The following is a 230,686-nucleotide window of genomic DNA, read 5'->3' on the forward strand; positions in this document are numbered from 1 at the left end:
GATCCAGACATCGATGGTCATCGCGGGGGCGGTCCACGCGGCGTCGTGGCCAAAGCGGAGGCGGCTCCCCTTTGTCACGCGGAGCGCCTGGCCGTCCCTTCCAGGCGCGTACTCCAGGCCGCGCGCGCGATCGGGCATGAAGCGGTGCTGCGAGCCGTCGCCGGGATCCCCCTCGAACGCGAAGCACGCGATGAGCGACGGGTCCCCCGCCTCGCACAGCGCAGAGGGGCGCTCCTCCTGAGGGCCAGGCTCCTGCGTGGGCAGCTCCCCCTGAGGGTCAGGCTCCTGCGTGGGGAGCTCCCCCTGAGGGCCAGGCTCCTGCTCCGGGCTCTGATCTGGAGGGCCAGGCTCCTGCCCGGGGAGCTCTTCCTGAGGGCCAGGCTGCTGTTGCTCGGTCCCTCGCGGCGCGGCCGTGCCTCCCCCCTCGAGGACACACCCCGTCGAGGACAGCAGCACAAGGGCCATGCCGGCCAGGCAGCGTGTAGAAAGATGTGATGATACAAGCATCCCGTGTTTCCTGCGATCAGCGTAGCTCAGGAGGGCGCGCACTGTCACCGAGCCTCTCGCGAAGATGCGATCCGTGTCAGCGCGCTCTCCTCCGCTGGCCTGCGCAGATGCCGTGAAGAGAAAAATGAACCACAGAGGCGCGTGGATCGCTCATCGCTCCCCGCCGTCTCCGCCTGTCACGTCTGCCACCCGCGCTCTCGCTTCCTCGATACCCTGTCGCTCGAGGCGCGCCCCCAGCCGAGGAGCGGCATCGCAACGGCAGGAGCGCCGGCCGAGCCTCTTGCTTTTCAGGGGCCCTGGGGCGAGCCTCGCGTCGAGGGCGGGGCTCTCCTCGGCATCCACGAGCGCGGCGAGGGCGGGCCCAGGGCGGAGGTGCACGTCTCCCGCACCTCCGAGATGGTGCTGGCGCTCTCCTCGTACACGTTCACGCAGTGGATCGTGACCGTCGACGAGGGCGCTCAGCTCCAGGGGATCGTGCTCGTCGGCCACGAGCCCTCCCGGGTGACGGCGCCGGCCGGCATCCCCATCAGCACGGTCATCCACGACAAGGACGGCGCCCGGATCGAGGCCGAGGGTCACGTCCCCGTCCACCAGCACGATCGGCGGGGCGTTCGCGCCATATCGATGAGCCGCAATCGACCTTGCATCAACGAGGCTGCCCGCACCCCGGGCGCCCTGTCTCGAGATCGAACGAGTCCCCGGCGCTCAGCACGTGGAGCCGCACGTCAAACAGGCTGAGCACGCGGTCCCCCTCCTCTTCGCCGATGTTCGTATGGCTGATGCTGCGTCCATCTACGACATAGACTGCGCCTGTCCCGAGCGCGCGCAGGCGGCGATCGGGCTCGATCACGGCGGCCGTATCCTCGTCGACGCCGACGCCGAGCAATCGGGGGTCATGGGCGACGGCGCCGAGCAAACGGCCGAGCCTGCCGCGCTGGGCGAAGTGCTGATCGACGAGGAGGTCGCGCACCAGCCCGAGGCCGGGCGCCATGCGCACGGCGCCGCGCACCTTCGCTGACTCCTCGCCTGCCCCGCCCACGAGCATCGTCTCGCTCATCACCGAGGCGCCGGCCGAGGTGCCCGCGACGGTGCCGCCGCGCCTGTATACAGCGCAGATCGCGTCGGCGAGGCGGCTGCCGCCGAGCTTGCTCGTGATCTTGAGCTGATCGCCCCCGGTGAAGAACACGCACCCCGCGCCCTCGAGGATCTCGAGCCAGCGCGCCTCCCGGGCCTGATCGCGCTGGACGATGTCGAGGTGCCTGACGTCGCCCGCGCCGAGCGCCCGGAAGACCCGCTCGTACTCGACCCAGAGCTCCCCGGCGACCTCGCTCGCGAGCGTGGCCACCACGATCGGCCGCGCTCCGGCGCGGCGCACGACCTCGCGCAGGATCTCCCGCGCCCCCTCCTTGTCCTCGTGCCCCCCGATCAGCACCAGCGCGCCGCCCGGACGGCCGCGCGACGCAGGCGCGCCTGCCGAAAGGTCCCTGTCCGACCCGTCAGCGCCCCCTTTGCTTTCCACCATGCAACTCGGCCTTTCGATTGCTATGGCGGCTCGGGCGCGAAGACCTCCCCGCCCTCGATGAGCACGAACATCAGAGCGCCACGACCGAGTCCTGGCGGCGCCGCGCGCGGGCCCGGGGGCCGGACATCAGCTCGGGCACCTCGTTCACAGCGGCAGCCCCCATCCGGGTGAGCGTCTCGCCCATCCGGGCCGCCTCCTCGGTGAACAGCACGATGACCTCGCCCGGCTCCGCCGTGGCGAGCGCGTGCTCGATGGCCTCGCGCTCGTCCGGGACGATCTGGCAGAGCTGCCCGGGCTTCACCTCCTTCACGACCCGCTGGAGCAGGGCCGGTACCTCGCCAGGCGCCCGACCCCGCCGGTCGCCGTCGTCCTTGACGATGATGCGGTGGAACCCGCCCTCCGCGATCTCGCAGGCGCACGCCTCGAGCAGCGCGTTGGAGCGGTCTCCGGGCAGGCTCACGATGCCCGTGAGCCTCCGCCCCTCCCACTGCGCCGCGAGCGCGCACGTCGCGCGGAACGCGCCCGGGTTGTGGCCATAATCGATCAGGACGTAGCTGTCCTCGAGCTGGTAGAGGTTCATTCGACCGCTGTTCCTCGTGCACGCCTCGAAGGTCCGGAGCGAGCGCTGGATGGTCTCCACCATCACCCCCTGCGCGCGGCAGGCGGCGATCGCCGCCATCGCGTTGGCGACCTGGAAGAGCGCCGCGCCAGCGAAGGTCGCCGGGATCTCGGCGGCCCGGAGGATGCGCAGCTCGACGCCGCGCTGGAGCTCCACGATGGCGCCGTCCCTCAGCGTGTAGCCCGTCCCGCCCCGGGCGACGTGATCCCGCAGCACAGCGTTCGACGGGTCGAGCGAGAAGAACACGATGTTCCGCGAGAGCTTCGTCATGCGGCGGTGCTCCGGGACCGCGGCGAGCAGCGGGTCGTCCGCGTTGAGCACCAGCGTCCCGCCCTCGCGCACCCGCTCGGCGACGACCATCTTGATCCAGAGCAGGTCGTCGACGCTCTCGATGCCGTCCTGGCCCAGGTGATCCGGCCCGATGTTGGTCATGATCGCGACGTCGGACCAGTCGTAGCCGAGCCCCCGCCGGACGATGCCGCCGCGCGCCGTCTCGAGCACGGCGATGTCCACCGTCGGATCGAAAAGGATCGTGCGCGCCGACCCCGGGCCGGTCGTGTCGCCCGACGCGATGCAGCGCCCGCCGACGTGGATGCCCTCGGTCGTTGTCATCCCCACGGTGGCGCCCGTCGCCCCGAGGATGTGGCCCACCATGCGCGTGGTGGTGGTCTTGCCGTTGGTGCCCGTGATCGAGACGATGGGAATGCGGGACGGCGCGCCCGGCGGATAGAGCATCTCGACGATGGCGCCGCCGACGTCCCGCGGCTTCCCCTCGCTCGGGTGCTCGTGCATGCGGATGCCCGGGGCGGCGTTCAGCTCGATGATCGCGCCGCGGCCGAGGGGCTGCGCGATGTCGCCGGCCACGAGGTCGATCCCGCAGATGTCGAGATCGATGGCGCGCGCCGCGCGCTCGCACAGCCGGGCCGTGTCGGGGTGGATCTCGTCGGTGACGTCCCGCGCTGTGCCCCCTGTCGAGAGGTTGACGCCCTCGCGCAGGAAGAACCGCTCGCCGGGCGCCGGCACCTCGTCGAGCGAGCGCCCCTGCTTGGCGAGGCCGGCGCGCACAACGTCGTCGACGACGATCCTCGTCAGGACGCCGTTGTGCCCGTTGGCCCTCAGCGGGCTCTGGTTCTCCAGCGCGATGAGCTCGGCCACGGTCCGCTGTCCGTCGCCGACCACGTGGGCCGGCAGCCGCTCGCTCGCCGCGACAACGCGCCCGTCCACGACCAGCACGCGGTAGTTGCGCCCGCTCACCATCTCCTCGACGAGGACCCGAGAGCGGACCGCGCGCGCGATGTCGAACGCCTCGCGCACCTGCGCCTCGGTCCGGAGGTTCAGCGACACGCCCTTTCCCTGGTTGCCGTCGAGCGGCTTGACCACGACGGGCGCGCGCAGCTCGCCGAGCGCCCGCGCCGCCTCGCCGGCCGTCCTCACCACGACCCCTCGCGGCGTCGGCACCCCAGCGCGCTCGAGGAGCTCCTTGGTGAGCTGCTTGTTGCCGGCGATCTCGACGGCCACGCAGCTCGTGTTGCACGAGGTGGTGGCCTGGACGAAGCGCCGGTGCTTCCCGTAGCCGAACACGAGCAGGCTCTCGTCGTCGAGGCGCGACCACGGGATCCCCCGCTTCTCGGCCGCCTTGACCACGGCCCGCGTGCTCGGCCCGAGCGCCGTCTCCTCGGCGACCTGCGCTGCCTCGGCGACCTTCGCCGCCACGTCGTAGGGCTTGCCCTCGAGCACGGCGGTGACGAGCTCGAAGGCGGCCTCGAGCAGGAGGCGCATCGCGGCCTCGTTCTCGAACTCGACGACGACGTCGTAGAGCCCGGGCGCCCCGGCGTGGACCGTCTTGCCGTACGTGACGCCGATCCCCGCCGGCTCGCTGAGCTGGAGCGCGACGTGCTCGACGATGTGGCCCCAGTATGTGCCCTCCCGGAGCCGCTCGACGAACCCCCCCGGCTTGCCCCGCGAGCAGTGGTGCTCGGCGAGGCCCGGCAGGAGCCCGAGCAGGCGGTCGACGAAGCCAGGGACGTGCGCGCTGCTCCTCTCGTTGAGGTCCTCGAGGTCGAGGGTCATGCGGAGGACCGGCCAGCTGGCGAACACATTCGGGCCCTGAAGCGTACGGATGGTGATGATGCGCATGGGTAGCTCGGCTGTGTTGGAGTCAGTCAGCGGCGATGATGGGTTTTCTCTCGAGCAGATCGAAGCTCCGTCCGTGAGGGAGCGAGTGCAGGGTGACCCCGCAGAGCGTGATGCAGCCTCCCGATGGGATGTCCACGGCGTCGTTGAAGGCGGCGCCGCCGGCGTCGACGATGGTGACGGCGCCGCTCCCGATCACGGAGGCGCGGTGTCCCTGGACGACGATGGCTGTGTCCTCGTCGATGCCGACGCCGAGGTAATGGGGGAACAGCCCGACCACGGAGAGGAGCCGGCCGATGCGGCCGCGCTGGGCAAAGTGTTGATCGATGATGACGCCGGGCAGGAGCTCGAGGCCGGGGCCGGTGCGCACCGCGCCCGCTCGCGGGGACCTGGTCTCGCCCTCGACGATCATCGTCGACGACATGACCGCCGCGCCGGCGCTCGTGCCACCGACGACCATCCCCTCCTCGCACCGCCGGTGGAGCATTGTATCGACCCCGGTGCCGCCGAGCCGGTTCATGATCCGGAGCTGATCGCCCCCCGTGAAGAAGGTGCCAGTCGCCCGCTCGACCTGCCGCATGGCCGCCTCGTTGCGCGCGTCGTCGCGGGCAGCGATGGTGAGCACGGCGACCTCGGAGGCCCCGAGCTCGTGGAAGAGCCGCTGGTAGAGCTCGCCGACCACGTCGGGCGTCTCGCTCGCCGAGGGGATGACCACGAGGCAGGCGTCCTGGCCGCCCGCGAGGCGCACGAACTCGCGAAGGATGGTGCGCTCCCCCTCCTTGTCCTCGGCGCCGCCGATGGCCACCAAGCGCGGAACGTTCGTACCGGGGACCATGTCCAGGAGCTCACCCGCGCTCGCAACGCCCGGGCCAGGCGCGCCTTCGCACCGTTTCACGCACGTTTCGACGCGATGGTCAGACCTGCACCATGGCAAAATGCCACAGGGTGTCCGATTGCCCCTCTTCCGCTCCGGATGAGGCTGGCGCCCTGCGTGGACGGGCCGGATTCCAGCGGCCGGCGACGCGACTCGCTGAGCCCGGCCGGTCTGCCCGTACTGGCTCGGTTCAGCCGATCGGACGCGCTCCGTCGAGCGCTCTCAGAGGCCTGCTGTGATGTGCTTCGCAAGGAGCTCGCGAGGCGTGGCGGCGCCCTGCGTGTCGGGTGAAGAGAGAGAGAGAGAGAAAGATTGAACCACAGAGGCACAGAGGGCACAGAGGACAGAAAAGAGAGAGAGATGTAGAAATAGAGATGAATCAGCTCTCTTCTTCACCTCTCTTTTCTTCCAATCTCTTCCTCTCGCCTCTGTGCCCTCTGTGCCTCTGTGGTTCAATCTCTCTTCGGGTCCGCATCGCAGCACGCTCTGTGGTTCAATCTCTCTTCGGGTCCGCATCGCAGCACGCTCGCGGCGCGGCAGACCCTATGCAGGGCAGCCTCCGGCGGATAGTCTCGCGCACACCGCCGTGAAGCCTCATCGACCTTCCTTCCTCGTCGCGCTCGGCGCCCTCGCGCTCGCCGCGCTGTCGGGCTGCGGATCCTATGTCTCCGAGTACGTTCCGCCGCCGGACGGGCGGGCCCGCCCGGTGTACAGCGACGGGGCGGTCGCGATGGAGCTCGGCGGGGCGATCCCGGACTGCCTCTCCGGCGAGCCCGGGTCGGGCGCAGCGCTGCCTCCGTATCCGGCACGAACCTCGCGCGATCCCGCGGCCTCGCCCGTGCGCGTCACCGGCGGCTTCTGGGTGCCGATCTACTTCGGACCGCGCATCGTGGTCGAGCGGCGCGGCGTGGCCCCGCCGCCGCCGCACCGCCACAGACCGGGCCCGGACGTCGCGCGGACCCCTGCATCTCCCTCGAAGGGCAGCAAGCCCGCGCCAGGCGGCAGCTCGTCCTCCGGCGGCAGCGGCGGCAGCGGCAGCGACGGCGGCAACGCGGCGGCGTCGATCCTGCTCGCCACGGTCGCGGTGCTCGCGCTCGCCGCGCTGCCGCCGATCGCGGTGGGGCTCTCGGTCGGGAGCCCGGAGCGAGACGAGGACTCGGCCCTCGCGCTCGACCAGGTCAACGCCTACAACGACCTCGCGCGCACCCCCGGCTCGCCGTGCGCGGCCGCGGCGACGGAAGGGCAGGTACCGTGACGCCGGTGAAGCAGCCCCCGACCGCCCTGCTCGCGTGCATCCTCGGCTCCACGCTCCTCGGATGCTCCAGCGGGCACACGATGTACGCCCCGCGCGTCGTGGCGCGGGGCGAGCTCACGGCGACCTACGACGAGGGCTTCACGCTGTGGGCCGGCGGCCGGAAGGTGGCAGAGAGCTACCATTACGACGGCCTGGAGCGCTTCGTGCGCTGCGTCCCCGAGGCGCGCGAGCACGCGCGCCAGGCGTCGGAGAGCGGCCGCTCCGCGACGACGCTCTCCACCTTCGGGGTGGTGCTCGGGCTCGGGAGCCTCGGCGGGTTCTCAGGGCTCTATTTCCACGACAAGAACGAGGCCGCCATGGGCGTGATCCTCGGCACGGGCGTCGCCGTCGCCGTGACCGCCGTCGTGCTGGGGGCGCTCTCCAGACAAGGCAAGGAGAACGCCCACGGGCACGCGTTCGACGCGATGAACCACTACAACGACGCTGTCGGGAGCCTCGGCGCCACGTGCGACGACCTCACCTACCCGCCGCCGGCCGGGCCCGCGCCTGCCCCCGAGACCGCGCCGGAGCCCGCGCCGCAACCTGGCCCCGAGGCCGCGCCGGAGCCCGCCCCCGCGGCCACGCCAGGGGCCGAGTCCCCCGCGCCGTAGCAGCAGAACGACACGGCCGCGCCGCCGAGCGAGGAGCTCGGCGCCGGCAGGGCGCAGGAATGACCTCACCGGGGATCGAGGAAGGCAATCTCAGGCCGAGCGGGCGCACCGTCCTCACCTGCTCTGACGAAGGCGGCCTGTGGCCGCCGGTCGGCCGCGAGGAGGCGCAGCGCCCCTCGTGGCGCGCTCAGCCCACGGGCGACATGAAGAGTCGCCGCCGGGCCCGCGTCACCCCGGCTCCCGCCGGGGGCGGCGGAGGTTCAACGACGCGCTCTTCCGATCCTCCGGCTGGCACGTCGGGCAGAAGATCGCGTCGTGGCCGTGGACGCTCGCGCGCCGGAGCTTGTCGCCGCAGCGCGGGCACGGATGGCCCGGGCGCCCGCGGACCTTGAGGAAGTCGCGGAGCTTCTCGTCGAGCGCCGGCGACCGCTGCGCGATCGTCCGCGTCGCGTCGCCGAGGACACGGACGATCGCCGCGTGCAGGTTGTCGATCTCCTCGTCCGAGAGCCCCTTGACCGCCGCCTTCGGGTGGATCTTCGCCTCGAAGAGCACCTCGTCGGCGTACGCGTTCCCCATCGCGTCGAGCGCCGCCTTGTCCATCAGGAAATCCTTGGCGAGGTCGCGCCTACAGCGCGCGGCGGCGCGGAACGCCTCGGGCGTGAACACCAAGGGATCGAGGACGTCGAGGCCCACGCGCCCGAGGCCGGGGATCTTGTCGAGATCGCCCCGCGCGAGCACGTAGACCTTGCCCATCTGCACCTCGTCTCGATACCTGAGCTCGCGCCCGTCCGCGAGGACCAGCGAGAAGGCGAGATCGGTCGGAATCCGCGTCTCGCCGGGCAGCGTGATCGAGAACCGCCCCGCGAGCATGGGGGAGATCACGAGCTCGAGCGCGCGCGGCCCGCCGAGCTCGAAGATCACCGCGTGCGCCCGCCGCGCGACGCGCCGGATCTGCGCGCCCGGCAAGAGCGCGTCGACGCGCTCGGGCAGCAGGACGCGCAGCACCACCGGGCTGTCGGCCCGGACCCCGACCACTGTCGCGCCCGCGAGCTCGCGCGCGAGGATCGGGACGACGTACTCCAGGTCTGGGCGCTCCGGCACCGCCCCAGAATACCCGTCTCACCGCGGAGGTCGACGTACGGTTCTGCCGTGAGGCGGAAAAAGGAGCGCGCCGGGCGCGGCGCTCGGCGCCGATCACGCGCTGATCGGCGGCGCCCGCTCGGCGCGCGCGGCGTCGCCGCCGTCGCTCTCCCTCGCCGGCCGATCGCGCTCGACCTCGAGATCCTGGCTCCGCGCGAGCGCGTACACGGCGCGGATGCGCGCGGCCTCGAGCGTCGATCCGGGCTCCGGGTTCAGGAGGACGGTCCCGTCGTCGCGCTCCAGCGCCACCGGGACCGCGCCCCTCGGCTCGAGCGCCGCGCGGAGATCGTCGAAGCCGACGGCGTCGCGCGCCCGCTCCGCCGCGCCGCTCGGCCGCGCCTCGATCCGCACGAGATCCTGCCCGCCCTCGCCGAGGAGCTCTTCGTAAAGTGTCGTTACTCCCGGCACGAAGGCGCTGTGGACCATGAAATAGTTCTTGATGCGCTCGGTGCTGACGAGGCTGAGCCGCAGCCGATCCGGGCCGGCGAAGCCGCACCGGCCGGCGTCGAGGAGGCTGCGGACGTGCTCGCCCTTGGTCACCGAGGAGAACTCCGCGAGCACGTGCAGCCGCCCGCCGTGCGCGAGCTCCCGGCTCTCGAGCGCCCGCGCGAAGCGGATGAGCCGCATCGCCGTGCGCGCGTCGCGATCGAGCCCCTCGGGCTCGCTCAGGAACACGGCCGCCGACGGGGGCGCCCCGCGCGCGACGCAGCGCACAGCGAGCGCGGCGAGGTCGTGCCCGCGCTGCGTGTACACGGTCGCGCGGCCGCCGCGCGGGAGCGAGAGCGGCGCGCCGTCCGTGCCCGGCGGGGGGCCGTCGGGCGCGAGCGTCATGCCGAGCGAGGCGAGCCGGTCGGCGAGCGGCATCCGCTCGTCGCCGCGCTCGCCGAGGACCAGCGTCACGTCGACCCCCGGGACGAACCGCGCGAGCGCGTGGAGCAGCGAGGGCAGCGCGGGGCTGTAGCCGACGATCAGCACCCGATCGAGGTGGCTGCGGCGCCGCGAGAGCGTCGCCGCCCACGCCTCGGTCCACGCGCGCGCCGCCTCGGCGCCGTGCGCCCGCGCGCGCGCGTCGACAACCGCCGCGACGCCCCGGCCCATGAGCAGCTCGCGCCCGTAGCGCCGGAGCGGCGCGTACGTGGCCGACACCCCGATGAGCCCCCGGAGCCGCCGCGCCGGCACCCGGCCCGCCCGCGCGCCGAGCGCCCACGCCGGCGACCCCTCGGGCGGATCGAGGAGCGGGTTGAGCCACTGCACGAGCCCCTCCACCGGCACGAGCTCGCCCTCCCTGCGCTCCGGCGCCTCGTCGCCGAGCAAGACGCCCGCGAGGATCACGCTCTTCTCGTGGGCCGCGCGCGCCATGCGCGAGAACGAGATCTCGCCGCCCGGGCCCTCGCCGAGCGCGGCGACGGCGCGCGCCTCGTCCGCGCCGAGGAAGACGTGCGTATAGAACTCCGAGCCGTCGGTCGTCATGAGGTCGGTGTAGAGCGCCTCGACGCCGGGCGTGATCAGGTGCTGGCACAGGAAGAGGCCGAGGAACCGCTGCATGTCGAGCGGGTACGTCCCCGGCCCGCCCACCGCCTGGATGAGGTCGCGGTTCCTGGTCTCCTGCACCTCGACGAACACGTGGCCGCGCCGGTTCTGCGTGCGGAACGAGGAGAGCGCCATGGCCGTCAAGGCGTCGGCGTCCGGCCCCGCGTCGTGGCGCGCGAGGATCAGCGCCCGCTTCGCGCCGGCGGCGCCCACGAGCTCGAGCGCCTCGGGCTGCGCGATGTCCCCCTTGCGGTAGACGACCCAGCGCATGCCCGGAGCGTAGAGGTACGCGGGCGGGTCGTCCTCGGCGCCGAGGAGGGCCATGCGCGGGAGCGCGTGCCGGGTCGGCGCGGGCCCGCGGCGGAGGAGCCAGAGCCAGAGCTCCGAAAGCCGGATGCTGCGGAGCGACCGGTGGCGCTCGTAGAGGCGGACGAACTCCTGCACCAGCATCTCGGCCTCGTGCACCGGGCCGATCACGAGCGCGTGGCCCGCGTAGCCGACCGGCCGCCGCCGGGCCGCGCGCACGACCTGATCGACAACGTTGGCGCCGATGCCGATGATGAACGAGGTCACGAAGACCCCGACCATCGTGAGGCCGAGCGAGATGACGGCGACGATGGGGTGGACGTGGAGGTTGGCGACGAGGTTGTCGGCGCTCTCGAGCTGCCGGAAGGACCACCAGATCCTGTCGAGGAAGCCTGTGTCGGGGACGGGGCCCCGGCCGTCGTAGTCGTGCGGGATCGCGAGGTGGCTGAGCAGCACGGAGGCGCCGAACGCGAGCCCCCAGACGGCCAGCGTGACGAGCCCGAACTGCTCGAGCAGCTCGCGCCGCGTCAGGATCGCGTAGAGGTCGATCGCGATCTCGCGCGTGAAGCGCAGGAGCAGGAAGAGCCGCGAGAGCCGCAGCAGGGGGAGGGCGTGGGCGGCGTGCGCGTCGAGGATCCGCTCGAGCGGCAGGAAGCTGAGCCAGGCGATGACGTCGAAGGCGAAGAGGAGGACGTCGAGGCGCGAGCGATCGCGCTCCCGCTCGCGGAGGAGGGAGGCCCGGAGGACGAGCTCGACGCCGAAGATGGCCAGGAAGTACGGGCGGAGCTCGTCCTCGAGGCCCTGGATGGGGAGGACCGAGACGAGGATGAGGAGCGAGAGCGCGAGCTTGACGGGGCGGGTCTCCAGCCCGCCGGCGAGGCGGAGGAGCAGGGACGGGCGCGGCGTCATGGGGGGCGAGGATAGGCGACGGAGCGCGCCGCCGTCTGCGGGCAGGCAGGAAGGCGCGGGCGATGCGGGCGGCGACCGGCGCGCCCCGCTCAGGGCCGCGCGCTGCCCGGCCCGGTGTTGGCGTGCTCGTGGAGTCGGTTCGCGGGGTACATGCCCGCCGTGGAGCTGTAGGGGCGGCTGATGGTCGAGGCGTGCCACGGGTCCAGCGCGCGGATGTGGGGGCCCAGCGTGGAGCTCCGGAGGATCGCGTGACCGTTCGGGTAGGCGCCGCTGGCGACGCTCGTAGCGTACGTCGCGAGGTCGTTCTGCCCCTCGTCCCAGGCCCGGCCGAGGTGGACGAGCCCGCCCGGCGTCCCGGCCTCGGCGGTGAGATCGCTGTTGATGATGAGGATGCCGTGCGCGTTGCGCGCGTCGGTGCTGGGGGCGACGATGTACCCGCCCGTGGCGCCCTGCCGCGCTGTCAGGTACCTGATCGTGCAGCCGTCGAGCACGAAGGTGCCGCGGCCGAAGATGAAGTCCACGTCGCCCTCCACGTGGCACCCCTTGAAGTACGCGCGCGACACAGTCCCTGCGTTCGGCGTCTTCACATAGAGCGTGTCCTGGTTGCCGAGCAAGCGCACGTTCTCGAAGATCAGCCTGTCGGCCTGTGTCATCAGCGCGACGGCCTGCTTCCCGCCGGACACGGCGCGCTCGTCGGTGTCGTTCGCGATCGTGAGGTTCTTGGCCTGGAAATCGTCGGCGTACGCGGCGAACGTCGCGCTGCCGCTGGTCCCGTACGTGGTCCCGCTCAGGTTCGGGTTGCAGGGATTGGCCGGCTTGCCTGTCTCCTTGGTCTTGCCGTTGTAGTTGTTGTACGCGATGACAGTCCGGCTGGCGTCGGAGCTCTTGCTGTAGAGCGTGATCGGCGGGGCCGACGACGGCACGCAGACCACCTCGCGGTAAGCGCCCGACGCGACCTCGATGTAGACCCGGCGCGCGCCGCCGGAGGCCACAGCGGCGTCGATCGCGGACTGCACCGTCCTGTGGGTGCCGCCGCTCGCTGCGACCGTGTACGTGGGCGTGAATCCGCCGACGTCGCCTGCCCCGGCGGTGGGATCCCACGCGTCCGTGACGAGGCCGGACGCGAGATCCCCCGCCTTCTCGAGGTGCTTCAGGACGGTGTGGTGGGCCGCCTGCGCGGCCGTGAGCTGCGGGCGCGCCTCGGTCCCCGCGGTGGGCTCCTCCAGCCCGGAGCCGCCCGTACCAGCGCCGCCGGTGCCCGCGCCGCCCGTACCCGAGCCGACAGCGCCGGAGCCGCCGGTGCCCGCGCCGCCCGATCCCGGGTCCTCCCCCGTGGAGCTGCTCGCGGTGCCAGCGCCCTCGCCCGACGGCGAACCGCCGGAGCCCGGGTTTCCCCCGGTTGTCGAGCCGCTGGAGGCGTCCGGCGCGGTCGATCCTCCGCCCGAGGACGACGCGCCTGTCGGGCCTCCGTCGCTCGCCTCATCGCCGCCGCACCCGGCGAGGGCGAGCGCGAGGAGGGTGAGAGGGAGCGAGATTATCCGACGTGACTTGCTGTTCATGTTCACCGTTTCGACCTCGCTTTCAAGACGCGCGCCACGCGGCGACGCCACACCGAGCCGCCCGTCATGTCAGGCAGATCGAGGGAGGGTGACCCACGGATCGCCGAGGCTGCGCGCCTCGCGCCGTGTCGCGCAACATGCTCGTTCTCCCACACCCGATGTGGCTGTCACTCCTGTGCGCCGGCCGTCCGCGCACGGCAGGGTGTTGCTGAGCCGGCATGCCCTGTCAACTCCGGGTTAACACGGTGTACAGCCCTGCGTGACAGCGCCGGACGCGCCTGGGGCCCGAGAGGGCATGGGCCGTTGTTTTCCGAGGAAATATCCAGCAGTAACGCACCCTTGCAGCGCTTCGATGCGACCCGCATGTGGCCCGCGTGTTGCTGATAGGGTCTGTGCGACAAGCGCAGCGCAGAGCACCTCGGACGGGGCGCGCAGGGCTGACGACAGCGGTGCGCGCTCCGGGCCGGAGCGCTCGCGAGGCGACTTTACGGCACGACAACTTACTTGAACAAGGACTGGAATCATGAAGCTTCATTCGACCTTTGCTCGTCATGTGCTGCTGGCGATCGGCGCCGCGGGGTTCATCGCGACCGGCTGCCTCTCGGAAGAGGAAGCCATCATGGAGATGGATGGCGTGAGCGAGGCGGTGAGCGCCACGCGGCTCGAGGCCGAGTCGCAGTCGTGGTCTCATTCGTCGGGGGATGGATTCGACGCGAGCTCGAGCACCGTGCGGCTCAAGGCCAACGCGAGCGGCGACAACTTCCGGTTCTCGAAATCGGTCGCAGCGGGCGAGTACCGGGTCGTCGTGCGCTATGCCCAGCGGAACGCCTACGGGAACTACCAGCTCCAGGTGAACGGCGCCTCCGTGGGGAACCTCGACGGCTATTCGTCGTCCACGAGCGATAGCTGGAAGACGGTGACGCTCGGGACCAGGAGCCTCTCGGGCAATGTCGAGTTCAAGCTGGTGTGCACCGGCAAGAGCTCCAGCGCGACGGACCACGACATCAAGGTCGACTACATCGAGCTCGTGCCGACGGGCAGCAGCTCGAGCAGCGGCGGCGGCGCGACGTCGAGCTCCTCCTCCAGCGGCTCGGGCGGGAGCGGCGGCAGCGGCGGCTCGGGCGGGGGCGGCGGCGGCACGGTCACCGGGAGCGGCGGGGTCGTTGACGCGACGATCGTCGTGCGATCCGGCCAGACCTACGACGGCGGCGGCAGGCGGTTCATCGCCGGCAGCGCGCTCGGCGACGGCAGCCAGTCGGAGAGCCAGAAGCCGGTGTTCAAGCTCGAGAACGGCGCTGTGCTGAGGAACGTTGTCCTCGGCGCGCCGGCCGCGGACGGCATCCACACCTACGGCAACGTCACGCTGGAGAACATCGTCTGGGAGGACATCGGCGAGGACGCCTTGACGGTCAAGGAGTCTGGCACGGTCGTCCTCAACGGCGGCTCGGCGGTGAACGGCGAGGACAAGGTGTTCCAGATCAACGCCGCCAGCACCTTCCGGGTCTCCAACTTCCGGGCGTCCAACGCCGGCAAGTTCATCCGGCAGAACGGCGGGACCACGTTCAAGGTCGACGTCTTCATCGACCGCTGCGACATCTCGCGCATGGATGAGGCGATCTTCAGGACGGACAGCAGCACCAGCACCGTCACGATGACGAACACCCGCTACAGCGACATCGGCGACTCGCTCTTCATCGGCCTGTCCTCGTCGCGGATCACGACATCCAACAACACGGAGTACTGACGGGGCGCGCCCTGTCGGTCGGCAGGCCGGGGCTGGAGCCTCCCGGCCTGCCGCTCAGGCTCAGACCGCCGGCGACGGCCACCGGCGCGCGGCCGGGCGGGCGAAGGCGTAGAGGGCGTCGACCGTGCGACGCAGAGGCGCCCTCCGGTAGGTCGCGCGGTGAATGGACCACGCGTGGAAGACACACGCATCTCCGGCGCGCAAGGCGATGCGCGCGGCGTCCGGCATGTCCGGCGTGGTCCTGTCGGCGCCCCTTCGGATCCGGAGCTCGTCCGGGGTGTCCCAGCGAGCGTGGGATCCGGGGACGATCTCGAGGCGGTCGTCGTCCTCCAGCGCCACCCGGAAGTGCACCGCCGTCGTCGTCGCGACGACCGCGCGCTCGATCTCCGGATCGGGCTGGCCGAACTGGCTGTCTCGATGCCAGTCCCCATCCCAGTCACGCCGGGTCTGCTCGTGGTAATAGTGCGCGTCCTTCAGGCGCGGCGTCTCCTCCTCTCGCGGGCGGGAGAGGCCGGCGAGGAGCTCGCAGACCCGCCCGGAGCCGACGAAGACGGCGATGCGCTCGAGCGCGCCAAGGTCGTCCTGGACGCAGGTCGCGCCGTCCGTGAGGAGCGAGATCCTGGGCGTCGAGTGACCCGTCTCCAGCGAGCGCGCTCGTGCGTGAAGGAGCGCGGCGTCGCACGCGCGGCGGAGCTCGGCGCGCTCGGCGACGTCGAGGAAAGCGCGCACGACGAAGAAGCCGTGCGCGCGGAAGGCGTCCATCCGGTCTCTCGCTGAATTGCTCATCATGACCTCGCGGCGCTCGAGCTCGCGACGATCACCGATGGCCGGTCATCGGCCCTTTCCTTGTGATCTGCCGAGCTCGATCCTTGCCGGCCGGCACCGACGGAAGAGGGGCAGCATCACGATCCAGGACCGCCGAAGGGCCGCGCCCTCTTCGCCCTGGCGCGCGCCGTGCCGGCGGCGGCGCGAGGGGCCGGGCTCGGGAACAGCCCGCGCGTCGAAGCATTCATTGGCTCGGGGCCGCTGTCAAGCTGCCCTCAGAAACCACGAGAAAACGAACCACAGAGGCACAGAGGGCACAGAGGAAGAGAAAAGAAAGACAATTTATTTTCTCCTCTTCCTCTGTGCCCTCTGTGCCTCCGTGGTTCAAATCTCTTCATTCCTGGGTATTTCAAGCGGATCGGCGCTCTGGACGATGCCGTGAAGCTCCGAGAGGCTGCGCACGACGCGAACGCCGTCCGGGACGCGCTCCTCCGAGAGCTCCCCCTGGAGCGCCACCACGGTCATCCCTGCGGCGAGGCCGGCAGCGATGCCGGGGCCGCTGTCCTCCACCACGATGCAGTCGGACGGTCGAACGCCCAGCGCGCCCGCGGCATGCAGGAACAAGCCGGGATCCGGCTTCCAGACGCCGACCTCGTACGAGCTGAAGATCCTGCCCGAGAAGAACGGCAACAGGCCGGTCACCGACAGGCTCAGCTCGATCTTCTCCCGTGGGCCGCTCGACGCGACGCAGAACGGGATCGAGAGCGCGCGCACCAGGGCCAGGGCGCCGTCCATGGGTCGCAGTCGCTCGCGAAACGCTCCGGCCGTGCGCCGCCTGAGCTCTGCGACGAACGATGGCGGGAACGCCCTCCCCGCGCGCGCCTCGAGCGCTGCGACGCAGTCCGCCATCTTGCCGCCCCGGAACAGCGCCATCGCCTCGCGGACCGTCATGCTGACGCCGTATTCGGCCACGTGCTCGACGAGGACCTCGTTGCCGAGGCGCTCGCTGTCCACCAGCGTGCCGTCACAGTCGAAGAGGATCGCCTTCATCCGCCCTGCCTCGCCGGCCCAGGGTACCGCGGCGCAGCGGACCGCCGCGCCGTTTCTACCCCTCCGGCGGACGCGGGTCGTGCCCGTGGAGGAGCAGCAGATCACCACCGGCTGTTGCCAGAGCAGCAACGCGGGCGGCAGCTCGGCACCCCACGGCGACCGCGGAGGTCCCGATGCCGGGCGTGAGCCCCACGGGCAGGCGACGCCATCCGGCGCGCGGGGCAGCGGCATGGGAGTTGTTTCCACAGCAGCGTCGTGGATCTCGGCTTGAAGGGACAGGTCGCCATCGTCACCGGTGGCAGCGAAGGCATCGGGAGAGCCACGGCCCTGCGGCTCGCGGAGGAGGGGGCGCGGGTGGCGATCGCCGCGCGGCGGCCGGACGTCCTCGCGAGCGCGGAGCGGGAGATCCGGGACCGGGGCGGCGAGGTGCTGGCGATCGTGGCAGACGTCACGAAGCCGGCCGACGTGGAGCGCCTCGTGGCGGAGACGGTCGCTCGGTTCGGGCGGCTCGACATCCTGGTCAACAACGCCGGCACCGGGCGGGCAAACCACTTCGAGGAGGTCGACGATGAGCTCTGGCAGGCCGACCTCGACCTCAAGCTCCACGCGGCGATCCGCACGACGCGCGCGGCCCTACCCCACCTGAAGCAGCAGCGCGGCGGGCGCATCATCAACGTGACGACGCCCGCCGGCAAGCAGCCCGGGGCGAGATCGCTCCCGACCTCGGTCAGCCGCGCGGCAGGGATCGCGCTCACCAAAGCCCTGTCGAAGGACCTGGCCGAGCACGGCATCCTGGTGAACACCGTCTGCGTCGGCGTCATCAAGAGCGGCCAGCAGCGGAGGAACGCCGAGCGCCGCGGGCTCAGCCCCGACGAGCATTATGCGGCCCTCGGGAAGAACGTGCCGCTCGGGCGCGTGGGCGAGGCCGAGGAGGTGGCCAACGTGATCGCCTTCCTCGCGTCGAGGGCCGCGAGCTACGTGACCGGCACCAGCATCAATGTGGATGGGGGGACCTCCGGAACGGTGTAGAGCGCCGATCCGCCTGAAACGCCCAGGAATGAAGAGATTTGAACCACAGAGGCACAGAGTGCACAGAGGAAGAAGAGAAAATAAATCATCTTTCTTTTCTCTTCCTCTGTACCTCTGTGGTTCGTTTTCTCGGGGTTTCAACCTGTTGGTTTCAACCCGTTTGTCGCGCTCCTCAGAGCGCGCCCCCGGCAGGCGCCGCCGCCTGCGCCGCGCTGCGCGGGCGCGTGTCCGCGGTGGGCAGGGGCTCCGGGATCGAGCCCGCCTGGCTCAAACGCCGCTTCGCCTCGGCGAGCACGTCGCTCGGCAGGGGACCCTTCCTCGCGAACTCCAGGTTGTCGCGGAGGTGCTTCGGGTTCCGGGTCCCGACGATCGTGGTGCTCAGGCCCGGGTGCGAGAGCGTGAAGCGCAGGGTGAACTCGATCCGGCTCAGGCCGTCGAGCAGCTCGTCGAGCCTGGCGCGCTCCCAGCGGTCTTGCATGGTGGTGCCCGGCAGCATGTAGTTCGTGCGCTGCCAGTCGGTGGGCGCGCCGCGCGCCACGCCGCCGCGGATGATGGTGCCCGCGCCGGCCTCCGCGGCCCTCGTGATCACGTCCTCGTGCTCGCGCTGGAGCGCGGAGTACGGGATCTGGAAGGCGTCGAAGACGCCCATCTCGATCTGCTCCACCAGGTTGGGCAGCGTGCCCGAGACGCCGAGGAAGCGCACCTTGCCCTCGCTCTTGAGCTTCAGCGCCTCCTGGAGCGCGCCGTCCTGCTCGAACTCCTGCCGGGTGAGGCTCCGGTGGAACTGCACCAGATCGAGGTGGTCCGTCTTCAGCAGGCGCAAGCTGTTCTCCACGCCGTGCCGGATGTTCTGCGCCGTGTGCACGTGCTCGCCCTGAGCCCCGCCGACGACACAGCCGCACTTCGAGGCCAGGAAATATTCACCCCGGCGGTGCGAGATGAACTGCCCGATCCGCTCCTCGCTGCGACCGTAGTCGATGGAGGTGTCGATGAAGTTGATCCCGGCGTCCAGCACGTCGTTCAGGATGCGCTCCGCCTCCTGATCCGAGATCTCCGGGCCGCGCGGGGCGCCCCGCAGCTCCATGGCGCCGAAGCCGAGCGTGGTGACGCGGACGCCCGTGCGTCCGAGCGGTCGAGTGGGCAGATCAGTCATTGTCTTCCTCCGGGAGCGAACGCGAGCTTGTCGCGCCGGTCGGCCGTACCCCCGAGCGGGGGACGTGCGGCTCCTGCGTACCTGTCGGCTCTTGGTTCGCGGCTGCGCTGAGCGCGCGCGGCGCATTGTGCAAGCCGTGGGCCAGGGCGGGCTCCGGAGCGGGTGGCCGTCGCGCCGTCAGAGGTTCATGCCGATGCCCACCCGGAGCCGCGCCGCCACGGAAGGGGCGATCTCGCTCTCCTCGCTGCCCGCGCGCTGCTGCTCGAAGAGGTACGTCTGCGCTGCCGCCTCGACGCCGAGGTACAACCCGCCCACGAGGTCGACGTTCGCCCCGGCGCCGGCGCCGAACGCCCCTGCCAGGCTGTGGCGGTCGGGGGCGTGGCCGGACGTCTCGAACCGCTGCCTCATCACGGCGAGGCCGACGTCCACGCCGACGCCGAGGGTGACCACGGGCAGATCCCACGCGTGGGACAGGCGCACGTCGAGGCCGAGGTCATCGTTGCTCGCTGTCAGGTGCTCGTTCTGGAAGGCGCTGTGACACGCGCTGAGCCGGGTCGCGAGGCCCATGTGCTGGAGCTCGACCCCGTAACCGACGAAGCCTCCGTGACACGACGAGCCCCCCTGGAGGATCGGCGTCCTGAACTGATATCCCGCCACCGGCCCATGCGCGATCTCGCGGACGCCGCCGCCTTTGCGCACCAGCCGCGCGAACGTGACGCGGCTCAGCCGCTCGTCGCCCACGTCGGTCGTCTGCCCGGCCTCGGCCTCGACGGTCCCTTCCAGGAGGAAATCGGGGCCTCGGCCGCGCACGAAGTAGCGGCCAGGGCGCAGGCTGAGCTCCCGCGTCGCGTCGCTCGCCCCCACCTCGGCCGCCACGGGGCCGTCGCTCGAGCCCCGCATCACCAGGTAGGATCTGCCGCGCGGGAACCGGAGCACGCCGCGGAGCGACGCGTGCACCGGCAGCTCCGTCAGGATGAGCTTGCCCTGGCCGCGGAGGTCGTAGCGGAAGGTGGGGTGTTGCGCGCCGGCCCACGTGCGGCTCGTCGCGCGCAGGGTGCTCTCGTAGGCATGGCGATAGGCCTCCTCGAGGGAGACGGCGCCGTCGCGATCCGCGTCGGCCGTCCCGAGCAGCCCCGAGACGAGGGCGTGGGTGAAGAACGAGCCTTTGAGCTCATCGGACTCCTGGGCGTCCTCGTTTCCGGAGCTCGACGTGAGCGTCACCATGCCTTGCCCCGCGAGCCGCTGATCCAGCTTGATGACGAACGGCGGCGCGCTCGTGCCGCCCTTGACGCGCGTCAGCGCCCCGGATCGGCACGAGTCGACGATCAGGAGCCGCGCCGAGGCCGCCGAGCCGCGGACGAGCTGCTCGAACTCCGTCAGCGAGAGCGGCGACGGCCCGAGGTGGAGGGCGTTCGCGTCGGCGTGACCGGAGTAGTAGACGAGATAGAGGACATCGGTGTCCGGGCTCGACACGGCCGCGCGGACACGGTCGTTCATGGTGATGAGCGTGCGCCGGACCGTCTCCGCGCCCTCGCTCCGCAAAAGCACCAGGTTCGCCGGGGGAAAGCCCCCGAGATCCTTGAGGACGTCGTACATCTTGGCCGCGTCGTCCTCCGCATAGCGGAGCTCCACCTCGCCCTTCTCACCGGCGTTGTTGCCGATGAGCACCGCGAAGCGCTCGATCCGGGCCTCGGCCGGGGCCGCCCAGGCGAGGACCCAGACGCACGCAGCGACGACGAGCGCGGCGAGCGCGGCGGGGCGGCCGAGGATCACGGCGAGCCCGCGACCTTCTCCGCCGTGAGCGCGTCGACGTCGCACCCCGGCGGGGCCGGAGGCGCGTCGGGGTGAGCCGCGAGCGCGGCCCGGAGCGGCTCGACCGCGACGGCCTCGGCGCAGAACAGCCCGTAGAACCGCTCGGCGCCGAGCGTGTCGTCCAGCACCGTGCTCTGCGGCAGGAGGACGTCCCGGCCCGGCTCGATGCGCGCGGCGACAGGGCCGCTCGGGTAATAGACGCTGGCCTGCGACGCCCCGTCGACGCTCAGGATCACGAGATACAGCGCCTCCGTGGCGGAGTACGTGAACTGGATCGCGTCGCCGGGATGGAGCCGCTCGCCTGCCCCGCCGGGCTGGACGCTCCCGCCGCGCTTCACGTAGAAGCCGATGCGGTTCGCTCCCTTGATGCGCTCACCGGGGCTCTCCGGCGCCCCTCCAACCGGATCCGGCGCCGCGCGGAAGAAGAGCAGCGCGGCCGCCGCGGCCGCGAGCGCGCTGGCCACGACGGGCGCCAGCCATCGCCGCGGCGGGCGCGTCGTCGTCGCGGCGCTCGCGGCGCTCGCGGCGCGGTCCTGCGGGGCGCCGCGATCGAGCCGCAGCGGCGGCGCCGAGGCCGCGAACGCGTCTCGCGCCGCCTCGATCTCGAACAGCCGCGCCGCGCACCGCGCGCAGCCGGCCACGTGCGCGCGCGCCTCCTGCGCGGCGGCGGGGTCGAGCTGGCCCGCCGTGAGCTCGTCGAGCCTCAGCTCCGAGAGGCACCCTTCGGGTCGCGCTGGCGTCATGGACTCGAAATCCCTTCTCTCGTCTGCTCGGAGACCGCGGCCTTGAGCCGCTCCAGCAGGTCGCCGACGTGCCGGCGGGAACAGCCCATCACGCGGGCGATCTCCTCGTGGGTCATCTCATCGGAGAAGTAGTGGACGGCGACCTGCGCGAGGTCGCCCGGGAGCTGCGCGAGGAGCTCCCGTGTCAGGAGCGCCGCCTCGGCGCGCGGCGCCACGCTCTCTTCTTGCATGGGCGCAACGTGGGTGTCGAGGAGGCGCAGCCGGTTCTTCCGATCGCGGATGCGGTTCAGGCAGGCGTGCGTCGTGGCGCCGTAGAGCCAGCCCACCATCGGGCCCTTCCCGTCGAGCTGCCCGGGCTCGCCGAGCAGGGAGGCGAAGACATCCTGAAGGATCTCCCGCGCCTCCTGCTCGTTGCCGAGGAGCCGCCGCGCCCGTCGCAGCACGATGTGACCGTGCTGGCGGTAAGCCGCCTCGATCAGGGCCACCAGAGTCACCCGATCGTCCACGTCGGAGCGTGTACCACGATCAGTGCCAGTCCGGGTATGTCAAATCCTCGGAAGGGGCCATCCGGACGGTGAGCGACGTGCTCGGCCCGCCTGCGGAGGGGCGGACCTTGATCTTCGCGTCATACCCGTAGCAGGCGTTGTGCTCCGCCTCCGTGGTCGCCGCGGCGTCGCAGGCGTCGAAGGCCGCCTGCTGCTCTGCGTCCGCCTCGCCCTCGCTGGAGAGCACGTCCATGACATGGAATCCGGGGGCGAGCGGCCCGCCGAAGAAATTCGACCAGAAGCCGTCTTCGTCCATCTCGCTCTCCACGTACACGATCACATGGTGCTCGTCGACGCCGAGCCCGCGCCCCTCCCCGGCAGACTCCTCGTTCAACGCCGCTTCGATGGTGGCGATGCCGACCCGGGTGTCGACGAGCCCGACCTCGGTGAGATCGTTGAGCGACTCCCCGGGCGGGGACGCATGAATCGACAGCGAGAAGGCCGCGGGGAAGCTCCCGGTCACCGTCGTCCGGACGGGGAAGTTCTCGTTCTCCGTGTCGGTCGTCAGGCTGTTCCAGACCAGCACGGCGTCGACCGGCCCCTCGGGCGCCTCGTCGAGCTCATTGACGATGGTGCCCTTGACCGTCAGGAGAGACTCGCCCTCATAGTCGGAGCCCACCTGGGAGTCGCCGCACGCGGCGAGAAGGACCGGGAGAGCGAGCGAGAAGATCGAACGAAGCTGCATGACGTTCCTCCTTGAAAAGCCAATAACGATGGATGATCGGATGTTGAATGCGCAGGCCAGCCATCCGCGAGAGGGCGATGCGCGCGACGCTGCCGTCGCCGCCATGGGGCGGTCGTCGTCGCCGGAGCTCTCCTGGGTGGATGGCGAGGCGCCTGCCGCTTCGCAGCGCGGCGCGCGGCGCCCGGGAAGGAACCGCCGTTGCCGGCCCCTTCGACTAGAAAGAACGCGAGGGGCCTGGTTCGGGCACGGGTCGGTGTCGATTGTTGCTATTGCAGTATTGCTGCGGTTTTACCGCAGGACTGAGCGCTCCCCTCAGCGTTGTGTCTCGCTGATCGGGCGCTCGGGGCCGGGCCGCCCTTCGGCCAGCGTGTCCCGGAGGCGCTCCTGCGTCAGCCCCGGGCTGCTCGAGAGCCGCGTTTCCGCGTGCGGGTCGTCCGACCGGGCGACCGACTGCGCGTGCGCCGCCTCGGGGCGCGCCTCGCTCAGGGGGTGAAGGCTGCCGGGCCGCCCGGTGGCGAGCGACGCGCCGTGGCCGGCGTCGGGCGGCGCCGGTGCGTGGACCGGCCGCGGAGGGGGCGCTCCGGCGGCGCGCGGGGCGAAGAGGTCGGCCAGGTCCGGCAGGTGACGTTGCAGCCGCAGGCGCGCGGCTTCGGACAGCGCCTCGCCGATCACCGCGCACACGGCCTGGGCGTGCTCCATGCCGAAGCCGCGCGGGGCGCCCTCGCGGCGGGCGGTGCGGTCGTAGAGCTCGTCGCGGTCGAAGTCGCCCTGGTAGGTGGCGCCGCGCAGCGCGGCGGCGACCGGCTCGGGCAGCTCGGTCGCGACGGAGGCGACCTCGTCCTCGAGCAGCCGCTCGCCGAGCGTCCGCGCTGTCACCGCGATGGCGCGCTCGGCCTCGCCGCGGGTCTCGAAGCCGGCGCGGCGCTGCACTTCCTCGACGAAGCGGTCGTGGTCCATGAGGGGCCTCCTTCCAGGGCGCGATCTTTCCAGGACGCTTGCGAGACCCGTGCCACGCGCGCGGACCTCGACCTCAACCTCGGTCGGGTCGCTCAACCTGGGTCGGCTCCCTCAACCTGGGTCGGCTCCCTCAACCTGGGTCGGCTCCCTCAACCTGGGTCGGCTCCCTCAGGGTCGGGTCCCCCAACCTGGGTCGGCTCCCTCAACCTCGGTCGGCCCCCTCAACCTCGGTCGGCTCCCTCCGCCAGCTAGCCCGCGCCGGCGCGCCCCCCGCGTGCCTTCAGCCGGAGGCGCAGCGCCTCCACCACGTGATCCCGCAGCGCCACGGTCTTCTTCGGCAGGTGCTGGCCGCTCGGGAACACCAGGAACACGCCGCCCATCGGCATCGCCCAGCGCGGGAGCACGCGGACGAGCGCCCCGGCGAGCACGTCCTGCTGCGCCAGGAACGCAGGGAACATGCCGATCCCGACGCCGTGGCGCACCGCCTCGCGCGCGAAGAACCCGTCGTCCGCGAGCAGCCGGACCCGCAGCCGCGCGCGGGCGCGCGTCGCCTCGTCCCGCGCGAACGGGCTCGTCCCCGCGAGCGCCACGCAGTCGTGCTCCGCGAGGTCGTCCAGCGTCCTCGGCGTCCCCCGCGCGGCCAGGTACGCGGGCGAGGCGTAGAGCTGCATATCCAGGTCGCCCACCTTGCGCGCGACGAGCGTCGAGTCCCGGGGCTTCTTCCCGAGGAACCGGAAGGCAGCGTCGTACCCCTCCTTCACCAGGTCCACGGGCCGGCTCGACAGGTGCATCTCCACCGCGATGCGCGGGTAGCGACGGCAGAAGCCGGCGAGGATCTCCGCCAGCACCTCGGTCCCGAAGTCCGCCGTCGCGGTGAGGCGCAGCGAGCCCGACGGCTCGTCCCCGAGCTCCGGGAGCCCCTCGATCGCCTCCGTCAGCGCCCTGAGCCGTGAGCCGAGGCGATCGACGAGCGCCTGCCCCGCCGTCGTGAGCGCCACGCTGCGCGTCGTCCGCTGCAAGAGCCGCACGCCGAGCGACGCCTCCAGCGACGCGATGCCCCGGCTGACCGTCGACTTGGGCACCCCGAGCTGACGCGCCGCCGCCGTGAAGCTCGCCGTCTCGGCGACGGCCGCGAACACGGCGAGGTGGTTCAGATCCATTGTTCCCATTTCGGAACAGAGTAACCAATTTTCGCGCATTGAACCACGATCGAGACAGACCCACTATCCCTTCAACCTCGTCACAAGGAGCGCTCACCATGTCTCAACCTCTCCTCGTCACCGGCGCCGGCGGCCAGCTCGGGCGGCGCGTCGTCGATCTCCTGCTCGCGCAGGGCGCGGGCCCCCTCATCGTCACGACCCGTCACCCGGAGAGGCTCGGCGAGCTCCGCGCCCGCGGCGTCGAGGTGCGGCGCGCCGACTTCGACGCTCCCGCGTCGCTCCCGGAGGCGTTCGCCGGCGCGGGGCGGCTGCTGCTCATCAGCACCGACGCGCTGGACCGCCCGGGCCGGCGCGTCGCGCAGCACCGGAGCGCGATCGAGGCCGCGGCGAAGGCGGGCGTGCGGCACGTTGTCTACACGTCGTTGACCAACCCCGGGCCGGGCTCGCCGGTCACGATCGCGCCCGACCACCAGGCCACCGAGGGCGCGCTCGCGGAGAGCGGGCTCGGCGTCACCGTGCTGCGCAACAACCTCTACGCCGACTTTCTCGTGGCGTCGCTGCGGCGCGCGCTCTCGACGGGCCAGCTCGTCGCTGCGGCCGGCAACGGCAAGGCCGGCTACGTCACGCGCGAGGACTGCGCCCGCGCAGCCGCCGCGGCGCTGTCGGCCGATTTCAACGGCAAGCGCGTGCTCGACATCACCGGCCCGGCCGCCGTCTCTCAGGGCGAGATCGCCCGGATCGCCGCGGACCTCACGGGCAAGCCGCTCGCCTACGTCCCTGTCCCGCGCGAGGCGCTGGAGCAGGGCATGCAGCAGGCCGGCATGCCCGCCGCGACAGCCACCCTGCTCGCCTCCTTCGACGCGGCGATCGCGCGCGGCACGCTGGATGTGGCCACGAAGGCGGTGGAGGAGCTCACCGGCAAGCCCGCCGAGGACGTGCGGAGCTTCCTTGCGCGGCACAAGGCTGCGCTGGTCGCGACCTGACGCCGCCATCCCAACCCGGGTCGGATCGCCCTCAACCTCGGTCGGGTCACACTGGCAGCGCCTCGTCGAACTGCTGAAACGCCGCGAGGCGCAGCCTCACCGTACGTCCCGCACGAGCCCGCTCGGCGCGCTCTCCCGCATGGTAGCGTCCTCGCATGGAGCTCCGCCTGCGCGGCCTCACCCACCTCGATCCGCTCGCCGTCCCGCTGCCCCACGGCACCGAGGTGACCACCCGCGTCGACCGCGTCCTCGGCGAGCGCCGCGTCCCGCAGGGCGCCATCGGGCGCGTCGTCGGCTCGGCGGGCGCGGAGCTCGACGTGATGCTCGTGGGCGTCGGCGTCGTCCGCTACCGCCGCGACGAGCTCGTCCCGCGCAAGACAGGCCAGGTGCGGCACGCGGAGCGGCGCAGCGCCGCCTGGGATGCGCTCCTGCCCACCGTCGTCCTCGAGGCCGTCGTGGGGTCGCGCGCGTGGGGGCTCGCCCACGAGGGGTCCGACACCGACAGGCGCGGCGTCTTCGCCCTCCCCTTCCCCTGGACCACGGGCCTCGCCGAGCCGCCGCGGGACCTCGTGAGCGCCGACGGCAGCGCTTCGTACTGGGAGGCCGAGAAGGCCATCCGGCAGGCCCTGCGCGCCGATCCGAACACCCTCGAGCTGCTCTTCGTCCGCACCGCCGAGGCGCGCGACGAGATCGGCGCGTGGATCCTCGAGGCGCGCGACGCGTTCGTCTCGTCGGCCATCTACGGCAGCTTCGGCCGCTACGCGCTCTCGCAGCTCAAGCGGCTCTCGCAGGCGCACCGGCTCGCCGAGCACCGAGAACGCGTGCTCGACTGGCTCGCCGACGACCCCGTGTCGTCGCTCGACGACATCGCCCGGAAGCTCGCCGCCATCAGCCCGCGCGCCGCGCCGACCGAGGCCGACAGGGAGCTCCAGGCGAAGGAGTACATCAAGCAGCTCTACCGCTCGCTCCACGACCAGGGCCTCCTGCCCGCGCGCGACTTCGCCTCGCTCGCCGCCTTCGCCCGCTCGGGCAGGACGTCGCTCGACACCGCCCGCGACCTCCGCCCCAAGAACGCCTACAACCTCGTCCGCCTCATCGCGACCGCCATCCGCTGGCTGCGCGACGGCGAGGTCGACCTGGTCGTGCAGGGCGAGCTGCGCGAGACGCTCCTCGCCATCAAGGCCGGCGCCTGGCCGCTCGACCGGACGATCGAGCTCGCCGAGGCGATGACGCCCGAGCTCGAGGCCGCGCGGCTCGCGACGAAGCTGCCGCCCCACCCCGACGTGCCCCGCGCCGACGCGCTCCTCCGGCGCATCCGCGAGGAGGTCGCCCGGCGGCACGTCGCCGCGGCGCCGGGGCCGCTCGGCAAGGACGCTCCCCCCGCGCCCGTCGCCGTCTGGGACGACGGGGACGCGGGCCCGGCGCGCGGCCGCGCCGCTGGCGACGACGAGAGAAAGGACGAGGCATGAACACCCAGGTGCTCGAGGCACATCAGCAGGAGGTCGCGGCCCGCGTCATCGCCGAGGAAGAGGCCAATCGCCCGCACCTCGTCGTCGCCCTCAGCGGCGCGCACGCGTACGGCTTCCCCTCGCCGGACAGCGATCTCGACCTCAAGGCGGTGCACGTCGAGCCGACCGACAAGCTGCTCGGCCTGCTCCGCAGCAGCGCGAGCCCAACGCGCATGGAGGTCATCGACGGCGTCGAGATCGACTACACCTCGAACGAGATCCACCCCGTCCTCCTCGGCGTCCTCCAGGGAAACGGCAACTACATCGAGCGGATCCTCGGCCCCCTCCAGCTCCACATCGATCCCGACCTCGCCTCGCTCCGCCCCCTGGTCGCCGAGGCCCTCTCGCGCCGGATCTTCCGCCACTACGTCGGCTTCGCCACGAGCCAGCTCCGCGCCTGGGAGACGGGCGGGCGGACGTCGGCGAAGAAGCTCCTCTACGTGCTCAGGACGGCGCTGACCGGCGCCCACGCGCTCCGGACAGGCGAGATCGTCACCGACGTGACAGCGCTGCTCGATCTCTACGGCTTCAGCGCCGCGCGCGAGCTGATCGAGGCCAAGCGGGCCGGCGAGAAGTCGGCGCTCTCCCCCGAGGCCTCCGCGCGCTGGGCCGAGCAGATCTCCCGGGCCTTCACGACCCTCGAGGCGGCCCACGACCGGGCCGTGCTGCCGGAGGAGCCGCGCAATCAAGACGACCTCAACGCCTGGCTGCTCGCGCTGCGCAAGGCGCGGCTCTGACTCGGGTTTCGCCGTTTATGCGGCGAGTCAGAGGCGCGGAGCGGGCTTGAACAGGTGTACATGAAGGTGTACACTTTGGCATGCCGAAGCGCTACTCCATTGCAGAGGCCCGGGCCAACCTGCCGACCATCGTCGATGAGGTTGAGGCAGGCAGCACGATCGAGCTCACGCGCCGGGGCAAGCCGATAGCGGTCGTGCTCTCACGCCAGCAGTATGACGCCTTGCGCTCCGAGCGGCCGCGCTTCTCCGAGACCTACCGGCTTTTTCTCGAGAGATTCCGGCTGGAAGAGATCGGCGTCGATCGCGATTACTTCGATTCGCTTCGCGCGGCGGGCCCGGGGCGCAAGGTCGCGCTGTGAGCCTGAGATTCCTGCTGGACACGAACATCGTGTCGGCTCCGGTGGCGAGCAAGCCGAACCTGGAGATCGTGCGTCGACTCGAGCAGCACGCTCAGGAGTGTGCGATCGGAGCGCCCGTATGGCATGAGCTCGTGTACGGGTGCAGGCGGCTTCCACGCGGGCGCCGGCGGACGGCGCTCGAGGCTTACATCGAGGAGGTCGTGCGCGCGTCATTCCCGATCCTGCCCTACGACGACGCGGCGGCAGCATGGCATGGCGCCGAGCGCGCGCGCCTCGAGGAGCTCGGTTCGGCTGCGCCCTACGTGGATGGGCAGATCGCGGCCATCGCACACGCGAACGAGCTCGTCCTCGTGACCGCAAATACGAAGGATTTCGCTCGGTTCAAGGATCTCGAGATCGAGGACTGGTCGAAGCGAAGGGCGCGATGATCCGCCGCGCGGCTGCCTGGTCGCCGGGCGCGACGGCCGTGCCTCACTGCGGCAGCGAGCAGCCGTCCCCGCACGCCTTGCGGCCGTCGGCGCACCGCTTCGCCGGCCCCTGGCCCTGACACGTGATCGGGCACCCTTGCCCGGTGGCGGAGCACGACACAGCGCACGAGCCCGTGCAGGTCACCTCGCAGAGCCCGACCTGATTGCACTTCACGACGCTCCCCTCGCCGACGACGGGGACGCACTTGCCCGCGTTCTCGCATGTGTACTTGCACCCCGCGCCGCAGGTCGCCTGGCACGTCTCGACGTGGCGGCAGTCGACGACGCAGTTGTCCGTGCAGCGCGTGTCGCACGCCTTGCTGTGATCGCAGGAGGACCGGCAGTTGCCGGCGCAGCGGCTCTCGCAGACGTCGCGCTCGGAGCAGCTCGGCTTGCAGCCGGGCGCCTCGCCGCAGGTGAGCTGGCAGCTCTTCGGCACGTTGCCCGGCGTGCCGGGCGCGCAGGTGCACGGCACGCCCGGCTGGCAGCCGCCGGCGTCGCTCGCGGGCGCCATGGAGCTCGCGGCGCGGGGGACATCCTTGAGGGACACCGGCGCCGGCGCGCCGCTCTCGGGAGCGTCGCCGGCGCCCTGATCGCGGGAGCGCCAGAGCAGCAGCGCCGCCGCGAGGCCGACACAGAAGAGGAGCACCGCCGCCCCGGCGACGATGGCGAGCTGCGGCGGCGACCCCGGCGCGCGCGGCCCCGGCGCGGCGCGCGCGCCCGCCTGGAACGGGCCCGGCAGCGCCGCTGCCGGGACGGCCGGCGCGGCGGCGGGCGCGGCCGGCATCGCCATGGCCGGCGGGATCGCGCCCGGCAGGGGCGCCCGGAGGGGCGGTCCGTCGGGGATCGACCGGCCGTGCACGCGCGCGCGCTCGTCGCCGCCGGCCATCGCCGCCGTCGCGAAGGGGGGCTCCTCGCCGCGGCGCACGGCGCGCACGTCGGCGAGCATCGTTTGCGCGTCCGGATACCGCTGTTCGATCGCGAAGGCGAGCGCGCGGTCCACGACGCGCGCGACCCGCGGATCCACGCCGGGCGCGACGGCCGCGAGCGGCGGGGCCGGCGTCGTGCTCATCTTCACGAGGAGCTCTCCCTCGGTGAGCGCGTCGTGGAGCCGGCGGCTCGTCAGGAGCGTGAACATCGTCGCGCCCACCGCGTAAAGGTCGGTCCGCCCGTCCACGTCGCGGCCCAGGATCTGCTCCGGCGCCATGTAGCTCGTCGTGCCGAGCACCGCGCCCGTGCGCGTCTTCAGCCCGGCGCCGCCCTGCCTCATGCGCGCGATCCCGAAATCGAGCACCTTGAGGCGCCCGTCGCGGGTCACGAAGAGGTTGTCGGGCTTGATGTCCCGGTGGACGATGCCGGCGTCGTGCGCGGCCCGGAGCACCTCGAGCAGCGTGTCCACGTGGGCGAGGAGCTCGGGCAAGGCGACCCCGCCGAGCCGCAGCGCGCGCTCGCGCAGACTCTCGCCGTCGAGCAGCTCCATGACGAGGAACGGCTCGCCGTGCTCGGTCACGTCGATGTCGAGGACCTGGACCGCGGCCGGGTGCCCGAGCCGCGCGGCGGCGAGCGCCTCCTGCTCGAAGCGGGCGCGGTGGTCGCGGGACACGGCGCCCTCCGGGTGCAGGATCTTGATGGCCACGCGGTGCCCCACGTGATGGGTGGCCGCGTAGACGGCCGCCATTCCCCCCGCCCCGATCAGCGCGTCGAGCCGCCATTTCCCGCGCACGGTCGTCCCGACACGGGCCCTCAGCCGCTGCGTCTCCTCGTCTTCCGCTCCCGACATCGGCGCGGAGCCTAGCACGGGGTGCCAGCCGGTCGGATCGGGCGAGGGCAGCGCCGCGCGCCCGCCGGACATCGCGCCGTGACACGGCACATCGAGGAGGCCCTGCGCGCGCGCCGGTCCGCCCCGCGCGCAGCGCCGCGCACCGCCGGCGCTGCGGGCACGGCAGATTCGCGCGCTTCACCGGAGAGATAGGGCCGCGGCATCGATGGTGGAGGTCGACGCGCCCGACGGCTCACGCCATGATGGCCATCGCCACTGGCCATCTCCGCTCTTCAACTCTCGTCATGTCACGAGAGGCGTGTCGCGCTGCTCAAGAAGGTCACGTCATGCGCACTGTCGCCAGAGCCTCCGTCTTCCTCCTGCTACAGGCGTGCGCTTCGGGAGAAGCCATGCTCCAGGGCGATGAAGCCGGGAGCGGCGCCGACGCGCACGCCCCCGGCGCGGGCGGCGGCGGCGCGGCGAGCGAGACGGCGAGCGGCACGGGCGGCGCATGGCCGGGAAGCTCCTGGGGCACGGAAGGCGCCGCGGGTGAGCACAGCGTCGTGAGCGTCGTGGACGCACTCATCGACGGCGACGACGGCGGCGCAGGGGCGGGCGGCGGCGGGGATGCAGGGGGCGGTGGTGCAGGCGCCGGCGGGGGTGACGCCGGCGGCGGCGCGCCGGACTGCAGCGGAGCGTCCGCGGCGGTCACCGGCGACGTGCTCGACCCCGACCAGGTCTACCTCGCTGGCACGCTGTCGGAGGGGAGCTGCGGCCAGGACGCGGTGGCGCACTGGAGCTCGCCGGGGTCGGCCGTCGTGGGGTTTCATTGCCATGTCGACGAGCGGAGCGCGCGGATCCGCCCCTCCGACGGGCGCCTCCTCTACACCAACGTCTTCGAGGACCTGCTGCGCGAGTTCCACTGCGACGACTGCCCCTTTCGCGGCAACGACTATCCGGAGGCGCCGCTCGACAACGATCCTGTCCTGCTCACGCCCTCGTGCGCCGACGGGCTCGCGCCGCTCACCGGGTTCCTCGTCTCGCCGGCGGGCGCCGTCCTGTACCGCTGCCGCTCGGACGACGCCACGTGGTACGACGAGAGCGGCCGTGTCGCCTACGCCGATCCGGAGGACCCGCTGCTCCACCTGGGCCACGGCGATCTCGCGCTGACCGCGCGGAGCGTGGTTCACCTCGCCACGTCGACGTCGCTGCCGATCACCGGCCTTCCGGGGGACCGGCTGCTCCACACCGTGCGCGCCAGGGCGCCGGACAGCTTCCTGCTGGTGCTCGAGTCGGAGCGGCCGACCGACGACGGCAGCAGCCAGGAGCTCTGGCAGGTCGACGGCGACGGCGCGGCGACCCGCCTCGGCGCCTTTCCCCCGCTGCCGCCGGGCGCGGTGCAGGTCAGCGCGTACACATCAAAGCTCGACGGGTGCGGCGCCTTGCTGCAGTTCGGGGGCGGCACTGGCGTGCTCGAGGACGTCATCGTGCGCCGGCACATCGGCGGGGCCAGCGAGGTCGTCTACACCGAGGCGGCCGATCCGCTGGTGAAGATCCATGTCTCCTCGCTCTTCACGGGGCCCTGATCTTCCCCGCCTCGCCGTTCAGATCCGGCCGGTCCCGGCGCGGCCGCGGCCCGCGAGGTCCCACGCCATGGCGACGGCCTCTTCCGCGCTCGCGGCGGACGCGATGCGATCCGAGCGCCTGTCGTCCACGCGCCCTCCGGCGAGCTGCGTTGCCCATCCCCCGGTCGTCGCGAGCGCGAGCAGCGGCTTGCCGAGCTGCCAGGCGACGGCGATCTCGGTCAGCGTCCCCGCGCCCCCGCCGACGGCCACGACGACGTCGGCCGCCGCGACGACGAGGATGTTGCGCCCGATCTGCAGGCCGGTCGGGACGACGATGTCCACATACGGGTTGGCCGCGGACGCCTCGTACCCTGGCAGGATCCCGAGGATATCGCCGTCGCGCCACGTCGCCGCCTCGCGCCCGCCGCGCGAGACGGCGGCCATGACGCCGCCGAGCCCGCCGGTGACGAGCCGGAACCCCGCCTCGACAGCGCGCCGCCCGAGCTCGACGCACACGGCCTCGGTCGCCGCGTCCAGCGCGAGGCCGTTGCCGACCACCGCCATCACGGGGCGGCGCGGCACGTAGGGAGCGATGTCCCTCCTCGTGTCCTCGTCTTCGCGATCGTCGTCCATCACGGCTCCGCTCCGGCGCCCGCGTGCCGCCGCGTCACGTGGCGCTCGACCCGGTCGCGAGGCGCATGGTGTCGCTTCCCGTGGAGCGTGGCAAGGCTGCTCAAGGCCACGCGCGCCGGCCGGCGGCGCCGCGCGCGCTGGATCCAGGGAGGCCCTCGCGACCGCGAGGGAGCCCGCGCGACCGCGAGGGGTGAAGGCTGCTGCGGCGCAGCCTCGCGGGGGGTCGAGGCTGCTGCGGCGCAACCTCGCGCGGACGCGCGCTACGGCTGGCCTGTGTAGAGGACGTCCACGGCCTCGGCCCAGAGCTTGTTCATGGCGACCCGCCCGGCGGGACCGGGGTGCACCTGATCGTCGAGCTGCTCAGGGTGGTCCTCGAAATACGCATACAGATCCGGCCCCGGGACGAGGCCGTTCTCCTGCGTGAGCTCGTCGATCGCCTGGTTGAACACGTCGAGCGTGTCGTGGTGGCCGTCGGGCGAGAACGGGATGCGCGCGAGCACCGGGACGCGGCCCGCTTCCTGGATCCTGTCGATGAGCTCCTGCAGGTTCGACCTGAAGGTGCTCGGATCGGTCTGGTCCCAGGAGTCGTTGGTGCCGTAGCCGATGGCGAAGAAGTGGAAGTCGGGGTTCATCTCCAGGACGTCGTCGAGGCGATCGAGCGCGCTGGGGCGGTCGTCCGAGGCCTTCGTGAGCTCGCCGCCGATGCCGCCGTTGATCATCGCGGGGTAGTTGGCCTCGTGCGCCGCGTGGATGTTCTCCGCGAAGCTCGGCTGCGTGGCCGGGGTGTCGCGGTCGTAGGCGAACGCGGTGATGCTGTCGCCGAGGAAGAACCACGTGTCCTCCGCGCCGTTCGAGATGTCGTGCACGTCGATCTCGTCGAGCTGGACGCCGGCGTCCGCGGTCGTCGCCGGGGCCGCTGTCACGACGAACCGCACCCAGCTCTGGCCGCTGAAATCGAAGCTGTGGGCGCGCGTGCGGACCGGGTTGTCGGTCACCTCGGCGACGCTCTTCCAGGTGCCGTCCTGGCCGTTCGTGGAGTCGCTCGACGTCTCCACGCGGTAAGCGCCCGGCGCCCCGTATTGCACGTCCGTGTAGTTGTAGTTGTACGAGGCCGTCCAGCTCAGCAGCAGCCGCTCGTACCCGGTGCCGACCTGGATCGCGACCCACGCGGGCGCGGCGGCGGTCGGCTTGCCGGCGATCCAGGTGCCTGCCGACTTGTACTTGCCGTCGTTGATCACCGACGCCGTCCCCGACGAGGCGAAGGCGGGCTTGCCGCGGGAGATGATGGGGTTGGGGGTGATGCCCTGCGCATCGGGGCCGCCGCCGGTGCCGCTGCCGCCGGTGCCGCCCGTGCCGGTGGTGCCGGTGCTGCCGGCGTCGCCGCCGGTGCCGGTAGCGCCGCCGCCCGCGCCGCCCGCGCCCTGCGAGGCGGTCGAGGTGCTCGCGGACGCGCCGCCGCCGGTGCCGCTGGAGTCAGGAGGATCTCCGTCGTCCGAGCAAGCGGACAGGAGCGAGAGCGTACCGAGCGCGAGAAGGAGCGAGCTAGATCGAAGAAGTGAGCCAAAAGCCATGTCGTTTGACCTCCAGGGGGAGGCACTCTGGGGCATTGTGGCCAAGATGTGAACCGGTAAAGTTGAGGACGCGGTGGGGCGAGGTCGCGGCTGGGGCAGCGCGCTGCGCGGCGGGGAATTGTCGCGCAGCGTGGCAAATTTACAGAGTAGCTGCTCAGAGGGCGCCCCGGGCGTGGTGGGATGGGCTGATCACCGCGGCGACACGCCACGATGCCGGAGCAGAACGACTCGACAGCTTGCGGAGGGTAGCAGCGGTTCGTCAGGAGCCGGTCGTGGCGAAGAGCTCCCGGGCGTCGCTGACGATCCCGACACGGCGGATCCAGCGGTCGAGCTCGTCGACGTCCGTGCTCGCAAGCACGCGCTCCCGCACCTCGACGGGGACCTCCAGCCCACGGGTCTCGAGAACGGCGAGCAAGTCGTGCGCCTTGGCCTTCAGCATGCCCTCCCGCAGCCCTTCCTCCCGGCCCTTCTCGATGCCCTTGGCCACGTAGCTGCGCGCGAACTCACTCTGGAACTCGTACCCGCTCTTCATCATCGCCTCCAAGGTCCGTCTCGCCGCCTCGTTCAGCGAGGATAGCACCAGGTCCCAGTACAGGGTGCGGCGCTCCTCATCGAGCCCGGCAACCGCCGCCAGGAACGCCGCGCCGATCCCTTCCGCCGCCTCGCTCTGCCCGTGCGCCATGGCCGAGAGCACGACCACCTCGGGCGCCGCCTTCGCCTGCTCGGCGTCGGTGACGACCGGGACGCCCTCGGGACCGAGCACCAGCGGCGTCAGCGCCCAGCCAGGGTGGCCCGTGTCGATCGGGCGCGAGCACCACTTCACCATCGCCGGGTCGGTCGTCACGACCAGCAGCCGGGTCGGGCAGCGGTGCCTGGCCCTCGTCTGGGTCACGTACACCGGCCAGGCATACGGCTTGTCCGGGTCCACGCCGAGCTGGACCTCGACCACGATGGCCATCGCGGGCCGCTGCTGCTCGCCGACCAGCAGCACGACGATGACGTCCGCACGGCGGTTCGAGGGCACGATCTCGGTCAGGTCGGAGGCGTCGACGCGCGCCTCCGTGAAGTCCGGGACCGGGTGGCCGAGCGCGTCGTGCAGCATCTCGGCGGCCAGCGTCGGCCGGTTCTTGAACAGCTCCACCAGGGCTTCATGGGTCACTGAGGGCATCGGGGGGTCTCTCGGGCAGGTACAGGCGTGCTGAGGTTCGAGCGGCGTGCCGGGCTCGTGCAGTGGTCCCCGCACGGGCCGTGCAGCCGCATCCCACCCTTCAATTCCGGGCCGCCTCGTGGAGTCATCACGCCGTCTGCCTTCCGTGTGCCCCGACGTCAGCGCACCTTCCGGGGTTCATCGGCGCCTCCGGAGCTTCAGCGCGAGCGCTTCACGGGCGATGCGGAGCCGGCTCGCTGCGGTGTACGGGTTCATGCCGCGCGCCTTCGCGAACGCGACGAGCGACTCCGGGCGGTCGACGGCGAGCAACATCTCGCGCTGCCACGGCTTGAGCTGGGCGAGCGCCTGGAGATCAGCGCGCGCGTCGATCTGCGCTTCGAGGCTCGGTCCGGCGGGCTCGCGCAGCAAGCCGAGCGGCTGCGCGTGGAGGACCATGTGACGCACGTAGGCGCTGTTGACGTAGTGCGACACCTTCCTCCAGGCGACGCCGTGGATCCACGCGCGGAGCGCCCGCCGACGCTCGTCCGAGGGGTCCGGCCGGTACATGCCGCGCTCGACGGAGCGCCATGCGCCCAGGAGCACCTGCTGCTCCACGTCGGGGCGGTCCCGCGCCGGGACGCCGCTGGCGATGAGCACGGTGAGGATGAGCGAGCGCTCGGCGAGGATGGCCTGGATGCTCGGGTGGGCTGCGGGATGGGCCTGCGGGAGATGCGGCTGGTCGGCTCGCGTGCTGCGGGGGCGATCGGTACTGGACCGCCGTGCTCGGCGGTGAAGAAGGCGATCGGGGTGAGGGGTTGGGCTATCGATGGACGGATCGATCTGTTGGCCCTCTTCGGGCCGCGGACGTAGCTTCGCCATGTCGGACCTCGCGCAACGGGGTTCCGGCCACGCTCCCCGGTCGGTTGGCGCCGACGCGGGGAGCACTTTTTGTGGTCCGTACAGGCTACGCACGCGCCCTGCAGGCCGTCAACGAAATACAGACGATCGTCTGTTAATTCGGCAAGAGCGCGGCGGTACCCCTGCGGACGTGAGTAGCGCCCGGGTCAACACGGTGCTGACGTACGTCGCGGCGAACGTGCGACGGATCCGGCTCAAGCGCGACATGACGCAAGAGGCGCTGGCCGAAGCCGCCGACCTCCACCTGACCTTCATTCAGCGCATCGAAGCCGGTCGCGTGAACCCGAGCGTTGGTGTTCTCGTCCAGCTCGCGGATGCCCTTGAGGTGGCTCCAGGGATCTTGCTCCGCCCTGCTACCATGCCGGAGGTCAAACGCGGCCGGCCGCCGAAGACGCCGAAGTGAAAGGTGCCGTATTCAAGGCGACCATAGGTACCATCCCGTGTCGCTCTCCGTCGCAAGCGAAATAGGACCTTAGTCTAGTCGTCGCGCAAGCCCGAGCGTTCCGACGTCATGCTGGCGTTCTTCTCACTGATGGTGAGGTCAGGCTAGCGCGAGGGCTGGAGTGGTCGAGGTCGTGCCGTCGGGTTCGCTTGGCCTAGGCATCGGCGCCATTCACCTCGCGGTAGCAGACGGACGCGACCGAACTCGCCCCGTCGCTGCACCGCCCCGTCGCTGCACCGGTCGAGGTGCCCACGCTCCGGCGCCCTGCCCGCCGACGCCGCGCCCGGCCGCGCCTTGGGGCGCCACGGGGACGGGTCGACAGATTGGGAGGAGCGCCGGTTTACCCCGACCGTGACGCCGGCCAGCGGCCGATGGCGGGGCCTTCCTTAGGTATGTGCTCGAGACCGAGGGTGCTGTGATCCATTGCGGGACGGAGCCCTGGGGTCCAGCGGCTCGGTCGAGATCCCCCAAGCTCCGGTCGACGCCGCGCCCCGCTGCGATCGGACGCGCCACGAGGACGAGCTGCGCGGCGGGCAGGTCGTCAATTCAACACCGGGTTCGAGTCCCGGCGCCTCCACCAAGAAGACACGGCGAGAGCCGTGTCTTCTTGTGTGTCCTGCGTGTGACCTGACAAATTTCGGCGACGCTGGATTTGGGGCGGGGCCGGCGTGAGCGGAACCATTGGGAGCGGGCGCCTCCGGTGACGCCAGGGTACGGGGCTCCACGGAGTTCCACGGCGGGCAGCCGGCCGGCGGGGCGGCTCCCGGGTCCGAGTCTGCGATGCCCGGAGCCCGCCAGCGCAGCGCAACCGGTCGAGCGGGCGCTGCTGCGAGCGAGGTCGGGGATGCAGGCGGCAGGTGAGGTCACCGCCCTGCGGGCCGGCCGATCCTCTTCCCTGCCCTGGCCACGTGTCAGGGACCGGCCTATCGGATCGCGACCGAGACGGCGAAACGGATCGGCCTCGGATCGGCCAAGTGGATCGGGGTCGAGTCGGCCAAGCGGATCACGACAGGTAGGCGCCTGACGGTAGGGAGGGACTTCGGAGAGAGAGAAATTGGGTCGACCTTCCGGAATGCGTTGCACGCGCTGTCGGAGACGGCGGCGGTAGGAGCGGGCCCGGCGAAGCGGATCGCAGCTGGGTCGGCCAAGTGGATCGCAGCCGGGTCGGCCAAGTGGATCGCGGCCGAGACGGCGGAAGCGCCGGATCTCGGGCGTCAGACAGCCGTGAGGCATGTACACCCGAGTCCGATGGGGCCGGGCATGGCTCCCGGCTTCGAGGAGGCCGGGATGAGCGCGAGGAGGACGGAGATGCACAGGCTGCAGGAGCTCGTGCGCCTGCACCGCAGGGGCGAGGACTGCCGGGAAGTCGCGCGGCTGCTGGGGATGGGGCCCAACACCGAGAGGCGGTATCGCACGGCGCTGTCGCAGGCTGGCCTGCTTGATGGCAGCGCGGAGGAGATCCCCGCGCTCGAGGAGCAGAAGGAAGCGGTAAAGAAGCACGTGCCGCCGAAGGTGGCGCCGCAGCAGCAGTCGAGCGTGGAGCGGTGGCGAGCGTACATCGCAGCGCGCGTCGAGGAAGGGCTCAAGCCGGCAGCGATCTACGACCGGCTGCGGCTCGAAGAGCGTGACTTCAGCGGCAGCCGCTCCGCGGTCAAGCGCATGGTCGCGACGCTCCAGAGGGAGCAAGGGATCAGGCCCCAGGATGTCGCCATCGTGGTGGAGACCGATCCAGGGCACGTCGCGCAGGTCGACTTCGGGTACGCGGGGCGGCTGTGGGACCCTGAGACCAAGAGCCTGCGCAGGGCGTGGGTGTTCGTGATGGTGCTCGGCTACAGCCGGCATCTGTTCGCGCAGATCGTGTTCGACCAGAAGACCGAGACATGGCTGCGGCTGCACGAGGAAGCGTTCCGCGCCTTCGGTGGGGTGCCGTCGACGATGGTACCGGATAACCTCAAGGCGGCCGTGGTGCGGGCCGCGTTCGGCGTGGACGAGGACTCGGGGCTGAGCCGCAGCTACCGCGAGCTCGCGAGGCACTACGGCTTCACCGTGGACCCAACGCCGCCGCGAGCGCCGCAGAAGAAGGGCAAGGTCGAGGCGAGCGTGAAGTACGTCAAGCGCAACGCCCTGGCGGGTCGCGAGGGGCAGGACGTGGGCGAGGTGCGCGCGGCGCTCGGTCGATGGATCGTCGAGATCGCAGGCACACGGCAGCACGGCACCACGAAGCGAAGGCCCCTTGAGGTGTTCGAGGCCGAGGAGAAGAGCCGGCTTCAGCCGCTGCCGCTGCGCCCGTACGAGCTCGTGACCTGGAAGCGGGCGCGGGTGCATCGCGACTGCCACGTCGAGTTCGGAGGAAGGCTGTACTCGGTGCCCTGGCGTCTCGTGGAGCGCAAGGTGTGGCTGCGCGTGACGCCATCGAGTGTCGTGGTGTATGCCGACGACGAGGCCGTGGCACGGCACGATCGGCGCGGCGCCGGCCTGCGCAGCACGCTCGATCGACACCTGCCCGACGAGCGCGTGGCGCTGCGGCACCGGAGCCGCGCCTACTGGGAGCAGCGCGCCGACCAGATGGGGCAGGACGTGGGCAGGTTCGTCCGCGAGGTGTTCGACGCCGACGACGTGCTCTCGCAGCTGCGCAAGGTGCAGGCGATCGTCACGCACCTGGAGAAGTTCCCGCAGGAGCGCGCGCAGGCCGCGTGTCGTCGAGCGAGCCATTACGGCAACCTCAGCTACCAGGGCGTTCGCGACATCCTCCGGCGCGGGCTCGACTTCGAGCCGAGCCCCGAGAGCGCTGCGCCGGCGGCGTGGGCGGATGCGCCTCCGCGGTTCGCGCGCGACCTCCGGCTGCTCGCGGCGTCGCGGCTGTCGTCGACAGGAGGGGACCATGGGCCTCACTGATGAGCTGGTGCCGGTGCTCAAGAAGCTGCGGCTGTCGGGCGTGCTGCAGTCGCTGGAGGTGCGCGTGCGGCAGGCCGTCGACGAGCAGCTCTCGCACGAGGAGTTCCTCGTGCGGCTGCTGTCCGACGAGGTCGATCGCCGCGATGGTCGCCAGTTCGACCAGCGCGTCCGCCGAGCGGGCTTCGACAGCCTCAAGACGCTGGAGGACTTCGATTTCCAGTTCAACCCGAGGGTGCCGAAGGCGAAGGTGATCGATCTGGCGACCTGCTCCTTCGTCGAGCGCCGGCAGAACGTGCTGCTGGTCGGCCAGGCGGGAGTCGGCAAGTCGCACATCGCTCAGGCGCTCGGTCACCGCGCCTGTCGCGCTGGCTACCAGGTGCTGTACGTGGGCGCCGGCGACATGCTCAAGCAACTGCGCGCCGGCCGCGCCGACGGCAGCCACGACCGACGGCTGGCGAGGCTCGTGGGGGTCGACCTGCTCATCGTCGACGACCTCGGTCTCCGCGCGCTGACCGTCGAAGAGGCGGCCGACATCTACGAGGTCATACGCCTGCGTTACCATCGCGGAGCGATGATCCTGACGTCCAATCGCGCCGTGGAGGAGTTCGGCGGCCTGTTCGGTGACCCGCTGCTCGCCAGCGCCGCCATGGACCGGCTGCTCCACGACGCCCACGTCCTCGTCCTCGAGGGCGACTCGTACCGCAACCCTCCCCCGGGCAGGCGACGCCGGGCGGCGGAGACATCGAAGGAGAGCAAGACATGAACACGTCGAGCGGGTGACAGGATCCGCTTGGCCGACCCCGAGCGTCGATCGCCCGGGTCGTGATCGCAGTGCTGACGGCGCTCGCGATCACAGGATCCGCTTGGCCGACCCAGGCGCGATCCATGAGGCCGAGCTATGACACTCCGAGACCAAGGGAGCTGGGACGACGGTGCTCCCGGCGAGCGGCTCCTGGGCCGTTACGCTGTAGACGTGCGTGGATCACCGGGGTTCTGCCCGCCGCAGGCACGCGAGGCATGCGAGTTCCAGTACGAAGCCCTGGGCGACCTGGGTGGAAGGCACGGGGGGATCAACGAGCGCGGTGTCCGCTAGGACGTATCCGTCCGACCAAGGCCATCGTGACCACCCCGGCGGCGCCGGTTACCTGTCCCCATCGCGACGCAGGAGGAAGCGATGGCGACGAGGGCGGAGTGGGCCGAGCGGGTGGAGCGATGGCAGCGGAGCGGGCTGAGTGCCGAGAAGTTCGCGCGGCGCGAAGGATACAAGCCGAAGCAGCTGTACTGGTGGCGCTGGAAGCTGAGGGCTGACGGGCCCTCGCGGTCGTCGCCGTCGGGGGAGGCACCGAGCTTCCTGCCGGTCCACGTGGTGACCGACGCATCGCCCATCGCGCCGGAGCCGATCGAGATCGCGCTGCCCAACGGGCGGGTGGTGCGGGTCCGGCCGGGCTTCGACCCGGCCACGCTCGAGCGCGTCCTGGCGCTCGCTGCCGAGGAGACGTCGTGCTGACGCTGCCGCCGTCGGTGCGTGTCTACGTCGCGGCTGAGCCTACCGATCTGCGGAAGAGCTTTGATGGGCTGTCGGTCCTGGTCGCTCAGCGCTTCGGAGCTGATCCGCTCTGTGGGCACCTGTTCGTGTTCAGGAATCGACGAGGGGACCAGGTGCGCGTGCTGTTCTGGGATCGCACCGGATATGCCATCTTTGCAAAAAAACTGGCCCGTGGCCGCTTCCACCTCGCCCGCGACCTGCCCCAGGGCGCCACCCACGTCGAGGTCGAGGCGGCCGAGCTGTCGCTGATGCTCGAAGGGCTCGACCTGTCGCAGGCCGTACGGCGCAAGCGCTGGAGACCCGGCGTGAGAAACCTCGACGTGACGAAGCAACGCTTGATGGATGCGCGCGGGCTCGATATCCAGCGCGCCCGGTGACCAGTCCCCGTCCGTCCCACGCAGTGCTGCCCGCCGATCTGGCGGATGTGCAACGTAAGCTGGAGCAGCTCGCGGCTGCCGGGCAGCTCTCGGAGCTCATCGAGCTGGTGCTCGGGCTGCTGGTCGATCTGCGCGACAAGAACACGGCGCTGTCGGCGAAGCTCGCGAGCGCGCTGCGCGAGCTGTACGGCCGCAGAAGCCAGAAGGTCTCGACCGAGCAGCTGATGCTGCTGTTCGCCGAGCTCGGGGCGGAGCCGCCGCAGGGGGCCGCTGGCCCGGCGCCCACGTCGGAGCCTCTCGCCGAAGCGCCGCCGCAGCCGGAGCAGGGCCTGGTGCCGCAACCTCCTGAGCCCCCGAAGCCTCCACCAGGACGGCGCGGGCGCTCGCCGCTTCCCGCACACCTGCCGCGCGAGACGCGCTTCGTGCCAGTCCCCGAAGCCGAGCGCACGTGCCCGCAGTGCGGCGCGGACAAGAAGTGCATCGGCCACCGTACAAGCGAGATTCTCGAGTTCGTCCCGGCGCAGTTCCGGGTCATCGAGGAGCAGAGGGAGAAGCTCGCCTGCCCGAGCTGCCCAGAGCAGGGCGTCACGACGGCCGACAGCGAGAAAATGATGGATCGGGGCCGCCCAGGGCCGGCGCTGCTCGCGAACATCATCGTCGAGAAGTTCGAGGACGCGATGCCGCTGTACCGACAGGCGCAGCAGTACGCTCGCTGCGGCGTGTCGCTGTCGCCGTCGACGCTGGGAGAGTGGTCGGCGTTCGCGCTCGATGTGCTCGCTCCTGTGGCGAAGAGGATCCAGGAGCGCGTGCTGGGCTCGTGCTACCTGCGCGCCGATGACACCGGGATACGCGTGCTGGATCAGGATCATCCAGCGGGGGTGAAGCGAGGGCACATCTGGTCCTTCGTCGGGGCCGAGCTCGTCGCGTTCGTCTACGCGCCGGACTGGAGGGCGAAGCATCCGGCGGCGCTGCTGCGGGGCTTCACGGGCTACCTGCAAGGCGATGGCTACGCGGGCTACGGCGCGATGCTGCGCGGAGACGACGATGGCGAGATGATCGTGCCCGAGGTGCGCCGGCTCGGCTGTGGAATGCACATCCGCGCGAAGTTCGAGAAGGCGGCGAAGGGCGGTGACGCGCGGGCCGCCATGGCGCTCGCGTACTTCAAGGCGATCTACCGCATCGAGGCCGCCTGCAAGGCCGAAGCGCTGTCCGCGGAGGCACGCCTGGCGCGCCGGCAGGAGCTGTCGCTCCCCGTGGTCGACGATCTATACGAGTGGGTTCACGAGCTACACCTGCGGCTCGTGCCGAATACGCCGCTTTACGTCGCAACCCAGTACGCCATCAACCAGGAGGCAGCGTGGCGGCGCTGCTTCACGGACGGGCGTTTCGAGATCGACAACGGTGAAGTCGAACGGCGGATAAGATGCGTGGCGCTCGGGAGAAAAAACTACTTGTTCGCAGGCTCGGACAAGGGAGCTGAACGCCTCGCTGTCGGCTACACGCTATTTGGCTCGTGCCGGATGTACGGAGTCAACCCGCTCGCCTGGGCGACAGACGTGATCGGCAAGCTGCAGGCAGGCTGGCCGCGTGAACGGCTGGACGAGCTGCTGCCCGACGCGTGGGCGCGCTCGTTGCCCGCTGCTACGGCCGCCGGCGACGCCGGCGCGCCCTGAACGACGCGGAGCTCGATCCTTGCCACCGAGGCGCCGGAGGGGGGCACCTCGCCGGCCCTCTCGTGCCCGCCCGCGTCCGCTCGCGTCCGCTCGGCCCCTGGGTAGTCGCCGCCCGCGCCCAGCATCGTCGACCCCGGCGATCACCGCAAGGGGTCGCGCCTATGGCGATGGCTGGGCGCTTACGCTAGTGGACTGTTCTATAAATTTTTCAACATAGTCGCGAAGCATATCGAGCCGCCCAGCGGCGCAGCTTCGGCCGCGTCCAGGACCAGGTAATCGGATGTGCGAAGCGCTCATTGTACTCCCGCCAACTCGCGTCGAGGTGCTCGATGAGCTGCTGGCGGCTCTTCCACTCGCCACGCTTGAGGTAGCGCTCGGTGAAAGCCCGCAGCAACAGTTCCGCCTGATTGAGCCAGGAAGCGTGGGGCGGCGTGACGAGCGTACGCACGCGCGGGTCGTGGTGGCGCAGCCATGCCCTCGTCTCATTGGCAGCGTGCGACGAGCCGCCGTCCCAGATCAGGTGCACGCGACGTGCATGCCGATGCTCGTGAAGCACTTCGGGCAGGACGGCGCGAAGATGCTCGCCGTCATTCTTCTCGAGGCACCAACCCCGCATCTTGCCGGTGTGAACGACAAGCACCACCATGAAGTTCACCGTTCCATGCCGAATGTACTCGAACTCACGACGCTCAATCTTGCCTGTGCGCATGGGCAAGGTCGGAGATCGGCGCTCAAGCACCTGGATGTTCGGCTTCTCGTCGAGGCAGAGCACGACCTCGCGCCTTTCGGCCAGTTCTGCGGCGTTCTCGTAGCACCAGAGGATCTGGGCGGCGCGCTTGATGAACGCGGGGTCAAGCTTCGGCGTCTTCCAGTACCGCGACCGGTGAGGCTGAAGGTCGGCTGCGCGCAGGATCAACGAGACGGTCGAGTGCGAGATCTCCGGTACGATGCCACGCTCCGCTGCTACTTGAGCGAGGGTGCGGGTCGACCAGTGGGTCATGTGCAGACCGAGCCCCGCAGGATCGCTGCAGGCAAGCTTCTCAATGCCAACGCGCTGCAGGGGGACGAAATGTCCGCGGCCGTCCCTCCCGGGGAGCGTCGTGGACGACGTGCACCCCCGAAGTCTCGTACCGCCGACAGAGATGCCAGATCGTGGTCCGCTCCACCTCGAGATGGTCCGCCAGGTCCTGCACGACGGTCGCTGGGTCCGCCATGGCCAGTAGGATCCGGGCTCGCCGAGCTACCCGCTGCTCGGTATGCCCATCACGGACGAGCTGCTCGAGGTAGACGGCATCGTCCGGGGACAGATCGATCACGCGCGGCGGGCGCCTTCGCATCCGCGAGGTCTAGCAAACCCGCCACGACTATGTTGAAAGATTTATCGAACAGTCCACTAGGACGGCGAGGTGGTCAGGATTGGTCACGCCCGGGGCATCGACGGGACAGTGACACCGGCTCCGTATGTGCGGCCGGGGCGAGATCCGTTCGGAATGCCTGATAATCCCGGCGACCCGGTTCGTCATGTGCTCGATGCTGCTTCCAACTATTTGATATCACTTGACAAATTGATTTGCTTTCCAGCGCGAAAGAGTGCGTGTAGTCTTCGCGATATGGGACGTTCAAGTCGTTCTAGAGGCAGTGCGACGGCTACGTTGAAGCCGCCAGTGTCGCAGGAAGCAGTCTCCGAGCAGTCGGCGAGCCAGGAGGCGCGTCCAGTTGCGACGAGGGACGCCACGAGATCCAAGCTGCAAAGCATAGAGAGCGGTGAAGAGGATCCGGAAGCTGACCGGATGCGCGCGCTGCTCACTGTTTATGTGACGACACAAGCTTTTCTGCTCTTGATGTTTTTTGCGTTGGCACCGGTGTGGATAGGAACGATCACTCAGGCGGAATCTTTCGAAATGGTCAGGATGATAATGCCCCTGTTTGCCGGCTACATTGGCCAGATTGTTGGCTTCTATTTTGCGGCTCACGGACCTGAGTAAGGCATCTATGCGACCCTACTTAACGATGTTCCCACTCGTGGCACTCACGATGGGACTTTTTGCTCTGACGGCTACACTGTTGGCAGATAAAGGGCTGCAATTTTCAGATTACAAAAACTGGGTATCTGTGCTTCTGAGCCTGGTGTCGCTATTATCGAATGCCGCGATGGCATTTTACTTCGCAAAGAGCGTAAAAAAGAGAAGGCGCCGGGAGAATGTCCGAGACATGGGCGAATAATCGATGAGCGGGATGGGGCAGCGAAAGTGGTGGGTGTGGGCTCTTGTTCTGGTGTGCTCGATAGTTGGACTACTCTCGCAAACGATTCTGACCCTTAGTAAACCGTCGGCGGGTGCTCCTTATCCTAACCTTCCGGAATCCTTGCACGCATTTCGAATTGGTTCGCCTGCGTCTGTGGGGATCTCGGGTCTGGAGATTGAGAGAAGGCTCAACATCGAGTTTCCTGATATATACATGTTGAGCCGGTGTGCTGGCATTGGTTGTGCGCCCCGGTTGAGTATCGATGTTGTAGAATTTCTCCCGGAATCCGGGTGCGGCAACAAGGATGTTGTGCACGATGCCCTGCGCGGTGCGGTTACTCGAGTGCTTCGTTCTGTGGGCTACGCTATTGATACTTCTCGTGCGCGTGTTGGGCTTTTGAGGGCTGAGCTGAATGGGCGCAATTTGTCTCTCGCGGGCGGCCAGAGCGTGCTTGTTGTTATTGCTGTGGCGCTGCTTAGTCCACCTGCCGAAGGTGTATTCCCCTTGGTGATGACGTACCAAGTTCTCGCTTCTGCTCGTGCGAGTGAGCCCATAAAGAACTGGAAAGATATATCTGATGAAATTGAGTCAAGGCGATATTATGAAAGTATTAGGGGTAACATATTGAGTGCTACTGATCTGGAGCTGAAATTCCGTTGTCGCTGACGCCGGACTCTAATCGCTATTGGGAGATCGTTCGGTAGTTTCGGATTGTGTAATTTTACGGCTGCGCGTGAAGGTATTTCTCCGGTCCTCGCTCGCGCTCCAGCTACCCCCATAGCCGCCACCCTCTGCGAGGCCATCGGAGACACCGTCCCGTGTCAAGAGCAGCTCGTCCGGCAGGGGCCGCGGCCAAGGCAGGGAGCGGTCCCGCAGGGCAGGGACTCCGCCGCCGCATGCGCCTCGCGAAGCCGCGTCCGTCCGCTCGGCTTCACCGTGGCTACCCAGATCTGCAAGGCCAGCGGAGACACCGTCCCATGTCAAGACGGGCCATGCGCTCGGCAGGGGGCCCGCCGGCAGCGGTAGGGGGGCGGGCCGGTCGGGCGGAGGCCCCACCTGTGCCTACATCCGCGTCGTCGCGCTCGCTGGATCGGCTCGCTGTAACCACCCAGCCAACGCCATCGTGATCCTCCGTGCGGCGCCGGCTACCTGTTCCCATCGCGAAGGAGGAAGCGATGGCGACGAGAGCGGAGTGGGCCGAGCGGGTCGAGCGATGGGAGCGGAGCGGGCTGAGCGCCGAGCAGTTCGGGCGGCGCGAGGGTACAAGCCCATGCAGCTTTACTGGTGGCGCTGGAAGCTGCGGGCTGACGGCGCCTCACAGCCGGCGGGCCGGGCCATGGCGGCGGGAGGTCGAGATCGGGGAGGCGTGATGCCTCGCGGCAGGCGTGCCTCGCGTGCCTGCGGCAGGGAGGACCGGGGACCTACGTACGCCCACGGCGGGAAGACCCAGGAGCCACTCGCCGGGAGCACACAGCTTCCGGGCGCCCTCCCCCTGTAGGAAGTACCGGAGGCACGCGCCTCTTGACACGTGACGGTACTTCCGCTGGCCTCGAAAGGGGAGACGGCCATTCGGGTAGCTGGAGTAGAGGCGAGGAGCAGAGGAATACCTCCGGACGCGTGCGCGACGCCGCGCATGGCCTGCAATATGGCACCTTAGGTAATATATGCGAAGAGCCAGACCCAAGTACCAAGTATTTATAAGCTCAACCTACCAAGATCTCCACGAGGAACGATCAGCCGTAACCTGGGCAATCCTGAATGCCCGCCATGTCCCTGCGGGAATGGAGAATTTTACGGCAACCAATGACAGGGGATGGGAAACCATCCAGCGAGTAATTGACACATCTGACTACTATATCGTCATTATCGCCGGAATGTACGGCAGCATCGATCCAACCACCGGTATCAGCTGGACCGAACGCGAATACAGGTATGCGATCGACAAGAACATACCAGTGTTGGCATTCATAAGAAGAGACAGCGCGGTCACACAGAACTTAGCCGAAAGGAACCCCGACAACACCCAGAAATTGGCCGAATTCAAGAAGAAACTTCGAGACAATCATCTTGTCCGCGACTGGTCACAAGACTCAGATTTAGTACACGCGGTAGTCGAATCTCTGAGGAATCATATAGCAGATGACGAGGACAACGATCGCGCTAGGCCCGGCTGGTTCCGTGGCGATTCGATCGATGCATCTCCGAATGTTCTCGAAGAACTCGCCAGGCTCTCACGCGAAAACGAAGACTTGCGTCAGCGACTGAAATCCATCGAAGGCGGCACTGCGGTGCTAGGCGTGGTGGACGAGCATGGAGCTCCGCTTGCGGGCATTCAATACGACAGCACCATGCACACGCTAAGCGACGCTTCCTCCAAGTCACTTAGCAGGAAACTCTTCGACGCCCAAAAGAATTTTCTCGACAAATACAATCGCCTCGTGCACGTGGAGCTTTACATCAGCAACTCAGGCGCTCGCGCCGCCAAAGACGTACTCGTTGATCTTTCTTTTGAACCGTGTGAGGATATACAACTCGTACGTGAACGCGCTCCATCTCACGTAAGCGATTACTCCGCAGTGTCACCCACGCTGATTCCAAGGTGGATGACATCGCCAACCGAGCACGTCTACATCGATCGACATCGCGTGCAAAATGGGCGCGGAATCGTTCGTCAACGCATTAAGAGCGTTGCCACTGGCACCACTGAGCGCACTGTAGGATTTTGGGTTCTCCTGGCGCGCAGCGAGAATGGGATATCTTGCACCTGCTCCTACCATCTCACGGCAATTGACGGAGAGAAATTTTCCGGAGAAATACCAATCAGCATTAATTATACCAGATCGAAGGCAGTTGATCTGGAACTGCTTGAATCGCTGGTTGATGACGTTTGACCGCAGCGGTGCGACATCTGCACGAAATCTTCTGCATCCGATCTGAAGACACTCAGCACAGATGGCGCCTCTTGAGCACAATAGCAAGGCTCTTCCATCCTCGGCGGGGCCATCAGACCCCGGTCCCGACCGGCAACCCAAGGCTTCTAGCGATCTCGCTGACCGGTTCGCCCGCTACCACAAAGATCAGCACGCGGCGCTCCCGGAGCTCGACCAGCAAGAGGTACTTCAGAAGGGCGCGTCGACTTCCCGTGAGGCGACGGCACGCGTTCCCGGCCGGCGATGTAAGCCCGTGGGTCCGGGACGGCGACCTACCGTCGGCGGTAGGCCTTCTGGTGGTACTTCCTTGCCTGGTGGTCGGCCACTGCGTCCAGCACGGCCACGGTGGCGTTCAGGATGGGTCTGAGATCGCGCGCGCCGGGCGTTAGCGAGGTCGACCACGGGCGCGACGTGCGCGGGCGCGCGCGGGGCGCCGAGGAGCTCTGTGAGGGTACGAGCGGCGATCTGCGCGGTCGCGAGGTCGCCCGCCGCGTGGGCAGCGGCGATGGTCTGCGTGAGGGTCGCGACGAGCACCTGGCGCGGGCTGCTCGCCGGGGGCGTGGTCAGGGCTGCTTCGGGTCGGGGAGAGGTCGCCCGCGCTGCCTCATACATGGGCGCCGAGGGCACCGCCAGAAGCGTCACCGAATCGTCTGGCCGACCAGAGATCGCGGGGTTAGCGCCCACGATCGGCAGGTTCACGTCAGGCTTGACTTGCTCGAACTCTCGGAAACCCGCCCGATCGTGTCATCCCGCTCCCCGACCCCGCGCGACGAACGCCCGCTCCGCGGCCCGGGCAGCTCGGCAACCCTCTTCCTCGCCTACCCCACCAGCGCGCTCCAGTCGATATCGAACCGCGCCAGGTACTTCCGCAGCCTATCCGCGTCATTGACGCTCTTCTTCTTCGCCCGCGACGCCGCGAACAGGAGCCGCCCCGCCTCCGACAGCGACCGCGCGCTCTTCAGCACCCGCAGCACCTCGGCGAGCTGCGCCCGGTCGAACTGGTCCAGCGCCGCCGCCTTCCGCGCCCCGAGCGCCGCGATCACGACATCCTCCCCGTCCCCATCCCCGTCGCTCCCCTCCCCCACCCCTCCGCCCGCGCCCCCCACGCCCCCCGCCGCCGGCCCCCGCCGCCACGCCTCGCTCAGCCGCCCGATCTCCTCCTCCACGATCTCCACCCCGATGCGCCCCCCCGGCGCGAGCGTCGCCATCCGCGTCACCGCCGCGTTGAAGTCTCTGAAATTGCCCGGCCACACCGCCTCCCGCGCTGTAGCGAACCGGAGGAACCGCGCGCGCGCGTCGCGGCTCATCGTGATCCGCACGCCGAGCAGCCGCGCCGAGGCGTCGAGCTCGTACTCGAGGTTCGGCTCGATGTCCTCGACCCGCTCGCGCAACCCCGGCAGCCGGAAGGTCCACAGGTTGATCCTCGCCAGCAGGTCTTCCCGGAAGCGCCCCGCCGCGACCTCGACCGTCAGATCCCGGTTCGTGCCGGCGAGGAGCTGGAACTCGCTACGTACCTCCCGGTCCGACCCGACCGGCAGAAACGCCTTCTCCTCGATCGCCCGCAGCAGCATCGCCTGCTCGTCCGCGCCGAGCTCGCCGATCTCGTCGAGGAACAGCACCCCCTCGTGCGCCTTGCGCAAGAGCCCAGGGCGATCCTTGAGCGCCCCCGTGAACGAGCCTCTCTCGTGGCCGAACAGCGCCGACATCGCACCATCGCCGCGGATCGTCGCGCAGTTCAGATCCACGAAATCCCCGCTCACCTGCCGGCGCCCCTTCTTGAGGTCGTAGATCTTCCGCGCGAGCTGCGACTTCCCGGCGCCCGTCGGGCCCATGAGCAGGATCGGCGCCCGCGACGCGATCGCCACGTGCTCGATCCGCTCGATCAGCTTGTTGTACGCCGCGTTGCGCGTCTCGATACCGCTCTTCAGGAACGACACCCCCTCGCGCTGCTCCTTCTGGAAGCGCGACGCGATGCGATCGTACTTCGAGAGGTCGAGATCGATGATCGTGAACGACCCGGCCGCGAGCTCCGCCCTGTCGCGCTTCGGCGGCGACGTCTGGATGAGCCGCCCCGGGAAGTATCGCGACTCCGTGAGCAGGAACAGACATATCTGCGCGACGTGCGTGCCCGTCGTGATGTGGAGGAGGTAATTCTCCCGGTCGGGCGCGAACGGGTACGCCTTTGCGAAATCGTGGAGCGCCCCGTACACCGCCTCGAAATCCCACGGGTCGTCCACATCGACGACGTGACCGCGGATCTCCGTCTCCGGCGACACGTGCCGCACGTCCGCCATCACCGTCCCGGCCAGGGCCTCGAACCGGCGCTGGTAGAGCAGCTCGAACCGGTCGACGAGCAGGTCCTCGTGCTGGCAGAGCGCAACGCTCGGACGCCAGCGCGACCAGCGCTCCGTCGTCTTGCCGGTGTCCAGCGTGGGGCCGAGCATGCCGAGGATCACCGTGGGTTTGCGGGTCATAGATGGATCTCTAGTCGCTTTATACAGGAAGATAAGACCCCTGGCCACCCCGCCGAGACCCGGCCGAGATCGCCGCGACTCCAGGTGGCACGCCCCGTGCGATACGCCCCGGCACACCGGAACTCAACGCAACCAGCGCGACCCAGCACCGCGCGCGAGCCGGACGGCTCGCCCCCCCCCTCGGAGATACGGCCATGGAGCGAAGCTACAACGTCATTCCCACGGACTCGGGCGTTCCCATCAAGGCGTGGACGGTCGGCGTGCCGTTCGAGCCGGCCGCGGAGAAGCAGCTCAAGAACGTCGCGTCGCTGCCGTTCGTCCACAAGTGGATCGCCGTGATGCCCGACGCGCACCAGGGCATCGGCGCGACCGTGGGGAGCGTCGTCGCGACCCACGGCGCGGTCATCCCGGCGGCCGTCGGCGTCGACATCGGCTGCGGGATGATGGCCGCGCGCACGAGCCTCCGCGCGTCCGAGCTCCCGGACTCGCTGCGCGGGCTCCGCGCCGCCATCGAGGGCGCGGTGCCGCACGGCCGCACCGACAACGGCGGGAAGAACGACCGCGGCGCGTGGCGCGCGCCGCCCCAGGCCCAGCTCGACACGTGGGCCGCGCTCGAGCCGCGGTACAAGCAGATCGTCGAGAAGCACCCGCGCCTCGGGCGCGGCTCGGCCATCGAGCACCTCGGCACGCTCGGGACAGGGAACCACTTCATCGAGCTCTGCCTCGACGAGGAAGAGCGCGTCTGGGTGATGCTGCACAGCGGGTCGCGCGGCGTCGGGAACCGCGTCGGGAGCTACTTCATCGAGCTCGCCAAGCAGGAGATGCGGCGCTTCTTCGTCAACCTGCCCGACGCGAACCTGGCGTACCTGCCCGACGGAACGAGGTACTTCCACGACTACATGCAGGCCGTGTCGTGGGCGCAGGACTTCGCGGCCGTCAACCGGGAGCTGATGATGGCGCAGGTCGTGCGGGCGCTCCGCGAGTCCGGCGAGCTGCCGCCCTTCGACGCGGCCGTGGAGGCGGTGAACTGCCACCACAACTACGTGGCGCGCGAGCACCACTACGGGAAGGACGTCCTCGTGACGCGCAAGGGCGCCGTCCGCGCGCGGGCAGGCGACCTCGGGATCATCCCGGGCAGCATGGGCGCGCGCTCGTTCATCGTCCGCGGGCTCGGCAACCCGGAGAGCTTCTGCAGCTCGAGCCACGGCGCGGGACGCGTCATGTCGCGCACCGAGGCCCGACGCCGCTTCACCGTCGCGGAGCACGAGGCCGCGACCGCCGGCGTCGAGTGCCGCAAGGACGAGGACGTGATCGACGAGACGCCCGCCGCCTACAAGCCGATCGACGACGTGATGCGGGCGCAGAAGGACCTCGTCGAGATCGTCCACACCCTGCGACAGGTCGTCTGCGTGAAGGGGTGAGCCGCGGCCCGCGGTCGTGGTATCGCTCATCCAGGTCGTGGTATCGCTCATCCAGGGAGAGTCGACTGCCATGCTGACCATCGATGGATCCGCCGGAGAGGGAGGAGGCCAGATCCTCCGCACGACGCTCAGCCTCTCGCTGATCACGCAGACGCCCGTCCGGATCACCTCGATCCGCAAGGGCCGCGCGCGCCCCGGCCTGATGCGGCAGCACCTCACCTCGGTGCAGGCCGCCGCCCAGGTCGGCCGCGCCGAGGTGTCGGGCGCCGCGATCGGGTCGCAGGAGATCGTGTTCCGGCCGAGCGCGCTCGAGCCCGGCGAGCACACGTTCCGGATCGGCAGCGCGGGGAGCACGATGCTCGTGCTGCAGACAGTCCTCCCCGCGCTGCTCCGCGCGCCCGCGCCGTCGACGCTCACGCTCGAGGGCGGCACGCACAACCCGATGGCGCCGCCGTTCGACTTCCTGGAGCTCGCCTATCTGCCGCTCGTGCGCAGGATGGGGCCGGACATCACCGCCACGCTCGTGACACCAGGCTTCTACCCGGCAGGCGGCGGGCTGGCCCGGGTCTCTGTCGCGCCCGCGCCCTCGCTCGCGCCGCTCACGCTGCTCTCGCGCGGGGAGATCCGCGGCCGGAGGGCCGTGGCCACCGTGTCGAACCTCCCGAGCTCCGTGGCGATGCGCGAGCTCGAGGCGGCGGCGGCGGTGCTCGGCTGGGAGCCGGCGTGCTTCAAGCCGAGCGTGCTGACGGGCGGGCACGGGCCGGGCAACGTGCTCACGATCGCCGTCGAGAGCGAGCACGTGACCGAGGTCTTCACCGGCTTCGGCGAGAAGGGCGTGCGCGCGGAGACGGTCGCCACCAAGGTCGCCGAGGAGGCGCGCGACTACATCGCGGCGGACGTCCCGGTGGGCGAATACCTGGCCGACCAGCTCCTCCTGCTGATCGCCCTCGCGGGGCGCGGCGCCTTCCGGACCGTGCGCCCGTCGTCGCACACGACGACCCACCTGCAACTGCTCCGCGACCTCCTCGGGATCCGCGCCTCGGTCGAGCAGGTCTCGGAAGAGGCGTGGCACATCGAGATCGAGCGCTGAGCGCGGGACGTCGAGAATCACGCGTGTTCAGCGCCCGAGTCGGCAGATCAAGGCCGATTGACGGCGGCGTCCCGGTTGTGCCACATGACAGCGGGCGCACGGCGCGCTCTGGCGTCGCGGGCTGCTCCGCGGCGCGACAGCGAGCATCCGGACGGAGCGGCGCGGAAGGCGGGACCATGGCGAAGCGCGATTACCTCAAGATGACGGACATGACGCTGGCCGAGGCGCACCGCGTGCTCAGGCTCGCCACGCGCCTCAAGGAGGAGCCGAAGGGGCGGCGCGCCACGCTGCTCGCCGGCCGCTCGGTCGCTGTCGTCCTGGAGAAGGCGAGCACGCGCACGCGGGTGTCGTTCGAGGTCGGGATCGCGCAGCTCGGCGCCCATCCTGTCGTGCTCAGCACCCAGGGCAGCCAGCTCGCGCGCGGCGAGCCGATCCGGGACACGGCGCGCGTGCTCGCCCGGTACTGCGACGCCATCGCGTTCCGCACGTCGTCGACCGCGCGCCTCAACGAGATGGCGGAGGCGACCGTGCCGGTGATCAACGCGCTCTCGGACGACGGCCACCCGGTGCAGGTGCTCAGCGACATCTTCACGATCGAGGAGGCGCTCGCGGCGACCGGCGACAGGAGCGGCATCGCGGGCCGGCGGGTCGCGTTCATCGGCGACTGCTCGAGCAACATGGCGCGCTCGTGGCTCGAGGCGGCGCCGCTCTTCGGCTTCCACCTCGTGCTCGCGGGGCCCGAGGGGTACATGCCGCCCGCGGACGAGGTCGAGCGGGCGCGGGCGACAGGCCACGTCACGCTCACGAGCGACCCGCGCGAGGGCGCGGCGGGCGCGGACGTGGTGAACACCGACGTGTGGGCGAGCATGGGCCAGGAGGACGAGGCGGCGCGGCGCCGCGCCGCGTTCGCCGGCTGGACGGTCGACGCAGGCGTGATGGGGAAGGCCGCGTCGCACGCGATCGTGCTGCACTGCCTGCCGGCGCACAGGGGCGAGGAGATCGACGACGAGACGATCGAGGGGCCGCGCTCGCGGGTCTGGGACCAGGCAGAGAACCGGCTGCACGTGCAGAAGGCGCTGATGCTGTGGCTGCTCGGCGTCGAGCTGGCCTGAGCCGACCGGGCGGGCCCTCTCGTCAGGCGGCGCCCACGCCGCCGAGGCGCATGGGCTCGCCGCCGGCCACGGCTGTCTGCCCCACGAGGGTGTGCCCTGGGACGGAAGGCTCAAGAAGACGAGCTCTTGCGCCGCCGATCGCGCGTTGCAGCACAGGAGCGTGACGACGGCACGACAGCGGCCTGAAGTGAGGTCCTGAGCAGACCGACACGGCGGGCCGCGCGTCCGGTGCAGCGATGTGCGCTCCCGGGGTGCGCCCTTGAGTCCGCCCGCTGCCACGGAGCTGTTCCGCGCCCGCGATCCGGAAGAGGCGGCGCTCGCTGGCTGTTCTACAGCACACCTCGACAGCGTCCGGTGGTGCGTTCCTGGTGAACGTACCACCGGAGTCTGGCTTGCGACGACCCGCGCGATCGGCCGAGGTCGGCGCGGGATCGCGGCGAGCTCATGGGGATCCAGGGCCGAGGAGCTCCCTCGATTTGTAGCGCTTTTCAGCGGAGAAATTGAACAGGGAGGCGGGGAGACGGGGAGTATTTGAAGGCTTCCCTACCCGCCTCCGCGCCTCCCCGTGAATTTTCCGAAGGATTTGAAAGGATGCGTCAGGACTGAGGGGGATTGAGGAGGATCTGACGTTCAGAGGGCTCCTTCGGGATCGTCCCGGGGAGTAACGAGGGGTTCTCCCCGATTGCGAGTCGGGTCGATGAGCCGCACTGTTACGACCCCGCGCAATGAGCTGGGCGCGAGCAGGATGTCGAGCGCTGGCGCGAAGCTCCGGGACGCGTGGTCGAGACACACGAGACGTTGTTTCACAACGAGACGAAGGAGTTACCACCATGCGAAATCGGTTCGACAGGAACACCGAGTACGGGCGCGACGAGCGCGGCTGGGACGAGCGCCAGGGCCAGAGCGGCGGACGCTGGGACGAGCGCCAGGGACAGGCAGGTAGCTGGGACGAGCGCCAGGGCCAGAGCGGCGGACGCTGGGACGAGCGCTACGGGCAGCCCCGGAGCTACCCCCCCGAGCGGAGCTGGGGGCGCGAGGAGCAGCGCACCTCGGGCTACGACCAGGACCGCGACTACGGGTACACGGCGCAGCGCGGCTACGGCGGTGAGCACACGTTCGACCAGGGCCGCTTCGCCGGCACCGACCGCGGCTTCGATCGCGACTACAACCGCAACTTCGGCGGCGACCACAACCGTGATTACCGCGACTACAACCGAAGCTTCGGCGGCGACTACAACCGAAGCTTCGGCGGCGACTACAACCGTGATTACCGCGACTACAACCGCGGCTTCGGCGGCGACTACCGCAGCTACGACCGCGGCTTCAGCGGCGACTACAACCGAAGCTTCGGCGGCGACTACCGCAGCTATGACCGCGGCTTCGGCGGCGACTACAACCGAAGCTTCGGCGGCCAGTACGGCCGCGACGAGGGCCGCGGCTGGGGACGCGACCAGGACCGCGGCGACTTCGGGCGCGACCAGGGCCACGAGGGCGGCCATGACTTCGTCCGCACCGTCCGCGACGCGGGGCGCTCCGCGATGCAGAACGTCAGCGGCGCGCTGAACCACCTCGGAGAGCGCGTGCGCGGCGCGCTCGGCCGCGGGCCCAAGGGCTACAAGCGCTCCGACGAGCGCATCCGCGAGGACGTGTGCGAGATGCTCTCCGACCGCGACGACATCGACGTCAGCGAGGTGACCGTCCGCGTGCAGAGCGGCGAGGTCACGCTGGAAGGCACCGTCAACGAGCGGTACCACCGGCGCCTCATCGAGCAGATCACCGAGAACGTCCGCGGCGTCGAGGACGTCCACAACCAGATCCGCGTCAAGCGCCCCACCGAGACGACGACAGCGACAACCGGCTCGACAGCCTCGACGGGCGCGCAGCAGGGCGCGCCTCGCCCGATGGCGAACGACGTCGCCCACCGCTGAGCCCTCGCCGGCTCACGGCCGGCTCGCGAGATCCGCGATCACCTTCACCAGGCAGGACGGGTCGATCGGCTTCGGCACGTGCTTCTGAAAGCCGGCCATCAGCGCCCGCCTCCTGTCCTCGATCCGGGCATAGGCCGTCAGCGCCACCGCGGGGATCCCCCGGATCTCGTCCCTCCCCGTCGCGCGCACCTGCTTGATCAGCGCATAACCGCTCTCCCCCGGCATGCCGATGTCGCTGACCAGCACATCGGGGCTCAGCCGCTCCAGGAGGCCCATGGCCTCGCCCGTCGAGCCGGCCACCGTGACCTGCGCGCCCGTCGCCTCCAGCACGAACGCGATCATCTCCCGCGCGTCCGGCTCGTCCTCGACGAGGAGCACGTGGATCCCGCTCAGCGCCATCGAGCCGCCGTCCTCGAGCGCGGCGGGCCGCGGCGCAGGCGGCGGCCCGCCGCGCGCGCCCATGGGCGCGTTCTGCGCGGGGAGCGTCACCGTGAACGTGGCGCCCCACCCCTCTCCCGGGCTGTCCGCCTCCACCGTGCCCCCGTGCAGCTCGACCAGGTGGCGGACGATCGCGAGGCCCAGCCCGAGCCCGCCGTACGCCCTCGTCGGCGACGAGTCGCCCTGGCGGAAGCGCTCGAAGACGTACGGCAGAAACGCCCGGGCGATGCCCTTGCCGTCGTCCGTCACCGCGATCACGACCTGGGCGTCGCTGCGCGCCGCACGGACCGTGACCCGGCCGCGCTTCGGCGTGAACTTCACCGCGTTCGAGAGCAGATTCCACATGACCTGCTGGAGGCGATCCGGGTCGCCGCTCAGGTGGCCCAGCGCCTCGCCGAGCTCCACGCAGATCTCGATGCCCTTCGCCCTCGCTGTCGGCGCGATGGTGTCCACGGCGGCCTCGATGACGCCGGCGAGGTCCACGGCGACCGTGTTCAACCGCAGCTTGCCCGTGATGATGCGCGAGACAGTGAGGATGTCGTCGACGATCTGCGACTGCGCGTGGGCGTTGCGCTCGATGGACGCGATCCCCTGCTTGACGCGCTCGGGGGCGAGCTCCTTCTCCTTGATCAGCCGCGCCCAGCCCAGGATCGCGGTGAGCGGCGTCCGCAGCTCATGAGAGACTGTCGCGAGGAACTCGTCCTTCATGCGGTTCGCGTCCTCGGCCCGGAGGCGATCCTTCTCCGACTGGGCGAGCGCCTGCTGCTCGCGGCGGAGCAGATCGGTGCGCTCCTCCTCGAGCTGCTTCAGCCCCGTGATGTCGACGACGGCGCCGGTCAAAAACCTCGTGGAGCGCGCCTCGTCGTAAAAAATGCGCCCGCGATCGTGCACCCACCGGATCGCCCCGTCGGCGCGGATCACGCGATGCACGATGTCGTACACGCAATGCTCACGGACGCACCGCTCGGTCAGGGCGCGCACGGCGTCGATGTCCTCCGGGTGGACGCGGCTTATCCAGTCGTCGACGGGCTGCGACGTCTCGCGCTCCTCCAGGCCCAGGATGCGGTTCAGGCTCGCGTCCCTCGTGTCGGACCACGTCGCCAGGTCGATGCGCCACGTGCCCACGTCCGCCGCCCACGTGGCGAGCCGCAGCCGATCCTCCCTGTCGCGGAGCGCGCTCTCGATCCGGGATCGCTCGGTCAGGTCGACAGCCGAGCCGACCATGCGGATCGCCTTGCCCGCAGCGTCGCGGAGCGCGTAGGCGCGATCGAGCACGCGGGCGATCGACCCGTCCCCGCACACGACGCGGTACTCCGCCGACCAGCAATCGATGTCGCCGCAGAGGACCTGCTCCAGGCCGCGCGCCACGCGGTCGCGATCCTCGGGGACGATGCGCTCGATCCACCACCCGCCAGAGGGGTCGGTCTGGTCGGGATCGTAGCGAAACAGCTCGCAAAAGTTCTCGTTGCGCTCGACCTGGTCGGTCCGGATGTCCCAGTCCCAGATCGAGTCCTTCGTGGCGCGCGCGAGGAGGCGGTAACGCTCGCGCTCCACGTCGGCCTCCAGGCGCAGGCGCGCCGCCTGCTCGTCGACGCTCCCGGGCGCGACCTCCCCGCCCGGCTGCGCTGTCGCGCCCCGCTCCGACGCCGGGGCGTCCGGGAGCGCCCTCCGGGCCACGGCGGCGAGCGCGACCGCCGCCTGGTCGGCGAGCGCCGACAGCAGCCAGGCCTCGTCGTCCGTGGCCTCGGTCGAGCGCGCGACAGCGAGCACGCCGGAGACGCGGTGCTCGGCGATCAACGGCGCGGTGGCGACATGGGCCGCCCCGCGCAGCGCGCGCGCTATCCCCTCGTCGAAGCTCGGCTGAGCGACGTCCCGGAGCTCGTCGAGCAGCGCCGGGTCGAGGCCCAGCGCGGACCGCACGACCGGCCGCTCCTGCTCGTCGTTCAGGAGCAGCACGGCGCCGTCCGCGCCGCTCAGCTCCCTCGCCGCGGTGAGGACGGCGTCGTGGATCGCGCACGCGGAGCGCGCCCGCGCGAGGGCGCGGCCGGCCTCGGTCAACAAGCGAACCTTCCGGAAACGTCTCCTGTCGGGATCAATCACAGACCGACGGGCCTCGGCACAGAATGAGGGATTGCCAGCGAACCACGGAGGATGCTCCCCGACCGGGCGAGCCGAGCGCGCACGGGGAGCGCGACGCCGCCCCGGAGAACGGGCGCGCGGATGCCTGATGCGGAGCTGAGCCGTGCGGCTTGTCCTAGCGGCCCGCGGACACGCCCGCCAGCCGCGCCGCGGGCTGTCTGTCGCAGAAAACTTGGCCCGATCTCCGGAAATTTGCGCAAACACGCGCTGCGTGGATCTCCGCGACGCACCGCCCGAGCTCCTCCTGGCCGTGGCCGGCGCGGCGCTCTTCTTCGGGCTCGCCCAGACGGCCCGGCTGGCGTGGCGGAGCGCCCGGCAGCGGCGCCGGATCGGGCGCATCCGGGAGCAGGGCGCCGCGGGGGAAGCGCGGGCCGAGGCGCTCCTCCGCGAGCTCGGGTACACGATCCTCGGCCGGCAGGTCGCTGTCTCGTACGGAGTCCAGATCGACGGTGAGCCGATGACGGTCGGCCTCCGCGCCGACTACCTCGTGGCGCACGGCCCGAGGCGGTATGTCGCCGAGGTGAAGACAGGCCGGCTCGCGCCGCGCATCGACACGCCCGCGACGCGGCGGCAGCTCCTCGAGTACCGGCTCGCGTTCGACGTCGACGGGGTGCTGCTTGTCGACGCGGAGGCGCGGCGGGTGCGGTCCGTTGTGTTCCCGCTGCCGGGCGCGGCCGCGGCGCGCGAGCCGCCCGGCGCGCAGCTCGCGTGGTTCCTGGCGGCCGTCGTGGCGGGCCTCGTGGCCGCCATGGCGGCGCGCGCCGCGTGGTGAGGCGTGGTGACGACGACCGCGCAGGGCGGCGTGGTGAAGACGACCGCCCAGGGCGGCGTGGTGGTGAAGACTACCGCGCAGGGCTGCGCGGTGAAGACTACCGCGCCGCGCGGGCGCGGCGCCTGCGGCCGGCGAGCAGCAGGAGGCCGAGGCCGAGCACGCCGAGCCTGGCCGGCGAGCCCTCCGACGTCGACGACGTCGCGCCAGCGCGGCAGGCGCAGGACGAGTCCGGCTTGCGGATGCCGCCGCCGTTCCCGCCGCTGCCCGCGGCCCCGCCGGCCCCGACCGTGGCCGTCAGATCCGGCGGCGGCTCGTCCAGGAACAGGCCGCCTCCGTCCTGCCCGCCGCTCGTGGCCGTGGGGCCGCCGACAGGCGGCTCGCCGCAGGACCCGTTCGTGCACGGCGCGCCGCCCGGGCAGACGACGCCCGCGCACGCGTCGGCGCAGCTCCCGCCGACGCAGACCTGCCCGGGAGCGCAGGTCTTGCCCTCGCAGCCGGTGTCGACGCAGCGGCCGTCGGCCCCGCACGTCTTGCCGTCAGGGCAGGTGCGGCAACCGCAGTTCGACTGGCAGATGCCGCGCTCGCACACAGTGTCCTCGCCGCAGTCGATGGTGGCGCAGAGATCCACGCACCGGCCGAGCTGACACTCCTGGTTCGCGGGGCAGACGACGCCGTCGCAGCCGCCCACGCACGTCCCGCCCACGCAGACCTGGCCGCCCTCGCACGCGACGCCCACGCACGCCTGCTCGACGCAGAGGCCCTCCTCGCAGACGAAGCCGAGATCGCAGACGACCTCGCCGCGGCCGCAGTACGGCACGCACGCCCCGCGGTTGCACACGAGGCCTTCCTCGCAGAGCCCGTCGCCGTCGTCGACCTCGCCGTTGCAGTCGTTGTCGATGTTGTCGCAGCGCTCGCGCTGCTCGCCGGGCTCGAGCACGGGCAGGCACTCGGTCACGCCGTCGGTCGCGCAGCCCGTCCTGCCCACGGCGCACGCGCCTGTCTCGCCCGTGTCACAGACCTGGCCGCCGCCCTTACAGGTCACGCCGGTGATGTAGTAGACGAAATCGTTGAAATCGCCGTCGTTCGTGTACCCGCCCTGGTTCCCCTTCCAGCTCGTCGCTGTCACGGGCAGGTCCTCGAAGGCGACATAGAACGCGTCGGGCGAGGCGGTCGACGTGTAGATGAGCGTGGTCACCCACGGCGCGTTCGGTGTGCAGTTCGTGCAGACGGTGTTCAGCTCGCGCTGCGAGAACTTCGTCTGGGTGCAGTAGGTGCCCGCCTTGCCGATCAGCGCGAAGCCGACGAGGCCGCCTTGGTACCGCGGATCGTTGCGGATGTCCGACGCCGAGAACTGCCGCGGCGTCCAGTCGTGCTGCCCCGCCTGCGTCGTCATCATCGTGGCCAGCGGGCAGAAGTCGTTGTCGTCGCAGTTGAACGCCGTCGACGTGTCCGCGGGGATCAGCTCGTAGATCTGGTTGTCCGGCGGGCGCGTGCCGCTCGCGGTCGCGTTGTACCAGCCGAACGCGACCTTGCACCCGCCCCCGCGCAGCACGAGCTCTCCCGTGAACCCGCAGAGCGGCGAGAAAACGCCCGGCTCCGTGCTCGCGTCCGCCACCGGATCGATGTCCTCCCCGCGGTACATGAAGAGCCCATCGAGCGTGACGGCGTCCTCCGGGAACCCACGGCTCGTCACGAGGCCGAGCTCGGCATCTCCCACCGGCGTGGGCAGCCGCGTGCCGTCGAGCTGCTGGACCGCAGCGCTGGCGGGCGCGGCCCCCGCGAGCGGCGCGAGGGAGAGGAACAACGAGAGCGCGGCTCGCGCCGCGCGGCGACGAGGCATGATGAAGAAAGGCGTTTGCGGCATGTAGGCCACTCTACACCTCCTGGAGAGCTCACGGTGTATAAGATTCCACCGCTCCACAGCGCCGTAATTGTGCAGCAGGGTTGCTTGTGCGTCGTCGCGCGCGCCTGATTTGACGCATGCTGTCACCACGGCGCATGGAGTTGCGCTGGCCGTCGCGGGCGGTTCAACGACACGCCGGGGTGAGCGGGGAGAGCCTTTGTTAATGCTATTGCCTGCCGCGGCGCGGGGCCGTTGAGGCGGAGTCGGAGCGGCGTTTCCCCGGCGCGCGGGCGCGGGGCCGGGCTGTGGTAGGATGACGCGCTCCGGCTGCGGCCGGCCGCGCCGCCGTATGACCAAGAAATCGCTCCGCGTCTATCTCATCGCCCACCACGACGGCCGCGTCACCGGCATCCTCCTCCGCACGTGGGCATTCCTCTTCGACCGGCCGGCGCCGTCGGCCTATGGCGCCTCCGAGGAGGACGTGCTGCGCAAGATCGAGCTCGAGCTCCACGCGCGCATGGCGACGGGCGAGGACGATCTCGACCGTTATCTGTGGGACGAGTCGTTCGAGGTGCGCACGCTGGCGGTGGACGTTCACCCGCAGACCACGGTCAAGCGGACAGCCGTGGTCGGCCAGGGCCGGATCCCGCTGCGGCTCACGTACCTCGCGAGCAAGCTCGCCGAGGGTGGTTATCGCGTGATGCTCCCCCGCTTCGGCTGGTCGGTGATCCTGGAGGATCTCTCGATCGCGCCCGAGGTGCTGCGCCAGCTCGTCACGAGCGCGCTGATGGGCGAGTCGCCGCGGTCGCTCTTCGATTTCCGGCGCGAGGGAGACGAGCACGTGCGCCCGTGGTCGCCGCGCCTCGCGTCGCGCGCGGACCGCGCCGCCCGGCGCGCGGGCGACGAGCGCCCCACGCTGGGCGCCGTCGCCGAGGACCTCGTCGAGAAGGCCGCGCGCCAGCGGCTCCCGCTCGCGGTGGGCGAGTCGGAGGAGCTGGAGCAGGCGCTGCCGCTGTTCGACGTCGCGGCGCTCGCGCCGGGCGCGCCGCTGCCGTCGATCCTGCTGGTGGGCGGCCCCGGCGTGGGCAAGACGACCTGGGTTTACCGGCTCGCGCGGCGGTTCGCGGCGTGGCGGAGGGACAAGGCGCGCGCGCGCTCGCCGGGCCTGTTCAGCACCTCGGCCGACCGGCTCCTCGCCGGGATGACGTACCTCGGCATGTGGCAGGCGAGGTGCTTGAAGCTGGTGAGCGAGCTGTCGCACGAGGGGGATCTGCTCCACGTCGGCGCGCTGCTGCCGCTCTTGCGGCCGCAGCCGGACGGCGCGTCGATCGGCGACGTGCTCCTGCCCGCGCTGCGCAGCGGCGAGGTGAGCCTCATCGCGGAGTGCACCGAGGCGGAGCTCGAGGCGTGCCAGCGGCGCGCGGCCTCGCTGGTGGCGTGCTTCCAGATCGTGCGGCTGCGCGAGCCCGACGCGGCCGCGGTCCCGGCGCTGCTCGCGGAGTACGAGGCGCGGAAGGACGCGCGCGTCCGGCTGCACCCGGCCGGCAAGAAGCGGCTGGTGCAGCACCTCGCGATGTTCCGGCGCGACGTGCTCTTCCCTGGCAAGGCGTTCCGCTTCGTCGACTGGCTCGCGCAGGAGTCCGGCGCGCGATCCACCGCGGAGGCCGGCGCGGAGGCGCGGCCGGCGGAGCTCGCGCGCGGGGCGGCGGGGGCGGCGGCGGCGACGCACGAGCTGTATCCGCGGGACGTCTCCGAGGCGTACGCGCGCCACTCGGGGCTGCCGATCGAGCTGATCGCCGACGAGATCCCGGCGAGCGCCGAGGCGATCGCGCGCGGGCTGAAGGGGCGCGTGATCGGGCAGGACGAGGCGTGCGACACAGCGGCGCGCGTGCTCGCGCGCTTCAAGGCCGGGATGAACGATCCGGAGCGCCCGTGCGGCACGCTGCTGTTCGTCGGCCCGACGGGCGTGGGCAAGACGGAGCTCGCGAAGGAGCTCACGCGGTTCATGTTCGGCGACGAGGCGCGGATGATCCGGCTCGACATGAGCGAGTACCGGCTCCCCGGCTCGTCGGCGCGGCTGCTCGAGGCGGGGCCGGGCGCGACGACGCTCGCGCAGCGCGTGCGGCAGGAGCCGCTGTCGCTGGTGCTCCTCGACGAGATCGAGAAGGCCCACCGCGAGGTGTTCGATCTGCTGCTCGGGATCCTCGGCGAGGGCCGGATGACGGACGAGGAAGGGCGCCACGTCGATTTCCGGATGGTGCTGATCGTGATGACCTCGAACCTCGGCGTCGCCGATCGGCCGCCTGTCGGCTTCGGCGGGGGCGAGGCCGGCGCGCTGGCCGCGGCGGGCGCGCACCACGCGCGGCGCGCGGCGCCGGCGGGCGTGCGCGAGCACTTCCGGCCGGAGTTCGTGAACCGCATCGACCACGTTGTGCAGTTCCGGAGCCTCGGGCGGGACAGCGTGCTCAGGATCGTGGATCTCGAGCTCGCGAAGGCCGAGACGCGCACCGGGCTCGTGCGGCGCAACCTGCGGCTCCGCGTGCTGCCCGAGGCGCGGGCGTGGCTGGCCGAGGCGGGGTTCGATCCGAGGCGGGGGGCGCGGCCGCTGAAGCGGGTGATCGAGGAGCGGGTGATCACGCCGATCGCGGCGCGGATGGCGGAGGATCCCGGGTGCAGGGATCGAGAGGTCGTTGTGGCGGGCGGGGGCGCGGGGATCGAGGTGCGGTTCGGGTAGCGCGGCCGCGCCGCCGGAGAAGCGCTCCGCTCAGCGCGCCTCGGCGGGCTGCTCGGCCGCCGATCCGGGCTCCCCGTGCACGATGGCCCACACGAACTCGGGGATGAGCGCGAGCGAGTGCTGGTCCTGCGTGACGCCGATGAGGCCGCTGATGAACTCCAGGGCGTGGTCCCGGCGCTGCGCGTCGGTGAAGCGCAGGGGCGCGCTGGTCAGCCCGGGCGGGAGCCGAGCGAGCCCGGGCCCCTCCGGATTCGCCAGCGCGGAGAGCGGGTTGCTCCGGGCCTCTGCGGCCTTCCAGCGATCGTGCCAGCCGTCGAGGTACGTATTCGGCGTGAAATGGTCGGCAGGCCAGGCGCGCAGGTAAGGGAAGAGCACGTGAATCCACCCGGTGAGCTCGTCCGCGGCGTTCTCGTACCGGAAGAAGGCGCGCCAGAACGCTGGATCGTGGCGGCCCTCCGCAGAAGCCACGATCTGGTCGAGCACCGGCAGGAGAGCGTGAGTCCAGCGCTCGGCGCCGAACGGGCCGAAAGCCGCCGCGCGGTGGCGCACCCAGCGCCAGTCGTCCGCCGTGCCGAGCAGGTAGATGCGCGGGATTCCAGGGTTCGGAAAGCTCATGTCCGCGAGGAAGGGCGGCTGCCACTCGAAGTGCGGCACGAAAGGCGTCATCACCGTGAGCTCCGACGCGACGCGCTCCACCGGTCCCGTGGTCGAGAAGCCGGCTGTCACGAGCTCCCGCAGCTTGCCGACCCGCGCGGCGACCTGGGCAGAGAAACCCGAGAATGCGACGGGCCACGGGTTCACCTCGCCCAGCGTGAAATCGGGCCGATCGATCGTCAGCTCGAAGTCGCTGTCGTCGAGGAGGATCTGGCGCCGCTGCTCCTCGCTCGCGGCGACGTGGAACGTGAACCCCCGGGCCAGGCAGAACCAGATCACGTCGGGCGAGAGGACGAGGGGATACCGCTGGGTGAAGGCCATGGTTGCCGCCTGGACGAGCGGGTGCACATCCGTGCGTCCGACGAGGGGCAGGCGATGGCGGTAGGCCGCCTCGACGGGAGAGACGAGCAGGCTCTGCACCGTTGCTTCCTCGTCGAACGCGGGCAGCGGCGCCGTCGCAGGCTCGAAGTCGGTGACGGCGATGGTCGTGATGCTCATGGCTCCTCGCTCTCCTGGCCCTGCGCGACGGCTCGATGGGCCAGCGCTGCGCGCTCCAACCTCGTACACAAGAGCGCGGCGCGAGACAACTCGCCGCGGCGGCGGGCGCGCAGCGAGCCGGCTCAGCGTTCGATTCGCGCCGGCAGCCGTCGATTCCCGCCGAGCGCGCCGACGCACGACCGCACGACAAGCGCGTGAGGGAAAGGCAAGACAATTCACTCCTGCAAGAATATTACAGTGCAATCGGCGCGTCGGCCCGTGAATTCGAGAGATAGGTTACCTGCGAGGCGGGTTGGCCGCGATCGCGGCGCCTGTCGCGCGTCGCCCTGAACGCATGCTCGGATTCGCGGCGGCGTCTCGACGGGCGAGCGCCGCAATGGGGCGAGCCGTTGCGGATCCGAGGTGCTGGGGTCGCCGGTCCAGAGGCGGCTCCGAAGCGATGCGCAGCGGGCGGAGCAGGATGCCACGGGACCGGAGTTGCCGCCGCGAGGCGCGCGGGCGAGGTGCTTGGCAACGCACGAGTTTCGCGTCAATCATGGTTCATGAGGTCCTCGCGGAGCCGTTCGCCGTCGCCGTCGCCGTCCAGATCGATTCGTTCGGACCTGCGCGCTCAGTCGAAGAGCGCGGGCAATTTCGCGCATCCCGCGTCCGGCACCAGCAACCCGTCCAGCAGCACGACCGCGCCCGGCGCCATGAACCAGGCCGCGGCCCCGAGCGCGACCCCGAAGCCGGGCGCCTTCTCCGACTGGGATCCCGTGACGCGGAAGAGCGTGAGCCGACCGAGCTCGCCCGGCCCGACCACCACGCCTTCGGGAAGTCAACTCGGGAGCGCGACGACCGGCAACAACGGCCCCCGTGTCGGCCAAGCGCCCACCACCACGCCGAGCTCGCCCACCGCGACGCCCAGGCCGCCGGCCTCTCCGGTCAACGTGCCTCCGAACCAGAGCGCGATGCCGGGCAACGTCGGGTCGCAGTCCCCGGGGCTCCCCGGCACCAGAACGCCCCCTGTCCCCGCTGGGAACCCGCAGGTCCCTGTCAGGCCTCAATCCGCGCCTCCCGGTGGCGGCATGCCACAGGGCGCCACGACGCGCCCCAACACGCCGACCCCGGGCCTCGGCAATACCGCCACCCCGCCTCAGGCCCCCCAGACACCGGTCAGGCCTCAATCCGCGCCTTCCGGCGGCGGCATGCCACAGGGCGCCACGACGCGCCCCAACACGCCGACCCCGGGCCTCGGCAATACCGCCACCCCGCCTCAGGCCCCCCAGACACCGGTCAGGCCTCAATCCGCGCCTTCCGGCGGCGGCATGCCACAGGGCTCCACGGCACGCCCCAACACGCCGACCCCGGGCCTCGGCAATACCACCACCCCGCCTCAGGCCCCCCAGACACCGGTCAGGCCACAATCCGCGCCTTCCGGCGGCGGCATGCCACAGGGCGCCACGACGCGCCCCAACACGCCGACCCCGGGCCTCGGCAATACCGCCACTCCGCCTCAGGCCCCCCAGACACCGGTCAGGCCTCAATCCGCGCCTTCCGGCGGCGGCATGCCGCAGGGCTCCACGGCACCCGCAAACCCCTCATCACAGCTCCCGGGCAATGGTTCCCAGGGGAACACCAGCGCGACGGCGCAGGGAAGCACGCCGTCCAAGACCGGCGAGCCGTCCCCAAAGGCGCCTCCGAAGGACGCCGCCGCAAAGGACGGCTCTTCAGCGCAGACCTCCCCCAAGCCCGGTGAGACGTCCCCAAAGGCGCCTCCGAAGGACGCCGCCGCAAAGGACGGCTCTTCAGCGCAGACCTCCCCCAAGCCCGGTGAGACGTCCCCAAAGGCGCCTCCGAAGGACGCCGCCGCAAAGGACGGCTCTTCAGCGCAGACTTCCCCCAAGGCCGGCGAGACGTCCCCAAAGGCGCCTCCGAAGGACGCCGCCGCAAAGGACGGCTCTTCAGCGCAGACCTCCCCCAAGCCCGGTGAGACGTCCCCAAAGGCGCCTCCCAAGGACGCCGCCGCAAAGGACGGCTCTTCAGCGCAGACCTCCCCCAAGGCCGGCGAGACCGGCGGGAAGAGCACCCCCACGCAAAAGCCCGCTCCCGCCGCGCAGGGCACGTCCACCAGCCCCTCGGCTCCGAAGTCACCGCCCGCGGGGCAGGGCTCCCGGCAGCCGGGGGGCGGTCGACCGGGAGCGCAGCCGGGAAGCTCGTCCACCACGACGGCCCCGCCGCAGGACGGCGGGGTGACGTGGATCGCGGACAAGTCCGTCACGAAGAGCGAGTGGCGGACTTCCACCGGCAGAGGAATGCGCAAGAAGGCGAAGCGCGCCATCCCGAAGATCACCGACCAGCTGACCCAAGGCGGCTTCCCCACCCACCCCGCGGACGCGAAGAAGCAGATCGGGAGGCGCTTCCCCAAGGGAAAGCTGTTCAGCGATGCCGAGTGGAACGCCTTCAAGGAGCTCTCCTCGACCCCGGAGGGACAGACATGGCTCAACGCCTCGGGCATGCTCACGCACGCTCAGGTCGAGCAGTACCTGTCGGATGACAACGCCGAGAAGTTCCGCGGCTTCCACCTGCTCCACAAGCCGAGCAAGGTCGTCCTGGCGAGCTACGTCTCGCGCCAGACGAAAGGCGGCGATGACGGCAAGCGCTTCGAGGGCACGCCTCCAGCGGCGGTGGCCCTGTCCATGGAGGCGAGGCACACGACCGACCCGGTGAGGAGGGACGAGCTCAAGAAGCAGATCGACCAGCTCATCGCCAACGAGTGGGCCAAGACGCTCGAGCACACCGAGCCCAACGACGACGCGATCAAGGCCATGGACGACGGCGCCGTGCTGGCGCCGAGGACGCTCAAGGATAGCTTGACGCGCGCAGACATCGAGTCGCTCCCGACGGACGAGGCCCTCGAGCGGCACCGGCAGTCGATCGAGGTGCTCAAGAACATCTTCCACCTGCTCCAGGCCGGCGCCGAGATCTACGACGCCGGCTCGAAGAGCCATGTCCCGCTCCAGGGCGCGCCGGTCGCCAAGCTCCTTTCGCACGGCGGCCGCGTCAACGTCCAGATCCCCGCCGGCACCGCGCCGTACGCGCTCACGGAGCACCTCGGCATCACCGACAGCAACGGCAAACCCAGGGCCGGCGTGTTCAAGCGCGACTTCGGGACGCACCACGTCTCGTTCCGCAAGGGGAAGCTCAAGGAGCAAGGCGGGCAGTACGCCGCGATCCGGTCGAAGCTGGACGACACAGAGCTCTACGGCATCAACCTCGCCATCGGCGGGTTCGGCCTCAAGGACTTCAACGGCGATATCATCCTGAACGACGGCGCTCACGGCCACGTGTTCATCGGCTACCGCCCGCCCAAGGCAGATCGGCCGGGGGGGCTCCAGATCGGCATCGAGACCACCGGCCCCGGCGCGCCCAGCACCGTCGGCTACGTCCACAACTGGCGCTCCACCGAGAAGACAGCCAACCCCATCTCCAGCGTCGGCGGCCTCAAGCAGGACAAGATCGGCGACGAGAAGGGCAAGAACGCCCGCACCGTCGACCTGCGCAAGTTCGGGGACGACTGGAAAGGACCCCTCAAGGACCGAGCGGATCAGTTCGCGCACGACGTAAAGGAAAACCCGACAGAGGCGATCAAGAATCTCGTCGGCCCGCGCGACATCTCGCCGCTGGACACCCACGATACAGCGCCGCTCGCCACCGACGAGCCGTCCGATGGATCGTCGGACGAATTCGCCGATGAGTCGTCCGATGGATCGTCGGACGAGTCGGACGACGCGTCGGTTCGATCCGAGCGACATTCGCGGGGCGGCGATCGCCGCGATCCGCCGGGTGACGCCGCGGCCGGCCCGAAGCGAGGCGCCCAGGATCCCGGGCAGAGCGGCTCGGATCAGCGGCCGCGAGGCGCCGAGCAAGCCCCCAGGGGCAACGAGCCCCTCGAGACGCCCGGCGACGCGCCGGAGCAGATGACGGCCAAGACACAAGAGTCCTCGAGTCCTCGCCCGGAAGCTGGAACGACGCAAAGCGCTCCAGGAAACGCGCCGGAGAGCCCCGGCCCGCGCCTGCCAGAGACGACATCGCGGCTGCCCGCGCGGGACTCCGGGAGCCCGGCCGCGGCCATCACCACCGGGATGAAGGCGCCGGCCGGGCTGTCCGCGGCCAGCGAACAGGGCTCCGCCGCGCCTTCCCCGACCCCGAGCCCGGGGACTCTGCCGTCGCTCGAGGACAGCAGCGTCGAGGAGGACATCGAGAACACCTCCGATCTCTTCGTGATCGCGCTCCCCGACAACTACGTGCATGACTCGATGGTGACGTTCGATCCGACGAACGTGCCGCGCCCCCTCGCGAGCCCCGTGCCATCGCAAGCGGGCATCGACGGGATCCTCGACCGCTGGGGGTTCGACGATCAGGTCTCCTTCAGGCGCGATCTCCCCATCGATGGGCTCACGAAGCCGGGCGAGGACCCGGACATCGGCCCAGGGTCCTTCGAGAGCACCGTCTTCCCGGCCGGCGGCTTCGGAGTGGCCGTCACCTTGCCGCCGGAGCTCGTCGAGCTGCGCGTCGCGCTCGCCATCGCCCATGAGCTCTCTCATGCCAACCAGTACGACGACCTCAACCTCATCGAACTCGAAGGCAGGGAGGCCGACATCGATCGCCTGCCGCCGCTCCAGCGAGATGTGCATCAGACCGCGTTCGAGCGGCAGAAGGCGGCGCTCGAGGTGGTTGGCTACCAGTCAGAGCTCGTCAACCTGGAGCGCTTCAGGCAGTCGCTCAATGACGACGAAGCCAAGGCCTACCACGACGGGCTGCAGGCGATGGAGGACCAGGCGAGGACCCGGCGAGACGAGTTCTTCGATCAGCTCACTCCGCAGCAGCAAGCCATGTTCATCCAGGATGGAGTCGAGGCGGTCCTTGAAGACATCCAGCGTGGCGTCGACGCGAAGTTCTTCGGGAACAATGCGCAGGACGCGGGCGCGCAGGATCAGAGCAGTGACGACGGCGACGAGGACCCCAGCGATGCGGACTCGGACCACGACGACTCCGAGGACCAGGCTGACGACGACTCCGAGGACGAAGGCGAAGACGACTCCGAGGACGAAGGCGAAGACGACTCCGAGGACGAGGACGACGACGACTCCGAGGACGAGGACGACGACGACTCCGAGGACGAGGACGACGACTCCGAAGATGACGACGGCGGAGATCGCTTCACGCCATCTCAACGGCCCCAGTCCGGCCGCGAGGCCCCGTCTCCAGCGCCGCTGACGCCTGAGGGCGGACAGCACGCCCGCGCGCCTCGCGGCGAGTCCCCCGCGACGAGCACCAGAACTGACGGGGACGGCAGCGCTTTCGAACAGCGGTCCGGGAACACGCCCGCGACGGGCCCCGGGAGCCCGACCGCGGCCGTCACCACCGGGATGAAGGCGCCGGCCGGGCTGTCCGCGGCCAGCGCGGAGGGCTCCACCGACGAGGCCCCCCCGCCCTCCAGCGGGAGGAAGCGCACAGTCGAGCAGGCGTACAGCGACGACGAGCAAGACGCCCCGACGAGCACCAAGAAGATGAAGGATGCGGGAGAGCCATCCTCTTCCTCGCAGCAGGCGCCGCCCGCGCCGGTGAGGAGCAGCAACGCCGTCGTGGCCTCCCGGCACATGGACGCGCTCAAACCCTTGATGCGCGACATGTCGAACACGAGCTCTGAAGCGCAGACCATGCGGGGGATCCCCGGCGGAGGCGCCTTCACGAGCAAGCGCGGCAGCGACGGCGAGCTGAGCACGGACCTGCGGCCCGACGAGCTGAAGAGCCTTCGCCAGAAGGTCGACGACTTCTCGCGCGTCGCTCAGGACTTGCTTGAAAAGACCCAGGACCTGCCCGAACAGGACCTGACCGTCTACCGGGTCATCAACGGTCTCGACACCAGCTCGCTGAGGGAGGGCAAGACGCTCGACGAGTTCCTCCCCAGTTCGACGTCATGGACCTCCGATCTGGCCCTGGATCAATGGGTCCAGGACGGCGGGCTCATGATGACGATCAAGACGACGAACCGCTACCCGACGGTGATGTTCTCCTACCCCGACGGGCAGCGGCCCGAGGACACGACCGCCTACAATCAGCCGCAGAAAGAGGTCCTCCTGCCGCCTTCGCGCATGACCATCACCAGGGTCATCGACCGCGAGCACAACGGCAAGCGCTTCCGCGAGGTCGAGGTCGAGCCAAGACCGCTTCGGTCGGACGAGCTCGATGCCGTGTTCGGCAGAGCATCCCGGCGCATCGAGGACAAGCAGAACACCAAGCCGAAGGAGAAGCACTTCGAGTTCGAGGAGCGAGCGGCCATCGCCGAGCAATTCGGCGACACAGTGGCCGACCAGATCCTGGGTCACGTCGGCAAACTCCCCCACTCCGGGGAGATCGTGGTTCAGGACAAGGCGGGCACCTCCTGGCGGATCGTCTCCGCGGACGACATGTTCGGTATCGACCTTCAAGAAAAGAAGGCCACGCCGGCGGACGTCGCCAGCAGCAGCGATGCCACGGTGGCCGGAGCCCCGGCGCCCAGCGGGCTCCACGCGCCCGCCCAGGGCGAGCCGAGCACGCAGCCTTCAAACAACCCGTCTGGGGACGGCCCGTCCGTGTCCCCGGATATGACGGCTGGCCCCAATCCCACAGCCACGCCCCAGGCCGGCGAGACCGCCGCAAACAAGGCTCCGCCGCAAACGGTCGGAGCCGATCCGGGCGCCACGGACCAGGGGGCCACCACCGACGGCAAGACCTCGATCGATGCGGCGCTCAAGGAGTTGAGCGACAAGAGCGCCCAGTGGTCTCATCCGGCCAGCAACGCAGACAAGGACCAGGCCAGCAAGCTCCTCGGCGACCTCATGCGCTCGCAGGGCGTGGATGACTCGCTCGTCAAGCGGCTCGACGAGCTCATCAAAAACCCCGGCTCCCTCTCCCAGTCCGAGTTCACCATCTGCGCGCTCAACAGCGCGCTCTACTCGCTCCTCACCTCCGACCTGGGCGGGTTCGCCCGCGTTGTCGCGGCCGAGTTCACTGGCAAGCTCCTCGATCCCCAGGGAAACCTGCTCGCCGACTTCTCGCTCCCCGCGCAGGGCGACAACGGCGCTGCCACGAGCGCGCCCGTCGACGATCCCATCCACCGCGTCATCCGCGGCCAGCTCCCGGCGCAGAACGCCGGGATCAACAACAAGCTGCTCCTCAACGGCGTCAAGAAGGCCAAGGCCGGGGCCGACGACCTCGCGCGCCAGGGCAGCGCCCTCTCCGACAAGCACGTCCTCGATTACCTCCTCGCCCGCGGCATGGGCAAAATGCTCAGCAAGCTCGCCCCGGAGCAGTACAAGACCGACGCCGACAAAGCCGCCGGCGTCGTCCCTGGCTACCTCGTCAAGGCGGCCGACAGGTCCGAGGACGCCACCGGCCCGTCCAAGAAGCACGGCGACCTGCTGCTGTCGGCCAACTCGCTGGTGACCCTCTTCAACAACATCCTCGGCGGCAACGCCCAGACCATGGTCGCCGGGGACAACTACGACGTGGACCGCGTCAACGACGTGCTCGCGAGACCCGACCAGGCTCCCTTCGCCCTGGCCACCTTCCTGGACGGCGACGGACTCGCCGAGCGCGCGGTGGCGCTCGCCAAGGATCCCACCAGGTCCACGCCCTTCGACAAGCCCGTCTCGAGCAACGCCTCGAATCCGCACCAGATCGTGATCAACGGCAAGATCACGGACAATGGCACCCACTACACCGTGCCCGTCTATTCCTGGGGGCGGACCTTCTCCATCGACGTGAAGAAGGACGTCATGCCGCAGCTCTTCACCGCCGTCACCTACGGCTCGTTCGGCACGGCGCAAGGGCAGATACCGACGCCGGCCACATCCAGTACAGCCCAGGCCACGACCGTCACTGGAATGCAGGCCGACGAGGCCCCCCCGCCCTCCAGCGGGAGGAAGCGCACAGTCGAGCAGGCATACAGCGACGACGAGCAAGACGCCCCGACGAGCACCAAGAAGGCGAAGGATGCGGGAGAGCCATCCTCTTCGTCGCCCGCGCCGGTGAGGAGCGGCAACGCCGTCGTGGCCTCCCGGCACATCAACGCGCTCAAACCCTTGATGCGCGACATGTCGAACACGAGCTCTAAAGCGCAGACCATGCGGGGGATCCCCGGCGGAGGCGCCTTCACGAGCAAGCGCGGCAGCGACGGCGAGCTGAGCACGGATCTGAGCCCCGACGAGCTGAAGAGCCTTCGCCAGAAGGTCGACGACTTCTCGCGCGTCGCTCAGGACTTGCTTGAAAAGACCCAGAACCTGCCCGAAGAGAACTTGACCGTCTACCGGGTCATCAACGGTCTCGACACCAGCTCGCTGAGGGAGGGCAACACGCTCGACGAGTTCCTCCCCAGTTCGACGTCATGGACCTCCGACCTGGCCCTGGATCAATGGGTCCAGGACGGCGGGCTCATGATGACGATCAAGACGACGAACCGCTACCCGACGGTGATGTTCTCCTACCCCGACGGGCAGCGGCCCGAGGACACGACCGCCTACAACCAGGAGCAGAAAGAGGTCCTCCTGCCGCCTTCGCGCATGACCATCACCCGGGTCATCGACCGCGAGCACAACGGCAAGCGCTTCCGCGAGGTCGAGGTCGAGCCAAGACCGCTTCGGTCGGACGAGCTCGATGCCGTGTTCGGCAGAGCATCCCGGCGCATCGAGGACAAGCAGAACACCAAGCCGAAGGAGAAGCACTTCGACTTCGATACGGACGAGCAACGAGCGGCCATCGCGGAGCAATTCGGCGATACCGTGGCCGACCAGATCCTGGGTCACGTCGGCAAACTCCCCCACTCCGGGGAGATCGTGGTTCGCGACAAGCAGGGCACCCCCTGGCGGATCGTCTCCGCGGACGACATGTTCGGTATCGACCTTCAGGAGAAGAAGGCGACACCGGCGGACGTCGCCAGCAGCAGCGACGCGATGGTGACCGGAGCCCCGGCGCCCCGCGGGCTCCACGCGCCCGCCCAGGTCGAGCCGGGCACGCAGCCTTCAAACAACTCCGGAATGCAGCCCGACGAGACGCCCGCGCCCTCCAGCGGGAGGAAGCGCACAGTCGAGCAGGCGTACAGCGACGACGAGCAGGGCGCCCCGACGAGCACCAAGAAGGTGAAGGATGCGAGGGAGCCATCCTCTTCGTCGCAGCAGACGTCGCCCGCGCCGGCGAGGAGCGGCAACGCCGTCCTGGCATCCCGACACATCAACGCGCTCAAACCCTTGATGCGCGACATGTCGAACACGAGCTCTGAAGCGCAGACCATGCGGGGGATCCCCGGCGGAGGCGCGTTCACGAGCAAGCGCGGCACCGACGGAGAGCTGAGCACGGATCTGCGCCCGGACGAGTTGAAGAGCCTTCGCCAGAAGGTCGACGACTTCTCGCGCGTCGCGCAGAACCTGCTTGAAAAGACCCAGGACCTGCCCGAACAGGACCTGACCGTCTACCGGGTCATCAACGGTCTCGACACCAGCTCGCTGAGGGAGGGAGACACGCTCGACGACATCCTCCCGAACTCGACGTCATGGACCTCCGATCTGGCCCTGGATCAATGGGTTCAGGACGGCGGGCTCGTCATGACGATCAAGACGACGAACCGCTACCCGACGGTGATGTTCTCCTACCCCGATGGGCAGCGGCCCGAGGACACGACCGCCTACAATCAGGAGCAGAAAGAGGTCCTCCTGCCGCCTTCGCGCATGACCATCACCCGGGTCATCGACCGCGAGCACAACGGCAAGCGCTTCCGCGAGGTCGAGGTCGAGCCAAGACCGCTTCAGCCGCGCGACCTCGACGCCGTGTTCGACAGAGCATCCCGGCGCATCGAGGAGAAGCAGAACGCGAAGCCGAAGGACGTGCACTTCGAGTTCGAGGAGCGAGCGGCCATCGCCGAGCAATTCGGCGACGCCGTGGCCGACGAGATCCTCGGCTACGTCGGCAAACTCCCCCACTCCGGGGAGATCGTGGTTCGCGACAAGCAAGGCACCCCCTGGCGGATCGTCTCCGCGGACGACATGTTCGGTATCGACCTTCAGGAGAAAAAGGCCACGCCGGCCGACGTCGCTGGGGGCAGCGCCGCGATGGTGACCGGGGCCCGAGCGCCCCGCGGGCTCCACGCGCCCGCCCAGGGCGAGCCGAGTACGCAGCCTTCGAACAACCCCGGAATGCTGCCCGAGGATGCCCCCGCGCCCTCCAGCGGGAGGAAGCGCACAGTCGAGCAGGCGTACAGCGACGACGAGCAAGACGCCCCGACGAGCACCAAGAAGGTGAAGGATGCGGGAGAGCCATCCTCTTCCTCGCAGCAGGCGCCGCCCGCGCCGACGAGGAGCAGCAACGCCGTAATGGCATCCCGGCACATGGACGCGCTCAAACCCTTGATGCGCGACATGTCGAACACGAGCCCGGAAGCGCGGACCATGCGGGGGATCCCTGGCGGAGGCGCCTTCACGAGCAAGCGCGGCACTGACGGAGAGCTGAGCACGGATCTGCGCCCGGACGAGCTGAAGAGCCTCCGCCAGAAGGTCGACGACTTCTCGCGCGTCGCTCAGGACCTGCTTGAAAAGACCCAGGACCTGCCCGAACAGGACCTGACCGTCTACAGGGTCATCAACGATCTCGACACGAGCTCGTTGAGGATGGGCGACACGCTCGACGAGTTCCTCCCCAGTTCGACGTCATGGACCTCCGACCTGGCCCTGGATCAATGGGTCAAGGACGGCGGGCTCGTCATGACGATCAAGACGTCGAACCGCTACCCGACGGTGATGTTCTCCTACCCCGACGGGCAGCGGCCCGAGGACACGACCGCCTACAATCAGGCGCAGAAAGAAGTCCTCCTGGTGCCTTCGCGCATGACCATCACCCGGGTCATCGACCGCGAGCACAAGGGCAAGCGCTTCCGCGAGGTCCAGGTCGAGCCAAGACCGCTTCAGCCGGACGAGCTTGACGCCGTGTTCGACAGAGCATCCCGGCGCATCGAAGAGAAGCAGAACACGAAGCCGAAGGACGTGCACTTCGAGTTCGAGGAGCGAGCGGCCATCGCCGAGCAATTCGGCGACGCAGTGGCCGACGAGATCCTGGGTCACGTCGGCAAACTCCCCCACTCCGGGGAGATCGTGGTTCAGGACAAGGAGGGCACCCCCTGGCGGATCGTCTCCGCGGACGACCTGTTCGGTATCGACCTCCAGGAGAAGAAGGCCACGCCGGCGGACGTCGCCAGCAGCAGCGACGCGATGGTGACCGGGGCCCGAGCGCCCCGCGGACTCCACGCGCCCGCCCAGGGCGAGCCGACTGCGCAGCCTTCAAACAACCCCGGAATGCTGCCCGAGGATGCCCCCCCGCCCTCCAGCGGGAGGAAGCGCACTGTCGAGCAGGCGTACAGCGACGACGAGCACGACGCCCCGACGAGCACCAAGAAGGCGAAGGATGCGGGGGAGCCATCCTCTTCATCGCCCGCGCCGACGAGGAGCGGCAACGCCGTCGTGGCCTCCCGGCACATCAACGCGCTCCATGACCTGATGCGCGACATGTCGAACATGAGCCCGGAAGCGCTGACCATGCGGGGGATCCCCGGCGGAGGCGCCTTCACGAGCAAGCGCGGCACAGACGGAGAGCTGAGCGCGGATCTGAGCCCCGACGAGCTGGACAGCCTTCGCCAGAAGGTCGACGACTTCTCGCGCGTCGCGCAGGATCTGCTTGAAAAGACACAGGACCTGCCCGAACAGGACCTGACCGTCTACAGGGTCATCAACGATCTCGACACGAGCTCGTTGAGGATGGGCGACACGATCGACGAGTTCCTCCCCAGTTCGACGTCATGGACCTCCGACCTGGCCCTGGATCAATGGGTCCAGGACGGCGGGCTCGTCATGACGATCAAGACGTCGAACCGCTACCCGACGGTGATGTTCTCCTACCCCGACGGGCAGCGGCCCGAGGACACGACCGCCTACAATCAGGCGCAGAAAGAAGTCCTCCTGGTGCCTTCGCGCATGACCATCACCCGGGTCATCGACCGCGAGCACAAGGGCAAGCGCTTCCGCGAGGTCCAGGTCGAGCCAAGACCGCTTCGGTCGGACGAGCTCGACGCCGTGTTTGACAGAGCATCCCGGCGCATCGAGGAGAAGCAGAACACCAAGCCGAAGGACGTGCACTTCGAGTTCGAGGAGCGAGCGGCCATCGCCGAGCAATTCGGCGACACAGTGGCCGACCAGATCCTGGGTCACGTCGGCAAACTCCCCCACTCCGGGGAGATCGTGGTTCAGGACAAGGCGGGCACCTCCTGGCGGATCGTCTCCGCGGACGACATGTTCGGTATCGACCTTCAAGAAAAGAAGGCCACGCCGGCGGACGTCGCCAGCAGCAGCGATGCCACGGTGGCCGGAGCCCCGGCGCCCAGCGGGCTCCACGCGCCCGCCCAGGACGAGCCGACTGCGCAGCCTTCAAACAACCCGTCTGGGAGCGGCCCGTCCGTGTCCCCGGATATGACGGCTGGCCCCAATCCCACAACCACGCCCCAGGCCGGCGAGACCGCCGGTGAGACCTCCGCAAACAAGGCTCCACCGCAAACGGTCGGAGCCGCTCCGAGCGCCACGAGCCAGGGTGCCACCACCGGCGGCCTCTCGATCGATGCGGCGCTCAAGGAGTTGAGCGACAAGAGCGCCCAGTGGTCTCATCCGGCCAGCAACGCAGACAAGGACCAGGCCAGCAAGCTCCTGGGCGACCTCATGCGCTCGCAGGGCGTGGATGACTCGCTCGTCAAGCGGCTCGACGAGCTCATCAAAAACCCCGGCTCCCTCTCCCAGTCCGAGTTCACCATCTGCGCGCTCAACAGCGCGCTCTACTCGCTCCTCACCTCCGACCTGGGCGGGTTCGCCCGCGTTGTCGCGGCCGAGTTCACTGGCAAGCTCCTCGATCCCCAGGGAAACCTGCTCGCCGACTTCTCGCTCCCCGCGCAGGGCAACAACGGCGCTGCCACGAGCGCGCCCGTCGACGATCCCATCCACCGCGTCATCCGCGGCCAGCTCCCGGCGCAGAACGCCGGGATCAACAACAAGCTGCTCCTCAACGGCGTCAAGAAGGCCAAGGCCGGGGCCGACGACCTCGCGCGCCAGGGCAGCGCCCTCTCCGACAAGCACGTCCTCGATTACCTCCTCGCCCGCGGCATGGGCAAGATGCTCAGCAAGCTCGCCCCGGAGCAGTACAAGACCGACGCCGACAAAGCCGCCGGCGTCGTCCCTGGCTACCTCGTCAAGGCGGCCGACAGGTCCGAGGACGCCACAGGCCCGTCCAAGAAGCACGGCGACCTGCTGCTGTCGGCCAACTCGCTGGTGACCCTCTTCAACAACATCCTCGGCGGCAACGCCCAGACCATGGTCGCCGGGGACAACTACGACGTGGACCGCGTCAACGACGTGCTCGCGAGACCCGACCAGGCTCCCTTCGCCCTGGCCACCTTCCTGGACGGCGACGGACTCGCCGAGCGCGCGGTGGCGCTCGCCAAGGATCCCACCAGGTCCACGCCCTTCGACAAGCCCGTCTCGAGCAACGCCTCGAATCCGCACCAGATCGTGATCAACGGCAAGATCACGGACAATGGCACCCACTACACCGTGCCCGTCTATTCCTGGGGGCGGACCTTCTCCATCGACGTGAAGAAGGACGTCATGCCGCAGCTCTTCACCGCCGTCACCTACGGCTCGTTCGGCACGGCGCAAGGGCAGATACCGACGCCGGCCACATCCAGTACAGCCCAGGCCACGACCGTCACTGGAATGCAGGCCGACGAGGCCCCCCCGCCCTCCAGCGGGAGGAAGCGCACAGTCGAGCAGGCATACAGCGACGACGAGCAAGACGCCCCGACGAGCACCAAGAAGATGAAGGATGCGGGAGACCCATCCTCTTCCTCGCAGCAGGCGCCGCCCGCGCCGGTGAGGAGCGGCAACGCCGTCGTGGCCTCCCGGCACATCAACGCGCTCAAACCCTTGATGCGCGACATGTCGAACACGAGCTCTAAAGCGCAGACCATGCGGGGGATCCCCGGCGGAGGCGCCTTCACGAGCAAGCGCGGCACCGACGGAGAGCTGAGCACGAATCTGAGCCCCGACGAGCTGAAGAGCCTTCGCCAGAAGGTCGACGACTTCTCGGGCGTCGCTCAGGACTTGCTTGAAAAGACCCAGAACCTGCCCGAAGAGAACTTGACCGTCTACCGGGTCATCAACGGTCTCGACACCAGCTCACTGAGGGAGGGCAACACGCTCGACGAGTTCCTCCCCAGTTCGACGTCATGGACCTCCGACCTGGCCCTGGATCAATGGGTCCAGGACGGCGGGCTCATGATGACGATCAAGACGACGAACCGCTACCCGACGGTGATGTTCTCCTACCCCGACGGGCAGCGGCCCGAGGACACGACCGCCTACAATCAGCCGCAGAAAGAGGTCCTCCTGCCGCCTTCGCGCATGACCATCACCAGGGTCATCGACCGCGAGCACAACGGCAAGCGCTTCCGCGAGGTCGAGGTCGAGCCAAGACCGCTTCGGTCGGACGAGCTCGATGCCGTGTTCGGCAGAGCATCCCGGCGCATCGAGGACAAGCAGAACACCAAGCCGAAGGAGAAGCACTTCGACTTCGATACGGACGAGCAACGAGCGGCCATCGCGGAGCAATTCGGCGATACCGTGGCCGACCAGATCCTGGGTCACGTCGGCAAACTCCCCCACTCCGGGGAGATCGTGGTTCGCGACAAGCAGGGCACCCCCTGGCGGATCGTCTCCGCGGACGACATGTTCGGTATCGACCTTCAGGAGAAGAAGGCCACGCCGGCGGACGTCGCCAGCAGCAGCGACGCGATGGTGACCGGAGCCCCGGCGCCCCGCGGGCTCCACGCGCCCGCCCAGGTCGAGCCGGGCACGCAGCCTTCAAACAACTCCGGAATGCAGCCCGACGAGACGCCCGCGCCCTCCAGCGGGAGGAAGCGGACAGTCGAGCAGGCGTACAGCGACGACGAGCAAGACGCCCCGACGAGCACCAAGAAGGCGAAGGATGCGGGGGAGCCATCCTCTTCCTCGCAGCAGGCGCCGCCCGCGCCGGCGAGGAGCGGCAACGCCGTCGTGGCGTCCCGGCACATCAACGCGCTCAAACCCTTGATGCGCGACATGTCGAACACGAGCTCTGAAGCGCAGACCATGCGGGGGATCCCCGGCGGAGGCGCCTTCACGAGCAAGCGCGGCACAGACGGCGACCTGAGCACGAACCTGCGCCCGGACGAGCTGAAGAGCCTTCGCCAGAAGGTCGATGACTTCTCGCGCGTCGCTCAGAACCTGCTTGAAAAGACCCAGGACCTGCCCGAACAGGACCTGACCGTCTACAGGGTCATCAACGGTCTCGATACGAGCTCGCTGAGGGAGGGCGACACGCTCGACGAGTTCCTCCCCAATTCGACGTCATGGACCTCCGATCTGGCCCTGGATCAATGGGTCCAGGACGGCGGGCTCATGATGACGATCAAGACGACGAACCGCTACCCGACGGTGATGTTCTCCTATCCCGACGGGCAGCGGCCCGAGGACACGACCGCCTACAACCAGGAGCAGAAAGAGGTGCTCCTGCCGCCTTCGCGCATGACCATCACCCGGGTCATCGACCGCGAGCACAACGGCAAGCGCTTCCGCGAGGTCGAGGTCGAGCCAAGACCGCTTCAGCCGCGCGACCTCGACGCCGTGTTCGACAGAGCATCCCGGCGCATCGAGGAGAAGCAGAACGCGAAGCCGAAGGACGTGCACTTCGAGTTCGAGGAGCGAGCGGCCATCGCCGAGCAATTCGGCGACGCCGTGGCCGACGAGATCCTAGGCTACGTCGACAAACTCCCCCACTCCGGGGAGATCGTGGTTCGCGACAAGCAGGGCACCCCCTGGCGGATCGTCTCTGCGGACGACATGTTCGGTATCGACCTTCAGGAGAAGAAGGCCACGCCGGCCGACGTCGCTGGGGGCAGCGCCGCGATGGTGACCGGGGCCCGGGCCCCCCGCGGGCTCCACGCGCCCGCCCAGGTCGAGCCGGGCACGCAGCCTTCAAACAACCCCGGGATGCTGCCCGAGGATGCCCCCGCGCCCTCCAGCGGGAGGAAGCGCACAGTCGAGCAGGCGTACAGCGACGACGAGCAGGGCGCCCCGACGAGCACCAAGAAGGTGAAGGATGCGAGGGAGCCATCCTCTTCCTCGCAGCAGGCGCCGCCCGCGCCGGCGAGGAGCGGCAACGCCGTCGTGGCGTCCCGGCACATCAACGCGCTCAAACCCTTGATGCGCGACATGTCGAACACGAGCTCTGAAGCGCAGACCATGCGGGGGATCCCCGGCGGAGGCGCGTTCACGAGCAAGCGCGGCACCGACGGAGAGCTGAGCACGGATCTGCGCCCGGACGAGTTGAAGAGCCTTCGCCAGAAGGTCGACGACTTCTCGCGCGTCGCGCAGAACCTGCTTGAAAAGACCCAGGACCTGCCCGAACAGGACCTGACCGTCTACCGGGTCATCAACGGTCTCGACACCAGCTCGCTGAGGGAGGGAGACACGCTCGACGACATCCTCCCGAACTCGACGTCATGGACCTCCGATCTGGCCCTGGATCAATGGGTTCAGGACGGCGGGCTCGTCATGACGATCAAGACGACGAACCGCTACCCGACGGTGATGTTCTCCTACCCCGATGGGCAGCGGCCCGAGGACACGACCGCCTACAACCAGGAGCAGAAAGAGGTGCTCCTGCCGCCTTCGCGCATGACCATCACCCGGGTCATCGACCGCGAGCACAACGGTAAGCGTTTCCGCGAGGTCGAGGTCGAGCCAAGACCGCTTCAACCGCGCGACCTCGACGCCGTGTTCGACAGAGCATCCCGGCGCATCGAGGAGAAGCAGAACGCGAAGCCGAAGGACGTACACTTCGACATCGACACGGACGAGCAACGAGCGGCCATCGCCGAGCAATTCGGCGACGCAGTGGCCGACGAGATCCTCGGCTACGTCGGCAAACTCCCCCACTCCGGGGAGATCGTGGTTCGCGACAAGCAGGGCACCCCCTGGCGGCTCGTCTCCGCGGACGACCTGTTCGGCATCGACCTTCAGGAGAAGAAGGCCACGCCGGCCGACGTCGCTGGGGGCAGCGCCGCGATGGTGACCGGGGCCCGGGCCCCCCGCGGGCTCCACGCGCCCGCCCAGGTCGAGCCGGGCACGCAGCCTTCAAACAACCCTGGGATGCTGCCCGAGGATGCCCCCGCGCCTTCCAGCGGGAGGAAGCGCACAGTCGAGCAGGCGTACAGCGACGACGAGCAAGACGCCCCGACGAGCACCAAGAAGATGAAGGATGCGAGGGAGCCATCCTCTTCCTCGCAGCAGGCGCCGCCCGCGCCGGCGAGGAGCGGCAACGCCGTCGTGGCGTCCCGGCACATCAACGCGCTCAAACCCTTGATGCGCGACATGTCGAACACGAGCTCTGAAGCGCAGACCATGCGGGGGATCCCCGGCGGAGGCGCCTTCACGAGCAAGCGCGGCACAGACGGCGACCTGAGCACGAACCTGCGCCCGGACGAGCTGAAGAGCCTTCGCCAGAAGGTCGATGACTTCTCGCGCGTCGCTCAGAACCTGCTTGAAAAGACCCAGGACCTGCCCGAAGAGGACCTGACCGTCTACAGGGTCATCAACGGTCTCGATACGAGCTCGCTGAGGGAGGGCGACACGCTCGACGAGTTCCTCCCCAATTCGACGTCATGGACCTCCGATCTGGCCCTGGATCAATGGGTCCAGGACGGCGGGCTCATGATGACGATCAAGACGACGAACCGCTACCCGACGGTGATGTTCTCCTATCCCGACGGGCAGCGGCCCGAGGACACGACCGCCTACAACCAGGAGCAGAAAGAGGTGCTCCTGCCGCCTTCGCGCATGACCATCACCCGGGTCATCGACCGCGAGCACAACGGCAAGCGCTTCCGCGAGGTCGAGGTCGAGCCAAGACCGCTTCAGCCGCGCGACCTCGACGCCGTGTTCGACAGAGCATCCCGGCGCATCGAGGAGAAGCAGAACGCGAAGCCGAAGGACGTACACTTCGACATCGACACGGACGAGCAACGAGCGGCCATCGCTGAGCAATTCGGCGACGCAGTGGCCGACGAGATCCTTGGTCACGTCGGCAAACTCCCCCACTCCGGGGAGATCGTGGTTCAGGACAAGGAGGGCACCCCCTGGCGGATCGTCTCCGCGGACGACCTGTTCGGTATCGACCTCCAGGAGAAGAAGGCCACGCCGGCGGACGTCGCCAGCAGCAGCGACGCGATGGTGACCGGGGCCCGAGCGCCCCGCGGACTCCACGCGCCCGCCCAGGGCGAGCCGACTGCGCAGCCTTCAAACAACCCCGGAATGCTGCCCGAGGATGCCCCCCCGCCCTCCAGCGGGAGGAAGCGCACTGTCGAGCAGGCGTACAGCGACGACGAGCACGACGCCCCGACGAGCACCAAGAAGGCGAAGGATGCGGGGGAGCCATCCTCTTCATCGCCCGCGCCGACGAGGAGCGGCAACGCCGTCGTGGCCTCCCGGCACATCAACGCGCTCCATGACCTGATGCGCGACATGTCGAACATGAGCCCGGAAGCGCTGACCATGCGGGGGATCCCTGGCGGAGGCGCCTTCACGAGCAAGCGCGGCACTGACGGAGAGCTGAGCACGGATCTGCGCCCGGACGAGCTGAAGAGCCTTCGCCAGAAGGTCGACGACTTCTCGCGCGTCGCTCAGGACCTGCTTGAAAAGACCCAGGACCTGCCCGAACAGGACCTGACCGTCTACAGGGTCATCAACGATCTCGACACGAGCTCGTTGAGGATGGGCGACACGCTCGACGAGTTCCTCCCCAGTTCGACGTCATGGACCTCCGACCTGGCCCTGGATCAATGGGTCAAGGACGGCGGGCTCGTCATGACGATCAAGACGTCGAACCGCTACCCGACGGTGATGTTCTCCTACCCCGACGGGCAGCGGCCCGAGGACACGACCGCTTACAATCAGGCGCAGAAAGAAGTCCTCCTGGTGCCTTCGCGCATGACCATCACCCGGGTCATCGACCGCGAGCACAAGGGCAAGCGCTTCCGCGAGGTCCAGGTCGAGCCAAGACCGCTTCGGTCGGACGAGCTCGACGCCGTGTTTGACAGAGCATCCCGGCGCATCGAGGAGAAGCAGAACACCAAGCCGAAGGACGTGCACTTCGAGTTCGAGGAGCGAGCGGCCATCGCCGAGCAATTCGGCGACGCAGTGGCCGACGAGATCCTTGGTCACGTCGGCAAACTCCCCCACTCCGGGGAGATCGTGGTTCAGGACAAGGAGGGCACCCCCTGGCGGATCGTCTCCGCGGACGACATGTTCGGTATCGACCTTCAAGAAAAGAAGGCGACGCCGGCGGACGTCGCCAGCAGCAGCGATGCTACGGTGGCCGGAGCCCCGGCGCCCAGCGGGCTCCACGCGCCCGCCCAGGGCGAGCCGACTGCGCAGCCTTCAAACAACCCGTCTGGGAGCGGCCCGTCCGTGTCCCCGGATACGACGGCTGGCTCCAATACCACAACCACGCCCCAGGCCGGCGAGATCGCGGGTGAGACCTCCGCGAACAAGGCTCCACCGGAAACGGTCGGAGCCGCTCCGAGCGCCACGAGCCAGGGTGCCACCACCGGCGGCCTCTCGATCGATGCGGCGCTCAAGGAGTTGAGCGACAAGAGCGCCCAGTGGTCTCATCCGGCCAGCAACGCAGACAAGGACCAGGCCAGCAAGCTCCTCGGCGACCTCATGCGCTCGCAGGGCGTGGATGACTCGCTCGTCAAGCGGCTCGACGAGCTCATCAAAAACCCCGGCTCCCTCTCCCAGTCCGAGTTCACCATCTGCGCGCTCAACAGCGCGCTCTACTCGCTCCTCACCTCCGACCTGGGCGGGTTCGCCCGCGTTGTCGCGGCCGAGTTCACTGGCAAGCTCCTCGATCCCCAGGGGAACCTGCTCGCCGACTTCTCGCTCCCCGCGCAGGGCGACAACGGCGCTGCCACGAGCGCGCCCGTCGACGATCCCATCCACCGCGTCATCCGCGGCCAGCTCCCGGCGCAGAACGCCGGGATCAACAACAAGCTGCTCCTCAACGGCGTCAAGAAGGCCAAGGCCGGGGCCGACGACCTCGCGCGCCAGGGCAGCGCCCTCTCCGACAAGCACGTCCTCGATTACCTCCTCGCCCGCGGCATGGGCAAGATGCTCAGCAAGCTCGCCCCGGAGCAGTACAAGACCGACGCCGACAAAGCCGCCGGCGTCGTCCCTGGCTACCTCGTCAAGGCGGCCGACAGGTCCGAGGACGCCACAGGCCCGTCCAAGAAGCACGGCGACCTGCTGCTGTCGGCCAACTCGCTGGTGACCCTCTTCAACAACATCCTCGGCGGCAACGCCCAGACCATGGTCGCCGGGGACAACTACGACGTGGACCGCGTCAACGACGTGCTCGCGAGACCCGACCAGGCTCCCTTCGCCCTGGCCACCTTCCTGGACGGCGACGGACTCGCCGAGCGCGCGGTGGCGCTCGCCAAGGATCCCACCAGGTCCACGCCCTTCGACAAGCCCGTCTCGAGCAACGCCTCGAATCCGCACCAGATCGTGATCAACGGCAAGATCACGGACAATGGCACCCACTACACCGTGCCCGTCTATTCCTGGGGGCGGACCTTCTCCATCGACGTGAAGAAGGACGTCATGCCGCAGCTCTTCACCGCCGTCACCTACGGCTCGTTCGGCACGGCGCAAGGGCAGACACCGACGCCGGCCACATCCAGTACAGCCCAGGCCACGACCGTCACTGGAATGCAGGCCGACGAGGCCCCCCCGCCCTCCAGCGGGAGAAAGCGCACAGTCGAGCAGGCATACAGCGACGACGAGCAAGACGCCCCGACGAGCACCAAGAAGATGAAGGATGCGGGAGAGCCATCCTCTTCGTCGCCCGCGCCGGTGAGGAGCGGCAACGCCGTCGTGGCCTCCCGGCACATGGACGCGCTCAAACCCTTGATGCGCGACATGTCGAACACGAGCTCTAAAGCGCAGACCATGCGGGGGATCCCCGGCGGAGGCGCCTTCACGAGCAAGCGCGGCACAGACGGCGAGCTGAGCACGGATCTGAGCCCCGACGAGCTGAAGAGCCTTCGCCAGAAGGTCGACGACTTCTCGCGCGTCGCTCAGGACTTGCTTGAAAAGACCCAGAACCTGCCCGAAGAGAACTTGACCGTCTACCGGGTCATCAACGGTCTCGACACCAGCTCGCTGAGGGAGGGCAACACGCTCGACGAGTTCCTCCCCAGTTCGACGTCATGGACCTCCGACCTGGCCCTGGATCAATGGGTCCAGGACGGCGGGCTCATGATGACGATCAAGACGACGAACCGCTACCCGACGGTGATGTTCTCCTACCCCGACGGGCAGCGGCCCGAGGACACGACCGCCTACAATCAGCCGCAGAAAGAGGTCCTCCTGCCGCCTTCGCGCATGACCATCACCCGGGTCATCGACCGCGAGCACAACGGCAAGCGCTTCCGCGAGGTCGAGGTCGAGCCAAGACCGCTTCGGTCGGACGAGCTCGATGCCGTGTTCGACAGAGCATCCCGGCGCATCGAGGAGAAGCAGAACACCAAGCCGAAGGAGAAGCACTTCGACTTCGATACGGACGAGCAACGAGCGGCCATCGCGGAGCAATTCGGCGATACCGTGGCCGACCAGATCCTGGGTCACGTCGGCAAACTCCCCCACTCCGGGGAGATCGTGGTTCGCGACAAGCAGGGCACCCCCTGGCGGATCGTTTCCGCGGACGACATGTTCGGTATCGACCTTCAGGAGAAGAAGGCCACGCCGGCGGACGTCGCCAGCAGCAGCGACGCGATGGTGACCGGAGCCCCGGCGCCCAGCGGGCTCCACGCGCTGCCCGCAGCAGGCCCGAGCGCCATCACCAGCGGCTTCAGCCCTGCCGCGAACGTCGACCCGAACAAGCCCGGTGACGACCAGGCCAGCACCCCGGAGGACATGCTGGCAGGGTACAACCCTGCTTCGGACAGCGTCGGCAAGGCAGCCGACCCCCGGCCGCAAACCGTCGAGATCGAGGAAGCGCCGGAGCCGCCGTCGGAGAGCGCACCGGATCCGGAGGCGTCCACCCCGATCGAGCAGGTGACCTGGATCGTCGATAAGGCCCCGCAAGCGAGGCACGCGCCGGCTGCCCTCGACGGCGCCGTGCCCCTCCCCCCGCAAATCGACGCCCTGGTGAGGACGCTTGTCGCGAAGAGCGACGCGTGGTCTTCTCCGCGCACGCAGGCGGACAAGCGGGAGGCCATCGCGCTCGTCACCGAGCTCCTGCAGCAGCTCGGCATGGACGCGAAGGTCGTCGACAGGGGCGAGCAGGGCAAAGACGGGCCCGACGACGAGCACTCGGCCTGCACGTGCGTCCGCTAGGACCCGGCCCGCGTCAGCCCGCCTCCCTGCGGGCGCGCTCCGCCTGCCTCCGCGCCAGGTAGTGGCTCAGCAGCACCCATCCCCCCGCGACCGGCAGCATCATCAGCGACAGCCCCGCCGCCTTCACCCCGAGCGCCGACAGGCCCGACAGGGCCCACGCGCTCGCGGCGTCCCCGCCGCGGAACGCCACTGTGTCGATGAAGCTCTTCGCCTTGTACTTCTCCTCGCGCGCGACCACCGTGAACAGGATCTCCCGCGCCGGCCGGTCCACCGCATAGTGGATCGCCCGCCGGAGCCCCTGGAACGCGGCGATCATCCAGATCGTGGGCTGCGCCGCGAGCGCCGCGAACCCGACGCCCGTGACAACCGGGACGACAGCGAGCGCGACCCCGAGGCCCACCCGCGTCATGAGCCTCCCTGTCACGAGCACCTGCACGAGGATCGTGATCACGTTCACGGTGAGATCGATGGACGCGAACATCGCTGTCCGCCGCGCGGGATCCATCGATTGCGCGGAGACGATCCGCGCCTGCTCGAAGTAGAGCACCGTCGCGGTCACCGACAGGAAGAGCGTCTGCGCGCAGATCCCGAGCAGGTACGGCGACCGCAAAACGAGCGTCACCCCGCGGAGCGCGCCCCCGCCGATGCGCTCCTCCGCCGCGCTCCCGTCGGGCCCCGTCGCCCCGTCGCCGAGCTGGTCGGCGAGGCGGTTCAGCCGCCCCACGCAGAGCACGGCGAGCTCGAGCAGCGCCGCCGACAGCAGGAGGAGGTTCGCTGTCCCGATCTGCCGGGCCTGCGCGGCCGTGATGAACGAGCCGGCGAGCGCGCCGGCGCTGCCGCCGGCCGCGATGAAGCCGAAGAGGCGCTTGCCCTGCTCGCTGCGCCAGAGGTCCGCCATGAACCCCCAGAACACGGACACGGCGAACAGGTTGAAGACGCTCAGCCAGACATAGAAGACCTTGCCCACCTCCGCGCGCGGCGCGCCGAGCGAGAGCAGCCCGAAGAAGACGAGCAGGTTCGACGCGAAGAAGTGATAGACGATCGGGATGAACCGCCGCCGCGGCAAGCGCGCCACGAGCGCGGAGAACGCGGGCACGGCCGCGAGCATCGCCGCGAAGACGGCGGTGAACAGCCAGGGCAGCCTGTCCATCCCGCCGGAGATGCCCATCTCCTCGCGCACGGGGCGCATCACGTAGTAGCTGAACAGGAGACAGAAGAAGTAGGCGAAGCTCCACAGCAGCGCTGCGGCCTCGCCGTCCTTCACCTCGCAGATCCGCCGGAGCAGCGCGGTCGCCGGGCTCAACGGGACACCGCTCTTCCCGGGGCGAGGCAGCGCGGGGCGGGCTCCGTGAGGCGAGGCGACGGGCGCGGCATCGGCCGAACACTGCATGACAGCGCGCCGCGCATGTCAAGACGACCGCCGCCGGCACGAGCCCGGCAGAGCGCGGGCGGCTCGACACGACGCTCGCCCTCCGGCTGGACGAGCTCGGGGGGCGCTGTCTCCGGGCGGTCGAGCCCGGCGACGGCCGGTGAGACGATACTCATCGGATGAGCAGCGCTCGCGGCGAGAAGCGGCTAAGCTCCGGCCGCGCCAGCCCATGAAGTTCGTCCACGCCGCCGACCTCCACATCGACAGCCCGCTCCGCGGGCTCGGCCGTTATCCAGGCGCCCCTGTCGAGCAGATCCGCGGGGCGACCCGCCGCGCGCTCGAGAACCTCGTGAGCCTCTGCCTCACCGAGGAGGTCGACCTCCTGCTCCTCGCGGGCGACATCTACGACGGCGACTGGAAGGACTACAGCACGGGCCTGTTCTTCGCCGCGCAGCTCTCCCGCCTGCGCGCCGCCCGGGTGGAGGTCGTGCTCCTCTATGGCAACCACGACGCCGAGAGCAACATCACCCGTCACCTGGAGCTCCCCGAGAACGCCCGCCGGCTCGACCCGCGCCGCCCCGAGTCGGTCGTGTTCGACCGGCTCGGCGTCGCCGTCCACGGCCAGAGCTTCGCGACAAAGGCCGTCACCGACGATCTCGCGGCGGGCTACCCGGACGCGCACACCGGGCTCTTCAACATCGGCATGCTCCACACCTGCCTGGGCGGCCGCGAGGGCCACGACAACTACGCTCCTTGCAGCCTGAGCACCCTTGTCGGCAAGCGATACGACTACTGGGCGCTCGGCCACGTGCACACCCGCGAGGTGCTCTCCGAGGACCCGTACATCGCGTTCCCCGGCAACCTCCAGGGCCGCCACGCCCGCGAGACAGGCGAGAAGGGCGCCCTCCTCTGCACGGTGGACGAGGGCCGCATCACCTCGGTCGAGCACCGCGCCCTCGACGTCGTGCGCTGGTGCGCCTGCGAGGTCGATCTCTCCCCGGCCGCGAGCGCCGACGACATCGTGGATCTGACGCGGGAGCAGCTCGAGCAGCGCGTCGCCGAGGCGGACGGGCGCACGCTCGCCGCGCGGGTGATCCTGTGCGGCGCGACCCCCGCCCACGCCGCGCTGCGCGCCGATTTCGAGCGCTGGACGGGGCAGATCCGCGCGATCGCCAACGACCTCGGCGGCGGGCTCTGGATCGAGCGCGTGCTCTCCCGCACGCTCGCCCCGATCGAGGTGGGCGCGCTCGAGGAGCGGGACGACGCCATCGGCCAGCTCACGCGGTCGCTGCGCGCGCTCCGCGAGGACGAGGTGGGCCTGTCCTCGCTGCTGCGCGAGTTCGCGAGCCTCAAGAACAAGCTCCCCGCCGAGGCGCGCGAGGCCGACGACGCGATCCGCCTCGACGATCCCGCGTTCCTGCGCGAGGCGCTCGACGACGTGGAGCACACGCTGATCTCGCGGCTGCTCGGCGCCGGCGAGCCGCCCTGATCGCCCGCCCTGATCCGTCGAGAGCGCGCCCCGGGCGACCCCGCTCAGCCCGCCGAGCGGGCCGTCCGGGCGTAGGCGCGCAGCACCTCGGCCACGCTCCACGCCTGCGCCACGCACCCGCGGGGCGTGAACGGCGGCTCGGCGTCGAAGATCTCGCTGATCGACCCGGCGCAGGCCTCGTCGAGGTGCGGCGGGAAGCCCGCGAGCAGGCTCCGCGCCCCGGCGAGATCGGCGGGATACACCTTCAGCCAGGCGTCGACGAACGGGCCCATGAGCCACCCCCACACGGTGCCCTGGTGATAGGCCAGGTCCCGCGCGCGGAGGTCGCCGAAATACTTGGGCTTGTAATCCGGGTGCCCCGGGGCGAGCGACCTGAGGCCGACGGGCGTCCACAGCCGCTCCTTGACCTGGTCGACGATGCCCTTCCAGCGGGCGGGATCGAGCACCGGGTTCGGCAGCGAGATCGAGAAGATCTGGTTCGGCCGGAAGGCGTCGTCCGTGCCCTGCTCGCCGTCGATCAGATCGTAGAGATAGCCCTTCTCCTCGCTCCAGAAGCGCTGGTTGAACGACGCCTTGGCCCTGTCGGCCGCCGCGCCGTGGCGCTGCGACGCGGCGTCGCCCTCCGACTCGCGCACCCAGCGCTCCATCAGGCGGAGGGCGTTGTACCAGAGCGCGTTGATCTCCACCGCCTTTCCCCGGCGGGGCGTGACCACGTAATCGCCGACCTTCGCGTCCATCCAGGTGAGCTGATAGCCCTCCTCGCCCTGGCGCACGAGGCCGTCCTTCGGGTCGACGCCGATCCCGAAGCGCGTCCCGCGGGTGTGGTGCTCGACGATATCGGTCAGCGTGGGCAGGATGAACCGGAGCGTCTCGCGATCGCCGGTGTACGTGAGGTAGCGATCGAGCGCGTGGAAGAACCAGAGGGTCGCGTCGGCTGTGTGATAGAGCCCGTCGTTCTTGCCCTCCGGGAACATGTTGGGGATGAGCCCGTGCTTCACGTAATGGGCGAACGTGCGCAGGATATAGCCCGCCTCTGTGTGGCGCCCGGTGACGAGCGTCAGCCCTTCCAGGCTGATCATCGTGTCGCGGCCCCAGTCGGTGAACCAGTGGTATCCCGCGATGACGGTGCGCACCTCGTCGCCGCCGGCCCGGGCGCGGGCGGCGTCCTCGACGCGGCCGGCGGGCGTGATGAGGAACTGGTCGGCGCCGAAGATGAGCTCCGCCGGCGGCCCGGAGCGGACCTCGGGCGCCGCGGCGAGCAGGAGCCGGGTCCGGCGCTTGCGCTCGGCGCGCTGCACCTCCTCCGTGGAGAGGGCGTTGATCGTCTCCCACGCCTCGGTCGAGGCGACCAGGGTCACGCTGCCCGAGACCGGGAGCTCGAGGCTGAAGCGACCCGGGCTGTAGAACTCGCCGACGGCGTCGTATCCGCGGCTCTGCTCGATCCGGTAGCGCACGTTGCGCAGCCGGGCGCTCTCGATCCTGAACTCGGCGCGCGCGCCCTGGACCTGGAGCCGGAGCGGCGGGAGGTCGCTCGGCGAGGCGAGCTCGTAGCGGTCCTCGACCACGGTCAGCGCATAAGGCCCCGCCACCGGCCGGTCGAGCGCGCCCTCGTGGGGGCGGAAGTTCACCCACGGCTGGAGCTCGATCCGGACCGGCCCAGCCCCCTCGAGGAGCGTGTACGTGACGTGGACCGTGTTCTGCCCGTGGGGCAGGAGCAGGCGCCGCTCGAAGACCATCCCCGCGCCCTCGTAGCGCCACACCGGCAGCCCGGCCTCGAGGCGGAACTCGGCGAGATCGATGACCTCCGCCGAGGTCTCGTCGAGCCACGGCTCCTGCCCGCCCACCTGGTACACCTTGCCGTCCGGGGTGACGACGCGGATGCTCAGATCGCTGAGCATCATGGTGCGGCCGAGCGGCGCGGGCAGCGCGGAGATCAGCAGTCCATGGAACCGACGGGTCACGGCGCCGGAGATGGTGCCCGACGCATAGCCGCCCAGGCCGTTCGTGACGAGCCACTCCCGCGTGAGCGGATCCGAGCCGTGCTCCGCGTCGTCGTGCGTGGCGGGGGCGGTGCCCCGGGACCAGACCATCATCCGGCAGATCTCGTCAGCGTACATTCTTCTCGGGCTCCTCGGGGCGAGGGTTGGCGCTCGTCTTCTCGGGCACCGGCGCTCCGACCACGGGGTGGAGGAGGATCGCCGCTTCGCCCGGGATGTGGACGCCATCCTCGGTCATGACTGGTGGACTGCCTTGCCCCCCGTAAGAGGGGGATTCGCTGGACCACGACGTCTCCCAGCGGCGCCCCGGCGGCGGGGCGAAGAGCGGCTCCGGCAAGGACCCTCGATGGATGTCCCGCCCGAGGTTGACGAGGAGCAGCCGATCGTCGCCGTCGTCGCCGAAGTAGCGGAGGAGGAAGGCCTGGTCGGCGAGGACGGCCCCGTCCACGCCGCGCGGGCGCTGGGCCGAGATCACGGGATCGCGCCGGCGCAGCGCGATGAGGTCCGCGTGGAGGGCGTAGAGGCCCGCGTTGCGCTCGCGCTCGGAGAAGTCGAGCTTGCAGCGCTCGAACGTCGCCGGGTCGGCCGGATCGTCGAGGCGCGCGCTCACCTCGGGCGCGGCGCACGAGGGGAACTGCGTCAGGAACTCCGCCCTGCCTTTGCGCACGAGCGGCGCGAGCTCGGCGTTGTGGTCGGCGAAGAAGAGGAACGGCGCCGAGGACCCGAACTCCTGCCCTTGAAAGAGCATGGGCGTCCCCGGGGCGAGGAGCAGGAGCGCCGTCATCGCCCTGAATTTTCCGTGGGACGCGAGGTGGTAGAGCCGCTCGCCCTTCGCCGTGTTGGCGACCTGATCGTGGTTCTCCAGGAAGAGGACGAAGCGGGCCGGATCCATGCCGAGCGCCGGCGTGCCTCGCCGCTGCTTCTGCCATTCATAGCGCTGCCCCTGGAAGAGGAACCCGTATTTCAGGGCGGAGATGAACTCCTGGGGCGAGCCCTGGTGATCCGTGTAGTAGGCCTCGTTATGGCCGGTGAGCGCCACCTTGGCGCTGTGGTGGAAGTCGTCGTTCCACATGGCGTCGAGCCCGTAGCCGCCCCGATCGGCGGCGCGGATCAGCCACTCTTCCTGCGACTCGTTCTCGGCCACGATGAACATCGCCTTGCCCCCCGCGGCCTCCCGGACGCGGCGCGCGATCGCGGCGAGGATGTGGTCCTTCGAGCCGTCGTAGATGTTCTGCGTCGCGTCGAGCCGGAGCCCGTCCAGGTGGAACTCGTCGATCCAGTAACCGGCGTTGGCGATGAAGTACTCCCTCACCGCCTCGGAGCGCGGGCCGTCGAAGTTGATCGCGGCGCCCCAGTCCGTCTTGTGCCGCTCGGAGAAATAGTCCTTCGAGAACTCACCGAGGTAATTGCCGTCCGGCCCGAGGTGGTTGTAGACGACATCGAGGATCACGCCGATCCCGGCGCGGTGCGCCGCGTCGACGAAGCGGCGGAGATCGTCGGGGCTGCCGTAGAGGCGCGTCGGCGCGAACAGGTTCACGCCGTCGTAGCCCCAGTTGAACCGGCCGGGGACCTCGTTCACCGGCATCAGCTCGATCAAGGAAATGCCGATCCGGGCGAGCTCGGGCAGCTCGCGGGCCGCGGCCTCCCAGGTGCCTTCCCGGGTGAACGTGCCGACGTGCATCTCGTAGACGACTTGCCCCTTCAGCGGGGCTCCCCGGAAGCCGGCGTCGCTCCAGGCGAACGCGCCCGGGTCGACCACCTCCGAGGGCCCGTGCGGTCCTTCCGGCTGCGCGCGCGAGGCGGGGTCGGGATAGAGCTTCTCGCCGTCGTCGAGCCGGAAGCGGTAGCGGGTGCCGCTCGCGGCCGCGGGGACGAGCCCCGCGAAGTAGCCGCCCTCCTCGGGCCGCAGCACGGCGGCCTCGCCGCTCCCGGGGCCGGCCTCGAGCACGACCTCGACCCTGCGCCGGGCCGGCGCCCAGACGCGGAAGTGCACTCCTTTTCCGGCGAGCACCTCGGCGCCCACGGGCAGCCGCCTGTCCTTCTTGATTTCCCGCATTGGGATGAATTCTAGAGCCAACGCAGGTGACGTCCAGCATCCATGGGTTCGAACGTCCCCTTTGTAGCGCTTGATCGCCTGGCAAGCGGACGACACCTACGGAGTCACCTGAGAAGGTTCGGGGATCGACTGACGATGACATGCATCGCAGGGGAGATGGCAAGTCTTGCGCACGACAAGCAGCTGTGGAGCCCGGCCATGCTGGCGGGCTCCGATCGAGAAGAGCGGTGGATTCGCTTCATCAGGAAGCGCCGAGCGGAGTGGGCTGAGACGACGCGAGAGCGTGGACGGGCCGCGAGCAGCGCGAGGCAGAGCTACGGGTGGGCGATGACAACGAGCGTGCGCGCGCGCCGGAGCACGCAGCGCAGCGCGCGCTCCAGCGTCTCGGGGTCGAGCGCCGCGAAGCTCTCGTCGAGCACGACGACCTCGGCGCCCTGGAGCAGCGCGCGCGCGATGTAGAGCCGGCTCCGCTCGCCGTGCGAGAGCTGCCAGCCCGTCTCGCCCACGAGCTGCTCCAGCCCTCCCGGCATCCGGCCGAGCAGCTCGCCGAGGCCGAGCTCGTGGCAGATCGCCTCGGCCTCCTCGGTGTCGCCGGGCCCCGGCGGCCAGCGCCTGCCCATCAGCAGGTTGTACGCGAACGTCCCGGCGAGGACGTGGTTCTCGTGGAACTGCGGCGCCGCCGCCACGCGGCGGCGCCACGCGGCGGCGCCCAGCATGTGGCGGTCGAGCCCGTTCAGCAGGAGCAGCCCCGCGTCCGGCGCGCGAAGCCCCGAGAGCAGGGCGCTCAGCGTCGACTTCCCTCCCCCCGAGGGCCCCTCGAGCAAGATGCGATCGCCCGCCGCGATCCGCAGCGAGACGTCCGTCACGGCGGGGCGAGCCCTGCCCTTGTGCCGGAAGGACAGCTCGTGCGCCTCCAGGACCGGCGCGCGGACCTCCACGTCACGCGCGCTGTCCGGGCCGGTCGCGTCCCCTGGCACGCGCTGTGGTGACCGCCCCGCGTCGGGCGGCAGGGGCGGCGGCGGCGTCCCGCCGCGGGAGGCCGCCTGGAAGAGCGTGGAGACCTGCTCCCACGCGATCGCCGCGCTGGCGAGGCTCGACAGGCCGGCCGACAGCCCCTGGAGCGAGCGGCTCGCGAGCAGGACGCCGCCCAGCGCCACCGCGTACGCCCCGGTGGAGCCGGAGCCCGCGAGGAACGGCGGCAGCAGGCCGACGATGCCCGCGATGAGCCAGCCCCGCGGCATCAGCGCGCCGATCTCGATCTGGCTCCTGTCGAGCTCGCGCGATCGCAGCAGGTACTGCGAGAGCGCCTCGTCCTCGCCGTGGTGCCAGCGGCCGTGGCGCTCCTGGGCGAGGCGGGTCCGGTGGCCGACCAGGCGCTCGATGAGGTCGTGGGTCATCGCGAGCCGCGCGGCGGTCCAGCGCGCGCGACGCCGGTAGAAGCGCACGCAGAGCGCGATGACAAGCGCCGCCCAGGCGACGAGCAGGAGCGCGTGGGTCGCGCCGGCCGCCCCCTGAGCGAGCACGACCGCCGCCGCGGCGAGCTCGAACGCCGACGCGACGGCCGCGACGCCGCCGCCCATCGCGAGCGCCTCGATCGCCTCGGACTCGATCACGCGGCCGAGGAAGCGGCCTGCGCCCTCGCTGCGCACCTCCTCGGCGTCGAGCGCGAGCGCGCCCGCGAGCAGGCGCTGCTTGATCAGCGCGCTCGAGTCGATCGCGGCCACGCCGGAAAGCCACGCCATGAGCTGGCGCAGCGGGACCACCGTCGCGAGCAGCAGCGCGCCGGCGACGAGCCACCCCTCGTCGAGGTGATCGTCGAGGATGCTGCGCCCCACGGTCATCCACACCAGGATCCAGAGCGTGTAAGCCGACACGTGGGCGACGAGCAGGCCGAGGAGGCGGCGCGGGATCCGCGCGGCCGCGATCTGCCGCCGGAACGACGCGCCCGGCGGCAGGCGCAGGCTCCAGATGCCGTCGAGGATCACCGGCCCGAGGCGCTCGCGGAGCAGGGCCCGCCGCGCGCGCCCGAGCCGGCGCGGCCGAACGCCGGCGCGCGCGAGGACGCGATCGATCTCCGGGAGCACCTGCGCCTCGAGCGGGCGGGAGACGCGGCCGGCGATCGCCGCGACGGGCACGCGCGCCGTGGAGCGGTCGGCGCGGAGCACAAGGAGGTCCCGCCCGCTGCGCCCCGCGACGGCGAGGAAGCGGGGCGCCTCGCCGCCGCGCAGCCACACGAGCGCGGGCGCCACGCGCGGGAGCGCGGCGTCGACCTCGTCGTAGCGCGCCGCGATCGGCTCCGCCTCGACGCCGAGGTAGCCCGCGGCCTGATCGATCCACGCCCCGAGCGCGTCGGCGCTGCGGAGGTGGCCGGCTGTCGGGATGGGCGCCGCGACAGCGCGCGGGCGGAGGCCGCCCTGCAGCGCGAGCGCCTCGAGCGCGTCGCCGAGGCGCTCGGCGGGCCACTCGAGGGCTCCGAGCGCGTCGACCGCCTCGTCCGGCCGAGCGCCCCACCCGCGCAGCGCCTCCGCCGTCATCCCCGCTCGCCCTCGGCCGGCGCCGCCGCGCCCTCGGCGATCCGCCCGCGCACGACCTTCACCCTGCGCCACCCGCCGCTCGACCAGAGCCCTCGCTGCACGGCCGCCTCGGCGTCCAGCAGCGCGCTGTAGCGCGAGCCGGGCCGCGCCGCGAGCTCGTCGGGCGCCCCGTCCTCGACGACGCGCCCGCCGTCCACGACGAGCACGCGCTCGAACGAGCGCGTCTCGCCGACGTCGTGGGTGACGCACAGGATCGTCGCGCGGCGAAAGCGCCGCCGCGCCCGGGCGAGCAGCGCCCGGCGGCGCTCCCTGTCGAGGCCGCGGAACGGCTCGTCGAGGATCGCGAGCCGCGCCTCGCTCCGCATCATCGCCCGGCCGAAGCGCACGCGCTGCCCCTCGCCGCCGGAGACGAGCCCTCCGCCCTCGCCGAGCAGGGTCTTCTGCCCTTCCGGCAGCCGCTCCAGCACCTCGCGCAGCTCGGCCTCCTCGACGACAGGGCCGAAGTCGGCCGCGTCGTCGGGCGCGCCGTAGCGCAGGTTGTCGAGGAACGACCGGTTCCAGATCTGGATCGCCGGGTCGACCCACGCCGTCTCCTCGCGCAGCGCGCGCAGCCGCTCGCCGTCGAGCGGGCGGCCGTCGACGAGGACCCTCCCCTCGCTCGCCCTGTGCCACCCGAGCAGGACCCCGACGAGGCTCGACTTCCCCGCGCCCGACGGCCCCACGATCGCCACATGGCTGCCCGCCGCGATCTGGAGATCGACAGCGTCGAGGATCACGTGACCGGCGGCCTGGATGCGCACGCGCTCGAAGGCGATCGCGCAGCCCGCGCCCCCGGCTCCGGCCTGCGCTGGCGACGGCGTCGCCGCGCCGGGCGCGTCGCCGGCGCGCGACTCCTCGGGCGCGCCGAGCGGCTCGAGCAGGCGCAGCGCCGTGTTCCGGTGCGCCGGGTACTGGAGCAGCGTGCTCGCGAGCGCCTGCCCGATGGCCGGCAGCGCGAGGGCCCAGTAGAAGAGCAGGAGCGCCCGCGAGAGCGCGCCCCCGCGGGCGAGGAAGTCGCCGAGGATCCACGCGGCGAGCGCGAAGCCGAGCAGCGCCTGCGCCCCGTCGACGGCGAGGGCCGCGCGGAGCAGCGCGCGGCCGGCGAGCGCCCACTCCCCGAGCAGGCCCGCGTGCTGGCGCCGCACGGCCCGCTCCGCCGCGTGCGCCCGGATCGGCACGAGGCCGAGGAGGGCGTCGAGGTAGAAGCTCGTGAGCGCGCCGGCGTGGGTGCGGACGCGCAGGTCGCGCTCGACGAGCACGCGGCTCCCCGCGAGCGGCAGCGCCAGCGCCAGCGCGGCGCACGGCACGGCGAGGCGCGCGCTCGCGGGATCGATCCAGACGATCGCCGCCGTGGTCACCGCGAGATCGAGCGCCGAGCGCGCGAGCTGGCCGCCGAACGCCGGCAGGCCGCGGAGCACGTGCAGGCTGTGGCCGCGCTGCGCCATGTCCGAGGCCGGACGGCTGTGGAAGTAGCGATCGCCGATGCGCGGGATCTTCGAGAGGAACGCCATCCGCAGCCGGACCTCGAGGTGGCGCCCGAGCCGGATCACCCCCGTTGTCAGCGAGAGATCGATGGCGAGCTCGACCGCGAGGAACAGGGCGAGGGCGGCGATGGCGGCGAGGCGCTGCTCGAACAGCGCGAGATCATTGGAGATCTGGAGCAACCCGCGGAAGAGGAGGCTCTCCAGCACCACCGTCGCGACGCTGAGCGCGAGCGCGCCGGCGAGCACCGCGGGCGTCAGCAGCCCGTCCTCGCGGATCATCCGGAGGAGCTCGCGCCCGGGTCGGACCTTTGGCTCCGCGAGGGCGGCGGCGAGGTCGGGGGCGAGGCGCACGCCGGCGTGAGGGGCCGCCTCGCCGGGAGGCGGCGGCGCGGGCGCGGCGGCTCCCGGCGCGCCGCCGCGGCCTCCCGGGGCGCGGGCGTGGCTGGGCGGGCGCCGCCCGCGGATCCGCACGAGCACGGCGCCCCGCGCGACGACGAGCTCCTCCCCGCGCGGGCCGGCCGGCCCCTGGCGCGCCGTCCAGAAGGCGGGCGGGATCCTCTCCTCCCCAGCGGCCGCGGGCCCCTTCTCGAGCAGCGCGCCCAGCACGCGGGCGGCCTCGCGACCGCGGCCGAGGCCGCCGGAGCGCACGAGGGACGTCACAAGGCGCGCGCCGGCGTCGAGCGCCGCGATCGCGCGCCACCCCGGGTCCGAGAGCGCCGCCTCGAGCGGCTGCGTCCCCGCGCCGAGCCAGGCGAGCCGGCGCCCGAGCGGCCGCGTGAACCCGTCGCTCGCCGCCCAGGCGCGGAAGTCCGCCGCGGCCATGGGCAGCTCGTGCTGGTAGAGCTCGCCTTCGAGCTGCCGTCGCGTCACCCAGCGCCGCCCCGTGCCCGGGTCCATGACCTGGACGAGGCCGCCGTGCCGGCGCCAGATCACGACGAGGTGCAGCGGCCCTGTCGACTGCCGCACGATCGCCAGCGCGGGCAGCGCCTGGGCCTCGTCGAGCAGCACGTGCTCGGGCGGGACGAGGATCTGCTGGGCAACGAGCCCGAGCTGCTCCGCGAGGTCCTCCAGCGTGTCGATGGAGGTGCCGTCGACGTCGGTCTGGCAGGCCTCGCGCAGGCGCCCGTAGCTCACGTCGATGCCGAAGCCCTCGAGCACGCACTTGAGCGTGGCCGGCCCGCAATCCATCGCCGACGTCTGCACGACCTCCGGCGCGAGGAGCCTCCGCCTCGGGCCCGACGCTCGGCGAGGGCGATCGGCGCTCGCGGCCCGCTCCGCCGCAAATCGGGGATCGTCCGTCGTCCCCTCCGTCACCCGCCCGCTCCGCCGCGGACCCTCACGATCTGCCCTGCGGCCCGCAGCACGAGCGAGGCCGGCGAGACGCGCTCCGTCTCGATGACGACGCTGCCGGGGAGCCCGTGTTGCATCGGGATCGGCGACGCCGGGTCGGGGCGCACGCCGAGCTCCACGCGGATTCGGCCCTCCTGCGTCTCGCTGGCGACGCGCTCGACCGTCGTGGCCAGGGTGCCGTACTCGGTCCAGGGGAACGCATCGAGGCGCAGGCGTCCCTCCTGCCCCGCGCCGATCCGGCCGACGGACGAGGGCGGGAACTCCGCGATCACCCTGAGCTCGCCGGGCGGCACGACGGCGGCGACGACGTCTCCTTCGCGCACGAAGGAGCCGGCCCGCAGCACCGAGATCTCGCCGACCCGACCGGCGATCGGCGAGCGGATCTTGCGCCGCTCGATCTCGGCGAGCAGCCCCTTGATCGCCGCCTCCAGCACGAGCCGCTCGCCCTCGAGCGAGGCCGCCTCGCGGTCGAGCCGCGCGAGCTCGGCCTCCTGCTCGCCTTGCCCGGCGCGCCGCTCGACGTAGGCCCGCGCTGCGGCGCGGTCGAGCGCCTCGGTCGCCGAGCGCCTCGACAGCGCCTCGGCCGCGAGCCGCGCCGCGTCGGCCTCCGACACGAGCCCGTCCTGCCGCAGGCGCACGGCCCGCGCCGCCTCGAGCTCCTGGAAGCGCGCGCCCGCCTCGGCCTCCCGGATCCGCGCCTTCGCCTCGTCGACGTGCGCGCGCGCCGCCTCCGCCCCGTCGCGCAGCGCCCGCGCCCGCGCCGCGATCTCGGCCCGGAGCGGATCCATCTGCCCGGCGATCGCCGCGAGCCGGGCCTGCTTGTCGTCGATCTCGCGGCGGAGCGGCTCCACGTCGAGCTCGATCAGGACGTCGCCCGCGGCGACGTCGGCCCCGAGGTCGAGGTGGACGGCGGCGACCCTCCCGTCGAGCGGCGCCTCGACCCGGTGCGCTGCTTGCCCCACCTCGAGGCGCGCGCTCACGCTCGCCTCGTACCGCCCGACGCGGGCGAGGAAGAACCACGCGAGCCAGGCGATGAGCAGGAGCGCCCCGATCGCGGCGCCGGCGATCGAGCCGCGGTGGCCGTCGGTTGCGATCGCGTGGATCGAGCGTGAGAACCCGGCGGGCATGGGGGGTCGAGCAAAGTACCACGGGCGAAGCAGGCTCAGGAAGTCACGCCCTCGCCCGGGTGAGGTCATCGAATATAGCAAAACTTAACGTGCAATGCGGGTCGACCGGATGAATGCTGCCTCGGCGGCTCCGCCGCATGGCAATCCAACCATCTGGAGGTTCCCATGGCCGATATCGATCGTGATCCCGAGCAGACCGAGCAGACCGAGCAAACCGAGCAGGTCCCCTTCTTCGCTCGCTTCCTGGAAGACCAGAAGCGCGTCCGGACCGGCGTCAAAGCCGGCGGGGGCCCCGTCACGATGAAGTACCCCTCGGACAACGAGGATGGCGGCGGCGGCAACGTCACGCTCAAGTACCCCTCCGACAGCGACGAAGACGTGAACGTGAAGTGAGCCGCGAGCAGCGCGCCGCGGAGCGCTCGATCGCCGCGGGGCGCAACGATACGCGACCCCACGAAACGACACGCGCCCACACGCGTCCAACCGCATCCCCCCTCAACACTACTTAACAATAACCAACAAGACACAGCCGGACACCCGCGATCGTGGAAGACAGCCGCAACAGCGGAATCGTGTCGCCGCGACAGTACCCAGCGTGTCCGCGGACTTGCGCGCCGGCTGATTGCCATTTAAATAGGATCTCTTCTCTTCGGCGGGTCCGCCGAAGCAATCTGGAGGTTTCTTATGGCTGATGTCGATCTCCGCGAGCCCGAGCAGCAGGAGCAGGAGGAGAACGCCGAGGCGGTGCCCTTCTTCGCTCGCTTCCTGGAAGACCAGAAGCGCGTCCGGACCGGCGTCAAGGCCGGCAAGGTCGCCACGACGCTGAAGTACCCCTCGGACAACGAGGACGGCGGCGGGGGCGGGGGCGACCCCATCGCCACCACGCTGAAGTACCCGTCGGACGGCGACGAGACCTGAGCGCCGGATGAGCCGCCCGCGCCCTTGCGAGAGAGGCATCCTGACGTGACGACAGCGGGCGCGAGCGTCCTCCTGGTCTCGCATTCCCAGGACGACTTCGGGATCGGGCGCGTGGCGGACGCGCTGCGACGGCGCGGCGCTCGCCCCGTCCGCCTGAACGTCGACCGGTTTCCTCGCGACATCGCCCTCTCGACGGCGCTCGGGGCCGGCGGCGTACGCCGCCGCCTGGAGGACGCCGGGGCCGCGCTCGACGGAGACGAGATCTCCGCCGTCTGGCTCCGGCGCCTCTGGGCGCCGAGCCTCGGCGAGGGCATCCCCGAGGCGTACCGCGCCGCCTGCGTGCGCGAGTCGATGGCGACGCTGATCGGCTGGCTGGGCGGGCTGCCCGCGCGGCGATGGATCAACGAGCCGGCGGCCGAGGAGCGCGCCCAGGACAAGCTGCGCCAGCTCGCGGTGGCCGCGTCGGTCGGCCTGCGCATCCCCGAGACGCTGGTGACGAACGACGCGGCCGAGGTCCGCGCCTTCTTCGCGCGCCTCGGCGGCGGCATGGTCGCCAAGATGCTCACGCCCTTCTCGATGAGCCTCGCCGGCGGCGCGCCCTTCGTCTTCACGCACGCCGTCTCGGCGGCCGATCTCGACGCCCTCGCCGGCCTGCGCCAGAGCCCCATGGTCTTCCAGGAGCGCATCCCCAAGGCGCGCGAGCTGCGCGTCGTCTGCGTCGACGGCCGGTGCTTCCCCGGCGCGCTCGACGCCTCGCGCTACGAGTCGATCGCTGTCGACTGGCGCCACCCGGCCGTCAGCCATGCCGGCATCGGGTGGGAGCAGGACGCGCTCCCGCCCGACGTCGAGGCGCAGCTCGGCGCGCTCCTGCGCGCGCTCGGCCTTGTCTTCGGGGCCGTCGACCTCATCCGGACGCCGGACGGGGAGCACGTCTTTCTCGAGGTCAACCCCGCCGGTGAGTGGGGCATGCTGGAGCGGGATCTCGGCCTGCCGATCGCCGATGCGCTGGCGGAGGCCCTGCTCGCTCCGACGGAGAGCCCGTGACAGTCCTCATCATCACGCACAGCCAGGACAACGAGTGTGTCGACCGCGTCGCCGCCGCGATCGCCAGGCTGGGCGACCGGGCCTTCCGCTTCGACACCGACGCTTTCCCGCACGGGGCGCGGCTCGCGCTCGCCTCGGGGCCCGGCGCCGGCCGCTCCACGCTGCGCGCGCCGGGCGCCGGGGGGGGCGAGCTCGATCTCGGCGACGTGACAGCCGTCTGGTATCGCCGGGTCGCTCACGGCGGCGGGCTGCCCGCGTCGATGGACCCGCAGCTCCGGAGCGCGTCGATCCAGGAGGCGAAGCAGACCGTGGAGGGCATGCTGGCGGCGCTCCGCGTCCCGCAGGTCGACCCCCTGCCGGCGGTGCGCTTCGCGTCGAACAAGCAGGTGCAGCTCGACATCGCGCGCGAGGTCGGGCTCGACACGCCGCGCACGCTCACAACCAACGACGCCGACGCCGCGCGCGCCTTCGCCGCCGCCTGCCCCGGCGGGGTGATCGCCAAGATGCTCTCGTCGTTCGCCGTCTACCGCGAGGGCGAGGAGCACGTGGTCTTCACGAACGCCCTCGGGGCCGAGGACCTCGCGGACATGCGGGGGCTCTCGCTCTGCCCGATGACCTTCCAGGAGAAGATCCCGAAGGCGCGCGAGCTGCGGGTGACCGTCGTCGGCGAGCGCGTCTTCTCGGCCTCGGTCGACTCGCAGGCGGCGCCTGGCGCCGAGATCGACTGGCGACGGCAGGGGATCGAGCTCATCGATACCTGGCGCAAAGACGCGCTCCCGCCCGACGTCGAGGCCGGGGTGCTCCGGCTCATGGATCGACTCGGCCTCAACTACGGCGCCATCGACATCCTCCGCACGCCGGACGGACGGCACGTCTTCCTCGAGGTGAATCCTTCCGGCGAGTTCTTCTGGCTGGAGAGGACCCCCGGGCTCCCGATCAGCGAAGCGCTCGCCGAGGTGCTGCTCGGCAAGGCGCCGCGCCGCGGCTCGTGGAGCGCCTTCCTGCATCCGCCGGCGACGCAGCGCCGCTGAGCCGGACGCGCGGCCCGCCCGCCTGCTGGTTCCAGCGCGGCCCGCCTGCCATCTCGAGCGAACCGACAGCCGCAGCACAGCGAAGAGCGCCTTGACAACGCGCGGAGGTTTCGCACTTGCTATCCGTTCAGGGGCGAGCGCTGCCCCTGCGCCCGGCCGGCGACCTCGTGAAGATCCTAGAGCTCCACCTCCTCGCGTTCGGTCCCTTCACGGATCTCCGGCTCGACTTCTCCGCCCCGTCGCCGGGCCTCCACCTCATCTACGGCCCCAACGAGGCCGGCAAGAGCACCGCGCTGCGGGCGATCCGCGGCCTGCTCTACGGCATCCCGCACATCACCCCGGACGCCCACCTCCACCACAACACCGATCTGCGCGTCGGCGGCCGGCTCGCGAGCCGGGGCGACACGGCCGTCGCGCTCGTCCGCCGCAAGGGCCGCGTGAAGACGCTCCGCGACCCGGACGACAACCCCCTCGACGACGCCGCGCTCGCGCCGGTGCTCGGCGGCGTCACCGAGGAGCTGTTCCGCACCTCCTTCGGCCTCGATCACGACACGCTCCGGCAGGGCGCCGAGGCGCTGCTCCAGGGCAAGGGCGACGTCGGCCAGAGCCTGTTCGGCGCCGGCCTCGGCGGGCCGGGGCTCCAGCAGCTCCTCACCACGCTGCGCCAGGAGGCCGACGAGATCTTCACGCCCCAGGCGAGGACCCGCCCGCTCAACGAGGCGATCAAGGCCTTCGAGGAGGCGCGCAACAAGGCGAAGGGCGCCGCGCGGCCGCCCGCGGACTGGACGCGCAAGCGGCAGGAGATCGACGAGGCCCGCGCCGAGCAGGAGCGCGTCGACGCCGAGCTGCGCGCGACGCGCGCGACCGACAAGCGGCTGCGGCGCGCGCTCCGCGTGCTCCCGCTGCTGGAGGCGCGGCGCGCGATCCTCGGCCGGCGCGCCGCGCTCGGCGACGTCGTCCTCCTGCCCGAGGGCGCGCAGCGCGACCGCGAGGACGCGCAGGACCGCGCCGCCGACGCGGCCGCCCAGGCCGAGCGGCTCCGCGCCGACATCGAGGAGCTCGAGGCCCGCCACGCCGCGCTGCACGTCCCCGCGTCGCTCGCCGAGCTCGATCCGGGCGTGATCGACGGCCTCGTCACCCGGCTCGGGAGCCACCGCAAGGCCGCCGTCGACCTGCCGCGCGTCCGGGCCGAACTCCACGGCCTGGAGGAAGAGGCGCGCGCGATCCTCCGCCGGCTCGGGCGCGACGCCTCGCTCGTGGACGGCGCCGAGCCCGCGCGGCTCGAGGCGATGCGCGTCGACGTCGCGACCGAGGCGCGCATCAAGCGGCTCGCCCGCGATCGCGGCGCCGTCGAGGCCAAGCCGCGCGAGGTCGAGCGGCTGCTCGCCGCGCACCGCGCCCGGCGCGACGCCTGCGCGCGCCGGCTGGCTGAGCTGCCGCCGGGCGAGGACCCGGCCCCGCTCCGGGGCGCGCTCTCGCGCGCGCAGAAGCAGGGTGACCTCGAGCAGCGCCTGCGCGACGCCGCCGCCGCGGCGGCGCGGCTCGCCCGCGAGGCCGACGCGCAGCGCGACCGGCTCGGCCTCGGCGCGGCCGGCGCGGCCGGCTCCCCCGCGCAGCGGCCGCTGTCCGCCGCCGAGGCGAGCGCCCTGCCCGTCCCGCTGCCCGAGACGGTCGACCAGGCGGCCGCGCAGTGGGGCGCCCTCGCCCGCGAGCGGGAGCGGCTCGGCGAGCGCGCCGCGGAGATCGAGGCGCGCCTGCGCGAGAGCGCGCGCGAGATCGACGCCCTCCAGCGCGCCGGCGCCGTGCCCACGGAGGCCGACCTCACCGAGGCGCGCGAGCGCCGGGACGCCGCCTTCAAGGCGCTGCTGCGCGCCCTCCAGTCGAAGGGGAGCGCCCGCGCCACGGCGGCGGCCATCCACACCGCCTCGCTCTTCGACCTCGGCAAGGACGCGCCCGCCTCGCCCGGCGCGGGGCGGCGGCCGTCGCTCACCGCGCGCGACGAGCCGCCCGCGGCGAGCCGCGCGAAGCCCGACGAGTACGCCGAGCTGGTGCGCGTCGCCGACGCCCTCGCCGACCGGCTGCGCCGCGAGGCCGACAGGGTCGCGCGCCTCGCGCGGCTGCTCGCGGACAAGGCGCGCGCCGAGGCCGATCAGGCGCAGCTCGCCGCCGAGCGCGCCGCGCTCGCGCGCCGCGCCGACGAGGCCGAGGCCGCGTGGGTCGCGCTGTGGCGGCCCGCGGGGGTCGCGCCGCGCTCGCCCGAGGAGATGCGCGGCTGGCTCGGCCGCTACGCGGGCCTGACCGCCACGGTCGACCGCCTGCGCGCCGCGGAGGCGGAGGCCGAGGCGCTGCGGGCGCGGATGCAGGCGCACGCGGCCGAGCTCCACGCGGCGATCCAGGGCGCGCGCGCCGGCCTGCCCCTGACCGGCGCGCCCGACGACGCGGCCGCGCGCCTCCCGGCGCTCGTCGAGGCCGCGGAGCAGGAGCTCGCGGCCATCGAGCTCGCCGCCCGCGAGCGCCGCGACCGCCTCCGGGAGCGCAAGGAGCTCGAGCGCGAGCTCGAGGACCTCGAGCGCGAGCGGGCAGAGCACGCGCGCGCGCTCGAGGCGTGGCGGGCCGAGTGGGAGGACAGCGTGCGGCTGCTCGGCCTGCCCGGCGACGCGTCCACGGACGAGGCCACGGCGATCCTCGACGAGCTCGGCGCGCTGTTCCGCAAGGCCGACAGCGCGGCCCACGAGCGCCGGCGCGTGCGCGGCATGGAACGCGACGCCCTCGCGTTCGCGGAGGACGTCGCGGAGCTCGCGTCCCGGCACGCGCCGGACCTCGCCGCCCTGCCGGCGGATCAGGCCGCCGATCAGCTCGTCAAGCGCCACCACAAGGCGCGCGCCGACCTCCGCGAGCGCGGCGAGATCGCGCGCAGCCTCGCCGACAAGCGCCGCGAGCTCGACCAGCAGGAGGCGCGCCGCGCGGCCGCCGAGGCGCGCCTCGCGAAGCTCCTCGAGGCGGCGGGCGTCGCGCGCACCGGCGACGCAGCGGCCGACCTCGCCGCGCTCTCCGTGGCGGAGGAGCGCTCGCGCGAGGCGCGCCGCCTCGATCGCGAGCTCGTCGAGAACGAGGGCAAGCTCCTCGAGGCGGGCGAGGGCGCCGGCATCGCCGCGCTGGAGCAGGAGACCGCGGGGGCGGAGCGGGACGCGCTCGCGCTGGAGCTCGACAGCGCGGAGGAGCGCCTCGCGTCGCTCGAGGACGAGCGGCGCCGGATCGACAGGGCGCTCGGGAGCCTCGAGCAGGAGCGCGAGCACCTCCGGGCGACGGTGGGCGCCGCCGAGGCCGCCGTCGAGGCGCAGATCTGCCTGTCGCACCTGCGCGGCGAGGTGCGCCGCTACGTCAGGGCGCGCCTCGCCGCGGTGCTGCTCGAGCGGGAGATCGAGCGGTACCGCGAGCGCAACCAGGGCCCGATCCTGGCGCGCGCGAGCGCGCTCTTCCACCGCCTGACGCTGGGCGCCTTCGCGGGCCTGCGGGTGGGCTACGACGAGAGCGAGCAGGCCGTCCTCCGCTGCGTCCGCGCGGCCCCCCCGGCCGCGGGCGCGGGCTCCGCCGCGGCGCCGTCGTCCGCGCCCGACGGCGCCGCGGCGGAGCCAGCGAAGGCCCCCGTGCAGCGCGAGGTGGACGTGAGCGGCCTGAGCGACGGCACGCGCGACCAGCTCTACCTCGCGCTGCGGCTCGCGAGCCTCGAGCACCACGCCCGGACGGGCGAGCCGATGCCGCTCATCCTGGACGACCTCCTCATCCACTTCGACGACGACCGCGCCCGGGCTGCCCTCGCGGTGCTCGGCGAGCTGACGGCGACGACGCAGGTCCTGTTCTTCACGCACCACGCGCGCCTCTGCGAGCTCGCGCGGGAGGCGGTGCCGGCCGAGGTCCTCCGCGAGCACCGGCTGCGGTGAGGGGCTCCTCGGATCGGCGCGCCGGCGGCCCTCGGCGACGATCGGCGTGTACCGCTGCATCAGCTCCGCCAGGGCGGCCTCGTCGGCGGTCGCCGGATCGAGGTCGAGCGACGCGACCATCGCCTCCAGGAACGCGGTGGTGATCCTCGAGCGGCGCCGCCCTCGGTGGCGTAGTCTCGAAGGAGCACGTGTTCTTCTGCTATCCGTCGGACGAGGTCGTCGCCGTTCCACGACGGACGCCAGAGCGCGCTTCAGGAGTCCCCACAAGACGATGAAATTCACGCGACTATCGCTGTCGGCCGTTTTTGTCGCAATGGCAACGCGCACCGTCGTCGCTGTCGGTGCAGGCGGATGCGCCGACTGCGACCTACCGTGCAACGCTCCAGAAGAGTGCCCTTTGACGTACCTCGCATGCAGCAACGGTGTTGCTGGAAAAGCCCGCGGATGCTCGGACTTCGGCTGCTGCTGGGAAGGGGATGAGCTATGCGAAGAGGCGTGCGACGAGCTTGGTGCATCCGTTGTGCGCTGTTCACCCGTGGATGACCCGGGTGAGGCACCGTAGCGCAGCGCGCGAGACGGACGGGACGGCTCGCCTCTCGGCCCGTGGCCGCGCGGCAGCGATCGCCCGCATGGCAAGGCCGGCACGGGTCGCCGCTGTCGACGCCGGTCTCCCCGCGGCCGGTGTCCCGCGCGCCATCCCGCCGCGCGGGCGCCCTTGTCCCAGATCGCGCCGGGTGGCTCCGTCCTCCCGGCTCACGACGTGAACAGCCAGGCGATGCTCGCCGCGCCGAACACGAAGAGCGCCGCCGTGAACACCAGGATCGCCGTCCGGTCGGGCCGGTACGCCCCCCGCTCGATATCGCTGTACGCGCGCAGGTACCGCACCGCGGCCCACGCGATCATCGCCATCCCGAGCAGGACCATCCCCGCGCCCAGGCCGACGACCTCGCGCAGCAGCGACCGCGACCCGACCGGCGCGACCCCGGGCTCCGCCTCGAGGAAATACAGGCTGAACCGGTTGAGCGTGATGCCGAAGCTGAGCAGCGCGATCGCCGTGCGCACGTAGGCGAGGTGCGTCCGCTCGTTGGCCAGGTGCTCGCGCGCGTAGGCCTCGGTCCGCTTCACGCTCCCGTCGTCGGCCATGGCGTGACCATGGAGACGGTCCCCCGCGCCTGCAAGCCCGGGCTCAGCCGCGCTTCTTGCCCGAGAGCTCGACCGACGCCGCGTCCACCGACACCGAGGTCGGCGGGCCGAACTTCTTCACCTGGACCGTGACGCGGAGGGCCGGCGTGTCCTCGAGGACGCGCTCGATGATCCGCTCGGCGAGCGTCTCGAGCAGCTTGTACGAGGCGCTCGTGCCCGCCTCGACCACGAGGCTCGCGAGCCGGTCATAGTCGAACACCCGCGCCCGCGTGTCGGCGCGGGGCAGCAGGGCGATCGGGAGCTCCACCTCCAGGCACACAACGAAGTCCTGGGGCAGGTCGCGCTCGGCGCGGGAAACGCCGTGCTTGGCGCGAAAGCGGATGCCGTCGAGGCGGATCCGGTAACTCTGGATCACAGACTCCATCGCCGCCCCCCTAGCACGCCTACCGGCCGGCATCCGCCGCAAGGAGGTGGCCTTGTCGGCTCGCCCGCTCGCGGCGGCGCGCGCCGGCCGCGGCGGCCGCGCGCGCGCCGCCTCAGAGGAGGGGCCGCTTGAAGCACACGGCGTCGATCTTCGCGGTCATCTCGCTGCGCAGGAACTGCACGGGCTCCCACCCCTCCTGTCCGAAGCGCTTGAGGACCGGGTTCCACCCGGTGGCGTTGGTCACCTCGAGCGCCTGGCTGTCGCCCACGCGCGCCGTCTCGGCGTCCACGCACCGCACCTCCCAGCGGGGCGGATCGGTCCCCGCGTGCACCGGCGGCACCAGGAAGCGCGGCGCGACGTACGACGCGGAGCAACCGAAGAGAAACGCGAGGGCGATGGCTGTTCCGGAGCTGAGCTTCGGCATGAGCGGTCCTTTCCTGCGGGTCGACCCGCGAAAGGCGTATCGGCGCTCCGTGCGGCGCGTCAACAGGGAACGGCGCGCGCGCTCCTACCGCTTGCGGGCGAGCGCCTCCCGGTCCTTCACGATGAGCCGCCGGCCCGCCGCGTCGAGCAGGCCCTCTTTCCGGAACGCGCCGAGCGTCAGCGTCACCGTCTCCCGGGTCGAGCCGATCACCTGCGCGATCTCCGCGTGCGTGATCGGCGCCGAGATCAGCGTCCCGCGCGGCGTCGGCACGCCCCACCGCTCCGCCGCGTGCAGGAGGAACTCGGCCAGCCGTCCTCCCACGTTCTTGAACAGCATCGACTCGATCCGGTCCTCGGTCTCCCGCTGCCGCGCGACGAGCAGCGCGAACACAGCGGCCCCGAACCCCGGGTGCTGGGCGCAGAGCTCGCGGACGAGCGCGAGCGGCACCCGGACCACCTCGGCCTCGTCCATCGCCACAGCGCGCTCGGTCCGCGTCTCCAGCCCGCCGAGGCACGACTCGCCGAGCACGTCGCCCGTGCCGCGGTAGCTGAGCGGGAACGAGGCCCCCGCCGCGTTGACGCGCTCGACGCGCGCCCGCCCCCGGCCGAGCACGACGAGCGAGTCCGCGGGCGCCCCCTGCTCGAAGATCGCCGCGTCGGACGCCACCACCTCGAGCACGGCCGCCTCCGTGACCGCCTCGCGGACCGGGCGGTCCGCCTGCGCGAACAGCGAGGAGATCCGGAACGCGCGCGCGACCCGCGCCTTCGCGGGATCAGCCGCCGGGCGCCCGGCATCCGGCGCGTACTGCGAGTCCAGGTCGCTCACGGTTAGGGAGCGGAAGCGTAATCCATCTTGCGTAGTTTGGCACACACGAACACCCTCGCCGCCCCTGCGTCGAGGGGCGGCCTGGCGCCGTGCTCAGCGCCCGCCGCGATCGAGCGCGACGACGATGTCCCGGTCGAGCGCGCCGTCCGCCGCCCGCGCGAACTGCTGGAAGCGCGGGTAGGCGTCGGGCTGCACGCGGCCCGCGGGTAGGTCGAGGGAGCGATCGAGGAGCAGCGCGCCCCCGTCGACGCGATCGCTCACCCGGACAGTGCGACCATCATTCTCCGCCTTGAATGGATCGAGCCTCGTTGTCACGCGCGCGCCCTGGGGGAGCTTGATCCGGAGGCGCACCTCCGAGCGGGTCGCTATCTGCTCCGACAGGTAGAGCGGCGTCTCGCGGACCGGCAGGCTGGCGAGGCTCGCCACGCGGACGCCGAAGGGCGGCGACAGGACGAGCTCCGGGCCCTGCGCGCGCGCGAAGCTCGCGACAGCGATCTTCATCTTCAGGGTGAGCGGCCTGTCAATCTCGGTCATCTCCTTGACCTGGATCTCCTGGAGCCGCGCCCCCGGCACCATCTGCGGCAGCAGGCGCGACTCGACGGCGTCCCTGAGCTGCGCGTCGGGGAGCGACTCCAGCGCCGAGCGCAGGGCGATGGCGAGCTTGCCCTCGTAGCGCTGCTCGATGACGAGCGAGGCCGAGCCGTCCCTGGCGACCTCGGCGACGCCCTCGGTGACCACGCCGTCGTGCGCGCCGGACGAGGGCGTCACCTCGCGCGGCGCCCCGGGCCGCAGCACGATCGCCGGCTGCCCGCGCAGCGAGCTCGGCAGGTAGCCGTACGGCGCGAACTTGTCGCGCACGAACATCCAGCGGACCGCGCCCGCGCCGGGCTTGTCGCCCGTGTCGAGGCGCACGGCGATCGCGTTGAACATCTCCGCCTCGCTCATCGGCCCGCGCGGCGGCGCGGTGAGCCGGTCGCTCACCACGCCGTAGCCGGCGTCGATCCCGAGCAGGCGGCACAGGTAGAGGAACGCCTCGGTCCGTTCGCCGCTCTTGCCGATGACGACGCGGCGGCCGTCGCTCTCGCGCCCCTCCTCCACGTTGGCGAGCACCCACCTGTAGATCCGGCGCGCCTGCTCGTCCTTCGACGGCGCTGCCTCGCCGCCCTCGCCCGCCGCGGCGCTCGCCCCCTTGCCGGCGCCCGCGGCCGCGTTGCCCGCCGCGCCGCCCTTGCCGGCGCCCGCGGCCGCGCCGCCCGGCGCCGGCTTGAGCGCGATCGCCCGCGCGATGCGCACGAGCCGCGGATCGCGCGGCGTCTCGTCGGCGGCCGCGTCGACCATGCGCGCGATCGTGCTCTCCAGGCGGATGCCCCAGCCGACGCGGACGTTCGGCAGGAACTCCGCCATGGGCGCGCTGGCCGGCTCCTCGGGCAGGGCCGGGCTCTTGTCGACGCGGTAGCGGCGGGTGACGAGCGCGCCGGACTCGGTGATCTCCGGCGCGGGGACCGGGCCGGAGGTCTCCACGTCGAGCGGGCGGCTCTTCGGCGAGACGATGATGAACTCGCTCCGCCAGTAGGGGACCTTCTCCTCGCGGAAGAACCAGCGCGGCCCCTGGAACGTGAGGCCGCCCTGGCGGTCGCCGCGCAGGATGAACAGGTTCTCGACCTCGATGTAGTCGCCCACCTCGAGGTGCGGCATCGTCACGGTCGGCTTGTCCTCGATGAACTCCGGCTCGTGGATCGACCCGTCGCGCTTGACGGTGCGGAGCTTCAGCACGAGCCCCTCGGGCACGCGCTGCTCGGCGTGCTCCTGGATCGCCTCGCGCGACTGGATCCGGATGATCTCGTGCTGGAGCATCCGCGCCGAGCCGTCCTCGTGGACCCACAGCGCGGCGTAATCGAGCACGCGCGCCGCGGTGCCGGGCATGGCCTCGCCCGAGGCCTCGTGCTCGGCGATCACCTTCTTCGAGTCCTGCCGGTACGGGCTGAGCTCCGTCGTGCCGTCGAGCAGCTCGATCGCGTCGCGCAGCTCCGAGGTGTCGGCGCCGGTGCGGATCGCCTCGATGAGCGCCTTCTGGAGCGCGTCGCGCTCCCCCCGCGCGAAGCGCGCGTCGGCGAGCGCGAGGCGCGCGTCCGCGTCGTCCGGCGCCTTGGCGAGGGCGCGCTCGAGCTGCTCGAGCGACTCGGCGCGCTTGCCGGCGCGGGTCAGCAGGTCGGCGATGCGCAGCGCGATGTCCTTGCGGTCCTTGCGGACCGCGCCGATGCGCCCGAGCTCCTTGATGGCCGCCGTGTAGTCGCGCCTGTCGATGGCCCGCTCCAGCTCGATCTCCGCGTCGGGCTCGAGCTCCCGGATGCGGGCGGCGATCCGGTCGGCCTCGGCGATGTGCCCGTCGCTGTCGTGGATGCGGAGGAGCGCGCCGAGCACCTCGACGTCGTCCGGGAAGCGCGCGGCGGCCTCCTTCACGGTGCGGACGTGCTCGACGCGCCACCCGAGCCGCGAGTACATGGCGGCGAGGGTCTTCAGGACATCGGGCACCTCCCGGAACCTGTCGGCGAGCGCCTCGATCGTGCGGGTGACCTCGGGCAGGCCGGCCTTGTCGGCCTCCTCGAGGGCGAGCCAGAAGCGCGGGTACCAGAGCTCCGGGTCCTTCTCTGCGGCGCGCGCGCGCACGTCCTTCACGAGGTCGCGCCCGTCGGACGCCGGGAAGATCGGGTCTTTCTCGAGGAAGACCGCCTGCGCCGCGAGCGCGGGCCCGGTGGCGCGGGCCGGGTCGGCGACGAGCGGCTCGATCAGCACCGCGCTCACGTCGTCCTGCCCCTCGAGGTGGGCGACGTGGGCGGCGAGGAACCTGGCGATCGGGTCGTTCACGTCGCGCTCTGGCAGCGGCGCGCCGCGCAGCCCGCGCGCGCGGGCCACCCTGGGCGCGGGCTGCGGCGGCACGCCGAGGGCGTTGAGGAACGGCTCGATCGGGTTCGGGTCGGGGAGGACCTCGGGCGGGAAGAGCGCGTAGGGCGGCGTCGGGTCGGCGGACGTGGTCAGGCCGAGGGGGGTGCCGTTCGGCGCGAGCAGCCGGATGGAGGTGTCGCCGCTGCCGACGCGGGCGAGGATGCGGTGCCGGCCGGGGCCGAGGCGCAGGCGCGCGCCGAAGCGCGGCCAGATGCCCCACTGCTTCGTGTCGCGGGTCAGCACCTCGACGTCGTCGACGAGGATGGCGAACGCGCCCTGGACGGCGATGATCATCTCCCGTTCGGCGGGCAGGTCGACGAACGTCTCGACGTAGAAGACGCCGCCCCGCGCCGTGGCGCCCGGCGCCCCTTCCGGCGCGACGGCGGAGAGCTGGCACCCGCGCCGCTCGGCGCCGAGCACGCGGGGCGGGTCGGCGCGCCGCGGGTCGCGCGGGAACACGGGCGGCCAGGGTCCGGCGCGCTCCGCCTCGTACCGCACGCGGTGGTCGCTCTCCGCGTTGTGCCCGAACGGCCCGGCGAAGCGTGCGTTCTCGATGCACCCGTACCGGCGCGCGGCGAGGTCGACGAGCGGCACGGCCGGCGCGGCCCCGGCGGCGCGCGCCGCGGCGGCGGCCTCGTCCGGGAGCCCCTCGATGCTCCACCATTCGACGAGCTCTCCGCGCGCGCGCCAGCCGAGGTTGCCTGGGTGGTCGATCGCGCGCAGGACGATCTCGCGGGACTTCTTCCAGAGGCCGACGAGGCTGGATCGCAGCCCGAGCAGCCGGTTCGCGGCGAGCCAGCCCACGAGCGGGGCGTCCGGGTGTGTGCTCACGCGCGCGGCGTCCAGCGCCTCGAGGTAGGCGCCCGCGGCGCGCGCGTTGCGGCCGTGCTCTTCGTCGTCGAGCGCGCGTCCGAGCGACGCGAGCATCGACTTTGCGCCGAGCCCGTCGAGGCGCTTGCGCGCCGCCTTGACCCCTGCCGGCGTGCCGCCCGGCACGAGCAGCTCTCCGAGCAGCCATCGTCCGACCACCTCTCCGTCGGTCGAGTGCGCGCCCGCGTCGCGGAGCGAGGCGATGGGGTCTGGCGCGCGCTGCGCGGTGACCGCGCTGCATGCGCCGAGCGCGAGGGCCAGGGTGGCGGCGCCGGCGAGCCGGAACAGCGCCGTGAGGTGTCGAGGAGCGCGCATCGGCTCGGTCCTTAGCGCGGTCGACCGCGTGCGCACAGGTGGCGCGCGCGTCCCCCCGACGTCGTTCTGCCGGTCATCGGTCGAGCTGCCGACCTTCGGTCGAGCTGCCGACCTTCGGGTCGAGCGCGCAATCCTGGCCACATCGGGCCCGAGGGATGCCCACCCCCGGCCCGTGCTCGGCGCTCCGCGCCTGCGCGCGGTCCGCCCCTCCCAAATCGCGCGCTCCGCGCGCTCAGGGAGGGGCGCGCCGTCCTGTGCCTGCGGCCGGGTGCGCTCTTCAGCGCACAGGCCACGGCCCGGGGTGCCGCGCCGGGAGAGCAAAGGACCGGCGGCCGGCGCACGACAATCCTCTTCCGATCGCCGAAACTCGCATCGTAGCTCCCGCTCTCATTGCCGCCGCCCGGCGTTGCCGGTCGGCAGGGCGGCGATCAGCCATGGAGTATTCGAATGAGGTCCCCGAGGCCACGCGCGGAGCGCGCCACCACGTTCCTCACGGGGATGGGCGCCGTCGCCGCGATTCGCACGTGGATGGCCGAGGCGAAATTGTCTTTTTTGCGCCCTGGCGTCTCGCAGATCGCCCCCAGAACCGGGGCCGGCGGGCCCCGGTCCCGGGTCGCGGCTCAGACGCCAACTTCGACGGCGCTGGCGACCTGCTGGAGGAGCACCGCCTGCTCGATCACCTCGGGCGGCACGCCCAGATCGTCACGCGGCGCGCTCACATCCTGGCGCGCCGCCGCCACGTCCTCGCCCACCGCGCCGACGTGCTCGCGCTCCACGCTCACCTGCTCGCCCTCGGCGCTCACCTGCTCGCCCCTGGCGCTCACCTGCTCGCCCCCGGCGCTCACCTGCTCGCCCCCGGCGCTCACGTCCTCGCGCGCCTCGCCCACATCCTCGCGCGCCTCGCCGGCCTCACGCCCCGCGCCGGCCTCCTCGCGCCCCGCGCCGGCCTCCTCGCGCCCCGCGCCACCGTCCTCGCGCTCCGCCGCCCGGCGCAGCGCCGCGATCTCCGCCTGCGCGGCGATGAGCGCCTGCTCGAGCTCGTCGTGGAGCGCCTGCGGCGATCCAGCCGTGGCGCGCGCCTCGGCGAGCTCGCGCTCGAGCTGCGCGATCTTCCAGCCCGCCGCGCGCAGGTCCGCCTCGCTCGAGGCGGCGCTCCGCGCCAGCGCGTCGAGCTGCTGCCGCAGCGCCTCCGCGGCGTCGCCCTGGCCGCCCGTCCCCGGCAGCCCACCGCCCGATCCGCCGCCGCCCGCCGCGTCGCCCGGACCGCCGCGCCCGGCGGCCGACGCCTCGAAGGCCGTCCCGAGCTCGTCGACGAGCTCCTTGCCCACGCGCTCGCTCTCGCGGAGCTGCGCCTTGAGCGCCGCGATGACGTGACCCCGGTCGCGGAGCGCCTCCTCCAGGCCCGCGATCTCCGCGGCCGCCGCATCGCCCAGGTCGCGCTTCTCGAGCTCGGCGATCCGCTGCTCCTGGCCGGCGACGCGCTCCTCGAGCTCCACGATCCGCGCCTCGAGCAGCAGCCTGCGCGCGTCGAGCGCGCTCCGCTCCTCCTCCAGCCCGCGGTTCTCCCGATCGAGCCGGCTCGCCCGCTCCTCCAGCCTGTCGCGCTCCCGCGCGAGCTCGTCGAGCTTCGCCGCCGCATCGCGCCGCGCGCGCTGCGCCTCCTCCAGCGCGCGCTCGCCCTCCTGCGCGCGCCGCCGCGCCGTGTCCCGATCCGCCGTCGCCTTCGCCAGCTCCCGCCGCGTCGCCGCGGCGGCGGCCTCGAGCTCCTCCACGCGCGCCGCGAGCCCCGGATCGGGCGCCGCCACGGCGGGCCGCGCCTCGAGCTCGGCGATCCTGGCGCGCGCGGCGTCGAGCTCGGCCATCGCGGCGTCGAGCCGGTCGCGGGCGCCGGCGATCTCCGGCCGGTTGCGGATCATGCCGAGCTCGAGCTCGACCTTGGTCCGCACCCGCTTCTCGTCGTCGAGCTGCTTCGTGAGCCGGGTCGCGCGGTCGCGCTGGCTGCGGAGCTCCTCCTCCATGTCGCGGATCTGGTGCGCCAGGCGCTCGGCGCGGACGTGGGTGTCGCCCGCCCGGGCCTCGACCTCGCGAAGGCGCGCCGCCCGCGCATCGAGCTCGGCCTCGACCTCGGCGAGGCGCGCGGCCGTGACCACCGCGCTCTCGGCGCGGGCCCCGGCGTCCTCGCGGTCGCGCTGGTGCCGGGTGCGCAGCTCCGCGAGCTCGCCCCCGAGCCGCGCCGCGCGGCCCTCGGCCTCGGTGAGCGCCTCGGGCGACGGGCCCGCGCTCGCGACCGGGAAGCCGGAGAACGGCAGCTCGATCACGGCGAACGCGTCGAGCCGCGGCAGCCGCTCGCCGGCCACCGCGATGAACCACTCCGGCTCCTCGGAGCCGTCCAGGATCGACGTGTCGACGCTGACCTCGGGCTCGCCCTTCGGCGCGAACTCCGCGACCGTGTAGCCGACGAACGGCGCCTGGCCGATCATCCGCACCTGCTTGAACTGGAGCGCGACGAGGTCGTAGAGCGCGTAGTAGCCGGGCGCCCCGCCGCGCCGCGCGCCCGCCGGGAGCAGGCCGCGGCCGACGTCGGGGTTCGGCGACGCGATGACGGCGGCGCCGCTCGCGGCCGTGAGGCGGCGGGCGCGCCGGAGGATCTCGGCCGGCTCGCTGAAGATCGAGAGGTCGGGGATGACGAGGGTGTCGAAGGCGCCGTCGCGCACGCCGAGGTCGCCGTCGAACACGGCGAAGCTCGGGTGCGGCTGCCGCGTGGCCGCCGACCGCGCGAGCATCTCCGCGACGCGCGCGGCGTCGGGGTCGTAAGCGTGGACGAGGCGGGCTCCGCGCTGGAGCAGCCGGTCGGCGAGGCCGATCGTGGCGTCACCCAGGACCGCGACCCGCCGGCCGCGCACGAGCGGCTCGAGGTAGGCGCTCAGCACCAGGGCTGGGTGCAGCGCGGCGGGGGCGGCGTGCCGCGGCGAGCCGGCGGCGGCGAGGGTGGACTCCGTCGTCATGGTTCCGTCCTCTTACGGCGCGAGAGCCCGGGAGTCCACAAAGCGCAGTGCAGAGTTGCAAGGCCGCGCCCGTCGCGCCGGGCCCCCGCCGCGCCGGCGCCCCTCGCCGATGACGCTCTGCGTCTCCCGCCAGGATGCCCCTCGTCGCTCGCGACGTGAGGTTCAGCACACCTGCGTGGCCCCGCGAGTCGCGCGCCGGCGAGCCGCGACCCGGACCGCGCGCCGGTGGGGCCGAGGCCGGGCCGCGCGCGGCGCGATCAGCGGATCACTGTCTCGCAGCCGAGGAGGATCTGGATCTTCGCCACGGAGGCGTCCCTCGCCGCGCTGCAGGTGTCGGGGCACAGCACGAGCGCCTTCGGGGCGCTCGGGTCGTCGTAGCGCCAGCCCGGCCCGTCGCAGCCGGGGCTCTGCGGCAGGATGTCCTGCGGCGCGCCGTCGAGCCCGAACAGGACGTTGACGTCGTTGAAGGCGACCTGCCCGCCGGCCACCTGGGCGGGCACCTCGACCTCGCACGGGAGCGCCTGGCCCGTCACCTTCGCGAGCGCGCGCTCGAACTCGCGGGCGATGTTGGTCGACGCGACGAGGACCGCGGCGTCCGTGCCGCCCGCGGCCGCGATCTGGTTGGCGGTGCTCTGGTCGACGCCCGGGAGCCCGATGACGAAGGTGCGCACAGGAGGGCGGTAGCGCGCGCCCGCCGCCGCGAGCGCCGCGATGGCCGCCGGGTCCTCCGGGTTCGCGCCGCCGCACTGCGCCGCGGGCCCCTGCGGCTTGCCGTCGGTGACGAGCAGCACAGCGGAGGCCTCACCGGGGTGGTTCTTCGCCGTCTCGATGCCCTGGAGGAGCGCGCCGCCCAGCGCCGGGTAGATGGGCGTGCTCAGGCCGTCCGGCCTCTCGGCCGCGATGGCGTCGACGATCGCGCCCGCGTTCCCCGGAAGCGGGCCGAACGGGACGAGCGGCGCCTTGTAGGCGTTCTGGTCGCACGCCGGCACGCCGTCCGCATCGCGCGGGAAGAAGCGCAGCGCCACGCGCACGCCGGCGAACCGCGCGCTGTTGACGAACGCTGTCAGGCCGACCTTCGCGCTGTCCCACTTGCTTTCCACCATCGGGTCGTCTCCCACCATAGAGGACGACTTATCCATCATGATGTAGAGATTGAGCGGTACGACGACCGCCTCCTGCGTGACGAGCCCGCACGCGGCGTCCGGGTCGGGGGGAGACTCGATGGGCGCGTCGCCCAACAGCCCACCATCCGGCTCGAAGCTCCCGCCTGAGCCCGCTCCCTCGGAGGCTCCTTCCGATGAGGACGAAAGGGGGCCGATGCCCGAATCCGGGGCACAGGCGCCGTGGAGGCCGGCGGCGGCGGCGAGCCCGAGCACGGGAGCAAGCGAGAGGCGGCGGAGCGGGGAAAGGAGCATGGACGTACGGGCAGGCAGCTGGGCGGCGCGGCTGCCGGGAAGGGGTGCAGAAGAAGACTACCGGAGTCGGCGGCAGGCGCGAGGGGCGAATCGATGAAGGGTGAGCTGGCTCGCGAATGCGCGGCGCAGCGCGGCACGCGCGTGCCTCGTCGCGGCCTATGTGGCGCGCGGCGTGCCGTGCGAGACGATTACGTGGAGCGTGACAAAGTCTTTCCGAAGAACGCGTGAAGGTGCAGAATTCTGATCATGCGCGTGCGATTGCTCCTCGGAACGGCTTCTCTGTTTGCGATGCTCTCCGCGCTCGGCTGCGCCGAGAGCAGCTCGATCGACGGCCCCATCGGGCCGGTCTCGGGCACGGGAGGAGGATCCGGAGCGGGCGGCGCGCCCTCCGCGAGCAGCGCCACGACAACGTCATCGAGCGGCAGCGGGGCCGGCACGAGCGGCGCGAGCGGCACGGCCGGGGGCGAGGGCGGCTCCGGTGGAGACGGGGGCAGCGGCGAAGGGGGCAGCGGCGAGGGCGGAAGCGGCGGCGAGGTCGTCGTCGATCCCTGCGCGATGGGGTGTCTCCCGGGCACGCACGACGTCGACGGCAACCCGCTCACGGGCGAGTGCGGCTGTGAGTACGCGTGCACGCCGACCTCGACGACGGAGGATCCGATCGACGGCGACTTCGTCGACGACAACTGCGATGGCGGCGACGGGCTCGTGGAGCAGTGCGTGTACGTCTCCGCGACAACGGGGGACGACGCGAACCCCGGGACGCGCAATGCCCCGGTGGAGACGATCGCGACGGCCATCCAGGTGGCGCAGGAGAGCGCGGTCCCGGCGGTGTGCCTCTCCGGCGAGCTCTACGAGGGGGCCGTCACGGTCGTGTCCGGCATCAGCATCTATGGCGGGTTCGATCACAATGACCCTGACTTCAAGTTCCGGAGGACCCCCTCGGTGACGACCACCGTGCGCGCGACGGGCACGGTGTTCCATGCGCCCTCGATCGAGCAGCCGACGCATATCGAGGGCATCACGATCGAGGCGCTGCGGTCGCCGTCGGCGGGGGCGAGCACCTATGGAGTGCGCCTCGGCGGCGGGCTCGCGCAGCTCTTCGTGCGGTACAACCAGATCGACGTGGCCGAGGGCCAGAAAGGCGCCGACGGCACCCACGGCGCGGCGCACTCGACGGGGACGGCGGCGGCGGGGAATGTGGGCGAAGTGGGCTGCGACGCGTGTAGCGGCGGGGGATACGGCGGCGCGCAGACCACGTGCACCGAGTTCGGCGGCGCGGGCGGCAGGGGCGGATACAACAACTACTCCGGCCTCGCGGGCTCACCGGGCAGCGGCGGGGCGACCGGCGGACCGGGAGGCGCTTCGGCAGGCAGTTGCGGTCCGGATAGCGCGCCAGGCGGCGCCGGCATGGCGGGTGCGCCCGGGCTGCAGGGGACGCCTGGCGCGGGGGGAGCGAGCCTGGGCACCATCGCGTCAGGCGGCTACCAGCCGGCGAGCGGCACCAACGGACAGACCGGGGCGACGGGCCGCGGCGGCGGCGGTGGCGGCGGCGGCGGCGGCGGCTCGTGTGGCACCGGATGCTTCTGCTACGAAGACCGCGGCGGCGGCGGCGGCAGCGGCGGATGCGGCGGGCTCGGTGGCCGCGGCGGGCAGGGCGGCCGCGGCGGCGGCGGGAGCTTCGGCGTATTCGCGGCCGCCGGACGGGTGGTCGTCTCCGGCAACACCATCACGACGAGCGCGGGCGGCGACGGCGGTCGAGGCGGGAACGGCGGTGGGGGCCAGTTCGGAGGGAACGGGGGCATCGGCGGCGTGGGCCGGGAGGACTCCGGCGGGGGCGGCACCGGCGGCAAGGGCGGCGACGGCGGCGCCGGCGGCCCCGGCGCGGGCGGCGGGGGCGGCCCGAGCGCCTGCCTGGCGCGGTCCGGGAGTGTCGTTTTCACGTTCGCGGAGAACAGCTGCACGACCGACACGCCCGGCTTCGGCGGCCCGGGCGGCACGAACTCCACCGGCGGCGCCGCGGGCGCGGGGCAGACCGGCTCGGCCCGAGCGAACCTGCAGATCAACTGACCATCACCGCGCGTATCGAGGCGCTATTTCCCGAGTCGTTCGAGGTCGATCCTCGCCACGACCGCGCCGACCTCGCCGGACGCAGCGACCTTGACCCCATCACCGAAATCCAGGATTCCGTCGTTGAGTCCAACGACGACGAGGGCTTTCGTGATTGGATCGGCATCGATGCCAAAAATCGTCTGCCCCGCCGCAAGGTCGCCGAAACGCCTGCTCCAGAGGTGCTCCCCATGCTCGCTCAGCTTTGCGACTACCCAGTCCGAATCCTGTCTCCCGGCAAGGAGCCCGCCCCCGAAGTCCACGGCGCCAGCGATCCCGGTGCCGAGCACAACGTCTCCGGCGGCATCAACTGCGACGCGAGGCCCACCGATGAAATTGCCGGGGACAATGCTCCAGCGCCCGCCGAACTGGGCCGACTCATCCCCGAATCTCATTGACCACGCATGGTTCCCCGCGGACGAGAGCTTCACGAGCATGCCATCCGAGTCAGCCGGTCCGCTGGTCTGAAGGGCGCCAAGAGCTCCCCTCGCCCGGGTAGAGATCGCTCCCGCGAAAGCGCCGGCCGCAACGACGTTTCCGCGCGCGTCGACGTCGATGTCGCTCACCAAGGCGTCGCCCTCCCCTTGGAAGAACGAGACCCAGTTCGTGTCCCCGGTGGACACAGTCTTGAGAAGGAAAGCGCCCGCACCCGACGGGCTCTCGAAGCGACGTTGGGTGAAGACGGAATCCATGGATCCCGTGAACCGGCCTGCCACGACGAGGTTGCCATCGGGGTCCGCCGCCACGGCGGTGGCGGCGACGGTTGCCGTCGTCAGAGTGTCTTCGGGATCGCCTAGCTGAAAGCTCCACTGCTCCTTGCCTGTCTCGCCGTCCCACCTCGCGACGAAGGCGTCTCTCGCCGCCGTCGTCAGGGTCGACGAGCCGAGGTTCACCTCGCCTTCGAAGTAGCCGACCAGAACGACGTCGCCGCCAGGTACGACCGCCACGTCCAGCGCGAAGGCCTCCCCCGTCCCCGTGAACAGGTCGCGCCTCCAGACCAGCTCGCCGTCGGACAGGAACCGGGCCACGAAAGCGCCGTGTCCATCCTCCCTGGACGCCCTGAGGGGTTCTCCATCTCCGAGGTCGATTGCTTGCCCATAGGCCCCCGCCAAGACAACGCTATCGTCCGGCAGGATCGAAAGATGGGAAGCGAATAGACCATCCGAATCCTCCACCGAGAACCGCCGACTGAAAATGTGGCCACCGTCTGGCTTCAACTTTACAAGGAACACATCCATGCCAGACGATATCAGCGGATCTCCACCCCAATCGACGGTATCCCGAAAGAATCCTGATAGAAGAATATTACCCTTGGAGTCAATCCGAGCGCTTGTCGGATAAACCACGTCACCGCTCCCGAAGCCCTTCGCCCAGAGCACTCCTGAGCACGAATCTTCATCGCAGTCCTCGAACTCGCCAAGCCCCAGGACCTGAGCACACGAGGCAGTGCCCAGGAGAGCCCCCAGAGCGAGCACGCGGGTGGAGCGAAAGAGGACAGAAGGCGGAGCGCTGCGCATGGTGGTGCATGAGGCCTCAGGCGCGCACAGCCGTCAAGAGTGAACCATGACGCACAGCGGCTCTGCTCGCTCGTCCCGCCGGCGCTCTCTCCGCGCGGCACCTCCATCAGGCTCCGTCGGCGGTTTCCGGCAGCTTCGCCTGCGTGGACTGGCCGGAGTTCTTGCAGCAGCCTCATGCGACTGGCGTGCTCGCGCCGCGGCAAGCGCGTGCGGCGCATGGCTGCTTCGACCGGACTGGCAGCCTGGGCGAGCTCGGTTGCTGCCCGGGGGGCGGCTCGGAGCTGGGGCGCAAGAGACGTCCGGCTCTGGTCTCGTCGCCCTGCAGGCGACGAGGGTGGACCGAGGTGGCGCGGACCAATCGCGGCAGCGATTGAAGACGCCGAAGGGGTCAGCGACACCTGAGCAGGACAAGGCCGGCCATCCCGCGCCCGCATGAGCCGGCTGGACGCCGGTCGCGCATCTGTGGCCGCAGCACGACCCCCGTCTCACCTGGACGCTGCTCGAGTAGATGCAGTTCGAGAGCGCGATCCGGGCCGGGCGGCCGTCGCCATGACGGACGTTCGTCCGCTCGGGACGCCAGCGCCTCCAAGCGCGTGGAGGTGCCTCCGCTAGACTGGAGCAAAGCGATGGGCGCCCGTGTGAACGCGTTGCTACCGCACGCCGACCGGCTACAACCGCTCTCGGACGCGACGAGCGCCGAAGACAGGAAGGCCCCCCATGACCACCGCGATGCAGATGCCCATGATGCCGCAGACGATGAACCCCATGACGTCGCCGGAGATGACCGCCGGCGGATCAATGATGCCCGGCATGATGGGCATGGGCATGCCGATGATGCCCGGCATGATGGGCATGATGCCCAACATGATGGGCATGGGCATGCCGATGATGCCCGGCATGGGGATGGGCATGATGGGCATGGGCATGCCGATGATGCCCGGCATGATGGGCATGATGCCCAACATGATGAACATGATGAGCATGATGCCCAACATGATGGGCATGGGCATGCCGATGATGTGCAAGATGTCCTGTGAGATGACCAAGGACGGAATGACCTGCAAGATGACGCCGCCCGAGGGCATGTCGATGGACATGCTCAAGGAGCGCTGCGACATGATGACGAAGATGATGGCGTCCGGGATGCCGATGATGATGATGTGCGGCGGCATGCCCATGATGATGGGCATGTCCGCGATGACCAAGTAACCCGCCCCCCCAGAGCCTTCTTGGAACGACAGAGCGCCGGCGAACGCCGGCGTTCTTGCATTTCGCCGCCCTGTTCGCCGTCCCCTGCTCCCCGCGGGGAGCGCGCCCCTCCTCAGGGCGCCGGCAGCGAGTAGGTCATCACGAGGTACATCAGCGAGTCGACGTTCGCCGGATTGCGGTAGACGTGCGGGACATCCGCCTGAAACACGAGCGCGTCGCCCGTGGCCAGCAGGAAGCGCTGTCCGTCGACGCTGATCTCGACCGTCCCCTGGCTCACCACGATGTTCTCGGACGTGCCGGGCGGATGGGGATCCGCATTCTCGATGCCGAGCGGCGCCAGGTGCAGCTCGTAGAACTCGACCGTTCTTGGCGAATCGAACGGGAAGAGCGCGCGCGACGTGAACTTTCCGTCATGAGAGGTCAGCCGCTTCGCGCGGTCGCCGCGCAGCAGCATCGGCCCGCCGGAAGCGCGATTGCTGACGAGCGCCGAGAACGGCACCTCGAGCGCGCGGGCGATCTTCCACAGCACGTTGATCGTCGGCGCGCTGCGGCCGAGCTCGATCTGTCCGAGCATGGCGCGGCTGACGCCGGAGACCTTCGAGAGCCGCTCCAGCGAGAGCCCGCGCCGCGTGCGGAGCCGCCGGAGGTTCTCCCCGACGACCGCCGTGAGATCCGACGGCGCGTCGGGGTGAGCGACCTCGTAGGTCCACGCCTCGTCCTCGTCCACCTCCCTCGCCTGCGCCACGGACCCGGCCTTTTGCACGTCGAGCGCTATCGGGACTGTGCTGCTCGCCGCGGGAAGGTCGCTGTTCTGGCGAACCGATCTCATAGGAGGTGGGCGGCACTCTACACTGGATCACCAGGCCGGCAACACAGCCAAATTCGCCACCTCGATGTGACAACTGTAAGCAATCATCAGGTAATTTCCGTCACTCCTAAGATGGCGCCTGAGCCCGGCGCTGGGCGTCTCCTGCAGCGTCTCCCCTTTCCCGCAGTGGCCCTCCTGGCGAGCTCGCGGTTCTCTCCCGCGCTGGCCCTTCCGGCAGGCGGGCTCGCTCCTTGCGCGCTCGCCCCCACCAGCAGGCCCGCTCTCCCTTGCCGCGCGGCCCCCCCCCGCCCTCGGCCGCCTGCCCGGGGCGCGCCCTCCACCCGTCCCTACCGCCGGGGCGGCGGAGCGGCTACAACCAGGGCGCGTCTCGCGCGGGCTGGCCGCCGCAGCGCGCTCGGGACAGCGAGGACTTGCCGATGGCCCACGACATCGACGACGTGATCGACGGCCGGTACAAGCTGCTCGAGGTGGTCGGTCGGGGAGGGCACGGCAGCGTCTTTCGCGCCCTCGACCAGCGAACCGGCGCCCACGTCGCCGTCAAGTGCCTCCACCCCGAGTTCGCCAGCGACCCCGGCTTGAAGGCCCGCATGCGGCGCGAGGCAGGCGCCATGGGCGCGCTGGCCGGCACCAGCGCCACGCAGGTCTTCGCCTTCAGCGAGGCGCCCGACGGCACGCTCTACATCGTGATGGAGTTCCTGAAGGGCAGCGATCTCGAGACGACGCTGCGCCGCCTGGAGGCGCGGAACCAGCGGCTCCCGATCGACCGACTCCAGGAGCTGTTCCGTCCGATCCTCGACACCCTCGACGCCGCGCACGCGCGCGGCATCGTCCACCGCGACCTGAAGCCCGCCAACATCTTCGTCCTGGAGGGCGACGCGACGGATCCGTCCTCGTCCTCCCCGGCTCCTCCGGGCGCTGATCCACCGCAGATCCCCGCCGATCGTGCCCGCCCCGCCGGCGCGCCGGCGCGCCTCGCGGACGCCGGCGCGCCGTCCGGCGCCGCGGCGCGCGGCGGCGTGCGGTTGCTCGACTTCGGGCTCGTCAAGGTCATGCAGGCCGACCCCCTCACCCGCGAGGGCGCGATCCCCGGGTCGCCCAGCTACATCGCGCCCGAGGTCTGGAAGGGCCGGCCCCAGGAGATCGACCACCGGATCGACATCTACTCGCTCGGCGCGGTGCTCTTCCGCGTGCTCGCGGGGCGCGTGCCGTTCACCGGCGCGAGCCGGGTCGACATCCTGATCGCCGCCGCCCGCGGCCCCCGGCCGAGCCTGCACGCCTTCCGGCCCGATCTGCCGCCCGAGGTGGACGCCTGGGTGGCCCGGGCGCTCGCGGTCACCCCCGAGGAGCGCTTCCAGGACGTCCGCGCGCTCTGGGCCGCGCTGGTGCCACTCCTCCATCAGCGCGCGCGGGGAGGAGGAGGAGGCGACGGAGCAAGCGACGAGGGCGAAGGCGCCGCCGGGTGCGACGCAGTCCGGCCCTGAGCACGTTCCCCCACCCGAGCGCCTTGCGACGCGGGAAGCCGCTGCGATAGCGTGTTCCTGACCATGTCTGAATCGAGGGCCGCTGGATGAGCACCTCGCCCGGCCTGCTGCAGCCGAACACGCGGTTCCGCGACCGCTATCAGGTCCTGCGCGTCATCAAGGCGGGCGGCATGGGCGCCGTCTACGAGGTGATGGACGACGTCACGGCGACGCGCCGCGCGCTCAAGGTGATGCTGCCCAGCCTCCTCGACAGCGAGGAGCTGCGCGCCCGCTTCGCCCTCGAGGCCCGCATCACCGGCATCATCGAGAGCGACCACATCGTCAGGACCTCGGACGCCGGCGTCGACGACGAGACCGGCACGCCGTTCATCGTCATGGAGCTGCTCCGCGGCGAGGAGCTCGGCAGCCTCGTCAAAAAGCGCGGCGCCCTCCCCGCCGAGGACGTCACGATCTATCTCTTCCAGGCGGCGCTCGCGCTCGACAAGACGCACGCCGCGGGCATCGTCCACCGCGACCTCAAGCCGGACAACCTGTTCGTCACCGTCCGCGACGACGGCTCGCCGTGCATGAAGATCCTCGACTTCGGCATCGCCAAGGTCATCGAGCAGCACCACGCCTCGACGCTGACGCGGCAGATGCTCGGCACGCCCGTGTACATGGCGCCCGAGCAGATCCGGGCCGAGCGCAACATCGGCCCGCGCGTCGACATCTACGCCCTCGGGCAGGTCGCGTACGCGCTCCTCGTCGGCGAGACGTACTGGTCCCAGGAGGCCGAGGTGATCCCGTCGCCTTACCTGCTCGCGTCGGAGCTCCTGCGCGGCGCGACGGAGGCGCCCAGCGCCCGCGCGGCGCGGCGGCGCTCCGCCTCGCTGCCGGAGGCGTTCGACGGGTGGTTCTTCAAGGCGACGGCGCTCAAGGCCGAGGACCGCTTCGAGCGCGCGTCCGTCGCGGTGAGCGCGCTCGCCGACGCGCTCGGGGTCCCGCTGCCGCGGGCGTCGCGCGTCGTGCTGCTGCCGGCCCCGCTGCCGCCCGGCCCTCCCAGCCCGAGCCCTACCGATCCGACGCAGCCCTCGCGGCCCGGCGTGTCGCCGGGCTTCGCCGACATCCCGACCGTCACCGTGCCCGAGCTGGCCAGGACGCCCGAGCCGGGCAGGACGCCCTCCGAGCCGGGCAGGACGCCCTCCGAGCCGGGCAGGACGCCCACGTCGTCGCGCCGCTCCCAGGAGCCGCCGCCGCCCACCTCGAGGCCCCCGGAGACGCGGCCCCGGCCGTCGTCGCTCGAGACGTCCAGCCGGGCGAGCTCCCCCACGGGCGAGCCGTCGAGGAGGTCCGATACCACGTCGCGGCGCGAGCGCGTCTCGCAGCGGCGGTTCCAGATCAGGGCCGATCTGGCGACGGGGATCCTCCACGTGAAGGTCTGGGGGTTCTGGGACGTCGAGGAGGCCAAGGCGTACCTCGACGATTTCCGCCAGAAGGCCTCGGCGCTGCTCCACCTCGGCAAGCCCTGGTACGTGCTCGCGGACATCGCGGATTTTCCGCCGCAGAAGCCGGACGTGAGCCCCTACGTCGGGCAGACCATGGCCTACGCCGTCGAGCACGACATGCGCAGGGCGGCGAACCTCGTGCACAGCGCGCTGTCGAAGATGCAGATCTCCCGCCTGTCGGCCGCCATGGGGCTGCCCGAGTACTCGTTCTTCACGTCGGAGACCGACGCCATCGCGTGGCTCCTGAAGGGCTGAGCGCGCCCCCCGCAGCGCGCCCGCCGAGCCGCGGGAGCGCGGCCGCGCTCGGGGGGCTCGGCGGGCGCGGCGCGCTCAGCCGAGCACGAACCGGCGGATGCGCCCGGCGAGGCTCCGCACCTTCTCCTCGGCCTCGATGTAGCGCTCGGCCGCGTCGCGCAGGTGGGCCTGGCGCGAGGCCATCAGCAGGCTGAGCTCGATCACGAGCTGCGGGCGCGCCTCGATGATCGGCTGCAGCGCCTCCTTCGTGATCTCGTAGAGCACCACCTCGTCGACGGCGCGCACCGTCGCGGTGCGCTCCTCGCCCGTGAGCAGCGCGAACTCGCCGAAGACGGCGCCCTTCTCGAGCGCGGCGACCGTCGAGTCCTGCCCGTCGGGGTGCCGCACCAGGACCTCGACGGCGCCGGAGGCGACAAGGAACATCGACGAGTCCCGCTGCCCCTGCAGCACGATCCGGTCGAGCGGGCCGTACTCGACCCGGCGCGCCTTCGTGGCGAGCTTGCGGAGCTCGCGATCGAGCAGCGGCTTGAACACCGGCGTCCGCCGGAGCAGCGTCACGAGGTCCTCGGCGCTCGCCTCGCGCGGGGCCTGGCTCGGCTCGTCGAGATCGATCGACTGCGCGGCCCCGTAGCCGTCGCGCCGCTGCAGCGCGGCGAGCAGCTGCGCGTTCTTCTCCATGTACGCCTCGAGCAGGCTCGCGTTCCGCGGGATGCACTCGTCGCCCGTGTAGTCCATGAGCTGCCGCTCGGACGCCCACCGGGCGACGTCGTTCATCGACTTCCGGTACTGCCGGCACGCCGCGGGGAAGATGCCGTCCTGATCGCCGAACAGCGCCGTCAGCGCCTCGGGCATGAGGCTGAGCCCGAACAGGCGCACGTCGCCCCGCTGGTGCCAGAGCGCGAACTCGCGCCAGCGCGGGTCGAGGTGCGCGAGCTCCGGGAACGCGAGCGCGCTGTTCTTGAGCACCGCGCGCTCCGCGTCGCGGAACACCCGGTGCCACGTCTCCTGCGCGTTCCACAGGTTGGGCCCGGCGAGCTCGATCGCCCGCTGGAGGTCCGCGTGGTGGGTGTGCAGGAACGCGAGCGTGGCCTTCTGCTTGCGCATCAGGTTCGTCAGGCTCACGGGCCCCGCCGCGAAGAAGCCGGCCGCCCGCGGCGCGATGTGCCGCAGGTCCCAGACCTGCCGCCACGCCGCCACGTCGAGCGCCGCGCGGATGGGCGCGAACGAGGCGCCCTCCTCGAACGCCTCGCGCTCCTCCGGCGAGAGCATGTCCGGGTACTCGTGCTTCACGGCCTCGAAGATGCCGAGGCACGTGAGCAGCTCGAGGTAGAGCCCCACCCGCAGCAGCCAGCGGGGGTCGGGCAGGTTGCGCCGGTGCTGCTCGAGGTCCTGGTGGATGGCGCGGAGGTACAGCAGGGCCTTGTCCATGCCGATCGTCAGCACCGGGAACCACGGGTGGTAGCCAACGTGGAGCTCGTCGATCCCGAGCGCGCGCTGCTGGACCTCCGTGTCCGCCTTGACGAGCCGGTCGAGCAGGCGCGTGTAGAGCGAGCCGAAGCGGCCGGTGTCGAAGATCTCGACGTCCGTCGACTCGGAGCAGACGGTCCTGCCCGCCTCGCTGAGCCGGATCTCGACCCGGAGCTGCTGCCGGAACAGGCTCGCGAACGTGAAGGGATCGGCGCCGTCCGGGATGCGCTCGCGGAACGACGCGGGCAGGTCGAGCCAGTGGTAGCCGCCGCCGGTCTCCTCGCCGGGCGGGTGCGGCATGAGCTGCTTCGCCGGCGCGATCGTGGCGACGTAGACCGTCTGGTGGAACGAGTTCCAGGGGGCGGGCTCGAGCATCGGGACGGGGTAGGACGACGTCGAGACGATCTGGGGGCTGAGCGGCAGGTCGAGGATGCCGGGCACCGGGCACGGCTCTCCGTCGCCGGGGCTCGCGGGGAGGAACCACGCCGACAGGGTCACCTCGAACGGCCGCTCGAACGGGGCGACGAACGCGTAGAGGTCGCGCAGGCGGTAGAGCAGCCACACCTCGTCGCCGAGCTCCGCCGGGTCGCCCGACGTGTTGATGCAGCCGACGCGCTCGCTGCACCCGTGCCCCGGGTAGAGCGCCTCGTCGACGGGCCGCTTGCCGGGCTCGAACGGGATGAGCTCCAGCGACGGCGAGAGCTCGGCCGACTCTTCCTCCGGGCTCTGGCGCGCCTCGAGCTGGCGCAGGTACTGGCGGACCCGGGCGAGCTTGTCCTCCCAGTCCATGCCATCGACGCGGCTCATCAGCAGCCGCTTGAACTGCCTCTGGAACTCCTTCGGGGTCATCATGCTGCGTCCACCTGATTTGCCGGGCGCCGGACAGCCGCCCTCCGCGGGAGCTTACCGGCTCCGCGGGCGCCGCGTTCCCCGATCAGCGCCGGGCCAGGGGCCGCGCGAGCCCCTTGCGGCGCCGCGTCCCGGAAGGTACGGGCTTGCCCCCTATGGCTATCGAGCTCCGCGAGCTTAGGAACGGCGACAGGAAGGTCCTCAAAGACTTCCTGAACGTGGTCGACACGATCTACGAGGGTGAGCCCAACTATATCCGCCCGCTCGACCTGGACATCGCCGATCGGCTCGACAGGAAGAAGAACCCGTTCTTCGAGCACGCCGAGGGGACGGCGTGGGTGGCGTACAAGGACGGCCGGCCCGCGGGCCGGATCACGGCGCAGGTCGATCACGAGCACCTGAGACACCACCGCGACGAGACAGGCCTGTTCGGTTTCCTCGACACGATCGACGACCCCGAGACGGCGCAGGCGCTGCTCGCCGAGGCCGCGGGCTGGCTGCGCGCGCGCGGGATGAAGCGCATGCGGGGCCCTTACTCGCTCTCGATCAACGAGGAGATCGGCTGTCTCGTCGAGGGCTTCGATCGCCCGCCGGTGATCATGTTGCCCTACCACCTGCCGCACCAGGGCCGGCTCATCGAGCAGGCGGGGCTCGAGAAGGTGAAGGACCTCTACGGGTGGCGCTACGAGGTCGGCGACATCCCCGTGCGGGCGCAGCGGGCGCACGCCGAGGTCCTGGCGATGCCGGAGGTGCACACGCGCTGCGGCGACCCGAAGAACCTGCTCCGCGACATCCGCATCATCATGGACGTCTTCAACGACGCCTGGAGCGACAACTGGGGCTTCGTCCCGATGACGGAGAAGGAGCTCGTCAAGTGGGCGAAGGACGTGCGGCTCATCCTCATGCCCGAGCTGACGAAGCTCACGTTCATCGACGGCGAGCCGGCCGCCGTCTCGGTCGGGCTGCCCGATCTCAACGAGCTGATCCAGGGTTTGCACGGCAAGCTCCTCCCGACCGGCGTCCTCAAGCTGCTGTGGCGGCTGCGCGTGCGCGGCCCGAAGAGCGGGCGCCTCGTCGTGCTCGGCATCCGCAAGAAGTGGCGCCACGCGCGGCGCTACGCCGGGCTCAGCGCGTTCCTCTACGTCGAGATGAACCGGGCGGCGCACCTGCTCGGCATGAAGGGCGGCGAGCTCGGGTGGACGCTGGAGGACAACGCCGCCATCAACGCGGGCATCCGGCTGATGGGCGGCCGGGTCTACAAGAAGTACCGGATCTACGAGCGGGCGCTCTGATCGATGTGGTCGCGCGCGTTCGACGCGAGCGCGCCCACGTCGATAGAGCGCGGCCGTCGCCGCGGGGAGCTGGAGGAGGGAGCGGATCGATGAAGGTGCTTGTCACGGGCGCGAGCGGGTTCCTCGGCTCGCACGTCGCCGAGCAGCTCGTGCAGAAGGGGCACGGCGTCGTCGCCCTGGTGCGGCGCTCGTCGAGCACGAAGTTCCTGTCGTCGCTGCGCGGCGTCGAGCTCGCGTACGGCGCCATCGAGGACGCGGAGAGCGTCCGCCGCGCGGTGGTCGACGCGGGCGTCGACGCGATCGTGCACTCGGCCGGGCTCGTCAAGGCGCGCGACGAGGCGGAGTTCTTCCGGGTCAACGTCGGCGGCACGCGGAACATGCTCGACGCGGCGAAGGCGGCGCCATCCATGAAGCGCTTCGTGTTCGTCTCGAGCCTCGCCGCCATCGGCCCGAGCCTCGACGGCCGCCCCGTCGCCCCCGACGCGCGCCCGGCCCCGGTGACGCGCTACGGGCGCTCGAAGCTCGAGGCGGAGCGGCTGGTCCTCGCCGAGAAGGACGCGTTGCCGGTGGTCGTCCTGCGCCCCCCGATGATCTACGGCCCGCGCGATCAGGAGTCGTTCGCGTTCTTCCAGAGCGTCGCGCGCCGCTTCCTCCCGATGCTCGGCGACGGCAAGAACACGCTGAGCGTCATCTACGCCTCCGACGCGGCCGCCGCGTGCATCCGGGCGCTCGAGAGCGACGTGCCGAGCGGCCGGGCGTATTTCATCGACGACGGCCGCGTCTACGTGTGGCGCGACATGCTGGCGGACGTGGAGTCGGCGATCGGCGCGCGGGCGTTCGTCCGGGTCGGCGTGCCCTTCTCCCTCATGCGCGGCGCCGCGCTCGCGAGCGAGGGGATGAGCCGCCTCACCGGCAAGCCCGTGATGCTCACGCGCGACAAGCTGAACGAGCTCTCCGCGTCGCACTGGGTATGCGACGCCGGCGAGGCGCGCCGCGAGCTCGGCTGGGAGCCTCAGGTGAGCTGGGCCGAGGGGACGCGCCGCGCGGTCGCCTGGTACCGCGAGCACGGCTGGCTCTGACGTGGCGCACGTGGCGCCGCGCCGCGCGCCGTTTGACGCTCGCCCGCGGCCTCCGTACCGTAACCGCATGTCCCGCTGTACGTCGGCAGCTCCGGCCCTCGTCGCGGTAGCGCTCGGCTTGACGTCCGCGCCCGCGCAGGCCGAAGCGCCGCCCCGCGGCGGCGACGGCGCGGCGGACGCCCCGCGCGCGGGCGGCGACGCCGCGGCGGACGCCCCGCGCGTGGGCGGCGACGCGCCCCGATCGGCGCTGCGCGGCGCCGTCGTGGTGGCGGTGGACGACGCGAGCGTCGAGGCGGCTCGCTCGCTCGCTCGCTCGATCTACCGCGACCCCGCGCTTCGCCCGCCCGTCGACGAGGCGTCGGCGCAGGCGCTCGCCGGCGAACCCCCGGCGCCGGACGCGCCGGCCGCCGTGAAGGAGCTCGCGGTGGTGCGTCGTTCCGCCGGGCGCGCCGAGTCCGAGCCGGTCGCGCGCCGGCTGCTCGCGTCGCTGGGCGCGGACGCCGGCGCGGCGCTCGTCGTGGCGGTGACCACGGCGCAGGGCCACCCCGTCGCGCGCGTGCTCCGCGTCGCCGGGGCGAGCTACGCGCCGCTCGAGCTCGGCGCGACGGTCCAGCGGACGGAGGAAGGCGCGACCGCCGCTGCAACATTCGACTGGCCGGGCGCGGCCGCGGCCGTCCGCGCGCTGCTCGCCGGCGACGAGCGTGACCGAGGCGCCGCGGCTCGCCCGGCGGCGCCGCCCGCGCCCGCGGCGGCGCGCAGCGGGCCCCTCCGCGATGACCCGCGCGCGGGCGTCGATCTGACGTCGAAGGCCGCGGCCGGCGACCAGGGCTCGTCCGGGCGGCGCTCGGTGTGGAGCTCGCCCTGGTTCTGGGGGCCGCTCGCAGGCGTCGCCGTGACGGGCATCGCGGTGCTGGTGCTCGCTCAGACGGGGGGCGACGACGGCGGCACGGTTCACCTCCGCGGTCGGATCGCGCCATGACGTGCCCCACCCGGCGCAGCCCGGCGGCGTTGAGCCACAGGCTCGCGGCGCTCCTGTGCGTCGCGATCGCCGCCGCGCCCGGGCCCGCCGGCGCCGCGCCCCGCATCTACGACGCGCCCGCCGCGTCGCTCGACGGCAAGGCCGCGCTCGCCGTCCCGCCGCCCCCGCCGGAGTACCACACCGAGGATCTCGGCTGGATCGAGTTCGCTTACCGCCCGTCGACCCGCGATCGCGTCCGCCCCCTGATCGTCCATGCCGGCGCCATCCGCGCCGAGCTCAGCGCCCTGCTCGGCCGCCCGGCGCTGGTCGCCCCCGTGAAGGTCCGGATCGCCGCGGTCCCCGCCGAGCTCGACAACCTCGTCCCCGGGGGGCTCGCGGGCCCGGCGACCGCCGCGTCGTTCGGCGCGCTGCGGCTCGCTGTCCTGAGCGCCTCCCCGCGGCCGGGCGTCGACGCGCCCGATCTCGAGAGCGCCTTCCGCCACGAGATCGCGCACCTCGCCCTCGACGAGGTCACCGGCGGCGCCCCGCTCCCGCGCTGGTTCCATGAGGGGTTCGCCGTCCATGCGGCGGGCGAGCGCGCCGCGCGCCGCGCGCAGCGGCTCTCCGTCGCCGCGCTCCGCGGGCACCTCCTCCCGCTCGACGACCTGGAGGCGAGCCTCGCGGGCGCCGCGGATCCCGCCGCGTCGGTGGCCCACGCGCAGTCGGCCGACGTCCTCCGCTTCCTCATCGAGGGCGAGCGGCGGCCGAGCTTCACGCGCGCCCTCGACGCGGTGCGCGCCGGCGCGCCGCTCGCGGACGCGCTCGAGGTCGCCTACGCCTCGACCCGCCACGACCTCGAGCTCGCCTGGCGCGACGACGTCGCGCGCCGCTACGGGTTCCTCCCGGTGCTGGCCGGCTCGCTGCTCTTGCTCGGGCTGATCGTCGTGGGCGCGCTCGGCATGCAGCGGCTCCGCGTCCGCAAACCGGCGGCGCCTCCCGCGCCGCACCGGCGGCTCCGCGCGGCGCCGGAGACGCGCCACCGGCCCGCGCGCGCGTCCACGGCCCAGCTCGTGGCCACCCTGGGCGCGCGGCACCGCGGCGAGGCGGACGGCGACATGGGCGTCCCGAAGGTGGAGCACAACGGCCAGTGGCACACGCTCCACTGAACGCGGCCGAGGGCGGCGGTCCCCCGCCCGATCGCGCGCGGCAGCAGCGCCGCCTCATCGATCTCGCGCTCGGCGCCGCCTGGCTCGTCGGCCTCGCCGCGGCCTTGCAGCTCCTCTCCGCGCTCCTCGGGTCGAGCCCGCTCGCCGCGGCGCTCGCGGGCGCCGTCGTCGCCGACCTCGTCGCGGTGCGGGCCGGCGTGCAGTGGACCGATCCGCTCGAGCGGGAGGCCCCGGGCCACCGCGCGCGCCTGGCCCGCCGCGTCGGCCTCGGCGCCGCCCTCGGCGCGCTCGCCGTTGTGCTCACGCTCGGCGCCTCCCTCGCCTCCGGCTGGGCGACAGTCGAGGCCGGCGCGCCGTCGTTGAGCTTCGCCTTCGCCCTGGCGCGCGCGGTCGCGCTCGCCGTCCGCGACGAGCTCCTGCTCTCGGGCATCCCGCTCGCCACCGCGGCGCGCGCCGGGCTCTCGAGCCGCTGGGCGGTGGCCTTCTCCGCCCTCGCCCACGGCGCCGCGCTCGGGCTCGCCCCGGGCGCGACAGCGTCGAGCTTCGCCCTCGCCGCCGCGCTCGGCGCGCTCACCGCGGCGCTGTTCCGCCACTGTCGCGGCGCGTTCGCCGCGGTCGCTGCCCACGCGAGCTTCACCGCGCTCGCGGGCGCGGGCCTGCGCGGCTCCCTGCTCGACGTCACGTGGGTCGACGGCGCGCTCGCCGCCGGCACCCGCGCCTTTGGCCCCCCGGCCTGGCTCGCCGCGGCGGTGCTCGCGATCCTCGCCGCGCTCGTCCTCCGCGCCGGCGCGCCGCGTCCCGATCGACCCGCGCCCTGAGCGTCGCCGCCCGCGCACGGCCGCCTCGCGCCTCCCTCACCTTCCCACCTTCCCCGCCGCCCCGGCGTCCGGTGAACGTCGCGTCGTCGCGAGGCGCGGCGGCGTCGCGTTGACAGCCGCGGGCCGCGCCCCCGGGAGATGCCGTGTTCATCGCGTCGGCCATTGCGGCCGAATCGACGCCTCGATTCCGCGCGCGACGCGTCGACGTCCTCGGGTTCGGCACCGGCATTTCACAGCGCCGCGCGAGCAAGGGCCTCGCCGCGCAGATCGCGGTGCGACGCGCGCCAACGTCCCACAGCGCCTCACCCCCCGGACACGGCTATGTCATATTCCAGCGCACCGCGTCAAATCGACGTTGACGCATTGCCTTCGAGGCATCAACGATCGGGCATGCATTGGGAAATGATCCGTCAGATTGCGCCGGTGGCGCTGCTCGTCGTCACCTCGACGGGCTGCGGCATGGCGACGATGGTGGACACGAACACGCGCTCCATCCAGGCGACCACGGAGGAGATGCGGCGCATGCGCGCGACGATCGAGGAGTCGAATGCGACGCTGCGAGAATCGCAGCAGGGCATCGAGCGCCTCGCCGAGCTGCGCCAGCCGATGGAGAAGGTCGCCGAGATGCAGGCGGCGATGGATCGGCTCGCCGAGCTCAAGGGGTCGATGGACGCGATGCAGCAGAGCCTGCGCGAGACAGCGAGCCTCGAGCGGTCGATGGATCGGCTGAGCGAGATGAAGGCGACGATCGCCGCGATGAACGAGAGCCTCGCGGGCATCCGGGGTCCGCTCGCCGACGTGGCGGCCCTGAACGCCCCGATGCGCGACGTGGCGGCCCTGAACGCCCCGATGCGCGACGTCGCCGGGCTGAAGCAGCCGATGGAGCAGGTCGCGACGCTGCGCGAGCCGATGCAGGAGGTGAGCAAGCTGTCGGCGCCGATGGAGGAGGTGAGCCGGCTCGGGGGCGACGCCTCGCGCCAGACCGGCCTCGTCGCCCTCGGCCTGCTCGGATGGGGCCTCGTGACGTTCCTCGGCGTGTACTTCGGCGTGCAGGCCGGCACCCGCCGCCAGCAGCGCCTCGCGCAGGGCGACGGGGACGCGGGCGATGCCCCTGCGGCCCCGGCCAAGCCCGTGCCCCGCATCCTCGGCTCGAGCCAGAGCTTCGAGCGCCGCGCGCAGGTCAAGTCGACGTGATCGATCGCTGACGACGCCCGCGCCCGCTGGCGAGCGGCGGAGCCCTCCACCGCCCGCCGGCCGGCTGCGATCTCCGGTTCCGGTCAGCCGCCCACCCCCGTCGGTCACCCCTCAACGATACGCGTCCCACTGCGCCGACATGCGATCGGCCTGCCCCCCGGTGAACGCATCCATGCAGAAGTCGTCGGTGTAATCCATGTAGTTCTGGATGGGGTCGGCCCCGCTGGTATTGCAGGTGTCCCGGCCGGTCGGGCAACCGTACGCGGGCGACTTCTCGGCCGCCGTGTCGGCGACCATGTCCCCCTTCGTCGCGTCCCTCGCGCAGCCACCCTGGAACGTGTGGTAGAGGCCGAGCCAGTGACCGACCTCGTGCGTCGCCGTATCTCCCTCGTTGTACGGCGCCGCCCTGCCGCCGGGCAGCGAGGAGTGGAGCACGACGACGCCGTCGCTCTTCGGGCTCCTCGCGTAGTCACTGGGGAACGTGGCCCAGCCGAGTAGACCGTTGCCCGGGTTGGCCGTGTAGAGATTGAGGTGGTCGGGACCACCCTGGCGGAGCGCATTCTTGGCGTTCCGCTCGGCCGTGGAGCCCTGCCCCATCGTGTACCAGGTCGCGTTCGTGGTCCGGTCGACCGAGGCCAGGTCGAAGCTGAAGCGGGTGCTCGCGTAAGCGGCGTTGAGCACATCGATCTGCTCCGCGATCATGGCGTCAGTCACGTCGCCGTTCGAGGTGCCCGCCCCCTTGTTGATGACGTGGAAGTGCACGGGGATCACGACCGACGCGCCCGCGGTGAACCCGGCCGGCACCCGGCTGCGGACGAACAGCTCGACCTCCTCCTTTTCCATGTCGCTCAGCTCGACGGTCCCGCAGCTGCGCCGCAGGGGAGCCGGGGCCGCCTCCACCTGCTCGGGATCGACATCGGCGACGGCCGGCGCTTCCTCCGCGGGGGTCGAGGGGTCGCCGTTGCACGCGGCGCTCAGGCCAGCGATCACGACTAAGGCAAGTACCTCCGCACACGTCCGAGCTCGCATGGACATTCTCCTTGGTTCAGGCCCCGCAAAGGAAGCAGGAATATATATCCACCGTGACAATCGGTTCAATTCCAAAAGACCGATTCCGCTCAAGACGACAAGGTGAGATTCCACGTCTTGGTCGTCTTGCGCCTTCCGTCGAACGCCGGCTGCATCTGCGGGCGCGCGAGCGCGATGACGCGGCGCAATGACGTGTGCGGCGCGGAGACTGTTGCTGCTCCAACATGGAGCGATCGCTCCATAATGGAGCACGCGAGCCTCGGATTTCGATCGAGCGGCCCTCGACTCGATTCCACGCGGCGATCGCGGGTCGACCGTTCCGCCTGTTCCATGTTTCAGCGTCTCATCCCCGACGCTCCTCATGGATCTCCCCCAGGTTTCCGGGACGATTCCTGATGAGTCCGTGCGCAACGCATCCGCCTGGCTTGTGGAGTTCAAGCCACGCTCGAATGAGGGCGCACTCGGTTGCCCAACTCGCCATCTGCCACCTTCTCACTGTGGGCCCTGCTCCTCCTCTCCTCGGGTCGCGCGGGGGCCGCGCAGCGCAAGCCGGCCCCGGGTCGGTGCGCGAGATCGACCTCGCGCCCGCCCGGCAACCGCGCGACGGCGTCCCCGCCGCGGGCGGCGAGGCCACGGCAAGCCTGGCGGCGCTCGAGCGCTCTCCCTCGTGCCGGCGCGCGTCCGGCGAGCTCCGTGCATCCTGATTGCAGTACCGTCCGGGCGACGGTAGATGTCCCGCATGGCGCGTTCGAAAGCAGGTCAGTCCGCGGAGCAGCTCCGCGAGCAGATCAGGGCGACCGGCCTGCGAGCCACCTCACCGCGGATCGCCGTGCTGCAGAGCCTCTGCCGCTCGCGGACGCCCGTCAGCCACGCGGAGCTCGCGGCCGAGCTCGCTCCGAAGGGCTGGGATCGCGCCACCATCTACCGGAACCTCATCGATCTGACCAACGCGGGGCTCGTGCGCCGCACCGACATGGGCGACCACCTCTGGCGGTTCGAGCTGCGCGAGGGCACCGGCGAGCACGCGACGGGCGAGCACCCGCACTTCATGTGCGACACATGCGGTGATGTGCTCTGCCTCCCCGACGAGAGCATCGAGATCAAGCCGGCGCGCGGCGCGCCCCGCGCCCTGCGCCGCAAGGGTCTGCAGATCCAGATCAAGGGCCGCTGCGACCGGTGCGTGCAGCCCTGAGCCGCGCGCAGCCCTGAGCCGCGGCGCGGTCTGAGCCGCGGCGTGCCCTGAGCCGCCGGCCGACCCGGAGCCGCCTGAAAAAGTGCCGCCGGGCGGGAGGCACGGCCGTCCCTGCATCTCGATTGCAGGTTCAACTTGATGTTGATCGTGGTCGGGCGCTCGGGCATAGGCTCCCGCGCCCATGCTCGCGCTCGTCGTCGTCCTGTCGCTCGCCGGCCTCGCCGCCGGGCCGCTCCTCGTGGCGCTCGGCCGGAGCCGGACGCTGCCGACGTCGGCGCTCGACGGGCTGACGCTCGGCCTCGTCCCCGCCCTGGTCCTCTCGCGTCACCTGCCGCACGCCGTCGAGGAGATCGGGGCGCAGGCGGTCCTCTGGGCGGCGCTCGGCTACGCGGCGCTCTGGCTCACGGAGCACCGGCGGCGCGGCGCGGGCGAGGTGGTGGGGCGGGAGGTCGCGTTCTCGGCGCTCGCCGTGCACGGGCTGCTGGACGGCGCCGGGCTCGCGCTGGCCGCGGCCGCCGCTGACGGCGGCGCGGACGGCGCGCTCTTCGCTGTCGCCGTCCTCGTGCACCGGCTCCCGGAGGGGCTGTCGCTCGCCGCGCGCTTCCTGCCCGCCTGGGGATGGCGGCAGCTCGCCGTGCGCCTCGGGCTCCTCGGGTCGCTCACGCTGCTCGGCGCCCTGCTCGGCCAGCGCCTCATGGAAAGCCTCCCGCACGGGTCGTTCGAGGTGTTCATCGCCTTCGGCCTCGGCGTCCTCCTCCGGATCGTGGTCCACACGCACGACGCCCCGCCGCGGAGCCGGACGGCGCGGACGGCGAGCGCCGTCGCCTTCGCCTCCGGGCTCTGCGTCGCGCTCGCGCTGCCCAGCCCGGAGAGCTTCCTCGCGCACGCCCACCCGACCGAGCTGTCGATCGCCGAGTCGCTCGGCCCGCTGTTCGTCGAGACCGCGCCCGCCGTGCTCGCCGGGCTCGCCGCCGCGGGGCTCGCGCGCGCGTACCTCCCCCGTCTCCTCGCCGGATTCCCACGATCGCCGCGCGACGGCGCCGCGCTGTCCCAGGCCGCCCGAGGCGCGGCGCTCGGGCTGCCGCTCCCCGCCGGCTCGCGCGGCGTCTCGGCGCTGCTGCGGCGGCTCCTGCTCGCGGGCGCTCCGGTCGCCGCGATCGTCGCGTTCACCCTCGGCGCGTCGGAGATCGACGTGGGCAGCGCGCTGCTCTCGCTGCGGCTGCTCGGCCTGCCGCTCACCGCCGCGCGCCTCGCGGGCAGCGCGCTCCTCGCCGTGCTGGTCGCGCTCCTCGTCGCCAGGGTGGCCGGCGCCTCGGGCTCCGTCGCCGGGGCGTCTGCCGCGCCCGGATCCGCCGCCGGCACGGCCAGCGCGCCCGCCTCGATCGCGGCGCCGCGGGCCGGCGAGCCGCCTGCCGTCGCCGCCGCGCCGCCAGCGACGCGGCTCCGCGCCGCCGTCGCCGAGGCCGTCGGGCCGGCGCTCGACCAGGTGGCCGCCTGGTACCTCGTGGGCCTCGTGCTCGCCGCCGTCCTCGAGGCGACGATCGAGCCGGCCGCCGCGCGCGCGCTCGGCGCGCCGGCCGACGTCGTGGTGAGCGCGCTCGCCGCCGTGGTCGTCCACGTGTGCGCGCAGGGCGCGACGGCGCTCGCCGCGGTGATGATCCACAAGGGGCTCTCGATCGGCGCGGCGCTCGCGTTCCTCCTGGCGGGGCCCGCGACCAACGTCGCGGTGCTCGCCGTGCTGAAGCGCTCGCTGGGCGGGCGCGCCACCGCCGTGCTCGCGATCGCCAGCGTCGCTCTCGCCGTCGTGGTCGGCCTCGCCGCGAACGCGCTCGTCCCCGGCGCGTCGGTCCCGGAGCTCCACGCGCTCGCGGCGCACGAGCACGGGGCCGTCGAGTGGGTCTGCGCGGCGGCGCTCGGCGCGCTCCTGCTCGCGAGCTTCACGCGGCTCGGGCCGCGCGCGTGGTTCGGCCACATGAGCGGCCATGGCGACGCCCCCGCGCCGGCGGAGGCGGCGCCGCACACGCCTTCGTGCGCCGCGCACGCGCCGGCGGAGGCGGCGCCGCACACGCCTTCGTGCGCCGCGCACGCGCGCCCGCTCGACGCGCCGGCCGATCACGTCGACAGCACCCCCGTCCCGCACGCCAGCGCGCCGCGCGCCTGACGCAGAGGTCCCCCGGAGCCTCGTCCCGGCAGGCGCCGCGCGCCCTGCGGCGGCCGTCGCTCAGCGGATCCAGTACCTGCCGACCAGCACGAGGACCATCGCCCAGAACACCACCGCGAGGCCCGCCGCGACGAGCATGGCCGGCGGCAGCCGCCTCCCGTGCTGCACGAGGCGGCCGAGCGTTCCGACCGACCCGCCGCGCAGCCCGACGCTCTCCGGCGCGAGGCGGAGCTTGTCGCCGAGGCCCACGTCCGAGGCGCGCCGCCCCTTCTGCCCCCGGAATCGCGCCGCGCGCAGCTCGCGCAGCACGGCCTCGAGCTCCTTCGCGAGCGCGCCCGCCGAGGCGATCCGGGCGTCGCGCTCGCGCTCGAGGCAGGCGTCGACGATGTGGCAGAGGCGCGGCGGCAGCCCCGGCCGGCGCGAGGCGATCGGATCGCAGTCCTTGCTCAGGATGCGCACCATCAGCGCGTTGTAGTTCGACGCCTGGTGCGGGAGCGTCCCGGTCAGCGCCTCGTACATGACGATGCCGAGCGACCAGAGGTCGGCGCGGCCGTCGAGATCATCGCGCCCCGCGGCCTGCTCCGGCGACATGTACGCCGGCGATCCGACGACGCAGCCCGTGTGGGTCAGCGCGAAGTTGTGCTCCTTCTCGAGCACCTTGCTGATCCCGAAGTCGAGGATCTTCCCCACGAGCTCGCCCAGGTGGTTGCGATGCACGTAGATGTTGGCGGGCTTCAGGTCGCGGTGGATGATCCCCTGCTGATGGGCCATGTCGAGCGCCCGCGCGAGGCCGATGAAGAGCTCGACGAGCGTCTCCGGCTCGATGGTGCCCTCGCGCCGCAGCCACTCGTCGAGCCCCTCGCCGACGAGCAGCTCGAACACGAGGAACGGCGAGCCGTCCTCGGCCTGACCGAGATCGAGGATCTCGACGATGCTGGGGCTGCGCACGCGCCCGCTCGCCTTCGCCTCGTTGAAGAAGCGCTGGAGCGCGACGGCGTCCTCGGCCACCTCGGGGCGCATCACCTTGAGCGCCACGTCGCGATCGATGAGCTCGTTCTTCGCGGCCCACACCGACCCGCTGGCGCCTCGGCCCAGGATCTTCACGAGCCGGTAGCGAGACTGGATGAGATCGCCGGGGTTCACTGCTGCGCCGAGGTGTCTCTGGGGGAGCGGGGGAGAGGATGCCTTACCCCCGCTCCACGTCTGCGACGGGGCGGAGGATACCCCGGCGCACCGGCGAGCGGTATCGCGCGGCGTCATCTCCAGCAGGAAGCAAAAGTTCGCGAGCGGGGGAAGCGACATCGCGCCTCCCCTCCTCCGCGCCGCTGGAGCCAGCGCGCGCGAAGCGCTCGAGTTCGCGGTGCGCCGGCGCCTCCCGGCGCCACGCGCGCTTCACGCGCTCGAGGGTGAGGGGTGAAGGAGACGGGGCGCAAGGGTCACAGCGCAATTTTCTCGTGCGCTGGACCCCGCGCCGCTCGGGTGGGGTCGCTCAGACGTCGTAGTAGAGGAAGAACTCGTGCGGGACCGGGCGGAGCCGGATCGCGTCGACCTCGCGCTCGCGCTTGTAGTCGATCCAGGTCTTGAGGATGTCGCGGGTGAAGACGTCGCCGCGGAGCAGGAACTCGTGGTCGCGCTCGAGGGAGGTGAGCGCATCGTCGAGCGAGCCCGGCATGTGCGGCACTTCCTTCAGCTCCTCGGGCGAGAGCGCGTAGATGTCCTTGTCGAGCGGGTCGCCCGGGTCGATCCGGTTCTGGACGCCGTCGAGGCCGGCCATCATCATGGCGGCGAAGGCGAGGTACGGATTGCAGGTCGCGTCCGGGAAGCGGACCTCGATGCGGCGCCCCTTCGGGCTGTTGCCGGGGGCCAGCGGGATGCGGATCGACGCCGAGCGGTTGCGGCTCGAGTACGCGAGGTTCACGGGCGCCTCGTAGCCCGGGACGAGCCGGCGGTAGCTGTTCGTCGTCGGGTTGGTGAGCGCGGCGAGCGCCTTCGCGTGCTTCAGGATGCCGCCGATGTACCAGAGGCCCGTGTCCGAGAGGCCCGCGTAGCCGTCGCCGGCGAAGAGCGGCTTGCCCTCCTTCCAGAGCGACTGGTGGCAGTGCATGCCGCTGCCGTTGTCGCCGAAGACCGGCTTCGGCATGAACGTCACCGACTTGCCGTGCTTGCGGCCGACGTTCTTGATGACGTACTTGAACCACATCAGGTTGTCGGCCATCGACGTCAGCGTCGAGAACTTGATGCCGATCTCACACTGGCCCGCCGACGCGACCTCGTGGTGGCCGACCTCGACCGCGATGCCGGTCTCGATGAGCGTCGACATCATGTCCGCGCGCAGGTCGCCGAGCGTGTCGGTCGGCGCGACGGGGAAGTACCCCTCCTTCTGCCGGATCTTGTGCCCGAGGTTCACGCCGGCCTTGCCAGAGTTCCAGGACGCCTCCTCGCTGTCGATCTCGTAGAAGGCGCCGCGCGGCGAGCTCTCGTAGCGGACCGAGTCGAAGACGAAGAACTCGGCCTCGGGCCCGAAGTAGGTCGTGTCCGCGATGCCGCTCGCGCGCAGGTGGTTCTCGGCCTTCTGCGCGATGTAGCGCGGGTCGCGGCCGTAGGGCTGGCCGGTCACCGGGTCGCTGATCTTGCAGACCATGCTGAGCGTCTTCTGGGCGTGGAAGGGATCGAGCTTCGCCGTCGACGCGTCGGGCGTCATCAGCATGTCGCTCGCGTTGATCGGCTGCCATCCGCGCACCGACGAGCCGTCGAAGCCGATCCCCTCCTCGAAGATGTCCTCGTTCAGGCGGGACACCGGGATCGTCGTGTGCTGCCAGATGCCGGGCAGGTCGATGAACTTGAGATCGACAAATTTAACGTCGTTTTCCTTCGCAAACGCGACGACATCTTTCGGCTTCATGATTCTTCTTCTACCTCGCTGACTCGCTGCTCTCGCTGGATGTGATTCGAAGACGCGCGGGCTCGTGCTCGCTGCTGCTCTCTGACTTCTGTTTGCTCGGCTCTCGAGCCTGTGACCCGCCGTGAATGCCCTGTGACGCTCTGCCCGCGGCTCGCCTAGATGGCGTCCTCGCCGCGCTCACCCGTGCGGATCCGCACGGCCTCCTCGACGGGGACGACGAAGATCTTGCCGTCGCCGATCCGGCCCGTCTTGGCGCTCTTCTCGATGGCGTCGATCACGTCGCTGACCATGCTGTCCGGCACGACGATGTCGACCTTCACCTTCGGGACGAAGTCGACGACATACGCCGACCCCCGATAGACTTCCTTCTTGCCGCCGGTCCGACCGAAGCCCTTTACCTCGGTCACCGTCATGCCCTGAATCCCGACCTCGGCGAGGGCGTCCTTGACCTCGTCGAGCTTGAACGGCTTGATGATCGCCTCGACCTTTTTCATTGCGCATGCCTGTGGTGACCGGGTAACCGTCGGGGTAAAAAACCCGCACGCTCACCCGAAAAGCCCCGCCGGAGCAGAGCCAGTAAAGGGTGGACGCCTCCGCCGGCGGCCTCCCGTCGATGTGCCGGGCACCGCCCGGCTCCGATCCGTGACGGGGTCCGCCCGGTCCACCGGGCATTGCCCCGCCGCTGTCAATGACTCAGGGACCCGTCCGACAGAGCCGGATCGGCGACCCCTCGCCCCGGGCGCTGGCGCAGCGTCCGGAGGTCCACGCTGATGTACCCAAGCTCATGTTTCCGGAATGTTTCGCGCACTGGGCGTGCGTGAGAAAAGTGGTTCCGGCATCTGAAAAGCGGAGCCAGCTTACTTTTTTCGGGACGCCGGACGGGGGGTGGAGCCCCCGCTCCCCGGACGTGCCGGGGGTGGGGCTCGCTTTGACCACCCCCACCTACCCCACGGGCCCCGGTGGATGGGCCCGTTCTGCCGGTTCTTCCTCGTACGGAAGAGCCTGTTTCCCGGCTCCTCGAGGGGGTCGCGCCGCCCTGGCTGACGACCACGGCGCGCTTGCCTTGTCCTGGTGACGCGGCTCGAATAGTCTGCGCTGGCGAATCCAGTCGCGGGACAGCCCTGCCTGATGGCTTTGCCGAACAAAGCGAAGATCCCGGTAGGCACGGTCCTCGCCGGAAAATACCGCATCACACGCGAGATCGGGCGCGGCGGCATGGCTGCCGTGTACGAGGCCGAGCACATCGACATCGGCAAGCGGGTGGCGATCAAGGTGCTCGCCCAGGAGCTGACGACCTCGGCGGTCGTGGTCGAGCGCTTCCTCCGCGAGGCCCGGGCCGCAGCGTCGATCCGCAGCCCGTTCATCTGCGACGTCTACGACTCCGGCAAGCTCGACGACGGGCGGCCCTTCCTGGTGCTCGAGCTCCTCGAAGGCGAGTCGCTGTACGAGCGCATGACCGTGGTCAGGTACCTCGACCCCGAGACCACCGTCGCGGTGATGTCGCAGGTCTGCCGGGGGCTCACCAAGGCGCACGCGGCCTCGATCGTCCACCGCGACCTCAAGCCGGAGAACATCTTCCTCACGAAGGACGAGGAGGGCCGGCTCTGCGCGAAGATCCTCGATTTCGGCCTCGCGAAGTTCTACGCGCCGGTCGACGGGGGCGACGCGCAGGCGCGCCTCACGCGCGAGGGCGCGGTCTTCGGGACGCCGGCGTACATGAGCCCGGAGCAGGTGCGCGGCCAGGGCGCTGTCGATCACCGCGCGGATCTCTGGGCGCTCGGCTGCATCACCTACGAGTGCCTCACCGGCCGCACCGTCTGGCAGACCGAGCAGGGCGTCGCGATGACGTTCGCGCAGATCGCGAACGCGCCGCTGCCGCAGCCCGCGGCGCTCCGTCCGGACCTGCCGCCGAGCTTCACCGCGTGGTTCGAGAAGGCGCTCGACCGCGCGATCGACAGGCGCTTCCAGACCGCGAAGGAGTTCGCCGACGAGCTGTCGGTCGCGCTCGGCGTCGCGCAGCCGCGCGGCGCGGAGCCGTCGCAGGCGGGGTTCCTGCCCACGAACAGCGAGCCGCCGGCCGACGTGACGTTCGACCCACCGGGCGTCGTCCGTGTGACCCCCAACGAGGCGCGGCGGACCGTGCCCTCGGGCCCGGCGGAGCGCGGGGGAGATCCGCTCGGCGCGCTCGATCTCTCCGGCGCGCCGGGCGCGGCGATGGCCGGGCGCATGAGCCAGGGCGTGGGGCAGCAGATCTCGTTCTCCGGCGGCTCGGGCGACGCGTCGCTCCCCGACGGGCTCTCGCAGCGATCGCCGCCGAGGCGCGGCGGCGCCGGCCGCGCGCTCGTCCTCTTCGGCGTGCTCGCGCTCGCCGCGGGCGGCGCGTACGCCGGCTACCGCCAGTTCCTCAAGCCGACGGCCCTGCCGCCGGTCTCGTCGAGCTCCGCGGCGCCGTCGTCGCCCAGCGCGCCGTCGTCCTCCGCGGTCCCCAACGTGCCGGCGCGCGCCGAGGCCCCGGTCGAGCAGCCCGGCCTGCCCTGGCCGCCGCTCGTCGCGCAGGCGCAGGAGTCGATCGCCGCGGGCGATCTCAAGGCCGCGCTCAGGCAGCTGAAGGACGCCCAGGAGAAGGGCAACCACCCCGTGCCGCGGACGCTGATCGAGCACGTGCAAGTCGCCCTGAAGGACGCGAGCGGCAAGGCACCTTGCCAGCTCACCGGCCTCGTCAGGCCGCGCACGCACGATCTCGTGCGCGAGGGCGGCCGCGCCATCGGGGCCAGCCGGCCCTCGATCGCGCTCGGGCCGCGCGGCGCGGTGGTCACCTGGACCGACTCGCACGAGGGCACCGAGCACGCCTACACGGCGGCGCTGGACAGCGCGATGCGCCCGTCGTCGCCGGCGCTCGACGTGACGCCCGAGGGCCGCGCCATCGGCCGCCCCGAGCTCACCTCCGCCGGCGAGCGGCTGGTGCTCACGTACTGGGACGGCAAGGGGCCGGAGGCCGGCGTGCAGGTGCGCTGGCTCGACGGCGACGGCCGGATCGACGGCCCCGCGATGATGGTCGCCCGCTTCCCCCGCGGCGGGAACTCGTGGCCCTCGCTCGCGCGCGCCGCCGAGGGGTTCGTGATCGCGTGGTCGGACGACGGCGACAACGCCTCCTCCGAGGACCTCTTCCTGCGCCGCCTCTCGCCGAACCTCGATCCGGTCGGCGAGGTCATCCGGCTGACGGACGTCACCCCGACGGGCCCCTCGAAGCCGCGCGTCCGCTTCCCGTCCGTCGCGGTGATGAGCGACGTGATGCACCTCGCCTTCCGCTTCGATCGCGAGCCGATGCGCATCATCCAGTACATGCGCCTCCCGCTCACGAGCCTCGACAAGGGGCTCCCGCCGGCCAGCCCCGGCAAGCGCGCCGACCGCGCGCTCGGCGAGCTGTCGCTCGTGAACAGCGACCGTGCGCGCAGCGACAGCCCGTCGCTCGCGTGCGGCGCGGGGAGCTGCTTCGTCGTCTGGCACGGCGAGCCGCCGATCGGGGGCGCCTCCGCCGCCTACATCGATCCCGCGAAGGGCCAGCCGCTCTGGCGCAAGCGGTTCTCGAAGACCGGCGGTCGCCCGGCGGTGGCGATCGCGCCGACCGGCCAGGCTCAGCTCGTCTGGTTCGAGCAGGGCCGCCTCCTCACCGCGTCGATGAACCGCGACGGCATCGGCCCACCCACGAAATTCGCCCGCGTCAGCGGCGACCAGCCGGCGCCCTCGATCAGCCCCGGCGCGAGGCCCGGAGAATGGTATGTCGCCTGGCTTGACTACGAGGCGGGTCATCTCGAGCCGTACGCCGCTCGCATCCAGTGCCGGTGACCCCATGCTCATCCTCCCACCTCGAAGCGAGGTCCGCGCCCGTCCGATCGAGACCGAGCGGCTGATCCTCGTGCCGATCGACCCGTCCGACGGCCCCGAGCTCTGGCTCGCGGTCAGCGGCTCGCGCGCGATCCTCCAGCGCTGGCTGCCGTGGGTGCAGTTCCACACCGACCCGGCCGCGAGCGTCCGCTTCGCCGAGGCGTGCGCCGCCGACTGGGATCACGGCAGGGCGCTGCGCTTCGTCATCCGCGAGCGCGCGCATCGCTCGCTCGCCGGCGTGGTCGGGCTCGAGGCGTGCGTGCACCTGCACCGCTCCTGCGAGCTCGGGTACTGGCTGCGCAAGGAGGCGACCGGACGCGGGCTCATGACCGAGGCGGCGACGGCGGCGCTCGGGTTCGCGTTCAACCACATGGGCGCACACCGGGTCCGGGTCGCGGCCGCGACGGACAACCACGCTTCGCTCGCTGTCATCGGCCGGCTCGGCTTCCGCTTCGAGGGCATCGCCCGGCAGGCCGAGTGGTGCGACGGCCGCTGGCTCGATCACTCCGTCTTCGCGCTCCTGGCGACCGATCCCAGGTGAGCGGCGCCCGTCCCGGGCGTTGGATGCCGCGCGGGGCGCGGGATGCCCCACGTGCGCCGGGCGAAGCGCGCTAGCATCGCACCCTTCGCCGTGGCCCGTCGTCGCCTCATCCGCTGGCCCCGCGGCACGATGCCGCTGGTGCCGCTCGCGCCCGCGATCGTGATCGCCGTGGGGATCGCCACGGCGGTGGCGATCGCGGTGATCGGCATCCGCCAGCTCGCGAGCATGAGCGATCAGGCCGCGAGCCTGCGCGCGGAGGTGCTGTCCGCGACGCTCGTGGCGCGGCTCCGCGGCACGCCGGAGGGCGAGCGGGCGGAGTTCCTGGGGCTGGCCGCGCGGCGGGCGACGTCGGAGATCCTGCTCGTCGAGCAGAGCGGTCAGGTGCTTGTCAACGAGAGCTTCGGCGCGCCGGCCAAGGCCGACATCTTCCAGATGCTCACCCAGGGCAAGGGCGAGACGACGACCTCGCTCGGCCGCGTGCGGTTCGCGGCGCGCCCGCTGCACCCGCCGCTCTCCAACCTGTCGGTGATCACGTTCGTCTCGGCGCCGAGCCCGCCGCCCCACTCGATCGCCCTCGGCAACGCCGTCGCGGCGCTCACGACGCTGCTGCTCGGCGTCGCGGTCGCGGTCGCGCTCTCCTTCACCAAGGCGGCGCGCGACGACGTCGACTACCTGCGCGAGCGCATCACCGCGATGGCGCGCGGCCATGGCCCGGGCGCGTCGAACGCGGACGTGATCCCGGTCCAGCCCGTGCCGATCAGGTCGCTCGACCAGGTCGGCCTGCTGACGGCGGCGTTCAACCTGCTGATCACCCGCTTCGCCGCGGCGGAGCGCACCTACCGGGCGGATCTCCAGCAGGCGTCCGCGATGGACCGCGAGCGCTCGGCGTTCCTCGCGGGGCTGAGCCACGAGCTGCGCACGCCCCTCAACGCCATCCTCGGTTTCGCGCACGTCCTCGAGAGCGAGGTCGACGGGCCGCTCAGCCAGGACGCGCGCGAGGCGCTCTCCGTCATCCGGCAGAGCGGCGAGCACCTGCGCACGCTCATCGACGACATCCTCGATCTCTCGGCGCTCGAGACGGGCAAGCTGCAGCTCTCCCGCCGCGCCGTGAACCTGCGCGCCCTCGTCGATCAGGTGATGCGGGAGGCGTCCGCGGCGGCCCGCGACAAGCCCGTCCAGCTCCGCGTCACCGGCGACCACGGCCTGCTCGCGCACGCCGACCCCCGCAGGGTGCGGCAGATCCTGACGAACCTCGTCTCGAACGCCGTCAAGTTCACGGCGCGCGGCTCGGTGACGGTCCACATCGCGGGGCGCGGCCGCTACGCGGCCATCGTCGTCCAGGACACGGGCCCCGGCATCCCGCCGGAGGAGACGTCGGCCGTGTTCGAGGAGTACCGGCAGACGGGCGACGTGCGCTCGCGCCGGGCGGGGACGGGGCTCGGGCTCTCGATCGCGCGGCGCCTCGTGCTGATGCACGGCGGGACGATCCAGCTCGAGAGCGAGCTCGGGCGGGGCTCGACCTTCACGATCACGCTGCCGATCTGGCTGGATCCCAACCGCGCGCCCTCGCTGGCCCAGCCCGCGCCCGACGCGTCGCCGCCGCCGGGCGAGGCCGGCGGCGGCCGTCCAGGGGGGAGGATCGCGTGACCGAGGAGCGCATCAGGAACGACGCGATCCACTTCGCGCGGCGCGTGCTCGTCCGTCAGGCGCTCGTCGGCGTCGCCGCCTTCGGGGCGATCGCGGCGCTCGCGCCGAAGCTGCTCATCCTGGAGCAGGGCGTCGCGACGAGCGTGCTCTCGGTCGGCGCCAAGATCGCCCTCGCCGCGATCGGCGCGACCACCTTGCTGACCCTGCTCCGGCTGCGCACCCACCGGAACCTGCTGCGCTCGCTCATGATCGGCGCGCGCGACATCGATCACGAGGAGCTCGAGCGCTTCGCCGAGCTGCCGCCGTCGCTGGCGGTGCGCTTCGTGCTGGCGAGCTCGACGATCTCGAGCCTCATGATGATCCCGGGGATCAGGCCGGAGAAGCTCGACGACGGCCGCGCGGTCAGCCTGCTCATCCTCGCGATCACGATCCTCAGCGCCTCCGCGATCCCGCACTACGTGCTGACGCGCGCCACGACGTTCAGCCTCTTCGAGATCAGCCCGGCCGAGGCGATCGGCGCCCTGCTGGAGACGGCCGAGCTGTACCAGACGCCGCGCCGGCGGGTCACCTACAAGCTGCTCCTGTCCGTCGCCGCGCCGGTGCTGCTCGTCGGCGTCGGGGCGGTGCTCATCGCGAACGCGCACCTCCAGACGTTCATCGAGCGGAGCCGCCGCGCCACCGCGGCGCTCGTCGCGCGCACGGCGCTCGACCCGGCGCTCGGGGCCATCGAGGAGGCCGGTCGCAACGACGTCGTGGCCGCCGCCGCGGAGTTCGGGTTCCTCGCGCGCGTGGAGCAGGACTGCGGGGACGCGGAGCCCTCCTTCGGCCGCGAGGCCGACGGGCAGATCGCGGTGATCACGCCGCTCGACAAGGGCGGGTGCGTCAACATCCGGTTCTCCGCGGACCTCGAGCCCTCCGCCGCGATCCTGGGCGCGCTCGTCGCGTTGCTCGCGGTGCTCGTCGCCGGCGCGCTCGGCAACCTCTTCGGCCGCGTGCTCGCGGCCGATCTCGTGCACGCCACGAAGCAGGTGCGCCTGCTCGGGACGGACAGCGTGCTCCGCGGTGCCACGCAGATCGCGCGCCCCGCCCGGTTCGCCGTCGTCGCCCGGCTCGGGCACGCGATCGAGGATCTCGCCGAGCGCTTCCGCGTCTTCGCCGCGGCCCAGGAGCGCGCGCTCGAGGCCCGCGAGGCCGCGCAGCGCATGCGCGGCCTCCTGTTCGCGAGCGTGAGCCACGACCTCAAGAGCCCGCTGAACGCGATCCTCGGGTTCGCTGATCTCGTGGGCCAGGAGGATCTGACCGACGCGCAGCGCGAGAGCCTGGAGCTCATCTCGACGCGCGGCCGGGAGCTCCTTGGCCTCATCGAGTCGATCCTCGACGCCGCCCGCGTCGAGGCCGGGCAGCTCACGCTCGAGCCGCAGCCGACGTCCGTCGGCTCGCTCATCGCGGGCGCGATCCGCAAGGCGCGCGAGCTCGCGAGCGACGCCGACGGAGAGGTCGTCGTGGAGGTCGGCGACACGCTGCCGCTGATCCCTGTCGATCAGGCGTACGCGACGCGGGCGCTCGCGGTCATCGTGGCGCACGCGCTCAGGACCGGCGCGGCCGACCCGTCCGCGCGCCTCGTGCGCCTCACCGCGACGATGGCCGGTGAGTTCAACAGCGAGGTCCGCATCGACGTCGAGTACGGCAGCCGCGACGTGCCGCCGGAGGAGCTGGAGGCCCTGTTCAGCCGGCAGACCACGGCGCGCGGGCGCGGCCTGACGCTCGGCCTCAGCCACGCGCGCTCGGTCATCGAGCTCCACGGCGGCTCGCTCGAGGTGGACGGCGCCCCCGACGGCCGCCCGCTCTGCCGCGCCCGCCTGCCGCGCGTCCCGCCCCCGCGGCGCCCCCGCCTGTCGTCGGTCCCCGCGCTCGGCTGACCCCGCCCGCGGCCGCGGAAACGGCGCGCCGCCGCCGCGCGGATCGCCTCCCATCGCTTCCCTTCCCCGTCTCCCCGCGGTACTCCCGTGGCATGCCTGAACGGGCGCTCTCTCCTGCCGAGACAGGCGACGACGATCGCTTCGATCGCCTCTTCCGGCCTGCTTCGCTCGCCGAGTACGTCGGGCAGGCCAAGCACACGGAGAACCTCAAGATCTTCGTGGAGGCGGCGCGCCGGCGGCGCGAGCCGCTGGATCACATGCTCTTCTGCGGCCCGCCCGGGCTCGGCAAGACCACGCTCGCCCACATCCTCGCCCGCGAGATGGGCGTGACCCTCCACGTGACGAGCGGGCCGGCGATCGAGCACAAGGGCGCGCTGGCCGGGCTGCTGACGAAGCTGGAGCGCAACGACGTGCTGTTCATCGATGAGATCCACCGGCTCACGCCGGCGGTCGAGGAGAGCCTCTACCCCGCCATCGAGTCGTTCAAGATCGACATCATGACCGGCGACGGCCCGTACGCGACCACGATCCAGCTCGCGCTCAAGCCGTTCACGCTCGTCGGTGCGACGACCCGCACCGGGCTGCTCACCGCGCCGCTGCTGTCTCGCTTCGGCCACGTCGTCCGCCTCGACTTCTACCCGGTCGAGGAGCTCGAGCGCATCGTGCAGCGCAGCGCCGCGCTGATCGAGGTGCCGATCGACGCCGGCGGGGCGCGCGAGATCGCGGCGCGCGCGCGGGGCACCCCGCGCGTCGCCAACCGCCTCCTGCGCCGCGTCCGCGACTTCGCCGAGGTGCTCGGCGACGGCGCGATCACGATGGCGATCGCGCGCAAGACCGCGGAGCGGCTCGACATCGACCCGGCCGGCCTTGATGAAATGGACCGCAGGCTGCTGCGCGTCATCATCGACCACTACGACGGCGGCCCGGTGGGCGTCGACACGCTCGCGGCGGCGCTCAGTGAGCCGCGCGACACCATCGAGGACGTCTACGAGCCGTTCCTGCTGCAGCAGGGCTTCCTCGGCCGCACGCCGCGGGGCAGGATCGCGACCCGCCGCGCGTACGAGCACCTCGGGCTCGACGCGCCGGCGGCGAAGCAGGGGGATCTCTTCTCCTAGCCCTGCGCGGCGCCGATGCGCGATCCGCCGCGGTCGCGCGTCTGCGCTGCGATCGCGCCCTCCTGGGAAATTCTCTCATCGCCGCAGCGCGGAATCGATAAGCTTGCTGTGTGTCGCGCCGCGATCCTGTGCTCGTCGTCGATGACGATGCCGTCAGTCGGCAGATGTTGCTGCGCGCGCTGGCCGACGCGGGCATCGAGACCATCGCCGTCACCTCCGGCGCGGAGGCGCTCGTCTGGCTCAAGGCGAGCGTCCCCGCGCTCGTGCTGCTCGACCTCGTGATGCCGCCCCCGGACGGGTACGTCGTCCTCAGCGCCGTGCGGGACGACCCCCGGACGAAGGACGTCCCCGTCGTCGTGCTGACGGCGCTCGACGCCGACGAGGAGGTCGCCCGCGCCTTCGAGCTCGGCGCGGACGACTTCATCCGCAAGCCGTTCCGCCCGGCGGAGCTCATCGCCCGCATCCGCGGGCAGCTCCGGATCCGCGACTACGTCGACGCGCTCGCGCGCAAAGAGCACGACGCGAAGGTGGTCCTCGAGCTCACGCAGGCGCTCTCGTCGACGCTCGACTTCCGGAACATCCTCTTCACTGTCGTGCGGCGCATCGCCGAGGTGGCCCGCGTCGACCGCTGCAGCATCGTGCTCGTGCGCGATCAGGGCGACGTCGGCTACGTGGTCGCCGCGAGCGACGACAAGGAGCTCCGGGATCTGCCGATCGACCTCGGCAAATACCCGGAGATCCAGCGGGTCATGCGCACGGGCGACGTGCTCGTGATCGACGACGCGAAGGCGCACCCGCTCTTCGACATCGTGCGCGCGGAGCTCCCGGAGAACGCGTTCCGCTCGCTCGCGCTCCTGCCCATCCTGTTCGAGGACAAGCCGCTCGGCGTGCTCTTCCTGCGCGGCCGGCAGCCCGTGGCCCCCCACGCGCACGAGCTCTCGCTCGCCCGCACCGTCGCGAGCGCCACCGCGATCGCCCTGCGCAACGCGCGCATCCTGCAGTCGCTGCGCGATCAGACGCAGCAGAGCACCTTCGCCCGGTTCGAGGCGGAGCGCCGGCTGAAGGCGCTCCAGCGCTACGCCGATTTCTTCCACTCGACGGCGGACGGCATCATCGTCGTCGACCCCGACGGCCACATCCTCTTCTGCAACCCGCGCGCGCAGGCGATCACCGGGCGCACGGCCGAGGACCTCGAGAAGGCCAACCTCGCCGACCTGGTCGACGCGCGCGAGCTCCCGCTCCTCGAGGAGATCCGCGCTGGCTTCGCGAAGGGATCGTTCCCGCACATGGTGGACTTCACCGTGCGGCGCGGCGACCCCGAGCAGGAGAAGCTCATCCTGAGCTTCAGCTTCAGCAGCGTCCTCCGAGAGGAGAGCGGCGCCGTCCTGGTCAGCTTCCGCGACGTCACCACGGAGCGCGCCACCGAGGCGGAGCTCACCAAGACGAAGGAGTTCCTCGAGCGGGTCATCGAGAGCTCCGTCGACGCGATCGTCTCGGCCAACATGGAGGGGATCGTCCTGCTCTTCAACCGCGCCGCCGAGCGGATCTACGGCTACGACGCAAAGGAGGTCGTCGGCGCGATGAACGTCCGCGCGCTGTACCCCGACCACAACGCCGAGCAGATCATGAGGCTCATCCACGCGAAGGAGCACGGCGGCCCCGGCCGGCTCGAGGGCTACCGAACCGAGGTCCTGGCCAAGGACGGGTCGCGCATCCCGGTGCACCTCTCCGCGGCGCTCATCTTCGAGAACGGCGTGCCCGTCGGCTCCGTCGGCATCTTCACGGACCTGCGCGAGCGGATGCGGATGGAAGCCCGCCTCACCGAGGCGCAGGAGGAGCTGCGCTCTCGCGAGAAGCAGGCCCTCATCGCCGAGCTCGCGGGCGCCGCCGCGCACGAGCTGAACCAGCCGCTCACCAGCGTGCTCGGCTACGCCGAGCTGATCTGCCGTCGGATCGACGACGCGTCCCCCATCAAGGGCGCGGCGGCGACGATCCGCAGCGAGGCCGAGCGGATGGCGGAGATCGTCCGCAAGATCGGCAAGATCACCCGCTACGAGACGAAGTCCTACGTCGGCGCCGCGAAGATCATCGATCTCGATCGGTCGAGCGGCGACGATCCGAGCAGGGTGATCGGGTGAGCGGAAGGACCGCGGAGCACCTGGGGGAGCAGCCGTCGTCCGACGCTCCCGTCACGCTCCGGAAGCCGCTCACCCGAGACATCCCGCTCGAGTGGATCGACAACCTGCTGCTCGCGGCGAGCGAGCTCGATCCCTCCGCCTCCGTCGAGCAGCGCGCCTCGGCGCTGCTCGGCGCGGCCGAGAGGGCGCTCGCGGGCTGCGGGTTCGGCGTCTGCATCCCCGGCGCGGCCGGCGCGCAGCTGGTCATCCGGATGTCGCCGCGGGCGCGACGCGACGACGCCCGCGATCCGGCGCGGCTCCTGCCCGAGTTCGCGTTCGAGCGCGTCGCGGCGATCGAGCCTGAGGGTCGCTCGAGCGTGCACATCGCGGCCGACGACGCCGGGTACCTCGACAGCGCCCCGATCGGAGCGCTGATCGACCGGCTCGCGCTCGCGCTGCGGATCACGATCCGAGAGGCGCGCGCGCAGCAATCGCTGCGCGACCAGATCATCCAGGCCGAGAAGCTGGCCTCCCTAGGGAAGATGGCCGCCGGCGTCGTGCACGAGCTCAACAACCCGCTCACCTCGATCCTCGCCTACTCCGAGTACCTGCGCCGCAAGGGCGAGCGCAGCGGCTTCGACCCCTCGGACATCGAGCGGCTCGCGAGGATCAACGAGGCGGCGGATCGCATCCGCCGCTTCACGCGCGATCTGATCGCCTACTCGCGGCCCTCCGCGGAGAAGCCGGGCGCCGTCTCCCTTCACGACATCATCGAGCGCGCGCTCGTCTTCTGCGAGCACCTCCTCGATCAGACGGGCGTCACCGTGGAGAAGCGCTTCGGCGAGATACCGCCCGTGCACGGCGTCATCGACCCGCTGACGCAGGTGTTCGTGAACCTGGTCACGAACGCGGCGCACGCGATGCACGAGCGCGGCGGTTGCCTTGGCATCGCGACCGCGATGTCACCGAACGACGGCTACATCACGGTGACCCTCCAGGACGAAGGGCACGGGATCCAGGCCGACCACCTGCCGAGGATCTTCGACCCGTTCTTCACGACCAAGACCGACGGCACCGGCACCGGGCTCGGCCTGAGCATCGTGCGGAACATCGTCGCCTCGCACGGCGGCGCCATCCGCGCGGCAGCGCGCGCGCCGCGCGGGACGGTCTTCTACCTGGACCTGCCGATCGCGCTGCCGTCCTCGGGGCGCCGCTGAGCGCTGGGCGCTCCTTGGGCTCGGATTGCGCTCAGGGCGCGACCTTGACACCGAGCACGAGCACGCCGCCTAGGTGCTGCTGACCCGCCACGAAGAAATTCTCGCCGGCCTTGGCGTTCACCTCGAGCAGCGGCAGGAACGTGTTGCCGCCGGGCTTCTGGATGCTCGCGCTGATGACGAAGCGCTTCGGCTCGTCCTGCTTCTTCGCGGCCACGACGTCCTTCAGCGACACCATGAGGACGCTGCCGTTCGGCAGCTTGGTGGTCGTCGGCTTGCCCTTCTGCAGGCTGATCTTCAGCCGATCGAGGAGCTTGTAGCTGTTGTACGCCGAGAACGGCGGCTTCCCGAGCTCGGGCATCTTGCCGATCTTCGGATCGATGCCGGTCCCGTCGTTCGTCGCGTGGAGGACCACGACCTCGGACGTCACCGCGGCCTCGGACGGCGCCGGCGGCGCGGGGGCCGGCGCCTTCTCTTGCGCGACGGCAGGGGAAGGGCTCGCGCCGAGCGCCAGGACCATCATCGCGGTGATCGCACTCGCAAGAAATCTCATCACTGTCCTCCCGGACCGTCATCGGAGAGCCAAACCACCGTGGTCGTCGGGCCTGAGGCCACGGCCTCCCGCGGAACGTAGAAGATGGTGCCCATGCGCGCCCCGAAGTCGACCGCGGCGATCTCGACGCCGGGCGCGATCTCGCCCTCGGCGCTCGGCGCGGCGGCGGGCTCGCTCGGCGGCGCCGCGGGCGCAGGGGCGAGCGCCTCGGGGACCGTCCGCGCCGGCAGCGCCGCGGTAGGCGCCTCGACGTCCATCCGGCCCCAGACCATCAGCGCGGCGGCCGCGGCTACCGCGAGCGCCGTCAGCGCGAAGATCCCGCGCGCGTTGTCGTTGGCCGGCGCTCCGCGGGGGCGCGCCGGGCTGCGAGGTGGCTCGCCCGACGGCGACACGGCGAGCGGCCGCGCGGCAGCGCCGCCGTCGATCTTCGCGACCGCGCCCTCGCCGATCTTCGCGACCGCGCCCTCGCCGATCTTCGCCATCACCGCGTCGGCGATGCTGTCCCCCGCGCCGGAGGCCAGCGCGCTGGCCCGGATCATGTCGGACGCCGTGACGAGCCCTGCGACCTTCGCGCGGCAGCGCGGGTCGTGGAGCACATGGTCCTCCACCTGCCGGTGCCGCGCTTCATCGAGCTCACCGTCGACGTAGAGCATCAGCTCCAGATCCGTCGGCGGGGCGCTCGCCTCCCCGTGGTTCGCCTTGCTGCTGTTGGCGGTACTCACGCGATCTCCTCCGGGTCCGCTGCGGGGCCCTTGCCCTCTTCCTCCGCGTAACAGTCAGCGAGGGCACGCTGAAGCTTCTGACGAGCATGGAACAGGCGGCTCATGATCGTCCCCTTCGAGACCCCCATGGCCTGAGCCATCTCCTCGTAGGACATCCCCTCGACCTCGCGCATCAGGATGACCCCCCGATGGTAAGGAGGCAGCGCGTCGAGCGCGGCCTGAATGCGCCCGGCGATCTCCCGGCGCCGGACGACGTTGAGGGGGTCGGCGCCATCGATCCGAGCGACGAGCGGGAAATCGGACTGATCTTCGGCAGCCTGGTTTTCCTGGAACTCGAGGTCGCGGCGTCCCGGCTTCCGCATGAGGTCGATCGCCAGGTTCGTGACGATCCGGTAGAGCCAGGTGAAGAACGACGAGCCGCCCTGAAAGGAGCCGAGGCCCTTGTAGACCCGGAGAAAGGCGTCCTGCACCAGCTCGCGCGCGTCGTTCTCGTCGCGCACGAGCCCCATGGCGATCGCGAAGGCCCTGCGCTGGTGCCGTTCCACGAGCGAGCGGAATGCCGCCTGGTCACCTTGCTGCGCCCGCTCGATGAGCTCACGATCCTCCTCCGCCTCTCGCCGTCGTGCCTCGCGATTGGACGCACGGGCCGAAGCGCTATTCAGGCGCGCATGAAGCTGCTTTGCGTCACGACGGTCACCGTCCGCGGACGGGTCGTCGCCTTCCGGTTCTCCCGGCTTGTCGCCGGGGTCGCCGGGGGGCGCGACCCGCTCAAGCTCGTCCGGGGGGGCAGGTGCAGAGGCCACGGGGTCAGCTTACCTGAGGAGGCCGGGGGACAAGGAACACCGCGACGCAGGTTGCCTCGTGGGACCTGCGGCGGCTGGCGAGCGCGCCGGACAGGAGACAGGGACCGCCCGGCTCACGGCTCATCGGGCTCTTCGTTGATCTCGGGGAGCTCGCCGAGCGTGAGGCGCACATCGAAGACCCGCTCGAGCCGGGCGACGCGGAGCGTAACGGTCTTGTTCACGCCCGCGATGCTCGCCATCCACCGCAGCTCGTTCGGGTCGGAAATCGCGTTGCCCTCGAAGCCGATGATCACGTCGTCCGGCGCGATCCCGGCCCGCTCCGCGGGCCCCCCCGCCACCACCGTCTTCACCCAGGCCCCCTTGCGATCGGGACGCTTGAGCCGCCCCGCCTCGATCGAGTTGAGGACGTCGACGATCACCCCGACCTGGCTCCGCCGGATCTTCCCGTCGCGCAGCAGCATCGGCAGGAGCTGCCGCACCATGTTGATCGGGATCGCGAAGCCGATGTTGTTGGCGTTGGCGCGCACGGCCGCGTTGATGCCGACAACCTCGCCCTTGAGGTTCAGGAGCGGGCCGCCGGAGTTGCCCGGGTTGATGCTCGCGTCCGTCTGGAGGAAATTGAAATAGCCGCTCGGATCGAGCCCCTTCACGTCATCCCGGGTGCGGCCCTTGGCGGAGAGGATGCCCGCCGAGACCGTGTGGGAGAGGCCGAAGGGGTTGCCGATCGCCACGACCCAGTCGCCGACCTCGATGAAATCCGAGTCGCCCAGGGGAAGCGACGGGAGCCCCTTCTCATCGACCTTCAGCACGGCGACGTCCGTGTGCTTGTCGCGGCCGACGACGGTCGCCTTGATGTCGCGGCCGTCGACGAAGCTCACGAGGATGTCGGTCGCGCCCTCGATCACGTGGTTGTTCGTCAGCAGGTAGCCCTCGGGGTCGTAGACGAAGGCGGTCCCGAGCCCCTCGGCGACCGTGCGGCGACGGCCGCCCGGCTGCTGCCGCTCGACGCGGGCCTTGACCGTCGCGACCGCCGGGTCGGCCCGGCGCGCGAGCGGCGCGAAGGAGCCCGGCATGCCCTCGGAGCGGACGATGGAAGGAGGTGGCGGGGCGGGGGGAGGCGGCGGGGTGGCCACCACGGGCACGGCGCCCGAAGGGACCGAGGAGCTGCTGGCGTTCGAGGTGTGGCCAGGGGAGGCCTTGCTGCACGCGGCGACCAGCCCGGCGAGCAGGACCCACGAGAGAGCCCTGGCGCCGGCGGTCACGACCGCTTCGAGACCTCGAGGTAGCGCATCCGCAGATCGTAGAGCGCCGTTTCGAGCAGCCGTTCCTCGTCGCCCGTGAGGTTCCCCTTGGTCTTCTCCTGGAGCAGGGTGAGCAGGTCGATGTCCTGGTGTGCGAGGACCAGGTTTCGCTCCTCGCTGCCCTCAGGGTTGGGCGCGTCGCCCAGGTGCACGTAGGCGGAGCCGATGATCGACAGCACGAACGTCGAGAAGTCGAGCGTCGGCAGCTCCGGTGAAGCCCCGAGCGGAGGGAGGTCCTCCTGATCCGTCGCGTCGCTCACTCTGTCCCTTCGTCGTCGAGCTCAGGCTCGACCCGCGGTCCATGCGTTGACGCGCCGAGCGCCGGCTGATCGACGGCGATCATCTCGGATTGCTCCTCCACGTCCTGCAAGCTCGCGAGGTGCGACTCGATGGTCGCGGCGCTGAGCGTCCCGCTCGCCAGCAGGCGCTCGCGCACCCGGCGATCGAGGTCCAGCTCCGTCAGCTTGCCCTTCTCACCCACGGTCATGTTGTGATCTCCTCGGACAGACCCGCCAGTTCGCGGCGGGCTTATGACGACTTCTTCGAGAGCGTCACGAGCGGTTCCCCGTGCTCGTGATCGTGGCTGTGCCCGTGGTCATGATCGTGATCGTGATCGTGATCGCAGCACCCGCCGCTCTCGGACTCCTCGATGCGCTCCTCGAGCTCGGCCTGAGCCTGCGCGATCTCCTCCTCGCTGGCGGCGCGCACGTCGCTGACCTGGACCTGAAAGCGCACCTTCTGGCCCGCCAGGGGGTGGTTCGTGTCGACCCGGAAGCCATCGGGGAGGATGTCGACGACCCGGAGCGCGACCGGCTCTCCGTCCGGCCCCTGGGCGACGAACTCGTCGCCGACCTCGACCTCGCCCGCGTCCGGGAAGTCGGCCTTGTCGACCTCGAAGATGCCGGAGTCCTCGCGCTCGCCGAAGGCGTCTTCCGGCGCGACGGTGATCTCGCGCTGCTCGCCGGCGCGCAGCCCCTCGAGGGCGCGCTCCAGACCGGGCACGATCTGAGCGTATCCGTGCACGTAGATGAGCGGCTCCGCGGCGGGCGCCTGGTCGACCGCCTCGCCTTTCTCGTTGAAGAGGACGTAGGACAGCGTGACGACCGTGTCCGTTGCGATGGGCAGCGACTCCATAGGCGGCGTTGGTGTGCCACGGCGGTTCCGCGGTTTCAAGCGAGCCGCGCTGGCGCGGGCGGCATGCTATGAGGACGTCCGATGGCCGATTCCATGGCTCGGGCGACCGGTCGCGACCCTCTCGACGCGTCGGACTCGGCCGCGCAGGTCGGTCCGGAGGCGAAGCGCGCTCGCCCCAGCGATGCGCCGCCGGGCGCGGCGCGACCGACCTCGGCCGCCCCTGCGCCTCACGGGTCCCACGGCGGCGCGCCGCCCCGGGGCCCCCGCGAGGGGGCGCCGCCCCTCCCACGCGGGAGAGAGAGCCTGGAGCAGGAGCTCTCCCGGGTGGGCACGAAGCGCTGGCTCGGGCGGCTCGGCGTCCTCGCGGCGATCGCCGCGATCGTCGCGGCGATCGTGGTGTGGCGCATCCAGACGAGGCCGCCGCCGCCGCCGCGCTACGTCACGGGCGACGTCACCACGGGCGACGTTGTCGAGGTGGTGCAGTCGACGGGGCAGGTGAAGCCGCTCACCGAGGTGCAGGTCGGCGCGCAGGTCTCCGGGCGAATCACCAAGGTTTACGTGGACTTCAACAGCATCGTGAAGGCCGGCGACGTGCTCGCCGAGATCGATCCGACGCTGTTCGGGGCGCAGATCGACTCGAACCAGGCGCAGCTCGAGGCGGCGAACGCGAGCGTCGTGCGCGCCGAGGCGTCGCTCGGGACGGCCAAGCAGCGGCTCGACCGCGCGAAGAAGATGGTCGCGGAGGGGGTCGGCTCGCAGGCCGACCTGGACACGGCGCAGGGCGCCTACGACGTGGCGCTCGCCGATCTCGCGGCCTCGAAGGCGCAGGTGGCCCAGCTCAGGGCGGTGCTCCGCTCCTCCACGACGAACCTCCAGTACACGCGCATCTTCTCGCCCATCGACGGCGTCGTCATCAGCCGCGCGATCGATCCCGGGCAGACCGTGGCGGCGAGCTTCCAGGCGCCCACGCTCTTCGTGATCGCCCAGGATCTCCGCAAGATGCGCGTGCTCGCCGACATCGACGAGGCGGACGTCGGGCGGCTCCGCGAGGCCATGGAGGCCGACGTCAGCGTCGACGCGTTCCCGGGCGAGACGTTCCGGGGGACGGTGAGCCAGGTGCGCTACAGCCCCCTGAACCAGTCCGGCGTGGTGACGTACGCGGCGGTCGTCGAGGTCGACAACCCCGACATCAAGCTGCGGCCGGGGATGACGGCGACGGTGAGCATCCGGTCCGCCGAGGCCAGGGGGGTGCGGCGGCTGCCGAACGCGGCGCTCCGGTTCAAGCCGGCGCCGGAGCGGGACAAGGACGGCAAGGAGATCAAGGGGCCGCCCCTCGAGCCGCTCCCGCCGAAGAAGGGCCGCGTCTACGTGCTGACCGACGCGACGCCGGGCGCGGAGAAGATCGAGCCGCGCGTCGTCGATGTCGGGATCACCGACGGCATCTTCACCGCGCTGTCGACCGATCTCGGGCCGGTCAAGGTCGTCACCGACGAGAACGATGGTCCGTCGTCGGGCGGCAGGGGGCGCGGCCCCCGGCTGTTCTGAGGCGCGATGCTGCCGCAGAGCCAGGGCGTCGCCGCCGTGCTCCGAGACGAGCCGCTCATCGAGCTCTCGAGCGTCGGCAAGGACTACACGACCGAGGCCGTCGTCGTGAGGGCGCTTCGCCACGTGGATCTGACGATCCAGCACGGTGATTTCGTCGCGATCGTCGGGCAGAGCGGCTCGGGCAAGAGCACCTTGATGAACATCATCGGGTGCCTGGACCGGCCGACGCGGGGCACGTACCGGCTCGACGGGCTCGACGTCACCCGGCGCAGCAACGACGCGCGCGCCATCGTAAGGAACCGCCTGATCGGGTTCGTCTTTCAGGGGTTCAACCTGCTGCCGCGGACCACGGCGCTCGAGAACGTGGAGCTGCCGCTCGTCTACCGGGGCATCGGCGCCGCGGAGCGGCGCAAGCGGGCGCTCGACGCGCTCGGCGCGGTGGGGCTGGCCGAGCGCCTGCACCACACGCCGAACCAGCTCTCGGGCGGCCAGCAGCAGCGCGTCGCCATCGCGAGGGCGCTCGTCACCTCGCCGCCGCTGCTCCTCGCCGATGAGCCCACGGGCAACCTCGACACCCGCACGAGCTTCGAGGTGCTCGGGCTCCTGCAGCGGCTCAACCTGGACGGGATCACCATCGTCCTCGTCACGCACGAGCCGGACATCGCCGCCTGCGCGAGCCGCGTGATCACGATGCGCGACGGCGAGGTCCGCAGCGATCTCAGGAACGACCGTCCCGTCGATGCGGCCGAGGCGCTGGCCGCGCTGCCGCGGCCCGAGGCGGAGGCCCACGAGCAGGCGCCGTGAGGGGGTACTTCGCCGCCATCCGGATCGCGCTGCGCGCCATCGTCCGCTCGAAGCTCCGCGCCGCCCTGACGGTGCTCGGCATCCTCATCGGGGTCGCGGCCGTGGTGGTCGTCGTGGCGCTCGGGACGGGCGTGCGCAACCGCATCCTGGGCGAGATCTCGGGCCTGGGCGCGAGCTCGATCTACATCTTCCCGCAGTCGACGCAGGCGTCGGGGCTGAAGCGCCGCGACAGCGTGCGGATGTCGGAGGCCGACGGGGCCGCGATCCTGAAGGAGTCGATCAGCGTGGCCGCGCTGAGCCCGTTCAGCTCGACCTCGATGCAGATCGTGGCCGGAGAAGCCAACGTCGCGACGCAGATCATGGGCGTGACGCGGAGCTACCTCGAGATCCTGTCGTACAGCGTCGACAAGGGCGACGGCTGGACCGAGGCAGACGAGCAGCTCAAGACGAAGGTCTGCGTCATCGGCGAGACCGTCCGGGAGAACCTGTTCGGCTCGGACGAGGCGGTGGGGCAGTACATCCGGATCGGCAAGCACCCGTTCCGGGTGATCGGGGTGCTCGCGAAGAAGGGGCAATCGCCGTTCGGCGAGGACCAGGACGACCGGCTGCTCATGCCGATCGGCAGCTTCCGGTCGCGCGTCGTGCCGAGCGCGCCGGGCAGGGTGCAGATGCTCATCGCGGCCGCGACCAGCGAGCGGACCGTCGACCGCGCGGTGGAGCAGATCGACCGGATCCTCCGGCAGCGCCGCCAGATCGCGCCCGACGATGAGCCGGATTTCGTGATCCGCACGCAGGCGGAGTTCCGGGCCTCCCAGGAGCGGATCATCGACACCTTGACGATGCTCCTGTCCTCGATCGCCGCTGTCTCGCTCCTCGTCGGCGGCATCGGCGTCATGAACATCATGCTGGTCAGCGTCACCGAGCGGACGCGCGAGATCGGCATCCGCATGGCGATCGGCGCCTCGGAGGGCGACATCCTGGTCCAGTTCCTTGTCGAGGCGATCACCCTGTCGCTCATCGGCGGCCTGATGGGGCTCGGCGCGGGGCTCGGCCTCATCCAGATCTTCGCCGCGGCGCTCGGCTGGAGCATGACGTTGCCGCTCAGCGCGGTCGCCGTCGCGGTGGGGACGAGCGCCACGATCGGGGTCGTCTTCGGGTTCTTCCCGGCGCGCCGCGCCGCGCGTCAGGATCCCATCACCGCCCTGAGGCACGAATGATCGCGGCGCTCACCCGCGTCTTGTCGGCGGTCGTGATCGCGCTGCGCGCCGTCCGCCGGAACAAGCTCCGCGCGGGGCTCACGATCCTCGGGATCACCATCGGCGTCGCGGCCGTGGTCACCGTCACCGCGCTGGCGAGCGGCGCGCGCGCCAACGTCAACGCGCAGATCTCGAACCTCGGCTCCAACTCGCTCATCGTCTTCGCGCGCTCCGCCCGCGCCTCGGGCGTCCGCAGCACCACGGGCGCGAAGCTCTCGGAGCTCGACAGCCAGGCGCTCCTGCGCGAGTCGACGAGCATCCGGCTCGCGGCGCCTTTCCTCAGGTCGAGCGCCCAGGTCATCTACGAGGGCCAGAACTCGAGCCCGACGCTCGTCGGCACGCGCCTCAGCTACTTCGAAATCCGAAGCTGGAAGGTGGCCCAGGGAGAGGCGTGGAGCCCCGCCTCGGAGAACCTCTCCGAGAAGGTCGTCGTGATCGGCGCGCAGACCGCGCGGGATCTGTTCGGATCGCTCGACCCGATCGGCCGCATGGTGCGGGTCGGCCGACAGGCCTACCGCGTGCTCGGCGTGCTCGAGGAGAAGGGGGCGTCGCCCTTCGGGCAGAGCCAGGACGACATCGTGCTGATGCCCATCACCACGATGCGGTCGCACGTCGTCGCCACGCGGCCGGGCGAGGTGCACGCGATCCTGCTGAGCTCGACGTCGGCCGAGACGTCCGAGCGCGCCAGGCAGCAGGCCGAGGCGATCCTCCGGCAGCGGCACCGCATCGGCGAGGGCGACGAGGACGACTTCGCCGTCCGGAGCCAGGCGGAGTTCCAGGCCATGCAGGACGCGATCTTCGCGGCGCTCTCCGCATTGCTCGTCAGCATCGCGGCGGTGTCGCTCGTCGTCGGCGGCATCGGCGTGATGAACATCATGCTGGTGTCGGTCACGGAGCGCACCCGGGAGATCGGCATCCGGATGGCCATCGGCGCCCGGGAGATCGACATCCTGCTGCAGTTTCTGCTCGAGGCGCTCGTGCTCGCCACGCTCGGCGGCCTGGTCGGCAGCGCGCTCGGGTACGGCGTCATCCTCGGGTTCTCGAGCGCCCTCGGCTGGCCGATGAAGCTCGAGCCCGTGGCGCTCGGCGTCGCGCTCGGGGTGAGCACGGCGATCGGGATCGTCTTCGGGTTCTTCCCGGCGCGTCGGGCCGCGCGCATGGATCCGGTGAACGCGCTCGGGCGCGAGTAGCGCGCGCTCCCCCGGACCGCCGCGGCGACCCGGGGAAGGCGGAGGCGCGGCCGCGCGGGCGGCGCGCGCCTCCAGGCTCAGCTCTTCTTCATCAGGTCGGCGAACGTGCCGAACTTGGCTTCGCGCGCGACGCCGGCGCGGTACTGCTGGTACGCCTGCTTCTCGGCGTCCTCCTTGAGGGCGCGGATCGACAGCTTCGCCTCTCCCCGGCGCGGATCCACCTCGATGACCTTCGCGTCGAGCTGGGTTCCGATGGGGAACTCCTTGCGAAGGTCGGTGCCGCGCTGCGTGCCCGTGTGGCCGGCCGGGATGAAGCCGCGGGCCGCCCGGCCCGTGGCGCCGAGCACCCGGACGACGAGCCCCCCTTCCGTCACCTGCGTGACGGCGACCTTCACCGGCCTGCCCTGCTGCACGCGCTGGCGCGGCTCGGCCTCCTCGCCCTCGGGCGGGGCGGGGTGGAGCCCGATCCGCCGGGCCGCGGCGTCGCAGCTCGCGACCACCACGTCGATGTCGTCGCCGACCTTCACGACCTCGTCCGGGTGCTGGATCGGCTTCATCGACAGATCGGCCGTGTGGATGAGCCCATCGATGCCCGGCTCGAGTTCGACGAAGGCGCCGAACGGCTGCAGGCGAGCGACCTTGCCCTTGTGGCGCGTCCCGACCGCGTACTTGTCCTTCACCGCGTCCCACGGGTCGACCGTGGCGGCCTTGCGGCTCAGCCAGAGCTTGCCCTTGTCGTCGACGCGCAGGACCTTCACGTCGATCTCGGCGCCCGGCTTGAACAGGTCGGCCAGCTTGGCGCCGCGGTCGTGGCTCGCCTCGCTCATGTGGACCAGCCCCTCGACGCCGCCGGCGTCGGGGAGCGCGACGAACACGCCCCACGCGACGACCTTGCGCACGACGCCCTTGTGCAGCGAGCCGGGCTCGATCGACGTGAGCGCCTCGGTGCGCGCCTTCCGGTTCTCCTCCTCGAGCATCTTGCGGCGGGACACGACGATGTCGCGCCCCTTCTTCGCGAACTGCGTCACGATGAAGTCGAGCCGCTGGCCCACGAGGTAGTTGAGGTCGGCCCCGTGGCGCAGGTCGACGTGCGACGCCGGCGCGAACGCGCGGAGACCGCCGAGGTCAACCTCGAGCCCGCCCTTGACCGCTCCGGTCACGAACCCTTCGATCGCCTCGCCGCTCTGGAGCGCCGCCTCGGCGCGCGCGCGCGCCTGATCGAGCTGCACCGGCGCCCTCGACAGGAGGAGCATGCCCCCGCGCACCCCGGTGCTCGCCACCGTCGCGATGAACTGGTCGCCGTCGACAGGCGGCTCCTCATCGAGGATCTCGCGCCGGTCGAACAGCCCCGTGGCCTTGCCAGCGATGTCGATCCAGATGGCGTGGTCAGTGATCCTGCTGACCTTGCCGAACACTTCCTCGCCGATGCTGAAGGCCGGGCGCTCGCGCGGCGGCGGCGCGCCTTGACCCTTGCGCCGCTTGCGTTTCTCGCCTCCGGGCTGGGGCTGCCCCCCTGCCTCGTCGGCCGCCTGCTCCTCCTCGCCCTCGTCCTCTGCAGCGTCGGACGCCTCCGCGTCTCCTGCCTCGGCCGCGGCTCCGACCGCCTCGGCGGCCTCGGCCCCGGGCTGGCCCGCTTCCTCCGCGCCCTTGCGACGGCGGCGACGGCGGCGCTTTTTTCCAGCGCCCCCCTCCGTCGGCGCGGCCGCGCCAGCCTCGACGGCCAGCGCCGGCTTCGCTGCCTGCGCGGGCTTCCCGGCTTGCGCGGGCTTCCCGGCCGCCGGAGCGCTCCGCCTGCCCGGAGCACCCGGCTTGCGGTTGCCGATGTCATCCCGCGGCAGACCCGGAACGCGGTTGCCGATGTTGTCGCCCGGCTGCTCTTCCCAGTCGTCGTCATCGTCGGCAGAGCTCGCCTGGGCGGCGGCTGCCGCTGCGGCGGGGGTTGCCTCGTCCTGGGTCGGGCTCGCCTGCGGCGATGTTTCTCCGCCGGATTCGCCGCTCGCTTCCGGCGGGGAGGTGGACCCCGCCTCGTGAGCTTGGGCTGCCTGCTCGGGCGCAGCGTTCGACGACTCGAGCGGGCCGCCCTGGTCGACCGGAGCTGCCGGCGCGTCCGCCGGCGTGGTGGTATTTTCGTGGGTATTCATCCGCGCCTCGCGCGACAACGCATGCCGATGGGGGCGAAACGTGCTCGCGTTCTCTCCAGCGGCCCCCTCGGTTTGATTGGGGGGGAAGGGGCCGGAACCATAACGTACCCGGGACGTTTACGCGAGAGCCTACCGCATGATGGGCAGGTGCTTGTTCGTTCCGCCGCTCCGGTCGATGCGCAGGCCGCCCCCGCTCGCGAGGTCGTGGGCGCTGACCTGGGCGGCCAGCCGCTCCGCCACATCCACGAAAGCGCGCGCGATCGGGCTGCCCGGGGCAGCCTGAACGACCGGGGTGCCGGCGTCGCCCCACTCCCGGATGGCGGCGTCCATGGGGATCTGGCCGAGCAGCGGCGCCTCGGCAAACTCGGCGATCTTCTGCCCGCCGCCGGCACCGAAGAGCTCGTGCCGCTTGCTGCACCCGTCGCAGACGAAGTAGCTCTCGTTCTCGACCACGCCGAGCAGGGCGATCCCGACTTTCTGGGCCATCGAGACCGATTTGTACACGTCCTGGAGGGCTACCTCCTGCGGCGTCGTCACGACGATCGCCCCCGTGGTCCTCATCTTCTGGGAGATCGTCAGCGCGATGTCCCCGGTCCCGGGCGGCAGATCCAGCACGAGGTAATCTAGCTCACCCCATTCCACGTCGCGCATGAACTGGATGAGGGCGTTCTGGAGCATCGGCCCGCGCCAGACGACCGCCGACCTCGGATCTTCCAGCAGGAAGCCGATGGACATGAGCTTCACGCCGAAGCGCTCGAGCGGCAGGAACTTCTGTCCGTCGGCGGACGTCGGGCGACCCATCACGCCGAGCATGGTCGGCACGCTCGGCCCGTACATGTCCGCGTCGAGCAGGCCGACCTTCGCCCCCTCGCGGCTGAGCGCCAGGGTCAGGTTGGCGGCGACCGTGCTCTTGCCGACCCCGCCCTTGCCGCTCATCACGAGGACGATGTTCTTCACGCGCGGCGACGGATCGTCCGGAAGGATGGTGCGCGTCGGGATGCTGACCTCCCAGGCGATCCGGACGTCCTTCGCGCCGGCGCCCTTGAGGGCGGCCTCGATGTCCGCCGCGAGCCGCTGCTTGAAGTAGCTGGTCAGCTCGACGGTGAGCGACACCGCGCCGTTCTCGACCGAGAGATCCCGGACGCGATCGAGCTCCGTGAGCGGGCGCTGGAGGTCCGGAGCGACGACCTTTGCCAGCGCACCGAGCGCGGCGTCCTTCGTGATGGCCATGGGTCGAAGGAGTTAGGACTGCTCCGGATTCCCGTCAACCGGCGAGCGCAGCGGGCTCGCGGCCGCTCGCTTGGGCCGGGCGCAGGGCGACATCGGTCGTCCCTGCGCGTCCCCAGCGCCCTGCCCTGCCTCCGGCCGGTCTCCTCACCAGCAGGTGGCGACCTTGGAGGACTGATCCCTGGGGTCGACCCGGCGCGACGGCAGGTAGCAGCGCGAGTCCACACATTCCCTGTTCGAGTTCGTCTCGACGCACACGCACTCCCCGGCGAGCCCTCCGGGCGACTTCGGGCAGACGTCCTCTGCGTTGCTCTCGTTCAGCAGCGTGGTCGGGTCGTCCATGGTGCACCGGACCGGCAACGCCGCATCGAGGCACGCGCGCTGGCCGCGCAACGTCGTGGCGCACTCCATGGTGGAGCCTGCGTCACCGCAGTCGGTGTCGTTGCGGCACGGCTCGCAGAAGTTGCCCTCCCCGACGCAGGCGCCGAACCGCGGCGTGCACACCTCGCCCTCGCACTGGTAGTCGAGGTCGCAGTCGGAGTCCTCGCTGCACGCCCGGGCGCACCGGCTCTCGCCGCCGATCGTGACGCAGCGCTGCCCTGGGACGAGCGAGCAGTCGAGATCGGAGCTGCACGGCGCGCACTGGGCGCGCTTGACGCAGTTGGTGCGCAGCAGGCACAACGACCCCTCGACATAGGAGTTGCCGTCGCCGAACGTGGCGGGGTCGACGCACTCCTCGGTCGTCTCGCCGCAGAAGCTGTTATCCCCCTTCTCCGTGCCGCAGATCGCGTGAGGATCGCGGGTCACCGCGCACTCGTAGCCGCCGGGGCAGTCCGCGTCGCTCGCGCAATGCGGCTGCGTGCAGTAGGCCTCCGCGTCTCCCTCCCCCTTGCCGAGGCACTCCAGGCCGAGGGAGGTGCACTCGGCGGGAGCGCACGTCGGAATGAAGCAGTCGCTGCCGTCGGCGCACTTCCCGGCGTTGCAGGCGGGGTCGTCGCCGCACGCCGCCGTGTCGCGCTGGCACTCGCCGGGGTTGCCGTTGCACTGCATCGGGTTGCACGGCGAGTCGTCGGGGCAACGCCCGAACTGGCCGCACTCGGGACCGAACGGACAGGGCGCTCCGAAGCCCACGAGCGTCCCGTTCGACCGACAAACGGAAATCTCGGCGTTCGTGTCATCTTCCTCGGCCGGCATACAGTCCTGGAGACCAGGGACGCATTCGAGGTGGCTGCTGCACTTGAGCACGCAGCGGTTGCCCACGCAGGTGTTGCCCTCCAGGCAGAGCTCGGGCTCGCACTTGCCCTCGCAGATGCCGTTCACGACGACCCCGCCGAAACATTCATCCCGCGGAGTGCTCGACGAGGAGCAGGCGCCGCCCGCGCTGGCAGCCCCCATCGCCAGGCAGCCCAGCATCAGAAACGCGTGGATACGACGGAAGCGGGGCCGATGGGCGCCCTGAGAGGCGACAACCTGCTGCATAGGACCTCAACGCGGGAAACGCCCGCGGATGGGGCAGGCACGGCGGGCCTGGCCGGAGATTGCGGAAAGCACCCCCCGAGCGAAACGGGCGCGACAAGGTTGCCCTTGACGCCCCCCGTGCCGCCCAGAAGAATGAGCACTCCTACACCATACTTCAGGCGGTGGCATCATGCGAATGGACGCAGTTCTCGGTGGGATGGCCCTTGGCGTCGTGGCGACCCTGGGGCTCGTCGGCTGCGCGGGAGAAGAGGATCCCATACCGGCTCCTGATTTTCCTGAGGGGACGGGACAGCCTGCGGCCAACGCTGCTCGCTACCCGGCGGGTCCCTACGGGGTCAACCCTGGCCGGGTAATCGCGAACTATCAGTTCGTCGGGTACGCCAACGCCGACGCGGACAACGACACGATGCAGCCGATTCAGCTCGCCGACTTCTACAACCCGACCGGGACGGAGGTATTTCCCGAGGGCTCGCAGTACGGCGCTGGCGAGCCGAAGCCGAAGGTGCTGCTGATCGACGTCTCGTCCGTGTGGTGCGGCCCCTGCAGGATCGAGGCGGAGTCAGTCCTGCCCAGGCTCTACGAGAAGTATCAGCCGCTGGGCGGCGAGTTCCTGATGCAGCTCGCGGACGGGAGGAATCCGGGCGAGCCGGCGGTGGCGCTCGACCTGCGCCGCTGGACGACCCAGTATGAGGTGAAGTACCCATCGGCGATCGACCCTTCGTACAAGCTCGGGGCGCTCTTCCAGTCAGACGCGTTCCCGGCGAACATGCTCGTCAGGACCCAGGACATGACCGTCATCGAGGTCGTCGCCGGCGTGCCCGCTGAGGACAGCAATTTCTGGCGAACCTTCGAGAAGATCATGAACGGCGAGATCTGAACGGATCGCCGTGCGCGCGTCGTCGAGTCGCCGGACGACACGCCGAGTGGACCCCCTGCCAGGGCGCCGCGACAGGCGCCCGCGACGTTGAGCCTCGTATCCGTCGGCCGCTCAGGCCGGCCCATTCGCCAGGAAAGCCCGATGAACCGAACCACCCGCTGCGCGCTCTCGCTCGCGTTCACTGTCCTCGGCCTCGCGGCCACCTCGTGCGGAGCAGCCTCCGGCGGCTCATCGTCGAGCCCGGCGCCAGACTTCGCTCTCCCCGCCCTCGACGGCAAGACGATCAGGCTCTCGGACTATGCCGGCAAGAGCGTCGTCTTGATCGATTTCTGGTCGACCACCTGCGATCCGTGCCTGGCGGAGATGCCCCACCTCGTCGAGCTCTACAAGAAGCACAGGGAAAAGGGGTTCGTCGTGCTCGCCGTGTCGCTCGATGGGCCGGAGTCCCGCGCGCAGGTGAGCAGCACGGTCCACGACCAGGAGATGATCTTCCCGGTGCTGCTCGACGAGGAGACGACCGTGGCCGCCAAGTACAACCCGAAGCGCGAGCTCCCGTTCGCCGTGCTCATCGGCCGAGACGGCACGATCCTCCACAAGCGCGGCGGGTACCAGCCCGGCGACGAAGCCGTCCTGACCGAGCAGGTCGAGAAGGCGCTCGTCCAGTGACGCCGGGCCGTCGCGCCGGGGCGACCGCCCGGCGCGCGCTCGCGCCTCGATGGGCTGCTTGATCGCTGCTCCACGGCCCAGAGCTCCGTGGTAGGAACCTGACGGTGCGCAGCCAGCTCCACGTCGTCCGTCCTTGCCTGATAGCGGCGCTCGTCCTCGCGGCCTGCCCGGCGGGGGCGATCGAGCTCCCGAATGTCGGGGGTGAGCCGGTCTCGCTCGACGTCGTGAACACCGCGGCCGCCACCTACCACTTCGACAACCGCAACGACGACTCCCGTTATCCTTCCCGATACCTCGACGACAACTACGGAGAGATCCTCGACCGGCTGGACGCTCAGATCAACTGGTGGCGCCTGCAGCTCGGCACGCGGCTCAACGCGTCTTTTTACGTGGCCAGGCCGTCGGCGACGAGCATCGACCTGCAGCAAAAGGTCCTGGACGATGAGGTCTCGTTCTCGCTGGAAGACGCCAGGCGGGAGCTCCACACGCGGTATCGAACGACTGTCTATCCGGCGAAGCTGTGGCTGACCTACACCTATCCCGGCGTCGAGGCCACGGTGGGCGACTTCTACGCCCAGCTCGGACGCGGCCTCGTCTTCAGCGTGCGCAAGATGGACGAGCTGGCCATCGACACGACGCTGAGGGGCGGCAGGCTCGTGCTCGACAAGGACTTCGGGGCGCTCAGGCTCGAGGCCACCGCCATTGCCGGGCAGATGAACCCGCTGCGCGTGGACGACGCGAGCGGCCGGCGGCTCCACGGAGATGGGTCGCCGCTCTTCTTCGGCTTCCCTGCCGCCGACGACCTGGTCACGAACGAGACGACGCTGGATGCGCAGGGTAACCCCCGCACCCGCGCGGTGGTGGAGGCGGCACGACCGAACTACCTGGAGGACACCGTGCTCGGCGGGCGCTTGGAGGCAGGCGTGAAGGGCGTCGAGCTCGCGGCGAACGGCGCGCTGCTGCTGCGCAAGTCTTACACCGAGGAGTACAACCGGTGCTTGAGCGAGGGCGGCGCGGATCCGCAGGCCGCGCCGCGGCTGTGCGGCGGTCAATTCCCCGAGTTCAACGTCGTCAGCGCGCCGCCTGCGCGGCAGCACAACACGATCCGGACGTTCAGCGGCTCGGTGAGCATACCGTCCATCGCCCAGCGCGGTGACCTCTACGTCGAGGTCGCCGGCCAGCAGCTTCGCGACGGCCACCTCGACCGGGACAATGCGCCGACAAAGGACCTGTCCGGCTATGCGGTCTACGTGGCAGCGAACGGGCGCAGCGGGCCGCTCGCGGTCTCCCTCGAAGGCAAGCACTACCGGCGATTCTTCCCCCTGTCGGCCAACATCGACGTCTCGGTGCTGTCGAACCCCGGGTTCAGCGCGCCGGAGTTCGAAGGGGTGGCGTACAACCAGCCTCCGACGGCAGAGCCCGTCTATGTCGAGCCGATCGGGGCCCCCAACGTCTGTGTGACAGGGGGGCGCGGGCGGGCCGACTACCGCTTCAACCGGGGCGCGGCCATCTACGCCTGGCTCGGTCGCTATGTGAGCTTCTCTGAGCGCCAGGCGAACCACGAATGCAACACGGAGGAAGCGTACCGGACCGACACATGGGACGCCGCGGCGGGCACCGAGATCGACTTCGACGGTCGCCGCTCGCACGTACGCACATGGGCTGGAGTTCGGCAATCCGATGAGGCCGATTCCGGCAACGTCTTCTACAGCGAAGGCTACGTCCGCTACGACGTCGTGAAGCACCTCACGGGCGCGTTCTCGGTCCAGGTCCAGGGCAACAGCCGTCGCCGTTACAGGCCGGAAAACTTCGAATCATCCTGGCTCGAAGGGGACAACTACCTCGCGCTCCAGTGGTCGCCCCATATCGCTGCAATTTTCGGCCACGAGTACACGTCCGTGCCCGGGTGTGGGCCCGGCAAGGAACGCGAGTTTTGCCACTTCTTCAACGGGGGGTTGCAGTGGAAGTCCGGGTCCAGGAGGACGACGCTCGACCAGGTCGTCGACACGGTGAATCTCTTCGTCGGCCAGCGGCGCGGGGGCTTGCGGTGCGTCTCCGGCGTGTGCCGCTCCTTCCCGCAGTTCGAAGGCGCGCGGCTCGAGCTCGTCTCACGGTTCTGATCGATCGGGCGCGCCTCGATTCGACCGAGTCATCGGCTGCGATCACGAGGCGCCGAGGATGGCGCAGGCCACCGAGGTCCTGACCCGGGGATCGGCGTCGGCGAGGAGCAAGGCGGCGCGAGGGAGCTCGCCGAGCTCGACCAGGCCGGTCCCGGCCGCCTCGCGCACCGGGATCTCGCGGGACCGGAGATCGCGCTCGAGGAGCGGCGCCGCCGCACGGACGCCGGCGCGGGCGAGGGCTCCCCGCGCGAGCACCGCGCGCGTCGAGGTCCCTGACGCGAGCCTCATCAGCCATGCGACAGCGGCGGCGCGCTCGCGCGCCGCGACGATCCCCGGAGAGGCATCGATGTGGCGGGCATGAACGGCGAAGACAACGGCCTCATCGGGATCACCCTGCGCCTCGATGAGCGCGGTCCGCACCGCTGGGTCCTCGAGCGGCGCGGAGCGGATGGCGTAGATGCGATCCCTGCTCTGGCCCGTGCGGATGGCGCTGAGGAGCACGGAGACCGCTTCCCCGGCCCCCTCGCCTCCCGCGCGCACCAGGGCCCGCGCGGCGGCGATCGCGGGCGCGCCGCGCTGGGTGGAGATCGCCCAGAGGAGCTGCGCACGGCCCCCGGCGTCGATCGCGCGCGGGGCGGCCCACGCCTCGGCGATCGCTTCGCGCCCCGGCTCATCGGAGAGGGCCCAGAGATCTCGCAAGGCCAGCACGATCTCTCGCCCGCCGAGCGCGCCGGCGGCGCGGACCGCGATCGTCCGCGCGAGCGGGTACGGGTCGAGCCGCGCCGCCTCGAGCAGCGCGCTCCGGTCGTTCGGGTCTGCTGCCGAGATGGCAGCGCGGAGCGCTGCCAGGCGCACTTCCTGATCAGCATCCAGCATCCGAGCGCGGCGCAGCGCGCCGTCCTCGGCCGCGACGAGCGCCCGCGTCTCCAGCGCGCGGAGCGCTGCGCTCTTCGCAGGGTCTCTCCCCGGCCCCGCCTCGCGTGCGTACCGCTTCGCGCTCTCCGGATCCGTGAGCCCTGCCTCGAGGAGGATCATCGCTGCGGCCGTCGCGACGGCATCCGAGCCCGCGGCGCGCTCGTCGAGCGCATCCTCCAGGGGCCGCGCGCATGTCCGGAGCTCGCGCACCCGATCGACCCCGGACGGCGGCGTCGCGCGGGCGATCTCCCCCTCGGCGAGGGCGCGGGCGATCGCGCGCGCGTCGTCGCTGTCCAGCGCGCCGCGGCGCAGCTCGTCGATCATGGCGCGGCGCAGCTCGTCGAACCTGCCCGCCTCGGCTGCGCGCACCGACGCCGAGCTCGCGCAGCCCGCGACCGCGGCGAGCGAGAAGAGGCCGGCGAGGATCGACCCGGAGAGCACGCGGTACATGGGGCGCCTCTTAGCGCGCCGATGTTCGCGTTCGAAGCCCCTTCGGCTCGACCACCCGGGGAATCCGGTTTATACGGCGCGCTCGCGTCCCGGCACCATGCGTATCGACGTCATCGTCAACACCACAGCGCGCCGGTACCGGGCGAGGCCCTCGCTCATCGATCGCATGGCGGCCGCCTGCGCCGGCGCGGCGGAGCTCCACCCCACCGCGAGCGTCGCGGAGCTCGCGGAGGTCTGTAACCGGATCGCGCAGCGAGGCACAAGCCTCGTCGCGCTCTCCGGCGGGGACGGCAGCTTCATGGCGGGCGTCACGGCCCTCGCCCGCGCGTTCGGCGAGAGCTCGTTGCCCCCGCTTGCCCTGTTGCCAGGCGGAACCGTGGCGACGGTCGCGCGCAACTGGGGCATGCTCGGCGATCCGGCGGTGCTCCTCGCGCGGATCGTCCGCGAGCACCGCGATCTCCACGGCGGCGCCGCCGGCCGTGGAACGATCCGTCGGCCCACCTTGCGCGCTCGCGCGACGACGCGCACAGGCGTCGAGGAGCGCATCGGCTTCATCTTCGGCACCGGCCTCGTGGCCAGCTTCTTCGATGTCTACTACGAGCGCGGAGGCGACGGATACGGCGCCGCGGCGCGCATCGTGGCGCGGGTGTTCGTCGAGTCCTTTTACGGCGGCGCCTGCGCGCGTCGCGTCCTCGACCCGCTACCGTGCACGATCGAGGTGGAGGGGCGGCAGCTCGCTCCTCGCGCCTGGTCGCTGATCTGCTCGTCCGCGGTGCGCGACCTCGGTCTCCACATGCGGGTCACCTACCGCGCCGGTGAGGACCTCGACCGCCCGCACCTCGTCGCGAGCGCCCTGCCGCCTCGATCCCTGGGGCCGCGTGCCCCGCTCGTCCTCGCGGGCCGCCGGATCGGCGGCGAGGACCACTTCGACGACCTCGTCCGCACTTTCACCGTCCGATTTGGCGCCGAGGCCAGCGCGGCCTCGCCCGGCGAGGGCCCCTATATCCTCGACGGAGATCCCCTCCGGGCGAGCGAGCTCCGGATCTCCGCCGGGCCTTCCATCGACGTCCTGTCCCTGCGCTCCTGACGTCGCGCGCTCGTGCGTCACGCGCACCTGGGACGTCGCTGCGCTGGATGACCGAATCATGACGGTCGTCGTGAACCCCAGTGACGGGCATGCTCGATGCTCCATCCACCTTGGAAACCATGACGCAAGCCCGTCCATCGAGCCCTACACGAATCGTCGTACCGAAGCCTGGCCCGGGCTTGGGTCAGCTCTTCAACGTGCTGGGGATCACCGCCATCCACGTGGGCACGGTGGTCGCTTTCGTGCGGGGAGCCACCTGGAAGCTCGCGGCGCTCGCTGCGGCCACGTACTTCATCCGGATGTTCGCGATCACGGCGGTCTACCACCGGTACTTCTCGCACCGGAGCTACAAGACGAGCCGCGGCCTTCAGTTTTTGCTCGCGTTGCTCGGGACGACGGCGACGCAGAAGGGCCCGCTGTGGTGGGGGGGTACACACCGCATCCATCACAGGTACTCGGACACGGAGCGCGACGTTCACAGCCCGCTGCGCAAGGGGTTCTGGTACTCGCACATGGGCTGGTGGCTCAGCCGCGAGCACGAGGAGCTCGATCTGAAGCGCATCCCTGACTTCGCCGGGTTCCCCGAGCTCCGGTGGCTGGACCGGTACCACGTGGTCGGGCCGCTCGGCATGATCGCGCTGCTCTTCGCGGTGGGCGGCTACGACGCGTTCCTCTGGGGCTACGTCGTGTCGACGTGCGCGCTCATGCACGGCACGTTCACGATCAACTCCCTCGCGCACGTGTTTGGCTCGCGGCGTTACGCGACGACCGACACGAGCCGCAACAATTTCTGGCTGGCGCTGATCACCCTCGGCGAGGGCTGGCACAACAACCACCACCACTACATGAGCAGCGCGAACCAGGGCTTCTTCTGGTGGGAGATCGACGTCAGCTTCTACATCCTGCGCGGGATGGAAAAGCTCGGCCTCATCTGGGACCTCCGGACCGCACCGGCGCACGTCCTCCAGCGGAATCTCCTGAAGGAGGTCGGCGAGCGTTCGCCGCTCCTCGCCCCTCAAGCCGCGCCCACCGAGCCCCTCGACGCCCCGCCGCTGGGCCGGCCGAGCCTCGGCGACGTCTGACCCCCCGCAGCGTTCAGCCGCGATGATCCACGGACGGAAGCTGCAGGGCAGCTCTCGTCCGTAGGCGCTTGCAGCAGGCAAGCTCCACGACCGGCGACGACCCCACGCACATCTCGCCGTCAAGGCGGCGGCGAGGAATCCCTCAGGTCTCTGGCGGCCGCCAGGAATCCCTCAGGATCCTGGCGCGGGACGCTAGTTGACCGACGAGGCGGCTTGCTGGCTGTGAGCGGCGGCGGAGTCGCCGGGCTTCGGCTTCTCGGCCTTGTTGCGCTCGCGCTGGCGCTCCAGACCGGCGCGCACGAAGCGCGCGAAGAGCGGGTGCGCGTTATGGGGCCGGCTCTTGAACTCGGGGTGGAACTGACAGCCCACGAAGTACGGATGCTCGCGCAGCTCGATCATCTCGACGAGCCGCAGATCCGGCGACGTCCCGGACAGCACGAGCCCCTTCTGCGCCATCGCCTCACGGTACTTGTTGGCCACCTCGTACCGGTGCCGGTGACGCTCGCTGATGCTCGTCTGCCCGTACGCCTCGGCGGCGATCGACCCCTTCTCCAGCACGCACGGGTAAGCGCCGAGGCGCATCGTTCCACCCTTCTCGACGACACCCTTCTGATCGGGCATCAGATCGATCACCGGGTAGGCGGCGTTGCGGTCGAACTCCACGGAGTTCGCCCCCGCCATGCCGCAGACGTGCCGCGCGAATTCGACGACTGCGAGCTGCATGCCCAGGCAGATCCCGAAGAACGGGATCTTCTCCTCGCGCGCGTAGCGGATGGCCTCGATCTTCCCCTCGGTCCCGCGATCGCCGAAGCCGCCGGGCACCAGGATCGCGTCGAGGTTCGACAGCAGCTCGGGCGCACCTCGCGCCTCGATCTGTTCGGAGTCGATGTACTCGAGCTCGACGCGCACGTCGTTGTGGAGGCCGCCGTGGACGAGCGCCTCATGGAGCGACTTGTACGAGTCGCGCAGGTGCACGTACTTGCCGACGACGCCGATCTTCACGATGCCGCGGGACGGCTTCTTGAACCGCTCGACGATGCGTTGCCAGGGCGACAGGTCCGGCTGCCTCGCCCAGATGTTGAGCAGCTCCGTGATCTTCTCGTCGATGCCCTCTGCGTGGAGGACCAGCGGGAGCTCGTAGATGCAGTCGACGTCGACGGCCGCGATCACGCAGTCGACGGCGACGTTCGAGAACAGGGAGATCTTCTCCTTCATGCTGCGCGGGAGAGGCCGATCGCAACGGCAGAGAAGGATGTCCGGCTGGATGCCGATCTCGCGCATCTCCTTCACCGAGTGCTGGGTGGGCTTCGTCTTCAGCTCGCCCGCCGTCGCGATGAACGGCACGAGCGTGACGTGCACCGAGATCGCGTTCTGCGCGCCCGACTCCACCTTGAGCTGGCGGATCGCCTCGATGAACGGGAGCGACTCGATGTCGCCCACGGTGCCGCCGACCTCGACGATCGCCACGTCGGCCCCGTCCGCGGCAGAGCGGATGCGCAGCTTGATCTCGTCCGTGACGTGCGGGATCACCTGCACCGTCGCCCCGAGGTACTCGCCGCGGCGCTCCTTGGAGATGACCGCCTCGTAGACGCGGCCGGTCGTGAAGTTGTTCTGCCTGGACATCCGGGCGAGCGTGAAGCGCTCGTAGTGCCCGAGATCCAGATCGGTCTCCGCGCCGTCGTCGGTGACGAAGACCTCGCCGTGCTGGTACGGGGACATCGTGCCGGGATCGACATTGATGTACGGGTCCAGCTTCAGGTGGGTGACCTTCAACCCGCGGGACTCCATCAGCGCCCCGATCGAGGCCGCCGCCAGTCCCTTGCCGATCGACGATACGACTCCGCCTGTGACGAAGACGAATTTGGTCCGCTTGCTCATGACCCATCGCTCCGCTGCGCCGTGTGCGCGCCTGTAACCAGTTCCCCGACCGGCGCTCAAGAGGTGAGGCCGCCGAGGTTCGGCTGTCCACGGCAAATACCTTGCCCGGCTTACAAGCCGCACGGCCCCGTCAACAGGACCGAAGCCGGAGGAACCCCCGCGAGGAAGGCTCCCGCACCGGCAACAGAACCTGACCTGCCGTACGAGCCCGTCTGCAACCGGATGGGCCCACGGCAAGCCTGCGCGACGTGATGCCGCTCTGAATCCGCCGGCATTCTAGGCCGCTCTCCCCGCGCGTCAATGCAAAGGGCAATCCGATCTCGCGCCGGGCCGCGTCCCGCGGGAGCGCGGGCGGCTTCCAGGGAGCGGGCGCTGGCTGCGGCTCGCTGCCGCGTCAGGGCGCCGCGGGGACTTGCCGCCCCCTCGGGGAGCTTCGGCGGACCGGGGTGGTAAGCTCCGCTGGCGCTCCGCGACCATGAGAATCGCCCACGTTCTTCAGCTCGCGACGTCCACCCCGGTCGTCGCGCTGGAACGCGACGGCGCGCTGTACGATGTCGCGGAGCTCGAGCGCCAGTTCGGAACGAAGCTCGCCGACATCCCCGGCGTGTCGGACTTCCACACGCGCGTGGTGGCGCTCCGTTGCGCAGGGCTTCACGCGCTGGATGACCGGCTGCTCAGCGGAGATCGCCCCGCCGCGGCGCAGCTTCACCCGGACGCCATCCTGTGGTTGCCGCCCTGCGCCACCGACCGCGCAGCGTACATCCAGCTCGGCCCCTACGCGCGCGACGCAGCGCTCCCCTGGTACCGGTTCGGCAACAGCCGCGCGCTGCTCGGGCACGCCGCAGCGATCCCCTTCCCTGCGCTCGAGGACGAACCCGACTACGAGCTGAATCTGGCGGCGCTCCTTTGCGAGGATCTGAGGCGCGCTCCCCCGGAGGAAGTGGAGCGAGCGATCGCGGGCTACACCGTGCTGAACGACTGGACGGCGCGCAGCCTGCAGGCGCGGACGCTGGCGCGCGGGCTACCACCTTCAGAGGCGAAGGACTTCGCGACGCAGCTAGGCCCGGTGCTCGTCACGCCTGACGAGCTCGGCCCCGTCGAGGTGCTGCGGACCCAGGTCCGTGTCGACGCCGAGACGCGCTCCTGCTCGCGCATCGGCGAGTGGACGTTCTCGCTGCCGGAATCCATCGCGTACATCAGCAACCAGATCGAGCTGCGCGCAGGCGACGTCGTGGGAGCGGGCCTGGTCTTCGGCGGGAGCGCTGGCCGGCACGTGCCGTACGGCGCCAGCGTGGAGCTGATGATCGAGCGCGTCGGGCGCCTGACCGGCAAGCCGGTCCGCGGCCCAGCCTCGTTGCCGTGGCGCCGACCGTGAGCGTGAGCAGCGCGCCGGACGCGTGGTCCTTGGCGGATCAGAAGGTGCCGACGACGCCGACGCCCATGCCCGTCGCGGTGATGACGGGAGCCGCCAGCACCGTCAGCGCCGACGTGCTCGGAGGCTGCGCCGGGCGCGCCTCCGTGGTCATGAAGATGCCCTCGCCGACGAGCGCGAGGCCAGCGAGCTGCGCGAGCCCACCCACGACGGTGAGCGCTCCACGTACGTACAGCTTCGCTCCGCAGTCCGGCTCGTCCGGGGCGCAGCCGTTCTTGGCGAGCGCCATCCAGGGGCCGGCGATCGGGATCTTCAGCTCGCTCGACCCGGGCACCTCGGGCCACGACGTCGCGGCGAGGACCCCTGCACCGTAAGCGAGCGCCGTCACGGCCACCCCGCCGACGATGAGCTTCGGGCGCACCGACGACGGCGGGTACCGCGGAGGTGTCGTCTGCTCCTCCGCGCCGGCGGAAGGAGCGGCCAACGCGAGCGCAGCGGCGAGAGCGAGGGCCGGGCTCTTCATGGCTTCTTCGTGCTGGACGACGCGGAGCCGGCCTTCTTGGCCGGTAGCTTCACGGTGTACGGGACCTCGAGGGGATCGCCATCGAACGGCAGCACGATCTCCCCGACGAAGGCGCGCTTGACGCAGGACTCGGCGGGCGTCCCTGCGAATGGCGGTCCGACCAGCACGTCGGTCACGCGCCCCTTCTGGCCGTCGAAGACGACCTTGACCTCTCCCTCGCCGGTCGGCGCGCTGGGCACGACCTCGGCGCAGTTCGACGCCTTGTCTCCCCCGCGCCGCAGCGCGATCTCCATCTGCTTCTTCTGATCGGCGTTGAGACCGCCGCCGCTGTCCTGCGACGCGCTCGCCTCCGCTTCGGGGCTGTCCGTCTCGGCGGGCGCGGGCGCCGCCTCGTCGGAGGATGCCTGCTCGAAGTTGTAGTCTTCACCTGCCTGCTTGGGCTTGGCGCCCGAGCATGCTGCGGCCGCGAGGATGAGGAGCGGCAAGAGCGCACGGGTCGAGTGCTGCTGGGACACGGAGTCCTCCCTTCGAACAGAGCGTGAAAAGTGTCTGCGCGCACCCTAGCAAGCTCTCCTTTGCGAGGACAACCCCGAGCGCGCGTCCCGGGAGCGCTGCCGACCGGCGCCGAGCGGTCGACCGGATGAGGCGCCGGCGGCGGAGACGTTGTACAGCCGGAGAGCAGTTATGCCCCGAAGCTTCCGCTGGACCGTCTCCGTGGTCGCGCTCGCGCTCTCGTCGACCCTCGCCCGCCCGGGCGGCTCACAGCCGAGCGACGGCGATGCGCATGCCGCCGAGCGGACCGGCGCCGCGAGACCGGCGCAGGAATCGCCCGGAGGCGCGAGCGCGACGCCGTCGACCGTCGCCGCTCCCGAACCTCATCGCGTCGCCCCGGACCGCGCGCGGAAGCAGCTCGAGAAGCTCACCGCCGACGTGCATCGCTGGGGGGGGCGGGTCGGCGTGCTCGCGATCGACGTCGCCAGCGGGGCGACGCTCGCCGCCTTCGATGAGCGTGGCCTGTACAATCCCGCATCGAACGCGAAGCTGTTCACGGCAGCGGCCGCGCTGCGCCTGCTCGGGCCGAGCTACCGGTACCTGACCGGCCTTTACGGGGAGGCATCGAACGGAGCCGTCGCCGAGCTCGTGCTCCGAGGCTCGGGCGACCCGTCGCTCAGGACGCGCGATCTCTGGGAGATGGCGCGCGATCTGCGCGCGAGTGGCGTCCGCAAGGTCGCAGCGATCGCGGTCGACCAGGGCTACTTCGACGCGCGCTACGTGCCTCCAGCCTTCGAGCAGCAGCCGGAGGAGTGGGCGGCGTTCCGCGCTCCTGTCGCGGCGGCGTCGCTGAACGCGAACGCGGTGCTCTTCACGGTGCGTCCGTCGAAGACGGGCGAGGCCGCATCCGTAGCGATCGATCCCCCGGGCTTGACGGTGCTCCGTGGGAAGGTGGCCACCGCGAAGCGCGGTACACCGGAGAAGATCGGGATCCGACTCGAGCCGAGCGGCCAGCGCCTCGTCGTGCACCTCAGCGGCAGCATCCCGGAGGGTGGCCGCGCCGTGAGCGTGGCGAGGCGCGTCGATGATCCTCGCCTCGTCGCTGCGTATGCGCTCAGGGAAATGCTTCAGCAGGTCGGCGTCGAGATCTCCGGTGAGGTGCGGCTTGGCGGCGAGCACCAGAAACGGTTGCTCGTGGCCCACCGCTCGGCGCCTCTCGGCGAGCTGCTCCCTGCGCTCGGGAAGGACAGCGACAACTTCTACGCAGAGACGATCTTCAAGACGCTCGCCGCAGAGAGGCGCGGGCGCCCCGGCACGGCCGAGGCTGCGGCGGAGCTGGTCGGTGAGACCATCCGCGAGCTCGGCGCCACCCAGGAGGGCGTCGTCCTGCGGAACGGCTCCGGCCTGTTCGACGCGGCTCGCGCGTCGCCGGAGGCCATCGTCCGGCTGCTCCGTGCCGCGCTCCTCGATCCGTCGCTCGGCGCCGACTTCACCGCGCAGCTCGCGATCGGCGGCGTGGACGGGACCTTGCGCGGCCGCTTCCGCGGCTGGTCGAAGGAGCGCGCCATTCGCGCCAAGACAGGAACACTCGCCTCCGTCGCGGCCCTCTCCGGCTACATCCTCCCTCCGGCCGGCCGATCCCCGATCGCCTTCGCGGTGCTGGCCTCCGACGTCCCCGGGAAGATCGAGCCGGTGCGAAGGGCCATCGACGACTTCGTCGGTGCGCTCGCAGACGAGCTCTGGAAAGGAGCTCGCTCGCCTTGAGGACACGCGCGGCCCCAGGGCGACGGCCATCGCCCGCGATGAGCGTCCTCCGGATCGCGCCCCGCAGGAGATAGTGCATGAGGCGAAAGCAACGCGGCCGCGCAGCGTTACGCTGCGCGGCCGCATCATCGCGTCTGCTGCGTCCGTCGCTCAGTAATCGCGCATCTGCTTGCGGATCTTGCCGAGCGCCTGCTCCTGGAGCTGACGGATGCGCTCGCGCGACAGGTTGTACTTGTCGCCGATCTCCTTCAGCGTGAGCTCGTCCTCATCGTCGAGGCCGAAGCGCCAGCGGATGATCCGCGACTCGATCGGCGTGAGGGTGGTCAGAAGCCGGCGGACCTCGTCGCTCCACTTCCTGTTCGCCAGGTGATCGAACGGCGACAGCGCGTTCTCCTCCTGGAGGAAGTCGATGAACTTCCGCCCGTCCTCGTCGCCGACCGGCCGATCGAGGGAGAACGGCGTCTCTGCGTAGAAGTCCTTCACCTTGTCGAGCTTCTCGCGCGGGACGCCCGTCTCCTTCTCGAGCTCCTCGATCGTCGGCTCGTGCCCCGTGCGCGCGATGATCGCCTGCGTCGCCCGAGCCACGCGGTTGTACGTGTCGAGCATGTGGACCGGGATGCGAACCGCCCGCCCCTTGTCCGCCAGGGCGCGGCTGATCGCATGCCGGATCCACCAGGACGCGTAGGTCGAGAAGCGGTAGCCACGGCTGTGGTCGAAGCGCTCGACCGCCTTCATCAGCCCGATGTTGCCTTCCTGGATCAGGTCGATCAGCGGCAGGCGCCCGCGGTTGTAGCGACGCGCGATCGAGACGACGAGCCGCAGGTTGGCCTTCACGAAGCGGTTCTTCGCGTCGTGCTGCGCCTGGAAGCTCCGCTCGACCCGATCGAGGTAGCGGCGATACGAGCTGGACATCGGGAGCCTCGGCCGCGTGGGGCGGGTCTCCTCGGGATCGCTCACGTCGTCCTCGAAGTCCGGCTCGCGCACGAGATCGCGCGCGATGGTGAAGGCGCGCGCCATCCAGAGGCGATCCGAGTCCGGCAGGCGGACAGCCGCCGCGAGCTCCTCGGAGAACTGGGTCCACGGCTTTTCCTGCTCGGGCAGCAGCTTCCCCTTCTGCTTCTTCGCCGCGCGGACGAGCTTCTGCATCTCCGCGAGCTGCGGAGCCTTCACCTCATCCTCGCCGGCCTTGGCGACATCCTCCTCGAGCGCGGTGAGGATGTGCTCGGCCGCAGGCAGGTACGAGAGCAAAGCCACCCAGTGCTCCACCTCCGTGCGCTCGACCGCCCGGGCGGTGTCGAGCTCCTCGTCGGGGCCCATCACCGGATGCAGCGCCATGTCGCGGAAATAGCGGGCGAGCATCGAATCGCCGCCACCGTCCTCGACGTCCTTCAGCTCCCGATCCTGGTTCCTCGTCCGCTCGGGCTGCGGCAGCCGATCGAGCGGTCCGAGGTCCAGATCGATGAAGTCAGGCGCTCGATCCTCGTCGAGGATCTCCGCCGGACGGGGTCGCACGACGGTCTCCTCCGCCTGGTCGTCTTCCAGAAGGCCGAGGGCTGCGATTTCCGGCGTGGCCGTCCCACCCTGAGCGAGCGGGTCGCCCTTCACTACAGTGGCGTTGCTCTTGGTCGACCTCATGGCGGCTCCCTCCACGGTGGTAGCTCCTTGAAAGTGCGAGCGCGGCGACTGGCTGTCCCCGAATCCTTCGACCTCGGAGACCCCCGAATCGGTGGTCTGCGATGCCGCCCGCCGGGAAGCCGATGCTGTCTCGACCCCCTGCGGGCTCTTGGATGCCGCAGGCCGCGCAGAGGTACCCACAGCGGAGGCTTTGGCGTTTCTCCGCGCAGTTTCTGGACGGCGGGCGGTCGACGTGCTCATCTTGGTCTTTGTGTCGGCGTTCACTTCTAAACGGCTGACCTTGCGAGATTGAAATGCCTCGCCATCTTTTGACGGCGGGCGAGATGATTTCGTGCCAAACAGGGAGCTGGAGCTGACCGAAGGAGCCCCCGTTGAAATAGGCAACCGCTGGTGCTTTCTTTTGATTCCGGTCGAACTCTTCCCGCCAGAGGCGGGCTTGCTCTTGCAGAACAAGGTTCTCGAGCCAGCTCCCGGTGGCAGCCCAATTCTAGAAGCAAGAACAGTGCCCTTTTTGGCGTGCGTTCCGGTTTCTCCCGTTTGAGAGCTCGACCTGGGTGCGGTATGTAGACCGGGAGGCGCGGTCCGCGTCGTGTCGAGCGAAGTGTTTCGCTGGGACCGAGCCGAACTGCTTGGCTGGGTACGCTTTCGGGGACGCAACAACATCGGCAACCTGTCCTCCATGGGAGCACCTGGATTCCGCCAGCACCCCACGCCTCGGTGGAGCCGCCCTCGCGACGCAGGCAAGGGAATTCGCAATATTTTCCAGCGGATAGGGTGCTGAACCTGACTGCTGAGGCCGCTCTCTCACTGAGCTTCGATGTTTCCTGAACCTGGGCCTCCCGACGGCGATGTCGAGCCCTCACCCGACGGTCAAAGGCGGAGAAGGTTATTTTTCGCGAGAGATCGGCCTGGAAAGTTAGTATTTCCAGCCGTTAACTCAGGTTCGACGTAAGCCGCGGAGGGGGACGAGTCCGTGCAAACCGGCCAGGAGAGACCCTAGGCTCGCCAGGCCTCGGATGTGTGCGCGTGCCTTACAAGAGGCCCATCTGAACGGCCGGACGACCGAGTTCTTCAGGCTGGGTCGGAACTCACCCTGGCGTCGAGGTCATAGGGTGCCATCAAAGATGCGGCTCCGAGCGTGCAGGAAGTGCACACTGCGCATCTGTTTCGTACCCATTCGCCTCACCGGGCACATCGATGAAATTTCCAAGGTGAGCGATGGAGCAGCAGCCCACATTGTTCACAGTGACGTACCCAGACGCCCAGGGCCGCAGCTTGGCTGCGCGGCGCGCCGTTGTACACACAGAGCGGGGCGGGTTCGAACGGAGACCGTCGTTCGCCAAGGCGATATGCACCGGGCGGCCCCGGCCGCGTTCATCGCGCCAGGGAGCTGATGGCCGGGCGGTCGTGATGACCGCCAGGAGCGGTCACTTCGCTGCGGCGGAGGAGGAGACGAGCTTCGCCACGGCGCCGAAGGACGCGGGGTCGTGGATGGCGATCTCAGACAGGATCTTCCGGTCGAGAGCGACGCCGGCCTTCTTGAGCCCGCTGACGAGGCGAGAGTAGGTCGTCCCGTTGAGGCGCGCGGCGGCGTTGATTCGAGTAATCCAGAGACGACGGAAATCCCGCTTCTTGAGCTTACGGCTGATGTAGCCGTACTCCCAGGCGTGGCGCAGAACCTCGACCGCCTGGCGGAAGCGATTCTTTCGGCCGAGGAAGTAGCCCTCGGTCTGGTTGAGGACGCGGTTGCGGCGGCGGCGAGCCTTGAACCCTCTTTTTACACGCGGCATCGGAGCTTTACCTCACCGGTTCCAGGGTCAGCCGTAAGGAAGAAGCAGCTTGACGCGCTTCTCCATCGCCGAGTCGACCATGTCGTTCTTGCGGAGACGACGCAGGCGCTTCTTGCTCTTCTCCTGCATGCAGTGGTTGAGCCCGCTCTTGCTGCGGCGAATCCGGCCTGAACCGGTCACCTTGAACCGCTTGGCCGCGGCGCGGTTGGTCTTCATCTTCGGCATGACGCCCTCGATCCGGGTGCCTACGCTCCCGGGCGGCCACCCTCCGAACCACCGGAGAGGCTGTTCTGTGCCGCAGGGATGCGTAGAGGGGGCGCTTTATGGCGAGCCGGCGCAGGGTTGTCAAGGCCAGAGGAGGGCCGGGTGGCCAGGGCTCAGGTCCTCGCTCACTTGCCGAGCACGACCCGCTGACCGAAGGCGCGGTCCGCCGTCTCGCAGAACGTTCTGAAAGCCACGTACTCGGACGGCTTGATCCGGGACCTCGTGAGCGCGATCTGGCTGCGGACGACCACCTTCCCGGCGGACTGCTCGACCGAGATGGAGAACTTGCCGAACGGGGTGTCCAGATCCTGCGGAAGCGGCGCCCTGGTCACGCGCCACCCCTGCGGGACGCGGATGGACCACTCCTCCCGGCGCGTCGTGAGCGCGGGGATGATCACGTCGCGGGTGCGCGTCGAGAGGGAGGCGAAGTCGGTCGCGAGGCGCTGCGTGGGCACCGCGGGGATCGACAGGCTGTCGCCCTCCTTGCGGGCGAGCGCGACGGCCTTCCCTCGAGCCCGCAGCTTCACCGGCTGCTCGATGTCCTCGAGGTCGTTCACTTCGACCCCCGCTCTGCCGGCAGCCAGCTCGACCGTGCCGAAGTCCGCGGCGAGATCCCAACCCGCTCGGTCCCGGCGCGTCCCCTCTGCCATGTAGCGGGTGCGCCACTCCGGAGCGAACGCGCCGGCCACCTGGGTGTCGACCCCGAGCTGAGCTGATCCATCCGCGCCGAGCGCGATGTCGACGGTGCGATGGATGACGGAATCCTCCGGCGAGGGCTCGGGGAGGCGAACCAACTTCGGCTTGCCCTCGTTGATCTGAAGCGCCATCGCCCCGCGATCCATGATGGGCAGCTCGGTCGAGCCCGAGTGCTCTGCCGTTCCGTCGAGGTAGAGGTCGAGCGAAGGCACGTACGCGATCGCGTGGTCGAACGGCGCGAGGCTGGCCGGCTCCGGTTCGATGCCGCCGCGCATGCGGGTACGCACGAGCACGATCGTCGACGGGATGCCTAGCTCGCGGAGCATCGTGACGATCAGCGTCGCCTTGTCCTTGCAGTCGCCCCAGCCGCGCGCGAGCGTCTGGGCGCACCTCCTCGGACGGATCCCCTCGATGCCGAACTCGAGCGCCACGTAGCGCGTCTCGGTCGCGTACTTGTAGATCGCGCGGACCTTGCTCAGATCGTCGGTGAGGTTCTTCGTGATCTCGCGCACCCGCTTGCGTACCTCGTCATCGACATCGAACTGCTCTCGCGCGAGACCCCAGTACCAGGAGCCAACCTCGTCCCAGCCCTTGAACGTCGAGACATGGACATGCGCCAGGACCTCGGACCACGGCGGCATCGCCGGTTCGGGCGCCACGGGGGGGACAGAGGCGGCGACGAAGCGGTAGATGCGCCGGTCGGCGTCCTCCTTCGTCTCGCGCACGAGGCCAGGGAGATTGGACGCGAAGATGTGGAACGGCTTCGCCTTGGGGGTGATCAGCACGTACTCGCTGCTGGCGATCGGCTCATCCCCCTGGAGGTACTCGATCTCGCCGAAGTGATCGGCGATCTCGTTGCGCGGGCTGACGTCGTCGACGCGGTACCGCAGCTCGACGACGTCGCCGGCGTTGAGCCGCGGGAAGCTGACGTAGAACGTGCGCCCTGAGGTGTACATCGCGAGCGCTGGGTTGTTCGCCCCTGCTTCCCCGCTCTCGATCGCCCCGTCGACCTTGCCGTCTGCCCGGTAGACCTTCGCGGCCCGGAGGCTCACGGTCTGGCGATCGGCCTGGTACTCGAAGGCGTACTGCCGGGCGCTCGCCGCGGCCTCGTCCGTGAGCGGCTGGAAGACGACCTGCCGGAAGCGGCTGGCCAGGCCGTTCGGGAACACGGTGGTGACCGTCAAGCTGCGGAGCGTGCGCTTGGGATACTGTCGGTCAGCGCCGCGCCGCATCGGGAGGAAGCGGTCCGGCGCCCAGGCGTAGGCCTCGTCCGCGCGCGGCTTCGGCGGCTCGATGTGCTCGATGTACTCGCGCACGTCCTTCACCTGAGGGCTGATCGCCAGGATCTGCTGCAGCATCTCGAGCTGCGCCTCTCGGTTGCCCTCCTCGCCGTAGAGATCCGAGAGAGCGCGCAGCGTGCCGATGTCCTCGGGCGCCATGGCGAGCGCGCGCTGATGCGCCGCGAGGGCGCGATCGCCATGGCCGAGCGCGCGGTACGTGCGCGCCGCGACGGAGCGGGCCCAGACGGAGTCAGGCTCGCTGCGGAGGAAGCGCTCGAGCCATCGCTCGGCGCCGGCAGGGTCACGGCGCGCCACCGCGAGGTCGACCTGCTGGTGCAAGAAGCTCGAGTCGTCGAAGCGCAGCGCCGCGTATCGCGCCTCCATCTCGGCGGCCTCGGTGTCGCGGCCGAGGGCGCGGAGCTGCGACGCTGAAGCGCGGAGCAGCGAGACGCTGTTCGGCTGCCTCGAGAGCGCACGCTCCAGCGTGGCGAGGGCGGTGCGCTTCAGCCCCGCCTCCACGTAGAGGTCGACGAGACCCAGGACAGCGATGACGTGATCGGGGTCGGAGGCCAGGATGCGCTCGTAAATCGGAGCAGCTTCCCGCCAGTTCGGGCTCGTCTGCGCGAGCCGCGCCTGGGCGAGCAGCACGTCGATGTCCTCGCGGCCACGGCCCACGAGCGCAGCGGCGCGCTCGATCCACGCACGCTGCTGGTTTCTGTCCTCGGAGAGCTGGCCTGCGAGCACGTAGCGACGCACGCTCGGCTCGGCCTCCGCGGAGCGACGCGCGAGATCGCGCGCTCTGTGTTCGCCCTCCGCATCGCCGCCGGTGAGCACGAGGTAGCGCGCGAACGCCTCCAGGACGGCTGGAGATGGCCGCTCGGCGCTCGCGGCGCGCTCGAACGCCTGCATCGGTCCCTCGATGGCTCCCGCGCGCGCGGCCACCTTCACGCCTGCGCCTGGCCCCCCGACCTGCGCCCGCGCCTCGCCCGCGCGCTTCGCGCCGGCGGCCTCCCCCTGCGTCCCGATGATGTCCGACGTCACGTCCAGGTCGAGATCCGGGGCCCCCTTCTCGTTGCCGATGCGCAGCGCGAACTTGGGCGCCGATGCACCTCCGCAGACCTTGATCGTCAGCCGGTTGTAGCCGGGCCTGAGCGACACGGTCGCGGCGAACCGATCGATGTCGAGCTCGCGATACCCGGGATCGCCCAGGACCTTCTCGCCGTTCCAGAACAGCTTGAACGCGCCGTCCGCCCCGACCCAGAGGGAGATCGGCCGAGGCGCGCGCGTCCCGGCCTTCGCCCGGACCAACGTCGTCGCGTAACCGCAGACGCCCTCGACCGGACGGACGAAATCGCCGAAGTCGAACCACCCGTACTGCGGCGCCTCGGGCGGCACGCGCCAGCGGACCGCCCGCGCTTTACCGTCGTACGTCCGGCCCGCTGCGATCGGCTGGTCGAGCTCCTCCTCGGGCCCAAACGCGCGATCGAAGCCCCCCTTGTTCTCGTTGTCGAACGGGCCGATCGTGGCCCAGCGACCGATGAACCCGAGCTTCTGGATCTTGGCCACCGCTCCGTCGAGATCACCTCGCCGCCTGCGCGCGTACGCCGAGAGGAGCTCCGCGTAGACCCGCGCTGGCGCGCTGGTCGCGCTGCCCTCGGCGACCGCCGCGATCGCCGCCTCGACCTGCGCCGGATCCGCGCGGTCCCACGTGCGCCAGAGCTCTCGCAGCGCGCCGTAGACCTCTGGACCTCTCGCCGCACGGACCGCCGCGTGCGCGGAGAGCACCTCGGGGTGCACCGCGCCGAGCTCGGCGCCGGCATCCGACGCGATCGACGTGGCGCACACGAACGCCGCAGCCGCCGCGGTGAGCACGCAGTCGAAGCGCTTCCTCATCGTCCCCGGGTTGCGCTCGATCTCCTCACGGGGCTCGATCCGGCTGAGCACGTCATGCATCCAAGGCGCTATCCCGTGACCGAAGCGCTCGGTCAAGCGCAAGCCACGCGCGCAAGATCAGCGCAGCGGCTCAGGTCAAGCGGCGACACCACGGCGCCGATGAAACGTGCAGCACAGGGACGGTGCCCGGCCTCGCCCGTCGAGCAGCTCCTGCATGAGGCCGCCGCGTCGCCCGCGAGGATCCAGGCCCTCCTCGAGCTTCTGCCCGGCACGCAGCGGCGCTGCTCGCCTCGTTTCCCGGGCAGCGCGCCCCAAGGAGGCCCGGCCGGAGCGCATCGCGCACGGACAACAGCTCAAAACCATGAACAAATACAATAATTTACAGAAACGCCCCGTTCACCGACGGGCGCGGAGAGGCGCCTGGTGAGCACCGGGGCCAGACCCATGGGGGCGGGGGTGGGAGGCGGCCTCGGTCGAGCTCAGGCAGGGGTCGGAGGGGCCTCGGCAGCGCGATCCTCCAACTTCCAGAAAGGGCCGCCTTGCTCCGCCGCACCTGCTTCGGATAGAAACGTCCCAAGATGTACGGGCGCACGGTCGAGGAGCAGTCGCACTGCGCGCCGCGAACCGGTCATGCAAGTCCCCAGGCAGCGAGCGTGGCGCCGCGAACGTGTGGTACCGGTGGTACGGCATGCCCGCACCAGCGGGGAGCCGGTTGGATGATGGTCGGGGACCGCACGTGCGGCGCCCGGTGATGACAAGGGCTACAGAGCCCGCAATGCCCAGGGCCCCATCGCGAGAGCGCTGGCGGAGGAACGATGGTCAACCCTCAGATGGTGATGTACGAGGAGGAATTCAACCAGATCCAGAGCGTGGTGGATCGCCTCGTCAAGGACGCCAATGCGAAGGTCGTCTTCATCGTTGACAAGAACGGGCAATTGATCGCCGCGAGCGGAGACGTCGACAACCTCGACACCACCTCGCTCGCCTCGCTGACGGCGGGGAACATCGCCGCCACGGGCGGGATGGCGAAGCTCCTCAAGGAGAACGAGTTCGCCACTCAGTTCCACGAGGGTGAGAAGGCGAACATCCACATCCAGCTGGTCGGGAACCGCGTCATCCTCGTGGTGATCTTCGACTCAAAGTCGAGCCTCGGGTTGGTGAGGCTCCGGGTGCGAAAGGCGAGCGAGGAGCTCAACCACATCTTCGAGGCGCTGCTCAAGAAGGTGCAGGAGCCGGGCGCGGACTCGCCGTTCGCCGAGATCACCGACGAGGACATCGACAACCTCTTCAACGACTAGGAGCGCGGTCGATGAGCTTCATCAATTACATGGCGCGCGAGATCAACTGCAAGATCGTCTATTACGGCCCGGGTCTCTGCGGGAAGACGACGAACCTGCAGTACATCTATGAGCGCACCAATCCGGACGCGAAGGGGAAGATGATCTCCCTCGCCACGGAAACCGACCGGACACTCTTCTTCGACTTCCTCCCGCTCGCGCTGGGCGAGATCCGCGGCTTCAAGACGCGGTTCCACCTGTACACGGTGCCGGGGCAGGTCTTCTACGACGCGAGCCGCAAGCTCATCCTGAAGGGCGTCGACGGCGTCGTCTTCGTGGCGGACTCACAGCTCGGCCGCATCGAGGCGAACCAGGAGTCGGTGGAGAACCTCCGCACAAACCTGGCCGAGCAGGGCTACTCGCTCGACAAGATCCCGTACGTCATCCAGTACAACAAGCGGGATCTGCCGGAGATCGGCACGGTCGAGGAGCTCCGGTCGCTGCTCAACCCGACGAACGTCCCCGACTTCGAGGGCGTCGCGCGGACCGGCGTCGGTGTGTTCGACACGCTGAAGGCGGTCGCCAAGCTGGTGTTGACCGAGCTGAAGAAGGGCGGCCCCTAGCTTCAAGGGGCAGCCCCGGAAACGAACGGCGGCGAGGCGAGCGAGGCCGAGGACTCGCCCGCGCTCGCCGCTGCGCTCACGTGCGCTGGTAGATGCGATTCCGCCGGTTGCGGTTCTTCGCCTTCAGCTTGGACCGGTGGCGCTTCGACTTGGAGCGCGTGGTCTTTCGGGGACCTTTCGACAGCATGAGGAACATGGACAGGCTCCGTTGAGGCGCCCGACGCGGTGGCGTCGTGCCGCCGCTGTCGGTGCGAAGGGGCGGCAACCTACGGCATCGCAGGGCAAAATTCAACCGGAGAGCATCTCGGCCGGGCGCTCGGGCAGGTTCCGGCGACGGTGAGCCGGGTACGGCACCAGGGGCGAGCTTTTCTGCTATCGGTGTTGGTATCTCGTGCGGTTCAGCCCCCTCCTCTTCCTGGCCGCCGCCTCGGTGACCGCGACCGCGTGCGGCGCGAGCATCAACGCGGTGTACGAGGGGGACGTACGCTTCGAGCACTGCATGGCGCTCGACTCGATGCCCGAGATCAAGCCGACGCTGCGGCGCGCGTGCTGGGACGAGTGGCTCCAGTTCTACACGTTCGGCCAGACGCGCGACCGCGTGGAGTACGCGACGCTCCGGGAGAGGCAGCTCAGCCGCGCCAGCGACTTCGACGAAGGCGAGTGGAGCCCGCCCAGCAGCCGAGCGCCCGCCGTGCCGGAGCCGACGAGCGCGCTCGCGCCGCCGCCCATGCTCCTGAACGCCGACGCGCCTGCGCCCGCCGAAGAGGCGGACGCGGGGGCCCCCGACGCGCCGCAGAACGACGTCGAGGACGCGGCGCCGCCGGGCTCGGCGTGCAGCGCGGCGTGCCAGACGAGCTGGAACAAGTGCCGGCAGGACTGCAAGTCCGCCGTGTGCGAAAAAGGGTGCTCCGACAAGTACACGCGGTGCATGCGTCGCTGCTTCTGACCGGCGTCCGCGCGCCGCGGACATGCCTCACGTTGTCGCACCAACATGGCCCGGAATCTTGACCCGCGATCGAGCGTAGGGCTATCCGCGTACACGATGTCCGCCTCGCACGCGTCCACGGAGCTCAGCACCACGGTCTCGGATCGCAACGGCACGGCGTCGGCCGTCGAAGGGCTCGGATCGAGCGCCGGCCCGGTGCGGGTGCTGCGGCCACGGCGCGCGGCGCCGGCGGACGCGGTTCGCCCGACCCGCGCGGAGGTGAACCTCGCGCACCTGCGGCACAACCTGCGCGTCCTCGAGCGAGCGATGGCCGGCGCGCAGAGGCCGCAGATCTGGGGTGTGCTCAAGGCCGACGCGTACGGGCACGGCGCGCCGGCCGTCGCGCGGACGCTCGAGCGGACCGGCATCCCCGGGCTGTGCGTCGCGCTGCTGGAGGAGGCCATCGAGCTGCGGGACGCCGGCATCCGGCTGCCCATCCTCGTCATGGGCGGCTACTACGGCCCGCGCCGCGAGGGGTTCGAGGAGATCATCGCGCGCGATCTCGTTCCCGTCGTCTACGACGCCGGACAGATCGAGCGCCTCGCGACCGTGGTGCGGCTCGAGCACCGCGGTCGCGTCGGCGTCCATCTGAAGGTCGACACCGGCATGGGACGGCTCGGCGCCGCGAGCTCCGAGCTCGAGGCGGTGTTCGCGGCGCTCGCCAGGCACCCGGAGGTGAGGCTCGACGGGCTCATGACGCACCTCGCCTGCGCGGACGCCGACGACCTCGGCGTGACGATCGAGCAGATGAAGCGCTTCGAGGAGATCGAGCAGCGGGCGAAGTGCTTCGGCCTCACGCCGCGGGTGCGGCACGCCTCGAACAGCGCGGCCATGCTGCGCCTGCCGGCCGCGTGGCTCGACGTCGTGCGACCCGGGGTCGCGCTCTTCGGCATCTCGCCGTGCGCGGGGCTCGCGCCCGACCTCAAGCCGGTCATCCGCGTGCGCAGCGAGATCGTCGCGCTGCGCACGATCGCGAAGGGCGACAGGATCGGCTACGGCCACACCTGGCAGGCCTCGCGGGAGAGCGTCGTGGCCACCGTGCCGATGGGGTACGCCGACGGCCTGAGCCGCCAGCTGTCGAACCGCGGGGCCGGGCTCGTGCGCGGTCAGCGCGCGCCGATCGCCGGCGCCGTGTCGATGGATCTCACGATGCTCGACGTGACAGACGTCCCGGGAGCGCGCGTGGGCGACGAGGTGGTGTTCCTTGGAACACAGGACGGGCCGCTCGGGCGCGCGACGATCAGCGCCGAGGAGATCGCCGGGCTCACGGGCACGATCGCGTGGGAAGTGCTGACGAGCATCTCGCGCCGCGTGCCCAGGTTCTACCGCGAGCCCTGAGCTCGCGCGGGCGGCGCTCGCCGGCAGCGCCTGGGCCGCCGGTGCGAACGAGCGTGGTACGCTGCTCGTCATGAAGACGGCCGTGAAGCAGCGGGCCGGCGTCTGCGGCATGAGCTGCTGCCTCGGTGCCGCGCTCGCGCTCGCGCTCGGGGCGGCGCTGTCCGCGTGCACGGACGACGGCTTGAAGCAGCGTCCACGAAGCGGCGTCGGCCAGGAGGCACAGGAGCCCGATGACGGGTTCAACCCGGGCCCCGGAGGCTCGAGCGGACCACCGCCCGTGGACGCAGGTGGGCTCTGCGGCAACCAGATCCATCAGGTAGAGATCGCCGAGGCGCCGAACCTCTACTTCGTCCTCGACGCGTCGGGCAGCATGCTCAGCGCCGCCTCGTCGGGCGCGACGCGCTACGACGGGGTGCACGAGGCCGCCGTCGATCTCGTGCGCAACCTGGGCCCCCTGATCAACGTCGGCGCCGCGGTGTTCCCGCTGGACGCGACCGCCGATGCGCCGTGCCGGCCCGGCGGCGAGGTGTTCCCTGTCACGCCGGGAGATCCCTTCTCGGACGGCCAGGAGCGGCGCCCGACCACCTCGAGGTTCCGCTCGGCGACGCGCGTTGTCCCGCTAGGCGGGACGCCCACCGCGGCGACGCTCACCGCGCTCGCGCCGAAGCTCGTGGAGCTCCCGGGCAAGACGATCGTCGTGCTCGCGACCGACGGGGGTCCAAACTGCAACAGCTCCGCGACATGCAGCGCCGAGGAGTGCATCGCCAACATCGAGCAGCAATGCCCCGAGGAGAACTGCTGCGCGCCTTCCGGGCCCTCGGGGCCAGGTGGGTGCCTCGACCGCGACGACACGGTCGCCGCGATCGCGCGGCTCGCGGCGAGCGGTATCGATGTCTATGTCGTCGGCATCCCCGGGAGCGAGTTCTACGGCGATGTCCTCGACCAGATGGCGCTCGCCGGCGGCACAGCGCAGTTCGTGAGCCCCTTCTACTTCAAGGTGGACAACCTCGACACGCTGGGGAACGTGCTCTCGAGGATCGCCAGCATCGTCGTGTCGTGCGAGTTCGCTCTCGCCGACCCGCCGCCGGAGGACGGGCAGACCAACGTCTACCTGGACGAGCAGCTGGTCCCGTACGACCCGGAGAACGGCTGGCGCTGGAAGTCTCCCGCTGTCGTCGAGCTCCTCGGAGAGGCGTGCCAGAAGCTGAAGAGCGGACGGGTAGGTCAGGTCCAGATCGTGTCCGGCTGCCCGACGGAGGAGGCGCGGTGAAGCAAGAAGGGACGACGAGCTCGGTCTCGCTGATCCAGCTCACGGCCGACGCCGCGGACGACGCGGCGCTCGACGAGGTCGACGCGGTCGCGGCCGCGGCCTTCGACGTACCGCAGTTCTCCGCGCGAGAAGAGCTGCGCCGCCCGTGGACGCGCTGCTGGGTCGCGCGCGAGGGACGGCAGGCGCTCGCCTTCCTCATCGCGTGGCACGTGGCCGACGAGCTGCACGTGCTCAACGTCGCCACCTGCCCGACCGCGCGTCGGCGCGGGCTCGCGACGGCGCTGATGCGCCGCTCGCTCGAGTACGCGCAGCAGCAGCAGGTGCGGCTGCTCCTGCTCGAGGTGCGCCGCTCGAACCGCGCAGCGATCCGGCTCTACCGGAAGCTCGGCTTCACGGCGATGGGCGTGCGCCCCCGGTACTACAGCGACAACGGCGAGGATGCGGTGGAGATGGTGCTCACGCTCGATCCGACGACCGGCGCGGTGCAGCCAGGCCGCGACGAGATCCGCATCGAGGTCTGACCCGCGCCGCGCTGCTCAGCGCGGGCCAGCGGCGGCCGCGGAGGGGAAGCGGGAGACCGCCGCGAGCGGCGGGAGCCGCGCGGCCACGACCTGCAGCGGGGTCAGCAAGAGCGGCCGGAGCAGCGTCTTGGCTCGCTCGTCGAAGGGCTGGAGGAGCGCGTCGGCCTGCCGTGTCGCCTCGATCAGCCGCTCGGCCATGAGGCGCGCGTCGACGTTCGGGTTCAGGTCCTCGAGCCGCTGGATCTCGTCGCGCAGGGAGCTGAGCAGCGAGATGTACCTCGCCAGGGGCGTGTCCGTGACCGGCGCCGAGCCGCTCGGCGCGGCGGGGACTCCGAACTCGACGGTCCGCTTGAACCCGTCCGGGACCGAGCTCGGCCGGTTTCTGATGAGCTTCACGTTGAGGGGGACTTTCAACCTCGTCTTCTGCTCGATCTTCCGCTCGAGGTGCTCCTTCCCGCGCTTCATCAGGCCCGAGTCCTCGAGCGCGCTGCGATCCCGCTTCCACTGCGTGTTGTCCTCGAGGGCGCGGATGATCCGAAGGTACGGGTAGTCCGGCTTGGCGAGCTCCATGTAGACGTCCTTCGCCTCCTTCAGGTTGGCCGGGGTCCGCACGGTGAGATCCGCCATCCAGTCGGTCCACTGGGCGATGTAGCGGGCGTCGTAGTCGGCCGCGAGGCCGTCCAGGTTCTTGTTGATCGAGGTCTCCTCGCCGGGCGCGAGATCCACGACCCACCGCTCCGCCAGCAAGCTCTCCGCGCCCTCCTCGATCTTCTCGAGCACGGCGAGATGCCCCTTCTCGGTGTACGGGCCGTCGACCTCCTTCCAGCGCTTCTCCTTGGCGTACAGCTTGCTGCCGATGACCTTCAGCACGTCGGGGCGGTCGGCGAACATGTCGGCCAGCGTGAGCGGAGGATACTTGCGGTTCGCGCGGCTGTTGTCGCCCGTCGGGTCGTACTTCTCCTCGATGATCGAGTTGACGAAGAAGTCGTAATAGCGCTTCCGCACCTGCACCGCCTGGAGCGTCGCGCGCACGCTCGTGACCAGGTCATCCTTCCGCCCGACCGGCGTGACCCGCTTCTGCTTGATGAGCGATAGGTAGTACGCGACGTGCGGCTCGAGCTGCTTCGTCAGCTCGCTCTCGCCGAGGTTCGACGTCGGCCGGAGCACCTCGGCCCAGAGCGAGGTGAACCTGTCCGTGGCCCAGTCGACGTCGAGGTGCTCCACGTCGCTCAGCATCAGGTACAGCTTGAGCTCGTTCCGCTCGCGCAGGTAGTGATCTCCCTTCGCGAGCTTGAGGCGATCCTCGAGCCGCTGCTTGCACGGGATCACGAAGCCGTTCTGGAGGCTCGCGACGTAGACGTGCACCAGCGGAGGGTAGACCGTCTCTCCCTGGAACATCGTCCAGCCCATCCCGTCCGGCGGCCCGTCGTCGCGCGCCTCGTCGATCTCGAGGAGCCGGCCCAGCGCAGGTCGCAGCGCCGCGAGCTTGTCCGAGACGGGTCGCGTGTCCTCCCATCGGATCGCGCTGACGGCGCGCGCGTCTGCCTCGGCGTCGCGCAGGAACTCACGGTTGTTGCTGAACGACACGAAGCTCGGGATGGCGAGGATGACCCCGAGCGTCGCGGCCGCTGCGCTGATCGCGCCGCGCATGATCCGCTGGCGCCGGATCTCGCTCGCGCTCCTCGCGGCGATGTCCCCGTCAGGGAAGACGACGTTCATGAACACGTCGTGGAGGAAGTAGCTCTTCGACTCGACGTTCTGCTGAGCCACCGCCTCGTGCGTGCGGATGCCCATCGCGTGGCCCATCCGCTGGAGGACACGGTCGAGCGGCCTGCCCTCCTGCGTGCCGCTCGTGAAGTAAAACCCCCGGAAGATGGGCGTCCCCTGGAACGCGTTCACCATGAAGACGGTCGAGACGAGATCGGACAGGTTCCGACGGATGCCCGAGAACTCGAGCGGGAACTGGTAGACGCGCTCGCGCACCTCCCGGCTGCGCTCCATCACGAGCCGCTTCAGCGCGCGGCCGTGGATCTGCTTCGCCAGGGCGTCGAACTCGGCGTCGAACAGCCTGCCCGGGTCGTTCTTGTCCGCGCTCAGCTTGAGCGTCGCGCCCCACGCCTGGGCGCGGTCGCTCCTGCGCATGTCGCCGAAGAACTCCGAGAAGCCCGCGATGAGATCGCACTTCGTGAACAGGAGGTAGACGGGCAGCACCATGTGGAGCTGCGTCATCACCTCGTCGATGCGCGCCCGGAGCTTCTTCCCCATCTGCTCGACCTGCTGCTCGCTCGCGTCGATGAGATCCGCCACGCTCACGGCGACGAGGATGCCGTTGAGCGGGCGGCGGGCGCGATGCCTGAGGAGCATCTGCAGGAACGCGATCCACTCCTCGTGGTCGTCCTGCTCGGTCGTGTAGCGCCCCGCGGTGTCGAGGAGGATCGCCTCGTTCGTGAACCACCAGTCGCAGTTCCGCGTGCCGCCGACGCCGCGCACACCGCCGCCGTTGCTCGGGTGCGCGTACGGGAAGACCAGGCCCGAGTGCTTCAGCGCGGTCGTCTTCCCCGCCCCGGGCGGGCCGATGATGACGTACCAGGGCAGCGAGTAGAGCGCCGCGCTGCCGTGCTTCTTCCCCTTGCCGAGCTTCGAGGTCTTCAGCGCGCTGATGCCGCCCTGGACCTGCCGCTGGAGCTCCTGGATCTCGGCGCGGCGCTCGGGCCGCGCGTTGAGCGCCTGCTGCACGCCCTGCTGGACGATCGCCCGCTCGAGCGCAGACGCGGCGCGGCCCGCCTTGATGCGGCGGAACACGAAGAGCGCGACCGCAGCGAGCGCGACGACGACGCTCGCCGCGATCGGGATCGCGGTGGACAGCTCGAACGTGAAGTACGCCGCCCACGAGATGAGGAGCAGTAGCGCGAAGAGGACCCACAACACGCTGGCGACGATATCACCTGTCGACGCCGCCGGAGCACGTCCACGAGCGGCGCCGCGATCTGGCGCGTGGCGCGCGCGATGCGCCTGCGCGCAGCGGCCCCGGCTCAGCCGCCGTTGCGCTCGTAGTCGCCCGGCACGAGCGCGGCGTCGGTCTCGTCGCCGGCGGCGAGCCGGCGCGAGCGGATCGCGTCCACGGCGATGTCGATCACCTCGAGCCGCGTCGACGGCGCGTAGTACTCGTCCTCCGAGACCGGCGGCAGCTCGGCGAGCCTGGCCGCGACCGCCTCGCGATCCTCGTCCTCCAGCTCGAGCGCCGCAGGATCGCCGCTCAGGGGATCTTCCGCCGTATCCCGCGCGGCCAAGGCGCCAGGCTCCCGCGTGAGCGCCTCGCGAACGAAGAGCACGGGGCTGAACGCGAGGTACACCGACCCGAACTCGACCTGCCAGTACGTCGGGTCTTCGCCGTCCATCCGCCACCACGACGCATAGCGGCGTCGGATGACCTCACCGAAATAGACGCCCGCCATGTGCGCGACCACGGGCAACGCCTCGACCTTCTCCGACGTCGCCCTACGCGCCTGCTCGAGGTAGTGGTCGAGCAGGGGCAAGGTCTCCGGCCGATAGTCAAGCCGCACCCCGAGCGCGCGCTCCACAAACCGCACGCACCCCTCCGCGAGATCCTCCACGGCAGGCGGCGGCGGCTCGACAGCCGCAGCGGACAGAGCAGACGTGGCCGACCGCTCCGCAGAAATCGGAGAGGACCCTGCACCGTTCTGTTTGGTATTCATGGGCTCCACGCTATCCTTCTCCGGTGCGGGTGGCCGCTCGTCATCGCGATGGTGCTGGGAGCGTCTCCGCTATCTCGGCAAGCTCGGCAAAACCGACCAGCGCGACAAAGTCGACGAGATCGCCAAGACGAGCGGCCGGGCTCGGGGCCTCCACGAGGTCCCGGGTGCAGCGGAAGTATGGGCCACCGGACGTTCTCCGAGGAGCCGGGATCACAAGCCCCCAGCTCCGGCCCGACCGGCCCGGCTGTGGATTCGGATTTGAATTCCTAACGGAAGTCGAGGCCTTCGTGCTAACCTCCGCCCTCGCGTCGAAATGAGACTCGGGATCTTCAGCGATACCCACGCCAACTACGAGGCGCTTAGCGCTGTGCTCGAGTCGTACCGCCACGAACGCATCGACGTGTACTACTGCCTCGGGGACACGGTCGGCTACGGCGGTTCGCCAAACGAGTGCGCCGATCTCGTCCGCAAGGTCGCCAAGAAGACGATCCTCGGCAACCACGACGCGGCGGTCGCAGGGCGGATGGACTACTCGTACTACTACGAGGCCGCTCGGCAGGCGCTCGACACGCACGCTGCGATGCTCTCCTCGGAAAACGCGGCCTGGCTTCGGAGCCTGACGTACCAGGAGAAGTTGACGGACATCAACGTCGACCTCTGCCACGGCTCGCCTGTCCGCCTCGAGGAGTTCGAGTACATCTTCGCCCCCGAGCAGGCGCGCGAGTGCCTCCCCATGTGGAATGAGCTCGGTCACATCACGCTGATCGGCCACTCCCACCTCTGCAAGGTGTTCGCCCTGACGCCGACCAGCGTCGAGGAGCTCCCCGCGGTGGACTTCCAGCTCGAGCAGGGCCGCAAGTACATCGTGAGCGTCGGGTCGGTGGGACAGCCGCGGGACTACGACAACCGCGCGAGCTACACGATCTACGACAGCGACACGAAGCGCTTCGAGTTCAAGCGCGTCGAGTACGACATCGAGACGGCGGCGGAGAAGGTGCTGCGCGCCAAGCTCGAGCGCAACTTCGCCCACCGGCTCTACATCGGGGTCTGAGCCTCCACGTGGCAGGCGCGCTCAGCGCGTGGCCGGCTCGTTCCGCCGCGGCTTCGGCAACGATTCCGCGTCTCCTTCGCGGCCGCCGACCGGCGTGGCTCGCCTGAGGCCTTGCCTGGGGCCGTGCGTTCGTCGTGCGGCTCCCCGAAGCCGGCCGTGCGCCGCGCGGTCAGCCCTGGCGGCGGCCAGCTCGCACCGATCGCCGCGGGCGGCAGTGGTAGAGCAGCATGCTCGTCTGGTTGTCAGGCGGCGCCGCGGAGAAATCGCTGCGGAGCTCCGTGAGCTCGAAGCCGTTGTAGTGGAGCAAGGCTTCGAGCTCCTGCGGGTAGAACTGCCGGTGGGCGAGCGGCGTCATCCAGCGCTCGCCGCCGGCGACGGGCGAGAACTCCATGGAAACGAACAGGATCTGCCGGACCTTGTCGTAGTCGAACCGCTCCGTGTACCGGACGACCTCGCCTGGGCCGTCCTTCGTGGGATACCGGAAGCGCGGCGTGGCGTAGGCGCGATCCGGATCGCGCGCGAGCTCGGCCGGCTCGGGCATGGAGACGTCGAAGACGAGCTCGCCCCGCGGCGTCAGGTGCTCGTGTGCTCGCGCAAAGAAGCGCTCCACGTCCGCGCGCGTGTAGAGGTGCAGGAAGGCGTTGAACGGGCAGATCACGAGCGGAAAGCGGCGTCCCAGCCGCAGCGATCGCATGTCGCCGCGCCGGAGGCTCACGCGGGACGCGACGTCGCGCGGCTCTCGCCCGAGCTGCGCGCGCAGATCGCCGAGCATCGGCGCCGATAGATCCACGCCCGTGATCCGGACCCCCGCCCTCGCGACGGGTAGCGTGATGCGCCCGTTGCCACAGCCGTACTCGAGGACGGGCCCCGCGGACGCCACGGCGAGGTCGACGTAGTAGCGGACGTCGTCCGTACGCCGCGCGTAGGTCTTTGCGTAGTACGCCGGGTCCTCGTAGTGGGCCGACGTCCCCGCTTCGAGCTCCGGATCGCGACGCTGGACGGAGCCCGAAGCGCGCCGTGACCTCGTCGAGGCTGCCCCTTTCATGCGAAGCGACAGCTCAAGCGCAGCGCTGGCACGACGACGAGCGCGAGCGCTGGCGTGGGGCGTTCACGGAGCCGTGCATCGCCGGGGCACGCTCGTCCGGCGCGCCATCCGCGATCAACGCTGGCCGCCAGCGTTCATCTGCTGGAGCCACTCGGACACGACCTCGTGGGAGCTCCGGTGGAAGTGCACCTTGCCCGCCGCGATCTCTCGAAGGCTCGTCACGGCAGGCTTGTTCTTCGTCTTCACGAGGGTGTCCGCGCCCTTCATGAGCTGCCGCGTCCGGTTGGCCGCAAGCACGACGAGAGCGAACCGGTTTTCCTCGCGCTCGAGGCAGTCTTCCACAGTTACACGTGCCATAGGGGCGCCGAGAGTAGCGCCCTCGTCCAGGGACCGCAAGGTACATGCCGCCCGACGGTCGGGCCGGTTGGTCTGCCGTCGGATCGGCGTTCCGTCGGGCGCGGCGCTGCCGCTTCATCCGGCCGGCATGACGCGTTGCACATTGCCCTCCGCGCACGTCCCGACTACGAGATGCGACCGTGGCCGCTGAGCAGGACTCCCTTCTACCCCCTCCCCCCCGCCCGGCCCCCGGGCTGAAGTACCGCCGCATCGTGCTGAAGCTGAGCGGTGAGGCGCTCTGCGGCGAGGAGGGCGGGTTCGGCATACGTCCCGAGACGCTCCACCATGTGGCCGGCGAGATCGCCGAGCTCCAGCGCATGGGGGTGCAGATCGCGATCGTCGTGGGCGGCGGCAACATCTTCCGCGGGCTGAAGGGCGCCAGCGCGGGGATGGACCGCTCCCAGAGCGACTACATGGGCATGCTCGCCACGGTGATCAACGCGCTGGCCCTGCAGGACGCGCTCGAGAAGACCGGCGTGCCGACGCGCGTGATGACCGCGATCGAGATCCGGCAGGTCGCCGAGCCGTACATCCGCCGCCGGGCGATGCGCCACCTCGAGAAGGGCAGCATCGTCATCTTCGCCGCGGGCACCGGCAACCCGTTCTTCTCGACGGACACGGCGGCGGCGCTGCGGGCCATGGAGATCCAGGCGCAGGCGCTGTTCAAGGCGACGAAGGTCGAGGGCATCTACGACCGCGATCCGGTGCGCCACGAGGGCGCGCAGATGTTCGCGCACCTGAGCTACGACCGCTTCCTCGCGGACCGGATCGGCGTCATGGACTCGACGGCGGTCACGCTCTGCCGCGAGAACAAGATGCCGATCCGGGTGTTCAAGCTCATGACCCGCGGCAACATCCTCCGCGTCTGCAGGGGTGAGGAGCTCGGCACGATCGTCGACTGAGCGCGAGCGCGCCGGTGCGCTCGGCGCGGCGAGGCATACGCCGGCGCGCCGACAGGAACGCGGCCGGCGCGCCCTCGAGCCGCGAGGAAACCGTGCTACACCCCGAGCCTGCAATGACCCGAGCTCCGGTGCGCCGACCCCTGCTCGCCATCTCGCTCGCCGCGCTCGTCGCGGGCTGCGATGAACCCGCCCTCCAGGTCCCGTCCGACGCGGGCGACCCGGTGTTCGGGCTGACCGCCGAGCAGTCGGCGCGCGTGCTCGCGAAGGTCGGCGATCGGGTGATCACGCTCGGGGACTTCGGCAGGACGCTGGAGCGGATGGATCAGTTCGATCGGCTCCGGTACCAGACGAAGGAGCGGCGCCGCGAGCTGCTCAGCGAGATCATCGACGCGGAGCTGCTCGCGCTGGAGGCCAGGCGCCGGGGCCTCGACAAGGACGCCGCGGTCGAGGACGCGATCCGGCAGCTCCTCCGCGAGGCGATGATCGCGCAGGCGCGGAAAGGCCTGCCCGCGCCCGCGGACATCCCCGCGTCCGAGGTGCGCGCGTACTACGAGGCGAACGCCGACAAGTTCAGCGAGCCCGAGCGGAGGCGCGTCGCCGCCATCGTCGTCGGCGACAGGGCACTCGGCGAGAAGGTCCTCAAGGAGGCGCAGAAGGCCGGGAGCAGCAGCGCATGGGGAGAGCTCTTCCTCAAGCACTCGCTCACGGCGCCCAGGGACAAGGGCGCGAGCACGCCGCTCGACCTCGCAGGGGAGCTCGGCATCGTCAGCCCTCCCGGCGATCCGCGCGGCGCTCACCCCCAGGTGCCAGAGCCGGTCCGCGCGGCCGCGTTCCAGATCGGCAGCGTCGGCGCGGTCATCGACACGCTCATCGAGGCCGACGGCCGGTTCTACATCGTCCGCCTGAGCGGGCTGACAGGCGGACACCGGCGCGAGCTCGCCGAGGCCGAGCGCTCCATCCGCGTCGCGCTCCTCCAGCAGAAGATGCAGGACCAGGAGCGCGCCCTCGAGGACGAGCTGCGAAAGAAGTTCCCCGTCGAAATCAACGACGCGGCGCTCGCCTCGGTGAAGCTGCCGGAGCAGCTCGCGGCGCCCGCGAGCGCGCCGAAGCCCGATCCCACGAAGCCCCGCGCGCCGCAGCCGGAGAAGCCCGGCGATGCGGCAGCACCATCGAGCGATGCGGGCAAGTAGCGAGCTCGTCGCCGCCGCGCGTCTCGCTCGCCGGCCCGACAAGGAGGGCGCGGAGGTCCGCGCCGTCGCGGCGCCGGAGCCCCCGGCGCCGCTCGCCGCCGGCGCGCAGCCGGATCGCGCGGCGACGCGGAAGCGCGACTGGACGTGGCAGCTTCGCCGCGCGCTCTCGAGCGCCGACGACCTCCACCGGGCGCTGTCGCTGACGCCGGAGGAGCTCGCAGGCGCGCGGCGCGCCGAGAAGGCCGGGCTGCCCATCCGCGTCACCCCCTACTACCTGAGCCTCTGCGACAAGGACGATCCGGCATGCCCGATCCGACGGCAGTGCGTGCCGCTCGCCGACGAGGCCGCCGAGGTGCCCGGCGACCTCGTCGACCCGCTCGGCGAGGTCGCGCACGAGGTCGCGCCGCACCTGGTGCAGCGCTACCCGGATCGCGCGCTGCTGCTCGCGACCGACCGCTGTGCCGTCTACTGCCGCTTCTGCACCCGCTCGCGCATGGTCGGCGACGGCGGCGGCGCTGTGGCGCTCGATCGGCTCGCGCCCGCCATGGCCTACCTCGAGGCGCACCCGGAGGTGCGCGACGTCATCGTGAGCGGCGGCGATCCGCTGGCGGTCTCGACGGACCGCGTCGTGCGGCTCATCGCCCGGCTGCGGCAGGTGCCGAGCGTCGAGACGATCCGCATCGCCACGCGCGTGCCGGTCACGCTGCCGCAGCGGATCACCACGGAGCTCGTGCGCGCGCTGAAGCCGCACCACCCGCTCTGGGTGATGACGCACTTCAACCACCCGAAGGAGCTCACGCCCGCCGCCGAGCGCGCGTGCAAGCGGCTCGTGGACAACGGCTTCCCCGTGATGAACCAGACGGTGCTGCTGCGCGGCATCAACGACGACGCCGCGACGCTGGCGGCCCTCTTCCGGGGGCTCGTGCGCTGGCGCGTGCGCCCGTACTACCTGCTCCAGATGGACCCGGTGCGCGGCACCGCGCACCTGCGCACGCCGCTGGCGACCGGCGTCTCGCTCATGGAGCAGCTCCAGGGCCGGCTCACCGGCATCGCGCTGCCGAAGCTGATCGTGGATACGCCCGGAGGGATGGGGAAGGTGCCCGTCGGCCCCGAGTACATCGTCGATCGCCGGCCGGGGCGGACCGTCCTCCGGACCCACCGCGGCGTCGAGGTCGAGTATGTCGACCCCCCGCCGCCGCCCGGCGGCTGATCTTCCGGCTCAGCGGGCCGAGCCGCGCGAGAGCGGCTTCGCGATCCGGAACGACAGGTTCAGGGCCCGCGTGATCCCGAAGAAGCGGGTGCGCGACGCGCTCCTGCACTGCTGCGAGTCCGCAGACCAGCTCCCCGCGCGGGCGATGCGCCACGGCGGCGCGTCCCCGCCGGCGTCGACCGCCGACTCGAGCTCGCGCGACGTCTCCGCCCACGAGCGCTCGCCGTTCACGTCGGCGACCCACTCGCGCACGCCGCCCGCCATGTCGCGCACGCCATAGGGCGAGGTGTCGATGGGGAAGGTCCCGACCGGCTCCGGCTGCGCCAGGAAGGGGCGCGACGAGCGCATCAGGCAGAACGTCGGGTCGAAATGATCCCCCCACGGGTAGAACCGGCCGTCGGTCCCGCGCGACGCCTTCTCCCACTCCAGCTCGGTGGGGAGGCGGAGATCGAGGCCGTCGCGCTCGCTCCGGAAACGGCAGTAGGCCACGGCGTCGAACCAGTCGATGAGGATGACGGGAAGGTTCCAGAGGTGCCCCTCCTCCACCGGGAACCGCTTCAGCGCGTCGCCCTCGACAACGGTGGGCAAGGGCTCCCAGCCGCCGCTGCTGGCGGGCCGCGCGACGTAGCCCTCGGAGCCGCGCGTCCCGTGCGGGGCGCGCTTCAGCGCGAGATCGAGATCGTGCGCCTCGAGCTCGTTCAGGAACTCGCAGTACTCGCGGAAGGTGACCGGGAACTTCGCGATCGCGAAGTCGGGGACGTGGAGCTCGGCGCGCCGGAGCGGATCGTAGGACTGCGCGTCGCCGCCCGCGATGAAGGAGCCCCCGGGGATGTAGACGAACCCCTCGCCGATCTCCGCGTCGGTGTAGAGGTTCACCTCGGCGCGGTGGTGGGTGCCCCGCTTGAGCAGCAGCGGGTACCGCACGTCCCGGTAGCCGGCGCGCTTCAGGACGAAGAGGTAGCTGCCCGGCTTGAGGTGCACCTCGCGCAGCGGCGTGCGGCCGAGCGAGCGCTCCTCGCTGGCCACGAGGATGCGATCCTTCTCGACATAGCGGTAGGCGACGACGCTCGCGCCGGGCGGCGATGAGTCGATCGAGAGGACCGAGTCGGCGGTGAGCAGCGCGGCGTAGCGCCCCACGTCGAACTCCGCCACGAGCGCCTCGTGGTAGATGCGCGCCGCGTGCTGGTGCTCCTGGTCCGCCCGCACCGCGCGCGACCAGTAGAGATCCGCGAGCCCGGAGCGCGCCTCGACCAGATCCGGATCGTACGCGAGCGCCTTCGTGTAGAGGTCGATCGCCTCGGCCGCGGCGCGCGCCTGCTCGCGCTCCACCCCGGCGGCCCTGTCCTCGAGCTGCCAGCCCGCCCGCTTGCGCTCGATCGGCTCGTACTCCTTGACGTCCTTGAGCAGCCGCCGCGCCTCCTCGACGAGCCGCTCGCGCTCGCTGTCGAGCCGCCGATCGCGCTCGAGCGGGGCCTTGGCGAGCTCGCAGAGCTTGATCGCCTCCTCGCGCCGGCGCATCCGCTCCTTGGCGCCCTCGAGGAACGCCTCGGCCTCCGCCGCGACGCGGTCGGCGGTCGGCGGCCGCTGGTCCGGGTCCTTCGCGAGCATCGCCAGGCAGAGATCCTCGAGCAGCAGCGGGCAGCTCGGCGCGATCGAGCGCGGCGGCTTGGGGTCGCGCGTCTGCGTCGCGAGGATCACGGCGAGCACCGTCGGCGCGTCGAACGGGTGCTCGCCGGTGAGGATCTCGTAGAGCACCACGCCGAGCGCGAAGATGTCCGCGCGGTGGTCGATCCGCTTGTGATCCCCGCGGATCTGCTCCGGCGCGATGTACCCGGGCGTGCCCGACAGCGCGCTCGCGAGCGCCTCGTGCCGCTTCCGGCCGAAGTCCTGCCCGCTCGGATCGATGGTGATCGGCTCGCTCACCTCCGCCCTCGAGAGCAGCTTCGCGTTGCCCCAGTCGCCGAGGTACACCTCGCCGTAGTCGCCGAGCAGCACGTTCTCCGGCTTGATGTCGCGGTGCACGACGCCGCGCCGGTGGGCGTAGGCCAGCGCCCGCGAGATCTGCACGAACGCGCCGATGAGCCGGACGAGGGGCCACTGCCTGCGGAGCTCGGGGTTCGTCAGCACGTTCTGCAGGCTCTGCCGCTTGACGACCCGCATCGAGTAGTAGGGCTGCCCGTTCGGCAGCGTGCCCAGGTCGTAGACCGGGATGATGTTCGGGTGCTCGAGCTGCGCCGTGATGCGCGCCTCCGTCAGGAAGCGGCTGCCGACAGCGGAGTCCGCCTCGGCCCCCGGCTTCAGGGTCTTCAGCGCCACCACGCGCCCGATCTCCCGGTCGCGCGCCTTCATCACCTTGCCCGCGCCCCCCGCGCCGAGCGCCTCGCCGACCTCGTAACGGCTGCCGCCGGTGTTCACGGCGCGCGTGGTGGAGGTCGCCAGCGTGGGGAAATCGGCCACGGCGTCCTCTTCGGGCAGGTCGATCTCCCGCTGCGTGTCGAAGCGCAGCGCGTCCGGATCCTCGATCTGCGGCGAGAGGGCGCGCGCGACGTGCGGGGGGCGCGCCTCCTGCGCGAACAGCTCCGGCAGCGCGGCGAGCTGCTCCGGCGTGAGGATCCCCTCGAACAGCTCCTGGGGCGTCGAGGCGCCGCCGAGGGTCCATCGGCAGGCCATGTCCCAAAGGGCGTTGGGCTCGATCAGCCCTCGCGCCACGGCGGCGACGGCCAGGGCACGAGCCTCACGAGTCTGAGCGAGCTTCACCCGAGCGACCTCTCGTCCGAAACGATCTCACCCTGCGATGCGAGGCGGAAGGCCGCGCTGGGACCGCCGCCCCGGGGCGGCGCGAGGCGGAGGGGCAGCGCGCTCCCGCGAGCGCTCCAGGGCTGCCGGTGACGCTGCTCCGTGCGCACCTCACGAGACGCCACACGTCAGGTGCCGTGACTGGCGACCGCGCTGCTGCCACACCGGCTCGAGCTGCCCGCGCCGGAGCCGCGGCACGGCAGGGCCCCAGCGGCGGAGGCAGCCCCGGCGTCCCAGTCGTCAGAGGGTCTACGTGTCGGAAATTCCTGCATTTACCAGCGGCAATGAGCGCCGATCAGGGTACGTGGTGTCCCCTCGCGTGTGCAAGATAGTAGGGTGGAGGCCGCCCCGGAGCGCGGTCATTTTTCGTCGCGCCCCCGGGCATGCGCGCGCCCTGCCGCGCCTCGCACCGCCCGCGCGGCCGTCGCGCCTCGCACGTTTCCGCTGACCTCGCCCCGCTGCCGTCGTTGGCCGACCCCGCTGGCGGCGACATCGGCCTGCCTCGGGATCGCGGCGCCGCGCGCGACGGGGTTTCGATCCCCGGGGGGGTCCGTGGTAGGGCGCGGGCATGGCTGATCCGACGGCCCCGGGACGCCCAGCGCTCGCCCGCCTCGACGACATGAACCGCCGCGCGCTCGATGGGGGCGGAAAAGACCGCCTCGCCAGGCAACACGAGGCCGGCAAGCTCTCCGCGCGGGAGCGCATCGACCTGCTCCTCGACCCGGGGTCGTTCGTCGAGATCGATCGGTTCGTCGTCCACCGGTGCGCCGACTTCGGCATGGACAAGCAGAAGGTCCTCGGCGACGGCGTCGTGACCGGCTGGGGGCTCATCGACGGGCGCAAGGTCGTGGTGTTCGCGCAGGACTTCACCGTGATCGGCGGCTCGCTCTCCGGCGCGTACGCCTCGAAGATCTGCAAGGTGATGGATCTCGCGATGAAGATCGGCGCCCCCGTCATCGGGCTGAACGACTCGGGCGGCGCCCGGATCCAGGAGGGGGTCGAGTCGCTCGCCGGCTACGCCGACATCTTCCTCCGCAACACGCTCGCGAGCGGCGTCGTCCCCCAGATCAGCGCGATCCTCGGGCCGTGCGCCGGCGGGGCCGTCTACTCGCCCGCCATCACCGACTTCATCCTGATGACCGAGCGGACGAGCTACATGTTCATCACCGGACCGGAGGTCATCAAGACGGTCACCAACGAGGACGTCACCAAGGAAGACCTCGGCGGCGCCGCAACCCACGCCTCCAAGAGCGGCGTATGCCACCTCACCGCACCTGACGACCGGGCGTCGCTCGCGCAGCTCCGTGAGCTGCTCTCGTTCCTGCCCTCGAACAACACCGAGGATCCGCCGCGTCGCCCCGCGACAGATCCCGAGGACCGCGAGGTGCCTGAGCTCGACGCGATGGTCCCCGCGGAGTCGTCGAAGCCGTACGACATCAAGCAGGTCGTGCGCGCCGTGGTCGACGACGGCCGTCTCTTCGAGATCCACGAGCGTTTTGCGCAGAATATCGTGGTCGGGTTCGCCCGGATCGGGGGCGCGCCCATCGGGGTGGTTGCGAACCAGCCTCAGGTGCTCGCCGGCTGCCTGGACATCAAGGCGAGCATCAAGGCGGCGCGGTTCGTCCGCTTCTGCGACTGCTTCAATATCCCGCTCGTCACGTTCGTGGACGTGCCCGGCTTCCTCCCCGGGATCGACCAGGAATACGGCGGGATCATCGCTCACGGCGCGAAGCTCCTCTATGCCTTCGCCGAGGCCACGGTGCCCAAGGTGACGGTGATCACCCGCAAGGCCTACGGCGGCGCCTACGACGTCATGGCGTCCAAGCACATCCGCGCCGATTACAACCTCGCGTTCCCGACCGCCGAGATCGCCGTCATGGGGCCGGAGGGCGCGGTGAATATCGTGTACCGCCGGGAGATCCAGCAAGCGGCCGACCCGGCCGCCGCCCGCGCACGCTTCGTCGAGGACTACAAGGCGAAATTCGCCAACCCGTACAAGGCGGCCGAGCTCGGCTTCATTGACGAGGTGATCTACCCTCGCATGCTCCGCAGTCGGCTGGCCCGGGCGCTCGACCTCCTGCGCGACAAGCGGGACAAGAACCCGCCGAAGAAGCACGGAAACATCCCGCTTTAGCAGAATTTTGGCCAGCGCGGCGCCCGCGTGAATCATGCGCAGCGAGAGACCGGCCAGCAAAACTGCTTAGAGCGCGTTCGCAGGAGCGTGCCGGGGCGAGCGACGCCGTTGCGCGGCCGATCCCAAGCGTGTAGAAACCACTTGCGCGGCTGTTTTTCTCTCTTCTCCGCGCGCGATGCTTCTCTCTGACCAACGATCTGCACAGGTGCACCCGGGGGCCGGCACAGGAAAGCGGGTGGTTTGGCGGGCACGCCGAGCGTTGGGGGGCGCCGAGTAGACGAATGAAGGGTCGGTTGGGTTCTGTGGAGGTATTGAGCATGAAATCTTGGGTATTCGCTGCGTTTTTGATTTCCGGTTGCGCCCTCGTGGCATGCGGTGACAACAGCACCGACCCGCCGAGCAACGGCTCGACCGCCACCAGCGGGAGCACCAGCTCCGGCGGCGACGGCGGCAACGGCGGCAACGGCGGCAACGGCGGCAACGGCGGCAACGGCGGCAACGGCGGCGAAGGTGGCGCGAGCACCACGAGCTCTTCCTCGACCGGGACCCCGATCTGTGATGACACCGAGGATACCTGCGGCCGCGACACGAATACGGGCTGCTACAAGTGCGCCACCAGCGGGCCTTGCAAAGAGATCTTCGATGCCTGCGTGAAGGATAAGGATGGCCCCTGTTTCAAGCTGGCAAGCTGCCTCGATAGCTGCTCCGAGGACGACGATCCGGCCGCGTGCACCGAGGAGTGCCGCACGGCGAACGCGGACGCCGTCGAAGCCTACGACGCCATCGCCAAGTGCACTGTCTGCCAGGAGTGCCCCGAGAGCTGCAGTGCGGCCGATGAGCCGCTGTGCCAGCAGTGAGGCGCTGAACTCACCGCAGGTCATGCCTGGAGGGGGCGACGGAGCGTCGCCCCCTCCGGCGCTTTGTGCGCCCCCTGCCAGGACGGCTATCGTCCGGGCCCCGCGACCCCCGCGGGATCTGCTGTGGCTGCACTCGGGGCGCGCGCGCTCGGCGGTGCCCCTGCAGGTCGCCGGGCGGCGCCGAGGGCTCCGCAGCGAGCGCCAGCGGCTCCACGGAAGCGCCTCGTCCCTGCCCTTGCCCTGCCCCGCCGCGGCTCGGGCCGCCCCCGGGGTGGCCCCGGCGCAGGCGCGGCCGTTCCTCGGGGCGGCGCGGCGAACGCGCGAGGTAGCTCACGAGGTGCCGGCCGGCCCGGCTCGTCGACGTCCGGCCCCGCCCCCTCAATCGCGCAGCGCGCGCCGCGTTGCGCCTTCATGGCCCGGGCAACCCGTGGTAACGCTTGGCGGCGCCGCCGATGTGCGGCATCCGACATGGGAAAGAACCTTCTCGTCATCAATGTGGACATCCGCGAGACACGCGTCGCGCTGATCGAAAACGGGATCATCGCTGAGCTGCATCTCGAGCGGGAGAGCTCCAAGGGGACGCTCGGAAACATCTACCTCGGCAAGGTCAGCCGCGTTTTACCCGGAATGCAGGCCGCGTTCATCGACGTGGGGCTCGAGCGAGCAGCCTTCCTGCACGTCGAGGATCTCATCCGGCCCGACGACTTCGAGGCGTACCTGGCCGGGCACCGCCGCCCCGCGGAGGAGGAACGCGCCTCCTCGCGAGGTCGCGCCGCGCGCGCCAGCGAGGCTCCCGGGCCCGAAGAAAGCGAGGTGCACGAGCTCTCCGGCGCGGAGGCTGCGCCCGAGAGCCCCGGCGCGGCCGCCGAACACCACGCGGCGCACGAGGGCGCGGACTTCGAGGCCGAGGAAGGGCTCGAGGCCGAGGGCGCGCTCGGGGCGGACGGCTCGCTGGAAGAGACCAGCGATGTCACGATCGACCTGCCCACGGCGCTCGACGTGCTCGAGAGCCCTTCCGGAGAGGCGTTCGCCGGCGTCGGCTCGATGGTGACGCTCGATGAGGCCGACGACACCCCGGAGCCGGGGATCGACGGCGAGCCCGAGCAGGACAGCGCAGAGGACGACGACGAGGAGCTCGTCGCCCCCGGCGGAGACAGCGACGCCGACGAGGCGAGCGCCGACGAGGCGGGGCCGGACGAAGCGAGCTCCGAGGAGGACGACGAGCTCGACGCGCCCGCCTACGACGTCGAGCCTGCCTCCCCGCAGCCGGAAGAAGCGGCCGACGTGTGGAGCGCCGCCGCAGAGCGCCGGGAGGCGCCGAGCGACGACGCGGAGGCGCAGGCGGGGAGCGCTTCGGACGAGCCCGCCGCGCACGAGGAGAGCGCACCGGCGGCCGCCGAGGGCGCGGTCGCGCCGGACGCCGCGGGCGACGAGGTGCCACCGGCGGCACGGGCGCGCAGCGGGCGCACGCGCGGGCGGCAAAATGCGCGGGTGCGCCGGTCGGGGCGAACGCGTGATCGGCGCGCCAACCTGGAGGGCGGCAACGCCGCTCCCGAGGGGGCGGCCCCCGCAGAAGCACGCGAGACGCCGCGCGAGGGCCGCGAGACGCCGCGCGAGGGCCGCGAGACGCCGCGCGAGGGCCGCGAGGCACGCCAACCGCGCGAAGGCCGCGAGACGCCGCGCGAAGGCCGCGAGGCGCCGCGCGAAGGCCGCGAGGCGCCGCGCGAGGGCCGCGAGACGCCGCGCGAGGGGCGCGACAGGGGTGGACGCGGACAGCAGGGCGGGCGCGAGGGGCGCGACAGGGGTGGGCGCGACCAGCGGGCCCGAGGGCGCGAGCAGCCGCGGGAAGGCAAGGGCAAGGGCGCCGCGCGCGGCCAGCAGGGCTCGCGCAACTGGCAGAACGAGCCGCCGCGCATCTCCAAGTCGACCCCGATCCGCGAGGTCGTCCGCGAAGGGCAGGAGGTCATCGTCCAGATCTCGAAGGAGCCGATCGGGACCAAGGGCGCCCGGGTCACGAGCCACATCTCGCTGCCCGGCCGCTACGTCGTGTACCTCCCGACGGTCGATCACATCGGGATCTCCAAGCGCATCGGCTCGGAGAAGGAGCGCTCCCGGCTGCGGGACGCGATCGAGGCGATGAAGCCCCCGCAGGGCGGGCTCATCGTGCGCACCCTCGCCGAGGGCCTCACGAAGAAGCAGCTCAAGGCCGACGTCGGCTACCTCGTGCGCCTCTGGGGCGAGGTGGCGAAGAAGCGCGAGAGCGGCGTGAGGGCGCCGGCGGTGCTCTACACCGAGCTCGATCTCGTGCTGAAGACAGCGCGCGACCTCTTCACCGACGACATCGAGAAGATCGTGATCGACGACCGCGAGGAGTACATCCGCCTGCGGCGCTTCGTCGAGATGTTCATGCCCGAGCGCGCCGACGCGGTGGAGCTCTACGAGGGGACGGAGCCGATCTTCGACGCGTACGGGATCGAGGACGAGATCCAGCGCGCCCTGTCGCGGAAGGTCCCGCTCCCGTCGGGCGGCCACCTGATCATCGATCAGGCCGAGGCGCTCACCGCGATCGACGTGAACACGGGGCGGTTCGTCGGCAAGGGCTCGAAGGATCTCGAGGAGACGATCCTGACCACGAACCTGGAGGCGGTCGAGGAGATCGCCTATCAGCTCCGGTTCCGTAACATCGGCGGGCTGATCATCCTCGACCTCATCGACATGGAGCGCGCCCAGAACCGGGAGAAGGTGCGGCGCCGCCTCGAGGAGCTGCTCGGCCGGGACAAGGCGAAGACCACGCTGAACCGGATCTCCGATCTGGGCCTGATCGAGATGACCCGGAAGCGCACGCGCGAGAGCCTCGGGCGCACGATCCTCGAGCCGTGCTTCTACTGCGACGGGACGGGCCAGCTACAGTCGAAGCAGACCGTCGCCTACGAGATCCTGAGGCAGATACGGCGCGAGCGGATGAACCTGCCCGGCTACTCGGTCGTGGTGAACGCGCATCCGGCGGTGATCGACCTCCTGAAGAACGACGAGCGCATCGCCGTGCAAGAGGCGGAGCGGCTGTTCCAGCGCCGGATCGATCTCGTACCCCGAAAGGAGTACCACCTCGAGCAGTTCGATCTGCAAGGCAGGTAAGGCGCCATGGCGGACGATCAGGGTTCTCCGGAGAGCAGCGAGGGCGAGTCGTTGAAGACGGGACGCAAGGAGGAGCGCGTCACCATCAACAAGGAGTTCGAGTCGTATGACGCGTTCATCAACGAGTACGTGACGAACATCTCGCGGACCGGCGTGTTCGTGCGGTCGAAGACGCCGCTCGACGTCGGGACGAAGGTGAACCTCCGGTTCACCGTGATCATGGATGACATCGAGACGATCGAGGGCGTCGGCGAGGTCGTGCGCGTGCACGACGACCCGCAGGGGATGGGGGTCGTCTTCACCGAGCTGTCGAGCTACTCGCAAGGGCTCATCGACAAGCTCCTGACCAGCCAGGGTCACCGCACCCCGAAGGACTAGGCAGAGGGGCTTCGGCGATGTTCACCGGGCTTGTCGAGACGATCGGGGTCCTCCGCCGCCGCAGCGGCGGCCCCGTGGCCCGCGCGCTCATCGAGGCGAGCCTCGGGCCGCTGACGCTCGGCGAGTCGGTGAGCGTCAACGGCGCCTGCCTCACCGTCGACCGCATCGCGCCCGGCGGCTTCGAGTGCGACATGTCCTCGGAGACCCTCGGCCGCACCACGCTCGGCGCGCTGCAGGTCGGCGCGCGCGTCCACCTCGAGCGGGCGACGCCGCTCGGCGCGCGCATGGGCGGTCACGTGGTCCTGGGGCACGTCGACGGGCTCGGCCGCGTGAAGGAGCAGTCGCGATCCGGCGACGCGATCCGCCTCGCGGTGAGCGCGCCGGCCGAGCTCGCTCGGTTCCTGGCCCCCAAGGGCTCGATCGCCATCGACGGCGCGAGCCTCACGCTCAACGCCGTGTCCACGGCGAGCTCCGCGGAGACGTGGTTCGAGGTGATGCTGGTCCCGCACACCATCGGGCGGACGCTCCTCGGCGAGCTCCGCCCGGGCACCACCGTCAACCTTGAAGTTGACGTGCTCGCGCGCTACGTGGCGCGAACGCTCGAGGTCGCGTCGCTCGCTGGCCTGCGGAGCCTCTCCAGCACGGAGACGCGCGACGGCGACGCTTCGGTCCAGCGCGACGGCGAGCGTGGAAATACGGGAGAGAATGCGGATCACGACGAACGACTCCTCGCAAAGCTGCGCGCGGGGGGATTCTGGTGAGGCGCAGTCAGCCTCGAGCGGCAAGCTCGACCAGGACATGACCTCCGGGGGTCCGATGCCTCACCGGCTGACCATCGACAAGGCGGTGCTCGATCGGGTCAACACCGCGCTGGACCACATCCGCGCGGGCAAGATGGTGATCCTTGTCGACGACGAGGATCGCGAGAACGAGGGCGACCTCTGCATGGCCGCGGAGGCGGTGACCCCCGAGGCGATCAACTTCATGGCGATGCACGGGCGCGGCCTCATCTGCCTCGCCCTCGACGAGGAGCAGGTCGCGCGCCTCGAGCTGCCGATGATGTCGGCGCCGGGCCGAAACGGGCCGCCGCTCGGCACCGCCTTCACCGTGAGCATCGAGGCGCGCACCGGGGTGACGACAGGGATCAGCGCCGCCGATCGGGCGCACACGATCCGGGTCGCGAGCTCGCCCGACGCCGGGCCCGAGGATCTCGTCACGCCGGGGCACGTCTTCCCGCTGAAGGCGCGCCGCGGGGGCGTGCTCGTGCGGACGGGGCAGACCGAGGGGTCCGTGGACCTCGCGCGCCTCGCCGGGCTGCGGCCGGCGGGCGTGATCTGCGAGATCATGAACGACGACGGCAGCATGGCCCGCATGCCGGACCTCGAGGTGTTCGCCGCGAAGCACGGCCTGCTGATCGTGACGGTCGCGGATCTCATCCAGTACCGGCTCCAGACCGAGCGGCTGGTCCGCCGCGTGAGCGAGCGGCCGCTGCGCCTCGACCTCACGGGCACGGAGTGGACCGCCTACGTCTACGAGGTCATCAACGAGCCGAGGCAGTTCCTCGCGCTGACGAGGGGCGCCGTCGCGACGCAGGAGCCGATCCTCTGCCGCGTGCACTCGGGCTCGACCGTCGCGGACCTCTTCAGCTCGACGCCCTTCGACGGCGGCACGAACCTGCGCGAGGCGCTCCTCGCGATCGAGAGCGCCGGCGTCGGCGTTGTCGTGTACATCCCCTCGCGAGGGGACCTGAGCCGCGAGCTGGAGCTGCTGAAGGGCCCAGGCGCCGACGACAGCAGCCCCGTGGTGAAGACGCAGCAGCCGTGGACGCTGCGGGAGTTCGGCCTCGGCGCGCAGGTCCTGGCGGACCTCGGCGTGCACCAGATCCGGCTGCTCACGAACAGCCAGCCGAAGATCGCGGGGATCACCGGGTTCGGGCTCACCGTGGCCGAGCGGGTGCCGCTCGTGTCGATGAAGGGCGAGGCCTGACGCGCAGGCGCGCGGACGCGCATGTAGAAATTCGCTCGCCCGCGATCGCGGGCGCAGCGGCCGCGCACCCCGCGCGGCAGGAGAGAGGAACGGCGGATGGCAGAGCAGGCGGTCGGGCAGGGACAGGCGAGGGTGATCGAGGGCAACCTGGTGGTCCCGCCGGGGGCGCGCTTCGCGGTCGTGGCGAGCCGCTTCAACCACTTCATCGTCGACCGCCTGGTCGAGGGCGCGCTCGACGCCATCGCGCGGCACGGCGGCGCGCTGGAGCGGACGTCGATCGTGCGCGTCCCGGGCGCGTGGGAGATGCCCACCATCGTGGGGAGGATCGCGCACAAGAAGAGCGTCGACGCGATCATCACGCTGGGGGCCGTGATCCGGGGCTCGACGCCCCATTTCGACTACGTGGCGGCCGAGGTCACGAAGGGGATCGCGACCGTGTCGCTCCAGACCGGGGTGCCGGTCACGTTCGGCGTCCTGACGACCGACTCGATCGAGCAGGCGATCGAGCGGGCGGGCACGAAGCATGGCAATAAGGGGTGGGAGGCCGCCGTCAGCGCGATCGAGATGCTCGCGCTCGGTGCGTCGCTGGACGCTGCTGGCCTGTAGACGAAGGTTGTGAGAGATGGGTGCGCGCTCGACCGGCCGCGAAGCGGCCTTGCAGATGCTGTTTGCGGTGGAAGCTGGCGGGAACTCGGCGCCGCGCGTGGTCGCGACGTTCTGGCGCGAGACGCCGGGTGATCCGGAGGGGCGCGCCTACGCGGACGAGGTGGTGCTCGGCGTCGCGAAGGACCTCGCTGCCGTGGACGAGGCGATCCGCAAGGCGAGCACGAACTGGCGCCTCGAGCGGATGGCGCGGGTCGACCGGAACGTCCTCCGGCTCGGCGCGTGGGAGCTCATGAACCACCCGGAGGTGCCGCGCGCGGTCATCCTCGACGAGGCGGTGGAGCTCGCCAAGCGGTACGGCAGCGAGGAGAGCGGCGCCTTCGTGAACGGCGTGCTCGACCGCGTCGCCGAGAACCTCGGCCGCGTCGATCGGGATCGCTGAGCGCGCTGAGCGCGCTGAGCGCCGCGACGCGCGGCGCTCGCGCTCACCACGCGGCGCTCGCGCTCACCACTTCAGCCACGCGACCGTGACGCCGTCGCCGCCCTCGCTGGGGCCGCCCGGGCGGAGGCGCGCCACGTAGGGGCTCGCGCGCAGCGCCTCGCGGACGGCGTCGCGCAGGGCGCCCGTGCCGTGCCCGTGGACGAAGAACGTGACCCTGCGGCCCGCGCCGAGCGAGCGGTCGAGGAACTGCTCGGCCATCGCGACCGCCTCGTGCGCGCGCAGGCCGCGGAGATCGACGGTGTTGTCCGCGGTCTGGATCGGGACGTCCGGATCGGCCGCGGCGTCGAGGTCGACGCGGCGTTGCGGCGGCGCCGCGGCGGGCGGCGGCGCGCCGGTGCCGCGCAGCTCCGCGATCGAGGTCGTGAGCTTGAGCGCGCCGGCGGCGACCCGGAGCTGGCCGCCCGAGAGGACTTCCACCACCTCGGCCTCGGCCCGCAGGCGGGGCACGTAGACGCGGCTGCCGACGCGGATCGCCGCCGGATCGACGGCGGGGCGCGCCGGCGGCTCGTCCTTCGGGCGCAGCTCGAGCTCGCCGCCGATCGACGTCTTCTGCCCCACCGCGTCCATGACGCGCGCGGCCGCCCGTACGTCGTCCTCGGTGGGCTTGCCGCGCAGGCGCGACTGCGCCGCCTTGAGGTCCTCGCGCGCGCGCCGGAGGCTCGCGAGCAGCGCCTCGCCCTCGCGCGTGATCACGCCGCGCTCCTTCTCCCGGATCCGCGCGATCTCGCCGTCGAGCTCCCGCCGCTTCGCGCGGGCGGCGGCCGCCTCGCGCTCGGCGTCCTCGCGCGCGAGCTCGAGCGCGCGGCGCTCGGCGGAGAGCTTCTCGACCATCTGCTCGAAGGTGACCGCCTCCTTCGTGAGGAAGCGCTCGGCCCGCTCGAGCACGGCGCCGGGGATGCCGAACCGCCGCGCGACGGCGAGCGCGCTCGAGGCGCCGGGCACGCCGATCACGAGCCGGAAGGTCGGGGCCATGGTGGCGAGATCGAAGCCGACCGAGGCGTTCTCGAAGCGCGGGTCGCCGAGCGCGAGCGCCTTGAGGCCCTCGTAGTGCGTGGTGCAGACGACGGTGCCGCCGCGCGCGCAGAGCGAGTCGAGCACGGCCGCGGCGAGCGCCTCGCCCTCGCGCGGGTCGGTGCCGCCGGCGAGCTCGTCGAGCAGGACGAGGGCGCCGGGGCGCGTCTCGCCGAGGATCTGCCCCAGGTTCTGCACGTGGGCGCTGAAGGTCGACAGGTTCTTGTGGAGGTTCTGCTCGTCGCCGACGTCGGTCAGCACGACGTCGAAGAGCGCGACGCGCGAGCCCTCGCGCGCGGCGACCGGCAGGCCGGCGCGGACCATCAGCGCCGCGAGGCCGAGCGTCTTCAGGGCCACCGTCTTGCCGCCGGCGTTCGGGCCGGAGACGATCATCGCGCGGCCCGCGCTCATCGCGAGGTCGCTCGGGACCACCTTCACGCCGTCGAGCGCGAGGAGCGGGTGGCGGCCGCCGTTGAGGAAGATCGAGGTCGGCCGCGGCGCGCCGTCGGAGGCGCCGCGATCGACGAAGGCGTCCTCAGGGACGTCCGGGAAGGTGAGGTCGAGGTCCCGCGCGAGGCGCGCGGCGGCGGCCCGCACGTCGGCGTGGGCCAGCGCGCGGGCGGCGGCCGCGACGCTCTCGATGTCCTCGGCGACGCGGGCGGTGAGCGCCGCGTAGATGGCCTGCTCCTCGCGGGCGACCTCGGCGTCGACCATCTTCATCCGGTTGCCCGTCTCGACGAGCACCCGGGGCTCGACGAACACGGTGGCGCCGCTCGCGCTGGTCGCGTGGACGATGCCGGGGAAGCGCTCGTGCGCGTCGGAGCGCACCGGGAGCACGTAGCGCCCGTCGCGCTCGGTCCAGTAGCGGTCCTGGAGGATGTCCTCGTGCTTCTGGATCAGGTCCTCGAGGCGGCGGACGAGCCGATCGCGCACGGCGCGCCGCTCGGCGCGGAGCGCCTCGAGGCGGGGCGAGGCGCGATCCGAGAGCGAGCCGTCCGGATCGAAGGCCGCCGCGAGCTCGCGCGCGACGGCGTCGAGCTCCGGGTTGGTGGCGCACGCGGCGAAGAGCGTGGGCGCGATCTGCCGCCGGCCCTGCAGGTACTGGCGCGAGGCGCGCGCGGCCTCGAGCAGGCCGAGCACGGCGCGGAGCTCCTCGTTCGCGAGCGAGGCGCCGATGCGCGCCCGGTCGAGCGCGTCCTCGAGCTCCGCGACGTCGCGCGACGGCAGCGGCTCCCCGGCCCGGGCGAGCTCGAACGCCTCGCGCACCTCGGCGAGCATGGTGAGCGCCTCGGCGCGCGTGGACGCGAACGGCAGGGCCCGGGCGAGCCGCTTGCCGGCGCGCGACGCGCAGCGCTCGGCGAGCGCCTCGAGGATGCGGTCCCACTCCAGATCGGCGCGGGTCTTGGTCGGACAGGGGTCCGCGAAGGGCCCTTGGGGGTTGTAGTCCATCACGCTTCGGTCGGATCGCGGGCCACGCCGCCGGCCCCGCTCGGCATCGGGTTCTGCTCCTTCTCGAGGTAGCGGAAGATGGTGCGCGGGTCGACGCCGAGGTCGCGCGCCGTCTGCGTGCGGTTGCCGTTGTTGCGCTCGAGCGCCTCGAGCACGTAACGCCGCTGGAACTCCTCCTTCGCCTTCTCGAGCGGCATGATGGCCGTCTCGGCGCCGGGGCCGAGGTCGAGGTCCTCCGCGGCGAGGAGCGCCTGATCGCAGAGGACCAGCGCCTTCTTGATGCGGTTCTCGAGCTGCCGGATGTTGCCCGGCCAGGAGTACTTCTTGATGGCGGCGAGCGCGGCCGGGCTGAAGCCGCGCACGGGGCTGCCGAGCTCATCCGCGTACTTCGAGAGCAGCACCTTGGCGATGATCAGCACGTCGTCGCCCCTGTCGCGGAGCGGCGGGAGCCACAGGTTCACGACGTTGAGGCGGTAGTAGAGGTCCTCCCGGAAGTTGCCGGTGCGGATCTCCTCCTCGAGGTTCCGGTTGGTGGCCGCGACGATGCGGATGTCGACCTTCTCGGGCTTCGAGTCGCCGACGCGGAAGATGACCCGCTCCTGGAGGGCGCGGAGGAGCTTCACCTGGAGGTTCAGCGGGAGCTCGCCGATCTCGTCGAGGAACAGCGTGCCCTTGTCGGCGATCTGGAACTTGCCCGGGCGGCTCGCGATGGCGCCGGTGAAGGCGCCCTTCACGTGGCCGAAGAGCTCGCTCTCGATGAGGTTCTCGGGGATCGCGCCGCAGTTGATGGTGATGAAGGGGCCGCCCTCGCGCTGGCTGCGCCGGTGCAGCTCCCGCGCGATGAGCTCCTTGCCGGTGCCCGTCTCGCCGGTGATGAGCACGCTGATGTCGGTCGCCGCGACCTTCTGGAGCTTGCGGAACACCTCGATCATCGACGGGCAAGCGCCGATGATCTCGCCGAATTTCTTGTCGTGCAGCTCGGCGACGAGCTTCGCCTTGTCGGCCCGGAGGGCGTTCAGGAGCATCGCGTTCTGGAGGATGAGCGAGGCCTGCGACGCGAAGATGCTGAGCAGATCGAGCTGGGCGCGGTCGAAGAGGTGCTTGATCTTGTCGTTGCCCACGTAGAGCGCGCCGATGATCTGGCCCTGCGACAGGAGCGGCGCGCACATCACGCTGGAGAGCTTCATCGCGATGACGCTGTCGCTCCGGCCGAACAGCGTGTCGGCGAGCGCGTCGGAGACGATGACGGGGCGCCCCGAGGCGATCACCTGCCGCACGATGCTGTCCGAGATGCCCCCGGCCGCGTCGGTGATCGCCTCCTTGCGGACGTTGCGCGACGCGCGCACCGCGAGCTTGCGGTCGCCGCCCGCCGTCGGCGCGGCCAGCGCGCCCCCGCGCACCGCCGTGTCGGCCGCCGCCTCCGCGCCCTCCAGGAGCAGCAGGAACCCCTTGTCGGCGTGGGTCAGCTCGATGACGTCGTCGAGCATCGCCTCGAGGAGCTCGTCGACGCTGCGCCGGTTGATGAGCTTCTCGCTGAAGGCGAACAGCTTGCGGACGCCGGCGAGCTCCGAGGAGACCTGCGGCGACGCGAGCCGCTCCGCGCCGTCGTCGCCCGCCGGGAGCCGCTCCTGGGCCGTCGGCGCCTCGGCGAACATCGAGAACCCGATCTCGACCGCGCCGAGCTGGAGCCGGTCGCCGTGCACCAGGCGGGCGCGCCGCTTCTTCTTGCCGTTGATCGCGATCTCGCCGTCGCGCTCGCACTCCTCGAGCACGAAATCGCGACCGTCGAACACGATCTGCGCGTGATGCTCGAGCACCCCGGCCCCCGCGACCGCGACGTCGTTTCCGAGCGCCTTGCCGATCGTCGTGACGGGCTTGTGGACGCTGTACAGGCGTGGCGCGCCCTCGGAGACAAAATACTTCAGGGTCGGCATCGAGAGGAGCATAGCAGGCGCGCCGCGGCCCCACGCAGCCGTGTTGCCCGGCGCACCGCGGCTTACCAGAGCTCTCCGAGGACGACCGCGCCCATGCCGCCGCGGTAGGGTACGAGGCTGCCGCCGAGCACGCGCGCGAACGCGGGGCGGCCGCGATCCTCCTCGTCCGCGGCGAGCTCGCCGCTGCGGTCCGGTGAGCCGAGGAACAGGGCGCCCGCCACGAGGCCGAGGGTGCCCGCAGCGCCCTGGGCGATGAGGCCGCGGCGCGGGTCGTGATCGCTGCCGATGTACGCGAGGTAGATGGGCAACGACACGACCGTGCCGATGCCGAGGCCGCCCCACATCCACGCGAGCTGGTTCCACGACGGCGTCCAGGCGATGGACAGGCCGACAGCGCCCGCGGTCGCGACGTTGAACCCGATCAGGCCGCCGAGCGAGACGCTGTCGTTCGACTCGCTCCAGCTTCCATTGCTGGCCGCGGCCCCGAACTCGCTGCCGATGAGCGAGCCCCACACCGCGGCCGAGGCGAGGAGCATGTTGGTCTGCGGCTTCGGCCGGAGCAGGTAGTAAAACCCGAGGCCCGCCGCGCCGCCGACGGTGGAGCCGATCACCTCGGAGGTCGCGAGCCCGAGGAAGCCCCACTCCTTGCCCTCCCGCGCGGAGACGTACTGGTAGGAGGCGATGCCGAGCCCCTCGCCCGCGCCGATCACCATGCCCGTGGCGATCGCCGAGGGCATGCCGCGCGGCATCGGCGGCGAGTCGAGGAAGTAGACGCCCACGGGCGCCGCCACGCCGAGGATCGCCGGCGCGATGAACTGCACGCCGGGGTCGTCGATGCCGACGAGCGCGTCGAACCAGATGCCGGTCCCGACGCCGTAGGCCACGGACGTGGCGTAGAGATAGCCGACCTCGAGCGGCGTCGACTTCGGCTCGGTCTTCCTCGGCGGGTACGCGTAGCCGCCGTAGGGCGCGGGGGGCTGGCCGTACGCGCCGCCGTACTGGCCCCCGTACGAGCCGCCGTAGGGCGGCGCGCCGTACTGCGCCGAGGCCGTCAAGCCCACGCTCGACACGAGGAACGCGGAGAGGAGACTCACGAGAGGTCGTGTGTTCATCGCGCCGCCACTCTACACGCTCGCGAAAGACGCTGCGCGCGCGCCGCGCGAGAAAGCGCCTTCCCGCGAGCGGGCTCCGCGCCTCACTCTTTCGTCAGGGCGCGGGTCATCAGGTCGACAACGGCCTGCTGCGGCGGCTTTGCCTCGTAGAGCACCCGGTACACCTCGACCGCGATCGGCGCGCTCACGCCCAGCTCGTTCGCGAGCTCGTACGCGCTCTTCGCCGTCTTCACCCCCTCGGCGACGTGGCCGAGGCCCGCGAGGATCTCGTCGAGCTTCCGTCCCCTGCCCATCTCGATCCCGACGGTGCGGTTGCGCGACAGCTCGCCCGTGCACGTGAGCACGAGGTCGCCCATCCCGGAGAGCCCCGCCAGCGTGAGCAGGTTCGCCCCCTTGGCCGCCGCCATGCGGGCCATCTCCGCGAGGCCCCGCGTGATGAGCCCGGCGCGCGCGTTGTGGCCGAGGCCGAGGCCGTCGCAGATGCCGGCCGCGATGGCGACGACGTTCTTGAGGGCGCCGCCCACCTCCACGCCCACGACGTCATCGGACGAGTAGACCCGGAAGCGATCGGTCGCGAGCATCCGCTGCACAGCGTGCGTCTCCCGCTCGCTCCTGCCCGCGACGACGACCGTGGTCGGCTGGCCGGCCGCGACCTCCCGCGCGAAGCTCGGGCCCGACAGGTACGTGAGCCGCGGCTCGGCCTCGCGCCCGAGCTCGTCGACGAGCACCTCGCTCATCAGCATCAGCGAGTCGTTCTCGATCCCCTTCGTCGCGCTGCAGACGAGCGCGCCGCGCGGGATGTGGGGGCCGGCCTCGCGGACCACCTCGCGCAGCGCGTGCGACGGCACGACCACGAGCGCGAGCTCCACGCCGCGGAGCGCGTCCTCGAGATCGCTCGTCGCGCGCAGGCTCGCGGGCAGCTCGACGCCCGGCAGGTACCGGTGGTTCTGCCGCTCGGCGCCGATCCGATCGGCGAGCTCCCCCTGGTGCGCCCACAGCGCGGTGGGGTTTCCCTTGTCCGCCACCAGCTTCGCCAGCGCCGTGCCCCACGCGCCGGCCCCGATCACCGCGACGTTCGCCATGGCGGCGACCCTACCACCACCGGCGCGCCGGGCCGAAAGCGACGTGCCCCGCGCGGCGCGACGCGGCGCGCCGCTCGATCCGCCGGTGTTTCGACTATGCTGCGCCCATGCTCTTCCGCACCGTCGCGCTGCGCGCGCTCGGCCTCGCGCTCTGCCTCTCCCTGCTCGGGACGGTGTGCGGCGCGTGCGGCCAGGGCGCGCTCGGCGTCATGCCGGGCGTCGTGAACGATCCGGGGAACCTGTCCCTCCGCAGGGCCATCCTGGGCTTCGCGACGAGCCAGCTCTGCAGCGAGATGCGGAAGCGGAGCGTGCCGCTGCGCCTCCGCGACGACGACCCGGTGACGGGCCGGTTCTACCCGGGCTCGTGCGTCGCCCAGGAGCTCGCGAACGGGAACCTCTTCCTCCAGTTCGGAGGGAGCGGCGTCATCTGGACGAACCTGACGAAGCGCATGAGCTTCGACGCGAGCGCCGCGGTCGAGTACGAGCACGACTTCCTGATGGATGGCGACACGATGTACGTGTACTTCCGTCAGCGCTCGACCACGGCCGCGAGCTTCACGACAAGGCTCATCGAGCAGCCCGCCGCGATCTCGCTCGGCGGGGTGTCGCTCGCGCAGGGCAGCGCGTACGCGAACGCGCTCGGCGCGCAGCTCGTGAAGACCGAGCTCGCCCGCGGCTTCACGGTGATCCGCGACGACGACGGCGCGGTGCAGTTCGGGCTCGGCATCGTCGAGAAGGGCCAGCGGCCCCGCGCTCCCTACGAGCGCCGCGCCAACGGCAAGCTGCTCCTGGCGAACGAGCGGACCGAGGTGCACCAGGACCAGCGCGACTACATCGGCCCGCTGGAGATCACGGGCAGCGGCGAGGCGATGACGCTCACGATCGCCGTCGACGGGGCGCCGGGCGTGGACGTGCTCCTCGTGTCGCGCGGCAGCGGGGAGCCGTGGCTCCAGGCGTACCTGACGCAGCCCGCGCCGGCGCCGCTCCTGGCCGCGCCGCTCCTGGACGAGCCGGTGTACTCGGGCGCGCCGTGGCGGCGGACGGTGCCGCTGCCCGCGGGGCAGTACTACCTGGTCATCGACAACACGAGCGCAGCGGGGCGGACGCAGCCGACGACATACGCCCGCGACGACCGGGCCGCCCTCGTGAGTTACGCCGTCGAGATCGGGGACGCGCCGTGACGACGCTGCGCGGACTGCGCGGACAATGTGGATGCCGGCGACGGACGGCGGATCGGCCACCGCGCCTGCGCACTTGCCGCGGCGGGGGTCGACGTATACATAAGCTCTCTCTTGCCGCCGCGCCCCGATGATCCACCCCAGAGCGTACCGTCGGTCGCGGCCAATCGGCCCTCGAGCTCGGAGTTCAGACCCTCGATGAGGGGGAGCGCAACCCCGGAGCCCCGCGTCAGCGCGGCCAAGCCGGCCGGCGGCGCGGACCCGCGATCGGCCGGCAGCTCTCCTCCGCCGGGAGGCAGGGACGGCCGCCTGCTGCGCTTCCTGTTCCACCTCGTGTGGATCTGCCTCGTGCCGTTCGCGCTCGCGGTCCTGAACGTCTGGCTGCTCACGCCGGCGTCCCCGGGCGACAGCACCCAGCCGCTCCGCGTCTTCGTCGGCGAGCAGCAGATCCCGGCCGGCATCGTGCTCTTCACGATCTTCGCGATGATCCTCTGGCGGTTCCGCCACGATCTGCCGTTCGCGTCGGCGATCGGCGTCGGCGGCCGCCGGGACATCCCGCCGAAGGCGCGCGCCCGCTTCGAGGACGCCGCCGCGCTCCTCGAGGAGGCCCACCGGATCCTGCGCACCCGCAAGCGCGACGTCGAGCGCGAGCTGACGAGCGGCGAGCGCGAGCAGGTGACGCAGGCGATCGCGGCGCTCGAGCGCGCGATGAGCGCGGAGACGTTCGACGTCGACGAGTTCGACGCCGCCCACAGCCGCGCCGATCGCGTGGTCGGCGAGCACCTCGGCCGCTGGCGCAAGGGCGAGATGCGCGAGTACGCGGAGTCGATCGGCATCGCCGTCGCGGTGGCGCTCATCCTGCGCGCCTTCGTCGTCGAGGCGTTCAAGATCCCGAGCGGCTCGATGATCCCGACCCTCATGGTCGGCGACCACATCTTCGTCAGCAAGTTCACTTACGGTCCGCTCATCCCGTGGACCGACCAGCGCCTCTTCACCCGCCTGCCGCCGGCGCGCGGCGACGTGATGGTGTTCAAGTTCCCCGAGAACAAGGAGCAGGACTTCATCAAGCGGGTGATCGCCACCCCGGGCGACACGCTGGAGGTGATCAACGGCCGGCCGATCCTCAACGGCTGGCTCGTCCCCCACTGTCACGTCGGCCCGTACCGCTACGAGGGGCGCCAGGCCGAGCTGTTCGTGGAGTACCTCGGGGACAGGTCGTACTTCACGCTTTACGACGCGAACCCCGACAAGACGATGTGCGTCGACAACGAGGACTGCACGCCGGGCCTCAGCTGTCGCGGCGGCGTGTGCGGCGTGCCTCGCGGCCCCTTCAAGGTGGCCAACGACGAGGTGTGGGTGATGGGCGACAACCGCGACAACAGCCACGACTCGCGCGAGTGGCGCGGCAAGCTCGGCGCCGGCGTGCCCTTCGAGAACATCAAGGGGCGCGCGATGTTCGTGTGGATGAGCCTCGGGCCGGGCGGCGGCTTCGCGCACGATCGGCTCTTCGTGAACGTGATGGGCCGCCCGAAGCTCCCCGGCGCCCACGAGGCGGCCCTGCAGGAAGGCCTCGACAGGTGCCTGCGCGAGCGGCCGCCCGTCTCCGAGACGACCCCGCCGCCGGCGCCCGCGCGCGCGTCGTCGAAGCGCTGACGGCGCGCCGTCGATCACCTGCGCGCCACGCGCTGACCGGCGCGCCATGTGCTGAGCAGCGCGCCGTGTGCTGAGCAGCGCGCCGTGTGCTGAGCAGCGCGCCGTGTGCTGAGCAGCGCGCCGTGTGCTGATCAGCTCGCCGTGTGCTGATCAGCTCGCCATGCGCGGACCGGCTGCCCTGCAGCCTGTGTTGGCCAGCACGCACGCGGGGTGCGCTCCCCGTGGTGCTCGTGTACGGTGCCCTCGCCTCGCGGTCGACGTAGCGAGTCCTCCGGCCCGAGGCGACGGAGGAGACGATGGCACGTACGGTCGAGATGTGGAGCCTGGTGCTCGCGGGCAGCTTGCTCGCCGGAGCGGGGTGCAGCAGGGAGGAAGCCTCGACGACGAACGCAGCGGCTTCGGCCTCGGCGCCCCTGCCGGTGGCGCCTGCCACGCAGGATCTCGCGGGGTACGTGGCCACGTACCCGACCATGGAGCCCCAGCCGGGGCGCCGCCGCCTGCTGCAGCAGTTCGCCGTCTACCAGGCCGCGGACGCCCAATCGAAGGAGCTCGCGCGGCTCGACAACGGCGCGATCGTCGACCTCAAGGCGAGCTACCAGGACTGGATGCTCGTCGCCTTCCAGAGCGGAGGCCAGCCCACGCTGGGGTGGATCGAGCTCAAGACCAACGACAGCCGCGCGACGCTCGCGACCGACGCCGAGGCGCCTCCGGCGCCCCCCGCTCCCAGGACCGGCGACGCGGGCGCCCCGGCCGCGACCGGCGCTGACGCGGGGACGACCGGCACGGGCGCAGGCGCCGACGCGGGGACGACCGGCACGGGCGCAGGCGCCGACGCGGGGACGACCGGCACGGGCGCCGACGCGGGCGCGGCGGACGCGGGCACGGGGCGGCGCAAGATCGAGCTGAAGAAGCTGCTGGAGAGGAAGTGAGCAGCGAGAGCGCAATTTTCTGATGGGCGCTCGCCCGTTCACGCGCCACGCTACACGCGCCTGAGGCGCCCGCGCGGCAGCTCGGTGCGCCTCGAACCCCGAACAGGAGCCAGGTGCATGAGCGACGCGATGTGGGCGCTGACGTACAACCGCGAGAAGCAACCGTGGGAGTCCACCGTCGGCCTGTCCAGGGATGAGGTCGAGCGCCCGGCCATCAACGAGGCCAAGGACTACCACGACCGCGCGAGCGTCCTCGTCAAGCCGATCATG

Annotated in this window: 162 protein-coding genes and 1 pseudogene (2 of these 163 running past the window's edge); 88 read left to right on the top strand and 75 right to left on the bottom strand. The window is 71.0% G+C overall.

Annotation, left to right across the window (positions count from 1 at the left end):
• Positions 1-465: the 5' portion of a LamG-like jellyroll fold domain-containing protein gene (locus WMF42_RS35075; RefSeq protein WP_437687363.1), read on the bottom strand. 384 nt of this gene lie to the left of the window's left edge; only the first 465 of its 849 coding nucleotides appear in the window; its start codon is at positions 463-465; its stop codon lies off the left edge, out of view.
• 183 nt (positions 466-648) lie between these two features.
• Between WMF42_RS35075 and WMF42_RS35080 the strand changes: the two genes are divergently transcribed.
• Positions 649-1,245: a hypothetical protein gene (locus tag WMF42_RS35080; protein WP_155798037.1), complete on the top strand. Its 597-nt coding sequence runs from the start codon at positions 649-651 to the stop codon at positions 1,243-1,245.
• Here WMF42_RS35080 and WMF42_RS35085 read toward each other — a convergent pair.
• The 3 genes from WMF42_RS35085 to WMF42_RS35095 form a co-directional block, all read right to left on the bottom strand.
• Positions 1,154-2,029, bottom strand: coding sequence for a cyanophycinase (locus WMF42_RS35085; RefSeq protein WP_437687365.1), 876 nt, complete (start codon positions 2,027-2,029; stop codon positions 1,154-1,156). The genes WMF42_RS35080 and WMF42_RS35085 overlap by 92 nt on opposite strands.
• 70 nt (positions 2,030-2,099) lie before the next feature.
• A complete protein-coding gene (gene cphA, locus WMF42_RS35090) occupies positions 2,100-4,784 on the bottom strand; it encodes a cyanophycin synthetase (RefSeq protein ID WP_437687366.1) in 2,685 nt (894 codons plus the stop codon).
• A gap of 22 nt (positions 4,785-4,806) precedes the next feature.
• Positions 4,807-5,586: a cyanophycinase gene (locus WMF42_RS35095; protein WP_437694383.1), complete on the bottom strand. Its 780-nt coding sequence runs from the start codon at positions 5,584-5,586 to the stop codon at positions 4,807-4,809.
• A gap of 655 nt (positions 5,587-6,241) precedes the next feature.
• Between WMF42_RS35095 and WMF42_RS35100 the strand changes: the two genes are divergently transcribed.
• Together WMF42_RS35100 and WMF42_RS35105 are read left to right on the top strand one after the other, a co-directional pair.
• On the top strand, positions 6,242-6,910 hold the full coding sequence (locus WMF42_RS35100) for a hypothetical protein (RefSeq protein WP_437687368.1): 669 nt from the start codon (positions 6,242-6,244) through the stop codon (positions 6,908-6,910).
• A 5-nt stretch (positions 6,911-6,915) separates the two neighbouring features.
• Positions 6,916-7,560, top strand: a complete 645-nt coding sequence (locus tag WMF42_RS35105; protein WP_199693476.1) for a hypothetical protein — start codon at positions 6,916-6,918, stop codon at positions 7,558-7,560.
• 228 nt (positions 7,561-7,788) lie between these two features.
• On the opposite strand, the gene WMF42_RS35110 is transcribed toward WMF42_RS35105, so the two are convergent.
• The 3 genes from WMF42_RS35110 to WMF42_RS35120 form a co-directional block, all read right to left on the bottom strand.
• Complete coding sequence (locus WMF42_RS35110; RefSeq protein ID WP_061606012.1) at positions 7,789-8,661, bottom strand: DNA-formamidopyrimidine glycosylase family protein; 873 nt, start codon at positions 8,659-8,661, stop codon at positions 7,789-7,791.
• Between the two features lie 93 nt (positions 8,662-8,754).
• Positions 8,755-11,445 (bottom strand): hypothetical protein, encoded by a 2,691-nt coding sequence (locus WMF42_RS35115; RefSeq protein ID WP_437687371.1) that lies wholly within the window; start codon positions 11,443-11,445, stop codon positions 8,755-8,757.
• A gap of 89 nt (positions 11,446-11,534) precedes the next feature.
• A complete protein-coding gene (locus WMF42_RS35120; RefSeq protein WP_437687373.1) occupies positions 11,535-13,004 on the bottom strand; it encodes a pectinesterase family protein in 1,470 nt (489 codons plus the stop codon).
• A gap of 1,138 nt (positions 13,005-14,142) precedes the next feature.
• On the opposite strand from WMF42_RS35120, the pseudogene WMF42_RS35125 reads away from it, so the two are divergent.
• Positions 14,143-14,748 (top strand): annotated as a pseudogene (locus tag WMF42_RS35125) (pectate lyase); the annotation flags it as partial.
• Positions 14,749-14,808: 60 nt separating this feature from the next.
• Here WMF42_RS35125 and WMF42_RS35130 read toward each other — a convergent pair.
• A complete protein-coding gene (locus WMF42_RS35130; RefSeq protein WP_437687375.1) occupies positions 14,809-15,510 on the bottom strand; it encodes a phytanoyl-CoA dioxygenase family protein in 702 nt (233 codons plus the stop codon).
• A gap of 387 nt (positions 15,511-15,897) precedes the next feature.
• Positions 15,898-16,563, bottom strand: a complete 666-nt coding sequence (locus WMF42_RS35135; protein WP_061606017.1) for an HAD family hydrolase — start codon at positions 16,561-16,563, stop codon at positions 15,898-15,900.
• Between the two features lie 267 nt (positions 16,564-16,830).
• Here WMF42_RS35135 and WMF42_RS35140 point away from each other — a divergent pair, with 267 nt between their 5' ends.
• Complete coding sequence (locus tag WMF42_RS35140) at positions 16,831-17,592, top strand: SDR family NAD(P)-dependent oxidoreductase (protein ID WP_233561063.1); 762 nt, start codon at positions 16,831-16,833, stop codon at positions 17,590-17,592.
• Between the two features lie 172 nt (positions 17,593-17,764).
• On the opposite strand, the gene WMF42_RS35145 is transcribed toward WMF42_RS35140, so the two are convergent.
• The 7 genes from WMF42_RS35145 to WMF42_RS35175 all read right to left on the bottom strand — a co-directional run bounded on the left by WMF42_RS35145 (position 17,765) and on the right by WMF42_RS35175 (position 24,647).
• On the bottom strand, positions 17,765-18,745 hold the full coding sequence (locus tag WMF42_RS35145; protein ID WP_437687378.1) for an aldo/keto reductase: 981 nt from the start codon (positions 18,743-18,745) through the stop codon (positions 17,765-17,767).
• 177 nt (positions 18,746-18,922) lie between these two features.
• On the bottom strand, positions 18,923-20,518 hold the full coding sequence (locus WMF42_RS35150; RefSeq protein WP_437687380.1) for a caspase family protein: 1,596 nt from the start codon (positions 20,516-20,518) through the stop codon (positions 18,923-18,925).
• Entirely contained in the window at positions 20,515-21,300 is a 786-nt protein-coding gene (locus WMF42_RS35155; RefSeq protein ID WP_437687382.1) for a DUF4384 domain-containing protein, read from the bottom strand. The genes WMF42_RS35150 and WMF42_RS35155 overlap by 4 nt, the downstream gene beginning before the upstream one ends.
• Positions 21,297-21,806: an RNA polymerase sigma factor gene (locus WMF42_RS35160; RefSeq protein WP_061613356.1), complete on the bottom strand. Its 510-nt coding sequence runs from the start codon at positions 21,804-21,806 to the stop codon at positions 21,297-21,299. Before WMF42_RS35160 ends, WMF42_RS35155 begins: the two co-directional genes overlap by 4 nt.
• A gap of 19 nt (positions 21,807-21,825) precedes the next feature.
• Positions 21,826-22,530 (bottom strand): hypothetical protein, encoded by a 705-nt coding sequence (locus WMF42_RS35165; protein WP_437687384.1) that lies wholly within the window; start codon positions 22,528-22,530, stop codon positions 21,826-21,828.
• Positions 22,531-22,842: 312 nt separating this feature from the next.
• A complete protein-coding gene (locus WMF42_RS35170) occupies positions 22,843-23,487 on the bottom strand; it encodes a DUF2267 domain-containing protein (RefSeq protein WP_437687386.1) in 645 nt (214 codons plus the stop codon).
• Positions 23,488-23,735: 248 nt separating this feature from the next.
• Positions 23,736-24,647, bottom strand: a complete 912-nt coding sequence (locus tag WMF42_RS35175) for a LysR substrate-binding domain-containing protein (RefSeq protein WP_437687388.1) — start codon at positions 24,645-24,647, stop codon at positions 23,736-23,738.
• Between the two features lie 98 nt (positions 24,648-24,745).
• On the opposite strand from WMF42_RS35175, the gene WMF42_RS35180 reads away from it, so the two are divergent.
• The 5 genes from WMF42_RS35180 to WMF42_RS35200 all read left to right on the top strand — a co-directional run bounded on the left by WMF42_RS35180 (position 24,746) and on the right by WMF42_RS35200 (position 28,662).
• Positions 24,746-25,630, top strand: a complete 885-nt coding sequence (locus tag WMF42_RS35180; RefSeq protein ID WP_437687390.1) for an SDR family oxidoreductase — start codon at positions 24,746-24,748, stop codon at positions 25,628-25,630.
• A gap of 155 nt (positions 25,631-25,785) precedes the next feature.
• A complete protein-coding gene (locus tag WMF42_RS35185; protein ID WP_437687392.1) occupies positions 25,786-27,099 on the top strand; it encodes a DNA polymerase beta superfamily protein in 1,314 nt (437 codons plus the stop codon).
• A complete protein-coding gene (locus WMF42_RS35190; RefSeq protein ID WP_061613362.1) occupies positions 27,096-27,875 on the top strand; it encodes a nucleotidyltransferase domain-containing protein in 780 nt (259 codons plus the stop codon). The genes WMF42_RS35185 and WMF42_RS35190 overlap by 4 nt, the downstream gene beginning before the upstream one ends.
• Positions 27,876-27,955: 80 nt before the next feature.
• Positions 27,956-28,234, top strand: coding sequence for a type II toxin-antitoxin system Phd/YefM family antitoxin (locus WMF42_RS35195; RefSeq protein WP_061613363.1), 279 nt, complete (start codon positions 27,956-27,958; stop codon positions 28,232-28,234).
• Entirely contained in the window at positions 28,231-28,662 is a 432-nt protein-coding gene (locus WMF42_RS35200) for a type II toxin-antitoxin system VapC family toxin (RefSeq protein ID WP_061613364.1), read from the top strand. The genes WMF42_RS35195 and WMF42_RS35200 overlap by 4 nt, the downstream gene beginning before the upstream one ends.
• A gap of 43 nt (positions 28,663-28,705) precedes the next feature.
• Here the strand turns inward: WMF42_RS35200 and WMF42_RS35205 are convergent, their stop codons facing one another.
• Positions 28,706-30,481, bottom strand: coding sequence for a serine/threonine protein kinase (locus WMF42_RS35205; RefSeq protein WP_437687394.1), 1,776 nt, complete (start codon positions 30,479-30,481; stop codon positions 28,706-28,708).
• A 389-nt stretch (positions 30,482-30,870) separates the two neighbouring features.
• On the opposite strand from WMF42_RS35205, the gene WMF42_RS35210 reads away from it, so the two are divergent.
• Positions 30,871-32,046, top strand: a complete 1,176-nt coding sequence (locus tag WMF42_RS35210) for a hypothetical protein (RefSeq protein ID WP_437687396.1) — start codon at positions 30,871-30,873, stop codon at positions 32,044-32,046.
• An 18-nt stretch (positions 32,047-32,064) separates the two neighbouring features.
• On the opposite strand, the gene WMF42_RS35215 is transcribed toward WMF42_RS35210, so the two are convergent.
• Positions 32,065-32,658: a TIGR00725 family protein gene (locus WMF42_RS35215; protein WP_061606432.1), complete on the bottom strand. Its 594-nt coding sequence runs from the start codon at positions 32,656-32,658 to the stop codon at positions 32,065-32,067.
• A gap of 260 nt (positions 32,659-32,918) precedes the next feature.
• The gene (locus WMF42_RS35220) at positions 32,919-33,896 is read right to left on the bottom strand and encodes an SGNH/GDSL hydrolase family protein (RefSeq protein ID WP_437687399.1); all 978 of its coding nucleotides are present in this window, start codon (positions 33,894-33,896) and stop codon (positions 32,919-32,921) included.
• Between WMF42_RS35220 and WMF42_RS35225 the strand changes: the two genes are divergently transcribed.
• Entirely contained in the window at positions 33,889-34,281 is a 393-nt protein-coding gene (locus WMF42_RS35225; protein ID WP_437687401.1) for a hypothetical protein, read from the top strand. The two genes, WMF42_RS35220 and WMF42_RS35225, sit on opposite strands and share 8 nt — an antisense overlap.
• 207 nt (positions 34,282-34,488) lie before the next feature.
• On the opposite strand, the gene WMF42_RS35230 is transcribed toward WMF42_RS35225, so the two are convergent.
• Complete coding sequence (locus WMF42_RS35230; protein ID WP_437687402.1) at positions 34,489-35,397, bottom strand: hypothetical protein; 909 nt, start codon at positions 35,395-35,397, stop codon at positions 34,489-34,491.
• A gap of 177 nt (positions 35,398-35,574) precedes the next feature.
• Entirely contained in the window at positions 35,575-36,033 is a 459-nt protein-coding gene (locus WMF42_RS35235; RefSeq protein ID WP_437687404.1) for a sigma-70 family RNA polymerase sigma factor, read from the bottom strand.
• A 391-nt stretch (positions 36,034-36,424) separates the two neighbouring features.
• Between WMF42_RS35235 and WMF42_RS35240 the strand changes: the two genes are divergently transcribed.
• The 6 genes from WMF42_RS35240 (at position 36,425) to tnpC (ending at position 43,227) form a co-directional block, all read left to right on the top strand.
• A complete protein-coding gene (locus WMF42_RS35240; protein ID WP_437687406.1) occupies positions 36,425-36,697 on the top strand; it encodes a helix-turn-helix domain-containing protein in 273 nt (90 codons plus the stop codon).
• Between the two features lie 1,326 nt (positions 36,698-38,023).
• Positions 38,024-39,631: an IS21 family transposase gene (gene istA / locus WMF42_RS35245; protein WP_437687408.1), complete on the top strand. Its 1,608-nt coding sequence runs from the start codon at positions 38,024-38,026 to the stop codon at positions 39,629-39,631.
• Complete coding sequence (istB, locus tag WMF42_RS35250; RefSeq protein WP_437687410.1) at positions 39,618-40,394, top strand: IS21-like element helper ATPase IstB; 777 nt, start codon at positions 39,618-39,620, stop codon at positions 40,392-40,394. The genes istA and istB overlap by 14 nt, the downstream gene beginning before the upstream one ends.
• A gap of 411 nt (positions 40,395-40,805) precedes the next feature.
• Positions 40,806-41,138, top strand: coding sequence for an IS66 family insertion sequence element accessory protein TnpA (tnpA, locus tag WMF42_RS35255; RefSeq protein ID WP_437687412.1), 333 nt, complete (start codon positions 40,806-40,808; stop codon positions 41,136-41,138).
• Positions 41,132-41,554 carry an IS66 family insertion sequence element accessory protein TnpB gene (tnpB, locus tag WMF42_RS35260; protein WP_437687414.1) on the top strand — a complete coding sequence of 141 codons (423 nt, stop codon included), beginning with the start codon at positions 41,132-41,134 and terminating at the stop codon, positions 41,552-41,554. The genes tnpA (WMF42_RS35255) and tnpB overlap by 7 nt, the downstream gene beginning before the upstream one ends.
• Entirely contained in the window at positions 41,551-43,227 is a 1,677-nt protein-coding gene (gene tnpC, locus WMF42_RS35265) for an IS66 family transposase (protein WP_437687415.1), read from the top strand. The genes tnpB and tnpC overlap by 4 nt, the downstream gene beginning before the upstream one ends.
• A 208-nt stretch (positions 43,228-43,435) precedes the next feature.
• On the opposite strand, the gene WMF42_RS35270 is transcribed toward tnpC, so the two are convergent.
• The gene (locus tag WMF42_RS35270; RefSeq protein WP_437694385.1) at positions 43,436-44,401 is read right to left on the bottom strand and encodes an IS630 family transposase; all 966 of its coding nucleotides are present in this window, start codon (positions 44,399-44,401) and stop codon (positions 43,436-43,438) included.
• A 490-nt stretch (positions 44,402-44,891) separates the two neighbouring features.
• Between WMF42_RS35270 and WMF42_RS35275 the strand changes: the two genes are divergently transcribed.
• From WMF42_RS35275 to WMF42_RS35290, 4 genes are all read left to right on the top strand, one after another.
• Complete coding sequence (locus tag WMF42_RS35275) at positions 44,892-45,212, top strand: hypothetical protein (RefSeq protein ID WP_437687417.1); 321 nt, start codon at positions 44,892-44,894, stop codon at positions 45,210-45,212.
• 379 nt (positions 45,213-45,591) lie between these two features.
• Entirely contained in the window at positions 45,592-46,137 is a 546-nt protein-coding gene (locus WMF42_RS35280) for a hypothetical protein (RefSeq protein ID WP_437687419.1), read from the top strand.
• 509 nt (positions 46,138-46,646) lie between these two features.
• A complete protein-coding gene (gene tnpA / locus WMF42_RS35285; RefSeq protein ID WP_437687421.1) occupies positions 46,647-46,841 on the top strand; it encodes an IS66 family insertion sequence element accessory protein TnpA in 195 nt (64 codons plus the stop codon).
• 294 nt (positions 46,842-47,135) lie between these two features.
• Complete coding sequence (locus tag WMF42_RS35290) at positions 47,136-48,362, top strand: DUF4062 domain-containing protein (RefSeq protein WP_437687423.1); 1,227 nt, start codon at positions 47,136-47,138, stop codon at positions 48,360-48,362.
• An 857-nt stretch (positions 48,363-49,219) separates the two neighbouring features.
• On the opposite strand, the gene rtcR is transcribed toward WMF42_RS35290, so the two are convergent.
• A complete protein-coding gene (gene rtcR, locus WMF42_RS35295; protein WP_437687425.1) occupies positions 49,220-50,875 on the bottom strand; it encodes an RNA repair transcriptional activator RtcR in 1,656 nt (551 codons plus the stop codon).
• 194 nt (positions 50,876-51,069) lie between these two features.
• Between rtcR and WMF42_RS35300 the strand changes: the two genes are divergently transcribed.
• The 4 genes from WMF42_RS35300 (at position 51,070) to WMF42_RS35315 (ending at position 56,426) form a co-directional block, all read left to right on the top strand.
• The gene (locus WMF42_RS35300; protein WP_437687427.1) at positions 51,070-52,296 is read left to right on the top strand and encodes an RtcB family protein; all 1,227 of its coding nucleotides are present in this window, start codon (positions 51,070-51,072) and stop codon (positions 52,294-52,296) included.
• A 70-nt stretch (positions 52,297-52,366) separates the two neighbouring features.
• Entirely contained in the window at positions 52,367-53,386 is a 1,020-nt protein-coding gene (gene rtcA / locus WMF42_RS35305) for an RNA 3'-terminal phosphate cyclase (protein ID WP_437687429.1), read from the top strand.
• 176 nt (positions 53,387-53,562) lie between these two features.
• A complete protein-coding gene (gene argF / locus WMF42_RS35310; protein WP_437687431.1) occupies positions 53,563-54,498 on the top strand; it encodes an ornithine carbamoyltransferase in 936 nt (311 codons plus the stop codon).
• Positions 54,499-55,328: 830 nt separating this feature from the next.
• Positions 55,329-56,426, top strand: coding sequence for a BON domain-containing protein (locus tag WMF42_RS35315; RefSeq protein ID WP_437687432.1), 1,098 nt, complete (start codon positions 55,329-55,331; stop codon positions 56,424-56,426).
• A 12-nt stretch (positions 56,427-56,438) separates the two neighbouring features.
• Here the strand turns inward: WMF42_RS35315 and WMF42_RS35320 are convergent, their stop codons facing one another.
• Positions 56,439-58,922 (bottom strand): hybrid sensor histidine kinase/response regulator, encoded by a 2,484-nt coding sequence (locus tag WMF42_RS35320; protein WP_437687433.1) that lies wholly within the window; start codon positions 58,920-58,922, stop codon positions 56,439-56,441.
• 292 nt (positions 58,923-59,214) lie between these two features.
• Between WMF42_RS35320 and WMF42_RS35325 the strand changes: the two genes are divergently transcribed.
• Entirely contained in the window at positions 59,215-59,775 is a 561-nt protein-coding gene (locus WMF42_RS35325; RefSeq protein WP_437687435.1) for a hypothetical protein, read from the top strand.
• A 97-nt stretch (positions 59,776-59,872) separates the two neighbouring features.
• On the opposite strand, the gene WMF42_RS35330 is transcribed toward WMF42_RS35325, so the two are convergent.
• The gene (locus WMF42_RS35330) at positions 59,873-61,639 is read right to left on the bottom strand and encodes a hypothetical protein (protein ID WP_437687437.1); all 1,767 of its coding nucleotides are present in this window, start codon (positions 61,637-61,639) and stop codon (positions 59,873-59,875) included.
• Between the two features lie 328 nt (positions 61,640-61,967).
• Between WMF42_RS35330 and WMF42_RS35335 the strand changes: the two genes are divergently transcribed.
• Entirely contained in the window at positions 61,968-64,352 is a 2,385-nt protein-coding gene (locus WMF42_RS35335) for an AAA family ATPase (RefSeq protein ID WP_437687439.1), read from the top strand.
• Positions 64,353-64,382: 30 nt separating this feature from the next.
• Here WMF42_RS35335 and WMF42_RS35340 read toward each other — a convergent pair whose 3' ends face one another.
• The 3 genes from WMF42_RS35340 to WMF42_RS35350 all read right to left on the bottom strand — a co-directional run bounded on the left by WMF42_RS35340 (position 64,383) and on the right by WMF42_RS35350 (position 67,578).
• On the bottom strand, positions 64,383-65,504 hold the full coding sequence (locus WMF42_RS35340; RefSeq protein WP_061608968.1) for a DUF4419 domain-containing protein: 1,122 nt from the start codon (positions 65,502-65,504) through the stop codon (positions 64,383-64,385).
• A 610-nt stretch (positions 65,505-66,114) separates the two neighbouring features.
• Positions 66,115-66,309, bottom strand: coding sequence for a hypothetical protein (locus tag WMF42_RS35345; protein WP_061608967.1), 195 nt, complete (start codon positions 66,307-66,309; stop codon positions 66,115-66,117).
• A gap of 717 nt (positions 66,310-67,026) precedes the next feature.
• The gene (locus WMF42_RS35350) at positions 67,027-67,578 is read right to left on the bottom strand and encodes a hypothetical protein (RefSeq protein WP_437687441.1); all 552 of its coding nucleotides are present in this window, start codon (positions 67,576-67,578) and stop codon (positions 67,027-67,029) included.
• Between the two features lie 157 nt (positions 67,579-67,735).
• Here WMF42_RS35350 and WMF42_RS35355 point away from each other — a divergent pair, with 157 nt between their 5' ends.
• Positions 67,736-88,045 carry a hypothetical protein gene (locus WMF42_RS35355; RefSeq protein ID WP_437687443.1) on the top strand — a complete coding sequence of 6,770 codons (20,310 nt, stop codon included), beginning with the start codon at positions 67,736-67,738 and terminating at the stop codon, positions 88,043-88,045.
• A gap of 13 nt (positions 88,046-88,058) precedes the next feature.
• Here the strand turns inward: WMF42_RS35355 and WMF42_RS35360 are convergent, their stop codons facing one another.
• Positions 88,059-89,348, bottom strand: a complete 1,290-nt coding sequence (locus WMF42_RS35360) for an NTP/NDP exchange transporter (protein ID WP_437687445.1) — start codon at positions 89,346-89,348, stop codon at positions 88,059-88,061.
• A gap of 295 nt (positions 89,349-89,643) precedes the next feature.
• Here WMF42_RS35360 and WMF42_RS35365 point away from each other — a divergent pair, with 295 nt between their 5' ends.
• Complete coding sequence (locus WMF42_RS35365; RefSeq protein WP_061611705.1) at positions 89,644-90,903, top strand: metallophosphoesterase family protein; 1,260 nt, start codon at positions 89,644-89,646, stop codon at positions 90,901-90,903.
• Between the two features lie 44 nt (positions 90,904-90,947).
• Here the strand turns inward: WMF42_RS35365 and WMF42_RS35370 are convergent, their stop codons facing one another.
• The 5 genes from WMF42_RS35370 to WMF42_RS35390 form a co-directional block, all read right to left on the bottom strand.
• Positions 90,948-93,020, bottom strand: coding sequence for an amylo-alpha-1,6-glucosidase (locus tag WMF42_RS35370; RefSeq protein ID WP_437687448.1), 2,073 nt, complete (start codon positions 93,018-93,020; stop codon positions 90,948-90,950).
• Positions 93,010-94,956 (bottom strand): malto-oligosyltrehalose trehalohydrolase, encoded by a 1,947-nt coding sequence (gene treZ, locus WMF42_RS35375; RefSeq protein ID WP_061611703.1) that lies wholly within the window; start codon positions 94,954-94,956, stop codon positions 93,010-93,012. Before treZ ends, WMF42_RS35370 begins: the two co-directional genes overlap by 11 nt.
• Before the next feature lie 314 nt (positions 94,957-95,270).
• Positions 95,271-97,490 (bottom strand): ATP-binding cassette domain-containing protein, encoded by a 2,220-nt coding sequence (locus tag WMF42_RS35380; protein ID WP_437687450.1) that lies wholly within the window; start codon positions 97,488-97,490, stop codon positions 95,271-95,273.
• Positions 97,487-100,327 (bottom strand): ATP-binding cassette domain-containing protein, encoded by a 2,841-nt coding sequence (locus WMF42_RS35385; RefSeq protein ID WP_437687452.1) that lies wholly within the window; start codon positions 100,325-100,327, stop codon positions 97,487-97,489. Before WMF42_RS35385 ends, WMF42_RS35380 begins: the two co-directional genes overlap by 4 nt.
• Positions 100,324-101,490, bottom strand: a complete 1,167-nt coding sequence (locus tag WMF42_RS35390) for an HlyD family secretion protein (protein ID WP_437687454.1) — start codon at positions 101,488-101,490, stop codon at positions 100,324-100,326. Before WMF42_RS35390 ends, WMF42_RS35385 begins: the two co-directional genes overlap by 4 nt.
• A 165-nt stretch (positions 101,491-101,655) precedes the next feature.
• Between WMF42_RS35390 and WMF42_RS35395 the strand changes: the two genes are divergently transcribed.
• The 5 genes from WMF42_RS35395 (at position 101,656) to WMF42_RS35415 (ending at position 108,424) form a co-directional block, all read left to right on the top strand.
• Positions 101,656-101,883 (top strand): microviridin/marinostatin family tricyclic proteinase inhibitor, encoded by a 228-nt coding sequence (locus tag WMF42_RS35395; RefSeq protein WP_434043074.1) that lies wholly within the window; start codon positions 101,656-101,658, stop codon positions 101,881-101,883.
• 291 nt (positions 101,884-102,174) lie between these two features.
• Positions 102,175-102,408, top strand: coding sequence for a microviridin/marinostatin family tricyclic proteinase inhibitor (locus WMF42_RS35400; protein ID WP_437687457.1), 234 nt, complete (start codon positions 102,175-102,177; stop codon positions 102,406-102,408).
• A gap of 45 nt (positions 102,409-102,453) precedes the next feature.
• On the top strand, positions 102,454-103,452 hold the full coding sequence (locus tag WMF42_RS35405; RefSeq protein WP_437687459.1) for an MvdC family ATP-grasp ribosomal peptide maturase: 999 nt from the start codon (positions 102,454-102,456) through the stop codon (positions 103,450-103,452).
• The gene (locus tag WMF42_RS35410; RefSeq protein ID WP_061613011.1) at positions 103,449-104,483 is read left to right on the top strand and encodes an MvdD family ATP-grasp ribosomal peptide maturase; all 1,035 of its coding nucleotides are present in this window, start codon (positions 103,449-103,451) and stop codon (positions 104,481-104,483) included. Before WMF42_RS35405 ends, WMF42_RS35410 begins: the two co-directional genes overlap by 4 nt.
• A 116-nt stretch (positions 104,484-104,599) precedes the next feature.
• Positions 104,600-108,424 carry an AAA family ATPase gene (locus WMF42_RS35415; RefSeq protein ID WP_437687461.1) on the top strand — a complete coding sequence of 1,275 codons (3,825 nt, stop codon included), beginning with the start codon at positions 104,600-104,602 and terminating at the stop codon, positions 108,422-108,424.
• A 753-nt stretch (positions 108,425-109,177) separates the two neighbouring features.
• Here WMF42_RS35415 and WMF42_RS35420 read toward each other — a convergent pair.
• The 7 genes from WMF42_RS35420 to WMF42_RS35450 all read right to left on the bottom strand — a co-directional run bounded on the left by WMF42_RS35420 (position 109,178) and on the right by WMF42_RS35450 (position 119,611).
• Positions 109,178-109,567: a YidH family protein gene (locus tag WMF42_RS35420; RefSeq protein ID WP_061613111.1), complete on the bottom strand. Its 390-nt coding sequence runs from the start codon at positions 109,565-109,567 to the stop codon at positions 109,178-109,180.
• A gap of 43 nt (positions 109,568-109,610) precedes the next feature.
• The gene (locus tag WMF42_RS35425) at positions 109,611-109,991 is read right to left on the bottom strand and encodes a dihydroneopterin aldolase (protein WP_061613112.1); all 381 of its coding nucleotides are present in this window, start codon (positions 109,989-109,991) and stop codon (positions 109,611-109,613) included.
• Between the two features lie 112 nt (positions 109,992-110,103).
• Positions 110,104-110,415 carry a hypothetical protein gene (locus tag WMF42_RS35430; protein WP_061613113.1) on the bottom strand — a complete coding sequence of 104 codons (312 nt, stop codon included), beginning with the start codon at positions 110,413-110,415 and terminating at the stop codon, positions 110,104-110,106.
• An 84-nt stretch (positions 110,416-110,499) separates the two neighbouring features.
• Entirely contained in the window at positions 110,500-111,240 is a 741-nt protein-coding gene (locus WMF42_RS35435; protein ID WP_434043081.1) for a Crp/Fnr family transcriptional regulator, read from the bottom strand.
• Between the two features lie 93 nt (positions 111,241-111,333).
• On the bottom strand, positions 111,334-115,368 hold the full coding sequence (locus WMF42_RS35440) for a hypothetical protein (protein WP_437687464.1): 4,035 nt from the start codon (positions 115,366-115,368) through the stop codon (positions 111,334-111,336).
• 620 nt (positions 115,369-115,988) lie between these two features.
• A complete protein-coding gene (locus tag WMF42_RS35445) occupies positions 115,989-118,373 on the bottom strand; it encodes a hypothetical protein (RefSeq protein ID WP_437687466.1) in 2,385 nt (794 codons plus the stop codon).
• A gap of 257 nt (positions 118,374-118,630) precedes the next feature.
• Positions 118,631-119,611, bottom strand: a complete 981-nt coding sequence (locus tag WMF42_RS35450; protein ID WP_437687468.1) for a vWA domain-containing protein — start codon at positions 119,609-119,611, stop codon at positions 118,631-118,633.
• Between the two features lie 465 nt (positions 119,612-120,076).
• Between WMF42_RS35450 and WMF42_RS35455 the strand changes: the two genes are divergently transcribed.
• Complete coding sequence (locus WMF42_RS35455; protein ID WP_437687470.1) at positions 120,077-121,855, top strand: PE-PGRS family protein; 1,779 nt, start codon at positions 120,077-120,079, stop codon at positions 121,853-121,855.
• A 23-nt stretch (positions 121,856-121,878) separates the two neighbouring features.
• Here the strand turns inward: WMF42_RS35455 and WMF42_RS35460 are convergent, their stop codons facing one another.
• Positions 121,879-123,273, bottom strand: a complete 1,395-nt coding sequence (locus WMF42_RS35460; RefSeq protein ID WP_437687472.1) for a hypothetical protein — start codon at positions 123,271-123,273, stop codon at positions 121,879-121,881.
• Positions 123,274-124,128: 855 nt separating this feature from the next.
• Between WMF42_RS35460 and WMF42_RS35465 the strand changes: the two genes are divergently transcribed.
• Positions 124,129-124,620, top strand: coding sequence for a hypothetical protein (locus WMF42_RS35465; RefSeq protein ID WP_437687474.1), 492 nt, complete (start codon positions 124,129-124,131; stop codon positions 124,618-124,620).
• 112 nt (positions 124,621-124,732) lie between these two features.
• Here WMF42_RS35465 and WMF42_RS35470 read toward each other — a convergent pair whose 3' ends face one another.
• Positions 124,733-125,449 carry a helix-turn-helix domain-containing protein gene (locus tag WMF42_RS35470; protein WP_437687476.1) on the bottom strand — a complete coding sequence of 239 codons (717 nt, stop codon included), beginning with the start codon at positions 125,447-125,449 and terminating at the stop codon, positions 124,733-124,735.
• 416 nt (positions 125,450-125,865) lie between these two features.
• On the opposite strand from WMF42_RS35470, the gene WMF42_RS35475 reads away from it, so the two are divergent.
• Complete coding sequence (locus tag WMF42_RS35475) at positions 125,866-126,930, top strand: serine/threonine-protein kinase (RefSeq protein ID WP_437687478.1); 1,065 nt, start codon at positions 125,866-125,868, stop codon at positions 126,928-126,930.
• An 86-nt stretch (positions 126,931-127,016) separates the two neighbouring features.
• Positions 127,017-128,669: a serine/threonine protein kinase gene (locus WMF42_RS35480; RefSeq protein WP_437687480.1), complete on the top strand. Its 1,653-nt coding sequence runs from the start codon at positions 127,017-127,019 to the stop codon at positions 128,667-128,669.
• Positions 128,670-128,744: 75 nt separating this feature from the next.
• On the opposite strand, the gene WMF42_RS35485 is transcribed toward WMF42_RS35480, so the two are convergent.
• The gene (locus WMF42_RS35485) at positions 128,745-130,988 is read right to left on the bottom strand and encodes a cyclic nucleotide-binding domain-containing protein (RefSeq protein WP_437687482.1); all 2,244 of its coding nucleotides are present in this window, start codon (positions 130,986-130,988) and stop codon (positions 128,745-128,747) included.
• Between the two features lie 152 nt (positions 130,989-131,140).
• On the opposite strand from WMF42_RS35485, the gene WMF42_RS35490 reads away from it, so the two are divergent.
• The 7 genes from WMF42_RS35490 (at position 131,141) to WMF42_RS35520 (ending at position 137,492) form a co-directional block, all read left to right on the top strand.
• Positions 131,141-132,277: a hypothetical protein gene (locus WMF42_RS35490; RefSeq protein ID WP_061609388.1), complete on the top strand. Its 1,137-nt coding sequence runs from the start codon at positions 131,141-131,143 to the stop codon at positions 132,275-132,277.
• Positions 132,278-132,366: 89 nt separating this feature from the next.
• Complete coding sequence (locus WMF42_RS35495; RefSeq protein WP_061609387.1) at positions 132,367-133,356, top strand: NAD-dependent epimerase/dehydratase family protein; 990 nt, start codon at positions 132,367-132,369, stop codon at positions 133,354-133,356.
• Positions 133,357-133,474: 118 nt separating this feature from the next.
• Complete coding sequence (locus WMF42_RS35500; RefSeq protein WP_437687485.1) at positions 133,475-134,335, top strand: hypothetical protein; 861 nt, start codon at positions 133,475-133,477, stop codon at positions 134,333-134,335.
• Positions 134,332-135,480 (top strand): peptidase MA family metallohydrolase, encoded by a 1,149-nt coding sequence (locus WMF42_RS35505; RefSeq protein ID WP_437687487.1) that lies wholly within the window; start codon positions 134,332-134,334, stop codon positions 135,478-135,480. Before WMF42_RS35500 ends, WMF42_RS35505 begins: the two co-directional genes overlap by 4 nt.
• A complete protein-coding gene (locus tag WMF42_RS35510; protein WP_061611305.1) occupies positions 135,462-136,298 on the top strand; it encodes a hypothetical protein in 837 nt (278 codons plus the stop codon). The genes WMF42_RS35505 and WMF42_RS35510 overlap by 19 nt, the downstream gene beginning before the upstream one ends.
• 143 nt (positions 136,299-136,441) lie before the next feature.
• The gene (locus WMF42_RS35515; protein ID WP_437687489.1) at positions 136,442-136,657 is read left to right on the top strand and encodes a hypothetical protein; all 216 of its coding nucleotides are present in this window, start codon (positions 136,442-136,444) and stop codon (positions 136,655-136,657) included.
• A 43-nt stretch (positions 136,658-136,700) separates the two neighbouring features.
• The gene (locus tag WMF42_RS35520; RefSeq protein WP_233562309.1) at positions 136,701-137,492 is read left to right on the top strand and encodes a coiled-coil domain-containing protein 22; all 792 of its coding nucleotides are present in this window, start codon (positions 136,701-136,703) and stop codon (positions 137,490-137,492) included.
• Positions 137,493-137,603: 111 nt separating this feature from the next.
• On the opposite strand, the gene WMF42_RS35525 is transcribed toward WMF42_RS35520, so the two are convergent.
• Positions 137,604-138,521 carry a zinc metalloprotease gene (locus WMF42_RS35525; protein WP_061611303.1) on the bottom strand — a complete coding sequence of 306 codons (918 nt, stop codon included), beginning with the start codon at positions 138,519-138,521 and terminating at the stop codon, positions 137,604-137,606.
• Positions 138,522-139,260: 739 nt separating this feature from the next.
• Between WMF42_RS35525 and WMF42_RS35530 the strand changes: the two genes are divergently transcribed.
• Together WMF42_RS35530 and WMF42_RS35535 are read left to right on the top strand one after the other, a co-directional pair.
• Positions 139,261-139,713, top strand: coding sequence for a Fur family transcriptional regulator (locus WMF42_RS35530; RefSeq protein WP_061611302.1), 453 nt, complete (start codon positions 139,261-139,263; stop codon positions 139,711-139,713).
• Between the two features lie 181 nt (positions 139,714-139,894).
• Positions 139,895-141,874: a permease gene (locus tag WMF42_RS35535; protein ID WP_437687492.1), complete on the top strand. Its 1,980-nt coding sequence runs from the start codon at positions 139,895-139,897 to the stop codon at positions 141,872-141,874.
• Positions 141,875-141,934: 60 nt separating this feature from the next.
• Here WMF42_RS35535 and WMF42_RS35540 read toward each other — a convergent pair whose 3' ends face one another.
• The 3 genes from WMF42_RS35540 to WMF42_RS35550 form a co-directional block, all read right to left on the bottom strand.
• Positions 141,935-143,017 (bottom strand): serine/threonine-protein kinase, encoded by a 1,083-nt coding sequence (locus tag WMF42_RS35540; RefSeq protein ID WP_061611136.1) that lies wholly within the window; start codon positions 143,015-143,017, stop codon positions 141,935-141,937.
• Between the two features lie 346 nt (positions 143,018-143,363).
• Entirely contained in the window at positions 143,364-144,776 is a 1,413-nt protein-coding gene (glnA, locus tag WMF42_RS35545; RefSeq protein WP_061611135.1) for a type I glutamate--ammonia ligase, read from the bottom strand.
• A gap of 155 nt (positions 144,777-144,931) precedes the next feature.
• On the bottom strand, positions 144,932-145,270 hold the full coding sequence (locus WMF42_RS35550; protein WP_012239819.1) for a P-II family nitrogen regulator: 339 nt from the start codon (positions 145,268-145,270) through the stop codon (positions 144,932-144,934).
• Positions 145,271-145,904: 634 nt separating this feature from the next.
• On the opposite strand from WMF42_RS35550, the gene WMF42_RS35555 reads away from it, so the two are divergent.
• The 7 genes from WMF42_RS35555 to WMF42_RS35585 all read left to right on the top strand — a co-directional run bounded on the left by WMF42_RS35555 (position 145,905) and on the right by WMF42_RS35585 (position 157,217).
• The gene (locus WMF42_RS35555) at positions 145,905-148,622 is read left to right on the top strand and encodes a serine/threonine-protein kinase (RefSeq protein WP_437687495.1); all 2,718 of its coding nucleotides are present in this window, start codon (positions 145,905-145,907) and stop codon (positions 148,620-148,622) included.
• A 4-nt stretch (positions 148,623-148,626) separates the two neighbouring features.
• Entirely contained in the window at positions 148,627-149,202 is a 576-nt protein-coding gene (locus WMF42_RS35560; protein WP_061611133.1) for a GNAT family N-acetyltransferase, read from the top strand.
• A 90-nt stretch (positions 149,203-149,292) separates the two neighbouring features.
• Positions 149,293-150,849, top strand: a complete 1,557-nt coding sequence (locus WMF42_RS35565) for a sensor histidine kinase (RefSeq protein ID WP_233562241.1) — start codon at positions 149,293-149,295, stop codon at positions 150,847-150,849.
• Complete coding sequence (locus tag WMF42_RS35570; protein WP_061611131.1) at positions 150,846-152,768, top strand: sensor histidine kinase; 1,923 nt, start codon at positions 150,846-150,848, stop codon at positions 152,766-152,768. Before WMF42_RS35565 ends, WMF42_RS35570 begins: the two co-directional genes overlap by 4 nt.
• Before the next feature lie 92 nt (positions 152,769-152,860).
• The gene (ruvB, locus tag WMF42_RS35575) at positions 152,861-153,883 is read left to right on the top strand and encodes a Holliday junction branch migration DNA helicase RuvB (RefSeq protein WP_061611130.1); all 1,023 of its coding nucleotides are present in this window, start codon (positions 152,861-152,863) and stop codon (positions 153,881-153,883) included.
• Between the two features lie 110 nt (positions 153,884-153,993).
• Complete coding sequence (locus WMF42_RS35580; protein WP_434043110.1) at positions 153,994-156,021, top strand: PAS domain S-box protein; 2,028 nt, start codon at positions 153,994-153,996, stop codon at positions 156,019-156,021.
• On the top strand, positions 156,018-157,217 hold the full coding sequence (locus WMF42_RS35585) for a sensor histidine kinase (RefSeq protein WP_437687499.1): 1,200 nt from the start codon (positions 156,018-156,020) through the stop codon (positions 157,215-157,217). Before WMF42_RS35580 ends, WMF42_RS35585 begins: the two co-directional genes overlap by 4 nt.
• A 31-nt stretch (positions 157,218-157,248) precedes the next feature.
• Here the strand turns inward: WMF42_RS35585 and WMF42_RS35590 are convergent, their stop codons facing one another.
• The 7 genes from WMF42_RS35590 to WMF42_RS35620 all read right to left on the bottom strand — a co-directional run bounded on the left by WMF42_RS35590 (position 157,249) and on the right by WMF42_RS35620 (position 161,727).
• A complete protein-coding gene (locus WMF42_RS35590; protein ID WP_061611128.1) occupies positions 157,249-157,767 on the bottom strand; it encodes a hypothetical protein in 519 nt (172 codons plus the stop codon).
• Positions 157,767-158,489 carry an anti-sigma factor family protein gene (locus tag WMF42_RS35595; protein WP_061611127.1) on the bottom strand — a complete coding sequence of 241 codons (723 nt, stop codon included), beginning with the start codon at positions 158,487-158,489 and terminating at the stop codon, positions 157,767-157,769. The genes WMF42_RS35590 and WMF42_RS35595 overlap by 1 nt, the downstream gene beginning before the upstream one ends.
• Entirely contained in the window at positions 158,486-159,292 is an 807-nt protein-coding gene (locus WMF42_RS35600) for a sigma-70 family RNA polymerase sigma factor (protein ID WP_061611126.1), read from the bottom strand. Before WMF42_RS35600 ends, WMF42_RS35595 begins: the two co-directional genes overlap by 4 nt.
• 113 nt (positions 159,293-159,405) lie before the next feature.
• The gene (locus WMF42_RS35605; RefSeq protein ID WP_233562233.1) at positions 159,406-160,554 is read right to left on the bottom strand and encodes a S1C family serine protease; all 1,149 of its coding nucleotides are present in this window, start codon (positions 160,552-160,554) and stop codon (positions 159,406-159,408) included.
• Positions 160,551-160,853, bottom strand: a complete 303-nt coding sequence (locus WMF42_RS35610) for a DUF1844 domain-containing protein (protein ID WP_061611124.1) — start codon at positions 160,851-160,853, stop codon at positions 160,551-160,553. The genes WMF42_RS35605 and WMF42_RS35610 overlap by 4 nt, the downstream gene beginning before the upstream one ends.
• A complete protein-coding gene (locus WMF42_RS35615; RefSeq protein WP_061611123.1) occupies positions 160,850-161,080 on the bottom strand; it encodes a hypothetical protein in 231 nt (76 codons plus the stop codon). Before WMF42_RS35615 ends, WMF42_RS35610 begins: the two co-directional genes overlap by 4 nt.
• 41 nt (positions 161,081-161,121) lie before the next feature.
• The gene (locus WMF42_RS35620; protein ID WP_434043115.1) at positions 161,122-161,727 is read right to left on the bottom strand and encodes an FKBP-type peptidyl-prolyl cis-trans isomerase; all 606 of its coding nucleotides are present in this window, start codon (positions 161,725-161,727) and stop codon (positions 161,122-161,124) included.
• Between the two features lie 81 nt (positions 161,728-161,808).
• Between WMF42_RS35620 and WMF42_RS35625 the strand changes: the two genes are divergently transcribed.
• Genes WMF42_RS35625 through WMF42_RS35640 form a run of 4 tightly spaced genes read left to right on the top strand, consistent with a single transcriptional unit; the run spans position 161,809 to position 166,522 of the window.
• A complete protein-coding gene (locus tag WMF42_RS35625; RefSeq protein WP_437687503.1) occupies positions 161,809-163,272 on the top strand; it encodes an efflux RND transporter periplasmic adaptor subunit in 1,464 nt (487 codons plus the stop codon).
• Between the two features lie 6 nt (positions 163,273-163,278).
• The gene (locus tag WMF42_RS35630; protein WP_061611120.1) at positions 163,279-164,076 is read left to right on the top strand and encodes an ABC transporter ATP-binding protein; all 798 of its coding nucleotides are present in this window, start codon (positions 163,279-163,281) and stop codon (positions 164,074-164,076) included.
• The gene (locus tag WMF42_RS35635; RefSeq protein WP_437687506.1) at positions 164,073-165,293 is read left to right on the top strand and encodes an ABC transporter permease; all 1,221 of its coding nucleotides are present in this window, start codon (positions 164,073-164,075) and stop codon (positions 165,291-165,293) included. The genes WMF42_RS35630 and WMF42_RS35635 overlap by 4 nt, the downstream gene beginning before the upstream one ends.
• Entirely contained in the window at positions 165,290-166,522 is a 1,233-nt protein-coding gene (locus tag WMF42_RS35640) for an ABC transporter permease (protein WP_061611118.1), read from the top strand. Before WMF42_RS35635 ends, WMF42_RS35640 begins: the two co-directional genes overlap by 4 nt.
• Positions 166,523-166,599: 77 nt before the next feature.
• Here the strand turns inward: WMF42_RS35640 and WMF42_RS35645 are convergent, their stop codons facing one another.
• From WMF42_RS35645 to WMF42_RS35655, 3 genes are all read right to left on the bottom strand, one after another.
• The gene (locus WMF42_RS35645; protein ID WP_061611142.1) at positions 166,600-168,663 is read right to left on the bottom strand and encodes a S1 RNA-binding domain-containing protein; all 2,064 of its coding nucleotides are present in this window, start codon (positions 168,661-168,663) and stop codon (positions 166,600-166,602) included.
• A 129-nt stretch (positions 168,664-168,792) separates the two neighbouring features.
• Positions 168,793-169,893 (bottom strand): Mrp/NBP35 family ATP-binding protein, encoded by a 1,101-nt coding sequence (locus WMF42_RS35650; protein WP_061611117.1) that lies wholly within the window; start codon positions 169,891-169,893, stop codon positions 168,793-168,795.
• A gap of 144 nt (positions 169,894-170,037) precedes the next feature.
• A complete protein-coding gene (locus tag WMF42_RS35655) occupies positions 170,038-171,303 on the bottom strand; it encodes a hypothetical protein (RefSeq protein WP_233562230.1) in 1,266 nt (421 codons plus the stop codon).
• Positions 171,304-171,544: 241 nt separating this feature from the next.
• Here WMF42_RS35655 and WMF42_RS35660 point away from each other — a divergent pair, with 241 nt between their 5' ends.
• The 3 genes from WMF42_RS35660 (at position 171,545) to WMF42_RS35670 (ending at position 175,032) form a co-directional block, all read left to right on the top strand.
• Positions 171,545-172,246: a TlpA family protein disulfide reductase gene (locus WMF42_RS35660; RefSeq protein ID WP_233562228.1), complete on the top strand. Its 702-nt coding sequence runs from the start codon at positions 171,545-171,547 to the stop codon at positions 172,244-172,246.
• Between the two features lie 141 nt (positions 172,247-172,387).
• Positions 172,388-172,912, top strand: coding sequence for a peroxiredoxin family protein (locus WMF42_RS35665; RefSeq protein WP_437687510.1), 525 nt, complete (start codon positions 172,388-172,390; stop codon positions 172,910-172,912).
• Positions 172,913-173,016: 104 nt separating this feature from the next.
• Complete coding sequence (locus tag WMF42_RS35670; RefSeq protein ID WP_437687511.1) at positions 173,017-175,032, top strand: hypothetical protein; 2,016 nt, start codon at positions 173,017-173,019, stop codon at positions 175,030-175,032.
• Positions 175,033-175,074: 42 nt separating this feature from the next.
• Here WMF42_RS35670 and WMF42_RS35675 read toward each other — a convergent pair whose 3' ends face one another.
• The gene (locus WMF42_RS35675; protein ID WP_061611113.1) at positions 175,075-176,397 is read right to left on the bottom strand and encodes a hypothetical protein; all 1,323 of its coding nucleotides are present in this window, start codon (positions 176,395-176,397) and stop codon (positions 175,075-175,077) included.
• A gap of 97 nt (positions 176,398-176,494) precedes the next feature.
• On the opposite strand from WMF42_RS35675, the gene WMF42_RS35680 reads away from it, so the two are divergent.
• Together WMF42_RS35680 and WMF42_RS35685 are read left to right on the top strand one after the other, a co-directional pair.
• On the top strand, positions 176,495-177,484 hold the full coding sequence (locus WMF42_RS35680) for a diacylglycerol/lipid kinase family protein (RefSeq protein WP_437687514.1): 990 nt from the start codon (positions 176,495-176,497) through the stop codon (positions 177,482-177,484).
• 197 nt (positions 177,485-177,681) lie between these two features.
• Positions 177,682-178,566, top strand: a complete 885-nt coding sequence (locus tag WMF42_RS35685; protein WP_063815917.1) for an acyl-CoA desaturase — start codon at positions 177,682-177,684, stop codon at positions 178,564-178,566.
• 192 nt (positions 178,567-178,758) lie between these two features.
• Here the strand turns inward: WMF42_RS35685 and WMF42_RS35690 are convergent, their stop codons facing one another.
• Positions 178,759-180,444 (bottom strand): CTP synthase, encoded by a 1,686-nt coding sequence (locus tag WMF42_RS35690; RefSeq protein ID WP_061611112.1) that lies wholly within the window; start codon positions 180,442-180,444, stop codon positions 178,759-178,761.
• Positions 180,445-180,919: 475 nt separating this feature from the next.
• On the opposite strand from WMF42_RS35690, the gene WMF42_RS35695 reads away from it, so the two are divergent.
• Complete coding sequence (locus WMF42_RS35695) at positions 180,920-181,819, top strand: fumarylacetoacetate hydrolase family protein (RefSeq protein WP_061611111.1); 900 nt, start codon at positions 180,920-180,922, stop codon at positions 181,817-181,819.
• A 37-nt stretch (positions 181,820-181,856) separates the two neighbouring features.
• On the opposite strand, the gene WMF42_RS35700 is transcribed toward WMF42_RS35695, so the two are convergent.
• Both WMF42_RS35700 and WMF42_RS35705 read right to left on the bottom strand, forming a co-directional pair.
• Positions 181,857-182,339, bottom strand: a complete 483-nt coding sequence (locus tag WMF42_RS35700) for a hypothetical protein (RefSeq protein WP_437687517.1) — start codon at positions 182,337-182,339, stop codon at positions 181,857-181,859.
• A complete protein-coding gene (locus tag WMF42_RS35705) occupies positions 182,336-182,854 on the bottom strand; it encodes a hypothetical protein (RefSeq protein WP_061611109.1) in 519 nt (172 codons plus the stop codon). The genes WMF42_RS35700 and WMF42_RS35705 overlap by 4 nt, the downstream gene beginning before the upstream one ends.
• Before the next feature lie 148 nt (positions 182,855-183,002).
• Here WMF42_RS35705 and dacB point away from each other — a divergent pair, with 148 nt between their 5' ends.
• Complete coding sequence (dacB, locus tag WMF42_RS35710) at positions 183,003-184,595, top strand: D-alanyl-D-alanine carboxypeptidase/D-alanyl-D-alanine endopeptidase (RefSeq protein WP_437687519.1); 1,593 nt, start codon at positions 183,003-183,005, stop codon at positions 184,593-184,595.
• A gap of 150 nt (positions 184,596-184,745) precedes the next feature.
• On the opposite strand, the gene WMF42_RS35715 is transcribed toward dacB, so the two are convergent.
• From WMF42_RS35715 to WMF42_RS35730, 4 genes are all read right to left on the bottom strand, one after another.
• Entirely contained in the window at positions 184,746-186,230 is a 1,485-nt protein-coding gene (locus tag WMF42_RS35715) for a sigma-70 family RNA polymerase sigma factor (protein WP_199694032.1), read from the bottom strand.
• A 1,427-nt stretch (positions 186,231-187,657) separates the two neighbouring features.
• On the bottom strand, positions 187,658-188,020 hold the full coding sequence (gene rplT, locus WMF42_RS35720; RefSeq protein WP_061611106.1) for a 50S ribosomal protein L20: 363 nt from the start codon (positions 188,018-188,020) through the stop codon (positions 187,658-187,660).
• Between the two features lie 27 nt (positions 188,021-188,047).
• Positions 188,048-188,245, bottom strand: coding sequence for a 50S ribosomal protein L35 (rpmI, locus tag WMF42_RS35725; RefSeq protein ID WP_020740309.1), 198 nt, complete (start codon positions 188,243-188,245; stop codon positions 188,048-188,050).
• A 164-nt stretch (positions 188,246-188,409) separates the two neighbouring features.
• Positions 188,410-192,213: a DUF3857 domain-containing protein gene (locus tag WMF42_RS35730; RefSeq protein WP_437687521.1), complete on the bottom strand. Its 3,804-nt coding sequence runs from the start codon at positions 192,211-192,213 to the stop codon at positions 188,410-188,412.
• A 755-nt stretch (positions 192,214-192,968) separates the two neighbouring features.
• Between WMF42_RS35730 and WMF42_RS35735 the strand changes: the two genes are divergently transcribed.
• The 6 genes from WMF42_RS35735 (at position 192,969) to rimI (ending at position 198,167) form a co-directional block, all read left to right on the top strand.
• Positions 192,969-193,451: a roadblock/LC7 domain-containing protein gene (locus tag WMF42_RS35735; protein ID WP_012239856.1), complete on the top strand. Its 483-nt coding sequence runs from the start codon at positions 192,969-192,971 to the stop codon at positions 193,449-193,451.
• A gap of 11 nt (positions 193,452-193,462) precedes the next feature.
• Entirely contained in the window at positions 193,463-194,053 is a 591-nt protein-coding gene (locus WMF42_RS35740) for a GTP-binding protein (protein WP_012239857.1), read from the top strand.
• 391 nt (positions 194,054-194,444) lie between these two features.
• The gene (locus WMF42_RS35745) at positions 194,445-194,999 is read left to right on the top strand and encodes a hypothetical protein (RefSeq protein ID WP_437687522.1); all 555 of its coding nucleotides are present in this window, start codon (positions 194,445-194,447) and stop codon (positions 194,997-194,999) included.
• Positions 195,000-195,095: 96 nt separating this feature from the next.
• On the top strand, positions 195,096-196,376 hold the full coding sequence (alr, locus tag WMF42_RS35750; RefSeq protein ID WP_434043134.1) for an alanine racemase: 1,281 nt from the start codon (positions 195,096-195,098) through the stop codon (positions 196,374-196,376).
• A gap of 70 nt (positions 196,377-196,446) precedes the next feature.
• Positions 196,447-197,646, top strand: coding sequence for a vWA domain-containing protein (locus tag WMF42_RS35755; RefSeq protein ID WP_437687524.1), 1,200 nt, complete (start codon positions 196,447-196,449; stop codon positions 197,644-197,646).
• Positions 197,643-198,167, top strand: a complete 525-nt coding sequence (gene rimI, locus WMF42_RS35760) for a ribosomal protein S18-alanine N-acetyltransferase (RefSeq protein WP_061611102.1) — start codon at positions 197,643-197,645, stop codon at positions 198,165-198,167. Before WMF42_RS35755 ends, rimI begins: the two co-directional genes overlap by 4 nt.
• Before the next feature lie 15 nt (positions 198,168-198,182).
• On the opposite strand, the gene tssM is transcribed toward rimI, so the two are convergent.
• Together tssM and WMF42_RS35770 are read right to left on the bottom strand one after the other, a co-directional pair.
• Positions 198,183-201,095: a type VI secretion system membrane subunit TssM gene (tssM, locus tag WMF42_RS35765; RefSeq protein WP_061611101.1), complete on the bottom strand. Its 2,913-nt coding sequence runs from the start codon at positions 201,093-201,095 to the stop codon at positions 198,183-198,185.
• A 104-nt stretch (positions 201,096-201,199) separates the two neighbouring features.
• The gene (locus tag WMF42_RS35770; RefSeq protein ID WP_233562225.1) at positions 201,200-201,757 is read right to left on the bottom strand and encodes a hypothetical protein; all 558 of its coding nucleotides are present in this window, start codon (positions 201,755-201,757) and stop codon (positions 201,200-201,202) included.
• A 439-nt stretch (positions 201,758-202,196) separates the two neighbouring features.
• Between WMF42_RS35770 and WMF42_RS35775 the strand changes: the two genes are divergently transcribed.
• Positions 202,197-202,934, top strand: coding sequence for a metallophosphoesterase family protein (locus WMF42_RS35775; protein WP_061611099.1), 738 nt, complete (start codon positions 202,197-202,199; stop codon positions 202,932-202,934).
• Between the two features lie 169 nt (positions 202,935-203,103).
• On the opposite strand, the gene WMF42_RS35780 is transcribed toward WMF42_RS35775, so the two are convergent.
• On the bottom strand, positions 203,104-203,979 hold the full coding sequence (locus tag WMF42_RS35780; RefSeq protein ID WP_061611098.1) for a class I SAM-dependent methyltransferase: 876 nt from the start codon (positions 203,977-203,979) through the stop codon (positions 203,104-203,106).
• A gap of 114 nt (positions 203,980-204,093) precedes the next feature.
• Positions 204,094-204,336 (bottom strand): DNA-directed RNA polymerase subunit omega, encoded by a 243-nt coding sequence (gene rpoZ, locus WMF42_RS35785; protein ID WP_061611097.1) that lies wholly within the window; start codon positions 204,334-204,336, stop codon positions 204,094-204,096.
• A gap of 179 nt (positions 204,337-204,515) precedes the next feature.
• On the opposite strand from rpoZ, the gene pyrH reads away from it, so the two are divergent.
• The 3 genes from pyrH (at position 204,516) to WMF42_RS35800 (ending at position 207,677) form a co-directional block, all read left to right on the top strand.
• Complete coding sequence (gene pyrH / locus WMF42_RS35790; RefSeq protein WP_233562222.1) at positions 204,516-205,277, top strand: UMP kinase; 762 nt, start codon at positions 204,516-204,518, stop codon at positions 205,275-205,277.
• Between the two features lie 113 nt (positions 205,278-205,390).
• Complete coding sequence (locus tag WMF42_RS35795; protein WP_437687529.1) at positions 205,391-206,467, top strand: peptidylprolyl isomerase; 1,077 nt, start codon at positions 205,391-205,393, stop codon at positions 206,465-206,467.
• On the top strand, positions 206,454-207,677 hold the full coding sequence (locus tag WMF42_RS35800) for a KamA family radical SAM protein (protein ID WP_437687531.1): 1,224 nt from the start codon (positions 206,454-206,456) through the stop codon (positions 207,675-207,677). Before WMF42_RS35795 ends, WMF42_RS35800 begins: the two co-directional genes overlap by 14 nt.
• 9 nt (positions 207,678-207,686) lie before the next feature.
• Here the strand turns inward: WMF42_RS35800 and WMF42_RS35805 are convergent, their stop codons facing one another.
• Positions 207,687-210,347, bottom strand: coding sequence for a protein kinase domain-containing protein (locus tag WMF42_RS35805; RefSeq protein ID WP_437687532.1), 2,661 nt, complete (start codon positions 210,345-210,347; stop codon positions 207,687-207,689).
• Positions 210,348-211,041: 694 nt separating this feature from the next.
• On the opposite strand from WMF42_RS35805, the gene WMF42_RS35810 reads away from it, so the two are divergent.
• The 8 genes from WMF42_RS35810 to nusB all read left to right on the top strand — a co-directional run bounded on the left by WMF42_RS35810 (position 211,042) and on the right by nusB (position 220,008).
• Positions 211,042-212,607, top strand: a complete 1,566-nt coding sequence (locus tag WMF42_RS35810) for an acyl-CoA carboxylase subunit beta (protein WP_061611093.1) — start codon at positions 211,042-211,044, stop codon at positions 212,605-212,607.
• Positions 212,608-212,972: 365 nt separating this feature from the next.
• Entirely contained in the window at positions 212,973-213,464 is a 492-nt protein-coding gene (locus WMF42_RS35815; protein WP_437687535.1) for a hypothetical protein, read from the top strand.
• 468 nt (positions 213,465-213,932) lie between these two features.
• A complete protein-coding gene (locus tag WMF42_RS35820) occupies positions 213,933-216,599 on the top strand; it encodes an Rne/Rng family ribonuclease (RefSeq protein WP_437687537.1) in 2,667 nt (888 codons plus the stop codon).
• Between the two features lie 6 nt (positions 216,600-216,605).
• Positions 216,606-216,977 carry a PilZ domain-containing protein gene (locus WMF42_RS35825; RefSeq protein WP_061608538.1) on the top strand — a complete coding sequence of 124 codons (372 nt, stop codon included), beginning with the start codon at positions 216,606-216,608 and terminating at the stop codon, positions 216,975-216,977.
• Between the two features lie 17 nt (positions 216,978-216,994).
• Positions 216,995-217,738, top strand: coding sequence for a riboflavin synthase (locus WMF42_RS35830; RefSeq protein WP_437687539.1), 744 nt, complete (start codon positions 216,995-216,997; stop codon positions 217,736-217,738).
• 55 nt (positions 217,739-217,793) lie between these two features.
• Positions 217,794-218,963: a 3,4-dihydroxy-2-butanone-4-phosphate synthase gene (gene ribB, locus WMF42_RS35835; protein ID WP_061608540.1), complete on the top strand. Its 1,170-nt coding sequence runs from the start codon at positions 217,794-217,796 to the stop codon at positions 218,961-218,963.
• A 96-nt stretch (positions 218,964-219,059) separates the two neighbouring features.
• On the top strand, positions 219,060-219,569 hold the full coding sequence (gene ribH / locus WMF42_RS35840) for a 6,7-dimethyl-8-ribityllumazine synthase (protein ID WP_061608536.1): 510 nt from the start codon (positions 219,060-219,062) through the stop codon (positions 219,567-219,569).
• A gap of 16 nt (positions 219,570-219,585) precedes the next feature.
• The gene (nusB, locus tag WMF42_RS35845; protein ID WP_061608535.1) at positions 219,586-220,008 is read left to right on the top strand and encodes a transcription antitermination factor NusB; all 423 of its coding nucleotides are present in this window, start codon (positions 219,586-219,588) and stop codon (positions 220,006-220,008) included.
• Positions 220,009-220,071: 63 nt separating this feature from the next.
• Here nusB and WMF42_RS35850 read toward each other — a convergent pair whose 3' ends face one another.
• The 4 genes from WMF42_RS35850 to WMF42_RS35865 form a co-directional block, all read right to left on the bottom strand.
• Positions 220,072-222,528 (bottom strand): endonuclease MutS2, encoded by a 2,457-nt coding sequence (locus tag WMF42_RS35850; RefSeq protein ID WP_437687543.1) that lies wholly within the window; start codon positions 222,526-222,528, stop codon positions 220,072-220,074.
• On the bottom strand, positions 222,528-224,474 hold the full coding sequence (locus tag WMF42_RS35855; protein ID WP_081426518.1) for a sigma 54-interacting transcriptional regulator: 1,947 nt from the start codon (positions 224,472-224,474) through the stop codon (positions 222,528-222,530). The genes WMF42_RS35850 and WMF42_RS35855 overlap by 1 nt, the downstream gene beginning before the upstream one ends.
• A 50-nt stretch (positions 224,475-224,524) precedes the next feature.
• On the bottom strand, positions 224,525-225,574 hold the full coding sequence (locus WMF42_RS35860; protein ID WP_061608533.1) for a hypothetical protein: 1,050 nt from the start codon (positions 225,572-225,574) through the stop codon (positions 224,525-224,527).
• Between the two features lie 83 nt (positions 225,575-225,657).
• The gene (locus tag WMF42_RS35865; protein ID WP_437687546.1) at positions 225,658-226,656 is read right to left on the bottom strand and encodes an NAD(P)H-dependent glycerol-3-phosphate dehydrogenase; all 999 of its coding nucleotides are present in this window, start codon (positions 226,654-226,656) and stop codon (positions 225,658-225,660) included.
• Between the two features lie 107 nt (positions 226,657-226,763).
• Between WMF42_RS35865 and WMF42_RS35870 the strand changes: the two genes are divergently transcribed.
• The 4 genes from WMF42_RS35870 to WMF42_RS35885 form a co-directional block, all read left to right on the top strand.
• Positions 226,764-227,837, top strand: coding sequence for a hypothetical protein (locus WMF42_RS35870; protein ID WP_437687548.1), 1,074 nt, complete (start codon positions 226,764-226,766; stop codon positions 227,835-227,837).
• Positions 227,838-228,032: 195 nt separating this feature from the next.
• Positions 228,033-229,487, top strand: coding sequence for a signal peptidase I (gene lepB, locus WMF42_RS35875; protein WP_437687549.1), 1,455 nt, complete (start codon positions 228,033-228,035; stop codon positions 229,485-229,487).
• Between the two features lie 296 nt (positions 229,488-229,783).
• Positions 229,784-230,416, top strand: a complete 633-nt coding sequence (locus WMF42_RS35880) for a hypothetical protein (protein WP_437687551.1) — start codon at positions 229,784-229,786, stop codon at positions 230,414-230,416.
• 117 nt (positions 230,417-230,533) lie between these two features.
• A protein-coding gene (locus tag WMF42_RS35885) for a zinc-binding dehydrogenase (protein WP_437687553.1) crosses the window boundary here: on the top strand, positions 230,534-230,686 show its 5' end (the start). Its footprint extends 1,017 nt past the window's final position; the window shows 153 of its 1,170 coding nt (coding positions 1-153); the start codon lies at positions 230,534-230,536; its stop codon lies beyond the right edge, outside the window.

Source organism: Sorangium sp. So ce176 (assembly GCF_051519835.1).
Classification (GTDB): Bacteria; Myxococcota_A; Polyangia; order Polyangiales; family Polyangiaceae; genus Sorangium; species Sorangium cellulosum_G.

What these genes read in the sequence shown, in the direction of transcription:
- WMF42_RS35290 (WP_437687423.1), top strand. Translation starts at nt 47,136, where the DNA reads ATGCGAAGAGCCAGACCCAAGTACCAAGTATTTATAAGCTCAACCTAC.
- WMF42_RS35335 (WP_437687439.1), top strand. Translation starts at nt 61,968, where the DNA reads ATGACCAAGAAATCGCTCCGCGTCTATCTCATCGCCCACCACGACGGC.
- WMF42_RS35455 (WP_437687470.1), top strand. Translation starts at nt 120,077, where the DNA reads ATGCTCTCCGCGCTCGGCTGCGCCGAGAGCAGCTCGATCGACGGCCCC.
- WMF42_RS35825 (WP_061608538.1), top strand. Translation starts at nt 216,606, where the DNA reads ATGGCGGACGATCAGGGTTCTCCGGAGAGCAGCGAGGGCGAGTCGTTG.
- WMF42_RS35800 (WP_437687531.1), top strand. Translation starts at nt 206,454, where the DNA reads ATGCGGGCAAGTAGCGAGCTCGTCGCCGCCGCGCGTCTCGCTCGCCGG.
- WMF42_RS35535 (WP_437687492.1), top strand. Translation starts at nt 139,895, where the DNA reads ATGCTCGCGCTCGTCGTCGTCCTGTCGCTCGCCGGCCTCGCCGCCGGG.
- WMF42_RS35755 (WP_437687524.1), top strand. Translation starts at nt 196,447, where the DNA reads ATGAAGACGGCCGTGAAGCAGCGGGCCGGCGTCTGCGGCATGAGCTGC.
- WMF42_RS35190 (WP_061613362.1), top strand. Translation starts at nt 27,096, where the DNA reads ATGAACACCCAGGTGCTCGAGGCACATCAGCAGGAGGTCGCGGCCCGC.
- WMF42_RS35230 (WP_437687402.1), bottom strand. Translation starts at nt 35,397, where the DNA reads ATGCCCTCAGTGACCCATGAAGCCCTGGTGGAGCTGTTCAAGAACCGG.
- WMF42_RS35620 (WP_434043115.1), bottom strand. Translation starts at nt 161,727, where the DNA reads ATGGAGTCGCTGCCCATCGCAACGGACACGGTCGTCACGCTGTCCTAC.
- argF (WP_437687431.1), top strand. Translation starts at nt 53,563, where the DNA reads ATGGCGAAGCGCGATTACCTCAAGATGACGGACATGACGCTGGCCGAG.
- WMF42_RS35215 (WP_061606432.1), bottom strand. Translation starts at nt 32,658, where the DNA reads ATGGACGACGATCGCGAAGACGAGGACACGAGGAGGGACATCGCTCCC.
- ribB (WP_061608540.1), top strand. Translation starts at nt 217,794, where the DNA reads ATGCCTCACCGGCTGACCATCGACAAGGCGGTGCTCGATCGGGTCAAC.
- WMF42_RS35380 (WP_437687450.1), bottom strand. Translation starts at nt 97,490, where the DNA reads ATGACGGCGGAGGCGCTGCGCGGGTGGGGCGCTCGGCCGGACGAGGCG.
- WMF42_RS35185 (WP_437687392.1), top strand. Translation starts at nt 25,786, where the DNA reads ATGGAGCTCCGCCTGCGCGGCCTCACCCACCTCGATCCGCTCGCCGTC.
- WMF42_RS35700 (WP_437687517.1), bottom strand. Translation starts at nt 182,339, where the DNA reads ATGAAGAGCCCGGCCCTCGCTCTCGCCGCTGCGCTCGCGTTGGCCGCT.
- ribH (WP_061608536.1), top strand. Translation starts at nt 219,060, where the DNA reads ATGGCAGAGCAGGCGGTCGGGCAGGGACAGGCGAGGGTGATCGAGGGC.
- WMF42_RS35780 (WP_061611098.1), bottom strand. Translation starts at nt 203,979, where the DNA reads ATGAAAGGGGCAGCCTCGACGAGGTCACGGCGCGCTTCGGGCTCCGTC.
- WMF42_RS35085 (WP_437687365.1), bottom strand. Translation starts at nt 2,029, where the DNA reads ATGGTGGAAAGCAAAGGGGGCGCTGACGGGTCGGACAGGGACCTTTCG.
- WMF42_RS35465 (WP_437687474.1), top strand. Translation starts at nt 124,129, where the DNA reads ATGACCACCGCGATGCAGATGCCCATGATGCCGCAGACGATGAACCCC.
- WMF42_RS35365 (WP_061611705.1), top strand. Translation starts at nt 89,644, where the DNA reads ATGAAGTTCGTCCACGCCGCCGACCTCCACATCGACAGCCCGCTCCGC.
- WMF42_RS35860 (WP_061608533.1), bottom strand. Translation starts at nt 225,574, where the DNA reads ATGAACACACGACCTCTCGTGAGTCTCCTCTCCGCGTTCCTCGTGTCG.
- treZ (WP_061611703.1), bottom strand. Translation starts at nt 94,956, where the DNA reads ATGCGGGAAATCAAGAAGGACAGGCGGCTGCCCGTGGGCGCCGAGGTG.
- WMF42_RS35180 (WP_437687390.1), top strand. Translation starts at nt 24,746, where the DNA reads ATGTCTCAACCTCTCCTCGTCACCGGCGCCGGCGGCCAGCTCGGGCGG.
- rtcA (WP_437687429.1), top strand. Translation starts at nt 52,367, where the DNA reads ATGCTGACCATCGATGGATCCGCCGGAGAGGGAGGAGGCCAGATCCTC.
- WMF42_RS35300 (WP_437687427.1), top strand. Translation starts at nt 51,070, where the DNA reads ATGGAGCGAAGCTACAACGTCATTCCCACGGACTCGGGCGTTCCCATC.
- WMF42_RS35400 (WP_437687457.1), top strand. Translation starts at nt 102,175, where the DNA reads ATGGCTGATGTCGATCTCCGCGAGCCCGAGCAGCAGGAGCAGGAGGAG.
- rtcR (WP_437687425.1), bottom strand. Translation starts at nt 50,875, where the DNA reads ATGACCCGCAAACCCACGGTGATCCTCGGCATGCTCGGCCCCACGCTG.
- WMF42_RS35425 (WP_061613112.1), bottom strand. Translation starts at nt 109,991, where the DNA reads ATGGAGTCTGTGATCCAGAGTTACCGGATCCGCCTCGACGGCATCCGC.
- WMF42_RS35680 (WP_437687514.1), top strand. Translation starts at nt 176,495, where the DNA reads ATGCGTATCGACGTCATCGTCAACACCACAGCGCGCCGGTACCGGGCG.
- tnpA (WP_437687421.1), top strand. Translation starts at nt 46,647, where the DNA reads ATGGCGACGAGAGCGGAGTGGGCCGAGCGGGTCGAGCGATGGGAGCGG.
- WMF42_RS35650 (WP_061611117.1), bottom strand. Translation starts at nt 169,893, where the DNA reads ATGGCCATCACGAAGGACGCCGCGCTCGGTGCGCTGGCAAAGGTCGTC.
- WMF42_RS35445 (WP_437687466.1), bottom strand. Translation starts at nt 118,373, where the DNA reads ATGACGACGGAGTCCACCCTCGCCGCCGCCGGCTCGCCGCGGCACGCC.
- rplT (WP_061611106.1), bottom strand. Translation starts at nt 188,020, where the DNA reads ATGCCGCGTGTAAAAAGAGGGTTCAAGGCTCGCCGCCGCCGCAACCGC.
- rpmI (WP_020740309.1), bottom strand. Translation starts at nt 188,245, where the DNA reads ATGCCGAAGATGAAGACCAACCGCGCCGCGGCCAAGCGGTTCAAGGTG.
- WMF42_RS35330 (WP_437687437.1), bottom strand. Translation starts at nt 61,639, where the DNA reads ATGCCGCAAACGCCTTTCTTCATCATGCCTCGTCGCCGCGCGGCGCGA.
- WMF42_RS35120 (WP_437687373.1), bottom strand. Translation starts at nt 13,004, where the DNA reads ATGAACAGCAAGTCACGTCGGATAATCTCGCTCCCTCTCACCCTCCTC.
- WMF42_RS35420 (WP_061613111.1), bottom strand. Translation starts at nt 109,567, where the DNA reads ATGGCCGACGACGGGAGCGTGAAGCGGACCGAGGCCTACGCGCGCGAG.
- WMF42_RS35210 (WP_437687396.1), top strand. Translation starts at nt 30,871, where the DNA reads ATGCTCCAGGGCGATGAAGCCGGGAGCGGCGCCGACGCGCACGCCCCC.
- WMF42_RS35205 (WP_437687394.1), bottom strand. Translation starts at nt 30,481, where the DNA reads ATGTCGGGAGCGGAAGACGAGGAGACGCAGCGGCTGAGGGCCCGTGTC.
- WMF42_RS35870 (WP_437687548.1), top strand. Translation starts at nt 226,764, where the DNA reads ATGCTCTTCCGCACCGTCGCGCTGCGCGCGCTCGGCCTCGCGCTCTGC.
- WMF42_RS35640 (WP_061611118.1), top strand. Translation starts at nt 165,290, where the DNA reads ATGATCGCGGCGCTCACCCGCGTCTTGTCGGCGGTCGTGATCGCGCTG.
- istA (WP_437687408.1), top strand. Translation starts at nt 38,024, where the DNA reads ATGAGCGCGAGGAGGACGGAGATGCACAGGCTGCAGGAGCTCGTGCGC.
- WMF42_RS35630 (WP_061611120.1), top strand. Translation starts at nt 163,279, where the DNA reads ATGCTGCCGCAGAGCCAGGGCGTCGCCGCCGTGCTCCGAGACGAGCCG.
- WMF42_RS35735 (WP_012239856.1), top strand. Translation starts at nt 192,969, where the DNA reads ATGGTCAACCCTCAGATGGTGATGTACGAGGAGGAATTCAACCAGATC.
- WMF42_RS35880 (WP_437687551.1), top strand. Translation starts at nt 229,784, where the DNA reads ATGGCACGTACGGTCGAGATGTGGAGCCTGGTGCTCGCGGGCAGCTTG.
- WMF42_RS35695 (WP_061611111.1), top strand. Translation starts at nt 180,920, where the DNA reads ATGAGAATCGCCCACGTTCTTCAGCTCGCGACGTCCACCCCGGTCGTC.
- WMF42_RS35690 (WP_061611112.1), bottom strand. Translation starts at nt 180,444, where the DNA reads ATGAGCAAGCGGACCAAATTCGTCTTCGTCACAGGCGGAGTCGTATCG.
- WMF42_RS35775 (WP_061611099.1), top strand. Translation starts at nt 202,197, where the DNA reads ATGAGACTCGGGATCTTCAGCGATACCCACGCCAACTACGAGGCGCTT.
- WMF42_RS35660 (WP_233562228.1), top strand. Translation starts at nt 171,545, where the DNA reads ATGGACGCAGTTCTCGGTGGGATGGCCCTTGGCGTCGTGGCGACCCTG.
- WMF42_RS35430 (WP_061613113.1), bottom strand. Translation starts at nt 110,415, where the DNA reads ATGCCGAAGCTCAGCTCCGGAACAGCCATCGCCCTCGCGTTTCTCTTC.
- WMF42_RS35505 (WP_437687487.1), top strand. Translation starts at nt 134,332, where the DNA reads ATGACGTGCCCCACCCGGCGCAGCCCGGCGGCGTTGAGCCACAGGCTC.
- WMF42_RS35390 (WP_437687454.1), bottom strand. Translation starts at nt 101,490, where the DNA reads ATGCCCGCCGGGTTCTCACGCTCGATCCACGCGATCGCAACCGACGGC.
- WMF42_RS35850 (WP_437687543.1), bottom strand. Translation starts at nt 222,528, where the DNA reads ATGGACTACAACCCCCAAGGGCCCTTCGCGGACCCCTGTCCGACCAAG.
- WMF42_RS35715 (WP_199694032.1), bottom strand. Translation starts at nt 186,230, where the DNA reads ATGAGGTCGACCAAGAGCAACGCCACTGTAGTGAAGGGCGACCCGCTC.
- WMF42_RS35470 (WP_437687476.1), bottom strand. Translation starts at nt 125,449, where the DNA reads ATGAGATCGGTTCGCCAGAACAGCGACCTTCCCGCGGCGAGCAGCACA.
- tnpA (WP_437687412.1), top strand. Translation starts at nt 40,806, where the DNA reads ATGGCGACGAGGGCGGAGTGGGCCGAGCGGGTGGAGCGATGGCAGCGG.
- WMF42_RS35615 (WP_061611123.1), bottom strand. Translation starts at nt 161,080, where the DNA reads ATGACCGTGGGTGAGAAGGGCAAGCTGACGGAGCTGGACCTCGATCGC.
- WMF42_RS35340 (WP_061608968.1), bottom strand. Translation starts at nt 65,504, where the DNA reads ATGAGCATCACGACCATCGCCGTCACCGACTTCGAGCCTGCGACGGCG.
- WMF42_RS35495 (WP_061609387.1), top strand. Translation starts at nt 132,367, where the DNA reads ATGAAGGTGCTTGTCACGGGCGCGAGCGGGTTCCTCGGCTCGCACGTC.
- WMF42_RS35645 (WP_061611142.1), bottom strand. Translation starts at nt 168,663, where the DNA reads ATGAATACCCACGAAAATACCACCACGCCGGCGGACGCGCCGGCAGCT.
- WMF42_RS35145 (WP_437687378.1), bottom strand. Translation starts at nt 18,745, where the DNA reads ATGACTGATCTGCCCACTCGACCGCTCGGACGCACGGGCGTCCGCGTC.
- ruvB (WP_061611130.1), top strand. Translation starts at nt 152,861, where the DNA reads ATGCCTGAACGGGCGCTCTCTCCTGCCGAGACAGGCGACGACGATCGC.
- WMF42_RS35560 (WP_061611133.1), top strand. Translation starts at nt 148,627, where the DNA reads ATGCTCATCCTCCCACCTCGAAGCGAGGTCCGCGCCCGTCCGATCGAG.
- WMF42_RS35485 (WP_437687482.1), bottom strand. Translation starts at nt 130,988, where the DNA reads ATGATGACCCCGAAGGAGTTCCAGAGGCAGTTCAAGCGGCTGCTGATG.
- WMF42_RS35590 (WP_061611128.1), bottom strand. Translation starts at nt 157,767, where the DNA reads ATGAGATTTCTTGCGAGTGCGATCACCGCGATGATGGTCCTGGCGCTC.
- WMF42_RS35675 (WP_061611113.1), bottom strand. Translation starts at nt 176,397, where the DNA reads ATGTACCGCGTGCTCTCCGGGTCGATCCTCGCCGGCCTCTTCTCGCTC.
- WMF42_RS35730 (WP_437687521.1), bottom strand. Translation starts at nt 192,213, where the DNA reads ATGCATGACGTGCTCAGCCGGATCGAGCCCCGTGAGGAGATCGAGCGC.
- WMF42_RS35555 (WP_437687495.1), top strand. Translation starts at nt 145,905, where the DNA reads ATGGCTTTGCCGAACAAAGCGAAGATCCCGGTAGGCACGGTCCTCGCC.
- WMF42_RS35525 (WP_061611303.1), bottom strand. Translation starts at nt 138,521, where the DNA reads ATGCGAGCTCGGACGTGTGCGGAGGTACTTGCCTTAGTCGTGATCGCT.
- WMF42_RS35130 (WP_437687375.1), bottom strand. Translation starts at nt 15,510, where the DNA reads ATGGACGCCTTCCGCGCGCACGGCTTCTTCGTCGTGCGCGCTTTCCTC.
- WMF42_RS35820 (WP_437687537.1), top strand. Translation starts at nt 213,933, where the DNA reads ATGGGAAAGAACCTTCTCGTCATCAATGTGGACATCCGCGAGACACGC.
- WMF42_RS35370 (WP_437687448.1), bottom strand. Translation starts at nt 93,020, where the DNA reads ATGTACGCTGACGAGATCTGCCGGATGATGGTCTGGTCCCGGGGCACC.
- WMF42_RS35135 (WP_061606017.1), bottom strand. Translation starts at nt 16,563, where the DNA reads ATGAAGGCGATCCTCTTCGACTGTGACGGCACGCTGGTGGACAGCGAG.
- WMF42_RS35395 (WP_434043074.1), top strand. Translation starts at nt 101,656, where the DNA reads ATGGCCGATATCGATCGTGATCCCGAGCAGACCGAGCAGACCGAGCAA.
- nusB (WP_061608535.1), top strand. Translation starts at nt 219,586, where the DNA reads ATGGGTGCGCGCTCGACCGGCCGCGAAGCGGCCTTGCAGATGCTGTTT.
- WMF42_RS35530 (WP_061611302.1), top strand. Translation starts at nt 139,261, where the DNA reads ATGGCGCGTTCGAAAGCAGGTCAGTCCGCGGAGCAGCTCCGCGAGCAG.
- WMF42_RS35195 (WP_061613363.1), top strand. Translation starts at nt 27,956, where the DNA reads ATGCCGAAGCGCTACTCCATTGCAGAGGCCCGGGCCAACCTGCCGACC.
- WMF42_RS35665 (WP_437687510.1), top strand. Translation starts at nt 172,388, where the DNA reads ATGAACCGAACCACCCGCTGCGCGCTCTCGCTCGCGTTCACTGTCCTC.
- WMF42_RS35855 (WP_081426518.1), bottom strand. Translation starts at nt 224,474, where the DNA reads ATGCTCCTCTCGATGCCGACCCTGAAGTATTTTGTCTCCGAGGGCGCG.
- WMF42_RS35480 (WP_437687480.1), top strand. Translation starts at nt 127,017, where the DNA reads ATGAGCACCTCGCCCGGCCTGCTGCAGCCGAACACGCGGTTCCGCGAC.
- WMF42_RS35550 (WP_012239819.1), bottom strand. Translation starts at nt 145,270, where the DNA reads ATGAAAAAGGTCGAGGCGATCATCAAGCCGTTCAAGCTCGACGAGGTC.
- WMF42_RS35625 (WP_437687503.1), top strand. Translation starts at nt 161,809, where the DNA reads ATGGCCGATTCCATGGCTCGGGCGACCGGTCGCGACCCTCTCGACGCG.
- glnA (WP_061611135.1), bottom strand. Translation starts at nt 144,776, where the DNA reads ATGAAGCCGAAAGATGTCGTCGCGTTTGCGAAGGAAAACGACGTTAAA.
- cphA (WP_437687366.1), bottom strand. Translation starts at nt 4,784, where the DNA reads ATGCGCATCATCACCATCCGTACGCTTCAGGGCCCGAATGTGTTCGCC.
- WMF42_RS35655 (WP_233562230.1), bottom strand. Translation starts at nt 171,303, where the DNA reads ATGCTGGGCTGCCTGGCGATGGGGGCTGCCAGCGCGGGCGGCGCCTGC.
- WMF42_RS35315 (WP_437687432.1), top strand. Translation starts at nt 55,329, where the DNA reads ATGCGAAATCGGTTCGACAGGAACACCGAGTACGGGCGCGACGAGCGC.
- WMF42_RS35115 (WP_437687371.1), bottom strand. Translation starts at nt 11,445, where the DNA reads ATGACGCCGCGCCCGTCCCTGCTCCTCCGCCTCGCCGGCGGGCTGGAG.
- WMF42_RS35795 (WP_437687529.1), top strand. Translation starts at nt 205,391, where the DNA reads ATGACCCGAGCTCCGGTGCGCCGACCCCTGCTCGCCATCTCGCTCGCC.
- WMF42_RS35165 (WP_437687384.1), bottom strand. Translation starts at nt 22,530, where the DNA reads ATGCAGCTTCGTTCGATCTTCTCGCTCGCTCTCCCGGTCCTTCTCGCC.
- alr (WP_434043134.1), top strand. Translation starts at nt 195,096, where the DNA reads ATGTCCGCCTCGCACGCGTCCACGGAGCTCAGCACCACGGTCTCGGAT.
- WMF42_RS35175 (WP_437687388.1), bottom strand. Translation starts at nt 24,647, where the DNA reads ATGGATCTGAACCACCTCGCCGTGTTCGCGGCCGTCGCCGAGACGGCG.
- WMF42_RS35155 (WP_437687382.1), bottom strand. Translation starts at nt 21,300, where the DNA reads ATGACGCCAGCGCGACCCGAAGGGTGCCTCTCGGAGCTGAGGCTCGAC.
- rpoZ (WP_061611097.1), bottom strand. Translation starts at nt 204,336, where the DNA reads ATGGCACGTGTAACTGTGGAAGACTGCCTCGAGCGCGAGGAAAACCGG.
- WMF42_RS35830 (WP_437687539.1), top strand. Translation starts at nt 216,995, where the DNA reads ATGTTCACCGGGCTTGTCGAGACGATCGGGGTCCTCCGCCGCCGCAGC.
- WMF42_RS35520 (WP_233562309.1), top strand. Translation starts at nt 136,701, where the DNA reads ATGATCCGTCAGATTGCGCCGGTGGCGCTGCTCGTCGTCACCTCGACG.
- WMF42_RS35810 (WP_061611093.1), top strand. Translation starts at nt 211,042, where the DNA reads ATGGCTGATCCGACGGCCCCGGGACGCCCAGCGCTCGCCCGCCTCGAC.
- istB (WP_437687410.1), top strand. Translation starts at nt 39,618, where the DNA reads ATGGGCCTCACTGATGAGCTGGTGCCGGTGCTCAAGAAGCTGCGGCTG.
- WMF42_RS35475 (WP_437687478.1), top strand. Translation starts at nt 125,866, where the DNA reads ATGGCCCACGACATCGACGACGTGATCGACGGCCGGTACAAGCTGCTC.
- WMF42_RS35490 (WP_061609388.1), top strand. Translation starts at nt 131,141, where the DNA reads ATGGCTATCGAGCTCCGCGAGCTTAGGAACGGCGACAGGAAGGTCCTC.
- WMF42_RS35440 (WP_437687464.1), bottom strand. Translation starts at nt 115,368, where the DNA reads ATGCGCGCTCCTCGACACCTCACGGCGCTGTTCCGGCTCGCCGGCGCC.
- WMF42_RS35170 (WP_437687386.1), bottom strand. Translation starts at nt 23,487, where the DNA reads ATGGACCACGACCGCTTCGTCGAGGAAGTGCAGCGCCGCGCCGGCTTC.
- WMF42_RS35805 (WP_437687532.1), bottom strand. Translation starts at nt 210,347, where the DNA reads ATGGCCTGCCGATGGACCCTCGGCGGCGCCTCGACGCCCCAGGAGCTG.
- WMF42_RS35865 (WP_437687546.1), bottom strand. Translation starts at nt 226,656, where the DNA reads ATGGCGAACGTCGCGGTGATCGGGGCCGGCGCGTGGGGCACGGCGCTG.
- lepB (WP_437687549.1), top strand. Translation starts at nt 228,033, where the DNA reads ATGAGGGGGAGCGCAACCCCGGAGCCCCGCGTCAGCGCGGCCAAGCCG.
- WMF42_RS35740 (WP_012239857.1), top strand. Translation starts at nt 193,463, where the DNA reads ATGAGCTTCATCAATTACATGGCGCGCGAGATCAACTGCAAGATCGTC.